The 230,686-nt window shown below is 42.5% G+C and carries 181 protein-coding genes (2 of these 181 cut by a window edge); 23 read left to right on the top strand and 158 right to left on the bottom strand.

Features of this window, described 5'->3' with window-relative positions; translation table 11 throughout:
- The 24 genes from G608_RS0104185 to G608_RS0104300 form a co-directional block, all read right to left on the bottom strand.
- On the bottom strand, positions 1–2,213 hold the 5' portion of the coding sequence (locus G608_RS0104185; protein WP_026494977.1) for a DUF5717 family protein. Its footprint begins 1,369 nt before the window's first position; the window shows 2,213 of its 3,582 coding nt (coding positions 1–2,213); the start codon lies at positions 2,211–2,213; its stop codon lies beyond the left edge, outside the window.
- A gap of 113 nt (positions 2,214–2,326) precedes the next feature.
- Positions 2,327–3,925, bottom strand: coding sequence for a response regulator transcription factor (locus G608_RS0104190; RefSeq protein ID WP_035794647.1), 1,599 nt, complete (start codon positions 3,923–3,925; stop codon positions 2,327–2,329).
- Between the two features lie 152 nt (positions 3,926–4,077).
- Entirely contained in the window at positions 4,078–5,958 is a 1,881-nt protein-coding gene (locus G608_RS0104195; RefSeq protein WP_026494979.1) for an ABC transporter substrate-binding protein, read from the bottom strand.
- Between the two features lie 34 nt (positions 5,959–5,992).
- Positions 5,993–6,967 (bottom strand): carbohydrate ABC transporter permease, encoded by a 975-nt coding sequence (locus G608_RS0104200; protein ID WP_026494980.1) that lies wholly within the window; start codon positions 6,965–6,967, stop codon positions 5,993–5,995.
- Between the two features lie 12 nt (positions 6,968–6,979).
- Positions 6,980–8,416 carry an ABC transporter permease subunit gene (locus tag G608_RS0104205; RefSeq protein ID WP_155833211.1) on the bottom strand — a complete coding sequence of 479 codons (1,437 nt, stop codon included), beginning with the start codon at positions 8,414–8,416 and terminating at the stop codon, positions 6,980–6,982.
- A gap of 273 nt (positions 8,417–8,689) precedes the next feature.
- Positions 8,690–9,856 (bottom strand): serine hydrolase domain-containing protein, encoded by a 1,167-nt coding sequence (locus tag G608_RS0104210; protein WP_035794650.1) that lies wholly within the window; start codon positions 9,854–9,856, stop codon positions 8,690–8,692.
- Positions 9,816–11,747, bottom strand: coding sequence for a sensor histidine kinase (locus tag G608_RS19835; RefSeq protein ID WP_026494983.1), 1,932 nt, complete (start codon positions 11,745–11,747; stop codon positions 9,816–9,818). Before G608_RS19835 ends, G608_RS0104210 begins: the two co-directional genes overlap by 41 nt.
- The gene (locus G608_RS0104220; RefSeq protein WP_026494984.1) at positions 11,744–13,492 is read right to left on the bottom strand and encodes an extracellular solute-binding protein; all 1,749 of its coding nucleotides are present in this window, start codon (positions 13,490–13,492) and stop codon (positions 11,744–11,746) included. Before G608_RS0104220 ends, G608_RS19835 begins: the two co-directional genes overlap by 4 nt.
- Positions 13,489–15,483, bottom strand: a complete 1,995-nt coding sequence (locus tag G608_RS0104225; protein ID WP_026494985.1) for a glycoside hydrolase family 31 protein — start codon at positions 15,481–15,483, stop codon at positions 13,489–13,491. The genes G608_RS0104220 and G608_RS0104225 overlap by 4 nt, the downstream gene beginning before the upstream one ends.
- A 126-nt stretch (positions 15,484–15,609) precedes the next feature.
- Positions 15,610–16,827 (bottom strand): ABC transporter permease, encoded by a 1,218-nt coding sequence (locus G608_RS0104230; RefSeq protein WP_026494986.1) that lies wholly within the window; start codon positions 16,825–16,827, stop codon positions 15,610–15,612.
- A 66-nt stretch (positions 16,828–16,893) separates the two neighbouring features.
- Positions 16,894–18,108 (bottom strand): ABC transporter permease, encoded by a 1,215-nt coding sequence (locus G608_RS0104235; protein WP_026494987.1) that lies wholly within the window; start codon positions 18,106–18,108, stop codon positions 16,894–16,896.
- An 11-nt stretch (positions 18,109–18,119) separates the two neighbouring features.
- Positions 18,120–19,625 carry an efflux RND transporter periplasmic adaptor subunit gene (locus G608_RS0104240; RefSeq protein ID WP_026494988.1) on the bottom strand — a complete coding sequence of 502 codons (1,506 nt, stop codon included), beginning with the start codon at positions 19,623–19,625 and terminating at the stop codon, positions 18,120–18,122.
- A complete protein-coding gene (locus G608_RS0104245; protein WP_026494989.1) occupies positions 19,622–20,329 on the bottom strand; it encodes an ABC transporter ATP-binding protein in 708 nt (235 codons plus the stop codon). The genes G608_RS0104240 and G608_RS0104245 overlap by 4 nt, the downstream gene beginning before the upstream one ends.
- A 279-nt stretch (positions 20,330–20,608) precedes the next feature.
- The gene (locus G608_RS0104250; protein ID WP_026494990.1) at positions 20,609–22,153 is read right to left on the bottom strand and encodes an alpha-amylase family glycosyl hydrolase; all 1,545 of its coding nucleotides are present in this window, start codon (positions 22,151–22,153) and stop codon (positions 20,609–20,611) included.
- A gap of 10 nt (positions 22,154–22,163) precedes the next feature.
- Positions 22,164–23,177 (bottom strand): ABC transporter ATP-binding protein, encoded by a 1,014-nt coding sequence (locus G608_RS19840; protein ID WP_051208824.1) that lies wholly within the window; start codon positions 23,175–23,177, stop codon positions 22,164–22,166.
- Positions 23,170–24,153 carry an ABC transporter ATP-binding protein gene (locus G608_RS0104260; RefSeq protein WP_026494991.1) on the bottom strand — a complete coding sequence of 328 codons (984 nt, stop codon included), beginning with the start codon at positions 24,151–24,153 and terminating at the stop codon, positions 23,170–23,172. The genes G608_RS19840 and G608_RS0104260 overlap by 8 nt, the downstream gene beginning before the upstream one ends.
- A 4-nt stretch (positions 24,154–24,157) precedes the next feature.
- Complete coding sequence (locus tag G608_RS0104265) at positions 24,158–24,994, bottom strand: ABC transporter permease (protein ID WP_051198060.1); 837 nt, start codon at positions 24,992–24,994, stop codon at positions 24,158–24,160.
- 11 nt (positions 24,995–25,005) lie between these two features.
- Complete coding sequence (locus tag G608_RS0104270; RefSeq protein ID WP_026494993.1) at positions 25,006–26,004, bottom strand: ABC transporter permease; 999 nt, start codon at positions 26,002–26,004, stop codon at positions 25,006–25,008.
- A gap of 144 nt (positions 26,005–26,148) precedes the next feature.
- A complete protein-coding gene (locus tag G608_RS0104275) occupies positions 26,149–28,152 on the bottom strand; it encodes an ABC transporter substrate-binding protein (protein WP_026494994.1) in 2,004 nt (667 codons plus the stop codon).
- 143 nt (positions 28,153–28,295) lie between these two features.
- Positions 28,296–31,415, bottom strand: coding sequence for an alpha-mannosidase (locus tag G608_RS0104280; protein WP_026494995.1), 3,120 nt, complete (start codon positions 31,413–31,415; stop codon positions 28,296–28,298).
- Between the two features lie 564 nt (positions 31,416–31,979).
- Positions 31,980–33,317, bottom strand: a complete 1,338-nt coding sequence (locus G608_RS19845) for a glycoside hydrolase family 30 protein (RefSeq protein WP_051208826.1) — start codon at positions 33,315–33,317, stop codon at positions 31,980–31,982.
- 22 nt (positions 33,318–33,339) lie between these two features.
- Positions 33,340–34,977 carry a sugar ABC transporter substrate-binding protein gene (locus G608_RS0104290; protein ID WP_155833212.1) on the bottom strand — a complete coding sequence of 546 codons (1,638 nt, stop codon included), beginning with the start codon at positions 34,975–34,977 and terminating at the stop codon, positions 33,340–33,342.
- A 35-nt stretch (positions 34,978–35,012) separates the two neighbouring features.
- Positions 35,013–35,879, bottom strand: coding sequence for a carbohydrate ABC transporter permease (locus tag G608_RS0104295; RefSeq protein ID WP_035794653.1), 867 nt, complete (start codon positions 35,877–35,879; stop codon positions 35,013–35,015).
- A 9-nt stretch (positions 35,880–35,888) separates the two neighbouring features.
- On the bottom strand, positions 35,889–36,797 hold the full coding sequence (locus tag G608_RS0104300; RefSeq protein ID WP_242829331.1) for an ABC transporter permease: 909 nt from the start codon (positions 36,795–36,797) through the stop codon (positions 35,889–35,891).
- Between the two features lie 182 nt (positions 36,798–36,979).
- Here G608_RS0104300 and G608_RS0104305 point away from each other — a divergent pair, with 182 nt between their 5' ends.
- The gene (locus tag G608_RS0104305; protein ID WP_026494999.1) at positions 36,980–37,843 is read left to right on the top strand and encodes an AraC family transcriptional regulator; all 864 of its coding nucleotides are present in this window, start codon (positions 36,980–36,982) and stop codon (positions 37,841–37,843) included.
- Between the two features lie 94 nt (positions 37,844–37,937).
- On the opposite strand, the gene htpG is transcribed toward G608_RS0104305, so the two are convergent.
- The 17 genes from htpG to G608_RS22200 form a co-directional block, all read right to left on the bottom strand.
- Complete coding sequence (gene htpG / locus G608_RS0104310) at positions 37,938–40,055, bottom strand: molecular chaperone HtpG (RefSeq protein WP_026495000.1); 2,118 nt, start codon at positions 40,053–40,055, stop codon at positions 37,938–37,940.
- Between the two features lie 118 nt (positions 40,056–40,173).
- Positions 40,174–40,761, bottom strand: coding sequence for a response regulator transcription factor (locus G608_RS0104315; RefSeq protein ID WP_051208829.1), 588 nt, complete (start codon positions 40,759–40,761; stop codon positions 40,174–40,176).
- A gap of 10 nt (positions 40,762–40,771) precedes the next feature.
- The gene (locus G608_RS0104320) at positions 40,772–42,052 is read right to left on the bottom strand and encodes a hypothetical protein (protein WP_155833214.1); all 1,281 of its coding nucleotides are present in this window, start codon (positions 42,050–42,052) and stop codon (positions 40,772–40,774) included.
- Entirely contained in the window at positions 42,049–43,686 is a 1,638-nt protein-coding gene (locus G608_RS0104325) for a hypothetical protein (RefSeq protein ID WP_196810126.1), read from the bottom strand. The genes G608_RS0104320 and G608_RS0104325 overlap by 4 nt, the downstream gene beginning before the upstream one ends.
- Before the next feature lie 204 nt (positions 43,687–43,890).
- Positions 43,891–45,315 carry an Ig-like domain-containing protein gene (locus G608_RS19850; protein WP_035794656.1) on the bottom strand — a complete coding sequence of 475 codons (1,425 nt, stop codon included), beginning with the start codon at positions 45,313–45,315 and terminating at the stop codon, positions 43,891–43,893.
- Positions 45,316–45,353: 38 nt separating this feature from the next.
- Entirely contained in the window at positions 45,354–47,363 is a 2,010-nt protein-coding gene (locus G608_RS0104335; RefSeq protein ID WP_026495004.1) for a leucine-rich repeat domain-containing protein, read from the bottom strand.
- 217 nt (positions 47,364–47,580) lie between these two features.
- Positions 47,581–48,603, bottom strand: a complete 1,023-nt coding sequence (locus G608_RS0104340; RefSeq protein WP_026495005.1) for a right-handed parallel beta-helix repeat-containing protein — start codon at positions 48,601–48,603, stop codon at positions 47,581–47,583.
- 26 nt (positions 48,604–48,629) lie between these two features.
- The gene (locus G608_RS0104345; RefSeq protein ID WP_026495006.1) at positions 48,630–49,706 is read right to left on the bottom strand and encodes a peptidylprolyl isomerase; all 1,077 of its coding nucleotides are present in this window, start codon (positions 49,704–49,706) and stop codon (positions 48,630–48,632) included.
- Between the two features lie 5 nt (positions 49,707–49,711).
- Positions 49,712–51,115, bottom strand: coding sequence for an NAD(P)/FAD-dependent oxidoreductase (locus G608_RS0104350; protein WP_026495007.1), 1,404 nt, complete (start codon positions 51,113–51,115; stop codon positions 49,712–49,714).
- Between the two features lie 161 nt (positions 51,116–51,276).
- Entirely contained in the window at positions 51,277–51,708 is a 432-nt protein-coding gene (locus G608_RS0104355; RefSeq protein WP_026495008.1) for an SCP2 sterol-binding domain-containing protein, read from the bottom strand.
- Between the two features lie 113 nt (positions 51,709–51,821).
- Complete coding sequence (locus tag G608_RS0104360; RefSeq protein ID WP_026495009.1) at positions 51,822–53,816, bottom strand: 2-isopropylmalate synthase; 1,995 nt, start codon at positions 53,814–53,816, stop codon at positions 51,822–51,824.
- A 342-nt stretch (positions 53,817–54,158) separates the two neighbouring features.
- Entirely contained in the window at positions 54,159–54,533 is a 375-nt protein-coding gene (locus G608_RS0104365) for a desulfoferrodoxin family protein (RefSeq protein WP_026495010.1), read from the bottom strand.
- 29 nt (positions 54,534–54,562) lie between these two features.
- On the bottom strand, positions 54,563–55,129 hold the full coding sequence (rbr, locus tag G608_RS0104370) for a rubrerythrin (RefSeq protein WP_026495011.1): 567 nt from the start codon (positions 55,127–55,129) through the stop codon (positions 54,563–54,565).
- A gap of 284 nt (positions 55,130–55,413) precedes the next feature.
- Positions 55,414–57,045, bottom strand: a complete 1,632-nt coding sequence (locus G608_RS0104375) for a DUF4153 domain-containing protein (protein WP_026495012.1) — start codon at positions 57,043–57,045, stop codon at positions 55,414–55,416.
- 83 nt (positions 57,046–57,128) lie between these two features.
- Entirely contained in the window at positions 57,129–57,344 is a 216-nt protein-coding gene (locus G608_RS0104380) for a helix-turn-helix domain-containing protein (RefSeq protein ID WP_026495013.1), read from the bottom strand.
- Between the two features lie 107 nt (positions 57,345–57,451).
- Positions 57,452–57,928: a DUF2975 domain-containing protein gene (locus G608_RS0104385; RefSeq protein WP_026495014.1), complete on the bottom strand. Its 477-nt coding sequence runs from the start codon at positions 57,926–57,928 to the stop codon at positions 57,452–57,454.
- 228 nt (positions 57,929–58,156) lie between these two features.
- Positions 58,157–60,187: a methyl-accepting chemotaxis protein gene (locus tag G608_RS22200; protein ID WP_026495015.1), complete on the bottom strand. Its 2,031-nt coding sequence runs from the start codon at positions 60,185–60,187 to the stop codon at positions 58,157–58,159.
- Between the two features lie 221 nt (positions 60,188–60,408).
- Between G608_RS22200 and G608_RS19860 the strand changes: the two genes are divergently transcribed.
- Together G608_RS19860 and bglX are read left to right on the top strand one after the other, a co-directional pair.
- The gene (locus G608_RS19860; protein ID WP_035794658.1) at positions 60,409–62,457 is read left to right on the top strand and encodes a HelD family protein; all 2,049 of its coding nucleotides are present in this window, start codon (positions 60,409–60,411) and stop codon (positions 62,455–62,457) included.
- Positions 62,458–62,544: 87 nt separating this feature from the next.
- The gene (gene bglX / locus G608_RS0104400) at positions 62,545–64,794 is read left to right on the top strand and encodes a beta-glucosidase BglX (RefSeq protein WP_026495016.1); all 2,250 of its coding nucleotides are present in this window, start codon (positions 62,545–62,547) and stop codon (positions 64,792–64,794) included.
- 99 nt (positions 64,795–64,893) lie between these two features.
- Here the strand turns inward: bglX and G608_RS23130 are convergent, their stop codons facing one another.
- The 11 genes from G608_RS23130 to G608_RS23530 form a co-directional block, all read right to left on the bottom strand.
- Positions 64,894–65,043, bottom strand: a complete 150-nt coding sequence (locus tag G608_RS23130; protein ID WP_155833215.1) for a hypothetical protein — start codon at positions 65,041–65,043, stop codon at positions 64,894–64,896.
- A gap of 67 nt (positions 65,044–65,110) precedes the next feature.
- On the bottom strand, positions 65,111–65,377 hold the full coding sequence (locus G608_RS0104410; protein WP_026495017.1) for a GIY-YIG nuclease family protein: 267 nt from the start codon (positions 65,375–65,377) through the stop codon (positions 65,111–65,113).
- Positions 65,374–66,309 (bottom strand): glycoside hydrolase family 43 protein, encoded by a 936-nt coding sequence (locus G608_RS0104415; protein ID WP_026495018.1) that lies wholly within the window; start codon positions 66,307–66,309, stop codon positions 65,374–65,376. The genes G608_RS0104410 and G608_RS0104415 overlap by 4 nt, the downstream gene beginning before the upstream one ends.
- Before the next feature lie 22 nt (positions 66,310–66,331).
- Positions 66,332–68,035: a carboxylesterase/lipase family protein gene (locus G608_RS0104420; RefSeq protein ID WP_242829332.1), complete on the bottom strand. Its 1,704-nt coding sequence runs from the start codon at positions 68,033–68,035 to the stop codon at positions 66,332–66,334.
- Between the two features lie 92 nt (positions 68,036–68,127).
- Entirely contained in the window at positions 68,128–69,003 is an 876-nt protein-coding gene (larE, locus tag G608_RS0104425) for an ATP-dependent sacrificial sulfur transferase LarE (RefSeq protein ID WP_051208831.1), read from the bottom strand.
- A gap of 42 nt (positions 69,004–69,045) precedes the next feature.
- Positions 69,046–69,525, bottom strand: coding sequence for a methylglyoxal synthase (locus G608_RS0104430; RefSeq protein ID WP_026495021.1), 480 nt, complete (start codon positions 69,523–69,525; stop codon positions 69,046–69,048).
- Positions 69,526–69,694: 169 nt separating this feature from the next.
- The gene (locus G608_RS0104435) at positions 69,695–72,283 is read right to left on the bottom strand and encodes a family 78 glycoside hydrolase catalytic domain (RefSeq protein ID WP_026495022.1); all 2,589 of its coding nucleotides are present in this window, start codon (positions 72,281–72,283) and stop codon (positions 69,695–69,697) included.
- A gap of 2 nt (positions 72,284–72,285) precedes the next feature.
- Positions 72,286–73,197 (bottom strand): glycoside hydrolase family 3 protein, encoded by a 912-nt coding sequence (locus G608_RS23830; RefSeq protein WP_242829333.1) that lies wholly within the window; start codon positions 73,195–73,197, stop codon positions 72,286–72,288.
- 18 nt (positions 73,198–73,215) lie between these two features.
- Entirely contained in the window at positions 73,216–74,763 is a 1,548-nt protein-coding gene (locus G608_RS23835) for a glycoside hydrolase family 3 C-terminal domain-containing protein (protein WP_242829334.1), read from the bottom strand.
- 20 nt (positions 74,764–74,783) lie between these two features.
- Positions 74,784–75,299, bottom strand: a complete 516-nt coding sequence (locus tag G608_RS0104445; RefSeq protein WP_026495023.1) for an MFS transporter — start codon at positions 75,297–75,299, stop codon at positions 74,784–74,786.
- Positions 75,300–75,656: 357 nt separating this feature from the next.
- Positions 75,657–75,830 (bottom strand): hypothetical protein, encoded by a 174-nt coding sequence (locus G608_RS23530; RefSeq protein WP_196810127.1) that lies wholly within the window; start codon positions 75,828–75,830, stop codon positions 75,657–75,659.
- Between G608_RS23530 and G608_RS0104460 the strand changes: the two genes are divergently transcribed.
- Entirely contained in the window at positions 75,817–76,089 is a 273-nt protein-coding gene (locus tag G608_RS0104460) for a hypothetical protein (RefSeq protein ID WP_026495024.1), read from the top strand. The genes G608_RS23530 and G608_RS0104460 overlap by 14 nt on opposite strands.
- Positions 76,090–76,274: 185 nt before the next feature.
- Here the strand turns inward: G608_RS0104460 and G608_RS0104465 are convergent, their stop codons facing one another.
- Positions 76,275–77,462, bottom strand: a complete 1,188-nt coding sequence (locus G608_RS0104465) for a transglutaminase domain-containing protein (protein WP_026495025.1) — start codon at positions 77,460–77,462, stop codon at positions 76,275–76,277.
- Positions 77,463–77,646: 184 nt separating this feature from the next.
- On the opposite strand from G608_RS0104465, the gene G608_RS0104470 reads away from it, so the two are divergent.
- From G608_RS0104470 to G608_RS0104490, 6 genes are all read left to right on the top strand, one after another.
- Positions 77,647–79,119: an ISLre2 family transposase gene (locus G608_RS0104470; RefSeq protein ID WP_026495026.1), complete on the top strand. Its 1,473-nt coding sequence runs from the start codon at positions 77,647–77,649 to the stop codon at positions 79,117–79,119.
- A 443-nt stretch (positions 79,120–79,562) separates the two neighbouring features.
- Positions 79,563–80,975 (top strand): cysteine--tRNA ligase, encoded by a 1,413-nt coding sequence (gene cysS / locus G608_RS0104475; protein ID WP_026495027.1) that lies wholly within the window; start codon positions 79,563–79,565, stop codon positions 80,973–80,975.
- A gap of 381 nt (positions 80,976–81,356) precedes the next feature.
- Complete coding sequence (locus tag G608_RS23840) at positions 81,357–82,223, top strand: hypothetical protein (protein WP_242829335.1); 867 nt, start codon at positions 81,357–81,359, stop codon at positions 82,221–82,223.
- Positions 82,154–82,693, top strand: coding sequence for an EAL domain-containing protein (locus tag G608_RS24105; RefSeq protein WP_442852211.1), 540 nt, complete (start codon positions 82,154–82,156; stop codon positions 82,691–82,693). The genes G608_RS23840 and G608_RS24105 overlap by 70 nt, the downstream gene beginning before the upstream one ends.
- A gap of 17 nt (positions 82,694–82,710) precedes the next feature.
- Complete coding sequence (locus tag G608_RS24110; protein WP_255345316.1) at positions 82,711–82,944, top strand: EAL domain-containing protein; 234 nt, start codon at positions 82,711–82,713, stop codon at positions 82,942–82,944.
- A 129-nt stretch (positions 82,945–83,073) separates the two neighbouring features.
- Complete coding sequence (locus tag G608_RS0104490; RefSeq protein WP_026495030.1) at positions 83,074–83,955, top strand: DegV family protein; 882 nt, start codon at positions 83,074–83,076, stop codon at positions 83,953–83,955.
- Positions 83,956–84,025: 70 nt separating this feature from the next.
- Here the strand turns inward: G608_RS0104490 and G608_RS0104495 are convergent, their stop codons facing one another.
- Together G608_RS0104495 and G608_RS0104500 are read right to left on the bottom strand one after the other, a co-directional pair.
- Positions 84,026–86,446 (bottom strand): alpha-galactosidase, encoded by a 2,421-nt coding sequence (locus tag G608_RS0104495; RefSeq protein WP_026495031.1) that lies wholly within the window; start codon positions 86,444–86,446, stop codon positions 84,026–84,028.
- A 29-nt stretch (positions 86,447–86,475) separates the two neighbouring features.
- Complete coding sequence (locus G608_RS0104500; protein ID WP_026495032.1) at positions 86,476–87,039, bottom strand: TetR/AcrR family transcriptional regulator; 564 nt, start codon at positions 87,037–87,039, stop codon at positions 86,476–86,478.
- A 333-nt stretch (positions 87,040–87,372) separates the two neighbouring features.
- On the opposite strand from G608_RS0104500, the gene G608_RS0104505 reads away from it, so the two are divergent.
- The gene (locus G608_RS0104505) at positions 87,373–87,612 is read left to right on the top strand and encodes a hypothetical protein (RefSeq protein WP_026495033.1); all 240 of its coding nucleotides are present in this window, start codon (positions 87,373–87,375) and stop codon (positions 87,610–87,612) included.
- Positions 87,613–87,665: 53 nt separating this feature from the next.
- Here G608_RS0104505 and trpA read toward each other — a convergent pair whose 3' ends face one another.
- The gene (trpA, locus tag G608_RS0104510; RefSeq protein ID WP_026495034.1) at positions 87,666–88,466 is read right to left on the bottom strand and encodes a tryptophan synthase subunit alpha; all 801 of its coding nucleotides are present in this window, start codon (positions 88,464–88,466) and stop codon (positions 87,666–87,668) included.
- The gene (gene trpB / locus G608_RS0104515; RefSeq protein WP_035794663.1) at positions 88,459–89,652 is read right to left on the bottom strand and encodes a tryptophan synthase subunit beta; all 1,194 of its coding nucleotides are present in this window, start codon (positions 89,650–89,652) and stop codon (positions 88,459–88,461) included. The genes trpA and trpB overlap by 8 nt, the downstream gene beginning before the upstream one ends.
- 600 nt (positions 89,653–90,252) lie before the next feature.
- Here trpB and trxA point away from each other — a divergent pair.
- From trxA to G608_RS0104530, 3 genes are read left to right on the top strand one after another with little or no spacing between them, the layout of a single operon-like run.
- Entirely contained in the window at positions 90,253–90,576 is a 324-nt protein-coding gene (gene trxA / locus G608_RS0104520) for a thioredoxin (protein ID WP_026495036.1), read from the top strand.
- On the top strand, positions 90,554–90,802 hold the full coding sequence (locus tag G608_RS0104525) for an ATP-binding protein (protein ID WP_442852209.1): 249 nt from the start codon (positions 90,554–90,556) through the stop codon (positions 90,800–90,802). Before trxA ends, G608_RS0104525 begins: the two co-directional genes overlap by 23 nt.
- The gene (locus G608_RS0104530) at positions 90,799–91,368 is read left to right on the top strand and encodes a 4Fe-4S binding protein (protein ID WP_026495038.1); all 570 of its coding nucleotides are present in this window, start codon (positions 90,799–90,801) and stop codon (positions 91,366–91,368) included. The genes G608_RS0104525 and G608_RS0104530 overlap by 4 nt, the downstream gene beginning before the upstream one ends.
- 163 nt (positions 91,369–91,531) lie before the next feature.
- Here the strand turns inward: G608_RS0104530 and tnpA are convergent, their stop codons facing one another.
- The 4 genes from tnpA to G608_RS0104570 all read right to left on the bottom strand — a co-directional run bounded on the left by tnpA (position 91,532) and on the right by G608_RS0104570 (position 98,346).
- Positions 91,532–92,002 (bottom strand): IS200/IS605 family transposase, encoded by a 471-nt coding sequence (gene tnpA / locus G608_RS0104535; protein WP_026495039.1) that lies wholly within the window; start codon positions 92,000–92,002, stop codon positions 91,532–91,534.
- 181 nt (positions 92,003–92,183) lie between these two features.
- The gene (locus G608_RS0104540; protein ID WP_207637677.1) at positions 92,184–94,214 is read right to left on the bottom strand and encodes a leucine-rich repeat protein; all 2,031 of its coding nucleotides are present in this window, start codon (positions 94,212–94,214) and stop codon (positions 92,184–92,186) included.
- 32 nt (positions 94,215–94,246) lie between these two features.
- Complete coding sequence (locus tag G608_RS22800; RefSeq protein ID WP_081677297.1) at positions 94,247–96,979, bottom strand: leucine-rich repeat domain-containing protein; 2,733 nt, start codon at positions 96,977–96,979, stop codon at positions 94,247–94,249.
- Between the two features lie 200 nt (positions 96,980–97,179).
- Positions 97,180–98,346: a hypothetical protein gene (locus G608_RS0104570; protein ID WP_026495045.1), complete on the bottom strand. Its 1,167-nt coding sequence runs from the start codon at positions 98,344–98,346 to the stop codon at positions 97,180–97,182.
- 175 nt (positions 98,347–98,521) lie between these two features.
- Between G608_RS0104570 and G608_RS0104575 the strand changes: the two genes are divergently transcribed.
- Positions 98,522–99,385 (top strand): DegV family protein, encoded by an 864-nt coding sequence (locus tag G608_RS0104575; RefSeq protein ID WP_026495046.1) that lies wholly within the window; start codon positions 98,522–98,524, stop codon positions 99,383–99,385.
- A gap of 71 nt (positions 99,386–99,456) precedes the next feature.
- Here G608_RS0104575 and G608_RS0104580 read toward each other — a convergent pair whose 3' ends face one another.
- The 15 genes from G608_RS0104580 to G608_RS0104650 all read right to left on the bottom strand — a co-directional run bounded on the left by G608_RS0104580 (position 99,457) and on the right by G608_RS0104650 (position 117,749).
- Positions 99,457–101,271: a hypothetical protein gene (locus tag G608_RS0104580; protein ID WP_026495047.1), complete on the bottom strand. Its 1,815-nt coding sequence runs from the start codon at positions 101,269–101,271 to the stop codon at positions 99,457–99,459.
- A 60-nt stretch (positions 101,272–101,331) separates the two neighbouring features.
- Positions 101,332–103,212, bottom strand: a complete 1,881-nt coding sequence (locus G608_RS22205; RefSeq protein ID WP_051208833.1) for a DUF3298 and DUF4163 domain-containing protein — start codon at positions 103,210–103,212, stop codon at positions 101,332–101,334.
- Positions 103,213–103,284: 72 nt separating this feature from the next.
- Positions 103,285–104,508 carry a hypothetical protein gene (locus tag G608_RS0104590; RefSeq protein ID WP_026495048.1) on the bottom strand — a complete coding sequence of 408 codons (1,224 nt, stop codon included), beginning with the start codon at positions 104,506–104,508 and terminating at the stop codon, positions 103,285–103,287.
- A gap of 22 nt (positions 104,509–104,530) precedes the next feature.
- Positions 104,531–105,427, bottom strand: coding sequence for a LysR family transcriptional regulator (locus G608_RS0104595; RefSeq protein ID WP_026495049.1), 897 nt, complete (start codon positions 105,425–105,427; stop codon positions 104,531–104,533).
- A 221-nt stretch (positions 105,428–105,648) separates the two neighbouring features.
- Positions 105,649–106,584 (bottom strand): cysteine synthase A, encoded by a 936-nt coding sequence (cysK, locus tag G608_RS0104600; protein ID WP_026495050.1) that lies wholly within the window; start codon positions 106,582–106,584, stop codon positions 105,649–105,651.
- Positions 106,585–106,717: 133 nt separating this feature from the next.
- Positions 106,718–107,524: a mycofactocin-coupled SDR family oxidoreductase gene (locus G608_RS0104605; protein WP_026495051.1), complete on the bottom strand. Its 807-nt coding sequence runs from the start codon at positions 107,522–107,524 to the stop codon at positions 106,718–106,720.
- Between the two features lie 66 nt (positions 107,525–107,590).
- Entirely contained in the window at positions 107,591–108,118 is a 528-nt protein-coding gene (locus G608_RS0104610) for a carboxymuconolactone decarboxylase family protein (RefSeq protein ID WP_026495052.1), read from the bottom strand.
- An 85-nt stretch (positions 108,119–108,203) separates the two neighbouring features.
- Entirely contained in the window at positions 108,204–109,505 is a 1,302-nt protein-coding gene (locus tag G608_RS0104615; RefSeq protein WP_026495053.1) for an O-acetylhomoserine aminocarboxypropyltransferase/cysteine synthase family protein, read from the bottom strand.
- A 399-nt stretch (positions 109,506–109,904) separates the two neighbouring features.
- Positions 109,905–110,819, bottom strand: coding sequence for a MetQ/NlpA family ABC transporter substrate-binding protein (locus G608_RS0104620; RefSeq protein ID WP_026495054.1), 915 nt, complete (start codon positions 110,817–110,819; stop codon positions 109,905–109,907).
- 168 nt (positions 110,820–110,987) lie between these two features.
- On the bottom strand, positions 110,988–111,698 hold the full coding sequence (locus G608_RS0104625; protein WP_026495055.1) for a methionine ABC transporter permease: 711 nt from the start codon (positions 111,696–111,698) through the stop codon (positions 110,988–110,990).
- Positions 111,695–112,477, bottom strand: a complete 783-nt coding sequence (locus G608_RS0104630) for a methionine ABC transporter ATP-binding protein (RefSeq protein WP_196810129.1) — start codon at positions 112,475–112,477, stop codon at positions 111,695–111,697. The genes G608_RS0104625 and G608_RS0104630 overlap by 4 nt, the downstream gene beginning before the upstream one ends.
- 89 nt (positions 112,478–112,566) lie before the next feature.
- Positions 112,567–113,826, bottom strand: coding sequence for a radical SAM protein (locus tag G608_RS0104635; protein WP_081677298.1), 1,260 nt, complete (start codon positions 113,824–113,826; stop codon positions 112,567–112,569).
- A gap of 75 nt (positions 113,827–113,901) precedes the next feature.
- A complete protein-coding gene (nifH, locus tag G608_RS0104640) occupies positions 113,902–114,744 on the bottom strand; it encodes a nitrogenase iron protein (RefSeq protein ID WP_026495058.1) in 843 nt (280 codons plus the stop codon).
- A 135-nt stretch (positions 114,745–114,879) separates the two neighbouring features.
- A complete protein-coding gene (locus G608_RS0104645) occupies positions 114,880–116,214 on the bottom strand; it encodes a nitrogenase component 1 (RefSeq protein ID WP_026495059.1) in 1,335 nt (444 codons plus the stop codon).
- A gap of 38 nt (positions 116,215–116,252) precedes the next feature.
- Positions 116,253–117,749, bottom strand: a complete 1,497-nt coding sequence (locus G608_RS0104650) for a nitrogenase component 1 (protein WP_026495060.1) — start codon at positions 117,747–117,749, stop codon at positions 116,253–116,255.
- A gap of 336 nt (positions 117,750–118,085) precedes the next feature.
- Here G608_RS0104650 and G608_RS0104655 point away from each other — a divergent pair, with 336 nt between their 5' ends.
- From G608_RS0104655 to G608_RS0104665, 3 genes are all read left to right on the top strand, one after another.
- Positions 118,086–119,234, top strand: coding sequence for a trans-sulfuration enzyme family protein (locus G608_RS0104655; RefSeq protein WP_026495061.1), 1,149 nt, complete (start codon positions 118,086–118,088; stop codon positions 119,232–119,234).
- Between the two features lie 53 nt (positions 119,235–119,287).
- Entirely contained in the window at positions 119,288–120,196 is a 909-nt protein-coding gene (locus G608_RS0104660) for a PLP-dependent cysteine synthase family protein (RefSeq protein ID WP_026495062.1), read from the top strand.
- A gap of 65 nt (positions 120,197–120,261) precedes the next feature.
- The gene (locus tag G608_RS0104665; protein ID WP_026495063.1) at positions 120,262–121,188 is read left to right on the top strand and encodes a LysR family transcriptional regulator; all 927 of its coding nucleotides are present in this window, start codon (positions 120,262–120,264) and stop codon (positions 121,186–121,188) included.
- Here G608_RS0104665 and G608_RS0104670 read toward each other — a convergent pair.
- From G608_RS0104670 to G608_RS0104790, 25 genes are all read right to left on the bottom strand, one after another.
- Positions 121,180–121,818 (bottom strand): AAA family ATPase, encoded by a 639-nt coding sequence (locus tag G608_RS0104670; RefSeq protein WP_026495064.1) that lies wholly within the window; start codon positions 121,816–121,818, stop codon positions 121,180–121,182. The genes G608_RS0104665 and G608_RS0104670 overlap by 9 nt on opposite strands.
- Positions 121,819–121,840: 22 nt before the next feature.
- Complete coding sequence (locus tag G608_RS0104675; RefSeq protein WP_026495065.1) at positions 121,841–122,551, bottom strand: ABC transporter ATP-binding protein; 711 nt, start codon at positions 122,549–122,551, stop codon at positions 121,841–121,843.
- 84 nt (positions 122,552–122,635) lie between these two features.
- Positions 122,636–123,397, bottom strand: a complete 762-nt coding sequence (locus G608_RS0104680) for an ABC transporter ATP-binding protein (RefSeq protein ID WP_026495066.1) — start codon at positions 123,395–123,397, stop codon at positions 122,636–122,638.
- A 2-nt stretch (positions 123,398–123,399) separates the two neighbouring features.
- Positions 123,400–124,443 (bottom strand): branched-chain amino acid ABC transporter permease, encoded by a 1,044-nt coding sequence (locus G608_RS0104685; protein WP_026495067.1) that lies wholly within the window; start codon positions 124,441–124,443, stop codon positions 123,400–123,402.
- A gap of 32 nt (positions 124,444–124,475) precedes the next feature.
- Entirely contained in the window at positions 124,476–125,360 is an 885-nt protein-coding gene (locus G608_RS0104690) for a branched-chain amino acid ABC transporter permease (RefSeq protein ID WP_026495068.1), read from the bottom strand.
- Positions 125,361–125,502: 142 nt separating this feature from the next.
- Positions 125,503–126,717, bottom strand: a complete 1,215-nt coding sequence (locus G608_RS0104695) for an ABC transporter substrate-binding protein (protein WP_026495069.1) — start codon at positions 126,715–126,717, stop codon at positions 125,503–125,505.
- Positions 126,718–126,938: 221 nt separating this feature from the next.
- On the bottom strand, positions 126,939–128,330 hold the full coding sequence (gene radA, locus G608_RS0104700) for a DNA repair protein RadA (RefSeq protein WP_026495070.1): 1,392 nt from the start codon (positions 128,328–128,330) through the stop codon (positions 126,939–126,941).
- 27 nt (positions 128,331–128,357) lie between these two features.
- Positions 128,358–129,374 carry a leucine-rich repeat protein gene (locus G608_RS0104705; protein ID WP_026495071.1) on the bottom strand — a complete coding sequence of 339 codons (1,017 nt, stop codon included), beginning with the start codon at positions 129,372–129,374 and terminating at the stop codon, positions 128,358–128,360.
- Positions 129,375–129,548: 174 nt separating this feature from the next.
- Positions 129,549–129,956 carry a hypothetical protein gene (locus G608_RS0104710; RefSeq protein WP_026495072.1) on the bottom strand — a complete coding sequence of 136 codons (408 nt, stop codon included), beginning with the start codon at positions 129,954–129,956 and terminating at the stop codon, positions 129,549–129,551.
- A 91-nt stretch (positions 129,957–130,047) separates the two neighbouring features.
- A complete protein-coding gene (locus G608_RS0104715) occupies positions 130,048–132,597 on the bottom strand; it encodes an ATP-dependent Clp protease ATP-binding subunit (protein WP_026495073.1) in 2,550 nt (849 codons plus the stop codon).
- Between the two features lie 27 nt (positions 132,598–132,624).
- Entirely contained in the window at positions 132,625–132,999 is a 375-nt protein-coding gene (locus tag G608_RS0104720; protein ID WP_026495074.1) for a GntR family transcriptional regulator, read from the bottom strand.
- A 160-nt stretch (positions 133,000–133,159) separates the two neighbouring features.
- Positions 133,160–134,527, bottom strand: a complete 1,368-nt coding sequence (locus G608_RS0104725) for an SH3 domain-containing protein (RefSeq protein ID WP_026495075.1) — start codon at positions 134,525–134,527, stop codon at positions 133,160–133,162.
- A 98-nt stretch (positions 134,528–134,625) separates the two neighbouring features.
- A complete protein-coding gene (gene purD / locus G608_RS0104730; protein WP_026495076.1) occupies positions 134,626–135,897 on the bottom strand; it encodes a phosphoribosylamine--glycine ligase in 1,272 nt (423 codons plus the stop codon).
- Between the two features lie 9 nt (positions 135,898–135,906).
- Complete coding sequence (purN, locus tag G608_RS0104735; RefSeq protein ID WP_026495077.1) at positions 135,907–136,551, bottom strand: phosphoribosylglycinamide formyltransferase; 645 nt, start codon at positions 136,549–136,551, stop codon at positions 135,907–135,909.
- Positions 136,545–137,570 (bottom strand): phosphoribosylformylglycinamidine cyclo-ligase, encoded by a 1,026-nt coding sequence (purM, locus tag G608_RS0104740; protein WP_026495078.1) that lies wholly within the window; start codon positions 137,568–137,570, stop codon positions 136,545–136,547. The genes purN and purM overlap by 7 nt, the downstream gene beginning before the upstream one ends.
- A gap of 41 nt (positions 137,571–137,611) precedes the next feature.
- A complete protein-coding gene (purE, locus tag G608_RS0104745) occupies positions 137,612–138,112 on the bottom strand; it encodes a 5-(carboxyamino)imidazole ribonucleotide mutase (protein ID WP_026495079.1) in 501 nt (166 codons plus the stop codon).
- A 70-nt stretch (positions 138,113–138,182) separates the two neighbouring features.
- Entirely contained in the window at positions 138,183–140,858 is a 2,676-nt protein-coding gene (locus tag G608_RS19875) for a DegV family protein (protein WP_051208835.1), read from the bottom strand.
- Positions 140,855–143,335 (bottom strand): hybrid sensor histidine kinase/response regulator, encoded by a 2,481-nt coding sequence (locus G608_RS0104755; protein ID WP_026495080.1) that lies wholly within the window; start codon positions 143,333–143,335, stop codon positions 140,855–140,857. Before G608_RS0104755 ends, G608_RS19875 begins: the two co-directional genes overlap by 4 nt.
- Before the next feature lie 9 nt (positions 143,336–143,344).
- Positions 143,345–143,707 carry a DUF6142 family protein gene (locus G608_RS0104760; protein WP_026495081.1) on the bottom strand — a complete coding sequence of 121 codons (363 nt, stop codon included), beginning with the start codon at positions 143,705–143,707 and terminating at the stop codon, positions 143,345–143,347.
- Between the two features lie 8 nt (positions 143,708–143,715).
- The gene (gene pyrE, locus G608_RS0104765) at positions 143,716–144,408 is read right to left on the bottom strand and encodes an orotate phosphoribosyltransferase (protein ID WP_026495082.1); all 693 of its coding nucleotides are present in this window, start codon (positions 144,406–144,408) and stop codon (positions 143,716–143,718) included.
- A gap of 86 nt (positions 144,409–144,494) precedes the next feature.
- Positions 144,495–145,415 (bottom strand): orotidine-5'-phosphate decarboxylase, encoded by a 921-nt coding sequence (gene pyrF / locus G608_RS0104770; protein WP_026495083.1) that lies wholly within the window; start codon positions 145,413–145,415, stop codon positions 144,495–144,497.
- Between the two features lie 40 nt (positions 145,416–145,455).
- Positions 145,456–146,232, bottom strand: coding sequence for a response regulator (locus G608_RS0104775; RefSeq protein ID WP_026495084.1), 777 nt, complete (start codon positions 146,230–146,232; stop codon positions 145,456–145,458).
- A gap of 32 nt (positions 146,233–146,264) precedes the next feature.
- Positions 146,265–149,273: an ATP-binding protein gene (locus G608_RS19880; protein ID WP_051208837.1), complete on the bottom strand. Its 3,009-nt coding sequence runs from the start codon at positions 149,271–149,273 to the stop codon at positions 146,265–146,267.
- Positions 149,274–149,295: 22 nt separating this feature from the next.
- The gene (locus G608_RS22210) at positions 149,296–151,650 is read right to left on the bottom strand and encodes an EAL domain-containing protein (protein ID WP_051208839.1); all 2,355 of its coding nucleotides are present in this window, start codon (positions 151,648–151,650) and stop codon (positions 149,296–149,298) included.
- 7 nt (positions 151,651–151,657) lie between these two features.
- A complete protein-coding gene (locus tag G608_RS0104790; RefSeq protein WP_026495085.1) occupies positions 151,658–151,861 on the bottom strand; it encodes a hypothetical protein in 204 nt (67 codons plus the stop codon).
- 707 nt (positions 151,862–152,568) lie between these two features.
- Here G608_RS0104790 and G608_RS23140 point away from each other — a divergent pair.
- Positions 152,569–153,255, top strand: a complete 687-nt coding sequence (locus tag G608_RS23140) for a hypothetical protein (RefSeq protein ID WP_207637678.1) — start codon at positions 152,569–152,571, stop codon at positions 153,253–153,255.
- Here G608_RS23140 and G608_RS19890 read toward each other — a convergent pair.
- Both G608_RS19890 and G608_RS0104810 read right to left on the bottom strand, forming a co-directional pair.
- The gene (locus G608_RS19890; protein ID WP_242829336.1) at positions 153,139–154,674 is read right to left on the bottom strand and encodes an AAA family ATPase; all 1,536 of its coding nucleotides are present in this window, start codon (positions 154,672–154,674) and stop codon (positions 153,139–153,141) included. The two genes, G608_RS23140 and G608_RS19890, sit on opposite strands and share 117 nt — an antisense overlap.
- A gap of 108 nt (positions 154,675–154,782) precedes the next feature.
- Positions 154,783–156,252, bottom strand: coding sequence for a GH25 family lysozyme (locus tag G608_RS0104810; RefSeq protein WP_026495088.1), 1,470 nt, complete (start codon positions 156,250–156,252; stop codon positions 154,783–154,785).
- Between the two features lie 451 nt (positions 156,253–156,703).
- Between G608_RS0104810 and G608_RS0104820 the strand changes: the two genes are divergently transcribed.
- Positions 156,704–157,138 carry a hypothetical protein gene (locus G608_RS0104820; protein WP_026495089.1) on the top strand — a complete coding sequence of 145 codons (435 nt, stop codon included), beginning with the start codon at positions 156,704–156,706 and terminating at the stop codon, positions 157,136–157,138.
- A gap of 120 nt (positions 157,139–157,258) precedes the next feature.
- Here G608_RS0104820 and G608_RS0104825 read toward each other — a convergent pair whose 3' ends face one another.
- The 6 genes from G608_RS0104825 to G608_RS0104855 all read right to left on the bottom strand — a co-directional run bounded on the left by G608_RS0104825 (position 157,259) and on the right by G608_RS0104855 (position 169,018).
- On the bottom strand, positions 157,259–158,278 hold the full coding sequence (locus tag G608_RS0104825; RefSeq protein ID WP_026495090.1) for a GGGtGRT protein: 1,020 nt from the start codon (positions 158,276–158,278) through the stop codon (positions 157,259–157,261).
- Positions 158,279–158,300: 22 nt separating this feature from the next.
- Positions 158,301–158,993, bottom strand: a complete 693-nt coding sequence (locus tag G608_RS0104830; RefSeq protein WP_026495091.1) for an iron-sulfur cluster assembly scaffold protein — start codon at positions 158,991–158,993, stop codon at positions 158,301–158,303.
- Between the two features lie 402 nt (positions 158,994–159,395).
- The gene (locus tag G608_RS0104840; protein WP_026495092.1) at positions 159,396–160,343 is read right to left on the bottom strand and encodes a phosphatase PAP2 family protein; all 948 of its coding nucleotides are present in this window, start codon (positions 160,341–160,343) and stop codon (positions 159,396–159,398) included.
- Positions 160,344–160,345: 2 nt separating this feature from the next.
- Positions 160,346–164,392, bottom strand: coding sequence for a hypothetical protein (locus tag G608_RS0104845; RefSeq protein WP_026495093.1), 4,047 nt, complete (start codon positions 164,390–164,392; stop codon positions 160,346–160,348).
- Between the two features lies 1 nt (position 164,393).
- Positions 164,394–166,865: an MMPL family transporter gene (locus G608_RS0104850; protein WP_026495094.1), complete on the bottom strand. Its 2,472-nt coding sequence runs from the start codon at positions 166,863–166,865 to the stop codon at positions 164,394–164,396.
- A 113-nt stretch (positions 166,866–166,978) separates the two neighbouring features.
- Positions 166,979–169,018, bottom strand: a complete 2,040-nt coding sequence (locus G608_RS0104855) for a hypothetical protein (RefSeq protein ID WP_026495095.1) — start codon at positions 169,016–169,018, stop codon at positions 166,979–166,981.
- 92 nt (positions 169,019–169,110) lie between these two features.
- Here G608_RS0104855 and G608_RS19895 point away from each other — a divergent pair, with 92 nt between their 5' ends.
- A complete protein-coding gene (locus tag G608_RS19895; RefSeq protein WP_051208840.1) occupies positions 169,111–169,785 on the top strand; it encodes a CatA-like O-acetyltransferase in 675 nt (224 codons plus the stop codon).
- A gap of 67 nt (positions 169,786–169,852) precedes the next feature.
- Here the strand turns inward: G608_RS19895 and G608_RS22215 are convergent, their stop codons facing one another.
- From G608_RS22215 to G608_RS0104955, 18 genes are all read right to left on the bottom strand, one after another.
- Complete coding sequence (locus G608_RS22215; RefSeq protein WP_051208842.1) at positions 169,853–171,628, bottom strand: PP2C family protein-serine/threonine phosphatase; 1,776 nt, start codon at positions 171,626–171,628, stop codon at positions 169,853–169,855.
- 35 nt (positions 171,629–171,663) lie between these two features.
- Entirely contained in the window at positions 171,664–176,682 is a 5,019-nt protein-coding gene (locus tag G608_RS0104870; RefSeq protein ID WP_026495096.1) for a hypothetical protein, read from the bottom strand.
- 68 nt (positions 176,683–176,750) lie between these two features.
- Positions 176,751–177,278: an RNA polymerase sigma factor gene (locus tag G608_RS0104880; RefSeq protein ID WP_026495097.1), complete on the bottom strand. Its 528-nt coding sequence runs from the start codon at positions 177,276–177,278 to the stop codon at positions 176,751–176,753.
- A 136-nt stretch (positions 177,279–177,414) separates the two neighbouring features.
- Complete coding sequence (locus G608_RS0104885) at positions 177,415–178,332, bottom strand: hypothetical protein (protein WP_207637679.1); 918 nt, start codon at positions 178,330–178,332, stop codon at positions 177,415–177,417.
- Positions 178,333–178,433: 101 nt separating this feature from the next.
- Positions 178,434–178,673: a hypothetical protein gene (locus tag G608_RS0104890; protein ID WP_026495099.1), complete on the bottom strand. Its 240-nt coding sequence runs from the start codon at positions 178,671–178,673 to the stop codon at positions 178,434–178,436.
- 29 nt (positions 178,674–178,702) lie between these two features.
- Positions 178,703–181,267: an MMCAP2_0566 family conjugal transfer protein gene (locus tag G608_RS0104895; protein WP_026495100.1), complete on the bottom strand. Its 2,565-nt coding sequence runs from the start codon at positions 181,265–181,267 to the stop codon at positions 178,703–178,705.
- A gap of 20 nt (positions 181,268–181,287) precedes the next feature.
- Positions 181,288–181,671, bottom strand: a complete 384-nt coding sequence (locus G608_RS19905; protein ID WP_242829337.1) for an Mbov_0395 family pilin-like conjugal transfer protein — start codon at positions 181,669–181,671, stop codon at positions 181,288–181,290.
- Positions 181,672–181,779: 108 nt separating this feature from the next.
- Positions 181,780–183,006, bottom strand: coding sequence for a hypothetical protein (locus tag G608_RS0104905; RefSeq protein WP_026495101.1), 1,227 nt, complete (start codon positions 183,004–183,006; stop codon positions 181,780–181,782).
- Positions 183,006–183,287: a hypothetical protein gene (locus tag G608_RS0104910; RefSeq protein ID WP_026495102.1), complete on the bottom strand. Its 282-nt coding sequence runs from the start codon at positions 183,285–183,287 to the stop codon at positions 183,006–183,008. Before G608_RS0104910 ends, G608_RS0104905 begins: the two co-directional genes overlap by 1 nt.
- A 10-nt stretch (positions 183,288–183,297) precedes the next feature.
- Positions 183,298–184,134 (bottom strand): transporter substrate-binding domain-containing protein, encoded by an 837-nt coding sequence (locus G608_RS0104915; protein ID WP_026495103.1) that lies wholly within the window; start codon positions 184,132–184,134, stop codon positions 183,298–183,300.
- 60 nt (positions 184,135–184,194) lie between these two features.
- Entirely contained in the window at positions 184,195–186,903 is a 2,709-nt protein-coding gene (locus G608_RS0104920; RefSeq protein WP_026495104.1) for a VirB4 family type IV secretion system protein, read from the bottom strand.
- Positions 186,904–186,921: 18 nt separating this feature from the next.
- The gene (locus G608_RS0104925) at positions 186,922–188,826 is read right to left on the bottom strand and encodes an Mbov_0396 family ICE element transmembrane protein (RefSeq protein WP_026495105.1); all 1,905 of its coding nucleotides are present in this window, start codon (positions 188,824–188,826) and stop codon (positions 186,922–186,924) included.
- On the bottom strand, positions 188,823–190,328 hold the full coding sequence (locus G608_RS0104930) for an Mbov_0396 family ICE element transmembrane protein (protein ID WP_155833216.1): 1,506 nt from the start codon (positions 190,326–190,328) through the stop codon (positions 188,823–188,825). The genes G608_RS0104925 and G608_RS0104930 overlap by 4 nt, the downstream gene beginning before the upstream one ends.
- Before the next feature lie 4 nt (positions 190,329–190,332).
- Complete coding sequence (locus G608_RS0104935; protein ID WP_026495107.1) at positions 190,333–192,366, bottom strand: hypothetical protein; 2,034 nt, start codon at positions 192,364–192,366, stop codon at positions 190,333–190,335.
- A gap of 20 nt (positions 192,367–192,386) precedes the next feature.
- Positions 192,387–194,702 carry a type IV secretory system conjugative DNA transfer family protein gene (locus G608_RS19910; protein ID WP_081677302.1) on the bottom strand — a complete coding sequence of 772 codons (2,316 nt, stop codon included), beginning with the start codon at positions 194,700–194,702 and terminating at the stop codon, positions 192,387–192,389.
- Positions 194,683–195,732: a CPBP family intramembrane glutamic endopeptidase gene (locus G608_RS0104945; protein ID WP_026495108.1), complete on the bottom strand. Its 1,050-nt coding sequence runs from the start codon at positions 195,730–195,732 to the stop codon at positions 194,683–194,685. The genes G608_RS19910 and G608_RS0104945 overlap by 20 nt, the downstream gene beginning before the upstream one ends.
- A 26-nt stretch (positions 195,733–195,758) precedes the next feature.
- Complete coding sequence (locus G608_RS19915; RefSeq protein WP_051208843.1) at positions 195,759–196,046, bottom strand: STAS domain-containing protein; 288 nt, start codon at positions 196,044–196,046, stop codon at positions 195,759–195,761.
- Positions 196,047–196,070: 24 nt separating this feature from the next.
- Positions 196,071–196,673, bottom strand: a complete 603-nt coding sequence (locus G608_RS0104955; protein ID WP_026495109.1) for a hypothetical protein — start codon at positions 196,671–196,673, stop codon at positions 196,071–196,073.
- A gap of 161 nt (positions 196,674–196,834) precedes the next feature.
- Between G608_RS0104955 and G608_RS0104960 the strand changes: the two genes are divergently transcribed.
- Positions 196,835–197,437 carry a hypothetical protein gene (locus G608_RS0104960; RefSeq protein WP_026495110.1) on the top strand — a complete coding sequence of 201 codons (603 nt, stop codon included), beginning with the start codon at positions 196,835–196,837 and terminating at the stop codon, positions 197,435–197,437.
- Here G608_RS0104960 and G608_RS23855 read toward each other — a convergent pair whose 3' ends face one another.
- The 21 genes from G608_RS23855 to G608_RS0105065 all read right to left on the bottom strand — a co-directional run bounded on the left by G608_RS23855 (position 197,438) and on the right by G608_RS0105065 (position 220,251).
- Positions 197,438–198,724 (bottom strand): 3D domain-containing protein, encoded by a 1,287-nt coding sequence (locus tag G608_RS23855; RefSeq protein ID WP_242829338.1) that lies wholly within the window; start codon positions 198,722–198,724, stop codon positions 197,438–197,440.
- Complete coding sequence (locus tag G608_RS0104970; protein ID WP_026495111.1) at positions 198,702–199,535, bottom strand: hypothetical protein; 834 nt, start codon at positions 199,533–199,535, stop codon at positions 198,702–198,704. Before G608_RS0104970 ends, G608_RS23855 begins: the two co-directional genes overlap by 23 nt.
- A gap of 129 nt (positions 199,536–199,664) precedes the next feature.
- A complete protein-coding gene (locus G608_RS24260; RefSeq protein ID WP_330366885.1) occupies positions 199,665–200,396 on the bottom strand; it encodes an anti-sigma factor antagonist in 732 nt (243 codons plus the stop codon).
- A 108-nt stretch (positions 200,397–200,504) separates the two neighbouring features.
- Positions 200,505–201,380, bottom strand: coding sequence for a cation transporter (locus G608_RS0104980; RefSeq protein ID WP_026495113.1), 876 nt, complete (start codon positions 201,378–201,380; stop codon positions 200,505–200,507).
- Between the two features lie 19 nt (positions 201,381–201,399).
- A complete protein-coding gene (locus G608_RS22225; RefSeq protein ID WP_196810134.1) occupies positions 201,400–202,572 on the bottom strand; it encodes an anti-sigma factor antagonist in 1,173 nt (390 codons plus the stop codon).
- Between the two features lie 5 nt (positions 202,573–202,577).
- Complete coding sequence (locus tag G608_RS0104990; protein WP_026495114.1) at positions 202,578–203,657, bottom strand: hypothetical protein; 1,080 nt, start codon at positions 203,655–203,657, stop codon at positions 202,578–202,580.
- Between the two features lie 66 nt (positions 203,658–203,723).
- Entirely contained in the window at positions 203,724–205,172 is a 1,449-nt protein-coding gene (locus G608_RS0104995) for an MBOAT family O-acyltransferase (protein WP_026495115.1), read from the bottom strand.
- Between the two features lie 17 nt (positions 205,173–205,189).
- Positions 205,190–206,548 carry an MATE family efflux transporter gene (locus G608_RS0105000; protein WP_026495116.1) on the bottom strand — a complete coding sequence of 453 codons (1,359 nt, stop codon included), beginning with the start codon at positions 206,546–206,548 and terminating at the stop codon, positions 205,190–205,192.
- A 198-nt stretch (positions 206,549–206,746) separates the two neighbouring features.
- Positions 206,747–207,700, bottom strand: a complete 954-nt coding sequence (locus tag G608_RS0105005) for an ABC transporter permease (RefSeq protein WP_026495117.1) — start codon at positions 207,698–207,700, stop codon at positions 206,747–206,749.
- 12 nt (positions 207,701–207,712) lie between these two features.
- Positions 207,713–209,209, bottom strand: a complete 1,497-nt coding sequence (locus G608_RS0105010) for a sugar ABC transporter ATP-binding protein (protein WP_026495118.1) — start codon at positions 209,207–209,209, stop codon at positions 207,713–207,715.
- Positions 209,210–209,220: 11 nt separating this feature from the next.
- A complete protein-coding gene (locus G608_RS0105015; protein WP_026495119.1) occupies positions 209,221–210,168 on the bottom strand; it encodes an ABC transporter permease in 948 nt (315 codons plus the stop codon).
- A 136-nt stretch (positions 210,169–210,304) separates the two neighbouring features.
- Positions 210,305–211,477, bottom strand: coding sequence for a sugar ABC transporter substrate-binding protein (locus G608_RS0105020; protein ID WP_026495120.1), 1,173 nt, complete (start codon positions 211,475–211,477; stop codon positions 210,305–210,307).
- 79 nt (positions 211,478–211,556) lie between these two features.
- Positions 211,557–212,006, bottom strand: coding sequence for a hypothetical protein (locus tag G608_RS0105025; protein ID WP_026495121.1), 450 nt, complete (start codon positions 212,004–212,006; stop codon positions 211,557–211,559).
- Between the two features lie 186 nt (positions 212,007–212,192).
- Positions 212,193–213,386 (bottom strand): AraC family transcriptional regulator, encoded by a 1,194-nt coding sequence (locus G608_RS22230; RefSeq protein WP_081677303.1) that lies wholly within the window; start codon positions 213,384–213,386, stop codon positions 212,193–212,195.
- Positions 213,308–213,784: a response regulator gene (locus G608_RS0105035; RefSeq protein ID WP_026495122.1), complete on the bottom strand. Its 477-nt coding sequence runs from the start codon at positions 213,782–213,784 to the stop codon at positions 213,308–213,310. Before G608_RS0105035 ends, G608_RS22230 begins: the two co-directional genes overlap by 79 nt.
- On the bottom strand, positions 213,753–215,633 hold the full coding sequence (locus G608_RS19935; protein WP_051208850.1) for a sensor histidine kinase: 1,881 nt from the start codon (positions 215,631–215,633) through the stop codon (positions 213,753–213,755). The genes G608_RS0105035 and G608_RS19935 overlap by 32 nt, the downstream gene beginning before the upstream one ends.
- Positions 215,634–215,663: 30 nt before the next feature.
- A complete protein-coding gene (locus tag G608_RS0105045; RefSeq protein WP_026495123.1) occupies positions 215,664–216,233 on the bottom strand; it encodes a hypothetical protein in 570 nt (189 codons plus the stop codon).
- Between the two features lie 191 nt (positions 216,234–216,424).
- A complete protein-coding gene (locus G608_RS0105050) occupies positions 216,425–217,075 on the bottom strand; it encodes a L,D-transpeptidase (RefSeq protein WP_026495124.1) in 651 nt (216 codons plus the stop codon).
- A 121-nt stretch (positions 217,076–217,196) separates the two neighbouring features.
- A complete protein-coding gene (locus G608_RS0105055; RefSeq protein ID WP_026495125.1) occupies positions 217,197–217,700 on the bottom strand; it encodes a hypothetical protein in 504 nt (167 codons plus the stop codon).
- 77 nt (positions 217,701–217,777) lie between these two features.
- Positions 217,778–218,500 (bottom strand): hypothetical protein, encoded by a 723-nt coding sequence (locus G608_RS0105060; protein ID WP_026495126.1) that lies wholly within the window; start codon positions 218,498–218,500, stop codon positions 217,778–217,780.
- 92 nt (positions 218,501–218,592) lie between these two features.
- Entirely contained in the window at positions 218,593–220,251 is a 1,659-nt protein-coding gene (locus G608_RS0105065; RefSeq protein WP_026495127.1) for a sensor domain-containing phosphodiesterase, read from the bottom strand.
- A gap of 166 nt (positions 220,252–220,417) precedes the next feature.
- Between G608_RS0105065 and G608_RS0105070 the strand changes: the two genes are divergently transcribed.
- Entirely contained in the window at positions 220,418–220,861 is a 444-nt protein-coding gene (locus G608_RS0105070) for a PH domain-containing protein (protein ID WP_026495128.1), read from the top strand.
- A 64-nt stretch (positions 220,862–220,925) separates the two neighbouring features.
- Here the strand turns inward: G608_RS0105070 and G608_RS0105075 are convergent, their stop codons facing one another.
- The 10 genes from G608_RS0105075 to G608_RS0105120 form a co-directional block, all read right to left on the bottom strand.
- Positions 220,926–222,833 (bottom strand): substrate-binding and GGDEF domain-containing protein, encoded by a 1,908-nt coding sequence (locus G608_RS0105075; RefSeq protein WP_026495129.1) that lies wholly within the window; start codon positions 222,831–222,833, stop codon positions 220,926–220,928.
- Between the two features lie 11 nt (positions 222,834–222,844).
- Entirely contained in the window at positions 222,845–223,966 is a 1,122-nt protein-coding gene (locus tag G608_RS19940) for a serine hydrolase (protein ID WP_155833217.1), read from the bottom strand.
- A 7-nt stretch (positions 223,967–223,973) separates the two neighbouring features.
- Positions 223,974–225,032, bottom strand: coding sequence for a tetratricopeptide repeat protein (locus G608_RS0105085; RefSeq protein WP_026495130.1), 1,059 nt, complete (start codon positions 225,030–225,032; stop codon positions 223,974–223,976).
- Positions 225,033–225,036: 4 nt separating this feature from the next.
- A complete protein-coding gene (locus G608_RS0105090; protein ID WP_026495131.1) occupies positions 225,037–225,417 on the bottom strand; it encodes a RidA family protein in 381 nt (126 codons plus the stop codon).
- A 25-nt stretch (positions 225,418–225,442) separates the two neighbouring features.
- Positions 225,443–225,697: a hypothetical protein gene (locus G608_RS0105095; protein ID WP_026495132.1), complete on the bottom strand. Its 255-nt coding sequence runs from the start codon at positions 225,695–225,697 to the stop codon at positions 225,443–225,445.
- Positions 225,698–225,706: 9 nt separating this feature from the next.
- Positions 225,707–226,807, bottom strand: a complete 1,101-nt coding sequence (locus G608_RS22235) for a GDSL-type esterase/lipase family protein (RefSeq protein ID WP_051208853.1) — start codon at positions 226,805–226,807, stop codon at positions 225,707–225,709.
- A gap of 11 nt (positions 226,808–226,818) precedes the next feature.
- Entirely contained in the window at positions 226,819–228,051 is a 1,233-nt protein-coding gene (locus G608_RS0105105; protein WP_051208855.1) for an MBOAT family O-acyltransferase, read from the bottom strand.
- A gap of 151 nt (positions 228,052–228,202) precedes the next feature.
- A complete protein-coding gene (locus G608_RS0105110; protein WP_026495134.1) occupies positions 228,203–229,615 on the bottom strand; it encodes a tetratricopeptide repeat protein in 1,413 nt (470 codons plus the stop codon).
- Between the two features lie 29 nt (positions 229,616–229,644).
- Positions 229,645–229,815, bottom strand: coding sequence for a hypothetical protein (locus G608_RS23540; protein WP_035794673.1), 171 nt, complete (start codon positions 229,813–229,815; stop codon positions 229,645–229,647).
- A 43-nt stretch (positions 229,816–229,858) separates the two neighbouring features.
- Positions 229,859–230,686 carry the 3' portion of a bifunctional folylpolyglutamate synthase/dihydrofolate synthase gene (locus G608_RS0105120; RefSeq protein ID WP_051208857.1) on the bottom strand. Its footprint extends 573 nt past the window's final position, so 828 of the gene's 1,401 nt are visible here — the last part of the coding sequence; its start codon lies beyond the right edge, outside the window; its stop codon occupies positions 229,859–229,861.

The following is a 230,686-nucleotide window of genomic DNA, read 5'->3' on the forward strand; positions in this document are numbered from 1 at the left end:
TTTTCATTATTAAAGGGAATACCCTCAGCATATCTGTGATCTTCTCCATCCTCTAAGAAAACAGCATAATCGCTTCCGTAAAGTGGCAGGAAAGCAGCACCGTTAACAAGAGGATATGCAAGCTCTTCCTCAAGCTTGTCATAAACCACGATAACCTTCTTCATTCTGGGATCTTTGGTCTTTATCTCATTACTGTAGATGATGCGCATGACCTTTTCACAGTTACTGCCATCTACCATTCGGTCAGTGATCATGTGCTTGTAAAGATAACCAAGGTCTCTGTTTACCCTTCCCCTGTCTATCTGCTCAAGAAGGAATTTTTCTATCTGAATTCTGTAGGTATCAAAAAGGTCCGGGTACTCATCCCTGTGCTCATGCACATAGCGGTAAAGTATTGCATTTTTCTCATACTCAAGGTCACTCTGGTATGAGAAAAACATAAGAACCATTCTGGAAATCTCGCAGGGTAAAAGTCCATCCTCGTCAACGTAGATGGCTGCCATATAGTATTCAAAAAGTCTTGTGATATGAAGTTCAGCCTCAACGCCTCTTGCATACCAGAGGAAGGATTCCTTATCTGTACGATTTCCTTTTATCAAAAGTGAGCACACTGCTTCAAGGGATTCCTTATCACCCTTTAAGTCATAGCATGCCATAAGAAGCTTACACATTCTCTCATTGTAGCTTCTCTCACGCTGTCCAAGATAAACTATCTGCTCAATTATGGTGGGCTGAAGGATACCTTTTTTCACACCATATTCAAGAACATGGGCCTCAAAATCTCCCATCTTGGAAAGCATGGTGGGAGTTTCAGCAATCACGCCAAGAGCCTCAAGATAAATAATCGGGCTTCTGCATCCATGCTCAAACTGCTCCTCAAGCATAAGCCATCTGCTGGTGGCACTTGATGAAATATTCTCTGAAATATAGAGAAGGAGCCAAGCTATACGCCAGTTATCGGAATTTCTGGAAAAGATGCCCTCGATTCTCCTTGAAACCTCATTTATCACATCCTCTTCTCTGCTGATGAGGGTTGTGAGGTAGAGATAGTAGCAATAAAGGGTATCATCGCCGGTATCCTGATCCTCAAGAAGAGGGCCTATGGAATCAAGAATCCATTTTCCCTCAGATTCCCTCGATGCTGTGATAAGATACTGGGCCGTATAAAGTCTAAAGGCAGGGTCCTTGGGGTCCAGAGCGTTCATCTTATTTACAAGCTTGCCGCTTTCTGAAAGCCATTCCCTTGAGCCAATCTTCTTACTTCTAAAATCCTCATAGAGCTTAACAAGGTTTACCGTCAGCTTCTTTTTCTCCATCTCTTTTGAAGAAAGATGCCATTCACCAAGATTAACCCTTACGGTTACCGGAATCTTCACCGCATTATAGGCGGTTCTTAAAATGATGGCGCCGAAATTATTGCCATCGTGAAGCAGCCCGGCATTTATATAAAACTTATAGTAGCAGTTATTTCCAAGGAAATCGTGATCCGTAAGATCTGTCCTGTCAGCAGAAATAAATGCACCGTCAAATTCTACCTTAAGGTCAGTAAAGCCCCATCCGTTCCTTGCTATCATAACGGTATGCTCGGTAACGCCTGCGGGATTATTTATTTCAATCTGTGTTCTGTCGGGAATATATGAAATGGGCTGTTTCTTGCCTATTGAAACAAGAAACTCCTCCATGTTCGCTTCAGACATGGGTATTGCAGAAAGTCCCCTGTAGAGGTTCTCATACTCTGTATCATTTTCAGCAAACACTTCTATGAATTCGTCTGAATAGAAAAGCTTTTTAGCTTCATCCCAGTTGGTCTTCGCAAGGTTCACAAAATGGAACATGTTCCTTATGGCACCCATGCTTGACATAACGTGACTTATTTCGACATTTACTACAAAGGGAAGCTGGTATTCTCCCTGATTGGAGATGACATTGATATCGCCCTTAATGACATCACCGGGGCACAGACCTGTACCGTCAAAGCGGTAGGCCACTTCAAACTCAGCCCCTGAAAACTGCGCAGTGATGATCTTCATTCGCATTTCGAGAGAACCCACTATGCCCTGCACCATTCTGTCAGCAGGTCCATACAGGGTAAAGCTTCCCTCAACCACTTCCCCGGGCTTAATATTCAGCTCAAGACGAGGAATTGAAAAGCTAAGTACTCTCTCGTTATATTCAAATTGTCCCTTTAAAAGACGATCAATTACACTTTTCACGTAGAAAACCCCAAAATAAACATATTCTTAAATATTATAGCATAAGAATATATTTATTGAGGGGTTTTTTTACTTCTAAAACAGGACCGGATTTTGGCTGTTTTTAGTCATTTTCAGTTCTCATTCATGCTATGTTTTCTGAATTCAGCGGGAGTCATACCGGCATGCTTTCTGAATTTTTTTCCAAAATAATCAACGTCGCTGTAGCCCACCATCTGAGCCACTTCGTATACCTTATACTTTCCGCCGGATAAAAACTCCTTGGCTTTCTTAATCCTGCACTCGTTAAGATAGTAGTTATAGCCGGTGCCGGTGGTCCTGGTAAAGAGTCTTCCGAGATATCCGCTGTTATAACCAAATTCTGCCGCCAGCTCCTCCAAGGTAAGGGGCTGCATGTAATTCCTGTCAGTATATGAAATGATGTCATCAATTATATTTTCGGAGCCCACATGATCGTGAAGTCTGTCCATGACCTTTCCTAAAATATCACTGACATACTGCATGATCTCATACAGATAAAATCTGCTCTCTATAAACTCAATGATTCCGGCATGGGAGTCAAAAATATCAGAAAGCATGGGATACTGCTTGGTGAGTCTGTCCTTGATCTTGAGTAAAAGCTCTGTCACATAAAGGCATACATCGGAGCTGTCTATATCCTGCCCCTTTACGTAATCGGAAATCTCCTCAAGTACATTGATAAGCTTCGATCTGTTTCCATTTATCACCGAATCAAAAATCTGATCCAGGTATATTGTCAGCGTCTTTCTTACATCCTCTTTATCGCTTTTACTTTCAGGAATTATATCGCTGTATTCGTGGGTAAAATGCGCTCCCTCCTCGCAGAAAAATCTCCGCTTGGCAAGGGTCTTTGCGGTTTCATAGGAGTCATTTATTTCCTCCGGAGAATATGCGATTTTTCCCATGGCAATAAAGAGCATATCAAGGGGACTGCCGGATTCTATGGGCTGCTTTTCATAATGCGAAATAAAATCCTCGAATCTTGCAATCTGAGCCTTGCCCTTTAGCAAAATGCAGTTATGGCCTTCCTCAACAACTACCTCATAGCTGCCATTTTCAAGAAAGGTCCCAAGCATATCCGTAAAGCTGTAATCCTTCTTATCTCCTTCAGCCTTGCCAAGTATGTTGTGGTAAGTTTCGTAAATAACTACCTGATAGGCATTCTGTAAAAGGCCAAGCTCCGACAGCTCTTCCTTTTGTTCTTCGCCGGCCTTTGAATCTATATTGTCAAAATAAGTTCCAAGCAGAAGCTCTCTTGCCACGACGCCCTTTGCTTTACTTTGCATTTTGCCGGACTTAAGATCCTCTCTTGTATTCTTATCAATTTCCTCTTTTATTCTTTTTACTGTGATATACAGCTCATCCTCATCCACAGGTTTTGTGATGTAGTTTGTTACCTTATTTTTTATGGCATCTCTTGCATAGGAAAAATCAGAGTAACCGGAAAGAATTATAAAATACCCCGTGTAACCCTGTTCTCTTGATTTCTTTATCACATCCATTCCATGGACCTTGGGCATCTGCATATCCATCACAACCAAAGAAGGCTGCAATTTAGTTATGGCCATCAGTGCCTCTTCACCGTTTGAGGCATCTCCCACAACTGTAAATCCCAGCTCCTCCCAGTCGATAATGAGCTTTATACCCTCTCGTATGTTTTCCTCATCATCCGCAATAAGTACTGTTTCCACGCGGATTTCCTCCGTTTCGTTTCCAAATAATCTTAGAATAATTCTATCATAATAACTTTAGGTATACTGAAAAAATAACAAATAACCTTTTGCCAAAAAGCAGGAAAAGGCTACGGCCATTAAGACCGCAGCCTCCGCCTTAAAGAGGGTTATTATTCTGCCATAGCAGCATCTTCTGCTGCTGCGCGAAGCTTTGCCTCGTTCTCCTGGAACTCGACGCACTCAGCATAGCCATATTCCTCTGCCTGCTGAATCATATCTGCTACGATAGAATCGAATTCCTCATCAGATGAAGCATAAATAGCCTTCCATGTGTTGTCCTTTACGCAGGTTGATACCTGATCCCAAACAACCTGGAGCTCATCTGAATGAACGCCGCCGGTGTACATTGTTCCGGGTGAAAGAACATAATCATACTTATCAAGGTACTCATCAGGTGTATCAGCGCCTGCGAAATCTCTCCACTTCTGCTCAATCTCAGAGCCTGCCTCTGTTGAGAAGCTTTCCCAGTTTCTGTAGTTGAAGGTCTCGCCGTTACTGTCGGGGTTAGGAGCATCCAGTGACCATGTTGAGTTGTTCATCTTGAAGGAACCGTCATCATAAGTTCCGTCATAGCCGTTACCCATCTCTGTGGAAATATCTGTCTTGCATGCAAGTCCGATATCTGTGAAGCAGGTCTTTCCGTTTTCATCATAGTACCAGCATACGTCCTTAGGACCATACTCAGAGATCATGCGTCCCTCGGGAGTTGAGAGCCAGTTAATGATAGCCATGCAAAGCTCAGGATACTCTGTGTTTGCACCGATTGACCAGATTCTGTTACCACCGTAAACATTAAGACCATAGCGGATAGGTGTAGCCTTTGAAGGCTTTACAGGGAACATTGCTTTTCCGCTTTCAAGGTGATCAGGTGTGTTATAAAGAGCTGATCCCATGAAGTTAAATACGTTAAGGAATGCTGTACCGTTCTGGTAGTCTTCCTGCATTCCGTTAAATCCCTGTGTCTGTGAATCAGGATCAAGAAGTCCCATCTGATAGAGCTTGTTATAGAACTTAAGAGCTGTCAGATAAGGTCCGTTCTCCTCAAGTACGGGATGGAAGGTCTGGGTGCCTGGATCATAAAGTCCAAGTCCGAACTCATCATATCCGTAATAAGCTGTTGCTGTTGACTTAACGAACATAACCATGTCGCCGTCCCAGTCATTGAAAAGAGATACCCCGTATGTAGGATTGCCGTTATCATCTGTAGGGCAAACCTCTTTCATCTTTGCAAGGCAGTCTACAACGCTGTCAAAATCAGTGAGCTCAGGAGAGCCGATCTCTTCATAAAGGTCATAACGAAGATCCCATGTATACATGAATGAGCCCGGATCCTCTGCTGAACGTGTTACATCAAAACCAAAGCCGTAAAGCTTACCGTCTGAAGAAATTCCCTTATTTTTCTCAAGGGCTGCCTGCATGTTGTCTTTGATGTAAGGGCCATACTCTGTGAGAAGATCATCCTCTTCCCAGTCAAAAAGCATTCCCTTATCAACTGCCTGCTGGTAGTCATCTCCGTCCTGTCCCCAGATAACAAGATCACCCAGGTTACCGGACTCCATACGTGTGTCATAGACACCGTCGTTTTCAGGAATGATGTTCAGCTTAACATTGAATTTATCAAGCATAATCTTGCCAAACCAGCCTGTCTGCTCACCTGAGTAGTTTGCCAGCTGATCATAAACATCCAGTGTAACTGTCTCCTTAGGAATGATGTCAGTTAAGTCTGCCTCTAAATCCCCTGAAGCATCAGCTGCATCACCTGCATCCTCGCTGCTTTCAGCCTCATCTGCAGCTGCTTCTTCAGTGGTTTCCGCTGCCTCTTCCGGTTCCTCAGCAGCTTCTTGAGCTGCCTCTTCAGCAGCATCCCCTGCATCATCAGCATCTGCAGTATCTGTTGCAACAGTTCCCGCAGGATTGCTGGTACCACAGGCTGCCATTGACATAGTCATAGTCGATGCCATCAGTAGTGCTAAAACTTTCTTTGATTTCATTTCACTAACCTCCCTTTTTGAAATTGTTGTGTTCTTAACCTTTAACCGCTCCTATCATTATGCCCTTCTCGAAGTAGCGTTGCATGAAAGGATATACCAACAGGATCGGAATGATTGTTACCATTGCTATTGTGTATTTGATTACCTTGCCGTTAAGTGCTGAATCCAGCACACTTTTACTGATTCCCGAAGTACTTCCTGCGCTCATAAGCGCTGCCAGATTACTTGTGGTATTAAGGTAGATGTAAAGTCTGTGCTGCAGTGTATAGAGCTGCGGTGCAGACTGCATCAAAATCAGTGAATCCTGGAAGGAATTCCAGTGTCCTACCGCGCCAAAGATTGCTATGGTAGCAAGAATGGGCTTTGAGAGCGGCAATATAATTGTCAGGAATATTTTCAGATGTGATGCACCGTCAAGGGATGCACTTTCCTGAAGCTCTCCCGGTATGGCCGATTCTATGTAGGTCTTTACAAGGATGATATTGTAGGGAGCAACAATTCCCGGAATTATGTATGCCCAGAACTTGTTTGTAAGTCCCAGCATTGCCATGTTCAGATACCAGGGAATTATTCCCGCGTTAAAGTACATGGTTATAACAAGGAATCTATACCAAAAGCTTCTCCCCCACATGTCCTGCTGAGTAACCAGATATCCAACAAAGGCTGATGCGAGAACCATAAGAAGTGTTCCCAAAACAGTTCTTGCAAGTGTTACTCCAAAGGATCCAAACAGGTCATTAACCTGCAAAAGACGGATGTAGTTTTCAAAATGTATTCCTCTTGGAACGAAATTTATAAGGCCCTTCCGCACCAGTTCATTGTCACTTATGGTGTTTATGAAAAGGTAATAGAATGGGAATATACATACCAGGGTAAAGACTGCGAAAACAAAGTAGTTTATCACATTAAAAACTATGTCAGAGGGCTTTTGCCTGATAGCACTTTTGTGCTTTTTCATGTACTCCCTCTCAGCTTTCGCTTCTCTTTTTGCTATTTCAGATACGCTCATTTTTCTCCCCTCTTATACAATGGTCTCTCCGCGGAGAACCTTACTGATCGTATTGGCTACATACAAAAGCGTCACACTTATTACTGACTTAAGCATTCCAACCACCGTCGATAGCGGAATTGCACCTTTGACGATACCCATCTTGTAAACGTAAAGATCCAGCACCATGATCTGTGAGGTATTGGATGAATTCTCAAATACCAGGTACTGATCCATACCATTTGACAAAATTCCGGCCACTGCCATAAGAAGAAGCACATAGAAGGTAGGCATAAGCCCCGGTACTGTCACGTGCCACATTTTCTGAAATCTTCCGGCGCCGTCAACGGTAGCCGCTTCATAAAGCTGCTGATCGATTCCGGAAATTCCTGCAATATAGATGATGGCGCTCCAGCCAAGTCCCTTCCAAAGTCCCCAGCACAGCATCTTAAGCCATGTGTGAGATCCGCTCATAAGGAAGTTTTTACCCTCGGTCCAGATCCCAAGATTCATCATCAGTGAGCTGATAAATCCATCTGTTGAAAAGATACAGAAGGCGATTGCAAAAACCAGAACCCAGCTTATGAAGTTGGGAATTGTTGTAAAGGTCTGAACAAATCTTCTGAATCTGCTGTTCTTAATTTCAGAAAGAAAAATTGCAAAGGCCATAGGCATCCAGCTTGTGGCAATTCCAAGTCCGCTCATTGCAAGAGTATTTTTCATTACATTGATGATGTCTCTTGTGGTGGATTTATTTCGAACCAGCTGAGCGAACCATTTAAAGCCCACAAAGCTGTCCATTGAAAGCGTGTCTCCTGCTTTGTAATCAAAGAAGGCATATCTCCATCCATACAGTGGCAAATAGCAGAACACAAACGCCAAAATGATAAACGGAAGAAACATCAGGAAAAGCTTGAACCTTGTTTCCATCTCAAACTTTTCATCCTTAGAAGGTCTTCCGACAAATACCAGTTCAAGTACAGAAAGTATTACCATTACGATAAGAAGCACCACCATGATGTAGTAGAAATTCTGGAACATAGGTTCAACCTTGGAAGGCTTTGTTGTTGCAGCAATCTGAAAATATGCTGACCAGATACCCCACATTGAAAAGGCAGAAACCACTGCTCCCACTGTGCTTATAAGATTTCCAACGAATCTGCATTTTCTGTTACCCAGAGAAAGGCATGCCCCTATGGCACAGGCCATTATTCCAAGACAGATAAACAGGCTTGATATGTTAAGAAGATGCATGGTTGATTCCATGACCCATCCCTTTTTAAAGGCTCTTCCAAAATTCGCTATGAGATTTCCGTAAGAAAAACCTGCTGTAAGAAGCGATGTGCTTCGATTGATAAGTCCGCTGATCCTTGCTACATTGAGCCCCGGAAAAAACAGGATTATCAAGAGAAAAACTGAAATTATCCGATACGGATAGTATACGATTTTCGTAACTTTTTCCTTAGACACTATATTCCCCTCCCCTAAACTGACCAGACACCAGTTATCATCTGACAATAATCATTCTAGGGTTTTGGGAGGATTTTCAGCACCCTCAGAATCCGATTAAAAACACCCTAATTTTTGTACATAAAAGAGTCATAAAACTTGAAGAAAAATAGAAAGAAAAACCAAACACCTTTATCACAAATAAATGCCGCTGCATTTGCTTCAGTTTGAAACAAACACAGCGGCTTTGAATTTATATACGTTATTTACCTTAGGTCTTTGAGTTTTTGAAGATCATGAGCATACAATATTCCTAAGCTTTCTTGTGACAGTTCCTGTGCCGTAGTCAACTCTCTGTGTGAGCATAAGAACTGTACGTCTGCTCTCGGGATCATTACAGAAGTAAGGTCCAAGCCAGCCGTCCCAGCCGTACTCTCCTTCTCCTACAATTGTTCCTGACTTTGCAGGGTTCTTCATGATTCTCATGAGATTGCCGTAGGAGAATCCGCCAAGGGCCTGCCATGAGAGCATATCCTGCTGCTGAGCATCTGTAAGCTGAGGACTTGTCATAAATTTCACGGTTCTCTCAGACAAAATTTCCTTACCCTCGAAGCTTCCGCCATTCATAAGCATTCTAGCAAAGTTGGCGTAATCATCGATTGTGGAGAAAAGTCCTGCTCCGCCTGATTCAAAGGCATTCTCTTTAGCATCATCCCTGATACCTAAATTATTTCCGCTGTAGGGCTTAAGCTCCTCTCCGCCACAGTGATAAGGTGTAGCGTATCTTGAAAGCTTTTCCTCAGGCACATAAAAAGCTGTATCCTTCATGTTAAGGGGATCAAAAAGCCTCTCCTTAAGAAAATCTCCAAACTTCATTCCTGAAGCCTTCTCAATTACAGCGCCAAGTACATCTGCGCTGGTTCCGTAGCGGAAGTGTTCACCTGGCTGGAAGTTAAGAGGAAGCTGACCCAGCCTCTCTGCAAACTCCATGGTGCTCATCATGTTATCGCCTTCAAACCTCTCAATCATTTCATTGTAGAGGTCCCCGGTTCCTATCTCTGCGGGAGTATCAGTGAAGGGATAAACAAGGCCTGATGTCATATCAAGAAGGTCCTTAATAAACATGGGACGATCCTCTCTTACAGGTCTTCTGACACCACCCTCTACGATCTCCTGCTTTTTAAAGCTGTCAATATAGTTTCCCACAGGCTCGTAGGGCTCAATGATTCCATCCTGAATAAGAAGCATTGCCGCAGCTGCGGTTATAGGCTTACTCTGTGAGTAAAGTCTTACGATTGTATCTCTTTGGAACTTTCTGTTCTCCTCAATATTGGCATAGCCTGCTTCTCCGTAAAATTTTTCCTCGCCGTTTTCAAGTACAAGGTAATTAAGGCCTGCCAGCTCTTTATCTTCAATTGCCTTATTCATGCAATCCATTAAAAGCTTCTTTTTGTCTCTCATCCTGTTTTCCTCCCGTTTCTTCATCTCGTTGTTTTATTCCTTTGTCATCAGCGGGAAGGGTAAGAACAGCGCTGGTTCCCTTTCCTTCCCGAGACCTTATCAAAAGGCCATAGCCTTCTCCATAATAGAGTTTAATCCTCTGATGTATATTGTAAAGTCCTATACTTCCGGCTCCCTTTTCATCCGTTTCCGACTTCTTTATTTCAAGAGATTTGTTTAACTCAAGAACCTCCTCAGGGCTCATTCCAAGTCCGTCGTCGTTTACGGTTATAAGAAGCTTTTTCTCAGGTGCTTCACTTCTTTCATATTCTACGATCACGCTGACATGACCGTTTCTGTCCATATCCTTAAGGCCGTGACTCACTGCATTTTCAACTATTGGCTGCAAAAGAAGCGGCAATATATGGTATTTCTTAGGATCAAAGTCCTCTGCTATATAAAAATTCCAGTTTACCTTTTCTCCAAAGCGAAGCCTTTGAATCTGCATGTAGCTGTCCACATGCTTAAGCTCATCATCAAGAGTTGATACACTTCTTCCCGTGCTTTCAAGGACATAGTGCATTATCTTTGCAAGGAATTTCACGGAGGTGGCCACATTTTTATCTCCGCCTCTTATCGCCTGCATTCTTATGGCCTCAAGGGTGTTGTATAAAAAGTGCGGATTTATCTGCTCCGAGAGCATCTTGAATTCCATGTTTTGCTGCATGTTTATAAGCTGCTGCTCACGGATTTGTGCTTCGTAGTATTTGCCCTCATTTTCGCGGATTTTTTCCGTAGTAAGCTTAAGATCATTAAAGGTATCAGTCAGCTCATCATCTCCGGAAAGGCTCTCAATTATGTCATAGTCCCCGGTACTTGCCCTGTGCATGGCCTCTCTCAGTGCAGATACCCTTGCTGTAAAGAACCTGGAATAAAGGAAAATAGCTATTACAGGTCCTGCTATTGCAAGGAGAAGCACAATGAGATAGTTTCTCAAAATCGACCTTACGATGTCGTGGGCATCATAGTCGCCTATAAGAACAAAAAATCTATTATCGGCCTTATAGGGCACAAAGCTTGAAACATAGGTAAGGGCAACTCTTCCGTCCAGCATCATATCACCAAGATAGTTGTAATCATCAGGATCTGCCGTGGCAGCTTCAGGCATTTCTATTCCCTGCTCGTCATATTCTGATGCAAAAAATGCCGGATATCCTGAGAGACTCACAAGCATGTAATTATCAGTGGTTAATAATCTGTTCCTTAGATAGTTGCTGCTGATGGTGACAACCGCATAGGCTCTGTTTCCCGAATTACCTGTATTAAAGCGCCTTACCAGAGTAAGCTCGTAGGCATCCTCATATTCATTTAAAGGAACATGCATACAGGTGTAGGTATCCCATGCGTAGGGATCGATTCCGCCATACCACTCAAACCTGCTAAAGGGGTCATCTGCAGTACCGCTGCCTGCTGCCTTATCGGCATCATCTCCCACAGCTTCATTTCCGCTTGGTCCCACGTTTATAACAAGGTCCCCTGATGGAATAGCAGGGTTATTGGTATAAACAGCAATTGATGAGATAGCAGCCGTCGTCCTTCTAAGTGAGGAAATATCTCTGTTCAAAGCATCAAGCTCACTTTGCTGCAATCCCTCAAAGGTGCTTCCCGACAATAAATCTCTATAGCTTTGCAGGGAAACTATGGGCTCAAGATTGGTATAAAGGCTTGAAGTTACATCAAAAAGGATAGACTTAACTCTGGTGTTTTCAGCCTTTATCTGCTCCTCATATCTTTGGTTCATCTGCCTGACAAGCAGTACCGCTGCAATTATGCCAATGATTCCGATAGGAATAACTATGGCAAAGAAAAGCACGCTGTACATCTGCCTGCCAACACTGCCCCGGCGCCTCATGGTGACTCCTTTGCTGCCTGCTTCAGGACTTCATATCTCTTTTTGGCATTCTCAATATTAAATTCAAGGAAGCTGTCATAATCAAGTCTCTTGATGGTTCCAAGAAGCTCATCCTTTAATCTGAAAAACTCATCCTCACTCTCGGCAAAGACCATTCTCCAGGAATAATCTATTATGGTCTGCCTGCACTGTTCCTGCACGGTTTTTAAATAATCAGGATATTCCTCCTGGGCCCACTCTGTTCCCGGAACTACGGTTATCATGCCCTTTTCCTCAAAATATCCTATAGGCGTAAGCTGTGTTCTGTAATGCTCCTTCCAGTCATCGGAGATGTGGGTTGCTGTTCTGTCGCGGTAGTCCTGCCACATTCCATAGTAGTAGGGATTACCTCTCTCATCCACCTCCTGCTTATCTAAGGGTTTAAAGTTGAGCCAAGATACTCCCTCTGTCCAGGTTCCGCCGCCAAATTCCTCAGGCACCTGAAGATCAGGCTTCATATTGATAAAAGCATCTACGCCAAAATCAGTAAGCTTTGGTCCGTCATCTGTCATTTCCCAGGTGAGATTTTCAGGTCCTCTGAAGTTTCCTGTGGGAGATCCGCAGCACTCTATTCCCTCAGGAGAATACAGCCAGTCTACAAAATCAACCAGCCTCTGAGGGTCCTTGGTATTTGCTCCTACCATCAAAGAAAAGCTCTGTTTTCCGTCCGGATCATTGCCCCAGGTAAGATAGCTGGCATCCTCGACAACTATTGATTCAAAGCCCTTTCCCTGGGCAAGGTGTTCGTCCGAATTATATAAAGACGTACCCATCCAGGGCCAAAATGTATACAGGACTGCTCCATCTTTTACCTTAGATGCAACGGTTTCATAATTCTGATAAGGAGACTGCGGATCAACAAGCCCCATCTGATTGGCATCAAATAAAAGCTTCAACATTCTGAAATATATGGAATCCTTATCAGCGATTGACTGAATATCACCGGTAACAGGATTTAAAAGTACAAAATCCTGAACATCATATCCGTATAATGCTGTAAGTGCTCCTGCATTCTGCATGGCTCCGCCGTCCCAGTCCCTGAAAAGACTAAAGGCATACACATCTTCTCCGGAGTCACTCTTTCCTGCAATTTTCTGCATCTCCTTCAGAACGGGAAGGAGATTCTCAAATGTCGAAATACGAGGATACCCAAGCTGTTTATACAGATCAAACCTGATGAAGGGTGCGTTTGTTGTCTCGTCATAGTCAGAGGGCTCAGACGCTGCATTTTCCGATATCTCGCTGGATATAGCCCACAGGCCGTCAACTCCTGCATAAGCAGAGGATGCCTCAATTTGCTTTCTGTATTTTTTCAGATTCTCGCATCTCTCCAGATATGGGGTCATATCCAGAACAAGTCCCTCTCTCACCATCTCGGAAAGCCTGCCGTCATCCACATTTGTCATGATAAGGTCTCCAAGCTTTCCGGAGGCTCTCATGGTCTCGTAGGTTGCTTCGCCGTTATGATCCTGATTCTGGGATATGATGTTTAGCTGCATATTGAATTTTTCTCTGACAATATGGGCAAACCATCCCCTCTGCAGTCCCTGGGTATTTGCCTGTGTATCAAAAACATCTATGGTAAGAAATTCAGGATATTTGTTTTCCCCTTCAGTTTTGCCCGAGTCACCAAAAGGCAGCCCACATCCTGAAAGGATGCAGACTGCCATAATCAGTGAGATCAGTTGTCTAAACTTTTTTCTCATACTTTCTTAAATACAGGAATTGACTCGATGGGAGCTGCAGCGGTAATTACGCAGCCACCTTCATAGGTCTTCCCGTCACGAATATCTTCCCACTTTCCTTCGGGGAGATATACCTCACGCTCAAATTTGTTAAGCTCCATGATTGGCGCAACAAGGTACTTGTCACCAAACATGTACTCATCGTAAACTTCCCAGCTCTTCTTATCCTCAGGGAACTCATAGAACAGAGTTCTAAGAAGAGGTGATCCGTTTTTACTTGCTTCCTCATAAAGTGACTTGATGTAGGGCTTTAATTCATGGCGGAGCTTCAGCTGATCCTTCATGATCTTGAAGTTCTCCTCGCCGTAGCTCCAAAGCTCATTGTCCTGACCTGTGTGGAGATAGCCGCCACCAAAATCTCTGTTATCAAGAGGGGGAATATCATAGGGTCCTCTGTCTCCATGCATACGAAGAACCGGTGAGAACACTGCAAATTCATACCATCTGATAAGAAGCTGTCTGAAATCAGGATCGTTTACATCATCTGTCATGAAGCCGCCGATATCTGTTGTCCACCAGGGAATACCTGCAAGACCCATGTTAAGACCTGCTGCCAGCTGATCTCTGAAAGCCTCGAAGGTACTGGGAACATCTCCGGACCATACAACGTTGGCATATTTCTGGCTTCCTGCCCATGCAGAGCGAAGAAGGTTAACTACAGGCTTATCAGATTCCTTTTTCATGTTCTCAAAGAACAATCTGCTGTAGCACTGAGGATAGATGTTAGTAACTTCAAGTGCGGGGCCAAGGTAATATCTAAGTGAATCAAAGTCATACTTAACAAGATCAGGCTCTGAGTTATCAAGCCAGAACATGTCTATACCAAGATCGTAGTAATTCTTTTTGCAGACATCCCATACGTACTGTCTTGCTTCGGGATTGGTGGCATCAAAGATCGTGCAGTCGCCCTGATAGTCGTAGTTCTGAAGACTGCCTCTCTCATTTTTCAAAAGAAGTCCTCTCTCTAACATGTCGTAGAAATGCACGCTTCTCTTATCAACTGAAGGCCATACGGAAACAACTACCTTGATACCCATGCTGTGGAGTTCATCCACCATTGCTTTGGGATCGGGCCAATAGGTCTCATCAAATACCCAGTCACCCTGAACTGTCCAGTGGAAGAAATCGATAACTATGCAATCGATAGGCACATCATTATCCTTGCAGGCATGTGCAACCTTAAGTACTTCCTCCTGAGTTCTGTAGCGAAGCTTGCACTGCCAAAGTCCCATAAGATCCTCCGGGAACTGTGGTGCTCTTCCTGTCACTGCTGTGTAATTTTCAAGCAGCTGCCTGGGCGCATCTGCAACGGTTAACCAGTAATCCATCTCCTTTGTGGACTCTGCAACCCACTCGGTGAAATTCATTCCAAAGCTTACGCGTCCAACTGCCGGGTTATTCCAAAGGAATCCATAACCAAAGCTTGATACTGCAAAAGGAACAGTAATCTGTGAATTTCTCTGCTCCATATTCAAAACGCAGCCCTTAAGATCTGTGTAAGGCTGCTGGTACTGTCCCATACCAAAAATCTTCTCACCGTCGTTACTTTCAAACTTAACAGTGAGATGATAATCTCCGCCCACATAGGGTCTGTAATCTCTGTTTACATATTTAAGGCATCTGCTCTCCTTAGACTCTGTACCGCCATAATTGCGGAAATACTCTCTAAGGAAAAGAACGTCATCCTTATAAAAAGTAATAACTCCTGCAAAGTTCACTGTAGCTTTAATCCTGCCATTAGAAATCTCTGCAAAGGGTCCGTCTTCTCTTTCTGTTATCGTAACTATGGTCTTGGCTACGTCAATTTTCTCTGTAAGAGCCCAGTCATTACCTGTAAACTCAGGATACATGGTACTTCTTACTCGAAATGAATCATCTCCCCAGCCTTCTATACGGAGAGTCTCACCCTGTCTCTTTGCAACAAGAGCCCCGTTCTCATTAGAAAAAATCATTTTTTAACCTCCACATCGGTATTATCATATAAAATCACATACTGATATTATGGCATTATTTACTTCTTAAAAACAGTGATTTTTAAACCATTTACACGCATTTTTTGTACTTTTTATTAATGCATTTTATTCCTGGCGAAGTGCATCTATAGGATTAAGGGCTGCAGCTCTTCTTGCGGGATAAATTCCAAAGAAAAGGCCGTCTCCTATAGATATCAGTACAACAAGAATAACATCCGATGCATTGATCACAGGCGGGAAAGACATGAAATTCCTTACTATGGCAGTAAACGCAACTCCACCTACAAATCCGATAAATCCGCCAATCAGCGTGATAACTGCAGATTCTGTAAGAAACTGAAGAAGTATGTACTGGGTTCTTGCTCCAAGAGATTTCCTTATTCCGATTTCCCTTGTTCTCTCAGTTACGGTAACCGTCATTATATTCATAACGCCGATACCACCTACAATAAGTGATATTGCTGCTATAAGTGCAACTACCATGGTAACAACGTTCAATATTCTGTTGTAGGTACTTGCCATTGAAGCAAAGGACTGAATCTTTACAGCATTTTCACCTCTGAGGTCAAGAATATTCTCGGTGACACTTTTAGCCTTCAGGGCTATCTCATCTGCCATTCCCGGTGTGGTATAGAATTTGAAACCATCAAGCTTATCACTATTAAGCCCCAAACTATTGCTGAGGACTGTGTAGGGAACATAAAGGCTGTAATAATAATAACTCTGCTCACCTCTTTTGATTGCCTCATAGGCAGACTGCAGCTCAGCATCAGTACTTGAAGTAATGCCGATTATTTTTAAATCAATACTCTTTGCCCCGGCTTCAACAGTAAATTCTTTATCAAGAACGTCGTAGGTTCCAAAAATCAACAGGGCATCCCGCTGAGCGATAACGCACACCGCAGACCCCATCTCAACATCGTCCTCTCTAAAGAACCTGCCCGCATAAAAGCCTGATGTGACCTCATTGTAGATGTCGGCAGTTCCGCCGTTAAGTCCCACATAACAATCATTTCCCTTAACATTTATGGTTGCACCGGAACTAAGATTCATCGTTACACCAAGTATTTCAGGAACAGCCTCCTTAATGGTATTAAGATCCTCAATAGTAAGATATCTGTCAGTTTTTTTCTTATCAATATTTATGGTAACACCGCCTGCTGACATATCATCAAGGCTTGAATTTACATACGCCTTCATTCCATTACCAATAGAAAGTATCGTTATAACTGACGCTATACCAATGATGATCCCCAGCATTGTAAGAAGTGTTCGTCCTTTATTCTGTTTTATACTCGAAAAAGCACTGATAACGTATTCCAACTAATTATCCTCTTATCATGTTATTTCAGTAAAACTTGTAAAATCAAAAATGTTTGGAACTGTCCGTCAGTTTCTTGCAAGGGCATCTATAGGCTTAAGCTTTGCTGCCTTTCTTGCAGGATATATTCCAAAGAAAATTCCTATCATCATTGAAAAAAGTGCAGCTCCTATAACAATTACAGGATCAATAACGGGCTTAAGCTCAAGCAGTATGCAGCCCACATAGGCAACGCTTATTCCAAGGACTATGCCCACAATGCCTCCCATAAGTGAGATAATTGCCGACTCCGCCAAAAACTGTATCATTATCGCTTTTGTTCTGGCACCGATGGATTTTCTTATACCAATTTCTCTTGTTCTCTCTGTGACAGATACCAGCATGATATTCATAACACCGATACCGCCTACAACCAGAGATATACCCGCAACAAGAGACATGAAAGCCGTTATGGCTCCCATGATGGAGTCAACTTCTTCGCTTATATCGGACATGCTCATGTAGTAAACAGCATCCTTACCTCTAAGCCCCATCATGTTTTCAACATATCTGACTGCATCCTTGACAATTGTTCCGGGCTGATCGGAGGTCCAGAAAATTTCAAAGTCGTAAAACTCAGAGACATCCATTTTGTAAGCTTTACCATAGGTAGTTATCGGCATCTCGATCATGCAGCTGTACTCTTCGCTCTCCATAGACATCATCTGTGCGATCATTTCGCTCCAATTTTCTTTGATGCCTATTACTTCAAGCTCCACGGAGTTGCCTCCGACAGATACTTCTACGGTTTTGCCTATGGCATTGGCTGTGCCGAACAGGTGCACTGCATCATCTTCCATCAAAACACAGACCCTTGCTCCCTGTTCAACCTGGTTGTCATTGAAATAAGTACCTTCCTTGAGCTTTGTTCCCGTAGAATACTGATAGTCAGAACCCGCTCCGTACACAAAAGCATCGAAAACACCTTTGTTACCTGTAGCCATACCCAAAGCAGCTGTATAAAAGGTTGCACCCTTAAGTCCTAAGTTTGCCTCAACCTCTTTTATGTCTTCATCTGTGAAGCCTCTTTCAGCAACTGATGAGTCAAGATATATCTCAGCCACATTTCCACCTATGGCATCCACCTCATCCGATACATATCTTTCCATTCCGTTACCTATGGTAAGTACGGCTATAACTGACGCTATTCCGATTATGATTCCCAGCATGGTAAGACCTGTTCGCATCTTATTGCTGCGAATATTTTTCATGGCACTTTCCAAATATTCTAAAATCGTATCCATTATTTATTCCATCAGTTCTCGTCTATTTCTATTACAGCTGTACCTTCTGTAAGTGATGCGGGATCTGTTGTAACGATTCTGTCGCCTTCACTTACACCTTCTGTTATCTCTGCATCCGTACTTGTTGTAAGACCAAGTGTTACAGGTTTTCTTACAAGAACACCGTTTTCAATTACGAAAACAAAATCACCATCTCCGTCAGTTCCGATATATTCATAAGGAACAACAAGAACACCTTCTGCCTTATCAGTGTGGATCTTATTTCCTGCTTCAACACCAAGGATAATAGAATCATCAGGGTTATTTATCTTGATCTTGGCATCAACTACAGGAACTCCGCTGGAGTTATTAACTGCTTTACCTGCGATATGAACAACTTCACCTTCATACTGATTAGCGCCAATTGTAATATCAACCTTCTGGCCGAGCTTTATCTTGCCAAGGTCAGACTTTGAAATCTGAATATCAACTCTTACGTTGTCTGTACTTTCTATAGTAAAGAGCTTTGCTCCCTGTGATACTGTTGCTCCATCCTCTGCTGCAAGTTCTGTGATGACGCCTGAAAACTCTGCGGTAACTCCGCTTTCAACTTCCTCTATATCCTCAATTGTGTCATTAGTCTGAATCTCAGTAAGTTCTCTCTGCGCATCAAGTGCACTCTTTTCACCGGCTGTAAGCTTACTCATCTCTGCTGATGCCTGCTCACTAAGATCAGCCTTTTCTTCGTTTAATGCTGTTATCTGATCGTTCCAGTCCTTGATCTCAGGATCATTCTGAAGTGCATACTGAACCTCGGAAATAGCATTGGAAATCTCAAGAGACATCTGGTTACCCTCTTCAGAATTCCTCTCGTTTGGAGCATTATTATTCTGAGTAAGATCATAGGAATCGGATATACCATTCTCATCCACATCCTGAGAAACCTTCTGAAGATCTGTAAGAGTTCTGTTCATTCTTGAAGTCTTCTCTGTGATTTTATCGTTGAGAGCATCAATCTGTGCTGTTATCTCATCAAGTCTTGTGTTGATGTCATGGATGCTTCTACCCTCAAGCACGTCGATTGCCTTGTTGTTTTTCTCAATACTTCCGCTGTAGCTTCCGTTAGCCTGCTGAAGGTTAAGCTCAGCAGTCTTCTTGCTGCTTTCAAGAGTTTCTGTATCATAGCTGTAAAGTACATCACCCTTGTTAACTCTGTCACCGGTCTCAAGCTTTGGCATCTCAATAGGTGCTGTGAGCTTGGCAAAATATGACTTGGTCTCATCAGAAGCAACATTTCCGCTTACGGAAACAATAACTTCAATGTCACCCTTTGCTACTATATCTGTTGTAACGGGAGTGGGTGCATTCTTTGCCTTTATATTGGAATAAACAACCCATCCTATGCAAAGAACAACTATTCCAAGGATGATCCATTTAACAAAGCCCTTCTTCTTTTTACCGGGAGTATAGCTCTCCGTAATCTCTGTTGTGGTTTCCCCCTCTGTTACTGCCTTTTGTTTTTTCTTAAATAGACTCATTTTTCCTCCTCTTTGAAATCTGTATTGATTTCATCGCTGGCAATTTTTCCATCGCTGATTGTTATTATTCTTTTGGCCTGTCTTGCTATGCCCGGGTCATGGGTGATAAGTATTACCGTTCTGCCCTCGGCATATAGATTTTTAATGGTCTGTATTATCTCTCTGCTGGATCCGCTGTCAAGGTTACCCGTGGGCTCATCCGCAAGAAGTATGGGCGGTGCCTGGGCTATGGCCCTTGCTATGGCAACTCTCTGCTGCTGACCACCTGAAAGCTCTGATGGCTTATGGGTCATTCTTTTCCCAAGACCCACGTGCTCTAAGGCTTTTATGGACAATTCCCTTCGCTTTTTCTTGGAAACTCCTCTATATATAAGAGGCAGCTCAACATTTTCCAAAGCTGTCAGTGACGGTATAAGATTAAAACCCTGAAATATAAAGCCTATCTCACGGTTTCTGACATCTGACTGCTCGTCATCTGTCATGTGGGAAACATCCATTCCATGCAGTAAATACTTACCGCTGGTGGGCGTATCAAGACACCCAAGCATATTCATCAGTGTGGATTTTCCGGAACCGGACTGACCGATGATAGCGACAAATTCGCCTTCTTCTATGGTAAGACTCACATGATCCAGAGCCCTGACTTCGTTTTCCCCAGGATTATATATCTTGCAAATATCCTTTACTTCTACCAGTGCAGGCATGACTCCTCCTATAATCCATGCAATACCGAATAAATATAGAAAATATCGACACTACATTTGTTTTTGAAATTAAAGCTAATACAATAAGAACCTTATACTATAACGATTTAGAATACAAGATGTCTTCATAACTTCTTTCCAAAGTATAAACTATCATTTCTGCCTTAAACACGTTAAAAGCGCACAGATAATGGCGTATTTTACACTGTTTTGGAGGAATTAGGCAAAAATAAACTCCGCGCAGAAAAAATTGCGCGGAGTTTCCAAAAATACATATTATCAGCGAACTACAACAAATGTTTGCGGTGCCAGTGTAAGCTGACTTCCAAGAGTAGCTTTTCCGATTGAATAGATGACTTCGCCATCTACTGCTACAGGTGCTGTCTGTTCCTTATTTGAAGGATTGACTGCTATTGTAAGGCTTCCTCTCTTATATACAAAGGCCTTACCTTTTTCAGAGCAAAGTACCTTGAATTCAGCATTTGCCTGAAGATCTTCCTCTTTGTGCCTGAGAGCCAGGATTCCTTTTACCATGTTAAGGAGTGAATCGGGATCATTCTCCTGGGCTTCAACAGTCGGAGCATCAGCTGCACTATCCACAGGCAGATACAAACTGTCTTCACAGCCCTCGGAGAATCCCAGATTCTTGCCCTTTGTCCACTGCATGGGGGTTCTGGAACCGGTACGGAAATATCCGCCTTCCTTGGTAGGAAGCTCGAGATATCTCATTCCGATCTCATCGCCGTAATACAGGAAAGGAACTCCGGGCATGGTGAACAGGAACGCATAGGCAAGCTTAAGTTCATCAGGTTCCAGCGTATACCTTGGACGGTTGGTGTCGTGATTGCAGGTGAGCATAGAGATGTAGCCTACCCCCTTCGTGTCCTCATACCATTTTAGATATTCATCGAGGAATCGAGTGATGTCCCCGTCACCATCTTTTTTAAAGTAGGAATTATCCTCATGTTCTTCCATTCCGAAAATAGCGTAATCACGCATAAGTGTGGAATAACCACCACCGGGAATATTCAGATAGAAGTCCATATCGTAGCCTGCTCTGAGTGCCAGAGGAGGATTGCTCCACTCTGAAACCATAGCTGCTTCCGGGAATTCCGCATCCAGCATCTTACGAACATCAAGCCATATTGCGCTGGTTCCGGATTTTTTCTCATCATCATGCTTAACAAGAGATGAAGCCATATCAACTCTGAAGCCGTCGCATCCGTGAGAGAGCCAGAATCTCATGATGTCCTTAAGAGCCTCTCTTGTGGCAATTACATCCGGGTGATCTGTAGGAAGCTGCCAGGGCTCTTCCGGATTCAAGAAACCGTAGTTAAGAGCCGGCTGACACTTAAAGAAGTTCAGCGCATAGGTAGCACTTCTCTCACTCTCACCGCCGACATAATTAAGATCAGCTGCTCTCTGGAAGCAGAAGTCTGTCCAGATAAAACGGTTGGTATACTCGTTTTTCTCTGCTTTCTGGCTCATCTTAAACCACTCGTGCTCCTCGGAGGTATGACCGGGAACCAGGTCCAAAAGTACCTTTATTCCTCTCTTGTGTGCTTCTCCGAAAAGTCTGTAGAGATCGTTGTTGCAGCCATATCTTGGAGCAACCTTCTTATAGTCCCTTACATCATAGCCTGCATCCTTAAAAGGAGAGTCATAGCAGGGATTGATCCAAAGTGCGTTGCATCCAAGATCCTTTATGTAATCAAGCTTTTCTATGATTCCGTTAAAATCTCCGATTCCATCCCCATTGGTATCATAGAAGGATTGAGGATAAATCTCATAAAATACTGCATCTTTTAACCATGTTGCTGCCATTTCTTAATCCTCACTTTTTCTCATTTAAGAGTTCCTGTTGTCTGTCCATAGCTGCCTTTAACGGATGGAAGCAGTACACACTTCTTCCGCCCTCGATAGCAACCTCACCTGGTTTATTCTGTCTGCATTCATCGGTTGCATAGGGACACCTGGGTGCAAATTTGCAGCAGGTAAGTGCGTATTCTTTTGACTCCATATCAGGCATTACAAATTCCTGATTCCACTTATCTCCTACACGGGGAACTGCTTCCATCAGAAGCTCTGTGTAAGGATGAGCAGGATAATCCATCAGCTCTTTTGCCGGACCATACTCTATAAGGCCGCCTCTGTAAAGAGTTGCGATATAGTCTGATACGTAATAAGCAGTGGACAGATCATGCGTGATGTAAATAAATGAAATATTGTATTTGTCTTTTAGTTCCTTGAAGAGGTTTACTATATTCATCTTCATGGAAGCATCAATAGCTGCTACAGGCTCATCAGCGATGATAAGCTTAGGCCTTGTGATAAGGGCTCTTGCGATTGACACTCTCTGAAGCTCACCTCCCGAGAACTGTGCCGAGTACTTTCCCTGAACTACAGCAAGAGACATTCCGACGCTCTTAAGCGCTTCGTCAGCCTTCTGTTTTGCCTCCTCCATATTCTTCGCTATTCCAAGCTTCAAAGCAGTGTTGTACAGATATGTATCAACAGCTTTTCTCGGAGAAAAGGATTCATAAGGATTCTGGAAAATAGGCTGAACATCAAGCTTAAACTGCTTGGGATCATAACCGTTTTTGTCGCTGTAGCTTCGTCCGTTAAGAATGATATCTCCACCATCAGGGGTGTGGAGCTTAAGGATCATTTTACATAATGTAGATTTTCCGCAGCCGGACTCACCTACTATTGATAGAATGACGGGTTTATCCTTGCCTATCTTGAGGGATACGTTATCGACAGCGGTCATCTTTTTACCTCGGAGCATGCCTCCGATTCGGAAGACTTTGGAGACTCCCTTAACCTCTAATAAATAATCGTTAGCCATCGATCATTCCACCTCCCTCTTTCAGTAAATGACATGCCGCAAATCTGCCCGGCTTGATCTCCCTGAACTGGGGAACTTCGCTTCTGCACTTGTCTGTTGCATGAGGGCAACGAGGCGCAAATCTGCATCCCGGCGGCGGATTTTTGAGTTCCGGCGGACGTCCCGGTATTCCTACCTTGGCGCTCTTATCACCAACCTTGGGAAGAGCATTTACAAGCATTGTTGTGTATGGATGAAGCGGATCCTCAAAGATTCCCTCTGTGGGGCCCAGCTCTATCATACTGCCTGAGTACATGATACCCATGCGGTCGGTTATCTGATAATGAACACCCATATCATGGCTTACGATTACCATGGTGTTCTTAAGCTGTTTCTGCAGCTTGGTGAGCATCATGAGGATACCCCTCTGAACCACAACGTCAAGAGCTGTTGTAGGCTCATCTGCAAGAACAACATTGGGTGACATGAAGGTTGCAAGCGCGATGATAACACGCTGTCTCATACCACCTGAAAGCTGGAAGGGGAATGCCTCAAGAATATCGGGAGAAAGGCTAAGCTCCTCCAGATAATTGGCTACTCTCTTTAGAGTTTCCTCCTTGGTCTCCTTCTTCCTGTCCTCCTTGGGAATGGAATCCAAAAACTGCTTTTTAAGTCTTGTTATGGGATCCAAAACCGACTGAGCTGCCTGCGGAACATAAGCAATGTTGTTCCACCAGGTTTTCCTGATTTCGCCGGATTTAAAGGAGAACGCTTTACCATCCTTTGTTCCGGAAAGAACTATCTGTCCCTTATCTATCTCAAGAGGCCACTCAATGATGTCGTAGAGTGTCTTAAGAAGGGTAGTTTTTCCGCAGCCGGACTCACCGGCTATTCCGAATATCTCATTATCATTGATCGTGAAATTGAGATCATTTAATACATGTACGTCTCCATCGATTGTCTTGTACGTGGTAGACAGATTTTCAACTTTAATCATATTTTCACCTACCTCTCTTCATAGCAAGATAATCGTTATAGCCCGTGATAAGAAGGAAAAGACCTATGAACATCACGATAGTTGCCACGATAGGTGATCCAATCCAAAGCCACTGCTTATTGAATATGGCATTTCTCTCTCTTGCCCACTGAATCATGTTTCCAAGAGAAACAAGGTTTGCAGGAGAAAGACCAAGAACTGCCAGTGAAGACTCAGATGCAATAGCGGCCAGGGTTGCATTCATAAAGTTTGAAAGTGACCATGTGAATGCAAAAGGAAGAATCTCAGTTACAACGATCTGAACCGTGCTCTCACCTGAAAACTTAGCTGTCTGAATGAAATCTCGCTCTTTTAAGGTAAGGGCCATGGACCTGATCTGTCTGCTGGGCCATGCCCATGCGAACATAGCAAGAACAAGCGCAATCAGGAAAACCGTGGATGAACCCTTCATAAGGGATGTCATCAGGATCAGAATAGGAAGTGAAGGTATAACAACGAAGGTATCTGTTATTACCATAAGTATTCTGTCCAGGATTCCGCCGGAGAAGCCGGAAAGGAGTCCAACGAATACACCAACCACTGTTCCTATGGTTGCAACTATAAGTCCGATTACCAGAGAGTTGTGGATAGATTCAACAAGGAGCCACAAAACATCCTGCCCCATGGAAGTGGTTCCAAGGATATGTCCTTTACAGGAACCAAGCTTTGGATCGTAGGTATTAAAGGTAAAAGGATCCGCATGGGGAATGAAATAAACCACGAAGCCGATCACTAAGAAAATTGCTGTAATTATCATTCCTGCCTTGAGAGCAAAGTTTGCATTTTTCCATAATCTTTTCATGCGACACCTCCTTATGAATATCTGATACGAGGGTCGATGAAGGGATAAACCAGATCGACAATCAGGGTTGCGGTTGAAATAGCTACGATTGAAATAGTTATACAACCAAGTATCATATTGTAGTCAGACTGCAAAATAGCCTTCTGAATAAGAGTACCAACTCCGGGATATCCAAAGATGATCTCTGTCATGATGGAACCTCCAAATACTCCGCCAAGGCTCATTGCAAGAGCTGTAACCTGAGTAAGAATGGAGTTCTTAAGAACGTATTTTGTTCCGATAACGCCTTCGGAAAGTCCACGATAACGAGCATACAAAACGTAGTCCTCTTCTGATGTGGTTGCGGCAAGAGATTTCATGGAGATGATCCACCAGCCTGTACCAACAAGAAGAAGTGAAAGTGCCGGTAATATGGATGATTTTATAAGGGATGCCATGAAGACGCCAAAGCCCTGGAAACTATTGATAGTTGTAGTCAGGGGGAACCATCCTAATATGTATGCAAAGAAGATCTGCAGTACCAGTGCTACGAGAAAGTAAGGAATCGGGTAAATACAGATAGCGATTCCTTCCAGAATTTTCGATGATCGTTTGTTTTTTCTAAAGCCCGCAAGAAGACCTATCATATTACCAATTATCCAGGCAAGGATTGTCGCGATCATGGACAGTCCTACCGTATAAGGAAGATATGTGGCAATAATTTTTCCTGCCGGTTCGGGGTAACTCATAAGCGAGGGACCAAAGTCAAAATGCAAAAGTCCCTTCCATAAAAATGATGTATACTGCTCAGTCAAAGATCCTTCAAGACCAAACTGTAGTCTAAGGGATCTTCTTAATGATTCCATCTGCTGTGGATCCATTGAACCTGATCTTGCAGAAATCTGTCCGATCATGGATTCAACAGGATCTGACGGAAACATTCTCGGTATAAAGAATATAAATGTAACGCCGATCCAAATGGTCAGCGCCCACGTCGCCAGACGCTTTAAAAAATAAGTTCTGAATTTCACGAAACCACCAACCTTTTTCTAGAATCAGGGATACAACCCTCCCTTGTTTACAAGCTACGTAAAGCCTGTTAAGAACGCACCTGCTCGTTCTTATAGATAAGGAAGGAGGCGCACCTGCACGCCTCCCTCCACCATTATTAAATATTACTGGGGCTGAAGCTCAGCTACGATGTACTTGAAGCAGCTCCACCACCACCAAGGACCATTGTATGCGTTTTCAGCATTGGGATAATTGCCCCAATATGTGCTGTTCGTAGGAACGAACTTAACGCCTGAATGGAATGAAATGAAAGGCATATCTGTGAACTGAACCTTGATGAATTCCTGAGCGAGCTCATAAGCTTCATCAGAATCAGGAGATACCTTTGCAAGCTTGTGGATAATCTCTGTTGCTTCCTTGTTGTTCCATCTTGAGCCCTGGCCTGAACCAATCTCTCCTAAAGGTACGATGAGGTCAGCATCCCAACCATTGATCTGTGAATAGATATCCTTGGTTATGAAACCTGTCGGCCAGTAACCTGCGATGTAGAAGTTACCTGTACCACCGTTAGCATCCCATGTTGCAGAAGACTCAGAAGAAATGTTGCAGTTGAAACCAAACTTTGTGAGCTGGTCGTATGCAGCCTGAACACCACGTCCTGCCTGTGCTTCTGTGTCTGCAAGGTATGTAAGGTTAATTGTGAAAGGTTCACCGTTAAAGTACCAGCCGTCATCCTTCTTCTCAAGACCGGCCTTGATGAAGAGCTTCTCAGCTGCTTCAGGATCATACTTGATGCATCCTACACCAAACATGTCTTCAAGATAAGCATCGTCGCCTGTGATACCAAGCTTCTCTGCCATACGGTTCTTATACTCAGAATCCCAAGGCTTGCATGTTGTGCCATCGCCAAGATCAAGTTCGAAATTCTCAAACCAGTCGAGCATGGGCTTTGCATAGAGTTCCTGGAAAGCTGATGTGTTACAGAGGATACCGAACGGTGATGACCTTCCGGCACCATCGAAGATATTCATTGAAATCTCATCAAAGTTCATTGCAAGAGCAACGCCCCATCTGAAGTCAGCGCTGTCATAAGGAGCACCCTGTCCCTGTGAGAAAGCGATACCCTTTGAGCAGGGATCGTCTGATGTAGCATAAGGGAATTCGTTATACCATGCGGAGATCTTATCGTTAGAACTCATCATGGATGTAAGAATTTCGGGAGTAACTTCGCAGAGGATATCAACTTCGTTCTGGATCATAGCCATCTGTCTTGTGGTATCATCACCGAGATAGCGAACCCAAACGTATTTAGCTGCACACTGCTTACCTGTTACAACACCAACTGTGGTGTTTTCCCAATCCTCGCGGCGCTCATAAAGAACCCATTTTCCAAGAGGATCGTAGCTCTTAACTGTGTAAGGTCCGGCAACTACAGGATTCTCATCCTTGAATGTTGAAGGATCATCAACCTGAGAATAGATGTGCTCAGGAACGATTCTAAGATCATTACCCCAGATAGTAACACCCATCTTCAGTGCAAGACGAGGGAAGGATTCCTTTGTCTTGATAACTACTGTGTAGTCATCAGTTGCTTCTACAGATTCAAAGATTGAATTGTAGTAATCACTTGATGAAATACCGGGTGTGTTCATGATCATGTTAAATGTGAAGGCAACGTCCTTAGCTGTAAGGTCTTCGCCGTCTGACCATTTGATACCCTGACGGATCTTAACTGTGTGCTCTGTGAAATCTGCGTTGGATTCAGGCATGCCATCGGCAACCTCACCAAACTGTTCACCCTTGGATGTATCCATTTCCCACATCATTGCTGACATAAGCTGATGGATACCAAATCCGGCCTGAGTACCCTGCATGTAAGTATTGAACTGTCCGGGAACGTCGGTGGGTGACTGAGTCTCAACGATAAGTGTCTCGTTTCTGGGTGTACCAACCTCTGTCATCTCACCTGTAGGAGCTGAACTCTCTGTAGTCTCAGTAGATTCAGCTGCGTCTGATGAAGTAGCATCTCCCGTTTCCTGTGTTGTCTGTGTTGTGTCGGCTGCTCCGTCTGTTCCTGTTGTAGCGGGTGCTGTGCTGCCACCGCCGCAGGCCATTAAGGAGACAGTCATCATGGATGCCATTAGAATGGAAACCAATTTCTTCCTCATATAGAAAAACACCTCCTATTATAAATAGTCTTTCTTATATTCCCTGCAGACATAGGACCCAAACCCCTTTTACCTTTTTATCTTTCCTCCCTCCTTTCTTTATAGGTCATATGAAAGCAGTTGAAACCTTTTTTCCGGACAAGTCAGCCCTTTATTCTGACTGTCTTGACTTCGAATGCCCTAAAGTTCAGAGTGAATTCGTTGCCTGTTTCTGTGATACCTTCCTGCTCTTCCTCAAGCATGTTGCAAAGAACTGCTTTTCCTTTAAGCATTGTCTTTACACAGGCTGTTGTTGCGGCTCCTGCTGCCTCATAAAGTCTCATGATCACATCTCCGGAGCCATCCTGTGCAGGCTTAACTGTATCAATGAAAATATTCTTTTTATCTGTCTGCGCAAATGAGAAGCTTTCTGTTTTTCCATCGAAAACATAAGGCTCTACATTAAGCTCATAACCCTTTCTTACAACATCACTGTCAATGAAGCTTCCTTCCCATGCTGTAAAAGCGTAGGTGAATTTGTGATGTCCCTTGTCGGCTCTCATTTCAGGTGATGCTGCGCCTCTAAGAAGTGTAAGTTCCAAAGAAGAACCATTCATGCTGATTCCGTACTTGCAGTCATTAAGTACTGCTACGCCGCTTCCACCATCTGTAAGGGCTGTATATCTGTGGTTGCAAACCTCAAAACGATCCTTGTCATAGGCTCTTGATCTGTGGGTAGGACGTTTTACATAACCAAACTGCATCTCGTTTATACCCTCAGTTGCATAGATCGTTGTGGGGAAGCCCACCTTGAGGAGTCTGTGAAGTTCATCCCAGTCAACCTCAGTCTCAAATCGTATACAGTCATCCTCTGCATCAAGACTGATAATCTGCTTATAGGTTGAATTGCTGATTTTTCCTGTTACCGAAAGCTTTGCGGACAGACCATCGTCTTTTATCATTTCCACCTTGATATCCGTTGCACCTTCTATTTCCTGCTCGATGTAGTTGGAATCAATATCCCATGCATCAAAGAGTCTCGGTACGTCCTTAAACAGATGGAATCTGTTCATAGGCTCCCTGGCAAATTCTTTTCCTGAAGCCTTAATAACAAAGCTTATAATCTCGCCCTTATCGTTTACTACTGCTCTGACTTTGCTGTTTTCAAGAACGAAATCAGTACCGGTCTTTAATGCTGTAGCTTTAACCTCATCCGCTGTCTCATCGCAGGGAAGAATTGTAACTGCGCCCATTGAAGGTATTGTTACGCGAGCTACTGTCTTGCCATCTGCCTGTTCTGTCTGAAGAACCTCGCCGTCTGCTGTTTTAGCACCCTTTGAGAAGCAGTCAGGAAGCTCAACAAGTCTTGTGGTCTCGAAGGAAAGAGTGTTAACTACTGTAACTACGCCGCTGCCATCTGCACTGCAGATTTTAGAACCGTACTCGCGCTGCTTTTCTGCTGCCTTTTCTCTGACCTTCTCCATACGCTCATTGGATTCGATGTACATCCTTGCAATTCCGGATCCAGGAAGAATGTCATGGAACTGATGGAGAAGTACTTCCTTCCAAAGATCGCCTGCATCTGTAAGATCGTAGCTTCCGCCCTTAAGAAGTGCGAGACTTCCGAGGAATTCCATATCTCTAAGTGCAAGCTCTGCGCGTCTGTTATTATTCTTAACCTTAGCCTGAGAGGTGTAGGTACCTCTGTGAGCTGAGAAATAAAGCTCGCCTGTGTAGGTATTTACAGGACCGCCTTTTTTATCCATATCCTCAAAGAACTCTACAGGGCCTGCCATCTTAACCTTCGGTGCACCTTCGAGATCCTTTTCTCTAAGAGCGTACTCAACGTAATCTCTGCTGGGACCGCCGCCACCATCACCGTAGCCGTAAGGAAGAAGGAAAGCATCCAGGTCCTGAACCTGACTTCTGCCCTTCCAAACCTCATCAAGCTGCGAAGGATCTGTTCTGTAGGTGTAGCTTGTAGGCAAGAATGCTGTTATCTTTGTTCCGTCCATTCCTTCCCAGTTGAAGTAGTGGTACGGGAAAATATCACCTTCGTTGTAGGACCAGAAAATTTTCTGGGTAACAAGATATTTAACATCGCAGCCCTTAAGTATCTGAGGAAGTGCTGCGGTATATCCAAAGGTATCAGGGAGCCAGAGAACAACACTGTCAACTCCGAACTCATCCTTGTAATACTCTTTTCCGTAAAGAAGCTGTCTTATAAGAGCTTCGCCGCTGGCCATATTTGTATCTGGCTCAACCCACATGGCGCCCTCTGCTATCCACTGACCGCCCTTGATGGCTTCCTTTATTCTCTCAAAGAGCTCAGGATAATATTTTTTACACATCTCGTATGCAGCAGGCTGACTCTGAAGATATTTGTATTCAGGGTACTGCTCGATAAGTCTTAGCTGCGCCGCAAAGGTTCTTGCAGTTTTTCTGTAGGTCTCCTGCATAGGCCAGAGCCATGCAAGATCAAGATGTGAATTACCGATCGCATAATACTCAGGCATTGTGGAGCCGTTCTTAGCTTCAAGATAAGGCTTAATAGCTTCTCTTGCCTCTTTGTAGCTTGCAATTCGTGCTTCCTTATCCTGCTCAAAATCAACTATCAGAGAAAACTGCTCAAGAGCTTTTGCTATCTTTGCCGCTCTGAGTGATGTCTGATCTAATGTTCCGAGAAGCTGATTAAGTGTATCCACATCCATGTAAAGCTGGTATGCATCCTCGTTCCAAATACCGAAGGTGCTTACTCCCAGCGTTCTGCGCTCACCCTCAACTGCAGGATCCTGATAGCTTCCGGGAAGAACAGGACCTGTTGCACAGCCTCCGTCCGGAGCTTCCGGAACATAATGTCCTGCGTAGGTCTCCATGAGAACATCAAATTTCTCACCAGGCTTACCGTCAGTTGTAAGAACATTGTCCTCTATATAGTGATGAGGAACCCAAACCCATTCAGCTCTATGTGTTCCAAAGCTTTTACCATTTACAAAAAGTGTACTTTCACCACCCGGTACAAGCTTCATAACTATACGCTTACCGGCTGCGCTTTCCGGTAAAGTGATAGTTGAACGGAACCAGCAGTACTCCCAAAGATTACCCCAGGTAAATCCCGGCTCTACAGGAGAAAAGCTAAGAGAATCAAGCTGATTGAAAGGCAGCTCCTCCATTGTCCTTGCCGCTTCCCACTTGAATTCTCCAATGGGCTCATAAAAATCATCTTTCAAAGTGCGCATCCAATGATTGATTCTTCCGCGCCACTCCGAATGCATTACATTCATAATAAAACCTCCCTTTGATGTCTGTTTTTTTCTAGTCGTTGTTACTTGTGTGGAATGATTAAGAATAGAGTCCGAGCAAAATAGAAATTGCACCCTTAACAGAAGTTAACAATGTTAAAAATGTTAACATGACTCCCCCAACAAAACCTTTTCATTCCTTCCCCAGAGAGTTTATCTCCAAACCTCACAAAAACTGGCCTTAGACAACCATGTTTTTTATCAGTTTTTTTAATTATATTCTTTGCCAGAACCATGTGCAACGCGTATTTGGTAATTTGTTACATATAATTGACTGAAAAATGTTAAAAAATGTTAAATTTAAACAATTATGTAAATCAACCAAATCTCGGAAGGCGCATAAACAATACCCTTTCGGGCATTGACATATGTCCAATGTGCATTTTGCACAAAATTTCGTCAACGCTAAATCGATTAAGTTTAGTAATTATTTCGCATTATAAAAAAAGTGGCGCTTATTTGCGCCACTTTAATGTTTAATTATATTATGTTTAAATCACTGCTTTTTCGTTAATTTTTTCTAAAGTATTTTACAAATTAATGAACTCAATCAAGTTCATCACTGTCAATTACCAGAGTCTTAATGGAATGAGCAGGTAATTTTATATCAGCACTATAACCCTGAATCCCTAATGTAAATTCCTTCTCTTCATCTCTGCGGTTTAAAAGTACTACAGCAATACTCTTATCGGGATTTTTAAAGCATACAGTCTCAATATCAGGATCAAAGGAACTGCTAAGAACCCTTACTGCGCCGGGGCGTATGAATCTGCTAAAATGCCCTATGTAGTAATAGGATAGCTTCACATCGATGGTCTGTGTCTTTTCATCAAACATAACAGGCGCATCGCAGAAGTTTCCTACATGGTTAGGGCCACCCTCTTTATTGAGATACAGATTCCAGTCGGTATAACCATTGCAGCCTGCTCTGAGATTACCCATAAGCTCTTCTGCGTACATCTCCGCAAACTGAAGGCTACGGTCTTCTTTATATCTTGAATATTCTACACACCCTTCCGTAAAAATAAGTTCCTTGTCGGGGTACTTTTCACGGATTCTTGCAAGTGCCTCAAAATGAGTTCCGGTGTACCAATGGAAAGCAATACCATCTATACTCTCCTCTGCTTCCTCCACGCTAAAGCTTTCTTTTACGCGGTCAATTATGATGTCTTTATTGTGATCCCACACAAGAACCTTCACATGGGAATATCCGTTATGTAAAAGTGCAGGCTTTAGATAATGAGTTGCAAAATATGCTTCTTCCTCGCCGCTGTATATGCATGAATCCCAGGTCTGAGTCGCTGCAGGTTCATTCTGCACGGTTAGTCTCTGAATTTTTATGCCCTGCTTCTCATACTCTTTCAGATATCTGACGATCATGCTGGCCCACATAGCCCTGAAATCTTCCTTGAGCTTTCCGCCGTGATTCATTTCATTATTAGTCTTCATGAAGGCAGGGGGGCTCCAGGGAGAAGCAAGCAATGAAAGCCTGCTTTCCCTTTTGATAGCCTCATGAAGGAGGGGTAGGATATACTTTTTATCTCTGTCGATTGAAAATTTTTCCAGCAAACGATCCTGGGGGTCATCATCATAGGCATAATTGCCAAGGGCAAAATCACAGCTTTGAATATGGAGTCTTCCCATAGTGTAGCAGTTTCCGTCTTCGCCAAAATAAAGGTCAAGGAGCTTTTTCTTATTTTCCTCATTGGCACTGTCGTAAACTGTTCCGGCAGCCTCCGTAAAAGCACCGCCAAATCCGATGATAGTCTGATATTCTTCATCCGGATATATCTTAACCACACGAAATTCTCCGGGATTTTTCTTTTCAAGAGTCACCTGGCCAGCGGTCATTCTCTTTTGGTTATCTGAAAGATACGTAATCATTTTTGTAAAAACCTTTCTAGGATCAGTTGCCGAGCTTTTCAGCGTTTGCCTTAATCTTCTCTGTCATAGCTGCTTCGATATCATCCCAACCATTCTCATCCAAAAACTGCTTATAAGCTTCAAGTGTCTGGTCGAATTCTTCATCACTTCCGCTTCTGATAAGAGAAACAAGAGTTGTTGACCAGAAGGTCTTTATTGCAGCATAGTTTCTTGCTTCCGGTGTGCCTGCATCGGGAACGGCATTCTCAAGAACGAAGTGGGGATAAAGCTTACCCTTGCCCCATTCCTGCATCTGCTTGATTGAATCCGGGAAGGAATCTCTTGAAAGAGCCTTGTACTTGTCATGTCCAAAAGGAATGAACTCGCCGATTCTGATCTCTTTTTTGAAGCGATCGTTATCAGCTGACTGAAGGTCCTTCATCTCCTGTGTAAGAGAAAAGCTGCCGTCCTCATTAACAACATAGGTCTCCCCTTCGATACCAAAGTTTGTGAGAATCTCGCCCTCTTCATCAAGAAGGTATGTATAAAGCTGGATTGCCTTTGCAGGATCCTTACAGGTCTTGGATACGTATGTAACCATCCAGCCGCTAATTCCTGCCTGATTAAGCTTGGGGGTATTTCCTGTTGTGCTCTTAGGTCCGTCGATTGCGATATAAGCGTGGCCTGTGTCACCTGTAAACTGTGTGAGGAAGCCTGACTGCTGTGCTGTTCCGTCTACCATGATGCAGGCATATTTTCCGATGGTAAGCTTTTCCTGCCATGCAGTGTTATCATCTGTGAAGCTGTCATCATTGATGTAGCCTGCTCTATAAGCCTCTGAAAGTGTATGAACCCATGAAAGATAGTCTTCATCAAGGTTTCTGTTGTAGTGACTGTTATCGTCATTTACAATCTTAACGCCAAGATAATCCTGAAGTGTATCGCCAAGGGAGCTTGTTCCGTCTGTCTCAAAGTTGTTAAAACCAAGGGGTACAAGATCAGGGAACTGTTCCTTTATCATGCCAAGAGCTGCAAGGAAATCCTCCTGGCTCTCCATAGAGGGCTTTCCGATTGCCTCATAAACATCATCTCTTATTGCAAAGGCTGTTTTTGCAGGAAGAAGATCACTGTCATAATCTGCCTGTGTATTTGAATAATCCGCATAACCATAGGTGTTTCCGTCTGCAAGCTTAAACCAGTTAAGGGTATCCTCTGCTGCTACCTTATAAAAATAGGGATCATAGTTATCAGCAAGCTCCTGCAGTGAATAAGCCCATGTATCCGCCTTCTGTGCAACCTGGCTGGAAGCATCAAAGATTGTGATCATATCAGGCATATCCTCGCCTGCGAAAAATGTGTTGAGCTTTGTGTCATCACCCACAAGGAAGTTGATGTTGACCTTCAGGTCTTCCTTCATTTTCCCGGTAACAACATCCTCACCCCAGCTTGTGTTCCACCAGTCAGCGTTTACATACCAGGTAAGCTCTGAATCCTCCTTTGTGTCCAGCTTCCAGGCAGGAGTCTCAGGATCAAGCGTATATCTTCCGCTCTCCACTACTCCGTCATCACCTGTTGCCACCATAGCATCTGCTTTGGCAGCCTCTGTGCCGCAACCTGTCAGAGCGATTGCAGCAAACAGTGCACCGGCCATAATACCGGTTCCCTTTTCCATAATATTCATGTGTAAATTCCTCCTTATTTATGTTCACATGTTTTTTATTCTTTAACCGCACCAAGCATCATTCCCGATACAAAATGCTTCTGAAGCATCGGATAGATGATTAGAATCGGTACGGTTGTAACTACTATTGTTGCCAGCTGTATTCCCTTTGAAGTGGTCTGAAGGGCCACATTTCCTATGGTGTTCATGCTGGCCGCCTGCTGCTGAACGATGATCTCATAAAGCTTCATCTGAACGGGATACAGGCTTTCCTTTGTCATATAGAGCTTGGCTGTCATGAAGTCATTCCACTGATAGACACCGTTAAAAAGTGCTATTGTGGCAAGGGCCGGTTTTGACAGCGGAAGAATGATCTGAAGAAAAATCCTCCACACTCCGGCTCCGTCCATGGATGCCGATTCCTCCAAAGATGAAGGCACCTGACGAAAGAAGTTCATTAGAATTACCACGTCGTAGTAGCTAAAAAGCTGTGGCAGAATGTAGACCATGAAATTATTCAAAAGTCCAAGCTTTTTCATAAGCAGGTAGGTAGGGATCATACCGCCTGAAAAGAACAGGGTTATTACACCCATGACCGTGTAAAGATTTCTGAACTTAAGATCCCTTTTGCTAAGTCCAAAGGCCACCATGGAGCAGAAGAAAACATGTGTCACTACTCCGATCACTGTTTTTAAAACAGATATCAAGTATGCATGCCATATGGTCACATCCTTAAAAACAGCTATGTAGTTATCAAGGGTCAGCTCTTTTGGGAAAAAGATGAAGTTTCCCTCCGCAAGAACTCTGTTACTTGCAAATGATGATGCGAAGATATTTAAAACAGGGGCCAGTATCACCACGGATATAAGACACACCAGCGTTGAATCTATCGCAATAAAAGGATTTATACGTTTGATTTTCATTGCCTCTCCTTACAAAACCGATTCTTCGTTGAATCTCTTACTTATTGAATTTGCAATCACCAGAAGGATCACCGAAACAATTGATACTCCAAGGCCTACTGCAGTTGCATATGAAAAATCGCCCTGAGCAAGTCCCATTCTGTATACATAGGAGTCAATAACCTCAGCTCTTACCTGATTCTGAGAATTCATAAGTACCAGCGTCTGATCCAGATTCGACTTAAGCAGTGAGCTTATGGTCAAAATAAGATTAAGACTTATGATCATGCGAAGATGGGGAAGCGTGATGCTTATTATCTGTCTTACTCTGCCCGCGCCATCAATCTGCGCCGCCTCGTAGTAGGTAGGGTCAATTCCGGCCATGGTGGCAAGATAGAGAATTGTGCCCCATCCTGCTTCCTTCCAGGTATCCGCAATTACCGCTATCCACCAGTACTTGTCAGCATCAAGAAGGAAGTTTACCGGCTTATCAAGAATGCCTGTGCCCACAAGTATCTGATTAAGCATTCCCGAAGTTGATAGCCAGTTGATCACCATTCCTCCGAGGATGATCCATGATAAAAAGTGGGGAAGGTAGGATATCGTCTGACTTATTCTCTTAAAAGGTCCATCCTTTAGCTCGTAAATCATGATTGCCAGGATTATCGGTGTGGTAAATCCGATAAGGAGCTTCAGCAGACTGATGCCCAGCGTATTCGTTACGGACTGCCAAAAGTACTTATCGCCCATAACAATTTTGAAATTATCCAGCCCTACCCATTTAGCCGTTGATAAGGTGTCGATTACGGTATAGTTTTTAAACGCAATCGTCAGTCCGTAAATCGGATAATAGCTAAAAATGAGCATAAAAATAACACCCGGCAGAACCATAAGCTGCAGCGGCAACTGCCGTCTTAAAGCACGTTTTGTAGTTTTCATATCTTTTTTCCTCATGTCTTTCATGAATGTTATTCTACTTATCCGGCATGGGGTAAAAAAGCGCCTATTCTGTTTTAAAATAGGTCGATTCCGTTCTTTTGCCTCTGGACTGCTTTCAAGTTTTGTGCAATAATGTTGGAACTTGCTGATCTATAAAGTTTTTTTGATTGGATAAATGATTTATGAGTAAAAAAGATCTTCGTCATGAAAATGACAGAATTACAGATGGTTTCGATATATTCTTCTGGGTCTTCAATGATTCCAGCAGCTATGTGCCAACCCACTGGCACACTGCTCTTGAAATAAACTACATTCTTGAAGGAAGCGTTGATGTTGCTATCGCCAATGATATAGCACATCTTCTGCCCGGTGATATCAACATTGTAGATTCAAATGTGCTGCACTCAACAAAGTCGGTAAACGGAAACAAGGCGATTTTGATTCAGCTTCCCCTGCAGCTCCTTGAGCGCTATATACCTAATTATTCGGAGCTTTGCTTTTCCTTTGATCCCCACAGTGATGATATTGAAAGCAAGCGAAACAGATCAAGACTAATCATCACAATTGAAGAGATGCGCAAGGTTTTCGAAGAGAAAAAAGAAGGCGGAATCCTAAAATTCAACAGCCTTCTTTTTGATCTTATGTATCAGCTATATCACAATTTTTCTTATCCTAAGGAGAACGACAACGTATCTCTTGGTCAAAAGAATTTTGATCACATAAGGGCTATAATCAAATACTCCGAGCAGCACTACATGAATCCCATCTCCATAGGAGAGATAGCCTCTGTGGTGGCTTTTAGTGAAGATTATTTCAGCCACTTCTTTAAGAGAAACATGGGTGTATCGTACCTTCAGTACCTGAACGAGCTGCGCATGTCCCACGTTTATAAGGATCTGATATACACAGATATTCCGCTAAAGGACATTTTAGAGCAACACGGCTTTACTAACTACAAGCTTTTCCGCCGCATGTTCCAGGAGAAATTCCACACCACTCCGGGAGAGTACCGAAAAAAATACAGCATGAAGAATGCAACTGTTTGATTTGTAATTATTTGTGAACAAACAAAAATACCGGATATGAACCTGTTATCAGGCCCATATCCGGTATTTTTTACATAGGTATCGTAACCGTTTTTTATTTTGCAAGAAGCATCATAATGTCGTTACTTCTCTGAATGAACTTAGTCATTGATTCAGCATCAAGCGGTGCGTTCTGAATACGTGCAAGGTCGTAGAGCTGCTCACAGATTGTATCTACGTTCTCGCCCTCTCCGTTATCCATCACATATTTAACAAGAGGATGATTTGCGTTGAGGATAAGGGTCTGGCCGCCCATTCCAAGGTCACCCATCATCATTCCGTTAGCGGCATACATCTTCATCATATCCTGCATACGACGTGTATCCTCTGATACAGTGAGCATTGATGAAATCTTCTTATCCTTAAGCTTTTCAACCTTAACAACCAGCTGCTCATTCTTAAGAGCTTTCTTCATCTTCTCACCGATAGTCTTCTCGATCTCCTCGAACTCCTTCTCAGCCTTCTTGGAAGTTTTGCTCTTGAAAGTATCTGTAAGGTCAGCATCGATTCTCTGGAAGCGGATATCCTGGTTCTTGGACTCAAGCTGCTGGATGAAAGGAACATCGATGTTGTGATTAAGTATGAATGCATCCATCTTCTGAGCCTTGAACATGTTGATGTACTGGCTCTGCTGCTGTTCATCGGTTACATAGTAGATGGTACGGGGCTCTTTCTCCTCGTCCTTCTTATCATCAGTCTTGGCATCATCACTTACTGTATTGCCATCAGCGTCTACTACTTCAGCTTCTACTTTGTTACCATTTTCATCCTTAGCTTCTTCAGCTGCTGCAGCTTCCTCAGCATCCTTGTTGATCTGGAGCGCTTCGGGAAGTGTGAGATATTTTCCGTCAAGATTCTTGAAAAGAATATAGTCATTCATCTTCTCACAGAACTTGTCGTCCTTAAGGCAACCATACTTGATGAAAGGAGAAATGTCCTCCCAATATTTGTCATAGTTCTCTTTATCTGTCTTGCAAAGACCTGCAAGCTTCTCAGCTACCTTCTTGGAAATGTAGTCTGAAATCTTCTTTACAAAGCCGTCGTTCTGAAGTGCACTTCTTGATACGTTAAGAGGCAGATCAGGACAGTCGATTACACCCTTAAGGAGCATCAGATATTCAGGAATAACTTCCTTGATGTTATCAGCGATGAATACCTGGTTGTTGTAAAGCTTAATTGTTCCCTCTGCAGACTCAAACTCCATGTTGATCTTAGGGAAGTACAGGATACCCTTTAAGTTGAAGGGATAATCCATGTTGAGGTGAATCCAGAAAAGAGGCTCCTTGTAGTCGCGGAATACCTTTCTGTAAAACTCCTTGTACTCATCATCTGTGCAATCCTTGGGAGTCTTAGCCCAAAGAGGATGTGTATCATTTACAAGCTGAGGACGTCTCTTGATCTTGAGCTTTCTCTCCTCTTCCTTCTTCTCCTCGGAAGACTCGCCCTCTGCCTTAGCCTCTTCCTTTTTCTCAGGCTCTATAACCTCGATTACAACGTCATCATCACGTTTCTCGGATTCCTTGATGGTCTCTGTGCCCTCTTCATTTTCTCTTGAGATGTAGATCTCATAAGGCATGAATGAACAGTATTTCTCAACTACTTCGCGAGCCTTGTACTCATTACAGAACTCAAGGCAGTCGTCTGATAAGTGAAGAGTGATGGTTGTACCAATCTCCTTCTTATCTCCGTCATCCATCTCGAAATCAGAACCGCCGTCGCAGGTCCAGTGAACAGATGCAGCATCTGACTTGTATGAAAGAGTATCGATATCTACATAATCAGATACCATGAAGGTTGAATAGAAACCAAGTCCGAAATGACCGATAATCTGATCAGCGTTGGCCTTATCCTTGTACTTGTTAAGGAAGTCAGTAGCACCGGAGAAAGCCACCTGATTGATGTACTCCTCAACCTCTTCTGCAGTCATACCGATACCGTTATCGATGATCTTAATTGTCTTATCCTTATCGTTAAGAACGATGTCAACACGGGGCTTGTAGCCTTCGGGGAGCTCATACTCACCCATCATGTCCATCTTCTTGATTTTAGTGATAGCATCACATGCGTTTGAAATAACCTCACGATAGAATATGTCGTGGTCAGAATACAGCCACTTTTTGATAATAGGGAACATATTCTCTGAGTTAATTGAAAGATTACCTTTTTTTGCCATATTATGTGCCTCCATTCCACAAATATGAGTTTAAGACTGTGGAACATAAAAGTCAATAAAAAATTAGCACTCATTTAGCATGAGTGCTAACAATAATTCTATTTCCTTAATTATCATCTCAATCATTTATTACGAGTCCCAGGTTTCTTGCTTTAACTGCCAGTTCCAGCCTAGTGTGGTAGCCCGTTTTCTGGAGCATATTAGAGATATGCATCTTAACCGTAGATATTTCAACACATAGCTTATCAGCAATGTCTTTGTTTGATGCTCCGCAAACAAGCTCCCTTAATATCTCTGTCTCTCTTTCGGTAAAATCAGTGTTTCTGGCATTACCGATTTTCACCTCCATGCGTTTACTTGGATATACGGATTCTCCCTTCATGGTCCGATCCATAATCTCCAGTATAGGCTGCTCCTGAACTTCCTTTTGCCAAAAGCTTTCAACCCCGATTTCTCTTGCCCTCTTTTCGTATGAAAGCTCGGGCATGGAAGTAACTATTATTATTTTCGTTTCAGGTTTATTTTTCTTAATTTTCTCTGCAGCATCAAGTCCACTCATGCTGCCCGGAAAGAGTACATCCAAAATCACAAGATCAGCATCATGCTTTTCCAAGTATTCGACTGCATCATACGCTGTTGAATAAGATGCCTTAAGATAAAAGCTTTCAGAGCTTTCTACCGCTCCCTCAAAAATTTCCCTTATCATCCTAAAGTCTTCAGCTAACACCACCCCATATGACACTATTGCTATCCTCCACTGGTAATATTATTTCCATACGGAATTCCGGCGATGTGTATATATTTAAACGTCCGCCTATGTTTTCTACATCTCTCCTAAGGTTTTTAAGTCCACCTCTTTCTATTATAACATTATCCGGCTTTTTTCCATCATTAAGAAAATTAAGAATATAACTTCCGGCCGTCTTTTCTACATTGATCCTGCATTCATTCCCCCCGGCATGCTTGAGAACATTTCCGATATGGACTGAAATTGCAGAATCCACAACAGGAATAAGCCTGCTCTCACCCGGCAATTCGCCTGTTATCTGAAGCTTTATGCCAAGCTTATCAGCCTGCCTGGAAATTACATAGTAAGGGAACTCCCACTCTTCTACTTCGTTACTTAGAAGATGCTTTATATTGTTTCTCCAAAATTTAAGCATTTCCTTTTTGTCCACACTCTCAGGCTCAAGCAGATATCTTTTGGCTATCAGGATGCTCTGTCCTATATTGTCGTGAAGCGCTGTCTTTAAACTTAAAAGTTCGCGGTTCATGGTAACATATTCTATTGTCCCCAATAGCGCTTTAAGTCTGCTGTTAAGCCGCCTTGCTTTTGCCTGTCTGCTTTCAAGCTCTCTTGTCATCCTGTATTCTGTACTGACATCTACTGCAATTATTTCAGGCAGTGTCCTGCCATGTATCCTGAGCAAATTTCGTTTTATACTAAAAGCTCTCCCATCCGTACTTTTAACTATAGGAATATCTCCTTCCTGTACCAGCTTCGAGGTTTCTGACTTGCTTAAATTTTCCCATAGCAGTTCAGCATCCGTAACACTTTTTCCAAACATTTCCCGACTTATACACTGCATGGCATCATTTACCATCACCGGAACCCCGTCATCGAAGTAATAGCAAAGTCCTGTTGGCAGCCTGTCAAAGGCCTCCTTAACGGACATATTGGAAATATGACTGCGCTCCCATTTTCCTATTGCGTACTGCTGAGTAACTGCCAGTATAAAAAGTGCCATCTGTATAAGTAAAAGCATAATAATGGGCAGTTCAAACCCAATCAGAAAATCACCTAAAAAATGCATTTCCAATATCTCAAAAATTATAAAGGTTACGATAACAGCCACCACCGAAACACAGGTACTTAATCTGTTTCTTTTTAAAATCATGGAACGTACCATGTTGTAAATAAACGTAATCAGGATAATAAAGAATACGACCAATACCATGCCGGCAGAAAATGGCGAGAGTTTGCTAAAAGTCATCATGCTCCCTCCTCCCGTCTGCTTTCATTTGTATAAATATCCTTTTTAGCCTCACAGATAAGAGATACATAGAAGGTATCATCTTCATTTCTCACACTGAGTCTGCTTTCACATCCAAAGAATTCTTTCTTCCTCCAGTCGGAATTGATACTGCATTCAGGCGCATCAAAGGCTATCGTTATCTCAAAATCCTCACTTTCTTCAAACATGACCATACATGAATGCAGATTATTAAAGGCATCTTCCATCAGACTTTCAAAAACCTGATAAGAAAAGATAATAAATGATGCAGGAAGCTCCTTTTCCGTATTTACCACAATTTCGCAGGAGATTCCTCTTAGCTGCATATAATCCATAGATTCCCTTATGGCCATGTAAAGCTCTGAAGTCGATACAATATGATTTTCATCGGAAATAAGCATCAAATTACCCATACGTTTAATGTAGGCGCTTAAAAAAGCTGCAAAAATCATATTGTCACAGGATATATCCACGCCATATTTTTCGCTAAGTAGTTCATTTACTTTAACAGCCTGCGGTCTTACTACCTCTGAAATCGAATTATATAATCTGTTCTTCGTCTCAAAGCTGACACGTTCAGCGCGAACTTCATTTTCATGGCGAATCAGTTCATTCTCTTCCTCCAATTCCTCGGTAACCTCTGCCAGTTCTTTATTGAGCTTATTTATGGCAGTCATATCCTCTACCCATGTAACATAGCCACCGGAAATCTTCTCCTTTCTTATCTGATGATCTGCGTCTCCTGAATCCGGAGTCCAGTTAATTGAAGTCAGAATTGCCCTTCCATCGGCATTACAGATCGCAGCATTTATTCCTGAATAATCAAATAAAAGCTCATATCCTGTATTCGCGGGTATAAGGCCAATCTGGATCGCGCTTTCAAAGGCAGTGATCACAGGAAAGCAAAATGCCTCCTGCAAATGAAAAAGCTTTAGCCCATGAACTACAGGGCTTCCACCCGCAATTAAATACCATATCAGCAGAGCATAACCCGCAAGCAGCCAGAAGGTAGGAATATACCACTTTTTTCTTACAGACGACAAGGTGCATTTTTCCAGAAGGACCACAAATGCACCAACCATAAGAAGGACCATCCACGCTAACACTATGTAGTAAAACCAATTTCTTGAATACTCGTTATTCTGAAGATCCCGGATTATGAACATTTGGTTATGAAAATGATTTGTCAGAGCAACAAGGACAATGATTATTTCACATGTCAAAAGTATTCTCTCTGAAATTCTTATTTTGTGAATATTTCTGACAGGCTCTGTATTGTGGGCAGCCATAAATCCAAGGAGAGGAATTGCTGTCATTGGTATATAGTACGCATACCAGAGTAGTTCACTCATGAACTCGACATCATCAAAAAAATTGAATCTGGAAGCCCTGAGCCCCATAAGAAAAACCATAAAGCAGCAGGCTGCCAGAAGTCTTTTTCGCACATTTACATTTAATATCCTGCGCTTTACCATTAGTCCCCACACTATAAAAAGCGTGCAATAAAGCAGCGTAGGCAGATGATCGATATGCGGATAAAACGGCTTTACTATACCGCATATAAATGCCAGCATAAATATGGTTATGAGTATTATAAATACTTTTTTATTTGTCACACCCAACCTGTCCAATTCATACTCCTGTGCAGTCACTTAAAGTCACATATAATTATACACTACGTCACATACAGGTAATGCTGACTTTTCATGATAAAGTAACAAAACACCCCATTTTCCGATAAATAATCATTTCCGATAACGAATCATGGGATGTTTTGTTATAATTTTTTTATTTCGTTTTTTAATTACATTTTTATGAAATCAGTTGATGCTTGCTGTACTTAGCAGACTGTTAAAGCCACTGGGCCACAGATACCACTGACCGTCGGAAGGATCGCGGTAAACCTGAACAGTCAGGTTATTCTTCAGGCAGGGATGATTATCCATGTGGAACTGTACCTGCTCAATGGAAAGCTCAACACCGTAAATAGTACTCTTTTTAGGTGCGTAGGGATACTCTTCCATAATCACTTTTACAGGCTGACTATGATTATAATTATAGGGCTTAGATCCATCAAAGAATGCCCAGGGCAGCTTTTCTTTCTTATTGTCATATCCGAAGTAATAAGACAGATTGCCGGCGCTGCCAACAACTGCGCTTGAGATGTGAGGAGATACCAGCAGCACATCCATCATGGCTTTTCCATCAGCATCGCGGCCTTCGGAATAAGCTGTCATAGCTGCAAGTGCGCATGCAACAGTGAGGTATTTACCATCCTGTTTTCCATCCAATTCGCTGCCATTACCATCGCCGCGGCTTATCTTTCTCATATGCTTTGCTCTCTTTGGTAAGCCGTTAAAGGTGATAGTTACCTGATTTACATCTTCGTCCACAAGCTTTGAACCAACCTGAGCCTGCCTTACAATAGTCTTATAGCTAATAGTGGGCTGTCTTATAACGACAGGATCCACAACTGTAAGGTTACAGGATGCAGAGAAGCCACCTGCCGTTGCAGTAATAACTGCGTTTCCGTCATCAACCGCCTTTACAACACCTCCCGACACCGTAGCCACTGAAGTATTACTGCTGCTCCAGGTAACATTTGTTGCCTTGCTCACTGAGAGGTTTAAAGTATCACCATAATTTATTGTGGCAGCGCTCTGACTGAGAGAAAACTGCGGAACTGTGACATTGCATGATACAGAAGTTTTTCCCGCTGTTGCGGTAATAACCGCACTTCCTACTCCCACACCTGTAACAGTACCATTATTTACAGATGCAACCTGCGCATTACTGCTGCTCCACTTTACGTTATATCCATTTCCTGCATACAGTACCATAGTATCTCCCAGAAAAACTTCAGCTGCGGTAATATTCATATTCATTTCAGGAACTGTTACCTTTACAGAGTATTTTCCCGAGCTTGATTTTGCTGTAATAGTTGCACTTCCGGGTCTGTTAGCTTTAAGCACACCCTTCTTACTTACAGATACAACACTGCTCTTTGAACTCTTAAAGTTTTTCCCTCCCTTCACAGAAAGCTTCTTTGTAGCTCCTGCTAAAAGTACGATTCCCTTAACCTTACTGTTCTTAACCTTCTTTGCTTTCTTTTTGGTCTTCTTAGTCGTCTTTTTTGCATGTGCCGTTATCGTAGTCTGAGGCCCAAATACACCGGCTACCGGACTTGCTGCCAAAATAAACGACATCAAAAGTGACATGATAAAAATGGTAATCCTTTTCTTCATTTAAATCCTCCTTTCCAATTGCATTGTTTTTTAAGGTCTTATTTCTTAATTTTTACTCCTGCATCAGTCTTACCTTTCAGGAGTTTTTTATAGGCCTTAAGCTTCTTCTTAGGTGTTTTGAAGGTTGCCCCCTTCTTAATCTTCTTAAAAGCCTTAGATCCAATACTCTTTACCTTAGTACCTTTAAGTGTGACCTTTGATAAATTCGTGCACTTATAAAATGCCTTTTTGCCGATTTTTGTGACATTTGCACCAATGGTTACTTTTGTCAGCTTCTTGCACCCTTCGAAAGCGCTGTCCCCAATTTCTGTAATATTGGCTCCGATTGCGACACCCGTGATGTCGGAATTTTTAAAAGCAGAAGCTGCTATTTTATTAACGTTATAATCCTTATCACCAACCCTTACTTTTTCAGGAATTGTGATGCTTCCACTGGCATTACCTGAAGGCTCAACAGATACTCCGTCTCCGTCAACCTTGTAATTCACTCCATCCTGCTGCGTTTCTGTCACAGCCACTTCATTTTCAACCCTCGGCGCCTCCTCTATTGGCTTTCCATCTTTATCAAGTGCCGGAAGATCCTCAATATCCTTAGTCTGCTGCGTAAATAATGCATTCTTAAAATTCGCAGTATATGTAGTTATTCCTCTCTTTCCGACAGTTGCCGGAGTTTTAACTGATGATATGGTATCAACCTTTTCTGTTATCTGATGTCCATCCTCAGCATGCGTGCATCCCGGTCTTGTGCATGTAACTACAGCCGTACATGTTTTGCCATCATCACTGAATGTATAAACAGGTGCACCATACTGGTGCTTTAGCGGATTAATAGCAAATGATCTTTCAGTAGCCTTTTCCTCATAACCGCAGTGCTGACACTTATGATATAAGCATTCATATCCTTTTTGAGTACATGTGGGTTCGGTTATTGTCTTATAATAGGTTGAGCCAAATGCATGCTGGTCGGTGTCCGGAACACTAATCTGATACGGTAGCATAGCAAAATAGCTTGCACTTTCAGCTGAATCTCCTTCTACAGTAAAATACATATAGTAGTCTTTCCCTGATTTTTTCTTGCTTAAATAATCAGGAATCTTATATTCTATTTTTCCCGTATCACTTGTATAAGTCCCCAGATTTATATACTCATACAGTTTAATATCCTTACAATCTGCCACCTTACTGTCATTTAGCAGATTCTTGTCAGTTATTATAATTGACATCCTGTTATATCCATTTTCCAGGCCTTTATATGCAGAATATGAAAAGAAGACTTTGCCATCACATCTTGTTGCATCTGAGATCTTAACTGAATGCCACTTATCAACCAGTGTAAGTCTATATCTGCCATGGTATTGATCAACACTTCCAATCTTTGTAGAAAACAGAATACTGCTCTGAGCAACATTGATGGCAGGTGAAAGAGATAGCTGCGTGGTCTGTTTTTCATCGCTGAATATATCACCGGATTCTGATACATAATAACCATATTCGGTTCCATAGACGTTAGATATCCACCATTTTCTGGCAGAGCCATTATATTTTTTTATCCTTGAATTTATGTTATTACCATAGAATTTTTCTATATCAGATTTTGATAATAATCGTGCCTGATACCCTCTTCTGGCCCAAGGATCATTTGTATCCTCCACAGCATTGTCTTCCGTCAATGTAAAGTTCTTCCCTGCAGTCATTATTTCATTAAGAGCTCTCTGATTATTGTGTGAGCCGTACCATATTGGTGTCTTGCAGTCAAGAAACAAAGACTTTTCGCTAACCTCCATTCCTGCTTGTACTTCTGTTTTACTAAGTACATTAAATATCAGATCATCCTTCTGATTGGCCTTTCCAAAGACCACCTCATTAAACACTCCCGGCTTGATGTTTTCTATCTGATTCACACCTAGTCCCGTATTAGCTATTGTCTTTATTACAGCGGCATGTGATGTAACAGCGCCGCCTCCAACAAATGGAATCATTGTCACACTAATTGCGCATGCCAGTATTGCCCCCAGAACTTTTCGCCCCGGATTTATCATTTTCCTCATTCTTTACCCCCTTATGATATTGAAAAATAATTACACTTTTCCGTCCTTTTAATGTAATAAATCTTCCGTGATTGCACTACCTACCAAAGTAGGTATTTGCAAAAAATACCGGTTTACCACTTTACAGGGAAAGTAAAAAGGAGCTGTCGCGTTAGATGATCAAACCATCTAATACTACAGCCCCTTTTGAATTTTATTGTAGCTTTCATTATGAGTTTTAAAATCTATATAGCTTACCTATCTTACACTTCTTTATCTTTGTGCCCTTGTGATCGTAGAAGGTACCCTTTACAGTGGTGTTCTTCAGTGTTACCTTCTGTCCTGAATAATTGCCGGCATCTCCGCCAAGGGTGCACTTATCAATGGTAACCTTCTTGGCAACAACATTGTTTTTCCCCGCATAATAGTAGGGATTGAGAATCATGATTGCAAAGAACTGACCGTTCCTGTCACCCTTTTTCACGCAGGTTATCTTGGTATTTTTAATTGTAATATTCGAACAGATCTGGTCCTTAATAACCTTGCCGCCGTTTGTTGTAGGCTCAATAAGAATACCGCACTGAGGTGCCTTTCCCTTAGCCTTTTTAATGGTACATCCGTCAATAGTCACATTGTCGGCATCAACGATTCCGATATTATTTCTGCCGCTGTTGGAAACAGTACATTTCTTGATGGTAATCTTGCTACAGCCATAAAGATTATCAGAATCATTCATGGTTCCCAGATATATGCCATCGGTAACGGCATCATAGATTTTCACATTCTCAAGCTTAACATTTTGCGAATCTTTTATGCATATCGCATGACAATCTTCGGATTCTCCAACATGCTGTTTTTTATCAGCATATATTTTTCCGCCATTTATGGTTACATTATGAGCATTCTTAATAGCTATATAATCATAGTAATTTTTGCTATTGGCTTTAAGTCTTAAAACAGTATTAGCTGCCATATTGATAGTAACATTGTCCTTAAGCTCTATTCCTATCTGAACAGGCGTGGAAATATTGAATTCACCTGCATCAATAGTTACAATGCCTCCACCTGCTTCCGAGACTTCCCTGATTGCTTTATTGATCTGCTCTGTGTCATCTACTCCATCATTCGGATAAGCTCCGTATTCGGAAGCATTCACAGCCACTTCAGCCTTAGCGGTCATACCACCTGAAAATGCAAAGCACAGGCAGGCAGCACCTGCAGTCAATAGTGCCATTTCTAAAATCTTATTTTTTCTCATCATAGCAAATACCTCAACTTCCTTAAGCCTTATAAATTAAAATGCTTTTGGTACACATCAAAAAATGATGTGGTAGTCACTGTTTCCGAGTAGTTTATTTTTATCTTTTTCCAAAGCTCATTATTAAAAATCCTCGAAAGCTTTGAAGCATAATCGTTGTACTGTTTACCAAAAACCTCGCGCTTACGTTCTTCCACAATTCGGACCTTGTTAGCCTCTGTTTCTTCGCGGTTAAAGGTACTTACACACTTCAGGATGATGTAGGCATCCTCCGTCTCAACTATTCCGCTGATCTCACCGTTGTCCAAATTAAAGGCCGCATCCTCAAGGATCTGATTCACTTCGCCTTTACCAAAGGAAACTGTGCCCTCTTCGGCTTCGTTATACTGCTCCATCAATACGTCAAAATCGGTTCCTTCATAAAGCTGCTGCAAAAGCATGGATGCCGTTGACCTGATGCTATTTTTCTCAGCTGCATCCATTGGCACCTTTTCACCCTTTGAATCCAGCGTCCAGGTATTTAGAACTATCTGCTCGACAGTGATGGTTCTTGCCTCATCATCACTTATCTCCGGATTGATATCACGAATAATGTACTCATAGAGCTTATTGGCAGTGGCATATTCCTGATACATTAAGTCCAGCTGCTCCGGGGTGATATCTCCCATAGCCGCAACCTCGTCCGCATTCAGTGATTCAAAATACTCCGTCGCCGCTTCTCCAGCCTGCACTCTTTCCTGCTCTGTAAGCTCTATTTCGGAGTCTGCGGCAAGAAGATTCATAGCCTTAACCTGGGAAATTGTGGAAAGGCAGTCTCCTTTTATGCTCTCCTCCATGGTCTGATCACCGGCTTTTATGGAAAAAATATCTTCGCCAAGCCCCTGAATATACATATTCTGAGAATTCACAAGGTATACCAGAAATTCAGCTCTTGTACAGGAGCTGTCCTCAATCCTAAAGAGCTCATCATTTAAAAAGCCTGTCGTAAGGACTACCTTCTTGTCCTTTAGATTATCACAGCCGCTAAGTGAAAGCATGCAGCACAGAATCAGACCACAGGCCGTAATCTTTTTTATTTTTCGAAAAAGGTTTCCGCGTAGTCTCATCTTTATCAGCTCATTTTTTCCAGAATGCTTCTTGCAACGCAAAGGCCGTTGGCGCTTGCCTGCTGAAGGCCTCTTGTGATTCCGGCGCCGTCTCCGATTGCACGAAGGTTCTTAATGCTGGTCTCAAAGTCTTTATTTACAATAACCTTGTTGGAATAGAACTTAACCTCAACGCCGTAAAGCAAGGTCTCCTCTGATGCGATACCGGGAGTTACCTTATCAAGGGCCTGTATCATCTCATCGAGGTCCACCATTATTCTGTGAGGAAATACCAGTGAAAGGTCACCGGGTACTGCATCCTTAAGTGTAGGGATAAGGTTATTTCTGGCAAGACGCTCATCTGTTGTTCTTCTGCCTCTCTTGAAATCACCATAGGTCTGCACAAGGATTTTTCCATCGCAAAGCATGTTTGCAAGCTCGGCAATCTTCTTACCATATTCAATAGGAGTCTTGAAGGGCTTGGTGAAATTCTTGGATACAAGCAGTGCAAAGTTGGTATTATTTGTCTTATACTCCGCGCTCTTGTAAGCATGTCCGTTTACTACAGCAAGGCCGCCTTCATAGTACTCAGTTGCCACTTCACCTGAAGGATTGGTACAGAAGGTTCTAACCTTATCATCGAAGGTCTTTGTATGATAAATAAGCTTAGCCTCGTAAAGGTTCTCATTAAGGCTCTGCATTACTTCATCTCTTACCTCTACGCGAACACCCACATCAACAGTTCCGGGCTTGGTCTCAATTCCGATTTCCTCGCACTGAGCTCTGAACCAGTCTGCACCTTCACGGCCAACTGCTGATACGATTTCCTTCGCGTAGATGGTCTCGCCGTCTGATGTGCAAACGCCTGTTGCTGCGCCGTCCTCAACAAGAATTTTCTCAACCATAGTGTTGAATTTAAGCTCTACACCCTTCTCTGTAAGATGCTCCTGGAGCTTACTGTAAATCTTGTAGCCCTCTTCTGTTCCAAGGTGTCTGATGGGGCACTCAACCAGCTTCAGATTGGCATTAATAGCCTTTCTTCTGATATCCCTTATCTGCTCCTCTTTATTTATACCATATACGCTCTTATCGGCGCCAAAGGAAAGATAGATTTCATCTGACTCATTTATGAGCTTTGTGGCAGCATCATAGCCGAGGATATCCGGCAATGTTCCTCCTACATCCGGTGAAAGGGAAAGCTTTCCATCCGAAAAAGCACCAGCTCCCGCAAAGCCTGTTGTAATTGAGCAGGGCTTGCAGCCTACGCATTTTCCTGTGGTACGCTTAGGGCACTGTCTCTTCTCTATTGATCTTCCTTTTTCAACTATCATTACCTTTAAGTCGGGGCGCTTGTGAATAAGCTCATAAGCACAGAATATGCCTCCGGGGCCCGCTCCGATAATAAGTACGTCTACATTTTTTGTTGCCATATTTCCTACCTCTTTTTATATTCAAAAAACAAAATTGTGCTTTCGCATTATACATATATTTTAATGGAATTTCCATGTATTTCATACTAAAAAAGAAATAAAAAATGACTGCTGAAAACTCAGCAGCCATTTTCTCCGATATCTCATGTCTGATCAGATTATTACTTGGCAGTTTTCTTTGCCGGTGCCTTTTTAGCTGTGGTCTTCTTAGCCGCAGGCTTCTTTGCTGCAGGTTTCTTTGCTGCAGCCTTTTTAACAGGTGCAGCCTTCTTTTCCTTGCCAGCGTTCTTTAAGAACTCAGCCTTTCTAAGGTCTCCCTCTGCTACGATCTTGCCTGTAAGATAAGCATTTACCACATCAACCTTGCCTTCTGCAACGCCGATAATGTCTTCTGCAGAAGCATAGATAAGAACATCGCGGTCGAAGTAATCGTAAGGCTCAACATTAACTTTTCCGTCCTGAACCTCTACATAAAAAGCGCCTTCGCCCTCACCTGTAACATTGATCTGAATAGCTGTATGCTCTGTTACGCCACTAACATCAACGCCCTTAAGTGCCTCTCTTACCTTTGAAACTACCTCTTCGTATGTCATTTTTTCATCCTCCCTTAAAAGAAATATGTATCTTCTTCAGCCCTTGCGCTATGATACTGCCAAAATGTTATCACTTAACCGCTAATTTAGCAAATTTTTAAATTCATTTTCTGTCATCGACTGTTGCTGCGATACTGTACAGGTGTCATACCATATTTTTTCTTGAATAGTCTGTTGAAATGCTCTACATTCTGATAACCTGCTGCCTCAGCAACACGCTCCACCTTCATGTTTCCGTTTTTCAAAAGGATACTTGCCTTTTTAAGACGAATCTTCTTAACATTCTCGCCAAAGGTCATGCCTGATTTTTCCTTAATATATTTGGAAAGATAAGGCTTTGAAAGGTAGAACTCCTTGGAGAGATCATCCAGTGTAACAGTCAGGTAATTCTCCTGAATGTAGTTCAGAATTGCGCTTATTCTCTCATCCTTGCCATCTGTGCTCTTCTTCACGTCATCAAGCTGATTTACGGCCACAGTCAAAGCGTTGATAGATGATCTGATAATATCCTCATCAATTCCTACACCCCAGAGCTTCTTGCCATCACAGGTAATTCCCACATAGGTGCATGCCTTTGAGGAAGATCCTCTGCTAAGAGCGTGCTCTTCGTAAACAGTAAGCTCGTAGCTGACTCCGAAGTACTGCTTGAATGCGTTACTTACAGCATCGAGACGACCGTTTCCGTTTGCTTCAATAATATGATCTTTTCCTGCATGAGAAATGGTAACCTCAGCAAGAATACCGTTCACCTGCTTAAAGTGTACTTCATTTACTTTAAATACTGATTCGTTGTGAACATACTTATCCTCAAAGATCTGATAAATACGTCCGGGTGCAAGCTCTGCATGCTCTCTGTCAGATACATCCTTGATGGTGTAACTGATGTCAGCCTGCATTTCTTTGGGAACCATCATGCCATAGTTGGTCTTGAGGATGTAGCTTACGCCACCCTTTCCGGACTGGGAATTGATTCTGATAACGTCGCCGTCGTACTCTCTTCCAAGATCCTTGGGATCGATGGGAAGATAGGGAACGCTCCAGATTCCGTTGTCTTTTCCTGCATCATGCCAGGAGAAGCCCTTACTGATAGCATCCTGATGAGAGCCGGAAAATGCAGTAAATACCAGCTGTCCTGCATAGGGCTGTCTCTCGAATATTCTCATTCTTGTAAGGCGCTCATAGGTAGCACCGATTTCATTGATTCTGCTAAAGTCAAGCTTAGGATCAACGCCGTGTGAGTACATGTTGATAGCAAGGGTAACAATATCAACGTTACCTGTGCGCTCACCGTTACCAAAGAGTGTTCCTTCGATACGATCCGCACCTGCAAGGCAGCCAAGCTCAGCATCACTTATTCCCGAACCTCTGTCATTGTGAGGATGAAGGGAAAGTGTTACAGCGTCGCGGTATTTAAGATTCTTGTGAATATACTCAACCTGAGTTGCAAATACATGGGGCATTGCAATCTCAACAGTTGTAGGGATGTTTATGATAACTTTGTTTTCCTTTGTAGGCTTCCATACATCAAGAACTGCGTTGCAGACTTCTACTGCATAGTCTACCTCTGTTCCGGGGAAACTCTCAGGAGAATACTCAAAGGAGAAGTTTCCTTTGGTTTCCTTTGCAAGCTTATCAAGAAGCTTGGCACCATCAATTGCGATCTGCTTTACATCCTCTTTATTCTTTTTAAATACCTGCTCTCTCTGAGCAACAGAAGTGGAATTGTAAAGATGAATGATAGCCCTTGGTGCACCCTTAACAGCCTCAAAGGTTCTCTTTATGATATGCTCTCTTGCCTGAGTCAGTACCTGAACGGTAACATCATCGGGTATCATGTTCTTCTCGATAAGTGTTCTTGCAAATTCAAACTCTGTCTCAGATGCAGCAGGGAAACCGATCTCGATTTCCTTGAATCCAAGGTTTACAAGCATGGCAAAGAACTCAAGCTTTTCATCAAGGCTCATTGGCTCTATAAGTGCCTGGTTACCGTCACGAAGATCGACACTGCACCAGATAGGCGGGTGATCCAGATAATCTTTCTTAACCCAGTCGTATGTAACTTTTGGCGGCATAAAATACTGCCTTTGATACTTCTCGAAGTTCTTCATAATGCTCCTCCTCAGGTGATATTTTTTCTTAAATTTGGTATCGGTAATTATGTGTATTAAATTTACCCCAAATTTTCCATGCATAATTAATATGCTAAATAATTCTAGCATTTATTTGTTGATGTATTTTATTGTATCACTTGAGGATTATTTTAATAGTGGCATATTTAATCATTTTTATTGATTTATTTTAACATAGGCCTGGTTATATATTAGTATATTACTGCGATACCTATCTATCCACCACTTATCGCCTGAAAAAGCATTGATGATAACCAGTGAAAAATCATACAAAAAACACCCCTTGCATCTTCGCAGGGGGTGTCCTCAGCAAAAACAATATCAGATGTCCTTCTTCCAGAGGCCATGGAGGTTGCAGAACTCATAAGCTGCAATAGCCTTCTCTCCGTCTGCCAGAACGAACTCAGCGCAGGGCTTATCTGAAGGAGTAAGAGATTTCTGCATGAAGCCCTTGTCTGTCTCAAGCCAGATATACTGGATGTAATGGTTGTCCATCATAGGATGCTCTACTTCACCAACCTTAACGGTTATCTTGCTTCCATCCACCTCGACTACAGGAACGTGCTTCTCATGAGCACCGTCTGATGTGCCGGGGATGAGCTCTGTCATGGGATCACCGCAGCATACGGGTGTGCAGGCTGCATTGTTGATCTTAATTACGAAACTACCGCACTTCTCACATTTGTAGAACTTCATAACGAAACCTCCTTTGTTCATTTGTAATATTAATAATTCTCAGCCTTAAGCTGGAAATATGCCTGTGGATGATTACATACCGGACAAACCTCCGGAGCAGCGGGACCGATCACGATATGTCCGCAGTTGCTGCACTGCCATACAGCATCGCCATCACGTGAAAATACGATCTTATCCTCAATATTCTTAAGAAGCTTCTTATAACGCTCCTCGTGCTCCTTCTCGATTGCAGCAACGCTCTCAAAAAGCTCTGCTATCTCGTCAAAGCCCTCTTCTTTTGCGGTCTTTGCAAATGAAGGATACATCTCCTTCCACTCATAGCCCTCGCCATCAGCTGCTGTCTTAAGATTCTCTATTGTACTTCCAATGCCTGTCAAAATCTTATACCAGATTTCTGCGTGCTCCTTTTCATTGGCTGCAGTCTCTGCAAAGATGTTTGAAATCTGAACAAAACCGTCCTTTTTAGCCTTGGATGCAAAGAAAGTGTACTTATTTCTTGCCTCTGATTCACCAGCAAAAGCTGCCTGCAGATTTTTCTCTGTCTGCGTGCCCTTAAGGTCTTCTGCTCTGCATCTCCACTTGTTGTTTTCTGCCATTTCACTTCCTCCGTTTTTCAAAAAATTTTTCTGCGATATTCCATCGTCCATGCGAATATTTTTTGTCAATTGGCCGATAAAAATATCTCCTACATCAACTATTCTAACACGCAAAAAGTCGCGTGTTTATTATATTTTTATTAAAATGGGAATGTTGAAATGTTAAAAGAAAAATGCATATTTACATAGCATATTTTGCGATGGCCAAAAGGAAGGATTTCTTTTGAGCCGATGTACATAAATAATGGAGCACACTGCTATTGCGGCGTGCTCCAATTCTGAAATCACTTGTGATTTTTAAGCTTATAGGCTCTGTTTCTTGAATAGTTAAAGTTCCTTATGTGCTGATTTTCTTCTTTATAGGTATCATCACCATCTAAGAGATAGTATTCGGAAAGAAGTCTCTCATTACCCACATAGGCAGGAACGGCATCGGGAGAAATCTCGTACATCAGATAATACTCAACTGTTCCTGAATACTCTCTTGTATCAACAGCTTTATTAAGATAATTCATATCGTACTTTGCAATGTGGTAATCAGGGTTTGCAAAAACAAAGGCCAGATACATTACAGTCACCGTAACCATGCAGGCATTGTAAATAGGGAATCTGTCCGCATACAGATAAAAGATCAGGTATGCAAGGCACACCGCAAGCACTGCCAAAAACCAGAGTACAAATACTCTGAGGAAGGTAAGGTGATATACGTCTATATACATGAACATCCTGAAAGCACTTGATGCGATCATAATATAGGTACATGCGCCGATGATGGTCAGAATCACCTTAAGTATGGTATTCTCGGAAAACAATCTCTTACAGGTCATCACGATCACGAAGTTCATAATGCTGACAGCAAGCAACTGATAAAAGCCCTCGTGAGCATACTCAGCATAGGTATATTTCTCAGGAAGAGTCATATTTCCCATGAAAAGATAAACAATCTGGATCACGCTAAAGAGCAGATAAACTGCGCTAAGAAGCGATGTGAAGGTAATTGCCACAACAGGATTTATTCCAATATTTCTAGCTTCATGTGCTCCTGCTTTTCCCTTTGAAAGACTTCTGAATACTGTATAAAAAAGAAGCAGGGACCATACCAGCATGAGGGTAATTCCAAAGTAATCTTCTATATTTTCAGGAAGCTCTATAAGGTCCAGTATGTGCTCTAGCATGTTCGAAAAAACAAGATCAGCTGATGCAAGGAGAGCCACCACTACAAACAGAAGGGGAACAGCAATGCAGAGGCCTGCGATAACGGCAGGGAGATTTTTGTTTTTCGGCTTATCTCCATCCTTACGCTTACTAAGCCAGCAGTGAGTATCATAAAAGGGATCTGCTATACAGGATATGGGTCGCAGCAGCGTTGCCATTATTCCGATAGCCCAGGAAAAGATATCCCAACCCTTTGTATCAGCATACAGATGCAGCATAAAGCTGAACATCAGTACAGTTATGGCAAATCCATCTATCCACAAAAGTGTGGTGTTGGCTGTTAAGAATTTTGATATAGATAAAAGCGTTAACGATATAACGTAAAATATTCCAAGTCGCTTATCACCGTTTTTATCTGCAATAAGAGAAAATCCGTCTCGCCTTCTTGCTATTCCAATAAGAATTAAAGTAACAACCATGCTGACGGGATAGGTTATCGCATCTGTGTTTCTGTAGAGACAATAGGTGTGAACAATGGCATATATTATTGACAAAAGGGCATATTTCCGAAAGGAAACGTCATCACCCTTTTCTTCTATCGGAACCACCTGCGCAGGATTTATAGCGGGCTCAGAGCCTGAGAAAATAGGTGTAGCACCGTTAGCCAGCACCTTTCCATAGGTTCCGTCAGCCAATACCTCCTGCTGCGAATTAACTTCTTCTTTTAATAAAATTTCATCCTGATTCATGTTGTTTTCCATACTTAGAATCCTCCATTTTAAGCTGCCGGATTTCAGATTTTATCTGCGTTCTTCAAAGCAGCCATTTTATATCAGTAATATTCTTAAGTCTCATCATCCGGAACATATTCAAGAATGTCGCCGGGCTGGCAGTCCAGGGCCTTACATATTGCCTCCAGAGTCTGGAAGCGGACTGCCTTTGCTTTGTTATTTTTCAATATGGACAGATTGGCCAGAGTGATATCCACCTTGCCTGCCAGCTCGGTAAGACCAACCTTTCGCTTTGCCATCATCACGTCCAAATTAACTACAATTGCCATAATTTCCTTCCCGCTCCTTTACAGATTCATGTGATCAGCATGAGTCCTTCATAAATAAAACAATTCGGGCTACGCCCGGATGCACCTCGTCAGATGCTGCGGCTTACTTAAATTGTAAGGTCATTCTCCTCTTTGTAACTCACCGCTTTGTCAAAAACCTTAGAGAGCACTTTACTCAGGACTGCGGCAAAACAAAAAACTGCTGCCGTAATAACCGCTCCGGGAGTGAAATAGACAAAACATCTGATAACCTTAACAAGAGTAATGACAAATGCGAATGTCCCCATTCTGCGAAGGCTGTCCACATTGGCCTGAACAAAGCAGTCATCCTCTATAACTGTTTTCATCATTTTCCGAAGCTCGCGGAGAATGAGAAGTGCAAAGGCACCTGCCAGCATTATTGAAATCACTGCAAAAACATAATGATCCCTGATCCTGGCATATTCTGTGGTCTCACCAAGTGCCAGAACTGTCATATCCACAGCTTTTCCCAGTGTGAGGGGTACGGTCACCTCGATGATCAGTCCTATGTAAAAAAATACATCAAGGCAAATCTTGAAAACTCTGTTTAGCTTATCGCTCATGTGTCTGCTCCTTAACTACTTTTTTAAGGCTTTCTGAACCTCTTTTGTAATTTCGTTATATCACGGGCACTTTTGTAAGTCAATAATTTTTTATCGTTTTTCGATAAATCGAATGTCAGCGTAAATATAATGCCGCTTGCAGCGTTCTCACGGAGCACTCTGTATGAAATACAAAGGGAGCTGCCAAATTGGCAGCTCCCTGAAACCATGCTATTTACTATTTTTTACTTAAACCTTAAATACATTGATCAGATTCTCAATCTCATCTGAAGAATCAGAAACGGCTGTAGCACTGGAGTCTACGCCCTTGGAGTTCTCAGCCACAAGCTCTGCACTGGATGTAAGATGTGTTGCTGTTGCACTTACTTCCTGAGTACTTGCTGACTGTTCCTCCGAGATAGCTGCCATAGAGGTTGCGATCTCATCAACGCTTCCTACCTTGGCTATCATCTCTCCTACGATATCGCTGGTCTCATCAAGACTCTTGAAGATTTCTTCAAATGTAGTTCCGGCAGTATTAACAGCGTCCATATTGTTGTTGATTTCTTCCATGTTATTCTTGGACTTAGTGGAAAGCTCCTCAATCTGAACTGTGATTTCCTTGATGATAGTGGAAATCTGCTGAGTGGAATCAGCACTGTTCTGAGCAAGCTGTCCGATTTCCTGAGCAACAACCGCAAAGCCTTTTCCTGCTTCACCGGCTCTTGCAGCCTCGATTGAAGCATTCAGTGACAACAGGTTAGTCTGGCTGGAAATTGAATTGATCATATCAACAATGGAGTTAATCTTCTGTGCAGATTCTCCAACAACTGATACTACATCGTTCATATCTTCCATGGACTTTGCAATGCCGGTCATGCCGCTTTGAACAACTTCCATATCACGCTGTCCATCTTTTGCCTTTGTGACTAGCGAATCCATGGTATCTCTTGTCTGCTGGCTCTTGTCGGTAAGATTTGAAACCTCCTGAGCAAGGGTTGTTGCCTGGTTTGCCAGCTCTGTTACTGCATCTGCCATATCGTCCATAGCACCCTGAATCTGTTGCATTGCCTTTGACTGCTCATCTGCCTGAATGTTCAGATCACTGGATGCGTTCTTGGAATTAGTCGCTTCTCCGGCCAACTTCTGTGTAACATCCTTCATCTTTATAAGAGTGTCACGCATCTGAGCAACATAGTCAGACATATTGTTGTTCATCAGACCGATTTCGTTTTCTTTATTTCCTGAGCCCTTCTGAATCTCAACAGTGAAGTCACCACTGGATATTCTGTTGATGTTATCAGTAAGCTTCTTTACAGGCTTTGCGATCATTGAGTTAATTGCCTGGAACATAATGACTGCCATAACAAGTACCATTACGCATGCAAGAACTGCGCTGATCATAATGAATTTATAAAGAGGTGCAAGAACATCACCCACCTTTACAAAGGATGCCAGATAAAAATTCGTACCGATAACAGGATCAATGGAAACGTAGTAATCTATTCCATCAGTTCCATGTAATGTGAAAATATCATCCCTTCCACCGGATGTGGTTATAGCTGATATCTGCTGAATAAAATCATCATCAGGGTACTCGGAAACATCTTTTCCTATCTGATCTGCAGCAGGTGATGCCACCATTACTGTTCCATCGAACATCATGGTTGAACCTTTGCCAAGAGGCTTATATGCACTTGCTGTTTCAGAGATTCCTGAAAGAACTATATCGGTTGAAAGTACTGCGGTTCTTCCATCAAGAAGATTTATCTGTCTTGAGCCGCAAACAACCATTTTTCCCGTTGTCATATCAACAGAAGGTGCGCCGAGTATTATTGACGACTTACCAAGAGCATTTTTATACCATTGTCTTGTTGTTGGATCATAATCAGCATCAGGAACCCATCCGCCACCATCATAGAAGTTTTCTGTTCCAACAGCCAAATAAACATCTATAACAACATCAGGATAAGCAGCCATTCCGGGTTCAAGAGCTCTAAAGTAGGCAGCATCATCTGCGTAAGCACTCTTCTCTAAAACATCACCCAAACTGTTATAGTATGATACCATTTCGGACATTTCGCCCGCTATCTCAGCGGCATTTGCCTTTGCTTCCATTGCAAGTCCGTTTGTGGCTTCTTCCACAATAACGTTTTTTGCGTTAATTCCGATGAAAACAGTTACAATCGCGATAGCCACAATTATCATCGGAATGATAACCACAAGAAGCTGCGCACTAATGTGCTTTGAATTGGGTCTACTAATATTCTTATCAGCCATAGATATCTACCTCCATAATGATACTTATAGGTAAATTATACTTTTTTCTCTAAAATGTTAAATTACGATAAAATGAATACTTTATTATATTTTTCTAAACGAAAATTCAAAATACATTTAACAATATAGGCCACAATGTTTATGTCCAGTTTGGATTTCAATGCTATAATAAAAAGATACTAACCACAGAAAAACAAGTTCTAAACAAAGGTAAGCATTCTATGGAAAAAGAAATTTTCGAAGCCGAACAGGCTCATTTAACCCAAACCTACAACAAGCTCCTTGCCATGAAGGAGAACCTTGAAAGCAGGATCACTGCCCTTAATGAGCAGGCAACAGATGATAAAAACGATATCCGCGACAACATCAGATTCGACTATGCAGATGCAGAGACCACCATGGAAACTCTTGCAGAAATCGAGGTTTGGAATCGTTATATCGATACATATAACGTAGAAAGTAATTCTCTTGATAATCGTCTTGAGACAGTAAATAAGCTTCTGGAATCCCCTTATTTTGCGGAGATAAGGCTGCAGTACGAAGAGGACGAGGAGCCTGAAAACTACTATATTGGTCGTGCTGCTGTATCAGAAAACGGCTACGAGCAGATGGTCATTGACTGGCGCTCTCCCATCGCTGAAGTTTACTACAATCAGGAAATCGGCCACACCAGCTACATGGTAGAGGACAGAGAAATCCCTGTAGACCTTCAAATGCGCAGACAGTTTGATATCACAGGCAACAAGCTAAACGCTTACTTTGATACCCGGATTGCCATTGAGGATCCCATGCTGCTTCAGTCACTGTCACAGACTCACTCTGACAAAATGCAGGCTATCACTGCTACGATCCAAAAGGAGCAGAATACTGTCATACGCTATCCTGATGTTCCCGTGCTTTTGGTAAACGGTATTGCAGGCAGCGGTAAAACCTCTGTTTTGCTGCAGCGCATCGCTTATCTTTTTTATCAAAAAAGAGAAACCCTTCGTCCCGATCACGTATGTCTCATGACCCTCAATCCTGTTTTCAGAGATTATATCGACAACGTCCTTCCAGATCTTGGAGAGACAAATCCCCTGACCATTACCTGGCAGGAATTTCTCGAGATGGTGGATGTTCCTTTTTCAGGCGAGGAATATGATTACTCTGAGGCAGATAGCCTAAAAAAGATTCACGACACTATACAGACACTGGCACCGGAGCCGGAGGACTTCCTTGATATCAGACAAAAGGACAAGACTGTTATGTCAAAAAGTGAAGTCTTTTCCGTGATTAAAAAATTCAAGCAGTTTCCTATGGGAGTTCGTCTCATTCAGACCGCCTCAGATGAACTTGAGCACAGAGCAAAGATTGCACTTCATAACCTGGATGATAACTCCTACAACGAATCCGGCAGTAGCGCAAAATCTGACTCTGCTGAGGATAACCGCATAGAGAATGATTTTGGCGGTGCCCTTAGCTGTATCAGGCACTGCGGCTTTATAAATGTCATGCATGTGGCACAGCGAATACTCGGCACTACCAATATCACCGCTGCCGAATGGCTCTATACCAAGATGGAACTTACCGGGGAATGCGACAGAAACATGCGCTACGTCATGATCGATGAAGTCCAGGATTACACCATGGCTCAGATGATGGTGTTCAAAAAATATTTCCCAAATGCCAGATTTATGCTCCTTGGAGATGAGTTTCAGGCAATCCGTGAAGGCACTATAACCTTTGCTGAAATAGAGGAAATGACAAGGGCTGAGAAAAAGAACTTCGTGACTTTGCCTCTTATGACAAGCTACCGAAGCTCGCCTGAGATCACAGATATGTTTGCATCAATACTTCCCGATGAAAAGAAAATGATGGTTTCTTCCGTTAAGCGTCCCGGCGAAAAAGTTTTTGTAAAGGCCTGTTCAACGTATAAGGAATACTATAAGGAACTTTCAAAACTCATCGCAGAATATGAGAAAAAAGACGGACTTACGGCTATCATCTGCAGAAATCACTTTGCTATTGATAAGATTGCAGAAGCTCTTGGTGACAAGGCTCCCATTACTATTGAAGAGGAAGACTCTCTTCCAAAGAGCGGTGCCTTTTTAATAGAATTAAAGCTGGTTAAGGGACTTGAATTTGATAACGTCATTTTGGCAGATGCAGACTCAGAGTCATATCCTGATAATGAGCTTGGAAAGCATTGTCTTTACACCGCAATTTCCCGCGCAACAAGGCGCCTTTCAATTTTGGCAAAGGGAAAGCTTGCAGATAAAATAGTCAGTTAATCCCGAGGGTATGAGCCAGGCAATCAGCCTTCGTAAGGATATAAAACAACACAACATTTTACTTAGTAAGGCAGGAGGATTTTTACATTGAAAAAAGAAGATTTACAAAAGCTACTTAATGACATGTCACTTGAGGAAAAGATCATGCAGCTGGTGCAGCTCCCCGGACAGGCTTTCGAGGATGACGCAGCAATTACAGGTATTGCCGATGCAGAAGTATCAGCAAAAGTAAAGCAGCTTGCAGGAAGCACCCTTGGACTCCACGGTGCTGATAAGCTCAGAAAAATTCAGGAGGAATATGTAAAGAACCATCCTCATCACATTCCTCTTCTTTTCATGCTGGATGTAATCCATGGTCACGACACAGTTTTCCCCTGCCCTCTTGGTCAGGGTGCAACCTTTAATCCCGAGACTTCAAAGAAGGGTGCACAGATTCAGGCAAAGGAAGCCGCTGCAGACGGTATTCATGTAACCTTCTCTCCCATGGCAGACCTTGTAAGAGATGCACGTTGGGGACGCGTAGTTGAATCAACTGGCGAAGATCCCTACCTTAACGGCAAGATGACAGCCGCAATGGTAGAGGGCTATCAGGGCGATTCTATTGCAGACCATGACCACGTTGCTGCCTGCGTTAAGCACTTTGCAGCTTACGGCGGATCAGAGGCAGGAAGAGATTACAACAATGTAGAATTATCGGAGTATGCCCTTAAGGAGCAGTATCTTAGAGCATATAAAAAGACCGTTGATGCCGGAGTTAAGATGGCAATGACATCTTTCAATACTCTTAATGGAATTCCTTCTTCAGGAAATAAATGGCTTATGCGCGATGTCCTCAGAAAAGAAATGGGCTTTGATGGCATCCTCATCTCCGACTGGGGTGCAATCGGCGAGATGGTTCCCTGGGGTCTTGCAGCAGATCTTAAGGAAGCTGCTCACCTTGCAATCGAGGCTGGCGTCGATATCGACATGTGCACAGAGAGCTATGGCTTTAACCTTGCAAAGCTCATCGAGGAAGGAAAGGTTGATGAGAAGCTTGTGGATGAAGCAGTGCTTCGCGTTCTTAATCTGAAAAACGAGCTTGGTCTTTTCGAAGATCCTTATCATGGCGCTTCAGAAGAAAAATATAAGGAGATCACATTCTCAGAGGAAAGCCGAGAAGTTGCAAGAGCTGCCGTTCGCGAGTCTCTTGTCCTTCTTGAAAACAAGAATAACGCTCTTCCTCTTAATTCAAAAAAGCTTGCCATTATCGGTCCCTATGTGGATGAGAAGAACCTGCAGAGCTCATGGGCTATAACCTGCAATGCTGATACAAACGTAACCTTAAAACAGGCCTTTACTGAAGCCTTCGAGGGCACAGATACTGAGATAAGATTTGCAAACGGCTGCACTCTTCTTGATGAAGATGCTGACCTCGGATTTGTTCATTCTCATCTTGATAATTTTGTAGCTGACAATGAGAAGCTCCTTGCAGAAGCCCTTGAAGCAGCTGATTTTGCAGATACCATAATCATGTGTCTTGGCGAAAGTGCTTTCCAGACAGGTGAGTCTACCAGTAAGGCTGAGATAAAGCTCCCTGAGATCCAGCTTGAGCTCTTTAAGAAAATCAAGGCTACAGGCAAGAAAATCATCACTCTTATCTTCAACGGAAGACCTCTTGACCTTGGCGATTTACCGGAAAACTCTGATGCTCTTATGATCTGCTTCAGACCGGGAACTGAGGGCGGACACGGAATCGCAGATGTACTTACAGGAAAGTTCTCACCTCAGGGTAAGCTTCCTATGAGCTTCCCCTACTGCGTAGGTCAGGAGCCTCTTTACTACAACAGCTTTAACACAGGAAGGCCCAAGCCCACAGACCGCTACTCAGCTTTCACAACAAGATATCTTGACTGCCCTAACGAAGCAAGATATCCCTTCGGATATGGTCTTACCTATTCTGATTTTGAGATTTCAGAAGTAGCTCTTGATAAGGCTGAAATGAAGAAAGCAGAAGGAATCTCCTCTGCATCAGCCACGCCTTCGCTTTATGCTGGCGGTGACAAGATTGTCGCTACTGCTACTGTTACAAACAAAGGAAATACAGAGGCAACCCAGACAGTTCAGCTCTATATAAGAGACCTTGTTGGCAGCAGAGTCCGTCCTGTTAAGGAGCTTAAGGGCTTTAAGAAGGTAACTCTTGCTCCAGGTGAAAGCGCTGATGTGAGCTTTGAAATCACAGAAGATATGCTGGTATTCTTTACTTTGAATAACGTATTTGAAACTGAAGCAGGTAAATTCAAAGTGTTTATCGGATTTGATTCCGCTACAGAAAACGCTGCGGAGTTTGAGCTTAAATAAGTTCAAAAGTACTGCGTTAGGTGCTATAGTAAGCGTCAAAAGCATTTGCCGCTTACTATAGTGCTCCGCAAGGATGCGCACTATCCAATTTTAATATACTTACTTGTCATCACCTGATGACTCCTCCACAAGGACAAATCTGTCATCAGGCTGCTTGCATCTTGGGCAATAATCAATGTCCCTGATGCTCTTGCCTTCCTTTTCCTCATCAAAAATGTAACCGCATGCCATACATTTGTAAACTGCCATAAGTACCTCCTTAATGCGCATATAATGGATTGGCTTCTCTGATTTTCTTTCCGTAAGAGTTCTTTAATTATTCACTGTCTTTACGGGAAAAATCCGAAATAAGCTTCATCTTCTTTTCCCGGGACATTTGCTTTATGTGCCATTCCCTGCTCATGGCTTCTTCCTTTGTATCGAAAGCTTCAAAATAAACAAGCTTTACAGGAAGTCTTGGCTTTGTGTATTTGGCGCCTTTTCCTGCATTATGGTCGCTGATGCGCTTATCAAGGTCATTGGTCCAGCCGCAGTACAGGCTTCCGTCTGAGCACTCTACAAGGTATGTGTATGCTTTTTTCATACACCAAAAGCCCCCTTAATTCTCTCATATTCATCATCGGTTATGCTCATAACTGTCCCATGCTTAAAGCCGTAGGGGAACAAAAACTCCGCATCGCTTCTCACAAATCTTCCGGTAGAAATATCCTCTGTAACAAATGGAATATATCCCTGCTTGTCCTTGTCGCAGCCATAATAGTCAAGCATAACGCACCATCTGCCATCGCTTAATTTAAAGCAGGTAGGCGCTTCAAACTGGCCCAGCTCCTCCTTTTCAATTTCCTCGTCAAAGGCAGGCATTCTCTCATATTCCCCGATAAGCGAAGTGCTTCTGTGGAGCATGATGTGGTTGGGTTCAAAATCACTTTTTATAAACCTGTAGTAGTAGCCATCTGCATACACGATGTTTGAGTCAATTATCCCCGTATTCTTCTTGGAGCAGAGAATTTCAGGCTTGGAAAAGGTCTTGAAATCCTTGGTTTTAGCGTAGTAGATAGCTGTGTAGTCAGGATCATTTTCAGTATTAAAGCTGCTCCAGTGAACCATGTAATCGCCATTTTCTTCATCTGCAATTATTTCCGGAGCCCAAACGCAGCCAAAGCTGTCATCCACAAGCTTTATAAGCTCCTGCTCCGACCAATGAACAAGGTCCTCGGATTCCCATTTGGATAAATAGGGACTTCCGTTGTGGTTCACCTCTTTCCAGTCAGAGTGATATTTTGTGGCAAAATTATTGGCAAGACTAAGATCGGTTGCAAGGATAATAAAACCGCCATCCTTTTTTCTGAAAATCACATGGTCTCTTACGCCGCATTCACCAAGAGTACTTGTTAAAACAGGCTTTCCGCCGTTTACTGCTTCCCATTTAAAGCCGTCCCCAGAAAGGCCAAAGTAGACCTGTTCTCCATCCGGGGTGGTCTTTTCCCTGAAATGCACAAATAAGTAAGCCCCCATTATTTAAAACCTCCCATGTTTTTCACTGCTCATTTTGATACTCATCAATTATTTTATTCAGCTCATGATATGGATTATCGATAAGTCTGATTTCATCATTAAGCTCTAACAGCTTGTCCTCTTCTGAGTTCCATAAAGGCCATTCCTCAAGACTAATTTCAGCGTCGCTTCCCTTGTTTGGATCTCCTGTTTTTGAAAAGTTAGTCCAATAGGTCTGCATTTTTTCAGAAAGCACATAATCACTCTCATCATACATTCCGGGGTGGTAGTCCAGATTGCCGTAGGCGTAGACCATCTCACCTGCGTGATTGTTGCTAAGATAATTATTGGTCTTAGTGAAAAAATACTGATACACGGGTCTGCCCTGCTGTTCCATGTATTTACTCCACACATTGTGACTGTAGGAAAACCATGCATCGCTGTATATGTAGTTCAGGCTGCCCTTGGCTTCACCCTTTGGATCAATGATAAAATAAGAATCTCTTTCTACCTCTCCGGGAGGAAGGAGCTGCACTGCCTTCGCTGAAAAATCGCCAAGTATAGGTTCTAAAAGCTCCTCATAGTTTTCCTTGGTTGCCTCGGTATCCAAAAGAAAGGCATCAGCCTCCTTAAGGTTTGAACCGTTAAGAAGCGCCTGCTCGTGATTTTCTCCCTTTTCATAGGTAAGATAGGGCTGCTCAATAATTGCATAGCCGTCCACACACATATCACTGTTCTGGGATGTGGTGGTTACAAGCTTATCCGCTTCTATTTTTCTTAAATCACTTACGTTGGATGCGCCAAACTCAGTTAGAATTTCTCTGCCGGTATCCAGGGCTTCTGACATATCCCTAAAAGTATGATAGGGCTTTTTTGCAGCTATTCCGCTGCTTTCAGCAATAGCTCTTACAAAAAGTTCCTCTGTCAGAGGTGATACGCACAGCGCATTCACTGAGGATGAACCTGCTGATTCTCCTGCAATAGTAATATTGTCAGGGTCTCCGCCGAAGGCTCCGATGTTTTCATGGACCCACTTAAGAGCCATGATCTGGTCAAGAAGACCATAGTTTCCGGTGGTTCCATTTGGGGATTCTGCCGCCAGCTCTTCGTTTGCCATGTATCCAAAGATTCCGAGCCTGTAGGCAAAGTTTACGAAGATTACCCCTTTTTCTGCAAAGCTCTCTCCGCGATATTCTGTGTAATAAGAATAGCCTGTTGTAAGTGATCCACCATGCACAAAGAAAACTACGGGAAGAGGCTCCCCATTATAATCGGCAGGTCTGTAGACGTTAAGATACAGGCAATCCTCACTGACCTCATCCCTGTACTGATCCTTTAGCGAAAACCTGTAATCATGAGTTCCAAGAATTTTCGACAAAGAAGAATACCAAACTGCAGATGTCTTCTGCATTGCCATAGGTCCATAGGTATCGCAGGCTCTTACTCCATCCCAGCTTTCTGCTTCCTGAGGCTCCTTCCATCTAAGTTCGCCCACAGGTGCCTTCGCATAGGGAAGCCCTGCAAAAACCTCCACCTGTCGCTTTTCATTTACAACACCAGTGAGGTCTCCCTGAGATACATGAACCACCTCAGTAGCTTTGGGATTTCTTACATCCACAGCAGCAACTCTTTTTACAGGCGGCTGTGTACAATAGTAATTTACTCCAAAAAACATCAGCAAAATAAGGAACAGTCCCCCTGCTTTTATTGCATTCCATTTGCTCTTGCTTTTCAGATGTCTTCTCATAAAAAGCAGGCTGCCTGCAAGAATTACTGCAACAGCCCAGCCAATTAATGTGTTTTTAGATAGTTCAAGAAAAAATAAATATAAAGCTGTAATTATGAAAATGAATATTGTGTATGCCACCTGTTTTGCCTTTCATGTTTTAAAACTGCATTCATGCTACCCATTTTGTACCCCTGTAGGTCCAAAGTTATGTACATAAATCCTATGTCTTTGAACTTAGTGAAGATAGCATTTCGCATATCTTCTGCAGCAAGTCTTGTTATGTCCTCCGCAGGCACTTCGATTCTTGCAAGATTACCATGAAGACGCACACGCTCCTGAATAAAGCCATTCTCAATAAGGAACTGTTCCGCCTGATCAATCATGTGAAGCTTTTCCTCTGTAATCTCTTCGCCGTACACAAACCTTGATGCAAGGCATGCATAGGCGGGCTTACTCCAGGTGGGAAGCCCCATGGCCTTGGATATTTTCCTTATATCATCCTTGGTAAGTCCTGCTTCTCGCAAAGGGCTTGTTACCTTAAGTTCCTCAACTGCCTTAAGTCCCGGTCTATAATCACCCAGGTCGTCCATATTGGAGCCTTCTGCCACATATTCTATTCCGTTCTCCTTTGCCACCCTTTTTATCTCAGAAAAGATCATCTTCTTGCAGTGATAGCAGCGGTCAGGATGATTGTGTTTAAAGGCTTCCAGCGTTAGTGGGTTCACCTTGCAGATGACCTGCTTTATTCCCCGCTCCTTACAAAAGTCTGTGGCTTCCGCCGCTTCTCTCTCCGGCACAAACACCGCAGAACCGGTGATGGCAAGGGCCTTATCTCCAAGAACCTCTTTTGCAACTACCAGCAAAAATGTTGAGTCCACGCCTCCCGAAAAGCCCACAGCAAGGGAGCCAAGGCTTTTGATGTAGTCTTCAAGCTTATTTAGTTTTTCCTGCAAATCCCCTGAAATGGGTTCGTTTGTTTTTATCATAAAGTCCTCTAAGCCGTACTGACACTTATTAAAATCTGTTTTTCACATTTCGCTTGGAAGTGTCTCCGCTCTGTTCGCGATGTTCTGCTTGAAGTTGATGATGTCGTGATTATACTCTTCATCCATGTAGCTTGAATGAATGAGGAAGTCAGCAGTAGCCTTATTATTTGCAAAAGGAATGTCGTAAACCTGTGCAATTCTCATGAGCGCCTTAACATCGGGATCATGAGGTGCTGCCGTAAGCGGATCTGAGAAGAAAATTACAAAGTCAATTTTTCCTTCTACGATCTTGGCACCAATCTGCTGATCACCGCCAAGGGGACCTGAATTGTAGCCCCTTACCGGAAGGTTTGTGGCATCCGTAATCATACGTGCCGTTGTTCCTGTTCCGCAAAGGAAGTGCTTCTTAAGTGTCTCAGCATTATCCTTGCACCACTGTATAAGCTCAGCCTTCTTGCCATCGTGGGCAATAAGCGCAATATTTTTCTGTTTTCCTATAGTAAGAGTAATTGTATCTGTCATACCCTTATCCTCCTTGTTTTTATTGATATTCTTACTTATTTTTCATTATACAAGCTTGCCTCTGCCGTATACAGTCGCTGACAAAAAAAGTATACAAAATATATGTATTTTTCTATCTTATATACCTGTCTCCGAGTATTCATACAACACCACAAATGTAAAATGGAATCTAATATTTATATTTTCCAGCAGAAACTGCTTCGGGTTCTTTGCCTGGTAGTTCCACAACTGCTGTGGTATTTGCAGGGATGGTTATCTCGTATTCGTATGAACCATCTTCCTTTTTCTTCCAGCCACAGGAGACCTTGCCGTAGGCGCTGTCATAGCTTGCTGAGGCGTGAGTAAAGTGGCCGCCGGGTACAGGCTTTATTATGAAAAGATTCTCATCCGCAACCTTAATTCCGCACATCTCCTCAAAGATCCACTCGCAGACAGCACCCTTTGAATAGTGGTTTAGGGATGCGATTCCGCCGCCTTTTCCGTTGTCAGAATCGGGGCCTGCCCAGTCCTCCCAGATAGTTGTGGCTCCTGCCTTTGGCATGCAAAGCCAGCCGGGACGTTTCTCATTTTCAAGAAGTTTGTAGGCATATTCGGGATCAATTTCGCTAAGCACATATAAGATAAAAGGTGTCGATAAAAATCCGGTTCCCACTCTCCAATCGTAGTTATCAAGAGCCTTAATAAGCCTTTCCTTTGCAAAAGCCGTGTCCTTTTCATCAAGGAGTCCAAAGTACAAAGGTCTTACAAGCCTTGCCTGTCTGTCAGTATCAAGGGTGTACTTTGGAAGGTGACGCAGCTTTTGATAGGTGGCCTTAGCTCCGTCTCTATACTCTTCGTAAAGCTGGATATCATCTGTCTTTCCCAGTTCCTCTGCTATTTCCACCATTACATCCATGACATAGTACAGATAAGCTGTAGCCTCTTCAGGTCTTGAGGTCATAAAGTCCTTATAGGTGAGCTTATGCACATCCTCAGGCTCAGCCCACTCTCCGTAGTGCTGCCCCATGTTATAGAGATATTTGGAGTCAGCCTTCTGAAGCCCTGTCTTTTCTGAAACCAAAAACTGCTTTTTTCCTGTGCGACCGATCATGTACTTCGCATACTTTTTCATATTTTCGTAGTAATTCTCGATTATTGACCTGTCGCCGTACTTTTTCCAAAGTCTGTAGGGAATGAGGATTCCTGCATCTGACCAGCCAACTGAGCCGTTCATTACTCTCATGTAGCTGTCGGTTCCGCCCTCTGGAGCAATCTGCGGAAAGTTCCCGTCATCCCCCTGCCAGTCGCAGAGGTCGTTTTCAAACTTAAGCGCAAAGGGCAGATAGTTTGTCATATATGTAGCCGTGTTCAGGAAAAGCTGCGCATCTCCCGTCCACCCGTGGCGCTCTCTTGTGGGGCAGTCTGTAGGCAGATCTGCCGAATTATTTTTAAGGGACCACAAGGTGTTTACCACGAATTTATTTAAAAGTTCATTGGAGGAGTTAAACTCATAGGTGGTCTCAAAATCAGAGTATACCGCGATCGCCGTAAAATCAGAGGGATTTATATCAAAATCAGTTTCCACCTCGATGTACTGAAAACCAAATATTGCAAACCTTGTCTTGTATTCGTTCAAACCATCCCTGCAAAAATACTCCACCTGCTGAAGGGGCGTTATCAGATTCTTTCTTACGCACTGGATATTTTTCTGGGTGAATTCGCCATCTCTCATAAGCTCGCCAAAACGCATAAAAATGCGCTGGCCCGCCTTGGCATTTAGCTTAAACTCAACAATTCCTGCGATATTCTGCTTAAAATCAAGGACCTTCTTACCGGAAGGCGTGGTGATAAGCTCAGGATCAGATAACCTTTCATGCTCTGTCAAAAGGAAGTTATTGGAAGCGGTGGGAACAACGTTGTGGCTAGTAACCTTCGCCTTGCTCCAGTTCACATTTTCAAATGACTCTTTCCTCGCATCATAAATTTCGCCGTCCTTATTATCGGCAAACCTGACGGGACCTTCGTTTGTCCAGAGAAAAGAATCATCTGTGCCAATTACATCGCAGCTTCCATCCTCATAGAAAACCTCTATCTGTGCAAGAAGCTTTGTCTCAGAACCGTAGTAGTTTTTCATGGCCCAGGCACCGACGGAGCCCCTGTACCAGCCATCTGCCAGCATGAAAAACAGCTCGTTTTCGCCTGATCTGATACTGTCTGTAATATCCACGGTCTGGTACTGAATGCGCTTTCTATAGTCAGTGATTCCGGGAGCCAGCATGGACTTTCCGATCTTTTCTCCGTTAAGCTTTCCTTCATATAAGCCGCAGGCGGTCATGTATGCCCGTGCCTTTTTTACCTTTTTATCTGAAGGAAGAGTAAAGCTTTTCTTAAAACAGTCTGCGGGATATCTTGTTTTCTTTTCAGGAACATAATCTCCTGTTATCCATTTTGATGTCCAGTCGCTGCCTGAGAGAAGTCCCATTTCGAACTGAGCTATTTCGCTGATTTCTCCCTGAACATCATTCTCATCCCAAAGCTGAACCTGCCAGAAAACTTTGGTTCTGCTAGTTAGCGCATCACCCATCCAGGAGATAAGGTGCATTCTGTCTGATGAAACCTTCCCTGTATCCCAGAGAATCGTTCCTCTGTCATCAAAGGCCTTTATCTGATAGGCACTCTGTTTTTTGCCGCCCTCGCATACCCAGCTAAGTCGCGGTTTTCTAATATCTATTCCGATTGGATTTTTCAAGTATTCTGTTCTTAATCTGGTCGCTTTCATTTTCATCCATTTCCTAACATGTCATCTATAGTTCTGATAAGCCTTGAAGCGTTTATCTCAAGCTGCTGCCTGGATAGTTTTCCATCCTTAAGGGCCTTTACCACATTCTCGAAATCCTTCTTACAGCCCGGCATGAAAAGATCACCGCCTGCTGCCGCTACCTCATTTGAAAGGGCGTTACGATAGATTGATTTTTTGCTGTCCATTGCGCTGATAACCCAGTCTGTCATAACGATGCTCTTAAAGCCGTATTCTGCCCTTAAGATATCCTCGATAAGACCTCTGTGCTCAGAGGTGTGTGTTCCGTTAAGCAGGTTGTAGCTTGTCATAACGGCCTTTGGCTGGGAATTTCTTACGCAAATTCCAAAGCCGCGAAGATAAATCTCGCGCATAGCACGCTCGCTTACATGGCTGTTGTTGCAGTATCTGTTGGTCTCTGCATTGTTGGCCGCATAGTGCTTTATGGTGGTACCGCAGCCCTTGTGCTTCTGAACGCCTTCTGTAATGGCTGCTGCCATAAGTCCTGACACCAGCGGATCCTCAGAGTAGTACTCAAAATTTCTTCCGCAAAGAATGCTTCTGTGAATATTGAGAGCAGGGGCAAGCCAAAGGTTTACTCCCATCATCTCCATCTCGCTTCCAACCATGTCTCCGAAAGCCTTTGCCAGTTCGAGGTTAAAGCTCTGGGCTATGGCTGTGCCGATAGGGATTCTCGTAGCATAATGCTCCTTTATAACAGTATCCTTAGGTGTTTTACTCCCGCCAACAAGCTTCTTTGCGATAAATCTCACAACAGGATTCATTGCTTCAAGCATACTCTCGGGAATCATGCCCGCGCCGCTTGCGCTGTGGGCTCCGCTCTCATCCTCGTAGTACTGTTTTGCAATTCGAAGACCCGCAGGACCATCTGCCATAATAAGAGGTTTTACCCCTTAAAGTCCAAGCTGTGATGTGGTCTCTCCTGCTGCCCCTGCAACGTGTGTTGCAGCATTTCCGATTATGCTAAGCCCCTTTGTATTTACATCGAAATTACCTATCGCAAAGTATGAAAGCTCTTCATCGGTAAAAGATTTAACTCTTTCATCGATTTCACCCAAAACACCATATTCAACTTTGCCGCAGGGAATATCCTTTGCGCTGATACTGATAACCTTCACATCAGAAGGGACCTGCTCTGCACCATTACCAACAACCTTCGCATCAGAGGAAATCTGCTCTGTGCCGTTTCTTTCAATTCTTATATCCTTAAATCCCGGATCGCCAAGGACATTTTTCGCCTTAAGAGTAGTGGCAGTTTCGTCCAGCTTTGCCACAGCGATAACCTCAGTATCCGCCGAGCTGTTTCCTACTCTTATGATGTAATCGCCCTTTTCAAGGATGTATTCTGAATTTTCTTCATCATAGGATGCCAGATCAGAAAGCCCAAAGCTCATTTCAAGCTGCTGACTCTCTCCAGGCTTTAAAAGTGAAGACTTTGCAAAGGAGGCAAGCTCCTGATAGGCCTTACCCAGCTTTCCATCAGGGAGAGATACGTAGGTCTGAACTACCTCTTTTCCGGGAAAACTTCCTGTATTCTTCACGGTGACCTTTACAGTAAAAAGATCGCCTTTAGAAATCACATCATCTGTTTTAATCTCAAAATCTGTGTAGGATGTTCCATAACCAAAGGGGAACAGTGGCCTTTTACCCACGGTATCAAAATACCTGTAGCCCACATAGATTCCCTCGTTGTAGTTTGTGTCGTTCCAATCGCCGAAGGTTCCTTCGCTGCTGTAATCTTCCCATGTGGCCCAGGTTGTGGTCAGCTTTCCGGAAGGGTTCTTCTTTCCAAGAAGGATATCCGCAAGAACGCCACCGCAGTCTATTCCAAGCTGCGATAAAAGCAAGATGTTTCTTACTTCCATCACAGGAGATAAGTCCACAACTCCGCCCACATTAAGGACCAGCATGAATTTCTCATATTTTTTATTGAGGGCAAGGATGTCTCTTACCTCAGATTTTGCAAGCTTCACATCACCCTCAAGAGCTGTGCGATCGCTGCCCTCGCCTGAGTTTCTGCTAAGGACGTATATAGCCGCATCACCGTTCCCATCAAGAGAAAGCTCATGCCAGGGCTCTCTCATTTCCTTACCCATGGTGTACATGATGGCGTTTTCGTGCTTTTCCTTGGCTTCTTTTTTCAGTTCTTTATAAAAAGCCTTCTTGGCTTCTTTTCTTACAAGGTCGTATTCATCAAGCCACTTCTTGGTGGTGATCGCAAAGCCGGCCTTTTCAAGCCCCTGCTCTATTGTGTATGAAAACCTGGTATTTACTTCACCTGAACCTGTTCCGCCCATGACGGTGTATCTGATTCCTGCGCCGTAAGCAGCTATTTCCCCCGTCTTTTCCAAAGGAAATGATCCGTCTGTTTTTAATAAAACCGTGCATTCTGCTGCATTTTCCTGTACCAGATTAAGGTGCTCTTTTTCATACTGCTGCATAATTCCTCCGCCCTGCAAAGTCAGTTCTTTGCCTCTTTTCTCATCCTTGTCTGTTCTCTTAATTCAGGCAGCTTTGCCTCTAAATCAAACATAGCTGTTAATATAAACATTATAACGAAAAGAGTTAACGGAATATAGATAGAAAATGCGTAAATAGCCTGTCTTACCGCAGGTGTGAGAACCTCCGCCATACCATCATAGGACGGCACCGTAAACAGCGCTATAATCACCAGTGCTGCAGGAATTGCCATTCTCAAAATCCATGGCCTGTACTTCTCTTTTCCAGGCGCAGTGTGATCTACTATATTACCCATAATTATATCCGTAAATGCGTCTATAATCTTTGTGATAAAAAATACCGTTGCTACGGCTCCTGCTGCCATTCCGACCTTATCAGTGTAAAAGTAAGTCAGCTGACCAACCAAGCCAGCTATGGAATTAAGTGCAAACTGTCCCAAAGAGTCTGCAAAGTAATCCCCTTTTCTCATAACCTTCCGGACACCGAATTTGTCCAGTCCCAATGCCTTTTTCGACATAATGCGTAACCTCCTGATTCAACTCTTTCTGTGTCTGCGCCACTTGCCGCAGTTCTCTATACTTACATTTTAGAGGAGGCCACCCTGTATTTATTGTAACTACGTGAAATTAATTATAATTTTGTGTCACCATACATCCAGTTCGCTTACAACCTTTGGATACTCCCTTATTTCGTCAGCCTCATGAAGGGGATTCCAAACCTGTGCAAAAAACTTGTCCTTATTTGCTTTCATTCCATAGTTCCAGGATTTTCTCTCGCACTCATCACACCAGTGACCGCCTTCTTCATATCTTCTAAAGTAAGTTCCGATTCCGGCTTAGACTCATCATAACCGTGATCGATATGTACAACCTTGTTACAGTCCGTGAAAATTCCTTGTTGCCACATACTTTGGCTCTATCACAGGGTCCAGGGACGTAAAGCCCATTTTTCCATACATTATTTTGTACATATCATAGGTACTTATGCGGCAGTTCTCTCCGCCGCCGATGTTGTAGATATGTGACTTGTCCGAGATGAGCAGATCCACATTTTATCTGCATTATCAGGATCAGTTTGAGCTTCTTGAAGACATAGAAAAAGAGGTTCTCGAAAAAACCTTCGAGAACCTCAGTAACATTAACAGTCCCATGAATACGATGGAATCCATTGAGTTATTTTTAAATTATGTAAAAGATCACGGTACTACCTTTGGCATTCTGCTCTGTCAGCCGGAAAATGAACGCTTTCAGGAAAGCATTATTTCAGGTGTCCAGAAGCATGTGCAGGCATGTCGTAGGAATCTTTAGAATGGCGCTTCAATGCTTCTTCCTTTCTCCTACTATAATATTCACGCCTGTTCGGAATATTATCCTCGTGTTTTCCTATATCCGCAGGCTTTACATTTTTCTTAGTATATATATCTTTATATATGCAGCACCTATAAAAATTCCACGGTATAAAAAAAGAGCAGAATAAATCTGCTCTTTTAAACTCAATCATACTTTTTGCTGTTGCATCTGGGATAATTTCTAACCGAGAATGAATGCTGGTTCTTATTCATATATGATGTGGACTTAAGGAAATAGGTATAAAAAATCTGAGTATTACCATCTGTTCCATCCGTTATGGGATCATCCCAGGTCACATCTATGTGATACCACTTTCCGCCGATCTTAACCATGTTCCAGGCATGACCTCCACCATTTGCCGTTCCTGTTACAACGACGCAGGCCACACCATACTCATCCATCATCTTCTTGAAGGCAAGGGCATACCCCTGACAAACACATTTCTTATCAAGAAGTGCGCCTTCAACTGTGTATACCTTATATGGAAGTGTTCTCTTTAAATAATTCTTATAGTCGTAGGAAATGTTCCTGATCATCCAGTTATGTACCGCTCTTACCTTTTCGTAGTCGGACATCTTCTTGGATATCTCGAGCTTCTTAACCTGCTTTACACGGTTCTGAACACTCTTTTTATATACATTAACCTTATAGGAAAAGGTTCCGTAAGCGTTGCTCGCTGTAATGACCGCTTTTCCGGACTTCTTTGCTTTTATCCTGCCGGTAGCATCCACGGTTACCACCGAATTCTTGGAGCTGGTCCAGACATAATCATCAAAAACAGTGTTGCATACAGGCTGAACAAATTTATCTCCTGCAAGAAGATAAACATTCTTTTTAACAAAGCCTTCCTTTTCATTTCTTGTTACAAAGGCTCCTATAGAATCCGCAATTTTCTCGGCACTGCTGTCCTTAAAGGGTGTGACTATGTTCTTAAGAGCGTCACAATTGCGGACCGAATACTCCTCCATCCGGGTATCGCCTTCAAAGACGATGTAACGGAGATTCGGATTTTCATAAATCGCCCAACTTTCAATGCTTTTTACTGTAGCCGGAATGCGAATTACCTGTACATAAGAATTTTCATATATGGCAAAGCTGCCCAGCTCAGTGATCTCTGAAGGAATCGTAACCACTGCCTCAGTGCCATAATATCTTGCACCGCCAAAACCGCCATAGCTTGTCCAGCCCTCCGGCAGTTCTCCGGCCTGCTGCCCTATTTTAGTAGTAGTGATCTTCGCACTGGCTGTGATTCCTGACTGAGCCGGCACACCTGCAATAAGTATGGCCGCCAGTGCAAGCGCAAAGACTTTCCCTAATCTTTTCTTCATCATAATAAAATCCTCATTTGCATATTAAAGCAATCTAATTATAACTGCTTTTTCCTAAAGTGTGAAGCAAATTCGTTTCCGCTAGCGTAAAGTTTTTGTAGGATTAATTGAAAAAGGGGATTTCCTTCATGGTATAGTTGATATTTGGGTGTGCAAGCCTAATACAACTAAATGGAGGAGTCCCCTTGTGTTAAATAGTATACAGCATTTTATTGAGAATGGAGTACCAAATCTTCAGGAGGCATCAAAAGTTTTTTCAGAGGATCCAAGAGACTTTGCAGGCTTCATATACAAGGTCAGGAATGAAGCGCTTCAGATGGCGTTGGATTATATTTCTGAAACCCTTACAACCTGCAACCAGATATTAAAAGACAGTCCTGTGAGAAAGGAAAAATGGGAAGTGGTAAGGACTGACGAGAAGGCCCTTATCACCTCAATTGGAAAGGTTATATTTTCCAAAACATTGTTTAAGAACAAGGTAACAGGAGAACGCAGATATCTACTGGATGACATGCTTTCATTTGACCCTCATGAAAGGATGTCAGAAGATGCCATAGCACAGCTCTTATCAGAGAGCGTCCAGACCTCTTATCATAAAGGTGGACAAGCAGCAAGCATCCTTGATGAGGTCAGCAAAGAGACTGTAAAGGATAAGATACATGCTCTTGAGTTCCCCAAGGAACAGAAAAGAAGAGGCAGAAAACGCAAGGTTGAGTATCTGTATATAGAGGCTGATGAAGATCATGTGTCGCTTCAGTTCCAGAAAGAAAAGGGGGATCTCCAGGTCAACCAGTATGGAAGAAAACTCAATGGAATGATAAACAAACTTGTCTATGTACATGAAGGCATTGAAAAGGATGCTCCCAAGAGTACAAGACATCACCTTGTTAATGCCCATTTCTTCTGTGGTTCTTATGAAGGCAAAGCAAACAGTGAACTCTGGGACGAAGTCTACACATATATTGACAATAACTATGACATAAGCAGCATAAAAAGGATATACCTCGGAGCAGATGGTGGAGCCTGGATTAAGGCTGGAGGAAAAAGGATAAGTGGCATCACATATGTGATGGACGAGTTCCACCTCAAAAAATACCTGATAAAGATGACAAATCATTTGATGGATAGTGCTGATGATGCCAGAAAGCTTCTCTGTGAAATGATCAAGGATGGAAGTAAGGAAGATTTCCTGTCTGTGGTAGATATGCTTGAATATCATGCCTCAAACGATAAGGAAATGAAACGTATACAGGAAGGCGCTGATTATATACTTGATAACTGGTCTGCAGCCAAGACAAGGCTTAGATACAGGAGGATTCCTGGATGTAGTACTGAAGGTCATGTCAGTCATGTCCTGTCAAAAAGAATGAGCATGACTCCAATGGGCTGGAGTCGAAAAGGCGCTGATAAGATGGCAAGACTCAGTGCCTATACATGGAACAAAAGGGATATGCTGGAACTTGTGCGCTATCAGAAGACAGTAATGCCTAAGGCTGCCGGAGCAGAGGAAGCAGAGACTGTAGTGGCTCAGGTAAAAGACAAACAGCATTCCCATCCGGCGTGGGGAAAGTATGTCGATAGCATACAGGTAGAGCTTAGTGCAGAACTGAAGAAGTGGATGAGCATCGGAATGCATAACTACATCTGGAAACTGTTCTAAAAGGAAGCCAGAGGCTGACGCCTCTGCCCTTGAATAAAGTGCGCCAGAGCGCACACCTATCCTTGATCTGCTTGACTACAGAATATCTGCCATGGAATGCCTGTCAACCCCGCAGCCGCTTCGCGGTGCGCACAGCGCAGGGTTGACTGGTATTCCATGACAGATAAAGTAGTCAACAAGCAGACCAAGGATTAGAATGACAGCCTTGAACTGTCATCCAACCAGGCGCTATAATGAGTAAGGTTTGAACATCTGAACTGATCACAGGAGCAATCTACCCTTTCAAATCCTACAGTAAATTTACGCCGTCTTCGTTTCCCTTAAATGTTGGCATATCTGCTCTTTTTTTGTATAATTATGCTTGGTGTTTATCCAAGGGGAAGCCACTAATCATGTTTTTTCCGGATACCATGCCAAATCTATGATAAGAAGATGAGATAAATATGGATAACAAGCTTAATATCTACAACACACTTACTAAGAAAATCGATACCTTTGTGCCTAACGAGGACGGCAAGGTTGCTATGTATACCTGCGGCCCCACCGTTTATCACTTCGCACATATTGGAAATCTGCGCACATATATCTGTGAGGATATTCTAGAGAAAACTCTTCGCTATATCGGATATGATGTAAAAAGAGTAATGAATATCACTGATGTAGGACATCTTTCAAGCGATGCCGACACAGGTGAGGACAAAATGCTGGCAGGTGCAAAACGTGAGCATAAAACTGTCATGGAGATCGCAAAATTCTACACAGATGCATTTTTCTCTGACTGCAAGAAGCTCAACATCAAGACTCCCGATGTGGTAGAGCCTGCAACAAACTGCATTCCCGAGTTCATTCACATGGTAGAGTCTCTTATTGAGAAAGGCTTTGCCTATGTTGCAGGTGAGAATGTTTACTTCGATACTTCAAAGCTCACTGACTACTACGTTCTTACAGGTCATAACGAGGAAGACCTCTTCGTTGGCGTAAGAGATGATGTAAGTGAAGATACCAATAAGAGAAATAAGAACGACTTCGTTCTCTGGTTCACAAAATCCAAGTTCGAAGATCAGGCCCTTAAGTGGGACAGCCCCTGGGGTGTTGGATATCCCGGCTGGCACATTGAGTGCTCATGCATTTCCATGAAGCACCTTGGCGAATACATGGACATCCACTGCGGCGGTGTTGATAATATTTTCCCTCACCACACAAATGAAATTGCGCAGAGTGAGTCATTCCTTGGACACAAATGGTGCAACTACTGGTTCCATGTACATCACTTAAACGACCAGACAGGAAAAATGAGCAAGAGTAAGGGCGAATTCCTTACAGTTTCTCTTCTGGAAGAAAAGGGCTATAACCCTGTTGTTTACAGACTTTTCTGCCTGCAGAGTCACTACCGCAAGCCTCTTCAGTTCTCCTACGATGCACTGGATCAGGCTGCAGCTACCTATGATAAGTTAAAGAAGAGAATTCTTTCACTTTCAGATGACGGCGAAGTTGACGAGAAGGTATTTGCTGAATACAGAGCTAATTTCGAAGCTGCTCTCTGCTCAGATATCAATACCTCAAGTGCCATCACTGTTGTATATGATGTACTCAAGGCCGATACAAATGATAAGACCAAGAAGGCACTTATCAAGAGCTTTGACGAGGTTCTCTCTCTTGATCTTCTTAAGGCCGAGGAAGCATCCTCTGAGGTTGATTCAGACCTTGCCGCTTACGTTGAAGAAATGATCGCTAAACGTAAGGAAGCAAAGAAAGCAAAGGACTTTGCAGCTGCCGATGCTATCCGCGACGAGCTGGCTTCAAAGGGCATCACTATAAAGGATACCCGTGAGGGAACAGTCTGGGAGAAGGCTTGATCCATATATTCTTTGATGAGTTTTTAGCGCTCTGCACACAGTTGTGCAGAGCGTTTTTATTTTCATTTGGCTGACTCAATATTTATTTTCATATAAGAATAATTTACTTTGTTTTAATACTTATCGACTTTTTCAGGACTTATAATATAAACGTAATATTATATGCTTCGCAACTATATTTAGGCTATGGAATTCTTTAAAGACTTGAAAAAAGACTGATAGTCTATATTGCTATTTCATACATCTGTCTCGTCATTTCAACCTTTGCCGGGGCTACATATTTTATTGTCCTTTTTTCACCCCTGGTAACTCTTCTATCCTTTGCACTTTGCTATAACTGTGCCGAGGGTGTTCCTGAATTTGGATGGAACATCCTGTGTTTTGGCTTCGGTATCCTCTGCTGGGGAATTGGCGATTTATGCAAGCTATTTACAGTTTATGCCCTTCATTACTTATGTCAGGGCCCTTGGATATTTCTTCGTAAACTTTTTCATGATAATGCTGGCAATTTATCTTCTTCGCCTCATTAAAGGGCTGACTATAAAAAAGGGTACCACCCTTATTCCTTTGGGTATTTTTTCCTATATAGTTCTGGATTTCCAGTACACCTATGTAGAGGCCCTCGGTCTTGATGCCGAAAATGTTTTCATGGACCTTGTTTATATACTGTGCATGATACTAATGTCTCTTGGCGCTTACTTCCAGGAGAAATATCAATATGAGTTTGGCCTTCGTTCCTATGAGCGAAATAAAAAGTCCAAGAAGCGTCTGATGCTGGGTGTAATATGCATATCAGCAACAGACCTTGCGCTGTTCCTTATACATTTCCTGTCCGAAAACGAATTTTTCTACATCCTCATAGCTGTGATGGGCTACTGGATTATGACTGCCACCTTCGAAAATACTCAGCTTGATGAATCGCTTCTTGAAAGCGAGAAAAACCTGAATAAAAGGCTTGAAGAACAGGTCGCACAGAAAACGCAGGATCTTAAGGTAGCAAACGACAACCTGAAAAGACTTTCCTCCACAGATATCCTTACAGGCCTGTATAACAGGCGCTACAGCACTTCTTTTATTAAAAATCTCACCGCTGACTATGAAAAATCCAGACTCTTTTATGCACTCCGGTGGAGCTTGATACCTACAGCTTCAATCTGTCAGGAAGTATCGGAATATCGCTGTATCCCAAGGATTCGTCAAATCCCGATATTCTTCTTCAATACGCTGATGCAGCCATGTATATGGTAAAGGCCAGCACCAAAAGAGATAACTACAAGTATTTTGATAAGGCCCTTGTTCCATCAGTTGCACGGCATAATAATCTTCAGGAGCTTTTGGAAAATGCCGTTCCGGAAAATGATTTTGTGCTGCACTATCAGCCCCTTGTAAACACGGAGACAGGAAAGATTTTCGGTGCAGAGGTCTTTCCGCGTCTTAAAACGGAAGCATCCTTTGAATATTCAGCAGACGAGCTCATCCCTGTCGCTGAAGATGTTGGACTTATGGGAAAGCTGGGAATCTGGATTGTCAGGGAAGCACTCTCCCAGTTCACAAAATGGAATGAAAAATACAATACAGAGTTCTATATGTCAATAAATTTATCTGCTTTGCAGCTTCTGGATTCAACCTTTATATCATTCCTAAAAAGCGAGTCCACAAGAGTAAAGTTCCCTCTATCCAAGATGGGCCTTGATATAAGCACAACAGTTATGTTATAAAGCTTTCACACTCTCTTATCGAAAGAGCAGACAAGGACGATAAAGCCCTTCTCCTTGCGAAATCTATCCAGTCTATGGCAGATACCATGGACATCAAAACCTGCGCCGTTGGCGTAGAAACCTCCTCCCAACTCACAAAGATGCAGGACATTGGCATCTTCATCGCCCAGGGCTTCTACTTCGGCAAACCCTGCACCGCCGAGACCTTCGAAAGCAGCTTTCTGGTCAAATCACCATCACCGGAAAAATAAGAAACCCGGGGAACCCCTGCGGTCATTTTCAAAAATCTTCGGTGCGGGCGATTTCTACACATAGTTAGCATAATCCGGTAGTCTGTGGTATCATGTTATTCGTAGTTTACGTAAGAGGGAGGATTTGTAATGTCCAAGTATGTTATCAGCTGCTGCTCCACCGCAGACCTGAATAAGGAACACTTTGAAAAAAGAGATATAAAATATGTTTGCTTTCACTTTGAGATTGACGGTAAGCAGTATTTAGATGACGGTAAATATCCAATTGCGGATTTTTATAATGATATGGCTAAGGGTGCCATGACAAAAACATCCCAGGTAAATACCGAGGAATATATAGAGCACTTCAAGCCTTTTCTTGAAGAGGGTTTTGATATACTTCACCTTACACTTAGTTCGGGAATATCCGGTTCCATAAATTCTGCTAACATTGCAGCCGATATTCTCTCAAGTGAATTTCCCGGAAGAAAAATCTACATAGTCGACTCACTTGCAGCATCCTCAGGCTTTGGTCTTCTTATGGATGAGCTTGCTGACAGAAGAGATGCAGGAATGAGCATTGATGAGCTCCGTGACTGGGCTCTCGAGAACAGACTTAATATCAATCACTGGTTCTTCACAACAGACTTAACCTACCTTGTACGCGGAGGAAGAGTTTCAAAGGCAGCCGGTTTCTTTGGCGGAGCTCTTAAGATCTGTCCTCTTCTCAACGTTGATTTTGAAGGTCACCTCATTGCAAGAGCCAAGCTTCGCGGAAAGGCTGCAGTTATAAGAGCCGCTGCAAACAAGATGCTGGAATGTGCTGATGGCGGTGCAGATTATAACGGAAAATGCTATATTTCCCAGTCAGCCTGCAGAGAGGATGCGGATGCACTTATTGCTGAGATAGAACAGCTTATACCTAACATGAAGGGAAAGATTGAAGTCTATGATATCGGTACCACAATCGGAAGCCACACTGGCCCCGGAACCGTAGCACTTTTCTTTGTCGGTAAAAAGCGCGTTGATTAAATAGTTTCCAAATACAAAACAGCCGGATACTTCGTTATGAAAGTATCCGGCTAATATTTTGCTTAACTTCTTATTCCTGAACCTCTGCGATAACGTAGAGTCTTGTATCGTCGGTTCTGAACATTCTTGTATCCTCACCGTAGCCTGTTCCGCCATAGTCAGGTCCAAGACGTACCCCGCAGCTGTTTGCTACTCCGCCTGTTGTTGTGATTTCTTCCTTCTCACTCTGCATCTTGTAGAATTTATCTATCATTCCATGGATGATTCCATTCTGTTTAACATGAATGGGAGCCATTGTATTTATAAGGCTTCCAAAGGCCTTGATATTGATCTTAACCTGACGGTTAGCGATTCTGTAAACCTTGTCAGGATCAAGTCCCATTGTTCTGAGAGCGAGATAATCATCGTTAGGTCTGCACTCCTTCTGGAAAATAAGTGCCACAGCCAGCGATTTATCCTTTGATACTGCCATAAAGCGATACTTATCAAGTCTGTAGAAATCGCCATACTGGAATACCTTTCTCCACTCCTTATAGAAAGCAACCTGATCTGCCACCTGCTTTTTCTGTTCATCTGATAACTCGCTTAAGTTAAGCTCATATCCAAAGCAGCCAAAGGCAGCTACTGAGAATCTTGTCTCAAGAGGCACGGTATGCAGTGTCTGGTGGTTAGGACATGCTGATACATGAGCACCAAAGGTATTAACGGGATATCCGTAGCTGTAGCCCCTTTGAATATCCATTCTGCATACTGCATCTGTATCATCACTTCCCCAAATCTGCGGGAAGTAGCTTAATATACCAAGATCAAATCTGTTACCGCCTGATGAGCATCCCTCAAACAAAATCTTAGGAAATTTCTTTGTAAGCTCGCCCATAACTCTGTAGAGGCCAAGGTAATATCTGTGGGTAAATTCCTTCATCCTGTCAGCGGGAAGCTCTCTTGAAAAGGTATCAGAAAATACTCTGTTCATATCCCACTTGATATAAGAAATATTTGCCGATGAAAATACTTTACTCATGGCATCTATGATGTAATCCTGAACATCTTTCCTTGTGAAATCAAGGATCATCTGATTTCTTCCAAGTGAATGGGGTCTGTTCGGAATTCTCACTGCCCACTCAGGATGAGCTCTGAAGAGATCTGAGTCCTCGTTTACCATCTCCGGCTCAACCCAGAGACCAAAGCTCATTCCAAGACCGTTTATCTTATCTGCAAGTCCCTTTAATCCGTCCGGAAGCTTTTTGGTATTTACTGTCCAGTCACCAAGACCTGCCTTATCATCGTTTCTCTTGCCAAACCAGCCGTCATCAAGAACAAATAATTCAATGCCTGCCTTAGCTGCATCCTTTGCAATTCTAAGAAGCTTACCCTCATCAAAGTCAAAATAGGTAGCCTCCCAGTTATTTATAAGGATAGGTCTTTCCTTATCTCGCCACTCTCCGCGAACGATGTGCTTTCTGACAAAATCGTGCATCCTTACGCTCATCCCATGGAAGCCCTTATCAGAGAAGGTCATAACTGCTTCCGGAGCCTCGAATTTCTCACCTGCTTCAAGAGTCCATGAAAAGCCTGTAGGCTGAATTCCGCTCACAAAGCGTGAAAGGAAGGTCCCGTTTGCGGAAAGCGCACTGTAATGGTTACCACTGTAAATAAGATTAAGACCATATACATCGCCTGCCTCTTCCGTGGCATCAGGTCCGCTTATCATAGTAAAGGGATTACTTCTGCTTCCGGACTCGCCTGCTGAGATTTCCTCATTAACTACTTTTCCTGCAGTACAGATGCTGTCAGACATATTCATCTCATCAGCCCAGCGTCCGTGGAAGCTTGTAAGCTTAAGGCCAACCCTCTGGAAATCCAGCTGATTGGATAACAGCCTGTCAACAACTATCTTTTCCTGGCTGTCGTTATATAAAACTGAAGTACGGGTAATTGTGTCACACTCGGGATAGACCTTATAAATGAGATCAAGACGAAGACCATACTCCTTGTCCTTAAGTGTAAGTACAAGCTGAGCTGCCTTATCTATAGTCTCATCATTAAATTTAAGCTCCTGCCCATCGTCATAGGAGCTTGGAAGTGTATCAAGTTTTGAAATATCATCAAGAATTTCTGCGCTCTCAAAAAGAAAATCACTGGTCAGAGAGCCGTCAGCGTGTGATACCTCGATCAGAGGCTCGCGAATATCGCCTTTTCCAAAGGAAGACATCTCAAGCGGCATAACCTCAAGACAAAGCGGATAGTGATCAGGCGAATATACGATCATGTTTCCGCCTTCGTGACGATGCTTTATTTCCATGGCCTTAGCCATCTGAAGGACTATTTTTTTGTCCTCCTTATCAGCCCTTAAAAGCTCCTCATACTGCCCCCTGGAAAGAATGGATTTCCCATAATGAAGGTGCTCCACATGACCTGATGGAAGCACCTGAAGAAAATAGCTGCTGTTTTTTGTCTGCAGCAGAAATACGTTCTCATTTCTGATTATCATTTTAAAGTCCCCACTTTAATATATTTAAATTACTTAACGCAAATACCCCTCATGATTATATCGATCATAACCTGAAGTGCATCCTCGTAAGTAGTATTTCCCTCAAGAAGTACATCTGAACTTAAAAATCTCTCAATTGAAGCCTCTGTCATAGCTTTGATAACAGGGATGGGAAGATTTCTTACCTTACCCTCGGCAATACCCTTCTCGATAAGGCCGATTGTATCACCCCAGTCATTCTCAAGTCTCTTCTGTACCTTTGCATAAATTTTCGGGTACTTATCCTTAAGAGTAAATACCTTGCGAAAATCCACATCCCTGTACTTATCAGGCATGCAGATCATGATTTTCTCAATCTTCTCTACAGTTGAGAGGCTGTTATCTGCAAGGATCTCTGCCTCCTTTTCTTTTATGGAATCAAAGCAGTAATCAACCAGAGCATCGAATATCTCTTCCTTATCATCGAACTCCTTGTAGATGGTCTTCTTACTCATGTGAAGATCAGATGCTACATCATCCATGGTAAACTTTGAACCTTTTTCCTTGAACTCTGTAAGTACGGCTTCAAGAATCTTTACTCTTGTTTCGTTCATAAATACTCCTTACCTTCTCTTTTAAAACTCTATTAGCTACAGATGTTAGGGAACTTGTTTTTGAATTTCAGTTTCCATATCTATATACTATCAAATATTAAGTCAATCTTCAATCATTTTTGGAACTATATACATTTTCCAAAACGCTTTGAATTTTGTGGCATATAAACATTTTATCACGAAATAGTTTCCATAAGTACCGGAACTTATGAAATAACTATAAACTTTTAATTCTTTATTACGATTAATGATATCATTATATTAAGATAAAAACGGAACCTGCTAATCACAGATTCCGCATGTTTTACAAAATAAAGCAAAGGAGGGAAAGCTATGGCTCACAATACAAGAAATATCTGTATGAATTGTGGAAGGCTCTTTACAGCCAGAGAAAGCAATAATGCTTTTTGCTCCCTTGAATGCAAAAGAATGTACTCAAATCACTCAGGCTATAGATGCAGAGACTGCAGAAATGCTGCCTGTAAGGTTCGAAACAATTCTCTGTATAACTCACCTCCGGACTGCGAGAACCTGCAACTCCACAAATCCTACAAGGCAGCTCCGCCCAAATGATTTATTAACCACAATTACCCTCACCGGATACCGAGAACCCCGGGCTCTCTGCTTCAGGCTCCAAGCTTATCCATAGCTGAATTATTGTTCATTCCATCCTTCATGGATCTAACATATTCACCGATATATTTTGGTGCTTCTTTTCCATGCTTTTCAAGAAGCTTTACAATGGCTGATCCGACTATAGCTCCATCGGAAATATCGGCCATTTTTTTTGCCTGTTCAGGGGTTGAAATTCCAAAGCCTATGGCGCAGGGAATATCTGTGTTTTCTCTAACAAGCTCAACCATAGATGCAAGGTCTGTATTTATCTCGCTTCTTGCTCCCGTAACACCAAGACTTGATACGATGTAAAGGAAACCGCTGGCCTTTTTTGCTATCATTGCGATTCTCTGCTTGGATGTAGGAGCTATAAGAGAAATGAAATCAATATCATACTGCTCACATATTTCGGAGAACTCCTCCTTTTCCTCAAAGGAAATGTCGGGAAGGATAAGTCCGTCCATTCCGATTTCTTTACAGGTCTTAACAAATCTCTCGATGCCGTATGAAAAAACTACATTTGCATAGGTCATGAAAACCATGGGAACATCTACATCTTTTCTAAGATCCTTTACGAATTCAAATATCTTATCAGTAGTTATACCACCTGCCAGTGCACGGATATTTGCTCCCTGAATGACAGGACCTTCAGCAGTGGGATCAGAAAAAGGGATTCCAAGCTCTATAAGGTCAGCACCGTTTTTTGCTGCTTCTCTGACTGCTTTTCCTGTGGTCTCAAGATCCGGATCTCCACAGGTTATAAATGCTATAAATGCTTTTCCGTTTTCAAATGCTTTCTTTATATTACTCATTGATGTCCTCCCCTCTATATCTGGCGATGGCTGCACAGTCCTTATCGCCTCTTCCTGAGATAGTTACGATTATAATCTGGTCCTTGCTCATTGTGGGTGCAAGCTTTATTGCATGAGCAACTGCGTGAGCTGATTCTATAGCCGGGATGATTCCCTCTGTTCTTGAAAGATACTCAAAGGCATTTACCGCTTCATCGTCTGTAACCGGCACATATTCAGCTCTGTGCATGTCATGGAGATGTGCATGCTCAGGTCCGACTCCGGGATAATCAAGTCCCGCTGAGATGGAATAAACCGGTGCTATCTGACCATATTCATCCTGGCAGAAATAGGATTTCATTCCATGGAAAATACCTATTTTACCGGTATTAACAGTTGCTGCTGTCTCAAAGGTATCGATTCCGCGTCCTGCAGCTTCGCAGCCGATCAGTCTTACGCCTTCATCTTCAATATAGTGATAGAAGCTTCCGATGGCATTTGATCCACCTCCAACACAGGCTACAATAGCGTCTGGAAGTCTTCCTTCTTTTTCCAATATCTGAGCCCTTGACTCTCTTGATATTACAGCCTGAAAATCTCTTACTATTGTCGGAAAAGGATGAGGTCCCATTACCGAACCGAGGCAGTAATGTGTGTCATCAATTCTGGTAGTCCATTCGCGCATAGCCTCTGAAACTGCATCCTTAAGGGTGGCTGTACCTGTGGTTACCGGAATAACCTCGGATCCGAGAAGTCTCATTCTGTATACATTAAGCGCCTGTCTCTTGGTGTCCTCTTCTCCCATGAAAACTACACATTCCATTCCCATAAGAGCAGCTGCTGTAGCTGTTGCAACTCCGTGCTGACCTGCACCTGTCTCAGCGATAAGTCTTGTCTTACCCATCTTCTTAGCAAGAAGAGCCTGTCCGAGAACGTTATTTATTTTATGGGAGCCTGTGTGATTTAAATCTTCTCTCTTTAAATAAATCTTTGCTCCGCCAAGATCCTTTGTCATTTTCTCTGCGTAGTAGAGTCTTGAAGGTCTTCCGGCATATTCATCCAAAAGCTCTGTAAGCTCTCTGTTAAACTCAGGATCATTCTTGTAATGCTCATAGGCTTCCTCAAGCTCTATTACGGCATTCATAAGTGTCTCAGGAATGTACTGTCCTCCATGAATTCCAAATCTTCCCTTTTTGTCTGTACTCATAATTTCCTCCTTAAATGAAGTTCTGCTCCTGGTCTTGCGAGTGGCTCTGCTTATAACTAAAAAAGTCCCTGACAGAAACTATTATTTCTGTCAAGGACGAATCATCTAATAATCCGCGGTGCCACCTTGAATTCATGGACTTCCATGCGCCTCACAGGATACCAACATATCCCAGGCAACTAACGTATGCCTTCACGTCGTAGAATACTCAGTTTAGAAAATCGTAAATCGGAAGTTCTGATATCTCACTTTTTATCTACGCCCTCTGTGGTCCATTTGACAACTTGTTTCTCACCCGCTCTCAGCTAATCGGGCTCTCTGTAAAGGCATCATTGCCGTTATCTCCACTTCAACGGTTTAAAGTATTAAGTTGTTCATATTCTACTCTCATGACCATGCATCGTCAAGGTGCGAATTTAATTTTTTCAAAAGATTAATTTTGCTCTTATTTTAATGATGAAAAATCCATTTATTTTCCATTACTCAGTTTTTTCGTACCACGTATATATAATCTGCGTACTTGATATATTTTTCGTACCACATATACTAACATTATCAGAACGATTTAAAAATGCTTTTAAGAAAGGTTAGGTAATAAAAATGGAATATCAGTTTACAAAAGAAAATTTTAATGAAGAAGTAATCAACAGCGACATCCCCGTACTGGTAGATTTCTACGCAGACTGGTGCGGTCCCTGCCGTATGATGCTCCCCGTTGTGGAAGAGATGGCTAAAAAGTACGACGGCAAGGTTAAGGTTGGAAAGGTCAACACTGACAGAGAGCCTGCTCTTGCAGCGAAGTACGGCGTAATGAGCATTCCCAGCTTCGTATTTATAAAGAACGGTCAGGTTGTGGATACAGAAGTCGGAGGAATGCCTGAAGCAATTCTCTCATCTAAGCTTGAGTCTCTTATTTCAGCATAAGGTATATCGGGAGAAAAAGATGACCAGAAAAAATGCGGTAGTAGATAAAGAAATATGCGTAAGCTGCGGGGCATGTATGGAAGCATGTCCCGTAGGCGCCATTAAAACCATTAACGGATGCTTTGCGGATGTAGACATAAATAAATGCATCGGCTGCGGACTCTGCAGCCGAACCTGCCCCACAGGGTGCATCACACTGGTAGAAAGATTGGACATGAAAAAATGAAGAAGAAACACTGGTACGACTATTTATGGATCTGGCCCATAGTTTATTTTTCGCTGGGCTTTTTCAATATTTTATTTGCATGGCTTGGAATGATCGATTTTATCGTTCCAATCATTGTTGCTTCCATAGGCGGCGGAAAGGCATTCTGTAACAGATACTGCGGCAGAGGAAAGCTTTTTGCCATAATACCAAGAGCACTTAAAATGAAAAACAGAAAGGTTGCTCCAAGCTGGATGTACAGCAAGTTTTTCAGATATGGGTTCCTTGCATTTTTCATGACAATGTTCGGCAACATGATCTATCAGACTTATCTTGTTTATGGCGGCGCATCCCTTAAGACAGTGGTGAAGCTGTTCTGGACCTTCAAGGTTCCGTGGCAGTGGGCCTATACAGTTACAAGCGTTCCAGCATGGATAACTCAGTTCAGCTACGGCTTTTACAGTCTCATGCTCACCTCCACACTTATCGGTCTTATAGTAATGGCCCTTTATCGCCCCAGAACCTGGTGTGCTTTTTGTCCCATGGGCACCATGACTCAGGGAATTTGCAAGATAAAAAATCATTGATTATATTATCAATATATATGGTATTCATGTAATCAGAACCACCGGCTTAGCCGGTGGTTTGTTCTGGCCCTATAAGGGCCTGTTACCGGCACTGAGTCTAAAGACTCGCCGAATGGTTCGCCAGCCGCAACATCATTTATCTACTGAGCCCCCTGGGCTCGTATTATTTGTTTTGTATTACCGGCTTACCCGTGAACGGGTCGATGTACTCTTTTAATGTCATCTGGTCATACTCTAAATCTTCTTTTAATTGATTTCTTATATATTCTTGAATCTTTTTCGCATTTTTTCCTGCTGTATCAACATAATATCCTCTACACCAGAAATGCCTATTTCCAAATTTGTACTTAAGATTCGCGTGCCTTTCAAATATCATAAGCGTACTTTTTCCTTTTAGATACCCTACAAAGCTCGAAACACTCATACTTGGAGGGATTCTCACAAGCATATGTATATGATCCGGGCACACTTCCGCCTCTACTATTTCTACACCTTTCCTTTTGCATAATGTACTGAGAATATTTGCTATGTCAGCCTTTAACTGCCCGTATGCAATCTTTCTTCTGAACTTTGGTGCAAACACAATGTGATACTTACAGTCCCACTTTGTGTGTGATAAACTATTCATGTCCATTTTGGACTACCTCCTGTGTTTTACTTTGGTTGGCGAACCGTAAGTAATTCTAACACGGGAGGTATTTTACTGTAAGCTAAAGCAGCTGTTGTCCCCCTGCATAGCAGGGGGGTTATTAAAAGATGCTACACAATTATAAACTCAGCCCCAGAAAATTCTAGGGCTGAGTTGGAAATGATAATTACTTAAGAATCACCTTTGACTTTTTATTTACTTTTCTTGCTGCTTTCTCAATCTGCTTTGAGATCTTTGCGTTTTTCTTTCCGCCTTTAATGGTGATCTTCTTTAATTTCTTTGCTCCCTTGAATGCGTTCTTATTTACCTTCTTGAGATTCTTGGCTGCAATAGTAACGTTTTGAACTTTCTTACCTGAAATAGCTTTACCACAAATCTCAACTATGGGGTATGATTTACCATTCAACGAAACCTCTGAATCGATTGTTACTGATTTCTTATTAGGAACAGCCATAACTGAAACTGTTGTCGCATCAACAGAAACTTTATACGTTGTACCAACTGAATCTTTTATTATTTGATTTGATGCCAGTCCATCTGATTCAGCTACTACTTTTGTCTGCTCCGTATTATTCTCTGAAGCAGTCTCTTGAGTCTCAGCCTTTTCATGCTGCTCAATTTCTTTTACTGTCAACACACAACTTCCTGACTCATTGAATGAACTACCAGACAATTTTACAGTAATATTTACGCGTCCTTCTGATTTTGCAATTACATGACCATTCTCGTCTACTGTTGCAATACTATCGTTGGAAGACACCCATTCTAATTTCTGATCTATCACTTTATTTGGTAAAACATCAGCACTAATAGTCGTCTCATCACCAACATTCAAATCTATCGATTCCATATTAAGCTTTACAGATGCAAATTCAATGTAATATGGCACATACCATCCAAAACACGAATCATAGTATTTTATACCATATTCGTCCTCTGTGGGAAGTTTATCTGTTTTCAAGTCAAAGTATATATTGTCTCTTGGACAGAATGATGTAAACACTGTCCATTCGTCTCCACATACTTTGCATCTGTAATATGTGAGATATCTACGTGATTCAGAAATCGGATATGCCTGATTTACTATCTTGATCATTTCTGACTGACATTTCTCACATGTTTCACGGTTATTCTGCTTGTTATCCTGGTCTGCATTTTCCCAATGCGCATATAGAGTATGATTTTCTGCTATGTTTACTATTGTATCTGCAGTAATCAATTCCCCACCAGTTGCTTTTGTATACCATCCTTTAAACGACAGTCCTTTATTGTCATTAAGCTCTGGCAACTCGCCGTATTTGCTTCCATAAGTAACTGTAAGCGTTATACCCAAATCATCTCCCCTATTTGAATCAAATGACACGGAATAATCATATGGAACCAATCTTGCATAAAGATCCATATCGTATGTAACAACATCATTTTTGAAATCCCAATCCTTCTCAATTCCATCGCTGGTTATTACATACCAAGAACTTATAGTATATCCAGATTTTGATTCTATATTAGGCTTTTTGAGTTTTCCATTAATATCAACTTGTACAGATCTGATTCTCTCATTTGCAGAGAATAGATAAGAAACAATGTAATAGTCTGCTACAAGCTTTCTATTATCTGTCTTCCAATTGTAAGTTGAAAGAAGTCTATTGTTAGTTAACACTTCAGTATCAATCTGATCAACTGCATCTGCATAAAACACTCTATATCCAAGAGATTTTAGGCCGTCTCCGTAATACTCAATATGAGTCAATTCAGGACACAACTTAAATGCATAAGCCCCAATACTATTGAGTGAAGAAGGTAATGTTATGGACTTTATACCTGTACACTCTGTAAAAGCGGATTCTCCGATTGATTCTACTCCATCCGGAATAGCAATAATACTGATTCCCAGACATTTTTCAAATGCCTTTGATTCAATTCGCTTTAAACATTTTGGTAAGGAATCCAAATTTAATGCCACACAATTTTTAAAGGCACCACTTCCTATATCCGTAATATTCTCCGGAAGATCACTTAAGGATAGTTTAGTGCAATTTATAAAAGCATTTGATTCTATGCTTGTGACAGATTTAGGAATAGATATTCTAACTAATTCATCACAATATGCGAATGAATATGTGCCAATAGTTGTCAGATTAGAAGGTAAAACTATATTTTTGAGATTCGAACATCCATAAAATTCACTTCCATTCATATCCATTTTTGTTCCTGAAACAGAATAGAATTTCACGCCATCCCTTTGGATAAAGAAAAAATAATCCCTGAATTGTTTTCATTTTCACTCCACCAGACATAGTCATCTCCTGTCTCTAGCGTAATTGTCGTCATTGAATAATTTATAATTTTTTCAATATTTTCAAATAGTGATACCCAAGAAGCTTCTTTTATCTCAAAATCCGAGTCTTCTTGAATTCTAATTGTTTTGACTGTTTTCGATATTTTTTTTATGCTTTTAAATGTTGTAAGAGTGAAAACACCATTTCCACCAAGAACAATTTGTCCTTTATTATCAAACTCATAGAATAAGTCACCCTCAAAAACCTTAGCTGTAGTATATTTCCATGGAATAAAACCAGTTTTTTCTACAACCCCATCTGGTATTTCTATTAATTTTAGATCGCTACATCCAGAAAATACAGAATCCCCAATGCTAGTCACTGTTGTTGGAATTTTTATAATATTAAGGCTTCTACAATTATAAAATGCAGAATCTCCTATACTGGTGACCGATGATGGAATTTCTATTCTTGTCAGACTACTACATCCTGAAAATGCAGAATTTCCTATGCTTGTGACTGACGATGGTATTTCAACACTTGTCAGGCTGCTGCATCCGCTAAATGTAGAATTTCTTATTCTGGTTACTTTTGTTGGTACTTCTATTCTTGTTAGACTACTACATCCGTAAAAAGCATAATCTCCTATGCCTGTAACTGATGATGAAATCTCCACACTTGTTAGACTACTACATCCGTAAAATGCATAATCTCCTATGCCTGTAACTGATGATGGAATCTCCACACTTGTTAGACTACTACATCCGTAAAATGCAGAATTAGCTATGTTTGTCACTGTTGATGGTATTATTACTCTTGTTAGTTCTCTACACTTGTAAAATGCAAACATCCCGATGTCAGTGACTGTTTTTGGAAATTCTATGCTTGTAAGACTGCTACATCCGTTAAATGCATTATTTCCTATGCTTGTCACGGATGATGGAATTTCTATGCTTGTAATGCTACTACATCCTGAAAATGCATAATTCCCTATGCTTGTTACTGATGATGGTATCTCTACACTTGTAAGGCTGCTACATCCTCTAAATGCATATTCTTCTATGCTTATAACAGACGATGGGATTTCTATACTTGTAAGACCAGTCAATCCTGAAAATGCACCACTATTTATGCTGGTGCTTGATGATGGAATTTTTAAGTTTTTAATACTACTACATCCTGAAAATGCACAATTCCCTATACTAGTCACTGATGATGGAATTTCTATGCTTGTAATGCTACTACATCCTGAAAATGCACAATTCCCTATGCTTGTGACTGACGATGGTATTTCAACACTTGTCAGGCTGCTGCATCCGCTAAATGCATAATCTCCTATGCTTGTCACTGATGATGGGATTTCTATACTTGTAAGACCTGTTAATCCTGAAAATGCACCACTATCTATGCTGGTGCTTGATGATGGAATTTTTAAGTTTTTAATACTACTACATCCTGAAAATGCTCGATTCCCTATACTAGTCACTGATGATGGAATTTCTATGCTTGTAATGCTACTACATCCTGAAAATGCATAATCTCCTATGCTTGTCACGGATGATGGTATCTGCACACTTGTAAGGCTGCTACATCCGCTGAATGCGTAGCCTTCTATGCTTATAACAGACGATGGGATTTCTATACTTGTAAGACCAGTCAATCCTGAAAATGCACCACTATTTATGCTGGTGCTAGATGATGGGATTTTTATGCTTGTAATGTTATTACATCCCGAAAATGCTCGATCCCCTATACTAGTCACTGATGACGGAATTTCTATGCTTGTAAGACTGCTACATCCATAGAATGCATTATTTCCTATGCTTGTCACTGATGATGGTATTTCCACACTTGTAAGGCTTTTACATCCGCTAAATGCATAATCTCCTATGCTTGCCACTGATGATGGTATCTCCACACTTGTAAGGCTTTTACATCCGCTAAATGCATAATCTCCTATGCTTGTCACTGATGATGGTATCTCCACACTTGTAAGGCTTTTACATCCGCTAAATGCAAAATCTCTTATGCTTGTCACTGATGACGGAATTTCTATGCTTGTAAGACTGCTACATCCATAGAATGCATTATTTCCTATGCTTGTCACTGATGATGGTATTTCCACACTTGTAAGGCTTTTACATTCTCTAAATGTTTCAGCCTCGATACATGTGATTGATGATGACATTATTATACTTTTTAAGCTAATACATTCATAAAATGCACCATTCCCAATACTGTTAACTGATGGTGGAATCTCTATGCTAGTTAGTCTGCCACAATTAAAAAAAGCACCAAGCCCAATACTAGTAACTGATGACGGAATTTCTATGCTTGTCAAGCTACAACTATTAAATGCATTTCTCCCTATACTTTTGATTGTTGTTGGGAGCTCTATGCTTGTCATTCTTGTATTGTAGAACGCATTATCTCCTATATAGCTTATTCCATCTTCTATTCGTACATGCGAGAATGCATAATTTCTCCAAGGAGCGAGATTATAAACACTGTAATTCCATATACTTCCCCTGCCATAAATAGTCAATGTTGTGCCGTCAATCTTATAAAACGCATTATCACCGCATTTTCCAGTTTGCTCAGATGCATTTACATCTTTTTTAGCAAACGCCAAAATAAACAGTGCAACAACAAATAAGGCTACAGCTAAACTTCTTTTCTTCATAAACAACCTTCCTTCATACTAAAAAAACGCAAAAAAAGACACGGAGCCCATATGTCCCCATGTCCGAATGAAATAATATCACAATTATATTAAAAACACAACATTATGTTAATCAACAGTATTTTGCCCCTATATACAGCATCTTTGAATTAACATATTGTTTGCGTACTGATAATCCCGCAAAATCCTATATATATTTTTTATCCACACGTAATGCCGTTTCCGTAGAACTTTTTCCATTTTCCTATCTGCTTCTTATCATTGTCGTAGAAAATGATTGCCTTGTTGTACTTCTTTAAAACCGACTTTTTTCCAGCCTTTTTAATACACTTGTATAGATCCTGTCCCGGCTTGTAGTATTTCCCTGCTATCTTAAGAAGTTTTTTATATGCTTCCATATCAACTACAGTCACAGATTGAGGATTATTATCCTTCTTCAGATTATTGGCCGCATATTGCCACTCTATCGCATGCTGATTTGCCATTCTAAGAGCTATGTTTTTAGCAGTTTCACCGCTTACAAACATTTTGTCATATACTGCATCAGTATCTACCTGATAAAACTTTTTACAATCCTCATCATCGTCAAAAGTAAAGCCTCCAACATCAAGCTGACTTACGATCATGTAATCGGTATAATCCTTATACATATTAAGAACCGATGTTATGCCGGATTGACAGTTTGTTCCGTAATCGATAACAGAAAACTTATTTCCGAAAAGCCTTGTCCCATATTTCAGGATTTTGACTGTGTCTTTGTCATTAAGGTTACCGCAGAACATGGTTCCCATTCCGTGGCCTGAATACTTGATCACTATGTGTTTTGAATTAGTTCTGGCTTTTATTATATTAAAAAAAGATTTATAGGCCGCAAGGCGCCTGCTACTGTTCCGTTTAGGATTATCTTCCGATGTTTTTACCATTACATAATCGAGGCAACAGGTTTCTCTGAACTCCCTCCAGCTTTTTGCATACATATCGGGAGAAAACTCTGCTTTTCCTCGCACATTCTTTTCATAGTATTCGTCAAATGCATCATTAATATTCCCCGGGAACTTATATAGACTGATTCTGTCACTCCAAATTACCACATCATACAATTCATAGACATCTGAATCCTTATTAGGCACAGCCATCATTACTCCGCCCCAGGATTCATCAAACTCCCCTGTAGCATAAGATGTTCTGATAACTACTACCTTATTGGAAGATGATATCGGAATATTCTTGCTGGAAGCAGCTGCCACCACCTCAATTCTAAAAAACACCAGGCAAAAAGCAATTGCAAATAACGCTGTCAGAATATACTTACCGATGTAATATAAATCATCCTGCTTATGACCATAAAAACTGTGTTTTTTATCCATACCCAACCCCCTTATCAACTTATGACATATACAAATCAATGATACTATAATTCTTTCTTCCATAGTTATTTATCTAACAAAAAAATCACTTCATAATACAACTTTTTGTGCAGGCCACGCCTTGAATGTGATAAACTATCAAAGGATAAACGAATGACATTCGGAGGAATTAGCAGTGAGTTTTTATGTATTTGCAGACGGATGTGCAAATCTTCCAAAGCAGCTTTTAGACGGTATTACTCTTTTACCCTGCAGTTATCTTGTTAATGATGAATTAGTGACCTACACAGGTGACATAGAAGACTTTAATGGTCATGAATATTATGAAGGCCTGAAAAATGGCGATAAGATCAAAACAAGCCTGCTTAATACTGCTCTGTTTTTAGATCACTTTACTCCCATTGCCAAGGATGGCGGTGAGATAATCTACATAGCCATGAGCTCAGGAATCAGCGGAACCTACAATGCCGCAATCGCAGCCGCCGATGAGCTTATGGAGGAATATCCTGACTGCTTCATCCACATAGTTGATTCTCATGGATGTGGCTTTGGTAACGGAATTCTGGCACTTAAAGCAGCAAAGCTTAGTAAGGACGGTGTAGACTGCAAAGAGGCCGCTAAAATACTTGATGAAGCCGTGCCTCACGCCTGCCAGTATTTCACAGTTGATGACCTCAACTTCCTTAAGAACACAGGACGAGTAAGCGGAGTTACCGCTCAGATCGGTACCATACTTAATATCAAGCCTATTCTCTTTGGTGACAGCACAGGTCATATCATCTCCTGCGACAAGGTAAGAGGCCGCAAAAATGCCATTAAGGCCATCTTAAAAAAGTACTCTGAAAAGAGAATGGATACTGATGATCAGACAGTTTGCATCTCACATGGCGACTGCCTTGAGGATGCCAATCAGCTTGCAGAAATGGTTAAGGAAGTAAATCCTGCTGCCAACATTACAATTTGCCAGCATGAGCCCTTCTCAGGAGCGCATGTAGGTCCCGGAATGCTGGGATTATTCTTCTGGGGAAAAGAGCGATAAAAAGATTCTAGAAAATTTAAAACCGTCGCCGGATTGTATTTAACAATTGGCGACGGTTTTCTTTTAGCTTCCTACTTTACAAATGTTGATCTTTGCGGTGTTCTGCCTGTAATCTGTCCTATAGGCCAGATCACTTCTTTTCCCGATTTATATCTGACAATAAGATTTGTCACGGGCATTCCTTCCGGAACGGTTACAATGTAGCTCATGGGACTGTTTTTGGAAAACTCCTGTACTGCACTGTTTCCAGTGTCGCTACCAGCTTCGCCCAGCTCTGCGTCTTCAAGACCTACCTTGGCATAATCGGAAAGAGGAACCACAGTAAGCTCATCCAAAGCACCCTCCACATAGGTATCTGGCTCAGGTATCAGTTCCTTTATAAAATCAGGTGCATTGACTATCACAAATGCTCCGTCATTTTCTGATGCCTCCTGTCTGAACTCTCTCCATAAGCTGCTCTTGTCATAGCTAAGAAGGAATCTGAAATAATCAAACATGGGCTTATCCACAAGCTCGTACTCGAATTCTTCCGTAAATTCCTCTTCCTTCTCACCGTTTATAATCCAGCAGTTAGCCTTTACAGTATCACCATCTCCAAACTCAAGACCGTAGACCTCGCCCTCATGAACACTACCTACAAAGTTGCCCCAAATATCATAAATCTCGTTGTATCTTGAATAGATTAAAGTGGAAAGGTCGTCGTCCTTCCATGTGAGATTTGCTCCAAGAATATCGAAAACAAATTCACCTCGGTATATGCTGTAGAATGCGTAACAGCTGTAGTGCGGATTCACATGGCACTCCACCATTATGAAGTCGCCCACCTTCTGACAACCCGTTATAGCAGTGGAAGCAGGAACGATATCATGAATCTTGAAGGAGGCTGCACCATAATAAAATGTAGTCTCATCAAAGCTGAACTCATGCTCCAAATTAGCCAGCTCGTACATTCCAAAATAGCTTCTGTCCACCTCTTCTATTTCGGATATCTTTCCTTCTGAATCTGTGGACACATGGTAAACATATAACGGCCTGTTTTCAAATCTTTTCTCATTAAAAAAGTATTCTGTGCCGGCATCATCATTTATCTCATAGCTTCTTACACTGAGGTCGTCCACCTCGCCAAAATATGCACCTTTAAAGGCTCTGTCCGTGTATTCCTCAAAGGTATCAAACTCGTAGGGTTCCATCCTCTGAAGTTCAACCTTTTCACCATCCTGTCCTCTTCCCCAGGCAAAGGCATAAAAATCCTTATCCTTCTCCGGCTCGAAGTTACCTGCTTTATCATTTTCTCTGTAAAAAAGCCAGTCCGAAGACCAGTTGTCAAAATCCGAATAGTCGCTGGTGTTAAAGACACTTATGGAAATCCAGGTATCTCCGTTTCCAAGCTCTGTGAGATATAAATAGTCTTTTCCCTCTGCGATACCTATATGGAAAAGGCCGCTGGTCTCCGCACTGTTATCAATACCCTGATCTGATTCCGGAAGAAAATCTACTATCTTATCTAAATGAATTGAGTAGCCGTCTGGATTTTCTCCCTCTGTATCGCTCTTTTGAAAATCAATGTGACCCTCGCAGCTTACACCGTCTGACAGTCTTGTAAATGTAAGATCACCATTATCCTTGAAGGTGAGCGTGGCAAAGTCTTCTCCGGTATCATTGTTTAACATGGTCCACTCACCGGTGACAAACGCTTTGATATCGTCTGCTGTTTTGAGGCTCACGCTTTCTGCATCGTCAGCTTTTGCCTCTGATTCTGTCTGAGCTTCTTCGTTTTGATCAGCCTGCTGACCACTGTTTTTTGCAGTATTAGTACAGCCATTTAACAGATAAATAGCTATAGCCAGTATTCCTATCCTTATCAGCACTGCCTTTTTCTTATTCATAATATTTCCCCTCATAAAACTTCATTAAGTAAAAAGCGCCTCTAATTTACTTTTCCATTTTTACTTTTCAATCGAATACAGATACTCTGTATTGTAGGTTATAACGTAAAGCTGATCCTCCTGTGGTACGAAATAATATGGTGCAGACTTAACCTTGATCTGCTTCTGAGTCTTACCGTTTTTCCTGTTAATGATATAAATATAATCAGGCTCATCGGTAAAGCCATAGCCGCAGATTATGCTATCACCTTCAAAAACAAAATTGTGGGATCCGCAAACCTGATCTTCACTTCTCCAAAGTGTTTCGCCGGTGGTGGTGTCTATTGCCACAATGTAGGATTTATGCGGATTCGCTGCAGCATAGGTTCTGTGACCCAAAGCCACGTAAAGAATACCATCCTTTACTTCCGCATAATCAATGCCCGGCTCTGTGAAATCAGCGAACAAGCCTGTGCCCTGATCCGGCGGAGTTACAAATTCATCAAAATAGAAAATTCCGCACAAGGTCTGGTCCACATGATTGTATACGGTCAAAGAAAGCTCGCCGCCCTCAGCATTATTGATTGCGCTGTAGTTGTAGGTATCATCTGTATAGGGCAGAGTATTGGGAAGTCTTATGCCTTTTTCCGCAGCCCATTTGTCTTCGTTTATCCAGTCTGTGGTGTAGGATGAAATTTCTTTAAGGTCAAAAGAAGGCGTTCCCGGGTCTGTATCTATTCCCTCAGCACTCCATGCGCTCCAACCGGGATTATGCACTGTTGCATGATACCACCAGTCTTCACCGCCGCTTTCCTCAAATAAAATATCCTCTTCGCGCTTTTGAACTTTTTTCTCTGTAGGCTTAATGGTAGAAGCATCAATAATTTCCTTATCCTCTTCCTTAAGCTCTCTCGCGATTTCAGCTATGACAGGGATTTCTGCACCTTCATAGTTATTATAGGTATCTGTGAAAAAATCAGGATAGTCCGCAAACTTAAGCTTAACCGACTGGGTTCCTATAGCGTAGCTGCCCATGGCATAGTCTTCAAAATGCAGCACGATTCCATCATAATCAATGACCCATGACAGCATTCTTCCGTTATTTTTAAATCTGTCGGGAATTCCGGAAAGAAGGTTTTCTTTATCTGAGCCAAGATCACCAAAATAATCCTTAAGATCATCATTTTGTTTTATAAGCTCATCAACGATGACCTCCGGAAGGCCATCTGTCTTTTTTACAACATCTTCAAAAAGAATGCTCTCTCCTGTAGCAGGATCAAAATTGTAGCCGGTAAAGCCTGTGACACCATGGGCCCCTGCCATGTATGTGTAATCTGCCATCAGAATTGAGACCACTTTACTGTCGGATCTGACGGGATACATATCGTGGTCACTCTCAAAGCCCACTCCCCATCCATTTTCGTAAACCTCATTTATCTCATCGATATTATCAGAGAAAAAGCTGCTTACGTCTGCCTTAAGGGCATCACTTGTATTATCCAGCGCTTCCTGAAGCTTTGGATATTTATCCTTTACATTCTTTTCAAGGGTAACTGTATAGTAATTACCACTGGCTATACCTGTATAATCCCTGGAAAGCTCCATGGGGAAATTCTTGTAGGTGTAGTCAATGCTTTCCAATTGTTCTGTGGATGAAGCGGAATCGCTGTCTGAATTTAAAGAAGATGCATCATCGGCAGGCGCTTCACCGGTATCTGAATCTGCAGTGTCTGATGCTTCTGCGTCATCAGTAGTTGCTGCGCTGTCCGTATCTTCGCCACTCTTTTTAGTGGGTACCTCAGCTCCATCGTCAGTGCTTTCAGCGCTTTGCTGAGCCTGATCATCAGTACCGCCACCTGTCTGCTTGGATGCTCCGTTACCACAGCCGGAAGACAGCACTAAAGAGCCTGCCATAGCTAATGCCAGAATTCTCTTAAGAAATAGATCTCTCCCTTTATACATTTTCCCTCCTCATAAGACACTGATATCCGGGTTCAGCGCCGTCTGCAAACGTGAATTATCACGGTGATGCCTTTAATACATAACAGCTCCCGAACTAACTGACATCTCATATATTCCGCCGTAGTCAGACTCCTGCCAGGTGCCCCCTCCATCGCCCCAGGGATCTGCATACTTTCCGGTCTTCTCATCAAAGGTGGCATTTTTGTAGGTGACACTTAAGGTACCATCATCATTATTTACAACCTTTGAGTAATTCACATTAACAAGGCCGTTTTCTCTCTTATAGATGTTATCAACCTGATAACCCTCAGACTTTATCTCAGATACCAGATCAGTTCCTACAATTTCAGCCAGCTCATCCTCTGAAATGCTGACAGCTCCGTACTCCTTGTAATCCCTGCTGCTCTCATCATAGTGGAAGTAGTAAGGCTTCCAGGTATGACCTGTCCACATGTAGGATGACTCGTCGCCTTCTGTAAAATCGCAGAAGTTGTCGTAAGCACTAAGTGTCATGTTTATCTCAGTAGGATCCTCTCCCACATAGAAATCACCAATTCCTGAAATAGCGGATTCTACTGGCTTATCCCCATCAACATAGTAAATATGGGATACCAGCGCTGTCACATAGGCTTCATTAAAAAGTGCAAACCTTCTACTTGTGCAGTCCATATATCTGAAAACACTTTCATTATCGTTGTAGTAAAGTGTTCCTTTGAAAACCTCATCGCATTTGTCACTGCTTGCAAAGTAAACGGTTCCTTCGCACCAGTTCATGTCGTCCGGTTCAGCTCCTACAAAAACAAAGCCTTCAAAGGTTCCGTCCCCGTCAAAATCATCGATACAGTTGTATCTGATATCACCTGATGCAGCCCCGGTAGTGGATGCAACATTATCTAAGATGGCATACAGATCATCATCGGTTATGGTGCTTGATGCAAGCTTATCGCCAGTAGAAACATCGCTGGCTGTAGCTTCAGAGGAACTACTTGCATCTTCGCTATCTGTAGTTTCAGAGGGATTGCTATCACCAGTCCCTGTTGCATTTTGAGCTTCTGCAGCAGCGGAATCCTCAGCATTTTTCTCACTATCAGCGTCTGATTCAGATGCCTCAGGAGTCGCATTCTCTGACTCACCGTTCTCATTTTCATCAGTATTTTCTTCACTGATATCCTGCAATTTCTCCTTAATCAGCCCGGATGAATTCTCGTCTGAATTACCTTTAGCACCACACCCTGACATAGCCATCGCTGCTGCCGTCATAACAACCAGTGCACCTGCAAATATTCTTTTCCTCATAATACTTCCCCCTACTATTTGCCTATTTAACGCTTTCCAGTTTATCTACAAAAGTCTGGGCCATTTCGCTTAAGGTAGTTCCCTTTCTTGTGATATATCCGAAGGTCAGGGGCTCCTCTTCCTTAAGCTTAACAGCTTTTAAATCTGCGGAATTAAGGCTGTCTCCAAGCATGGCAGCACCTACTGCGTAGCCGTCAAGTCCAAGCATAAGCTCAACGGATGTGGCTCTCTCGTTGGTACTGATAACCTTCTTGTAATCATAGGTTGCAAGGGCCTCCTCTCTGTAATAGAAGGAGGTATTGTCACCCTGATCAAAAACCATGCAGGGATAATCCTGAAGATCCTCCAAGGACAGCTCATCTCTGTCTGCAAGAGGATGATCTTTTCTTAAATAAACATAGGTATTTCTAGTGAATAACTCGTGGAATTCTAATGATGCGTCTGCAAAAACCTTTTTAAAAGTGCTCTTATTAAAGTCGCTGAGGGCGATTACCCCAACTTCACTTTTCAAGGTCTTGATATCTTCTATAACCTCGCCGGTCTGGGTCTCTCTGATGGAAAACTGATACTCCTCAAGGTCATACTCTCTGACGGTCTCGATAAATGCATTAACAGCGATTGTGTAATGCTGCATAGATACGGAAAATGTGGGCTTGTGTCCTTTGCCGCTAAGATACTTATTCTCGACCTTCTCAAACTGCTCTACCGCACTTCTTGCGTAGGCAATAAAAGAGGCTCCGGCTGCGGTAGTCACGACGCCGTTATGTACTCTTTCAAAAATCTGAATGCCCAGCTCGCTCTCAAGATCTCTGACTGCACTGGAAAGTCCAGGCTGCGAAACATAGAGTCTGTCAGCAGCTTTTCGCATGGAGCATTCTTCATCTATTGCAATAACATATTTAAGCTGTAATATGGTCATTATAGGAGCACCTCCTAGGATGATACGAGGATCAAATTCATAATGCGATTTATGCAAGCATTATCGCATTATGACCTTTCTCCCCTATCATCACATGATACCATATTACAGCTTATTGTAGTAGGAAGGATTATTTAGATTTACTCAGTGGCATACTGAGCTTTGGCAAAAACATCTCTTTGGCAGTATGAGATGTCTGTATGTTATCTTAGTAAGTTTGCTTAGTTTGCAAAAAGTGGTGTGGACAGATATCTGTCTCCTGAGTCAGGAAGGAGAACTACTATGTTCTTTCCCTTGTACTCTTCTCTCTCTGAAAGAATTCTTGCTGCCTTAAGGGCTGCACCGGATGAGATGCCTACAAGAATACCTTCGGAATGTGCAAATCTTCTGCCTTCTTCGAAAGCATCTTCGTTTTCAATAGCGATTACTTCGTCGTATACCTTGGTGTTAAGAACATCCGGTACGAAGCCTGCGCCGATACCCTGAATCTTGTGAGCTCCTGAAGTACCCTGTGAAAGAACGGGGCTTGATGCGGGCTCAACTGCGATAACCTTAACATTAGGATTCTGCTCCTTAAGGTATTCGCCTACACCTGTGATTGTTCCGCCGGTACCAACGCCTGCGATAAACACATCAACCTTACCGTCTGTCTGCTCCCAGATCTCGGGACCTGTTGTTGCTTTATGTACTGCAGGGTTTGCAGGATTTACGAACTGTCCGAGGATTACTGCTCCTTCGATTTCCTTCTCAAGCTCCTCAGCCTTTGCAATTGCTCCCTTCATTCCCTTAGCGCCTTCTGTAAGCACCAGCTCTGCGCCGTATGCCTTAAGAAGATTTCTTCTCTCAACACTCATGGTATCAGGAAGTGTAAGGATTGCCTTGTAGCCCTTAGCTGCTGCTACTGCTGCAAGTCCGATTCCTGTGTTACCTGATGTAGGCTCAATAATTGTTGCGCCGGGCTTAAGCTTTCCGCTCTTTTCTGCTTCCTCGATCATGGCAAGGGCGATTCTGTCCTTAACTGATCCTGCAGGATTTAAGTACTCAAGCTTTGCTAAGATTGTTGCATTTGTAACTCCTGCATTTTTGCTATATCCATTTAATTTAAGAAGTGGTGTCTTTCCAATAAGTTCAAGTGCGCTTTCTTTAATCTGTGCCATTTTCGTTCTCCTCCAATACTTTTGATTTATGTAACTCGGCTTTGTTCTTTGTTGTTGATATTATGGTAGCACATGGCAATGTTTTGTAAAAACAAGTAAAACTAATTGCCAGATATAAGTTTTACTTAGACCTCTATCTGGTCAGAAGTCCTGCATCAAGGACAAACTGGCTTCCAGTCAGATATCTTGCTCTGTCACTGGCAATGTACTTTACAGCTTCTACGATGTCCTCTGTCTCCAGCCATGGTGTCTTTAAAAGGTTGCCGGCAGATCTCTCTGCTATCTCAATTGCAGTTGTTCCCTCAAGCTCAGCAAGACCATCATTCATGGGAGTATTAACTCCTGTAGGATGCAGTGATACTACTCGCACTCCGTAAGGTGCAAGCTCAATTGCCTGGGATTTTGTAAGGCCCACAAGACCATGCTTTGATGCTGAGTAATGACTCATGCGATTAAAGCCGCGAAGTCCGCCAACAGATGAGTTGTAAATGATTACTCCGCTCTTTTTCTCGATCATGTGAGGAATAACATATTTTGATGCCAAAAATCCGCCCTTAAGATTAACATCTATAAGTGCATCCCACTGCTCCTCAGTCAGCTCCCAGGAATAGCCATAAGCAGCAATTCCGGCATTACTGAAAAGAATATCGATACCGCCAAATTCCTTGACTCCACGGTCTACCGCTTCCTTAAGATCCTCTGCTTTTCTAACATCGCCTGCATATATAAGTATCTTTCCGCCGGCAGCCTCCACATCACTCTTAAGCTTTTCCAGATCGTCATTGGATGATCTGTTGTATGCGGGATATGGAATTCTCTCCCCCAAATCGAAGGCTATGATATTTGCGCCTTCCTCTGCGAAAGCCAAAGCTACTGCTCTTCCCTGACCCTTTGCAGCACCTGTTATAAAAATCGTTTTATTATCAAACTCCTTAGCCATATACTCCTCCTTTGGCTGTCTGCTTCACTCCTCTTTTTCCATAATAAAAGCAGACAAACCTTTTCTTTATTTTCTCTTTGAATAAGGGATAAGCTCCTCATCCAGCTCTATCTGCAACGTCTTGTTAATGATATTGGTGGCGATCATAATTGTTGCAAATGCAGTGATGGATACTATCTGTTCCTCATTCCACTTTTCATGAAGCCTGTCAAAAATCTCCGGCGGTATGCCATTTGCATCCTTAACAATTGCTCGTCCGTAATCTATCAGAATCTTCTCTTCCTCCGTGAAATCAAAGGTCTCAAAGTCGATTCCCGCATCATCCAGTATCTTTTTGAAAAACACGCTGCAAAGAAGGCAGTCGTTGGTTGTCGATATTGCATAGCAAAAAAAATTAACAGCTCTCTCTCCCAGGAAGCTCTCAATATCTTCCTCTAACGGGAACCATTCCATAAGTGCATGGAAGGCCGGTAAGGAATGGATAAGTGTCTCCTTCATGTTGGTAAGGGGACCATGTTCCTTTACCCATTCATCAATTACTTTCTTTGTCTTCTCCGGTGCGTTTTCGTATTTAAGTTGTGATATGTATGCCATGGTTATTCCTCCGATTTGTTATTTTTCTCCCCCTCATCCGGCACTTCGTGCCACCTTCTCCCCCTTAAGGAGGAGAAGGCTTTAATCAGGCAAAAGCCTTCTCAAATGCCTGCTCAAGATCTGCGATTAGGTCCTCTGCGTCCTCAAGACCGATTGAAAGTCTGATGAGGTTCTTCGGAATATCTGCAAGCTTGTGGTATTCAGGCTCAAGCTCTGTATGTGTATTTTCCGGAGGATTGGTGATTAGTGATCTCACATCTCCGATGTTTACATGGTAAGAGAAGTTCTTAAGAGACTTTATGAAAATACCTTCCTGCTCTCTTGTGCCCTTAAAGCCAAAGGAAAGAAGTGCGCCGGGGCCCTTAGGGAAGTCTCTGTCAGCAAGCTCTTTGTACTGGCTGCCCTTTGCGTAAGGATATCTCACCCACTCAACCTCATCTCTGCTTTCAAGAAATTCTACGATTTTCCTTGTAGTCTGAAGCTTCTTATCAAGGCGAACAGTAAGCGTTGACAATCCCTGGAGTACCAGATAGGACTCGAAGGAACCGAGGGCTCCACCGAAGAACTCTGTAAAGAAAATCTTAAGAGATGCGATAACCGGAGCGCCGGGAATGAACTCAACTGCGCTTCTCTTGTTATCCTGAAGATCTCTCATCTTCCATTCCTTCTCATAGAACTGCGGATATTTCTTCTCATCGAATGGAAAGTCACCCTTTTCAACTACAAGACCTGCGATCACATTGCCATGTCCGTTTATTTCTTTAGTCGCTGAGTAAACAACAATGTCTGCACCGTGCTCAAAAGGTCTGTACAGATAAGGAGTTGCAACAGTGTTATCAACTACTACAGGAACTCCGTATTTATGTGCAACCTCAGAGATAGCATCTATGTCGTAAAGCTCTGCATTTGGATTGCTGATGGATTCAAGGTAAATTGCCTTGGTGTTCTCATCGATAAGTTCCTCGTACGCTGCAGGGTTATTTCTGTCCTCTACAAACTTGGTTGTAATTCCGTACTTGGGAAGGAACTTTATAAGGTTCAGCATTGCTGCTCCGTAAAGTGATGAACCTGATACGATGTTTCCACCACCCTGTCCGAGAAGCAGAAGAGTATATGTGATTGCAGCCATTCCTGAGGAAAGTGCAACAGCTGCTTTTCCGCCCTCAAGCTCTGCAATTCTGGCTTCAAGGATTGCTCCTGTGGGATTACCCACTCTTGAGTAAATTCCTCCGGCCTCAGCTCCTGTCCAAAGACGTCTTGTTCTATCGATATCAAGAAGATCGAAGGATGCTGTCTGATATATTGGCGGGTTAACTGAATTGAAGTGATCCTTCGGATCATATCCTGCTCTGATTGCTTTTGCGCTAAAACTGTTTTCTCTTGACATACTTTTTCCTCCACTAAATTAATTCTTTTGTTGTAGTTTGTTCTTTCCAAAATTCGATAACCTGTAAGTAAAAAAATAGCCCGGTGCTTTTAACTGAAAAGCTCCGGGCTAATGGTTTGCTACTCTAGAGAATTGTCTTTTCTTATCCTCTATCAGTACATCTGATGCATAAGTCGACAAGACCGCACACCAGCCATTTCACATGCCCGGAAGTCCGACATTCGACAACACATCATATTTACTTTTACAGATGATAAGTTAAACATTGCACATTTCTCCTTACTTTTGTTAGTTTATTTCCTGTTGTTTTCTATGTGCTAATGTTAACTCATATTTACCTACTGCGTCAATAGGTTTAGTGATAAGTAATAGTTTTCGTGAGCGATAAACCTAAGGTTATCACTTAACAGGAATAACCGCACCATTGTACTTATCTTCAATAAACTTCTGAGTATCCTCATCAAGAAGAGCCTCAACAAGGGCCTTGATTGCCGGGTTGTCCTTATCCTCAGTTCTTACAGCGATGATGTTAGCATATGGGCTGTCTGCACCTTCACTGAAAAGCTTAGCTGAATCAATGCCTGCTTCAAGAGCCTTATTTGTGTTTGTGATAAAGAAGTCGTAGTCATCCTTGGTAGGAATGATCTGAGCTGAATCAAGCTCTACAATCTCAAGCTGAACCGAGTACTCTTCAATATCCGAAACGGAAGCGCTAAGTGAATCCTCTACGCCGTCAGCCAGCTTTATAAATCCGTTCTGCTCTAAGATTCTAAGGGCACGATACTCATTTGTAGCATCGTTAGGAATAGCTACTACGTCGCCTTCCTTTATCTCATCCTTGGATGTGTACTTATCTGAATAAGCGGTGATGGGCTCAACATGGATATCACCTGCATCCACAAGATCATATCCGTTTGCTTCAATCTCTGACTGAAGATAGGGATCATGCTGGAAATAGTTAAAGTCTATCTCCCCTGCATTTAACTTCTCATTGGTAGTTGAATCTGCTGCCGTAGCAACAAGATCAATCTCAATTCCCTGCTCAGCAAGCTTGGGCTTAACATACTCGATGATCTCTGAGTGAGGTACCAGATCTACGATACCCTTAAGTACCACAGTTTCTCCCTCGGAAGCATCTGCTGTTGCAACTTCCTCATCTGATACTTCCTCTGATGCTTCATCAGTAGCTTCAGCCTGATCTTCAGCTACAGTTGCTGCTGCCTCTGCCTTATCCCCTGCGCTCTTTCCGCAGCCTGCAAGAACTGATAAAGCTGTTACTGTTGTGAGAATGATAGATAGTGTCCTTTTTTTCATGTGTTTTTCCTCCTTAAATGTGCTTAGCGTTTAGTGTCTATTCTTATCGCTTAAAAAGCGGAAGAACCATATTAACCCTCATTAACCCTCATCCGTCAGCTTCGCTGACACCTTCCCCCTTGGAAATGGGGAAGGCTTTAGGCTTCACCCTTCTTTATGGGGAAGGCCTTAGAGTAGATTTCTGGTTTTAAGTATTCTGTTTGATACGAGATTTCCAATCCCCTGTGTCAGCTGAACAAGGATTACAAGAATGTATACGCAGGCGAAGAGCCTGTCATGCTGGAATCTCTGGTATCCGAATCTTACGGCTATGTCGCCGATTCCTCCTGCCCCGAACATTCCGGCCAGGGCTGTCATGGAAATGACGGAAATGACCGCCACCGTGAAGCCTCTTATGAGACCGGGCAATGTTTCGGGGATGATCACCTTGGTGATTATCTGAAAATTCGTGCTTCCTATGGATTTGGCTGCCTCAATTTTTCCCTTTCCTATTTCCAAAAGCGAGCTCTCAACAATTCGTGCATACATAGGAATGCAGCTGGCTGATATGGCGATGATACATGCATTGGTGCCGTAGGATTTTCCAAATATAAGTCTTGCAACAGGTATCATCAGTATTATCATTACCATCTGAGGGAGTGATCGAAGGACGTTAATGATCCATCCTGCGGTCACATAAGGCGCCGTCAGCGGAAGCAGTCCATCAGGGCTTGTAATAGTAAGAAAAATTCCAAGTAATATTCCAAATACCAAAACTATAAGTGACGATATGACTGTCATGTAAATTGTCTCTCCGACAGGTGTTACAAGCTCCTTCCAAATATCAGGATTGAAGGAAGCTTTGATAACATCCCATAAAGATGAATCAAGTAAACTCATATTCCGGCTCCCTCCGACAGGCTGATATTTTGGAACTCATTAAATACCTTGGCGAACAGTTCTCCTGTCCTGCTCTTAGGATTATTGAAAATTCCTGCAACTGTTCCTTTCTCGATGATCTTCCCTTCCTCGAGAACTGCCATTCTGTTACAGCTGTATCTGATGGCATCAAGCTCATGGGTTATCATCAGGATCGTTATGCCTGCCTTTTTATTTATTTCCTTTAAAAGATCAAGGATCTGAATCGTGGTCTGTGGATCTAAGGCCGATGTGGCTTCATCTGAAAGAAGGAGCTTAGGCTTATTGACCAGTGCCCTTGCTATTCCAACTCTCTGCTTTTGTCCGCCGGATAAACCTCCGGGATATGCATCCAGCTTGTCGGATAGTCCCACAAGCTCTGCGGTTTCAAGAACTCTTTCCTTTATCTTGTTCTTTGGAAAACCGCTGACCTCCAGAGGATATGCAATATTCCTGTACACGGTTCTTGAATCAAAGAGATTGAAATTCTGGAAAACCATTCCTATTTTTCTTCTCTCCTCAAGGAGCTGTTTTTTATCAAGCGAGAGGATGTCCACTCCTCCAACCTTTATGGAACCGCCATTTGGTGTTTCAAGCCTGTTGATGCATCTTGCGAGGGTAGATTTTCCTGCGCCGCTAAAACCGATGATGCCGTAAATCTCACCCTGCTCGACCTCCAAATCTATGCCCTTTAGAACCTCTAAAGCTTCTCCCCGAACGATATATGTTTTTTGTAAATTTTCTATTTCGACATAACTCATAATTATCTTTCATGACCGGATTTTCCGGGCATTTCCCCTTTATGTCTTTTAAAGTAAACGGCAAATACTTTTTGACGTTTGCTATAGTCTTAACCGTGACTGAAGGTCTCAGCCACCTCCTCTGTTCTACCTTTATAAAGCTCTGTGTGAAGGTCTTTTCCTGATCCCGGAATTCCAAGAGCATCTGCTCTGCAGTGCTGGCAGTGTCTGAAAACTTCAATATATCTTCCTGCTCTCTGTCTTACCTCTTCAAGCTCGTGGCAGGTAGGTGCCGGTATATCAGCCATTCCATTCTGCGGAATAAGAGGAATGATATTAAGAATTGAAGCCCCAAGCTCGGAGACCTTTTTTGCAACCTCTTCTATATGTGAACTGTTGATACCGGGAACCATAACGCTGTTGATCTTAACAACTATTCCCAGCTCTACAGCACGCTTTATTCCTTCAAGCTGATTTTTTATAAGAAGCTCTGCTCCCTCGATACCCTCATGCTTTACGCCGTTTTCATCGATGACAAACTCGTTGATCTGTGCCTCGATCTCAGGATCGATGGCATTGACAGTAACTGTTATTGTCTCGATTCCAATCTCGGCAATCCTGTCCACCTTTTTGGGAAGGCAGAAGCCATTGGTTGAAAGGCAGCTTATAAGCTCGGGATATTCCTTCTTTACCAAAGCAAAGGTTTCAAGGGCTGAATCAGTTGCCAGCGTATCACCGGGGCCTGCGATTCCAACAACAGAAAGCTCAGGGCATAATTCCTTTGCTCTCTTAATTGTTTCCACTGCCTCCTGTGGCTTTAATACCAGAGAGCTGACGCCGGGTCGTATAAGTGACTTATCAAAACGGCGAGTGCAGAATTTGCACTGAATGTTGCAGGAAGGACTGACGGGAAGATGAATTCTTCCGGCTGTCATGTTTGCCCCACCGCTCATGCAGGGGTGCTTTTTCTGAAGATGCTGGAAATTCAGATTTTTCCTGGGCTTTTCGACCTCTGTATATCTTGAATCAATGAGTTTAACTTTTCCGTGAAGGATGTTATCAAGAACCATGATTACCGGTCTGTCCACATCGATGGCCTGAACCTGCTTTCTCTCAAGTACAGTTCTTGCACCGTTTCCGCTGCACTCTGCAAATACTGCATGACAGTCGTCAATTGTCTCTGTAACGGCATCCATTCGCTCGTCATGATGCTTGTGATCAAGGCAGGCTCTCTCAACCTGTCTGATCTCAACTCTTTTGTAATCATCTTCTTCAGTATTTATTTCATATATGTCAAATCTCTCCGCAGCGCCGAAATGTCTGTCTACACTTACTCCGTCGCTGGTGGCGAATGCCGTTCTGATAATCATTTAAATCACCAACCTATCTATTTACTTATTTCAGATGATACGAATTACTCCGTTTCTTCTAAACTCACGCAATTCTTATATCGCATAGCTGTCCTTAATATTCTCCATAAGGCCAAACTCAATGAGGATCTCTTCAAGTCTCTCCTGAGTCATGGGTCTCGGAATTACGAACTGCTCGTTAGCTTCAATCGCTTCTGCAAGGTGCCTGTACTCTCTTGCCTGAGGATGTGTGGGATTATGATCGATAACTGTTTTTCTATTGATCTCCGCACGCTGAACCTCGTTATCTCTGGGTACGAAATAGATGAGCTGGCTTCCAAGTTCCTTTGCAAATGCATTAAGAAGGTCATGCTCTCTGTCTACATTTCTGCTGTTGCAGATGATACCGCCAAGTCTTACACCGCCCTTAAGAGCGTACTTCTGAATACCCTTGCAGATATTGTTAGCTGCATAAAGCGCCATCATCTCACCTGAAGCTACGATGTAGATTTCCTTTGCTTTTCCTTCTCTTATGGGCATTGCGAAGCCGCCGCATACAACGTCTCCAAGGACATCATAGAAAACATAATCAAGATCCTCTGTGTATGCACCAAGATCCTCAAGCATTCCGATTGATGTGATGATTCCTCGGCCTGCACAGCCTACGCCGGGTTCAGGACCGCCTGACTCAACGCATCTGATTCCGCCAAAGCCGGTTTTCATGATAAGGTCAAGATCATCCACCTCGCCTTCCTCGCGAAGGGTATCAAGAACTGTCTTCTGTGCAAGACCGTTAAGAAGAAGTCTTGTTGAATCCGCTTTGGGATCACAGCCTACAACCATGACATTTTTACCAAGCTCTGCAAGGCCTGCTGTAAGGTTCTGGGTTGTTGTTGATTTTCCGATTCCACCTTTTCCGTAGATAGCTATTTGTCTCATTTCATACTCTCCTCTTTGACCCTCATCCGGCACTTCGTGCCACCTTCTCCCTGGAAGGGAGAAGGCTTTGAGTTGGGCATCTTCGTTTATTATTTAATTAGCCTTGTTCTTGTGATTTGTTTCTTTTGTTATTCATCATCTGTATGTTGCAAGAACTCTGTCGTAGATATCCTCTATTGCACGAAGGCCTCCTGCATAGCCTGTATATCCGCAGTTCATGATCAGTCTATGCTGCACAGGAACTGAGATGATAAGAAGATCTGCCTTAATTTTGTCTGCCAGATTTTTATCCCAGGAGCTGCCCAGGATAAGAATTCTCTTGTCCTCGTATTTTTTAGCATCTTCTTCAAGTCTTTGCTGGTTCTTACCTGCATCGGGATCAAAGACTACTTCGATATCTCTCTTCCTCTGAAGCTCTGATAAATTCTCAAACTGTTCTCTTACATAGTCCTGATATTTTTCAGGAATATCATCTACTATGTACTGAGGGCCAGGAATGATTCCAAGCTCGTTGAGAAGGAATTTTGAAAAGCCAAGTGAGTAAGAACTGTCAGCAATTGAGTAAACTCTTCTCGGAATTCCATATCTGAACTCCAGCATGAAATCAGCCATCTTTTCAATATGTGAATAATACTTTGCTTCCTCTTCCTTTATGTAGGCTTCGACCTTTTCATTATCGAGCTCTGCAAAACCTGCAACGGTTCGAAGGAATCTTGATGTTTCGATTGCTCCGATTGGCAGATAAGGGAACTGGATGTAAGGCTGCTTGTATTTAACCTTGAGGTGCTTTGCGATTTTTACTCCAACCCATGGTCCTATTACAATGTTGAATTCGGCGTTTGGAATTGTCTTCCATTCCTCCACTCCGCCTGACTCATTGCCAAACAGGATGTTTACCTTAAGTCCTATATCCTCAAGTACCTTCTTTATTCCCTCAAGGTTGCCGCTCCAATAGGGATCCTGATATGGAATAGAAGCAAATACATTTACAAGACCCGGAATTTTTTCATCGCTCTCCTTGAATTTATCAACGTACTGATCAATGATGGCATTTACAAGTCTCTCATGGCTTGCGTAGTTGTTGCTCTTAAAGCCGCCCTCTTCCACATATACGATAGGCTTATCATCAAGCTGGAATTCTCCTGTGACTGCTGCCACATCATCACCGGTGATAGCAGCTGTACAACCTGTAACAACTACATATAAATCTCCGTCGATTACCTTGAAGGAATTTTCTATAACGCTTCTAAGCTTCTTTTCTCCGCCAAATACTACATCCGCTTCCTCTGCGTTGGTGCAGGGTGCTGTGGATCCGCCTGCATAGCCTTCACCCTGACCTATAAGTCTTGTGATCTGGCCGCCGCAGCCGGGACCTGAATGAAGTATAGGTACTCCTTTTTTTATAGCCACCACGCTCTGTATGGATCCCAAACCGCAGGTAAATCTTGGCTGTTCTATTGTTCCTGACATTTTTTCATCTCCTCCCGAAAATAGATTTTAAGCCGGTATCATACTACCTTTGCAGCCGGTCTGCATCCGCCGCTGCCTCCGCCCTGGAAGTAACCGGGTTCCTGTGTAAGCCACCACTCCGTATAAGGATTGGATGCATGCTTTGAAAAATTCTTTATAAACTCTATGGAATCCAGAGTTTCATCAATTCTTCTTGCGTAGTTTAAAGCTCCCTTGTAGCCGATACCGAACTGCTCATCTCCTATAAGAAGTGTGGGAATTCCAAGCTTTGCTCCCCAAAGTGTCATGCCTCCGTGTCTTGCCATGATGAAATCAGGCTTACTTCTGATAAGAGCATTTACCAGCTCGCAGCTCTGCTTGTTGCAGACTCTGTAATCCTTTACATCACCGTAGGTTTTTACTGCATGAGCCAGAACATCCATATTTCTGTCGCCGCTGTCATATACGGGATCATGATGGAAAACGCTGGCTCCCACTACGTCAAATCCAAGCTCTCTAAGGAGATGGATAAGAGCCTGACCGTGGGCCGCTCCTGCTGTAACGTAAGCTCTCTTACCTTTGAAGCGTTCCTTAAGTTTGTCTATTTCCGGTACGTATTTTTCATGACCTTCTTTGATCAGCTCTTCCGCTACATCTTCTTTGCCGAGTACTTTTCCTAACGCTCTGAGCCAACCGTCTGTGCCATCTATTCCGTATGCCGGAGGTGCTGTAATCTCAGGAACTCCGTATAACTGTGAGAGGCCAGCGCCCATATATGTCGAAAGGGAGGGACAAATATGAATTGTGGCTGCTGCCTCACTACAGTGTTCAAGCTCTTCTATAGAAGCAAAAGGCATAATGTACTGTGCTTCATATCCGAACCTTTCAAAAATTTCATCAAATACGTGTCTTCCCCAGAAGTTAACCACGTTAATCTTCTTTGTCTTTTTGGTGGGAGGCTTTACAATTCCTCTAAGAACTGTGTGATAAGCCGCATCAAAGCCTGTTGTCCATACCTTTGATCTAAAGCCCTCACAGGAACAGGTTACAACCGGAATCCCAAGCTCCTTTGAAGCCTTGTCAGCAACTGACTCGATATCCTCACCTATGATTCCCGATGCACAGGAGGTTGTTATGAAAATCGCCCTGGGATGAATTCTTTCATAAGCGGTGTGGATTGTTTCCTCAAGCTTTTTTGTTGCTCCGAAAACCGTATCCTTTTCCTGAATATTGGTAGAAAAATATCTGCCTATATCTTCAGGTAAGTCTCTCTTTTCCTGTTCTACTCTGTAGGTAAAATTGAAATCTGAGAATTCCCCTGCACACCCGATAGGTGCATGATTTATTACCACTACATCCTTTATCATTGCCAGCTGACAAAACGCCTGCTGAGCATTACAGCCAAGACACTGTGAAAATTTTCTCTTCGCATCCTTAAGACTGCCGTCTTCTGATCTTTGTACGATTTCTGAAGCAGGTCCCGTAAATGCATTTATAGTTCCAAGTCTTTTTTCACGTATCTGAACACTTGGCTCCAAAATGTTTATTGTAGACATTTTTCCTCTCCTCCTACCTATCTGGTCACTTCAAAAGCGCCTCTCCTGTGCTGCTTATTTGTGCCGTTTGATATTGAAAGTGATTATATCGACTATTTACCTACCTGTATAATATGTGATTGTTATAGAGAGCTATAGGTATTCCCTATAATCTGCAACCTGTTAAAGGTTTTAGCTTGAAATAAGCAGAGATTATAAACAGCGATAACTTTTCCCTTTTGCAGATTCGTTGACAGTTATAGGGCATAGAATGTATAAACTTATTAACTATTAAACCGATAGGTTAAATATGTAAAACGCATTTCGAAAAATAGTACTTAATGGAGGAGAAAAATTATGAGCTATAAAATCGAGTCACTTTTAATTCACGGCGGTATTGATGGGGATGAAATAACAGGAGCGGTTAACGTACCGGTTTATCAGACTTCTACATATAAGCAGGACGGCATTGGAGAAAACAGAGGCTGGGAATACTCAAGAACAGGTAATCCCACCAGAGCAGCACTTGAAAAGCTAATTGCAGACCTTGAGCATGGTCAGTACGGTCTTGCATTTGCCTCAGGTCTTGCAGCTATAAATACAGTTCTTTCATTATTCAAATCAGGCGATAAGCTTATCGTTTCAGATAATATCTATGGCGGAACTTTTAGAATTCTTGATAACGTATTCAAGAACTTCGGTATCACCTATGAAATCGTAAACACTTCAGATTTAGCGCAGATTGAGGCTGCAATCTCTCCGGAGGTAAAGGCTATCTATGTAGAGAGTCCCGCGAATCCTCTTCTCACAGTTACTGACATTAAAGCAGTTTCTGAGATTGCAAAAAAGAACGACAAGCTTCTTATAGTAGATAACACTTTCCTTACACCCTATCTTCAGAGGCCCATCGATCTTGGCGCTGACATTGTAATCCACAGCGGAACCAAGTACCTTGGTGGTCACAGCGACACAATTTCAGGCTTTGTAGTAGTAAATGACAAGGCCATCTCAGAAAGGCTCTACTATCTGCAAAATGCTATAGGCGGCGTTCTTGCTCCCTGGGACAGCTTCCTTATGATAAGAGGAATCAAAACCCTTGGCGTACGCATGGACAGACACGTTGCAAATGCACAGAAAATTGCCGAGTGGCTCGAAGAAAACGGCTATGTGGAGAAGGTATATTTCCCCGGTCTTAAATCAGATCCCGGATATGATGTTCAGAAGAAGCAGGCTGATGGCCCCGGAGCTATGATTTCCTTTGTTCTTAATAAAGGCTATGACTACAGGAAGTTTGTAAAGGCACTTAAGCTTGTAACTCTTGCTGAATCCCTTGGTGGCGTTGAATCTCTTGTATGCCACCCCGCTTCAATGACTCACGCAGCAATTCCCTATGAGATCAGACAGCAGGTAGGTATTGTCGATGAGCTCATCAGATTGTCAGTAGGTATTGAAAATGTAGACGATATCATTGCCGATCTCAAGCAGGCAATTGAGGCATCAAAGTAATCATTGGCAGCAACTTAAAATATCAGTCAAAAAGTTTTCAGGAGGAGAAGACTATGGAAGTATACATGAATGTTCATGAGCTTATAGGCAACACACCAATCATGAAACTCACTCATTTAGGCGTAAAAGAAGGCGTGAATATTTTTGCAAAGTTAGAGCTCTACAACCCTGCAGGAAGCGTAAAGGACAGAGTTGGACAGTACATGATAAAGGATGCAGAAAAGCGCGGAGTACTTAAACCGGGTGGAACTATTGTTGATGCCACCGCAGGAAATACAGGAATCGGTATCGCCATCGCTGCACTTAATAAGGGCTATCGCATTATTTTTGCAGTACCTGAAAAATTCTCAGCAGAAAAGCTTAAGGTAATGGAGGCTCTTGGAGCAGAGATTGTCCACACACCAAGAGAAGACGGAATGCTCGGAGCAGACAGAAAAGCTGACGAGATTATTAAAAGCATTCCCGGTGCGATTTCGCTTAAGCAGTTCCAGAACCCTGCCAATCCTCTTGCTCACTACGAGACAACAGGTCCTGAAATCTATCGTCAGATGGACGGTCAGATTGATTACTTTGTAGCAGGTGCAGGAAGTGGCGGAACCTTCTCAGGAATTACTAAATATCTTAAGGAACAAAATCCTGATATAAAGGGCGTTCTTGCAGATCCTGTGGGTTCCATCATCGGTGGCGGCGAGCATGCTGACTATGATATCGAAGGCATAGGAAATGACTTTATTGCTGATACCATGGACATCACTCTTGTGGATAAGGTCATCAAGATAACTGATAAAGAGGCCTTTGAGACCTCAAGGAAACTGGCAAAACAGGAAGGCATTCTTGCAGGTTCATCATCAGGCGCTGCTCTCACAGCAGCTCTTAAGCTTGCAGAAGAAATAGATGAAGGTAATATTGTTACCGTATTTCCCGACAGAGGCGACAGATATTTCAGCAAAGGACTTTTCTGATTTTCCTTGCAGGCTACAGCCGGAACAGTTAACCCATACATTTTGAATCGAGAGGCTATACTAAATTGACACTCAACCAGTTATATTATGCCATTGCAATTTCAAAGGAAAACTCATTAAACGATGCTGCAAAAAAGCTTTTCATATCACAGCCCAGTCTTACCGGTGCTATGCATTCCCTGGAAAGCGAGCTAGGATTTGATATTTTTATAAGATCAAAGACCGGTGTGACTCTCACTTCAAAAGGTGAAGAGTTCATCGGTTATGCAAAATCCGTTGTTGAGCAGTACGATATTCTAAATGCCAAGTTCATCTCCAAACAAGGTGTGAAGCGGTCTTTCAGTGTCTCAACCCAGCATTACACCTTCGCTACGAATGCCTTTATTGAGCTTGTAAAAGAATATGGCTGTGATGAATATGAGTTTGAAATAAAGGAAACAAAAACCTATGACGTGATAAAGAACGTAAAAAATCAGAACAGTGAACTTGGTATTTTATACCTGAATGATTTTAATGAAAAGGTTCTAAGCAAAGTGTTTTCCGAAGCAAATGTAACCTTCACTCCGCTTTTTGACTGCCACATCTACGCATATCTGAGCAAAGAAAATCCCCTGGCAAAAGAAAAGCTAAAGTCAGGTGACATGATCGAGCTCAGCGAACTGGATAAGTACCCTTGCCTTTCTTTTAATCAGGGGGAACATAATTCTGCATATTATTCTGAGGAAGTCCTCAGCACAAGGCACTACAACAGATCAATCAGAGCCAATGACCGGGCGACCATGCTTAACCTGATAAAGGGTCTTAATGGCTACACCCTGTGCTCCGGTATTATCTGTGAAGACCTTAACGGTGATGACTACTGCGCCATCAAACTTAACGTAAATGAAAAGATGACAATAGGATATATATCCAGAAAAAATGCCATCATAAGTGATATTGGAAAAATGTATATTGAAGAAATATCAAAATACAAAAACAATATTTTAGAGTAAGCAGTCCTCGCCGAATCTGACTTTTGCGTAGGCCTTTATGGCTTCCACGCACTTGGCGAAACCAAGCTTACCACTATCAAGACACAGATCGTAGTTCAGGGCATCCGTCCAGACTTTACCTGTATGATACTCGTAATAGTCTGCTCTTGCCTTGTCGATCTGGGCTATATATTTCTCTAAATCTTTTCCAGTAAGACTCTGAACCTTACCGGCTTCTCTCATGAGGAAATCATGATCTGCATGAACAAAAACTCTGAGTGCATTATTATAGTCCTTAAGGACAAAATCCGCACATCTGCCCACTATAACACAGGGCTCACCCTTTTCAGCCAGATATTTGATTGCTTTAGCCTGATTACTGAAAATATTCTCATCTGATGTAAGATCGGCATCACCGGGCTTTTTCAAGCTTCCGTCATATATGGTTGAAACAAGTTTACTCTTCCAGCTCCTTTTGACCTTCTCATCAGCATCTACAAAGTAGCTCTCATTAATGCCGCTAAGCTCAGAAGCGACCTTGGAAAGCTCCTTGTCATAATAGTGGATACCAAGCTCATCAGCCAGCATCTTTCCGACGGTTCTTCCGCCGCTTCCGTACTGTCTAGCAATAGTGATGACTATATTTCTCATATGGAAATATCCTCCTGTTTACTTACTCTCCAAGATAAGCCTTCTTTATGGATTCATCATTCAAAAGATCACTTGCATTGCCTTCCTTAACAATGCTTCCTGTTTCAAGAACATAAGCCCTGTCAGCAATAGTAAGTGCTTTCTTTGCGTTCTGCTCAACCAGCAAAACCGTAACACCATCTTTATTTACTTCTTCAATAATGTCGAAAATCTCATTAACAAAAATAGGTGACAGTCCCATTGATGGCTCATCCATTAATATTATATCAGGATGTGACATAAGTGCTCTACCCATTGCCAGCATTTGCTGCTCACCACCTGAAAGAGTACCTGAGATCTGATTTTTTCTCTCTTCCAGTCTGGGAAATCTCTTATATACCATCTCAAGTGTCTGCTGGAACTCTGCCGCATCATCTCTGGTATAGGCGCCCATCTTAAGATTCTGAAGAACAGTCATATCCGCGAAAACTCGTCTTCCCTCCGGAACCTGCGCCATACCAAGGGATACAATCTTATGTCCCGGCGTGGTAACAAGATTATTATCTTTATAAAAAATCTCACCCTCAGAGGGCTTTAAAAGTCCTGAAAGAGTATGCAGTGTTGTGGTCTTGCCGGCTCCGTTTGCACCGATCAGCGCAACGATCTCACCCTTATCCACATGAAAAGATATTCCTTTAAGCGCCTTGATAACGCCATAATTTACGCTTAGATTTTTAACATCAAGTAATGCCATATTTGCTCCTCAATATTTTTATTTATAAGGAAGTTCTGCTCGCCGGTACACGTTCATACCGGGCTCAAAAATACTTCGCCAGGCTTAGTCTTCTCCTAAATAAGCCTTAATAACTTCCGGGTCGTCAAGAACCTCTTTTGTCTCGCCCTGTTTGAGGACACGACCAAAGTTAAGAACTGTAAGCTTCTCGCAGATTCCTGATACAAGCTTCATATCATGCTCGATCAGAAGGATCGTCATATTAAATTCTTTTCTTACAAGAGCGATAGTCTCCATAAGCTCCGCTGTCTCGTTGGGATTCATACCCGCTGCAGGCTCATCAAGAAGAAGCAGCTTCGGTGAAGTAGCCATAGCTCTTGCTATCTCGAGCTTTCTCTGCTTACCATAAGGCAGATTACTTGCAAGAACATCCCTCTCAGAATCAAGGCCAAACACCTTAAGGAGCTTCATGGCTTCCTCATCCATAGCCTTTTCCATGGCCTTATATCTGCCAACATGAAGTACCCCCTCTATTCCGCTGTATTTAAAGCGCTCTGTCAGTCCCACCTTAACATTGTCGATAACAGACATCTGATGGAAAAGACGGATATTCTGGAAGGTTCTGGCAATGCCTGCATGATTGATCTCTATTGTATTTTTCCTGGTGATATCCTCACCATCAAGACGGATGATACCTTCGTTTGGCTTATATACGCCTGTCAAAAGATTGAACACCGTAGTCTTACCTGCACCATTTGGTCCGATAAGTCCATAAAGCTCGCCCTTTTCAATTTCCAGACTAAAATCATCTACGGCACGAAGTCCGCCAAATGCGATACTTAAATTATTTACCTGAAGTAATGCCATAATTACGCGTTCCTCTTAATAAATTTGTGTTTTACCCTGTTTCTCCAATCAACTGCTGCCGGTGCCCAGTTAAAGAGCATCATTACTATAAGAACAATTGAGTAGATAAGCATTCTGTATGTATTAAGGCCTCTAAGCATCTCAGGAAGCAGATAAAGAATAGCTGCTGCGATGACTGAGCCTCTGATATTTCCTATTCCTCCAAGCACCACATACACAAGGATCATGATGGATGCGTTGTAACCAAAATACTGTGATGTAGCCGTAAGTGAAGTAATATTGTGTGAAAAAAGAACTCCGGCTGCACCTGCAATAGCTGCTGAAATTGTGAAGGCCATCATCTTGTAACGGGTTACGTTAATGCCTGCAGACTCAGCTGCGATACTGTTATCACGGACCGCCATGATTGCACGACCATCCCTTGAATTCATCAGATTAAGTACTACAAAAAGTGCAAGTAAAAGCACTACAATTGCTATGGTGAAATTGGCATCTCTGGGAGTTCCCGTGACACCCATAGCTCCGTTTATTATTACCTGACCGTCAGGCTCCATGCCAAGATCCATTACGTTGTTAAGGGAAATGTGTGCTCCCTTTGAATCAACACCAAAATAAATTGCATTGATAACGTTTTTGATGATCTCACCAAAAGCCAGTGTAACGATTGCAAGATAGTCGCCCTTAAGTCTAAGTACGGGGATACCGATCAAAAATCCAAACAGAGCTGCCACAGCGATTCCCACTACAAACGCCAGGAAAAATCTGATCGGTGTAGGAAGTGCATTCTGTGTAAGCTTTGAAAAAATGGCACTTGCAAACGCACCTATACACATAAAGCCGCAATGACCGATACTGAGCTCTCCCAAAATACCTACGCAAAGGTTGAGAGCTACAGCAATGATTGCATAATAGGTCATGGGCACCAATAGTCCCTTTAAATGGCTGGACAGATTGCCTGTCCTCATTAGGATTTCCATGATCAGGTACATACCGATCACGATTCCGTATGTTATTAAATTACTCTTTATTCGCTTCTTTTCTGCCATAATCCCTCCAAAGGTCGCCAAGTTTTCTCAGTTTATACTTTTTCCATTATCTTTTTACCAAGTAAGCCTGTGGGCTTAACAAGTAATACAACGATCAAAATACCAAACACAATGGCATCTGAAAGCTGTGATGAGATGTAGGTTCTGCTGAGAATTTCTACTATTCCAAGGACAAGTCCGCCGATCATGGCTCCGGGTATAGATCCGATACCACCAAATACTGCTGCGACGAATGCCTTGATACCGGGCATAGCGCCAAGATAAGGTGAAAGTGAAGGATACGCTGAACACAGAAGTGCACCTGCTATAGCTGCAAGAGCTGAACCAATGGCAAAGGTCAGGGAAATTGTCTTGTTTACATTGATTCCCATGAGCATTGCAGCGCCCTTATCCTCAGCAACTGCAAGCATTGCCTGTCCTTCCTTGGTTTTGTGAATAAAAAGCTGAAGAACGATAAGAATTACCACACTGGTAAGAATGGTAACTATGGTCACACCCTGGATTTTCAGATCGCCACCTGCAAAGGAAAGTCCCTGCCATGCAACCACTGATGAAAATGATTTGATATCTGCTCCGAAAATAAGAAGGGCCAAATTTTCAAGGAAATAACTGACACCGATAGCAGTTATAAGAACAGCCAGAGGAGATGCCGCACCACGCAGAGGCTTGTATGCTACTTTCTCTGTGGTGACACCAAGCAGTGTACACAGGATCACAGCTGCAATAATTCCCACAAAGGTATTGCCGCTGAGCGTAGAACAGATTGTGAATATAACATAACAGCCCACCATGATGAAATCACCGTGCGCGAAATTCAGCATCTTGGCAATTCCGTATACCATAGTGTAGCCAAGGGCAATAATAGCGTATATACTGCCCAGACTCAGGCCATTGATGAGGTAAACTAAAAAACTCATATACTCCTCCAACACTTAATAAATATTTCTTAAAAGAACGAGGAATGCCTTTGACAGCATTCCTCGCAACCTTGCGATATTTTATTATACCATGATAATTGTCAAAATGACGATAGTCATGGAGCAATTCGTATATCATGGATTACTCCGCTGATACGTAAGCACCATCCTTAATAACAACAGCCTTGGGCTCTTTGTTAGGCTCGCCGCTTGCATCCCATGTCATTGTGTCTGATGTAAGACCTGAAGCTGTGATTGTAACGATTGTGCTCTTTAAGCTCTCACAAAGATCGCTTACGCTCATATCAGGTGTAGCACCTGCCTCTTCAAGGCACTGCTTGATTACATATACAGCATCATAAGCATCTGCACCGAACTGGTTAGGTGTCTCGCCATATTTATCCTGATAGTTCTTTACGTAGTTAACTGTAAGATCATCTGTTGCATCAGCTGCGAAAGGTGTAAGAAGCATAAGACCTTCTGCAAGTGATGTATCGAAGTTCTCAACTGTAAGAATACCATCCATACCGTCTACACCGAAGAATGTAGGAGCATAACCCATTGTGTTAGCCTGTGTAAGGATAAGTGAAGCCTCTGTGTAGTAGATAGGAAGGAATAAAAGCTCAGCGCCTGCATCCTTAGCCTTCTGAAGCTGTACAGAGAAGTCTGTCTTAGAATCTGCTGTAAATGCCTCAGCTGAAACTACTTCAAAGCCCTGATTGGGAGCTTCCTGTGCAAATGTCTGATAGATACCTGATGAGTAAACATCAGAGCTGTCATAGATGACACCAACCTTAGTAGCAAGCTTGTGAGCACCGATGTACTGTGCTGATGCAAGACCCTGGTTAGGATCAGAGAAGCATACACGGAAAACATTTTCATAAGCTACGCAGTCAGCAGCTGATGCTGAAGGTGTAAGCTGGAACATGTTGTCCTCATGTGTGTTCTCACTTACTGCAAGTGAGCATGCACTTGTTGTGGAACCGATAAGGAACTGCATACCCCAGTCCTTAAGTGTGTTGTAAGCATTAACAGATTTCTCAGCATTAAGCTCATCATCCTCGCCTCTGCACTCAACCTGATATCCGTTAATACCGCCATTAGCATTGATCTCTGCAACTGCAAGCTCGATGGAATTTGCTACTGCATTACCGTAAGCAGCTGCGCCACCTGTAAGAGGTCCGATAGAACCAAACTTAAATGTAGCTCCGCTTGCTGCGCCATCAGCAGCCTCTGTTGCTGTGCTCTCACCTGCTGTAGTAGCAGTATCCGCACCTGAGTTGCCACAGCCTGCAAGTGTTCCTGCAAGCATAGCTGCTGCAGCCATCATGCTGATAAAACTCTTCATCTTCTTCATAATGTAATCCTCCTCTGTGAAAATCGTATTGAATTGTACGACTTTTTCAATACTGCACACACAAAATACATGTATACAATAATTGTTATTTGATACTTTAAAGTAGTACAGTGAAAATGTCAAGAAAAAATGCCATGCATGCCACTGGGGACGGTTCTCTTTGGCACGATAATATCGTGCCAAAAAGAACCGTCCCCGGTGGCATGATGAAATGATTTTGGTTATTTAATCATTGCTACGGCTTCTTGGACTGAAGAAACGCCGATCAGTTCTATTCCTTTGAAGGACTTTTTGTATTTGTCGGCAACGGCTTTGGGAACTATGCAGGTCTTAAAGCCAAGGCGCTGTGCCTCTGATATGCGGACATCCGGCATGTTGACAGAACGTACCTCTCCGGATAAGCCAACCTCACCAAAGGCTATTACATCGTCAGGGATCGGTCTGTTCCTGAAGCTTGATACTATTGCCATGCACATGGAAAGATCAAGGGCTGGCTCAATAAGCTTCATGCCCCCTGCCAGATTTATGTAGCAGTCGTAGGATGAAAGCTCCAGGCCTACGCGCTTCTCCATTACAGCCATTAGAAGGTTTACCTTATTGTAGTCTGTACCGTTAGCCTGTCTTCTTGGAAAATTGAAATTGGTATGACTTACGAGAGCCTGTATCTCTATAAGGATTGGTCTTGTGCCCTCTACAGAGCAGGTCACAACTGAACCACTGGCATTCTCGGGCTTTCCCTCAAGCATGAATTCCGAAGGATTCTCAACCTCCACCAGGCCTTCGCTTCGCATCTCAAAAACGCCGATTTCATTGGTGGATCCGAATCTGTTTTTCACTGCTCTGAGTATTCTATAGGAAGCGTGTCTGTCGCCCTCGAAATACAGAACGGTGTCAACCATGTGCTCAAGGACTCTTGGACCTGCAACTGTTCCTTCCTTAGTTACATGACCAACTATGAAAATTGAAATGCCAAGCTGCTTTCCAATTCTCATAAGGACGCCTGTGGACTCTCTTACCTGAGATACACTTCCGGGAGCCGATGATACATTCTCATTGAACATGGTCTGAATGGAATCAATGATAACCACTTCCGGTGCATGTCTTCTTATAGTCTCTTCGATAGTGCCAAGATCCGTCTCGCACAGAAGCTCCATATTATCGGTAAAATCACCGATTCTGTTGGCACGGAGCTTTATCTGCTGCAGGGATTCCTCACCTGATATATACAAAACCTTTCTGTTATCCGCAGATAAAAGTCTTGCCGTCTGCAAGAGTAGAGTGGATTTTCCTATTCCGGGATCACCGCCAACCAGAGTAAGGGAACCTTTTACAAGGCCTCCGCCAAGAACTCTGTTAAGCTCTCCTATATGTGTGTCGTATCTGTCTTCCTCATTAAGAGTAATCTCTGAAAGCTTCATGGGTTTATTTATGGAATCCCCTGCTCCGACACCGCGAGCAGCACTTCCCTTGGAACTCTTACCTGTTACTGAGGGCTTTATCACTTCCTCAACAAAGGTATTCCACTCCTTACATCCGGGGCACTGTCCCATCCACTTAGAGGATTCATACCCACAGCTTTGACAGTAAAAAACTGATTTTATTTTTGTTGCCATATATATTCCTTTTTATTGTTATATAGATCAATCGCCTATAGCCTTTATAAGCTTCTTCTTTGTGCTTTCCTTCACACCCTTTACTTTTATAGAAGACCTCTTGTTTATCTTCTTGAAAGCACCCTTTCCGATAGTAAGGGATTTATTTGCTTTTATGGTTACACTCTCCAAGGACTTACAGCCTTTAAAAGCATTTTTTCCAATTTCTCTGACGCTTGAACCAATCACCAGTGACTTTATTTTTTTGTTACCCTGGCAGGCTCCGTCTGAAATAGCAGTAACCGGATAAACTACACCATTAACCGTAGCATTGTCTATCTTTACCTTGCCTGCGGAAGTAATCTTAGTTACTGTAGCGCTTCCATTCTCGTCAATACGATAGGTAATATTGTCCATTGTCACAGAGTCAGGCAGTACGCTATTAAATGAAACAGTTGCCGGTTCCACAACGGATGAAGTCATATCATCATCGTAGAAAGGATAATTTGCATATCTATGACGGTAAATATGACTATTATCATCAATGCAAAGTGAGGTGTAATACACACCATCATCTGATCTGCCATCTTCATTGTCATATATTATCCAATTGCCGGGAAGCTTTACATCCACTCTGACATTTTTAGGCGATTTAAAAAAATCTATCTCTTCCAGTTCATGAAATTTATAGAACATATGTGTACAATCCTCAGGAAAATAGATAACTGAAGAAGTGCTCTTTATATACATAGTGTGCAGGAAATAATCAAAATAAGCAGTAACATCGGTTCCTACTTTCTTTGATCTCACATCCTTACCTTCCGGCATCTTTTCATTTTTGTCCAGGAATTTGATTCTCTCTATTGTATGATCTATAGGCAAAGATTTCTGATCAGGCAGGATATTATGTGCAAAACTTTTAAGAGTTCTGTTGAACTCCTCACCGCTCATAAGCGTTCCTGATTTTGCTGTTGCTGCTTTGGTACTTATGAACGACTGTCCACACAAAAAAAGACACAGCATGGCTGTGATGATTAATGCAATCTTCCCCAACGATTTTTTCATTATGAATTCCCCTTCAACTTTATTCACCCTGCAAAATTGCTGTCCCCTCAGCGCTAACTATTATAGCATATATCCAATCCAATAACCCATAATTTAATCAGTAATATATAAGCCTAAAAGGCATAAAATTAGGGCTGTAAGAAATGTTTTCCATTTTTCACAGCCCTAAATTATTTACTTGTGAATATCAACCTTAACAGGTGCCTGACCCAGTGCAACACTGAAGTTCAGTTTACCGCCAACCCCGGTCTTCATAGGCCCTATGTTTTTCCCATCTACAATTACGTGGTACTCTGCGTTTTCCTCAAGGCCCACGGTGATCTGGGCATCTCCCGGACCATCTACCTCAAAAGTGATTCCTTTCTCACTCTCCTTAAATCCTGTAACCGCGGTTCCGGGAACAGATTCGTAAAGGAACATGTCATTTTGCTCAAGCTTGGTAATGTCCTTATAAGTCTTGACCTTCAAAATATTACCATCAAATTTGAAGTCCTCAAGCTTTTTCTTCTCCGGAAGTTCGTAATTACCAAAACTAATTGTTCCATCTGATTCTGCCCTAAGTAACTGTTCTACGACAGCCATTTTATACCTCCTGTGTATGTAAAAAATGTGATGGTTAATCTTCTTCTATTATAAGGCATTAGGACCTATATTTTTATTAAATATTTATGAATCATTTCGACTTTTTGGACACTGTTTTTCTTGCGGTAGTTTTCTTTGCAGCAGGCTTACGGGTAGTTGTCTTTGCCGCTGTGGTTTTGGCCGCAGCACTCTTCCCTGCCGGTGCCTTCTGGGTAAAAGTAACCTTGTTATCCTTAAGTCCTATGGTCACGTCATTATCACGCTTTATGTTACCTCTTAAGAGTTCCTCAGCCATGGCATCCTCGATAACAGACTGAATAGCTCTCTTAAGCGGTCTTGCACCCATCTTGGGATCTGAATACTTCTTAACCAGGAACTGCTTTACAGCAGGCTGCATGGTCAGATTGATTCCAAGCTGCTCCTTGCATCTCTTGCTAAGGTTCTTACTAAGAAGTGTGACGATCTCCATCATCTCCTTCTCATTAAGAGGATGGAATACCATGATCTCATCGATACGGTTTATGAACTCAGGCTTGAAAAGCTTCTTAACCTCTTCCATAACACCGCTCTTCATGGTCTCATAATCCTTCTTCTCATCGGAAGCGGAATCAAAGCCAAGCTTCTTGGGCTCAACGATTCTCTGGGCACCTACATTGGAGGTCATGATAAGAATGGTATTCTTGAAGCTGACCTTTCTGCCCTTGGCATCTGTGATGTGACCGTCATCAAGTACCTGCAACAGCACATTGAAAACATCCGGATGTGCCTTCTCAATCTCATCAAAAAGAACTACCGAATAAGGGTGTCTTCTAACCTTCTCACTGAGCTGACCGCCCTCGTCATAGCCCACATATCCCGGAGGTGATCCGATCATCTTGGATACTGAATGACCTTCCATGTACTCAGACATATCGACGCGGATAAGTGCGTTCTCATCACCAAACATAGCCTCGGCCAAAGCCTTCGACAACTCTGTCTTACCAACACCTGTAGGTCCAAGGAAAAGGAATGAGCCGATAGGTCTGTTGGGATCCTGAAGTCCCACACGACCTCTTCTGATTGCCTTTGATACAGCTACTACTGCATCCTCCTGACCAATTACTCTCTGGTGAAGAATCTTCTCCAGCTTAAGAAGTCTGTCTGATTCCTTCTCAGCGATCTTCTTAACAGGAATCTTGGTCCACATGGCAACCACTTCTGCGATATCATTTTCATTTACTATGAAATCGGCATTCTTATCTCTGTTTGCTTCCTTTGCCTTCTTACGATTGTATTTCTTAATAAGTTCTTCCTGTTCTCTGTGAACTCTGCCGGCTCCGGCAAAATCCTCCTGAGCAAGAAGCTCCTCAACCTTTGTATCCATTTCACGGATCTCAGCTTCCATTTCGCGAAGTCCGGAGGGTGCACCTGTAAGTCTGAGGCGCACTGCGGAGCAGGCTTCATCAATAAGATCGATGGCCTTATCCGGAAGATTTCTGTCATTAATATATCTGCTGCTGAGATCAACAGCTGCCTGAACAGCCTCAGGAGTAACCTTTACATGATGATGCTCCTCATACTTGTGTACGATACCATTCATGATGGCAAGAGTCTCATCTCTGTCAGGTTCTTCAACATTTACAGGCTGGAAACGTCTCTCAAGAGCCGCATCCTTCTCCACATATTTGCGATACTCGGTGATGGTGGTAGCACCGATCATCTGAATCTCACCTCTTGCAAGGGAAGGCTTTAAAATATTTGATGCATCGATAGCGCCTTCTGCTCCGCCTGCACCGATAAGAGTGTGCATCTCATCAACGAAAAGAATTATATTGCCATCATCAATGACCTCTCTGATGACCTTCTTAATTCTCTCCTCGAATTCACCTCTATACTTTGAACCTGCGATCATTCCTGAAAGGTCCAGTGTAAGAAGTCTCTTATTCTGAACTGTGAAGGGAACATCTCCTCTTACGATTCTCTGAGCAAGTCCCTCTACAACCGCAGTCTTACCAACACCGGGCTCACCGATAAGGCACGGATTATTCTTGGTTCTGCGGCTTAATATCTGAATCACACGCTGAATCTCATTCTCTCTGCCGATAATGGGATCGAGCTTATCTGCAGCAGCAAGAGCTGTCAGATCCCTGCTGTACTGCTCAAGGGTCGATGCCTTTTTCTTTCCGCCGGGCTTTCTTCCAAGGTCCTCTTTTACCAGGGCAGCGTCCTCGCCCATGGCAGCAAGAGTCTCGGCATAGACCTTCTGAATTGATACATTGAGTGTACCTATAAGGCGCACTGCTACATTCTCGCCCTCCTTGATAAGTGCAAGAAGAATGTGCTCCGTTCCTGTCTTTTCAGCATGGAAGCGCTCTGCCTGTCTGTGAGCTTCCTCAAGAACACTCTCAGCTCTTGGAGAAAAGCCCTCCTTATCAAGAACGGTAAGATTACCGCCCTCAACAATCAAATCCTTGATGATATCCATCATCTTATCTTCATTAATTCCGTTATCAATAAGAATCCTTGATGCCACACAATCCTCTGTGCGGATAAGTCCCATCAAGAGATGCTCCGTTCCAACATAGTTAAGCTTCAGGCTTCTGGCTGTTTTTCTTGCCTGCTTTAAGGCATTTTCGGCCTTCTGCGTGTATTCCTTATTCAATATGAATACCTCCTGTATGTAAATGAATTAGATGTCGCCGTAATCTGCATATATCTCGTCAATCAGTTCGTGTATCTCCTGCCTTGAAACACCCTTGCATGTAGCTCTGGCAAGTACAACGCTCAGCATGTCATGAGCCTCTCTAAGGGCTTCAAGCTTGTTAAGTGAAGTAGCGATAATAGCGCCTCTTCTCCTGTCAATCTTAACAAAACCCTCCTGCTGTAAAATAGAGTATGCCTTGTTAACCGTATGCATGTTGATTCCAATGGTATCTGCCAGCTGACGCACGCTGGGAAGCTGATCTCCCTCACGGAACTGAGACGTGGCTATGCCCAAAATAATCTGATTGCAGAGCTGAACATAAATAGCTTCATCACTGTTAAAATCAATCTGTATTATCATGATGCCTCCTTCCGTTGCTGTGATATATCAAGTATAACAGAAGGGTCTGTAAAGTCAACCTGTTTCAAAAAGGCCTCCAAACATCCATAAAGGGAAAATTTCACCTTCAAAAATAAAAAAGTGGCGATGAAGCATGTTCATCGCCACTTTTAAAATCTAATTATTTTTCATCATCATCCAGATCAAGGAACTCGAATTCAAAGTCATCATCCTCTAAAAGGAAATTGCGAGGCTTCCTGCTGTTCTGAGCGGGACGGTTCTTAACCGGATCACCGTCAACTGCTCTTGATGACTGCATAGACTTTCTCTCAGATCCACCATAGTTAAGAGAATCTGCTGTTCCCATTGGAGCACTCTTTCTCTCACGGGAAGGTGTAACAGTTGAAGCAGGTCTTCTGCTGTCTGCTACTGTTCTGCCCTTACTTTCACGCTCCGGAGATACTCTGTTAGTACGTGCCTTATCTTCCTTCTTGGAAGAATCATTGTACTGGGGCTTTTTCTTAGCTGAGTTTTCTGCAGGTTCATCATCCTCGTAATACATGTAATCACGAAGCTTGAAAATAAGAAGTAAAATAGCGAGCACCATAAGTGCTATGATAACTGCCATAACTACAAGCGCTACCTTCAGGCTGCCTGCCTGCTTCTTAAGAGCTCCTGTCTGCTGTCCCTCTGTTGCGTAATTAAGAAGGTCATTGAGCTTAACCTGAGTGCCTTCAACATTATCATAGAGGTACCAGGTTTCTGTACCTGTTCCGTCATCCTTATAAGCAAGTGAAAACTCGCCATTACCAACTGTATCTATGGAGATTCCGGAATTAGCTGTTTCCTCAGCGGGCTGCTCAGCAACTTCTCCGCCTTCAGCGCCCTCTGCGCCTTCAACAACTTCACCATCTACAGCTTCTCCGCCTTCAGCGACTTCTCCACCTTCAGCAGTTTCCTCTGCAGGTGCCGCAGCCCCAAGCTGTACAAGGTCTGATCTTACAAAACCTGTTCTTCCGCTATCACCAAAGCTTATCTGGTACCATTTCTTATTATCTGTACCGGTTGCTTCACCGGTAATTGTTACTGTATCACCGTTTTTTACAGTTCCAACGGTATCATAGCCGGTACCTGCACCACCTCTTACATTTGCACTTGCAACAGTAACTGTCGCGGGCTGTGACTCTGTGGCAGTAACTTGTGTCTGAGGAAGTGATTCAGCACTCTGAGTATTAGAACTGCTTACTGAACCGGACTTGGATATGAGATCACTTCTGACATATCCATACTCATTACCGTTTACATAAATTCTGTACCAAACATATCCCTGAGAATCAGTAGTCTCATCTATAATGTCTACCTTATCACCCGAATCAAGGCTTGAAACCTGTTCAGATGCTGTGCTTGCCTCCGCACGAACCTTAACATTTGAGGATGTTACCGTTCCTGTAGCTGCAAGAGCACTGATCGGCTGCACTGCAAATAACGTGCACACTGAAAAAATTATGGCCATAGCTCTAGCCATATTCCCCATTTTTCTTTTTATCATACCTTCAACCTCCTGCACTAACTTCATTAATCTACAAGGATTATACCATATATTGGAGTATAATATGTTGATTCTTCTAAAATTAGTGGTTTTTTATATTATGCCTCATCTATGGCCTTGCCGATATCATGACGCATATATTTGTTCTCAAAGCTAACCCATTCTGTAGCTTCGTAGGCTTTCTTTCTGGCCTCAGCCAGAGTATCGCCTTTGGCTGTTATGCCAAGAACTCTTCCCCCGTTGGTAACGATCTTGTCGCCCTCAAACTTAGATCCGGCATGGAAGCAGTAATATCCATCCTTACCCTTGAAGTTTTCAAGACCTGTTATTTCCTTACCCTTTTCATATTTTACAGGATAGCCCTCAGATGCAAGAACTACGCATACTGCTGCCTTATCCTCAAATTTAAGATCTACCTGATCAAGCTTACCATCTATAACAGCCTCGCAGACTTCAATCATATCTGTCTGGAGTCTTGGAAGAACAACCTGAGCCTCGGGATCACCAAATCTTGCATTGTACTCAAGAACCTTGGGGCCATCCTCTGTCAGCATAAGACCAAAGAATATAACTCCCTTGAACTCTCTGCCCTCTGCGCGCATGGCATCAACAGTTCTCTGATAGATGTGCTCCTTACAAAAAGCATCAACCTCTTCTGTATAGAAGGGACTGGGTGAGAAATTACCCATTCCGCCGGTGTTAAGACCTGTATCTCCGTCTCCTGCACGCTTATGATCCTGTGCGGAGCTCATGAGCTTAATGGTCTTACCGTCAACAAAGGACAGCACTGAAACCTCACGACCTGTCATGAATTCTTCAATAACCATCTTCTTGCCGGCATCACCAAACTTCTTGTCCTGCATGATCTCACGAACGCCTGCATTAGCATCCTCTAAGGTCTCGCAGATGAGAACGCCCTTACCAAGTGCAAGTCCGTCAGCCTTAAGTACAATAGGGAACTTAGCAGTCTTAAGGTACTCAAGCGCTTCAGCCGGATCCTCAAAGGTCTCATAAGCAGCTGTGGGAATATTGTATTTTTTCATAAGATCCTTGGAAAAGGCCTTGCTTCCCTCAAGGATTGCTGCATTCTTGCGAGGTCCGAATACTCGAAGGCCCTCTGCTTCAAAAGCATCTACGATACCGCCAACAAGAGGATCGTCCATTCCGATTATTGTAAGGTCAATCTGCTTATCCTTTGCAAATTCAACCAGCTTGTCAAATTCCATGGGAGTGATCGGAACACACTCTGCATACTCTGCAATTCCCGCATTACCGGGTGCACAATAAAGCTTATCAAGGTGCTTACTTCTGGAAACCGCCTCGGCGATAGCATGCTCTCTTCCGCCTCCGCCAACAATCAAAACTTTCATACTCGCTCCTTATATCTCATCTGGGTCATAGTCGTCAATTACAGCCTTCCCGCCTTCAAGTGTTACTTTTCCGTTTGCTATAAGATCAATGGCTCTTGGAAGAATCTTCCACTCAGCCTGCTCCATAATACGCTGCTGAAGCGTCTTTGCAGTATCATCAGGTCTTACATAAACTGCCTTTTGCAGAATAATCGGTCCTGTATCTGTACCTTCATCCACAAAATGTACCGTGGCACCTGACACCTTCACTCCCCTCTCAAGGGCCTTCTCATGCACCTTCAGACCATAATAGCCTGTGCCGCAAAATGAAGGTATAAGTGAAGGATGTATATTAATGATTCTGCCCTGAAAGGCCTTTACAATTTTTTCAGGAATAACAACAAGGCAGCCTGCAAGTACGATAAGGTCCGGATTCTCTTTTATAAGCAGCTCATAAAAGGCTTCGTTAAATTCATCCCTGCTGCCGAATTCCTTTGGCACCAGTACCTGCGTCTTAATACCATGCTTTGCGGCTCTTTCAAGAGCAAAGGCATTCCTGTTATTGCTAAACACCATTGAAATCTCGGTGTTTGTAATCTTTCCATTGTCTATGGCATCAATGATCGCCTGGAGGTTAGTACCGCCGCCGGAAACAAGAACCGCTATTCTCAGCATAATGTAACTCCCTTATCTCCTGCCTCTACGCTGCCGACGATGAATCCCTTCTCGCCTGATGCCTCGATTGCTGCAAGTGTAGCCTGTGCATCAGCAGGATCAACAGCCAGTACCATACCAAGACCCATATTGTAGGTGTTATACATCATATCCTCATCGAGATTGCCCTTCTTCTGCATAAGCTTGAAAAGAGCAGGAACCTCATAGCTGTCCTTCTTAACAACAGCTCTTACGCCATCGGGAAGCATTCTCGGAATGTTCTCATAGAAACCGCCGCCTGTGATGTGGCTGCAGCCCTTAACCGTAATGCCATCCTTTTTTATCTGCTTAAGCATCTTCACATAGATTCTTGTGGGAGCAAGAAGCGCTTCACCAAGAGTAGTTCCGAGCTCATCATAATATGTCTCAAGGCTTTCCTTAGTCATATCGAAAACCTTACGAACAAGAGAAAAACCGTTGCTGTGAACTCCGCTGCTGGCAACACCTATAAGTGTATCGCCTGCCTTAATGGTGCTTCCGTCAATCATATCTGCCTTATCAACGACACCTACAGCAAAGCCTGCAAGGTCATATTCATCCTCAGGCATAAGGCCGGGATGCTCAGCGGTCTCGCCACCTACAAGTGCACATTCAGACTGCTTGCAGCCCTCAGCTACACCCTTTACGATCTGAGCTATCTTCTCGGGATAGTTCTTACCGCATGCTATGTAATCAAGGAAAAACAGTGGCTCACCACCTGCACAGATGACATCGTTTACGCACATTGCAACGGCGTCAATTCCAATAGTGTCATGCTTATCAAGAATAAAGGCCAGCTTAATCTTGGTTCCTACTCCATCTGTTCCCGATAAAAGAACAGGATCCTTCATGTTCTTGATATTCGAAAGGGAAAAAGCTCCGGAAAATCCACCAAGACCTCCAAGCACTTCCGGTCTCATGGTCTCCTTTACAAATCCTTTGATCATATCCACTGATTTGTAACCAGCTTCGATATCCACCCCTGCATTTTTGTAGTTCAGCTCTGACATGTTTTCCTCCGATTTGGTTCTTCAATATTTAATTAATAGTTCTTATATCCAACTTCCTGAAGGTGGGCGTCCTTTTTAACAACCTGTTCCTTCAAGCCGTTTGAATAATCCTTGAGTTTTGCAAGGAGCTCAGCATCAGATGTAGCAAGAATCTTAGCCGCAAGAAGTCCTGCGTTAGCTCCTCCGTTAATTGCAACAGTTGCAACCGGAATACCGGTAGGCATCTGTACAATACTGTATAATGAATCCCTTCCACCAAGAGATGTGGTGTGCATGGGGATTCCAATAACTGGCATGGGGAAAATAGCCGCACACATACCGGGAAGATGCGCCGCCATACCGGCTCCCGCGATGATTACTTTAAAGCCCTTAGATTCTGCGCTTTTTGCATATTCAAAAAACTCATCCGGCTCTCTGTGTGCAGAAATGATGTTCATCTCATAAGAAATACCGAGCTCATCCAGAATCTGCGCTGCTTTAGACATAACAGGCATATCTGAATCAGAGCCCATGACTATCCCAACTTTTGCCATAGCTTCTCCTCCAAAGAATAGTTTTTTTTACCCTAACTTTTATACCATACTATACGACAGATTTTCAACCTTATTCATCCTCATACAGGAAGATTATTCCAAAGGCGCCCTGACCATGGATCGCAGCACATGCAGCCGACTCTTTCTGCACAATAACCTCATCAAAAATCATCTCATCGCCTACCCATCTGAGAATATCATCAAGCTCCGAGGCAGTGAGCCCTGTGTGAGTGATAAATACTCTTCTTTTATCAATAAGCCTTCCGGTATCGAACTGCATACCAATATAACGCTTTTTGGCCTTGGCAGCAGCACCCATGAACATTCTCATCAAAGTTCCCCTTCCATCTCTGAAAAGAATACCGGGTTTAAGCATAAAGATTCTGCTGACGCCCTTCATGCGCGGATTGATTCTGCCAAGCTTAATGAGGTAATCGATATTGTTAATAAGAAAGCTTGTATGAATTCTCTTCTTGATCTTGTCAAGCTGACGCACACACTCTGCCGCATCAAAGCCTGCCTGAACAAGATTATGTGCCTCAAGCACAAGCATTCCGACACCACATGAAAGTGATTCGGAATCCACAATATGCACCCTGTCGAAGGAGGCTGCTGCCTCCATTGCTATATGATAAGCACCTCCGGCCTTTCCTGACATACTGATATGAATGACATTATCAGCTTCATCAAGTCTTGATGCAAAGAATTCTTCATATTCCTGAACAGATGGCGATTCTGCAAAAAGATCTTCGTTTCCGTTTTCTGATATGTATTCAAGTACACCTTCCGTCTCGGTCTCAACACCGTCAATAAACGAACCGTTCTTGTTTCTGATAGAGAACGGGATAATCGGAATTCTCATCTTTTCGATCATTTCGGGAGGAAGATCACATACGCTTTCTGTAGTAATAAGAATAGGAAGCCTATCCTTATGTAAATTGCCCTTCTTGCCACCTGCCTGATTAGCTTCTAACGGTCTTGTTCTTCTGATAAGATCGGCAGGAAGGATTCTTAGCAGAGTATTCTCAAGCATCTCACCGTTAACAGGCTTTAAGATATATCCATCAAAGCCTGCCATGCGGAACTTAGCCTGATCATCACCTGTTGTGAAGGCTGTTATGACAACGACGGGTGTCTCTCTGTTCATTCCACCCATCTGCTGCCTAATCTGACGAAGGCATTCGGTACCATCCATCTCAGGCATTACCTGATCCATAAAAATACATTCATACTGAATATTCGCACATTTTTCAAGACACTCTATGCCGCTTGCCGCTTCGTCAATTTCCATCTTAGTATCACGAAGCAGTCTCTTGGTTACCACGCGGTTCATCTGATTATCATCAACAATCAGTATTCTGGCGCCGGGAGCCTCAAAGCTCTGTCTGTACTCCGATGCCAGCTCCTTATTCCTTAAATCTTCCAGAGTAATTTCGCCAACAGGCTCACTTTTAACCACTTCCTGAGGAAGTGTAACAACAAAGCTGGAGCCCTTTGTATATATACTGTTAACCTGAATCTCACCATTCATCTGCTCGGTAAGCATCTTTACGATGGTAAGTCCAAGACCGGTTCCCATTACGTCCTTTGCACCGTTCTCATTGACTCTCTTAAATTCATCAAAAACGTAAGCAATGGCATCTTTTTTAATACCGATACCTGTATCCTCAACAGTAAATACCAGCATTATCTCGCCGGGGCCCATGGGCTTAGTTCTTAGGGACAGGGTAATGCTACCTTCATTTGTATACTTTATGGCGTTATTAAGAAGATTTATAAGTATCTGCTCTATTCTTATATCATCGCCGATGAGTATTTTAGGAGTCTGGGGATCAATGTCCACATAATACTTAAGCCTCTTTTCATGAGCCTCCTCGTAGGTCATGTTAATGGTCTCGGAGAGCATGTTAATAACATCATACTCATTAGGTACGATCTCCATTTTTCCGGACTCAAGCTTAGCAACATCGAGGACATCATTTACAAGGTTAAGCAGCATCCTTCCCGCACTCTTTATATTCAGTGCATTCTCTGTAATCTCCTCCGAATCAGAGTCACGAATAATAAGCTCATTAAAACCAACCATGGTATCTATAGGGGTCCTGATCTCATGGCTGACTGTTGAGAAAAATTTACTCTTTGACTGAGAAAGCTTCTGAATTTCTTCCTTCTGTTTTTCGATAAGTTTGTTTTCAGAAATATATACCCTGTTTTCAAAAAGGATCATTACAACAAGCAGAATACTGACAATAAGATTACTTATAAGTGAATCCATATGAGCAGCAAGTATTGTGTGCTTGGCAACATATTCGGGGTACATATAAGCAAGATAATAGGATGCGGACATGGCTATGGCTCCAATTGCCATAAGCACATATTTTCTTTTTCCGGCAACAGTCATTCCGATAAAAGCAAAGCCAAAGATAAACCACAGCGGCGATCCGCCATAGATTCCTCCGCCATAAATGAATGAAAGGGGCAGCAGAAAAACAACAAGAACAACACCAATTATGGTTGCGCCTGTCTGAACCCGTCTCTTTTTTATAGAAAAAATAATTACGCCAAGAAAACCAAAGAAACATGCTACCAGAGCCAGAGTGTTAAGAATATTATCACCCATGATCATTCCGATAAAGATGAGCAAAAATACAGATAGCATTCCGATAAAAGTCAGAATGACAAATACTCTCTCCTGGAGGCTTTTGTTGTGATCTTCAACGTTGTTAAACAGCTTTTGTATAATCATGATGCATCACCTCCATATACTCTTGATATGTCGGCATTAACTTCTTCTATTCGCCTCTCTAGGGACTCATGGTTAGCGATAATATATGCCTCCCATTTCTCGGCCGCAGCCCTCTCAATTTCCTGAGCTTCTCTGGACAACTCCTCTGCACCGATTATTCGGGCTGAAAGCTTAAGTCCGTTGAGGATAACCCTGTAATTAGCCCAGTCCTTTCTCTCATAGCAGGCCTGGAGCTCTGCCATAACATCCTCTGAATCCCGCATAAACTCCTCAAGGACCTCACCAAAGAATCCCTCGTTGCCTCTGCAGAGTCTGATACCTTCCGCAGCATCAAGGACAACAAATCTCTCGGCAATACCGGTGCCTTCATTTGAGTATGAATATTCATAGGATTCTTCCTGTTCAATGGCTTTATACTGCCACATGGTAGAGGGCAGAACCTTTTTGAGCACACGCTCAAGCTCAGAGCTTTCAATGGGCTTTGCGATAAATTCATCAAAGCCTTCCTTCATGAACATCTCTCTGACACCACTTACCGCATTGGCAGTAAAGGCAATGATCATTGTATGGTCATCTGTTCCGTAATGCTTTCTGATGAGCTTCATTGCTTCAACACCATCAACATCCGGCATCATATGATCCATGAAAATAACGTCAAATCTAGTCTTTTCACACTCATGAAGAGCTTCCATTCCGCCTCTTACAAGAGTTACATCCATTCCGTAGCCATCAAGAATACCCTTTGCAACGATAAGGTTCATCTCCTCATCGTCTACGACAAGAACCTTTACATCCTCAAAGCTAAGCCTCTTACCGCTTATCTCAGGATCAAATTCCCAAAGGGCAAGCTTTCTGTTTATGGCACTTACAAGAGAATGACTAAATACAGGCTTTCTTACAAAGGTAGCATTGCTATCTCTGGGAATTCTAAAGCCCGGTGATACGGATACAACTATATCTATATCTCTTCCTATAAATTCAAGGTACTTTTTCTGTTCTGTGTATTCTTCCTCAGCTGTAAAAATATGGGTGATGTTACCTGTATCCACCAGTGACTTAAGGGCATCAAGCTCTGTCACAAAGTTAAAGGGCATAGCAAGCTCATTAAATGTGGATCTTAGCATGGCAATATAATATTCGCGTACTGCAGGACTCTTATATTTGGAGGTCTTAAGATAGCAGGCAGCAGATATCTTTGCAGATCTGTCAACAACTACGCTTGGCTTATCATCTATAACCTTCTGAGGAATACTGATACTGACCTTGGTTCCTTTTTTCTTTTCACTTTTGATATGAACGAAGCCGCCCATCTCTTTAACAAAGCCATATACTATGGAAAGTCCAAGGCCGATACCCTCTACTCTTCTGCTTCTTCCGGAATCTGCCTGATAAGCTGCGGTTGTTACTCTGCTAAGCTCTTCCTCAGACATACCGATACCGGTATCAGATACCTCAATACAGAGATTTACGCCATAATTCTTTTTTCTTGCAAAAACCCGAAGAAATACACAGCCGTTTTCATCGGTGAATTTAGCGGCATTGGTTACAACGTGTCTTATGATTCGCTTTATTCTAAGAGCATCTCCCATCATTCTTGCAGGGATAGTTGCATACATATCAACCACAAGCTCAGGGGCAGTCTGTCCGAGAGTTTCTCTATATTCTGTTACAACGTCGTTTATTATTGATGAGATGTGATATTCATCATTGGAAATAGTGATACTGTCTGTATCAATCTCTGTGTAATCAAGGATATCTTCGATTCGACCAAAGAGCCTTCGACCGGCATTCTGAATGGCATTAAGGTCCGCCCTTTTTCTGTCTACCTTCTCATCCTTTATAAGGATTGATGACAGACCAATAACAACGTTTATGGGAGTTCTCAACTCGTGGGAAACATTCGCCATAAAGTCCTCGGACTTTTGCTTCATTTCGCCAAGCTGTCTCTCCAGATCATCAGATACGCTGCGGGACATATTAAGCATTTCGCACACGTATCCCGCAACCCTGTTTGCAACAACTACAGCCAGAAGATTAAGAAGCGTTATGGATGAAAAGAAATTGTCGTTATCCTCTTTCTTTAAAATAATAAGCAATATGTGATATGCCATCAGCATTACATATGACATGAAAAGAATCCGAAGTGCCGGCTTTTCCTCAGTGAGAGCAAAAAGCAGCATGGATAGAACTATGATCAAAGCGGAATGGTACAGAGCATCAGAATGTGTACCATAGAAGAAAGTCGCAAGCGAAATAAAACCTGCGTATATGTAAATACGAAATCTGAATTCAAAATGACCTGTGGTATAAAGGCTCCAGGAGATGGCCACTCCCAAAAACATAACGGGAACAGTCCATATCTCCCAGCCTCTTGTTATCGAAGCAATTGCAAGGCCAATAGTATACAGCATGTAGCATAGAAGCAGCACAAGCTGTACACTTCTTTGGTTTTCCTCATCCTTTTGGCTTCTGTTCATATTTGCACCTCACATAAATGCAAGAAACAGTAACACGCCCATGAAAAGAAGTGAGATAGAATTAAGTATAATACCTAGATGCGGGAAGAACCTGAAAATATCTCTCTCCATTCTGGACATTATTCCCAGTACAAGCCCCACTATCGCATATATTATGCAGATTAAAACAGCCACCGCAAACCTGGCCTGCGCCTGACCGCCGTTTTTAAACGACAGAACCACCGCATAGATGATCGTCACCAGACTGATAAGACCAAGCGCCGATGAAAAGACGCCCTTCTCCGGATGCTTTTTATCCGTGAAAACATAGCGGTCCCTTCGTCTGACCGGAAGCTTTAATCTAAACTTTTTCCTTTTCCTTGACTCCTCCATAAATATCATCAGCCAAACTTAACGTCAGCTGCTCCGTACTCCTTATAATACTCATCGATAGCCTTTTTGATATCCTTTGTAAGAATAACTTCTCCGTCTATCGGTTTGTTGTAGAGGCACTCAACAACCTCCTGCATTGTAACAATGGCGTTTGCCTCAAAGCCATAGCGCTCACGAATCTCGGAAAGAGCGCTCATATCAGAATCCTGACCCTTCTCCTGACGGTTAAGTGAAACCATGAGTCCAACAATATCGGCATCAGCCTGCTCGCGGATGATCGGAACTGTCTCCTCGATGGATTTTCCTGAAGTAGTAACATCCTCGATAATAAGAACTCTGTCACCGTCGCGAAGCTTGGTTCCAAGAAGGATACCCTTATCGCCGTGGTCCTTGATCTCCTTGCGGTTTGAACAGTATCTGATCTCTCTTCCGTATAATTCACTGATAGCTACACAGGTAACAACTGCAAGGGGTATTCCCTTGTATGCAGGTCCGAAAAGAACATCAAATTCAAGACCATAGGTGTCGTGAATAGCTCTTGCATAATATTCACCGAGCTTTCTGAGCTGAGAGCCTGTAACATAAGCACCGGCATTCATGAAAAATGGTGATTTACGTCCGCTCTTAAGTGTAAACTCTCCAAATTTAAGGACATTACTGTCCACCATAAAGTTGATAAATTCTTCCTTGTAGCTTTCCATTTTTAACAAAACTCCTTTGAAAAATTCTTTTATAAACAATCAAAATTATAACATAAATAACTGTCAGCAAATATGTATTATAGGTATCAGCCTAGTGCACTCTTAATGTCTTCCTGCATGTCGATAACCGCAAGTCTTGCAGCATCGCCAAGGAACTCCTTGGAGGGATCACCGTACTTTTCATTCTTCCAGGCTGCGATAATGCCTCTTGAGGAATTGACTATTGCGCCAAGACCGTCCTTATCAAAGAAATGTACAAGATCAGAGCCTTTTCCGCCCTGTGCACCATAGCCAGGCACAAGGATGAATGCGTGAGGCATAACATCTCTGAGGACCTTACCCATCTCGGGATATGTAGCACCTACAACAGCACCTACATTGCTGTAATCACCATCCATGGACTCCTGTCCCCATTTCTCAACCAGAGCACCAACTGTCTCATAGAGAGGCTTGCCGTCGCAGCTCTTATCCTGCAACTCACCGCTGCTGGGATTGGAGGTTTTAACAAGTACAAATATACCCTTATCAAATTCATTACAAACGTTTATAAAAGGCTTTACACCGTCTGAGCCAAGGTAAGGATTAACTGTTGCAAAATCTGCATCAAAGCCCTTTACAAGGGTATCGCCAACCTTAGAAGCACCAAGGTGTGCAAGGGCATAAGATTCAGATGTCGAGCCTATATCGCCTCTCTTTACATCGGCGATTACAAGAAGGCCCTTTTCATGACAGTAATCAATGGTCTTCTGATAAGCCACAAGCCCGGGAATTCCATACTGCTCATACATGGCAATCTGCGGTTTTACTGCAGGTACAAGATCGCAGATATGGTCAACTATTTCCTTGTTGAACGCAAAGAAGCTCTCTGCTACTGCTTCCGCAGTGTTACCATGCTCTGCTACTGCCTTCTCCAGAATTCTCTTCGGAATAAAGTCTGTCTTGGGATCAAGGCCCACAACAATAGGTGCCTGGGTCCTCTTGATGGCATCTGCAAGTCTTTTTATCATACGTGTTCTCCTCCAAATATATAATTAAAGTAAGTCTTTATCATGCATAGGGGCCGAAGAAAAATTCGTCTATTGCATGAATCAGCTTTGCCTTAGGCATCGTTTTCAAAAGATACTTCTCAGGTCTAAGGGCAGCAACTGTAATAACGCTTTCCTTGTCGCTCTTAGATGTCAGGAACATAACAGGAAGCTCCTTCATATTATCATCCATCCTGATCTGCTTTAAAACCTCAGGTCCATCCATCTGAGGCATCATATAATCCAAAAGTACGAGATCAACCTTGTTGTTCTGAAGAAAAGTAAGGGCTATCTTACCTGAGCTTGCCATGTAAACTCTGTACTTCACCGAGAGCCAGGTTCTGATCATTCTGAGCATGGTGCCGTCATCATCAACAACCAGAATTTTCTTTTTCTGATCATCGCCCATTTTATTGCTCTCAACAGCCATATCAAGATCCTCTGCCAGCATCTTGACATCTATGGGTCTTTGATATGTCTCAGTCACCTTTATCTTGGATAAAAATTTTTCCGCATAGGAAAGCTCATCGTTATTTCCTACTTCATAAAGGAAGAAATGCTCCCTGTCTATGGCTTCATCCAGATATTTAAGCGCAGATAATCCGCTCATTTCCGCATCATCAAAATTAAGATCTCCAAGATATAAAACATAGAGCGGAGGTTTATCCTCTACACTGTCAATTGCTGCTGCCGTAAACTCACATTGAATAACCTCATAGTTTTCATTCTGTAAGCCTCTTGCTATGGCATTAACCATAAAGCTTTTCGGTGATCCAATAAGAAGTACTCTTTTTACCATATCTGCACCTTCTTTTCCTGCAAACATCTTTTTTACAATAGCTTCAACAGACCATCTCTGTCAACAGCAGAGAGAAGTCTTTTAATCTCTTTATAGGTAGCTTTGAAGTCATCAGGCATCCGATAGTCATCCATCATAGAGACCACATCATCCGCACTGTCAAAATAGTTTCCTTCAACGAACTCTTTAAGACTCCTGAGGGCTCCCTTCAATTCTTCAGGCTCGATGAGAGGCTTCTTTTGCTCCTCTTCATCATTTTCTCCTGCCTCCGCAAGGGGCTTTAAGAACTCACGATAGGCTTTAAATTGCACTAAGAGCTCCGGCGTTCGTTTGTTTATCTCATCGATATCCTTGTCATTTCCGCACTGCTCAAGATATGCAGCCAGATTGGAAAGGTCTGTTGCGCCTATAACTCTGGCGCTGCTCTTTAGTCCATGAACAAAGGTTGTGTAGTTTTCAAAATCCTCATTCTGCCATGCATCCTCGATAGCACTTGCCTTCGCATCGATGGAAAGAGCAAAGTCCGTGGCAACCTCCATTAGTGCCGAAGGACCTCCGCAGTTGGATGAGCCGGTATCAAAATCGATTCCTTTAAGCTTGGTCATGATACCGATTGCTTCCAAATCCTCGCAGCTGATACCGTCTCCGGCAAGGTTATCCTCAAACCCATCATCTCCCGGCCTTATTATGATATCCTCCGGAAGATTTTTCATTATCGTATCTTCAAGTCTTGCTGAATCTATGGGCTTTGGCAGATATCCTGCGAAGCCTTCCTTAAGGTACATCTCTCTTGCACCGCTTATTACGTTGGCGGTAAGAGCATATACAGGAACATCCTTATTAAGGTTCTCTTCCATCTCCTGCATTGCATGGAGCGTCTCTATACCATCCATCTTCGGCATCCTGTGATCCATGAAAATGATATGATATCTGTTTTCACAAACCTTTTCCAATGCCTCATAGCCGCTCTCTGCAAGATCAACTTTCACCTTTGTGGGCTTAAGAAGTCCCTTTATGACAGTGAGATTTGCAAGGGTATCATCCACAACCAATATCCTTGCCTCCGGTGCTCTGAAGCTCTCCCTGTAGGTTTCCTGTCCCATTAGGGTTTCTTCATAGGTGGCTGCGAAATCTCCGATTGGATTCCAGTTAAGTACCTTTTGCTTAACACTAAAGGAGAATTCGCTTCCGACACCGTACTGGCTGCTTACAAGAAGTCTTGAATTCATAAGAGCAAGCAGCTTTTTAACGATATTCATTCCAAGGCCGGTGCCCTCGATAGTCCTGTTTTTACTCTCCTCGATTCTCTCAAAGGGAGCAAACAGCTTCTCCATATCCTCTTTTTTAATACCGATTCCGGTATCCTTAACTCTGATCCTGAGAGAGATGGTATCATCATCAATCTTTCTGTGATCAACGGTAAAGGTAATGCTTCCTGTCTCCGTATATTTAATGGCATTGGTGAGAAGGTTCATGGCGCACTGCTTAATACGAAGCTCATCACCCATAAGAATCAACGGAAGATCTGTTGAAATATTCGTCTTTAATTCAAGGTTCTTACCTTCCATACGAACCTTTGTCGTATTTATCAGATCATTTACAAGAGAGCTGAGATCGTATTCAACAGGGATAATCTCTGTCTTACCTGCTTCAATCCTGGAAAAATCAAGGATATCATTTACAAGACCAAGTAGTAGTTTTCCGGAGTTGTTAACATTCGAAGCGTACTTCGTTATCTCAGGATCTTTACTCTCCCTTAGTATCATCTCATTGAAGCCCAGCATGGCGTTTATGGGAGTTCTGATCTCATGAGACATGTTTGAAAGGAAAATGGTTTTCGCCTCATTGGCCATCTGCTGCGCTCTCAGCTCATCAGCCAGAGTTCTCTGGGCTTGTATCATTTTCACATACTGTACCATGGTTTCCGCCGTTTTAACGAAGGTCCGGTACATGTACTCAATCTCATCACCTGTAGTAATGTTAAGCCCTCGCAGTCTGTCAAGGTTATCATCCAGCTTGGAGGCCCCAAACTCATAGAATGCCCCGACAGAATCCGCCACTCTTTGTATCGGCTGCGCTATCCTGACCTGCGCATACTGGTTCGCAATTACACTCATAGGGATAATTACAATAAGTATCAACATGATCAGCTTTGTATCAAATATCAGCGTCTGCTCATTAAACCAAAATACCTCATTGTTTTGATTTCTTGCTGTCTCAATTTCACTGACGCGCTGCTCAAGGATAATGACATTGCTTACTTCACTAAAGTTAATACCCTCAATAATTGCCGTAACCTCAGGGCTTTCCGTTCCATTTACGGTTCCCTGCATGCCCGGAATAAGGGTATTTGCATATACAGCAGCACAAATTCCAAGCACGATTGCCTGTATACCAATGGTTGCGGAAACAGCCATACTCAGCTTTGAGCTTCGAATATCCGCAATTTTCTTAGATAAAGGATCAGCATCTGTTCTGTAAAAAATACCACAGAAAAACAATCCCCTTATCTTATTTGGAGCCATTCCAAAGATGATATATACAATAGAAACCGCAACAAAGGCTTCCGGAAGCTCATTTAGGAAATAATAAATGCTTCTGGTTGGGAAAAACTCGGCAAAGCCACGGCCTGCCAATATTCCAAGAACACCTCCCCATACACTGCCATAAAGCAACATATAGACAAAAATCATTATCAAAGCTTTGCGCTTTTTTGAAAACAATCCGACCATGGAACAATAATGAGTTATTGCTCCGCCCACTATATAGATAGCCGTGGTAAAAGCAAGTTCCTTATTAATGATTGTCTTGGCGATAAAAAGAATAATGCATGATGCAATAGAAGGTATAACGCCTTCAAGAGCCGACAGCACAATAATTGGCGAAAACTTAAAAAGATACACAGCAAAATACTGAAACGTTGTCATATCCTCGCCATTATCTATATGAACATTATTTTTTATGGTGATGATCGTACAGAGCGTCAGCATTACCAAAAAGATAAAATGCCTTATGATGCTCTCTTTCTTTTTATCAGACATTTTCCGAGCTTCCTCTTAGCTGTTAACCTTCCTCATACTTTTGCGCCAGACCGTTACCATGATTTTTTGCATTACAAAGTGCAGTATCGGCCTTCCTGTACAGATCGTGATAGCCTCTTCCCTGATCGGGATGAATCACATAGCCGCAGGAAACAGTGAATGGAATAAGGTCGTTGTGGAACCTGACTTCAAAGACATTGCCACTGAATCTGTCTATTCTGTTTTTCAGATCACTCTCATCCACATCCTCTACAAATATCAGGAATTCATCCTGATCGATGTGACATACAATTCCGTCCCTTCCAAAAATGTCATCCAGTCTTGCCGCTATTCTTCTAAGCACCTCATCGCCTGCAAGATGCCCGTATCTGTCATTGATTTCCCTGAAGGAATCCACATCCATCATTATCATGGCAGCCCTGCCCTTCTGATGTCTGTAGAGTCTGTTTCTTATGAGCGGAACCGCAGTATGTCTGTTATAAAGTCCTGTGAGAGTATCTCTCTCAGCCATCTGTCTGACCAGTTCCTTGGATTTCCTATACTCATCAATATCAAAAGAAAGGAAGTATGCAACCAGCTTCCCATCCTCTTCTACTATCTCATAGGTGGTATGGGTCCACCTGGGCTCAACCTTAACGCTAGCTATTCTGTGAAACTCTATGTTATCACTATTAATCCCGCTATGATATGCGAGAATGAGTCTGTCTCTGTTAAAAAAGGTTGAAACGTCGCCCTTTTCCTCCTGAATAACCGTATCCCTTACTATCTCTTCGATCATGGCTTCATAGGAATCATCGGATCTGTATCTCTTATCAAGAATCTTCCTCTGCTTACTGAGATGCAGATTCATAAGCTTATCATTAGAAAGATCCGCAACTATGAAAAACGAATACTTCTGAAACTGTGAATAGGAATTGTATTCTAAAAGCGAAGCAAAGCCTCTTGCAGCAAGCTTGGTATACATTTCGGAATTTGACATATAAAGCTCTTCGGCAATGCCCGCCTGCTTTTCTTCGATACTCTCTTCACTGTCATCCTCAAGAAGGATTGTATTGTTTTCACTTAACAGATCCTCAAACCTTGTCTCCTGTTTACATGCAAAAACCTTCTCCCCGGACTCATCAAGATAATCGAGTATTTCCTCTTTACTCATGGGTCTTCCAAAGAAATAGCCCTGAGCCTTCTCACAGCCTACGCGCTTTAAAAACTCCCAGGTTTCAAGAGTTTCAACGCCCTCTGCCAGAGTCTGTATGCCGATTTCCTCAGCCATATTTATTATGTTTTCCCAAATAGCTGTTTCTCTTGGTTTTGATGCGAAATCCTGAAGGAATTTCATGTCGAATTTAAGGACATCAAATTCGTAGTCCTTAAGCAGATTGAATGAAGAATATCCGCTACCAAAATCATCCATCCATACCTGATATCCGCCATGTCTGAATTTATCCATGGTGCCCTTAAGAATGCCTGATTCATCCTCAAGAGCACTCTCTGTAATCTCAACATGAATAAGACTTCTTGGAATATCATTACTTGTAACCGCGTCGTTTACAACGCGGTACATATCTCTCTGATGGAAATCCGAGCGGGAAAAATTAACCGAAACAGGATAAGGCTTATAGCCCTGATCCGTAAACTCCCTGAGATCTTCGCAGACCTGTCTGACCACAAAGGCATCAAGCTTGTAGATAAGATGTGCGTCCTCAAGAACAGGAATAAAGACACTGGGCATAAGAAAGCCATGCTCAGGATCAATCCACCTGGCAAGAGCTTCAAAGCCGCACACTTTGCCGCTTATTACTCTTACAATGGGCTGATAATAGACCTTGATATATCCCTTTAAAACTGCCTCATTAATATTATGAATGATGTAGTTTGCCAGATTTATTCTATTGCCTATCTCTTTATCATAAACACGGACGATGGCGTCATAGCTGTTTTTTATACTGTTGCAGGCCATCCTTGCTTTATCGCAGGCGATACTTACATCGGCGTCATCATATTCCAGCTCGTAGACTCCTGCCCTCATCTGTATGTCCGCATCAGGATTATAGCCCTTTACTCTTCTGTAGACGTCATTGATCCTGGCCTCTACGGAATTGCCATAGGCAAGGGCAACAAAGTGATCGTCCGAAAATCTGGCTACAAGGAGCTCCGGAAAAATCTTCCTGATGCTCTTTGCCATGTTCTGTAAAAAGCGATCCCCGGCCTCAAAACCAAACTTTGCATTATATGCTTTGAAATTCTCCACATCAAAATAAATGATAACAGGATCCTTTTTTCTAAGTTCGGGATCATCTATCATTTTCTGTGCTTTATCTCTGAATGAATACAGATTTGACAACCCTGTCAATTGATCTATTTCTTCGTTCCTAAGCATAATTCCCTCAATTAGCAGATACTACCTCAGGTGCATAGTATGTGTTGTGATAGTTGATTATCACGGGAGCTTCCCTGAATTTTTCATCTCCCACATAGCACCTGTCCCTTTCCTCATCAAGAGCAAAAGTTCTGCCATCTATATCATTTTTATTTATATTTTCTATAGCCTCGGTTAGCGTTTCATTAACGCCACACAAATAAATATTCATCGAAATTCCCCTTATTATCTGTAATTGTATAATACACTAAAAATCGCAGAGCATATAACCCCTGCGCGTGATTTAATTGTTTTTTAAGACTCTTTAACTAATACTTTACAAATACTTCCCATCCCGGATGAATAAAGAAGCCTTGGCACCCGTCGGCTTGTGAAAGAAAGCTCCGGCTCCGGTCCATGGGTCAGGCAGGTCTTTTACCTTCCTCTGCCGAAATTCCAAAATCCTCCTCTTGTCATATGTGTGATTTTGCAACATGTCTGAGTACATTTCCGTTAGATAGCATAGCCCCATGCAGTCATTTCTTGTCTCGTTATCCTCGTGAGATTTTTCTAATGCCCATGTATCCTTTGTTTTCGCGCGCACAAAGGATACATGGGCATAAGAATAATCATCACTCAGCTATAAAGACAAGAAATGACTGCATGGGGCTTTTGCTATCTTACGGAAATGTATGAGTTATGCAAAATCGCACATGTTCTTGACAAGAGGAGGATTTTGGAATGTTCTGAGGCACGGAAGGTAAAAGACCTGCCTGACCCTCTGACCGGAGCCGGAGCTCTTTCAAAAAGCCGACGGGTGCCAAGGCTTCTTTATTCATCCGGGATGGGAAGTATTAATACTTTACAATATTTTCAAAATGCACTAAATTAGTAAGGTCGCATGCAAAAAGGCAGGTCTTACTAAGCGTTCTTTTTGCTATGAACATCAATCAGGAAAGAAGGTTCACTATGGCTGTACTTGATAGATTTACAAAGGATCCGTTATTTAAAAAGAAATTCACGGTTATGTCGATTGGAGTTTTCCTTATGGGATTTTTCCTCTCCTTCCTCATAAAGGTTGACCTGGGAACCGATCCCTGCACCTTTATGAACGTAACCCTTTCAAACAGGCTCGGTATCGGACTTGGTACCTGGCAGTTAGGACTAAATCTGGTTCTCTTTATTCTTGTAATCCTGTATGCAAGAAACCTTATCGGTCCCGGAACTGTTGCCAACATGGTTTTTATCGGCTACATAGCTGAGTTCTTCGGGTGGCTTTGGAAAAAAAATCTGCCCGAATATCTTTTTACCACATGGCCCTACAGAGCATTGGTATTTGCATTTGCCCTTCTCTGTTTCGTAATCGCAGCTTCCTTTTACATGAATGCTGACATGGGTGTTGCTCCCTATGACGCTATCCCTGTTATCATCAGTGAAAGACTGCTAAAAAAAATCCCATTCAAATATGTTCGAATGGGATTTGATGGATCTGTTACAGTTATTGCTCTGTTATTCGGTGGCAAGGCCAGAATCGCCACCGTCCTGATGGTCTTCCTCCTGGGCCCCACCATCAGCATCGTCGGCAGATTCCTCGGAAAGCACGTCTTCAAGTTCGGAACTGTCTAAAGCAGCTTCCTCATTTTGTGCATCCTCAGCTTCGGAACTGTCTGATTCAGATTCTGTATCGGCAGCTGTCTTCTCTGACACTTCAGTCTGTACTGTTTCGTCAGTGGTCTCAGCTGCTTCTTTATTTTCTGTACTCTCTACAGCAGCCTCTTCTTTTTTCTTAGTCTCATCCTCTGATTTTTCCATAAGGTCCTCAGATTTAATGAGTCTTATATCATCAGCTGTAGGTGACTCGATCTCCGCAATTCTTCTTGCCTGATTCGTTACTATCTCTTCAAAGAGATTTCTTACCTCTCTGGCATTTGCGAAGTTCTCTGTTCTCTCAAGCTTTCTTGCAGTGATCATCTCGCGGATATGCTTTTGTGTATCCTCTTCTACCTCATACTCGTACTTTTTACAGTTCATGTTGAAAATTGCTTCAAGCTCATCAACTGAATAGTCCGGGAATTCAATGTACTTATTGAATCTGGACTTGAGGCCCGGATTACTGTTTATGAATTTCTCCATGGGTGCTGTGTAACCTGCAACGATAACTACCAGATCATCTCTGTGATCCTCCATGGCTTTAAGTATTGTATCAATGGCTTCCTGTCCGAAGGCATCATTTTCCTGAGAAAGAGAATATGCTTCATCAATGAAAAGAACGCCGCCAAGGGCTTCATTTATCTTTTCCTGAGTCTTAAGGGCAGTCTGTCCAACATAGCCTGCAACAAGTCCAGATCTGTCAACCTCCACCAGCTGTCCCTTGGAAAGAACACCTATCTGCTTATAGATTCTGGAAATGATTCTGGCAACAGTTGTCTTACCTGTTCCGGGATTACCTGTGAAAACAAGGTGAAGTGAGACAGGAACAGACTTCATTCCCTCATCTTTTCTCAGCTTCTGAACCTTGGCAAAATCAGTAAGCTCCTTTACGTCATGCTTGATTGAAGCAAGACCGATAAGAGCATTTAAATCATCCATGGGGTCTGTTTCAGGCTCCGCCGGCTTTTGCTCTGCAGGAGCAGAGTTTGCCATCTGCACCTGTGCTTCTCCGTTCTGAGGTGCCTGGCCGCCCTGAGGCGTCAAAACACCCGTGTCATTTCCTTCAGTTATGTTCTTCGTAAAATGAGTTGAATTAAACAGCGCTCTTGCTTCTCTCAAGGCTTCATCAGCGTCCTGAATATGCCTTTTCTCACCTGCAAGAATATCCTGATTTTTATCCGTTACCTTATCCGGCGCTGATTTACCTGCATCTCCAAAGGATAACACCGAGCCGTTATCATCAGAGCTGTCCTTTTCATTTTTAAAATCCTTCTCAACGCGCTCTATGATTTCCTTCTCCTTATTTGGATCATCAAATACCGGCGGCTTGCCGTCTCCGCCTGATCCGGGTCCAAAAAAGTCATTATAAATGTTCCCCAACAAATCCTGATTCATGTAATTCCCCTTTTACCTTTAATATAGCCTCAGGCACCAATGTACCTGAGGCTTAGATTTTCATATTATATTTTGCGAGATAAGCTCATCTGACATTGAGTACACACATCAATCATACCAGTATGATACGTCGCAGCACTCGCGGCCACCTGTCTTAACACCATATCCCGGTGCTGATGAAGTATACTGCCAAAGAAGCTTTGATCCGGCATAGTCGCAGGATGAAGCATACTGTGCAACCCATACATTATAAGGGAGACTGCCCATATCAACCATGTTATAAAGCCACCATTTTGAGCCATATACACCTGCTTCAAGACCTCTTCCCTGAAGCTGTGAGCAAGCGCCTCCAACGGCTGCTGTTCTTGCGGACTGTGATAATCCGTCGCTTCTTCCGTCATGATTGCCGTTACTATACTCAGTATCAATAAACACAGGGAAGCAGAGATTCATTCCGCCCACTCTGTTTGCTATCCAGTCAGCTTCCTCACGACCCTCTGCTTCAGATACTGCAGTCGTGTAGAAATATACCGCATAAGGTATTCCATACTGCTGTGCATTATACACGTTGCTTGCAAAGCTGCTGTCCTGAACTATGGCACCTGAGCCGTAGCCTCTGTATCCAATTCGAATGATTACCGCATCGGCATTCTCTCTGAGCTTTGACCAGTCTGAGACAACGTTGTGACTGGAAATATCCACAACCTTACCTGTGTTATAGGTAGGTCTTCCGCCGGTTCCACCCTCGCTTTCAAAGCCTCTGCTGGGATTACTGGGATCAACAACCTTTATCTTGCAGGATGCCTTTTTACCATTTGATCCTGCAGTACAGGTGATGTATGCAAGTCCATACCCCACAATCTTGACATTACCATAAGCATCTACCTTGGCAACATTTGAATCGGTTGATTTCCAACAAATGGGAATATCTCCTGTGTTCTTAGTAGAATACTTTATCGTAGCGTTGAGCTTGAAGGTTTTTCCTGTCTTCTTAAAATTCTTCTCCTTGGCATTTAACTTAATGCTCTTAACCTTAACGTTTTTAAGGACATTAAGATGGAGAATGAACCGTTCACTGTCTGCTTTATTGGTGATAGTGATATCACACTTACCGTTCTTAAGTGTTGTAACCTTACCGTTCTTATCTACCTTGGCAATCTTCTTGTTAGAAGACTTATATTTGAAGTTCTTACTGTTCTTGGTAGTAGCTACCAGCTTTCCATACCTTGTGGTGGAAATGACAAACTGCATTCCCTTCATGACCTTAATGGTCTCATTTTGTATCTCCGGCTCAAAAAACTCTGTAGACGCACCGTAAGCTGTGCTTGTAGGATCACCGAATCCGTTATCAGTGGATACGCCGCTTGAGGCTGCATCCGGAGTAATTGCTGCTGATGAGGATGCGGCTGATGAAGCATCCGGTGTCGGCAAAACTGCATTTTTCTCAAAGGTGATCTTTTTAGTGTAAAGATCTTTATAAGACAGCTTGGTGGCTGCATTAACACTTACTCCCGGCATTGCACCAAAAATAAGTGAAGCCGCCATAAGGCCGGCCAGTATTCTTTTCTTTAATTTCATGGAATTACCCCCGAATCTAAACAAAACTTTAATGCATTCTATATTGTATCACAAAGCACGTATAAATGGGCTGCTTTTCGTTTATTCTTTCTAAAGTTTTTAGAATTTGTCGCACTTTTGGGAATAAAAAATGGGGCTGTCGCTTTAGATGATTAAATCATCTGGGCGAGGCTCGTTTTTCTCCTCATAATTCTCTCCTTTTATAAACTGATATCTTACGTTCAGATAATAATATTATAAACGATAGACTGTTTGCTTTCAGTTCCGCAGAGCCTATAAAACGCGTGTTATCATAATATTTTATAAAGGAATGATTAACTTTTTGGGTAGTCTGATTTTGTTGTTGGAGTGTGTGAATTCACGGTATAATGATTACAGGAAATCCTGATTTTTATATGGATATCTTGTTCATGCAGATTCTGTTCATCGAAAATGAAAGAGAGGAATTGTTATGAAGGGCAGACAGACGATTGTAATCAACAAGACAATGACACTTGAAGATGTGCTTAAGTTCATGGAGGAGCACTGGGACAGGGAGAACATGTCCGAGTTTGGAACCAGGAGAAAGAGCAGCGGAGAACTCGAGTATGTCGTGCTTCCGGCTACGGAGAACTGGGATATTATCATCTACCCCAAGGCAGCAGGAGGTCTTTTCAATAAAGAGAACAAGCTTGTCCTGTCAGCAGCCAGATCTTTACACGCCATCGATCCGTCAAAAGTTAATTACGCCAGATTTTTCAGGGATAAGGACACCTTTGACAGGATCAAGGACTCAAAAGAGGCCATCGATCTCAACAAAGAGATGATGGGCCCCTGCGAGGATGCACTCCAGGAATACACCGGGTTTATGAAAAAGCTTCTGGAAGAAGCAGGGTATCTTAAATAAAACAGGGTGACGATAAGGAGACAAAGGTGACAAAGGGGCTGTCGCTTTAGATGATTAAATCATCTGGTGCGACAGCCCCATTCTGATTTCATTGTATAGAACCTAGCTAAGTAATTAAGGTCAGAACTTACCAGCCTTTGCAGCTTCCTCGATGGAAACGGCTGTAGAAACAGTCATACCAACCATCGGGTTGTTACCAGCGCCGATAAGACCCATCATCTCAACGTGAGCGGGAACTGAAGAAGAACCTGCAAACTGAGCGTCTGAGTGCATACGACCCATAGTATCTGTCATACCGTAGGAAGCAGGACCTGCTGCCATGTTATCGGGATGAAGTGTACGTCCGGTACCACCGCCTGAAGCAACTGAGAAGTACTTCTTACCAGCCTCAGTACGCTCCTTCTTATAAGTACCTGCAACGGGATGCTGGAATCTTGTAGGATTGGTTGAGTTACCTGTGATAGATACGTCAACATTCTCCTTCCACATGATAGCAACACCTTCCTGTACATCGTTAGCGCCGTAGCAGTTAACCTTTGCACGAGGTGAATTTGCATCCTTTGAATAGCACTTTCTGAATACTTCCTCTACCTCACCTGTGAAGTAGTTGTACTTTGTCTCTACATAAGTAAAGCCGTTGATACGGGAAATAATCTGTGCTGCGTCTTTTCCAAGACCGTTAAGGATAACGCGAAGAGGCTTTGTACGAACCTTGTTAGCCTTCTCTGCGATACCGATAGCACCCTCAGCTGCTGCGAATGACTCGTGACCAGCAAGGAATGCGAAGCACTCTGTGTCCTCTTCAAGAAGCATCTTACCAAGGTTACCATGGCCGATACCTACCTTACGGCGGTCAGCAACAGAACCGGGGATGCAGAAAGCCTGAAGGCCGATACCGATAGCTGCAGCAGCCTCGGAAGCCTTGCGGCAACCCTTCTTGATTGCGATAGCAGCACCTACTGTGTAAGCCCACTTAGCATTCTCAAAGCAGATAGGCTGAATGCCTTCGATGAGGCTGTAAACATCAATGCCTGCTGCCATTGTAATATCTTTACATTCTTCGATGGAAGAGATTCCATACTCCTTAAGGCAAGCCAGGATCTGGGGCTCTCTTCTTTCATATGATTCAAATAAAGCCATTATTTTTTCCTCCTTACCTATATCACTGTTTTCTGGGATCAATGAATCTAGCTGCATCAGCAACACGACCATACTGACCCTTAGCCTTCTCTAAAGCTGTATTAGCATCGTCGCCAGCCTTGATGAAGTCCATCATCTTTCCGAAGTTAACATACTTATATCCGATGATCTCGTCGTTCTCATCAAGAGCAAGGTCAGTGATGTAACCATCTGTAAGCTCAAGATAACGAGGTCCCTTATCAAGTGTTCCGTAAGTTGTACCGATCATTGTACGTGTACCCTTACCAAGGTCCTCAAGACCTGCACCGATCTGAAGTCCATCCTCTGAGAATGCAGACTGTGTTCTACCATATACAATCTGAAGGAACAGCTCTCTCATAGCTGTGTTGATAGCATCACACACAAGGTCTGTGTTGAGTGCTTCAAGAAGTGTAAGACCGGGAAGAATTTCAGCTGCCATAGCTGCTGAGTGAGTCATACCGGAGCATCCAAGTGTCTCTACGAGAGCTTCCTGGATGATACCATCCTTAACATTAAGGGAAAGCTTGCAAGCACCCTGCTGAGGAGCACACCAGCCTACACCATGTGTATAACCGGAAATGTCCTTAATCTCTTTGGACTGAACCCATTTAGCTTCTTCAGGAATGGGAGCAGCACCATGATGTACCCCTTGTGTTACGGGACACATATTTTTTACCTCTGTTGAGTAAATCATAAGTACCTCCTTATTGTTAGTGTTTACTATAGAATGATAAGTTTTTTATCCATTACTACGCACTACACAAGGATTTTACTAAAAATTGCAGATATTATCAAGGATTTTGAGGCCCTCGGTTATAAAATATTGATTAATTTTTCTTTTTTCAAAAAACAGGAAAAACGGCAGCCATTTAAGGCTGCCGTGAATTCTTTCTTTATCGAAATCATCAATATGCTTTTAGATAATCACATAAAGCATTCCGATCATTCCTACTACCATTAAAAGCAGTACGATGTTTTCAAATCTTTCCATTGTCATAATCACTATCCCCCCAGATCTAATTTGACAATCATTTCTCATAAGAAAACCGTTTGTAGTATAAGTATACGATATGCTGTCCATCAGATGTCCAACACTTTATTCTTTTGCCTCCTTTATAATAATAATCGGCCAAAATACCATGGCAAATAAGAGCATAATTAATCTTGCTATAAAATTACCCCAGTGTCCTCCGAAGGCTGCACCCACTGTAGCAGGTCCAAAATATTCCTTCCAGCCAAAGGCTATGGCTACACCTACACATACAAGCATTGGCAGGTTCTTGGCACCAACGGGAATCTCGTAGTGAATATAGTGCCTGTCCACATAGCTGCCAATCAGGAATCCAAGAAAAGCTCCTGCTGCCTTGAAGCAGTCATTCATCATCTTGGACGGATCAACGAGAAGCGCTCCCGCTGCATCATAGTCCATGGGGTAAGGTTTTACCTGAATATATATAAGGGCTGCCACAACAAAAACAACACCAAGCAGTGTGAGAATGTCTAAGGTTTTCTCATCGCCTTCAACTCTCTTAGCCACTTTGTACACAATGAAGATTATAAGTATTGATTCAAGGGCTGCTACAATTACATCCTGAGGTGTATGAACCCCGAGGAAATTCCTTGAAAATCCTGTCAGGACGATAAGTACGGCGCTGGTAATTGCAAGCCATTTGCGCTTATCCTTTTGCCATACAAAGACATCGCCATAAAGTGTGGTTGCCGACTTTGTATGTCCACTCGGAAAAGAATAACCTGTTGCCGCAACCTTGGAATCTCCTGCAGGCTCAATCAGATCAGAGCGGATCCAGGGACGATATGCGCACACTGTAAGTTTGATGACGCCGTTTATAAGTTCGCTAAACCAGTGCGTTGTCAGGAAAAAATATCCCCATGCTTTATCTACTCCCCAAAAGACCACAAAGGGCAGAAATGGTAAAACATCCACAGCGAATTTTGATATGGCATTAAAAAACTCATCAAAAATACCGCCGGTAGCATTTCTCAAATTCTGTAATAATAACAAATATTGAATATCAAATTCCATTTTTACTCCTCGCTTTCTTTATTATCAGTCTTTTCCGTATCCTTTTTTACTTCATCCTTACTTTCAGAAGGTATTTCCTCAACTACCTCGTTCTCTTCCTTGTTTTCAGAAAGTGTTCCCTCAACTACTGCCTTATCTTCTGTCTTTTGTTCTGTCTTTTCTTCTGTCTTTTCTTCTGTCTTTCCCTCCTTATTATCTATCTTCTTAAGAAACTTCTCCTTGTACTCCTCCAGCTCTTTTTTAAGCTCATCATCCTGAGAATCGTCATAGAAAATCTGCTCTTTACTCTCAATCTTCTTGGAGACTTTGGTCTTAACTCCGCCGAGGAACTTGGGAAGTTTACCTTTGTTTCTCCAGATTACAATGATGATCAGTATTATAAGAACCACCAAAGCTATGATAATGCCGCCCAGTATTCTGGTAAACCAGATGGAGACCTTATCTATATTGGCTGCTCCCATGGCAAGAACAAATTCATTACCCTTAACCTCATAAAGAGAATAGCCACCCATCTGGCCTTTTTTCTCAAGAAGCGTGCTCTTATCTCCATCAAGAAGATATAGATCAAATTCCTTCAAAGCATCTACAGGTAATAGATCGGCTACCTGTGCATATTCGTACAGTGGTTTAAATCTGATCTGATGGACATCGGAGCCATCATAGGGAATTTTCACCTTCAGAGTCTCATAGTAATGCTCTTCCTCGGATGAATCTAAGTATGGATCGTAGGTAACGGTTCTCTCCACAGATAGCTTCTCGTTATCCTTGAACATGCCATCTACCAAAAGTTCTGACTGATAGAAGCCTTCGGTTTCGCTATCCTGGGCTATGGTTGTTCTGTAGCGGTTATACCTGGCGGTTATGGTGATATCATTTACAATTCTCTCTACTCCGTCGATATCCCAGGTTACATAGTAGCCTTCCTTTTCATCCACCTTGGGATACTCAGGGAGCGAAATGGATTCGCCATACTTTTTAACGATCTGCCCTACCTTTTTGCTGCCATCCTCAAGGTCCTCATCCTCTAAAATGAAATTGATATTAAGAGTCTCAAACTCATAGGGAACATCCTTGATTCCCATGGCGACTTTGTAGTTTACAGGCTCCGCCTTAAGGGAATAGCTTACTCTGTCAATTCCTGCAAGGTCATCACTTACAAAAAAGTTATCCCTGACTTCGCCTTTATCATCCACATGACCTGCGATAGCTCCATACCAGTTTTTGACTTCGCCAACAGTTACTATGCTAAGGCACTGCTGCAGATGCATGGCATTTCCTGCGATTCCGCCCACATAGTTATCTCCGTCCAGCTCGCCTCTTGCATAGGACTTTACTATGTGTGAAAGAGATGAGCCTGCAATTCCGCCTACATATTCTCCTGAGGTTGATGCCACCTTTGAAAAGCTTCCGCAATTATAGATGGTACCCATCTCCTGAAGGCCGCAGACACCGCCTGCATTATTCTTAAGAGATGTAATGTCACCGTAATTCTTATTGCCCCTAAGAACACATCTTGTGATATATGAAGCCAGAATCGAATTGTTCTTAAGGCCGGTTATTACGCCCTCCTGATCAAAGTCATAATCTATTGCCATGGTCCCTGCTATTCCGGAAACACTTATATCTCCCTTGCATTCTCCGTAATTCAGGCAGGAATCTATTGTGGCATCAGTTGTATCATTTACTGCTTCGTAGGATGTATCAGTATATACTTCCGTGTAATCTTTTTCTAAAACTCCGTCTATGGCATCTGTATAAAGCCCCAGAATATTTGTGAACTGATCATTTATATCCTGAAGGTCGTCCACCAGTACACCGGTTGCGTTATTGACTTCACTGTTCAATAATCCGAAGTTGTCGTTCATCCCCTGCATATTATCTGCAAGGCTTGCGGTTCTGGCTTTATATTCCGGAGAAAACTGAGGGAAGCCTATAGAACCTCTTCCAGCTACCTCAGCAAGAATGTCTTTTGTCTGATCGCTGGCTGATGCAAAAGCATCCGTAGCTTCGTCTAAGTTATTCATGGCACTCTGGGCATCGCTTCTCACATCATCTGTCATCTCAGGCAAATGTTTTTCATAGATGCCAAGAATCGTCGCTGTTGCAGTTGCTATGTCATCAGCATAATTGCCCTTCTCACCGGTTATGGGATTGACATAGTTATCAGTTGCATATCTGATTCCATCAGCGTCTGCCTTGACCTGTGCCATCTTGTGGAGACTGTTGTCATCCTCATTTTTATCCTGCGGGAATGCTCTTCCATCCGAATGCTCCCAGGAACCATTCATGTCAGAATTAAGTCCTGTTCCGATATCACTTTCACTCCAGGAACCAAAGTCTGTTTCTACGGTATCATTGGCATAGCGATATTGAACATCCGCTGCCGTATCAAAAAGGGCTTTGTTGTTTGCAATAGCAAGGTTGTAGAAAACCCTTTGGGATCTTTTCCTTAGCTCTGTGTACTGGGCAGTTGCAGATTCAAGAATTTCTTTTGCCTCGGTGTACTGCCTGAGCTCATCCTCATTCTCGATATACATTTCGATATCTACGTCATCGCCTACATCAGCTATATCCTGCGAGGATTCGCCTATTTCCTCCATGCCTTCCCTGACCTTATCAAAGGTTCCATTCTGCCTTGATGTTTCTTCAAGAACATAGTCAACTCTTGAAAAGGCTTCTGTTGCACCTGCGGATACCCCATTTGCAAAATCAACAACGCCTGCAGCAATGTATCTGGTATCCTCCACTGCACCTGCTGTAAATTTCTGTATTACGGCAAGTCTTTCGGATATGGTATTTGACTGTGACTTGGCATCCTGCAAAGTAGTGGTGACACAGTCATGGAGCTTTGATACAGACTCCTGAAGCTGAGCTGCAATATCAGAGCTTAAGTCAACTGTTATGTAAGGCTCGGCCTGACCGACGATTCCGCCTATATCTTTTCTTCCTTTGATGAGTCCGTTGTTGGAACATTTCAAAAGATAGCCCGACTGTCTTCCTGCAATGCCTCCCACGTTATAGCCCACATGGTCATAGCCTATCTCTCCGTCATTGATGCAGCGGGAGATGATTCCTATGGATTGTCCTGCTATTCCTCCTGTGTCGTAGACAGTGACGCTCTCCTTTGCAACATCTCTCTCATGGCCAAAACCGTCTTTGATCAGGTTGATAAAGCTTGTCAGCTTCTCAAAGGAATCGATTGTGATCTCAGTGTCGGTATTGGTGGTATTTACAAAGGCTTTGTTTGTACAGTTCTCGATGTCTCCTTCATTTAATCCTGCTATTCCGCCTGTAAAATGGACACCGCTGATATAGCCATCGCCGGTGCAGTGATCGATTTTGCCTGTAAGCTCATTGATACCTGCTATGCCGCCTATATAGTCATTGCCTTTAACTACTCCGTTGAAGGAACAATTGCTTATATTTCCGCTATTGTCTCCTGCAATCCCTCCAATGATCGTTGTATTTCCTTCCGGTAACACAGATCCGATAAAATTCAGGTTCCTGATGACACCTGTCTTCTGAACATGAGCAAAAAGACCCGCATAGGACAGACCGCTTGTAATCTGCACACCGGATATGCTGTGTCCCTGTCCGTCAAAAACACCGCCAAAGGTTGGAATGCCGCTAAACTCTTTGCCGCCAAAACTTATGTCATCTGTCAGAATAACCTTCTTATTTACAGACCAGGTATCAAGGGCGCATTGTGAAGCAAAATCAAGCAATTCATCGGCATTTCCAATACTGATCTCCTCAATGGTCTCCGGGATCAGCGCCTGTATCTCTTCTCTGATATCCTGATCAACATCCTCAGCATTATTCGCAGCATCCTCCTGAGTGCCTGTGGTGTAGAGGCTTTCTGTATTTTCGCTCTGCTCATCACCGGCAGCTTCCTGATCTTCATCAGAGCTTTCTGATTCCTCCTGATTTTCTTTGGAGTTTTCTGTAACTAATTCTTCCTGATTTTCGACTGTTTCAGCAAAAACATCGATGGGTGAAGCACTCATAATGGTGATCGCAAGTAGGGCTGCAACAATTCTCTTTTTCATATCACATGCCCTCCTGTCCTGATGCTTCGCTGTCTTTGGCATCGTTTATCTCATTTTCATCCAGCATGGTCACTTCAGCATTATCAACGAAGGCGCTGACATTTCCGCGAACCACTGCGTTTACAACACCTGTTACGTTACCGTCAATTTTGCCCCTTACAAAGCCGTCAATTCGCATAATTCCCGATAGCTGCCTTGTCTGCAAAGGTTTATTCATAACAAAGGCAGTAAGCTCAATGACCTTATCTCCCACAAGTAGGATCTGAGGAAGAACGAACATAGTTACAAAAATGGAAATTATTGTACCTCTTCCAAGACATTTTCCTATTCCGTAAATAGCACAGTCAGATGTCATGTTACCGATGAGCATACCTGCCACTGCAAGCATTGTTCCGGAGGTAATGATCGTAGGGAAGGACACATTCATTGTCTCAATGATGGCTTCTCTCTTACCTCTTGTACCTCTAAGCTCTGTATATCTGCCTGCAATAACAATTGCATAATCGATATTGGCACCCATCTGAATGGAACTTACGATCAGATAGCCAAGGAAAAACAGGTTATCATGCTGCAAAGCAGGAATCGAGAAATTGATCCAGATACATCCCTGAATAACTGCAATAAGAAGAACCGGCATTCCTGCAGATTTGAAGGTAAAAAGAAGAACCACAAGTACGGCAAGTATCGAAATTACACTGGTAACAGTATTGTCTCTTGCAAAGCATTTTTTAAGATCAAGCTGACTTACAGATTCTCCGACAACATAGATCTTGTCTTCGTCATAATATTTTTCCGTAATATCATGGAGCTCAGAAATAAATGCAAAGGTCTCATCGGACTCCTGGGGAAGACTTGTATAAACAAGTATTCTTGAATATTCTTCACCCTGAAGCTGCTTTTTGCCAAAGTTCATCATTCTGTTCGCATCACTTAGCTTGTCCATAAGCTCATCACTTAAGGTCACATAGCCCTCATTTACCTCCTGATAAACATACAGGAACATGTCTATAAGGGGCACTCTGTAATTAACAAGACCGTTTACAACCTTGGCATAATCAGAATCATTCAGAGCATAGGCAGCATAAACAAGCTCTGCTATCTCATAGTCGATATTCAAAAGCTCTGAAAACTGTCTTGGAGTTAATTTATCGGTAAGGGTGTAGCCCCCAAGAGCCTCGGTATTGGCAAGGCCTGTAACGGAGGTTACGTTCTTATTTTCCTCAAGCTCACTAATGAGCGCTTTTTCCTTATCATAGTCACCTGCAGGGAAAACCAGTGCCATCATGTTATCTGCGGTAAAGTTTTCCTTCTGCATGTTTTCAGCTATCTGCACATCGTTGATAATGGGTGGTGTTATCTGGCTGTAGCCATACACATAGGGAGTACCTGATGATATTTTCTGAGCAAAAATGATCAGCACCAGGAATGCAGGCGCAATAAGATATCTTGTAAGATATGCAAATTTACCTACAAAGGGAATTTCAGGAATAAAGTTTTTGTGCTGGGTTTCCTCCATGAGCCCCGCAAAAAGCATAATGATGCCGGGCATTAAAAGGAATACTGACAAAAGGCTAAGTATGATAGCCTTTATTAGAACCATACCAAGATCCTTACCTATTCCAAACTGCATGAACAGCATGGCAATAAGGCCGCCCATTGTGGTAAGTGAGCTGCCGGTGATCTCGGGAATAGCTTTTGATAAAGCCAAGATACAGGCTTCACGATTATCATGCTTTGCCTTTTCTTCTTTATATCTGTTTAGGAAAATGACTGCATAGTCAACTGAAAGTGCCAGCTGAAGCACTATTGTGACTGAATTGGATACGAATGAGATAGTACCAAAAAGGAAATTGGTGCCCATCTGCACAAGGGCTGCTGAGCCAAAGGTAAGGAGCAGCACCGGAACCTCAGCATAGGCCTGGGATGTCAGAACAAGTACTACCACAACTATAATGACTACAAGCACGGATATGACATTCATTTCCTTGTCGATAAGCTCAGCCTGAATATCGCCTAAGGTAGTGGATATATATGAATCATATCCGGAAAAATACTCTTTTACCTGATCCAATAAAACAAGGCACTGTTCTTCTTTTTCATCATAATCAAAGGTGATGCTAAACAACGCAGAACCGTTATTGTAATGGGCACTTTTATCATCAAAATCGCAGGAAAAGACTCCGTCGATAGCTTCGATATCTTTCTGAATCTTAAGCCCCTGCTCATAAGAGATATTCGCCACCATTACTTTTACACTGCCATAGGTGACAAACTGTTCTTCCATGAGATCGAGGCCCCTTCTGGTCTCACTGTCAGAAGGCAGGTAAAATGCAAGATCATTTTCTACGCCTACCCATCCCCTTGCTATCACGGAAAAAATGCACAAAATCGCATAGATAAGAAAAAAAAGATTCCTCTTATCTACGATGAATGAGCATATCTTAACGCCCAGTCCACCTCCGCCATTCTTCATTTTAGTTCCCCCTCAAAAACTTTAAATGATTATTATGACTATATATATTGTTTAAGAGCCCTTTCCAATGAGAAAAGGGCTCTCACATATATTATTATACTACCTTTTTACAATTAACCAAAGCTATTACTTCTTTGTCGTTTTCCTTCTTTTGCTACTTCGTTTCCGTTTTCCATTACCTTCTTCTGCTCTACAATTTCAGAATGTTTCTTGACGGTATCCTTTTCCTTCTTGGGAGCAAGCTTATCCTGAAGGTCTTTCATATTTGTAACAGAAACAGCTCTCTTCCTTGCAGGTTCAGCCTTTTCTATTTTCTCTTCTTTTTTGGGAGCAGGGTTATGAACGGGCTCGTTGATGATATTATTCTGTGGCTGATCATTTACAATATTTTTCGGCACAGGCTTTGGTGCATAGGACTCATTAAACTTCATCCCGCGATTATTTATGTCTTTCTCACGTTCCTTTATCTGGTCACCAATTACCTGATACTTACCCATCATCATTCCTTCGTCGGCATAATTAATGAGTCTCTCGATACCACAGTTATCAGTAAAATCTGCAATCTGTCTGGAATTAGTAAGTCTCGTATGACCATTTCCATAGCTCCAGCCACGAAACAGATTATCTTTATTCCTATAAGCCTTAGCTGCCAAATTAAGTTCATTAATCTTATCTATGGCCTCCTTAGGAGTATAACCATTTTTATTGTTTAAATCCGTTGCAGCTACAGCTTCATCAAGGGCATCCTTCATTGCATTATACTCTACAGAATTATCTTCTCTTTTGCGATTCTTATAAGTACTTTCAAGGCTGTCCTTACGGCGTTTAAGCTCATCATGTATACGCTTCATCTCATCTTTAAACGCTTCATATCTCTTTTCACCTGCGTCTTTGTGGGCCTTAACTGTTGCATAGCCCGGTTTTTCCAGATATGGTCTAAGCGTTGTGTTATATTTGTTTATTGTGTTTTCAACACCGGTAAATGAGCTTAAACCGACATTGGCCATCGCCTCAGTCACATTTTCCTTGCCCTTTACCTTACCCTTGCATTCCTGATATGCTGTCACCATGGCATCATGCTTACCAATGATGTCGGAGTAAAATTCCCGTCTTTTCTCCTCAGTATCAAAAACACCGTTATTGAGTCTATCCAAAGACTTCTGAAGTTCATCATAAGCTTTGACAAAAGGCTCTGCACCGACAGTATTTTTCTTTATACTATCAATAAAGCTTCCCACACTGTTCACATTGGCATTATATGCGAGAAATTCATCCATTCCTGATAAAGGCAGTCCTGCCTTTAAATACTTTTCATTCGGAGTCAGTTCATCACGGGCAGACAGAAATCCCCTATCATTTGCTCCATGAAAAATCTGATCGAAATAATTCCTACTTCCTCCGGTTAATGCTAAATCCTTTTCCTCAAAGGGTACATTCTGACTTTTTTCAATTTCAGCTTTATAGTCGCTTATGTTCTTTAGCAGAATTTCTCTGTACTGATTCTCAAAATTATCCGGAACCTTTCCAAGAGCCATCTGTCTGTTAAACAAATGCATGGTTTTTCTGTACTTTTGTTCAGCACTAAGGATACCGGGCAAATTATATTTTTTTGCTATCTCATCATATACTTCAGGTGAAGTATTTTGTTTTTTGATCTCATTCTTTCTTGTTGCAGTGTGATAGTCGACGCAGTTTTTGTCACCATTAGGTTCCATTGTCTTTTTTTCTGCATCATTAAGCTCTAAATCAGCACCTTCACGAGTTGGATAAATAACCAGATTTGCTGCAATTCCATTAAGAGTGCCAAACTTCGCCCTGTGAGTTATCACCTCTCCGGTCCAGAACTCATTGATGCTATTCTTGGTTGTCTCATTTATTGAATCATAAATGGATCCGGCATAAATCTCATCCTTCTCAGCCGCAGCGTCAAGTTTTCCATTAAAATCCCTAAGTATTTCATCTATACCTAAATCACGGACATCCTTATCGGTGAGCTCTTTAGATTTAAACTCGATCCAGTTAGCATCATAGATTGGAAAAAGCTTTGAATAGGCCTCCTGGTAAACTTTGCCACACTCTGATCCATGAAACGCATCTGCACCAAGTTTAATGTTATCAATGATTTCTTTCAAATTCTCAATTTTAAGAGCCATCTTTTACCTCCATTCATAAGCTTCAGGCCTCGTTATTTCCTCACCCGTTATGGTATAATTTCTAAAAATAATTTCTTTTGAGAGGGTCTGCTATGAACAACTATAAAACTATTGATCTTGATTCCTATCCTAGAAAAGAGCATTTCCAGCGCTTTCTTGCATGTGAATACCCGCATATCACAGGTACCTTTGAAGTAGATATCACCAAGTGGCTTCGCCATATCAAGGAAAAGGGATATCCATTTCACTTAAGCTTTGTCTATGCAGCTGCAAGAGCAGCAAACAGTGTTCCCGAATTCCGAAGAAGGATTAAAGATAAAGGAATCATTGAGTATGATTACTGTAACCCTTCATACACCGTGGCGCTTCCCGATGAGACCTACAGGTTCTGTATGGTTAATACCAATCAGCCTTTTGATGTGTATCTTGAAGATAGTAAGATTCGTCATGAAAAATCACTTCATGCCAAACATCTGGCCGAGGAGGGCGATCCGGAAAGTCTGCTTTTTACTACCAGCACCCCTTGGTTTTACTATACCCAGGCCAATCTTCCGATTCCGTCAAGGGATTTTTCAATTCCCAATCTCGGTTGGGGAAAGTATAAAACCGAGAAGAAGCTTGCCCTTGTGGATGGTCAGGTAACCGAATATGAGGTTGTTACCATACCCTTCACCATTATGGCCCATCACGCTTTGGTGGACGGTTTTCATATGTCTAAAGTCTTAGATAATCTGGATGCGGAGCTTACCGCAATGCTAAGTTTCTAATCTCTTATACTTATTTATATGTATCAGAAAAGAAAAACCCACGCAAAAAACAGCGTGGGTTTTGTAATTAATTATCACCTCTATAGCAGAATGTGAGCATAGTGATATCGTCGAACTGCTCTGCACTTCCTACAAAGTCTTTTATTTCATTTATTACGGTATTGATGATGTCTTTTGGCTCGTTTACTTTGCACTTATTCAGGGCATCTGTTGTTCTCTCTATTCCAAAAAGCTCCTTGGATACATTTGTAGCCTCCGCAACACCGTCTGTGTAAACGAACAAGGTATCCCCTTTGCTCATCTCAAATTCATGCTCCTCAAATTTAATGTTTTCAAGCATTCCAATGGGCATGGAGTGTTTATAGATTACAGGCGCAAATTCACCGCCACTTCTTCTGATTATGGGATGTTCATGACCCGCGTTGGAGGCAAGTCCTTTGCCTGTTCTGATATTTAAAATTGCAAGCCATACTGTAACAAAGAAATCCGCATCATTGCCTTCAGTCAGCTGATTGTTCACATCATAAAGTATCTGAGAAGGCGTTCCGCCTGCCAAAGCCCTTGTCTTTATAAGTGTCTTTGCTATCACCATGAAAAGCGCAGCAGGTACACCCTTGCCGGATACATCTGCCATGACAAGTGCTATGTGTTCATCATCTATAAGGAAGAAATCATAGAAATCACCGCCGACTTCTTTTGCAGGCTTCATACTGGCATAAACATCAAATTCTTTGCGTTCAGGGAACGGCGGGAATATCCTTGGAAGCATATCCTCCTGAATTCTTGAGGCAACGCTAAGCTCCGCACCGATCCTCTCCTTCTCTTTAGTGATGGTCTGAACCTCATCGATATATTCATCTATAGCCTTTGCCATCTGAGTAAAGCTTCTGGACAGTGCACCAAACTCGTTCACCATGTCAAATCCCGAAAGGCGTCTTTCTATTTCGGCGCTGTCCTTGTTTTCTTCATAAGCCTCTACACTTTTCTGAACTTCCCTGATGGGATTTGAAATCCAGAAATGAACAAATACGAGACATATTATGGAGAAAAATATCATGAACGTTATGACGCTTCCTGTACCTCTGATGGCACTTTCTATTATCTCCTGCCTTACATCCGAATAGGTGAGAGATATACCTGCGAACAACTCACCGTTTTTAATCTTGTCAAGGAACTCATATCTGTCAATAAAGCCCGTGGAATTTGCAAGCTTATACTCATCGTTTTTGGCATCCAGAAGGGCCTGCTTCTGATCTTCATTGATAGTGGCAGGTGTTCCAATTATATAGGCATCGCCGTACTTGTTTCCTCTTGGAGCCTTGCCGTCTGAACCACTGAAAATAAACACAGCATTATCATAGTTATCATTTGCAATAGCAAGATAAATGTAGCTGACATCATAAGCCCTTATAATATCATTTGCTCTCATCTGAAATCTGTTATATACCACCTCTGCAAAGAGCCTTTGATCTTCCGGAGAAAGTTCCTTAAACTCTTCTTCCGTCACCTCGGTAAGCACCATTCCGGGATGCCTGTCTACCAGTTCCTTATGCTTTTCATTGGTCTTTTCATTTTTGTCGTACTCGATATCCAGAGTATCTGCATTATCCAGCATATACTCGCACAGATAGTAGAAGGATTTGTATCTCTCTAAATATGGCACAAAGTCATCGAGGATATCGTCTGTCTGCTTCAGCTTCTGTGAGAGTATATTTGCTCTGGAATTGCTGAAAAATGCAATGCCTGACAATATGCTGATAAGGATAGTTCCGATTATGAAAATAATCGCTATCTCACCAAAAACTGTTATGTTGACTTTACATTTTCCATTTTTTGAAAACATTAATTATTGGCCTCCGGTCATAACTATTAGTGCTGTCAGTTCGAAGATTCTCCATTAGCTGCAGGTGTTTCTGCATTACCTGATGATTCTCCGTAAGCTACAGGTCTTTCTTCATCACCTGTGGATGCTGATGGAATCATATCCTCAGGAATCGGTTCATAGGGTTCAAATGTCTCATAAATCTTAGCAGCGCTTGCTGCAGGATCTGTAATATTCTCATCACTTGCAAGTGTAGGAAGTGATGCCATGTACTCCTCAAAGGTCTCATCGTTTGACTCAAGGTAGGACTTAAGTAGCTCTGATTCCTTAAGGCTTCCGATGGTCTTCTTATAGAACTCCTGCTCAACAAGTTCTTTTCTTCTGATGGAGCCCTCAGATGACATTGTAACAGATACAGGATTCTGTCCATTTCCAACATTAGAACTGTTATCTGTCTCATTACCCTGAGTGAAGTCTCTCTTGTTGAAGGCCTCATATTCAGCCATGTATCCCTGATATGCGGGAAGAGTCATCATCTCGATAAGAACAGCCTCTTCTGCTGTATCTGCAGTAGTAATGGATTCAAAGCCTATAAGAAGATCCTCAACCATATTTATCTTGGTCTGCTGATTTACTTCTCCGGCATTCTCGCACATGAATTCTACAAGCTGTGCAAAGCTTCCTGCCGCAGTTGTATATGCGCTCTGAGTCTCACCTGTCTGCTCATCTCTAAGAACATTTCCTACATTATTGCTGTAGATGGACTGGATATAATCCTCCCAGCTCTGATCCCTGGACTCCAGTTTTGCTGAAAGCTCTTTATCTGAAAGCAGAATTTCTTTCAGCTTCTGATACCAGCCGGAAGATCTCATGGTCTTAGCCTTCTCGGAGCTTGTAAGAGTTTCTGAATCTTTCTTCCATTTTGAAAAACTGTCTCTGTAACTGCCATAGGGGTTACCCAGGTTATTAACCTGTGTTCCAAAGAAAAGCTCTTCCACATCTGCTATGGTCTCACAGTTCTCCATTCCATCAAGGATTTCCTTCTTCATCTTCTCCTTGGTCTCATCAGAAACTTTAAGGGGATTATCTGTAATCTTGCCATTTTCATAGGTTCTTGCCGTATTGAAACTAAGCTCTGCAAAGTATTCCGCAACAGCCTGCCTTGCTGCAGCAAGGTTATTGGGATTTATACGGTGAAGCAGATCAGTTAAATACTGTTCAAATATCTCATCCTCTTTCTCAGCATTTACTGCCATTTCATAGCTTCCGTCAGGAGCGTATATCTTTTCAGGTTCTAATGGATGAAGAACAAAATATTCATTCTCGATATCCTCGATGATAAGAGCTCTTATCCTCATTCTATCAGGCTTATCAATGTCCTTCTCCGATGGATCTGTCATAATGCCATCTGTATTAAGTGCTTCATTAAGAGGATCCTTTACTTCTTCGCCGGTTACTCTCTTAACCTCATCATACTGCTCTTCGTAGTCCTTTGCTGTTTTCTTGTTCTTTATCAGCTCGTCAAGCTCCTGTGCTGTGAGCTTGGTCTCTGCAAGGGTTTCGTTCTGTTTCTGCTCTTCTTCCTTATAATTAAGGGTCTTTCTGAATTCCTGATAGATTTCCACATCATCGGGAGCAAATTTGCTGACCATGCTTTCTTCAGTTACTATCTCAGCAAGTATATCCTTAAGATCACTCATCTCTGTGGTGTTCTGAAGTCTTTCCTTAAGTCCTACCCAGTATGGATCTTTGTCGGTATCACCAAGCTGATTTGCTCTTGTGAGCTCAAATATCTCATTCAGAGCCTGCTGCTGGGCATTAACCTTTTCTCTCAGAGTCTTAACGTACTCAAAATACTCATCTGTAGGTAAAGCTCCCTTGGATACAATAATGCGCTCCATCTCAGCCCTGGCTGCATTCTCATCCAGTGCAAAAAGCTTCCTTTCAGATTCTGCCTCCTCTGAATGGTCATCGCTAAAGGAAAGAATTACTGTTTTCTGAGCTGTAATGTTTCCTTCACTGTCTTCCTCTATATCCACACGGGTTCTGTGAAGACGACGAACATAATCGATTGCCATCTGATCGAAGGAATCGCGAAGCGCTGCATCATAAATCTCATCCTGCGCCTTATCAAAAGCATAGTTATATACCTTCGCTCTTGCAAGATCCATGGAACCATACATATACTCTTCGGTATCGAATCCAATAACCTTATAATCACCTGACTTTTTGTCAAGGAAACTCTGATAATATGAACCGCTGTGGAGATTCAAGACTTCGCATCCTATGGTTCTTTTACCTTTGCTATCAGTTCCGACATTAAGCTTAAGAAGTGATAATCCGGAATCATAAGCGCTTATAAGAACTCTGTTATCACCAAGAGCCGTGAAGCTTGAAGATGACTGCAAAGTACCGACACGACTTGAATTAAGACTCAGTGTCAGATCCTTCTGGGTCACTACAACCTGATTATCATCCTTATATTTTTCTTCTGATATATCGGCATTATCTATGCGCTCAGAAACTGCTGCCTGGGTTCCTGATTCTGTATAGGGTGTGAATCCGGTTGAAGAAAGCAGTTTTTCATTTTCTATATAAACGCATCTGTTAGCATCGTTACTGTATACTGAATTGTAAATATCCTTTGTGGTACCGTCTGCACTTTTTCCTTTGTTCTTTACAACAATGGGTGTGTAGAATTTTACGCCCTGATTTGTTATAAGCATCAGAATAGATGTCTCAACTTTGGTGTCTTCATCGATATAATCAAGGGTTCCTGTATCGATTGCAGAGCCGGGAACTCCTGAATCAGTGAATACATCTCCCGCCTCCTTTTTATAGCGGATTGTGGAAGTATACTTAAGTCCCACTTTAGTATCCGTAGCATCATCATTAAATAACAGGACACCATCATATATTGAAGATGTGGATGAACCTTCCGTCTCATTCATATCTACCGCTTCAATATAGCTTCCTTTCGGGAATACTACTTTATAGGATATAGGGAAAGAACCTTCCTTTATGGTCAGTTTTTCATTCTTGGTCTTAACGGGATTTTCAGTATCCAGAACCTGGCCCATAGCTGCCATATACAGCATTTCTTCGGTAATCCCATACGTTCCCATTGCTCTATGAATATTGCCGGAACCGTTAAGATTCGGTATGGAATTTCCAATATAATCAAAAAGCCCCGAATAACCGGCACCTGTTGCTATATAATTATATATTACCTGTAAAACATTTACTTCGGTATCATTTGTATATCCTTTTATTGCCAATAGAGCGTTATTTACTATAGCTTTTGACTTTTCAGAATCATTTACATAGTTGTAGCTTTCATCATAGATCGGTATTTCAGGATTGTACCTATAAGGTTCAATATAAATAGTCTCCTTGACAATAGAGTTCCTTACACTTTCATCTTCATGATTAAGGATGGGTAAAAGTCTTGGACTTCTGTATTTTTCAATAATTTTACCATCTTTGGAAATGAGCTCATTCTCAAATACAGTGGTGATAAAAAGTGATTGATGATGGTTATTTGATTTAGATTCACCAATAGGCAGATCTGCAGTTATATCTTTTTTGTAGCGCTCATATCCGTAAACAGCCGGAAGCATATCACTATCCCGGAAAAGCTTCCTGACTTCAGCGACACGTTGACCAAATGAAATGCCTTTTATATATTCATCAAGAAGTCTCAGTGCAAACCCAACAACTTCATAGACATAGTCATTGTATGCCATTGGTCTGTTTCTAAAATGCCTGACCCAGGTTGTATCCGTAATTCCTGTCAGGAAAACAGAATCACCTTCTTTTTCTGAGCTAAAAGGAGTAAAGCTGTCAGGTACATACTGATTGTACTGCTTTCCCTGATATTCAAACTTTCCCCCAACGATCCCCTGCCTTATTTGGTCAAAGTCTGCACCATCTTTGGCATACGCCTGATATAATGCGGCCTGCATGCCGAAGCTCTCGTTCTCGGATACAAAGCTTGCGTAATTGCCCGTAAGGTCATAACTTGTAAGGCAGCAAACTCTGTTAAACAGAACATCGGTCGCCCAGGGACTTTCACCGGTATAGATCATCATGGAAATATAAATCTTGCCATTATCATCCATAACGGCAGATTTTATCAAATAATTAAGTTTTAGATTATCCACGGATGTTCTTCCGCTATCGAATGTCTCTCCTGTAGCATTTGACAGCTCGTTAATGGAATCCTCCATTTCGTCCTTGTCGCCATCATCGCCATCTCCAAAATCAGAAGCTATGTCTGATGTGTTTTTTCCTTTATAACTACCCTTTAACTGGTTTTCAACCTGCTTTATCTTGACATCCAAAGCCCTTCCAAAGTTTATCTTGGAAAGCTGATTTAACTTCGTATCATACACGGTTATATAGCCGCCCTGATCCATGATGAAGTATTCACCTGTTCCGGCAACTCTGCATCCATAACAATGCGAAAGAATATAGAAATCATAATTGGGTGATTTGTAGAAATCGACGCCTGTATTTGCCTGACCGCCTGTAGCGGAATTAGCAGTGTTATCGCTGTATGCCTGGGCATCAATTACTTTGTATTTCCGCGTGTCAGGATTATATGCCATAAGAATCATGGCATCTATCTTGGAATCTTTTGATCTGTCTATTTCGGGATAATCGCCCTCAGGTCTGTCATGCTCCTGACCATCCTTAAGAGCCACTATCTCCTTATCGGTGATATATGCAGGCGCACAGTAATAGTACACAAAATAACCGTCTTCAGTGTAATCAAGGCACATGAAATCCTGGAAATAATCAGGGTGATTCTCTATACCCGGAAGCAGATAAAATGCATCAGTTCCGCCGATATCAAAGCGGCTCTTTTCACCCTGTCCGTAACCATCAACAACAGTTACCTTGGGCGTAACAATGGGAGGTGCGGTCACGATACTGACCTCACCGTCGCCAAGAATATTATTGCAGCCAGTTAAAGTAACGCAAAGCAATAAAATAAGAGCAGACTTTCCCAATTTCCTGGCCTGCCCTAGATTTTTCTTTATGTAATTGATTTGCTCAGATAATCTTTTCATAACCTACCTCGTGCCTGAAATCCATGCTTATTAATATATATGCTTCAAACACGATTTTTCCATGTTTATCATATAAAATCATCCATGGATCTGCCTTCGGTAAATTTGCGGCACTTAATGATAACTCGTCTGTAGCGCTCTGCTGCAGCCTTCTCATTAGTGTCAAGGACCTGAGCAATTTCCTTAAATGACAGCTCTGCGTTTAATCTTAGAGACACCAAATACCTCTCATCATCATTAAGATTAGAGAGGATTCTTTCTGCTTCTCTATTAATCGCAAATACGGATACGTCAATAGAGTCCTCCGATGGAGTCTCCGGAATCGTATCCGTAGCTACTTCTCTTTGTGTCGAAGCTTTTCTATTCTGCATTCCTACTGCATGTAAAGCAATGGAGCATAGCCAAGTTCGAACCGAAGCGATCTCTGGATCATATTTATCCCAGCTCTTTAGAGCACTTGTAAAAGTCTCACTGGTAAGATCTTCTGCCGCCTCTTTGTGTAGCACTTTCATGTATATAAAGTTATATACATACCTAAAATTATCCTTGTAAACGTCTTCAAAGCTTGTTAAAGACTCCTGTTCCTTCCCCCTCACGAGAATCTAGCCTCCTAAATCTTCAGGTAATCCCTTTATGTAATCAATAAGTAACTTGCTTTGTATCGTAAATTCATTTACTTTGGTAATATTGGGTTTGATATTTAATTATTTAGTACCAGTAGGGTTGTAATAATCATTTATTACCTGGTACCATCGGTTGGTTATTAGAAAGCGGATCAGAATTATTAAGTTCTCTCTCCCTTTTTCCCCTAATATTCTGAGCTGCATTTTCTTTTCTCTTCTGTGCGCCTTCTTCTACTTTTTCTTTGAGCTTTTCCTTCCTTTCCTCTTCTTCCAGTTCCCTAATGAGCTGCTCATCCTTCTCAAGTTCTTGATTCCTGATCTGGTTATCGCCCTTAGTTTGATCCTTAGATACTTCTATATTATCTTCTTTTATTTCATCCTTTGCAAGGTCATCTTTTTTATTACCTTGAAGGTTGTTAACTTCTTCATTCAGCTCCTGATTCTGAGTCCCGAGATTCTGACGTCTGCCTGAAAATCCCTGACCCGGCTGACTCTGATTGAGCTGTTGCTGCGGATTAGTCTGCTCCGGATTGTTCTGATTAAGCTGGTTCTGTTTTTGCTGGCTTTGCTGATACAGCTTATAGAGATCCGGATTATTTTTCTTCATATTCTCCATCACTCTACTGAGATATATCGGCTGATTACTCCTATCCTGAACAGAGTACACATCAATATTTTTAAGTCGTTGGTTAGTCAGCTTTCTGTATTCTTCTGCGGCGTCTTTAATTGCCTCGATATTCTTCTCGTAGAACTCGTCTCTTCTTTTTTGCTTCTGCTCTTCTGTAAGCTTGTTCCAGTCAGCCTCGTACTTTTCCAGATCCTTCTTACTCCATTGACGAGCCCATTTTCTGGGGATATCCATGTTCTTGTAGGCCATATTGTCGGCTACCTTCTTAGGCACCTGCTGTCCATCGACATCCACGAGACTTTTGCCTTGCTCTTTCTTCTCGTTTTTGACAACACCGACAACTACCATTTCAACTAACTTTGCAAAATACCCCGCTATTCCGGCAAAAAAATCTACCATATATTCCATTGGGGACTTATCACGACCAGCCATAACTCCAACTCCCATACATTATATCATAGTATTTCGTACACATTATAATAAAAAAACAATTAATTTTTTCACATCCTCGGTCCGTTCTTCTTGGGAGGATTGATCTGCTTTACATCTTCGCGAACTCTCTGATGTCCTTTATCAGCTTTGGTTCTTTCATGATCCTTACTTCCCAATCCGTTCTTTTCCTTCAGCTCATCAAAGGTTATCTTATTGACCTTTGGAAAAAGCTGAGTCTTTAACGTTGCCATGAGGGTGGTTTCTTTTGAAAAATCCGCTCTGGATAAAACCTGTTCTACATATTCCATATGGGTTTCCTCCTGCAAAAGCGTCTAAATTAAATGCCCGGATCGTCATCCTCATTTTTCACAATCTCCTGTGTTGTGAGGTTACTCTTAGATCCAAGTATCTCATGTATTTCGCCGCTCACATTCTCGCCAAGAACATCATCCATAGAAGGCCTGTTATCTCCTGCCAAATTAGAGGAGCCACTTCCAAGATTGTTGTTAAATATCTGTTCATTGACATCATTATTTATTCCAACATCATTCTGTATGAATTCATCATTCAGGTTATTTTCGATAATGTCCTGCATGGATTCATTTTGTATATTGTTCTCAATGATATCCTGCATGGTTTCGATGTTTCCTGCTCCAACGATGTCCTTCATGCTGAGATCTTTTTCGCCTGTGGCAACATCCACCTGGTTATTTATGATAATGTCCTCTACGATTTCGTTATTCTGGGTGTTCTGAGCAACATCCTGCGTGAATTCATCACTTTGAACATTCTCTACGATATCCTTCATGGATTCAATATTGCCTGATCCTACGATATCATGCATGGATTCGATATTGCCCGATCCTACGATATCATGCATGGATTCGATATTACCCTGTCCAACAATATCCTTCATGGATTCGATATTGTCTGATCCTACGATATCCTTTATGCTGAGATCTTTTTCTTCATTGGCAGCTTTTGAAACCTTGCCATCTCCGTTAAGATCCATATCTGTGCTACTTTCCGCGGCAAGCAGAGTTTGCATCTCAATTTCCTGCCCAAGCAGCTCATCCATCTTTTTATTCTTTTCCCGCTCTTTTTCCTCTTCTTGTCCAATGTAGACGTACTGCTGCATGATTTCCTGATTACCCCTGAAATTATCTCCGGCATTCAGATAGCTGGTTTCAGGAGGTCTGATTCCAAGACCATTAAGCTTAAGGCCGTCATTTTTCTTGGAGCCATCAAAGGCTTGAGGCGATTTGGGTTCTTTAACCTCACCACCCTTATTATCAGGTGATGTTTTTGTTTTATTATCTGTGCCTCCGGAAATGACACCATCGGCACTCTTTTTACCGGTAAATGTATTACCTGTTCCAGCGGGAGTTACTTGTGACTTGCCATAAGCATCTCCTGCGCCGGGTTTGGGATTTCGTCCACTTCTTATACTGCTGTAGGCATCGATAATACTACCGGCTGCTCTACTGCGTAAATCTTTGAACATAAATCCTGCCAGTTTCCTGTAAGGGTAGGAAACCATGTTCATTGCACCACGTGTAAGAGTCTGACCTGCGGATATGCCTTCAAATTCTCTGTCGGCAGCTTCATCACTGAGTATTTGTGTAATCGTAGGTCCTGCCTTAGTAATCGTATATGCACCTACCAGGGTGAATATAAGATTTACCAGATATACAACTCCGGGTGTTGTTCCTTCACCAAAGAAAGCAATCTTATTACTGAAAATCAGGGATATTACTCCCAGATAGACATTTACACCAACTACCATTGCGTAACAGGATCCAAGTCGTCCGATAAAGGTCTCTGTCCACTTCTGAAACTTTGCTCCTTCATCCAGCGGTATTGTCGCTGCTATAAAGGGTTCTACAAGCAGCAGCATGATTATATCAAAAGCTCTTGAAACCATACTTACTGCCAGGGTTCCGAATATGTAGATAAAAAGCAGCGCTCCTCCGATGGTTATCATATAATCAATTCTTCTGATATCGAAGGTCTCAAGTACTTTATAAAGTACATCGCGCTTTTTGGAACCTTCCGTAAGACCAAAACCGATTTTCATGGTATCTCCCTGATAATAGGTTTTCCTGTACTTATCAGTAAGTCCAAAATCGCTGGTTGAGTCTATCAGACTCTGGCTTGCTCCCGAAAGAGCAGCTACTCTGGTAGTGGAATTGTAATAATCCGCATCCGGGTGATCATCATCATCTCTCACAGCATCAAGTGTACCGATGGTAAAAACTATATCCGATACATTTGACTGACTGGGATTAGTTGCAAGGTCTATAGACTTAAGAACTGCATCTCCCAACATTATCATGAACAGAGCCATAGCCGGGACAAGAATGAGTTTTAACAGGGCCGAAGCCGTAAGTCTTAAAACCTTATTTACAGGTCGCTGTTTTTTGGGGTCGATCTCCAGATTACCTGCCGCTTTAACAGTGGCTATGATCGCTACCAGGAAACAAAGAACGAAGCTTGCCGCTATCATTCCAAGAAGTGCACTTTGGATGAGGTTATTCTTGAAAAGGGTCAGTAAAAAGGATCCTGATTCCCTGAAACTTCCTCCGGCATCCCTGGTATATACGGGATCTAATCCTCCAAATAGTCTGAAGGTCTCTTCGACTGCATCCAGTACCCACAGCAGAGTTCTCATTGTTTTGTACAAATAATTGTACAAAAAATTCTTAAATACCGTGAATATGAATTCAAAAAGGAGCTTGTTTTGTAACTCCAATAATGGAAGGAGTACATTTTCAAATAATATCTTTAGCATGGTTGAAAGAATATCGGATATATATTCGAAAGCCGGTTTTAAAGCATGTTCGTATGCGAAGTTAACCGCCGATGCCAACCATCCAAGTTGTACATAGCTCCTTGTGTACATACAGTCGTCTACCCCTCAGATCAGAAGAATCTTGCCATCATTGTCTGTGCGAATGAAACGCCTGTTGTAAGTGTAGTCTTGTTTGCCTGCATCCATGTGTAAAGAGGTCCAATTGTAAGTCTGAGAACTACAACGAGGATGAAGATAAGAAGATAACCGGTAATAGCATTCTTAAGGGCCATCTTTGCCTTCTCTCTCTCCTGAGGCTCATCAGCTTTTGCAAGCTTAACACCAAGAAGTACACACCAGATTGCTCCAAGAGCACCAACTATCATGATAAGGGGTGCAAGGATCTTGTTGAGCATTTCTACGATAGGTGTAGCTACGCCACTGAAATCTACATTCACTGTTGTGGATGCGTCTGCTGCCATAATTGTCATCTTTGCTAATATTGTCTGTAACATAATACTACCTCCTTAGGGCTAAATAAGTAATTGTGTTTGCCTTTTGTATATATATTTGCATGGGAATAAAAAACACCACGCATATAACAGAAATTTTTTTAAAAATTTTTATCTGTCAAAATTCTGTTTGACTTTCATACTGTACTTGGAGTTGAATACCACAAAAAGCGCCATGATAAGAGCTGCCAAAAGTGCGATAAATACTGCTTTCCAAGGTATCTTTCCACTTCTAAGTACTGTAAAGTTATAGCTTCTGACATTCCCTGAAAGATCCGTGGCAGTTATAAAATAATTACCTGCAGCTGCCAGCTCATGAGTAGGAGATACGGCTTCCTGACCGTTAAAATAAATATGAACCTCGGTATGCGGATCAGGGACGCTGTAGGTCACAGTTCCGGAAAATCTGCCATTTTGAATATCGCCATCAAATTCTATTACAGGCGGCGTGGTATCCCTGGAAACCTTAAAGCTGTATTCAGGGAGTATCTTTCTAAGATCGGATTTTGGCTCGTAAACAAGCTCGAAAACTCCATCTTCCCTGAACTCAAAATATTTTGTCTCTGCTATTGCCTGCTTTGTGCCGTCATGAAAGGCTTCTTTTAGTATGTAACCTTCCGGTGTCCATATAAAGGATCCTGTAACAGGAACAGTGGGATTTAGAATTCTGAAATTTCCTGATATAACACCATCAGCAGATGACTGTCCGTGCGCTATAAAAGAATATGCTCCCGGCTCCCTGAAAAGATATCCTCCGGAAGCATCATGAGAATATGTCACATCAGTTCCGTCTTTTACTACGGAGCTGATCACCATCCCATCATCGGGAACAAGAACAACCGAGTACTCAGTCCAGCCTCCTATCGGAACGGATATGGATATGCCGTCACTTCCTGCGATTACATATCTGTATAACTTCTTATTGGTATCGTAGGACGTTCTGTAATTGGCAATCTTTTGCACCTGCTCCCCGAGGCTCTCTGCTAACTTGGCAGCCTCTTCTTCTGTAGGTAGGGATTTCCTTAGCGTCTCTTCAATCTCTTCATCTGACATGGAATTGAAATCAGGAAGTTCCTCATTACCTGCATCATTGCCTTCCTCGTTACCTTCCATGGCATCACCCGGAGCTATGGCATTTTCTTCGTCATAATCCGAATCGGAATTTATGTCCTCATACATCTCATCCAGCATCTGCTGCTTTTCTTCTTCGGTCATCCCTTCAGGGAATTCCTCCTGTTCTGCAGCATGGACACTTCCACCAAGAATCAGAGACCCAAGTACTACCACAGAAATCACGCTATAAACTTTTTTCTTTAATTCTCCATCACGTCTATGCATTACAAAGCCTTCTGATCTCGCTGTCTCTGTCGCGCCAGCTCACGCTGCCTCTCTCTTGCCTGCTCTTTTCTTGCCCTGGTTCTGGCCTTTTCTTTTTCTACAAGCTGCTCGTAGCTTATAATCCTGACTCCGGCAGCCATGGTCTTTTTCTTTTCTCCGGTCCTGCCGCGTTTGGGCTCAGGTTTATAGCCTTCTCTTTTTCTTCTGTCCCGCTCTGCTTCCAGAACAGCCAGTCTCTTCTGCCAGATAGCTTTATTTTTTGCACTGTCAAAATAAGCCATAATTTGCTCCTTAATTACTTGAACCTTCTTCACTTTCTCCGGTGATACTTTCAGCTGCATAGCTGCTTATAACAGCATTCATAACAGTAGCATGCACGCCCTGTCCTGCAGGAAATACTGCTACGTAATGCTCCATTGGACTGTCTGAGATTTCCTGTGTCTGAAGCGCTGTAGGGAAGCTCTTTACAAGACCTATCGCATCTCTTTCACCGACTATTCCCATGTTGACAATTCTATCTCTGATATCTTCTCCAAGAGCAACTGCATTGTCGTAATCCTTGGGTGTGATGTAATCATATCCGGGTATGCTCATGGACGCTGCCTTAACATTATTCAGAACTCCCACGGAATAGCCTGTCATAAAGGCCAGTGAATCTGTGTAGTCATGAATTGATGTCACAAGGAACAGACCGCTTCTGCCATAATCTGAAGATGTGATATAGCCGTTAAGACCCATATCTGTGGTTATTCTTCCAAATGCCACATCTGCAGCCTTGGTATCAAGGAATGATAATGCTTCGTCTGCTGTCTCTGCCTCGATTATCTTAAGGCTGAGTCCCTCAGTCTCTGCAAGCGCAGCTGCCAGCGAAGGCTCTATTCCTGCGAGTTCGCCGCTCTCTCCCGGGTATGCAAACCTGTCATCACCCTTTACAACAGCCGCAGTGAGGACTCCCGGAGATACCGTGCTTCCTGCCTTTTTCCCGCCTGAAAACAGTCCTGCGATAATGACCACCAATATAATGATCACGAATACGGCCACCGGTATGATAATCATTCTTTTCCCCGAAAACAGGTTATTTAGTGTAATTCCCGGAACCCTGTCTTCCTTTTTTTCATTGTTAGCCACTGTTATTCCCTCCCAGTTAAAATAATAGGTTCATTGCTGCCATCTGCAGCATAATCGGATTTACATAGTAAAGAGATCTTCTATGCCTTCTCCTGCAACGATATTTACATTCGTTCTCTCGGAAGGTGAGGTAATTACAAATGCTCTACCTCTTCCGTTGTTTATAATGTCATCCTGCTCGCTCTCGTTGATGGCTCCTGCATTTTCATAGAGCTTAACGAGATCGGTCATATCATTAGGTGCCAGCGGGAAGATAAAGCTGTACTGGCTGGCATTTATGATAGCCGTTGACTTTCTTGCGAGTTCCTCTGTTCCCACAAAGTCCTTGATATTCTGTGTGATTACGATCTGCATACCGTTGTACTTACGGATACGCTTAGCCAGCTGGAACATGAAATCCAAAGCTATAGGATACTTATCATCAATGAATACGTGTGCCTCATCGATTACTACCACGATTTTGCGGTTCGCACCGTAGGCCATGTTGTACTCTCTGTTTTTGATGATCTCATTATCGAGCCATTTTAGTACCAGAAGCATCTGGGCATTGGCAACTGTTCCGTTCTTATTGGCAAGCAGTGCCTGGAAGTCGAATACCACGAAGTTCTCATCTGTATTGATGGAAGCAGGTCCGTTCCAGAGCTGTGAATCACGGCCGCCTGTAGCAAACTTACTAATATAGTTAGTGAGTACTCGCAGGTTATTCTTGGAGTAGTCACCCTTAGTCATCTGATAGTCATTGAGGATCTTGTCATACAGATCATCAAATGTAGGATAGTCTTCCGGCTTTAACTTCGATAGGTCGGTATACTCATCGATACCCTTTTCCTCATACATCTGGGTTGTGACGTTGTTCAGCTGCTCAAGTGCGTCGTTGCTGATTCCGGGAAGTATCTGTCTGTAGAACTCCTCAAGGAACTGCAAGTGTGTTGCATAGCTGACTGCACTCTCGTTACCAAAGCTATCTTCGCCCTCCTCATCATCCGACAAAGATGTGATTATGTGGAAAGGATTAAGTCGTCCCTGGGATGCGATACCAACATCGATAACCTTACCGTTAAGCCCCTTTGCCATCTTGGTATACTCATTCTCGGGATCGAGAATGAATATTTTGGAGTTCTCTGCGGCAAGCTGTGCCAGAATTGACTTGGTGGCATAGGACTTACCGGATCCGGATTTACCGATTATTACGGTGTTGGAGTTAACTCTCTCTGAGTCTCTCTTAAAGAAATCAATAAATACGGGAACGCCTGCCGAATCACCTATATACAGACCGTTCTCATCATTGAGGCTCTTAAATACAAAGGGAAAAGCTGCTGCAATTGAGCTTGAATGAATTCCTCTCTCATATTTTGCAAAAGCATCATATCCGCCAAAGGAAGCAGATACATATCCCTCAAACTGCTGCATGAACATATCTGTTACTTTGAAGCTCTCTTCTGCAAGCTGTCTTCTGACCTCACGCTTATAGGCATTGATATCTGTTCCTGCCATCTTTACACCACTCTTTGTGGCTTCCGAGAGCTTGTAGTCATTTATCTGAATGAATGTATTCACATTGAACAGCATTTCATTCTCGCCCTGAAGGAGCCTTAATACATTGGCAAGAGCCTGTATCTGAGTGTTCAGGTCGATGATTTTGGAAGCTCTGCCGGTCTCATTGTGCTGGCTTCGAAGTTCCTCAAGGGATCTGTCAATCTGCCTTATGGCTTTGCCTCTCTCAATGGGTGTCATTCTCATGACAATCTTGGTTCCTACCTGATTGTACATGGAAGCTGCCCACGCATTACCTACAACCACGGGATAATCGCGAAGTCTGAACTGATGAGTGATAAGATCGTCATACCAAACCTGACGGGTTGTGAATTTGATCTTGTCAGGCAGTATCCAGTCCATGTACTGCGAAGGCTCCAGAGAATATGCTTCTCTCTCATCAAAGGTCATTCCGTAATTGTATTTCAGGAAAATAACAAGCTCTTTTTCATCAAGCATTTTAGCTTCGATGTTATTCTGCCTGAACTGCTCTGCACAGTTCTTAGCCTGACTTGTTATAAGAGCTTTGTCTTTGTGTATAAAAACAACATAGTGGAAGGGCTGATAGATTCGGTTTTTGTAGTTCATGGTCTTAAGCTGTTCTATTCTGTCATGAACTATTCCTACTCTTACTGTCAGCTCTTCATTGGACAGGAGTCCGTTCATATATGCTTCTTCAAGTTCAGAGAGCTTCTCCTCCTCATTTTTGATGCAATCGTCGTATACTAAGGGTCTGTCAAGTTTTACCAGAAGTATCTGTTCCTCATCAACAGCCGTTCTGAGTACTCCACCAAAGACCTTATCTATCATGGCGTTCTGCCTGGTCTCTGTATAGAAACGGAATTCTACGGAAGGGATGCTCACAACCGTGGCATAGTACTCAGAACCGTACTCTATGTAGTTGCCGCTTACCCCCGTAAAAGCTGTAATATCCTCCACTGAAAGCTTTCCATCTGTTGCATCTACACCTGCACCTCTCTTTTTAAAGTGCTTTGGTCTTCCTATATATCTGAGGAAATAGATGATCATCAGATAGCCCTTATCATCATCGATTGGTATGATCAGGGCTCCTGTAATGGCAGCAACCAAAAAAGCAAATGCAAAATGCCATTTGACATTTGCCATAAGGAGCATAACCGTCAGCGCAGCGCCTATGGCGCCAACGGCTACATCCACTACCTCCAGTCCGGGAAATAGTTCAAGTCTTACGTTCGTTTTCTTTGGAATAACTCTCATCAGTGTCTTCCTTCATCCTTATAATATGTCATCATCATCGTCATCATCATTGATACTGCCGGAACCACTAAGGAAATTCAGCTCATCGTCACCATCCAGTAGATTTTTCATATCATTACTATTCTTAACTGACAGATCCTGCATCTCGATTTCCTGCTTGCCTGACGATTTCTGTGCATTAATATCATATCTTCCTCTAAAGGCATTCGAACCGGTATCATTTCCGTCCGAGAGGTCCTGCATTTCCACCATTTCCTGCATTTCCTGCATCTTTGTTCCTTCACCGGCTGAGAAATCCTGCATCTCGATTTCTACGCCCTTGCCTGCAGGCTTGGCATTGATATCCATAACCTCTTGTCTGTTCCTTGTTCCCTTGAAATCAAAGGAACCATAGGAGGTCTCCGGATTGATTCCATTACTTGGAACTCCCGGATTATCATTTTTGCCATCGCCTCCGCCGGTTGACGGCGCTTCAGGCTTAAGGCTTCTGAATCTCACATCGCCTCTTGCAATCTTGCCTATCTCTTCTACCGCAACCTCGGCTACTTTACCACCGGCAGCGCCCAGACCATACTGTATCGGCTTTGAAGCCAGATCCATCAGCTTGCCTGTAAATGCCATACCGGCTCCTGCAGCTCCACCTTCCTGCATTGCTGCAGCACTGCTAAGAACTGATGTGACAAGAGGTCCTGCCGTCATTACTGTAGCTGCGCCGCCCACCAGAAGGATCAGCTTCATAAGCATATCCATCATGATATCTCCTATACCATTTCTTGGTGTAAAAGATATATCTCCTGCAAATACCATTGATGAAATCAGCAAATATAAATACATCGCTACTACCATTCCATAGCCTGAGAAGAGCTTACCTATAAACAGATCTTCCCATTTTTTGAAATGCTCACCATCATCCAGAGGCATCGTGGCTATAAAGAATGGTTCTATCAAAAGGAGGACCAATACATCGAACAACCTGCTTACAAAAACAAACAGTGCCGTTCCCAAAATAAACATGAAGAGAATTGCTCCACCTATACCTATCATGAAATCCAATCTCGTCATATCAAAGACATCATCCACATCAGCCGCTTTACTATAGTCCCTGGTGCCGTTATAGAAAGGGCGCCTGAACTTATCCATAAGTCCATAGTCAGATGCCGCTCCCGGATGACTTGCCAGGTATTCAGGTCTTGTGGAATAGTTGTATCCCTCCACCGCAGAACCAGTGTACTTCTTACCATCCTGATCCTCTGAGCCAAAGGTATCATCTACCGCATCCAACGAAGATATTACAAACAAGGTTCTGGCTATGGTAACATGCTGATCTACAGTCATGGCATTTGTAATACTCATCATCACAGAATCTGCCAATACTATAAGGAAAAGTCCAAGTACCGGTGCCATTATCATACGAAGGAGTGCCTGTCCTGTCTGCCTGAGAACATGTCCCACGGATTTTGATCCGGGCGCTCCCATATCTGCAACAGATTTAAGAGTACCGATTATTGCAAATACAAAAACAAGGACAAAGGCCACTGCTATTATCAGAAGCATAGTTTGTACTATGAAGGGCTTTCTTGCTATAACAGACAGAAGCGATCCTCTTATACCCTCCTGGGTATCTTCCACGGGAGCCGTTCCCGCAAGAACATTAAAAATATTCTGCATCATATCAACTATGGACAGAAGACCACATTCTATTCTGTAGAAAATCCTTCCAAATATTCTCCAGAAAAGACGTGCCGCAAGGTGAACACACGTCTCTAAAAATGACTGAAGAAGATCACCAAGTACGCTATTGAACAGCCATTTCAAACTATCCGATAAAAGACCGGATATCCACGAGAATATAGGATTTAAAACTTTATCAAACACATAGTTGATGGCACTTTGTATCCATCCTAACTGCACAGGTGTATTCATGTCGCACCACCTCCGCCAATATTATCTCCGCCGCCGCTGCCACCGCTGCCGCTGCCGCCGCCGTCTTTGCCATCACCGCCATTAAGGGTCTGATTAAGAACCTTAAGACCTTTGTCAGCATAGCCTTTTACCTGCTTAGCTGCGCCCATAATTGCCGAATCTACAGCACCGCTTGAGCCATGCAGAAATCTTGAAACCTCAGGATTGATGATATCAAGCATGAGATTCTGACTCTTATAAACCGCATAGGCGCCTGCTGCGATGAAGAATAATCTGAACAAAGCAGTCGTTGTTCCGACATACTGTATGTCAGTATCAAGCATGAATGAATCTATTTTTGAGCTCCATTTAGCGTAATTTCCCACCTCAAAGCCAAGAACTAACGAACTTGATGTTACTACGTAAGGAAGCAGTACAAGGTACAGCTTCATGGAAAGAACAGGTCCAAATACACTGATAGTAAAACCTGTGAACATCTCCTTCCACTTCTTGAACTTGGCACCGTCATCAAGTGGTATCAGCGCCACAAAATACGGACTTACTACAAACAGAATAAGAATCATAAATATTCTGGTCATAGCCTCCACGATCAATTTCATGAAAATAATGATAACCAATAGCACTTCGAAAAATGCATACAGCCAGTCTATTCTCGACGTATCGATATCCTGCCTTGCCACGATAGAATTCTGGAAATGCTGACCGCTTAGGTAGTACTGCGCATTATCCTTATTTCTGAGGGCATCCTTTATACTCAGATAAAAGATAAGATCGCAGGCTCGGGTATCCGCATTGGGCGTTGCTGCCTTGGCCGCAGCAATAGCTTTTTCTATCTGGGACTGCTTTGATCCTCGCTGAGGTTTGGCAGAATTATTGGAAAGCGCTTCAGATACGAGGCTTGATGCCATTCTTCCCTCAGATCCATTGATGCTGTTTGGCATATATACCGCGACGGACGAGATAACAAGTCCGCTGAGTCTGACAACAAGGATACATACTATAGGAATAAACAGGAATGTGAGGCAGGCTCTGAAAGTCTGTCTAAGGACATGACTCACGGGCCTTTTCAGCTCGCCTATACCCTCTCCCATGGACTTTACTACTGAGAAAAGAGTAACGATGAAGCAAAGTACAAAAGCTCCTGCTGTCATTCCAAGGGTTGCTGATACAACCAGGTCACTGGACATCAGAACATCTAAAAGTGAATAATTCTTAGTTACATCAACAAATCCTGATGTAGCTTCCATATGACCGTTAACCATCTTATAGACACCGGTATTGCAGGAAAAGACGTCAAATATTCTCTCGAATATCAGAAGAACTTTTAGCAAAAGAGTATAAATTTTCCAGAACAGATCATATAAGGCTGCCCTGATCAGTCCCGTTGTCAAATCCCAAAGGAAATCAAATGCGATCATAAGGACAGGCATCAATATCTCATTAAAGATATCTGCCAGCAAGTCTTCTAATACTGATAGGAAACTAAGTCTAACCGGTGTCATAAAACTAACGTACCCTCACTTTTGTCTTAACTCGACGTAAAAATATAACTACTGCTCCGATAATGGCTATGATCATTACGATAGCCAGTATTGCGTAAACATTGATTCTGTACTGAACCGAGAAGTTCACATCTGTTGTGTTGCCTGCTCTGTCAGTAACTGTAAGCTGATATCTGCCCGCCTGAGTAACCCTTGTGGGAAGCTGGTCTTCTGAGATGATCTCCTCACCTCTCTTAAGAACAGCAGCTGCGATATCATCTGACATATAAGTAATGGCTGCCAGATTGGGCTGTGTATCAACCTTCAAAATCGGAGGAGTGCAGTCGCGATAAATCTCTGTCGTAACGCTTCCTGCTTCTCCGATAAAGTCAACTTCATAGATTCCGTCTTCAGGGAGACTTACGACTCCGTCCGAAATCTTTGCGTTTTCTGTGATTTCTTCACCATTAAATCTGACTGCATCTATTGTTTGTCCAAAAGGAACTGAAACAACTGCCATCTTATTGGTAGCGCCTGTCAGAATATGGAATCTTATGGACGGACGCTCTGTTCTGTAGAAGCCTTCATAGTCAAGGTTATCTATCACAGGAACCATCATGTAATCTCCGGCATCCGTTATGTGCTCGCCGGCCGTATAATCTATGAGTTCGCCGTCTTTATAAAGTTCATATCTGATGTTTTCAGCTGTGTTAAACAGCGCTGAACCGTTGGTGATCATTCCGTTAGGGATACTTGAGTAGAAAACATCGCCCGTCATCAAAGTATTTTTATAGTATCCTGTTGACGGATCATATTCTGTGTAGATTCCGCCGGAATTAGGTTCAATTCCTTCAGCTGCAGGCTCTGCCACTGGTTCTTCCGCGGGTTCCTCTACAGGTTCCTCCGCAGGTTCGGTAGCCTCTTCGGTTGCAGGCTCTTCTGTAACCTCTTCCCCAGTCTGCTCTGCAGGCTCTCCTTCTGTCTGGGGCTGCTCTCCTTCGTTAACAACATCTGCGAAGGATTCAAGCTCTGAGGTTTCCGGAACTTCAAGACTTGAACCATCAAGAGCTGTCAGCTGTATTCTGAAGGTGAACATTGCTCTGTCAAGGGTCTGAGCCCATGCAGGAAGCTGCTCTATGCTGTCACTTGCAACGTAAAAGTATGCCACGTAGGTTCCTTCGCTGCTAAGCTTGGACTTATTCTTGTAACCAATCTCTTTTCCATCCTTGGTAAGTCTTAAAACAACACCGGATGGTATGTCGAAAATTACAGGTTTATTTGTGATGGTGCCTGCAGGTATATTGGTATAGATCGCATACACATCATCAAGCCTTTCTTCATATACCTTGTAATTCTCATGATATGTCTCACTAAGTGAAACGGTGTTGACTCTTGGACCTATGGGATCGGACTCGAGAGGTCCGATATCCTTAACAAATGTCTTTTGTGTATTGCTTGCAGATCCCTGAAGTGCTGTTGTAGCAGGTCTTACCAATGCACCTGTTGCGGTATTGCCATCAATCTCCATGGTGAAATTGGTATCATAGATGGTGATGGTCACATATTCATAATTGGTATCAAAACCAACTGATCCCGAAGTAGGCATTGCCTGCGCATAGGTGTTGTCATCAGTGGTAAGCTGGATCTGACCGTTGGATATCTGCACCGAATAGGAATCTCCGTCCACTTCCATGCTGGCAGAGCCCGTAGGATATCCGCTGCTTCCACCTGCTTGCGGCGTCACCGGAACAGTTGCCTCGTGACCTATTGGATAATATGTAATTACCGGTCTTCCATTGATGGCAGCGCCGCCACTGGAGGATCCGGTTGATCCTGCTGATTCCGATCCTGATGTAATATCCGGAACATATTCCTGAAGGTTATATTCCGATGCAAGGTTATTCACGGTATTGGCAACATTTGATGCTCCATCCCCATAAATTGAATAGAAGGTGCTGTATAGTCCTTCTTCGGTAGTAGCCGATGCTGTTATCCCCGGTATCAGCATAGCTGCCATTGCTGTGCATGCTACTAATGCAGTTTTCTTAAAAACTTTCATTTTTTCACACTTCCGTTTCTTCATACATTCCCCGATTCTTCTGAATCATCTTTCAAGTCTTCGTCTTCTGATTCTTCATCTTCCTCAGAATCTTCTTCATCACTGAGGTCTTCATCTTCCTCAGGCTCTTCTTCATCATCTGAGTACTCATCATCCTCGGAATCCTCATCATCCTCCGAATACTCATCCTCATCAGAGTCTTCATATTCCTCAGAATCCTCGTCATCTTCAGAGTATTCCTCGTCATCAAAGTCTCTCTCGTCTCTTCCTTCTCCGTCATCATCATAGTCATCATCATCTGACTCTTCTGAATTTTCTTCATCCGGCATATCGAGAACGATGTAATTTCTCTCATCCAGATCATAGTAAATATCATCTCCAAAGAAGAAATTGTTTCTGACCTCTGTCAGATCCATCTGACCAAATTCGTACAGCGGACATTTGTAGCTGGGTGTGAACTTTGTCATCAACGGGAAATTATTGAAAGTAACAACAATTGAATTACCCGTGGACTTTGCGTTGTTAAGTCTTGTAAGCTCAGAAGGATAAATAAGAGGTCTTACCTGTGTCTGTGAGCTTACGTTTATATTGTTGGTTTTATCCATGATTCCCGATGAAGTACTTGTTGTACGGACTGTCATGTTACCGCACATCTTGGAGAATTCTTCACAGGTAGGTATATCATTTGAACCAATGAAAAGCTTGATACCGCAGTTACCTTTAACGATATCCGCTATGGTCTCACCATATACGTTCTTGAGCTGAGCAAAGGACTGAACGATCATCTCAAACCAGATCTTACGTGAACGACCTACGGTGATCATCTTGTCGAACTTCTCAATCCTGGGCATATTACCAAACTCATCGAGAATGAAGAATACGTTTCTTGGAAGTGAAAGCTCTTCAGTAGCTGATGCAACCTTGATGAGCGCTTTGTAAATACAAAGGATAAATACAGCTGCAAGAGCATGTCTTGTATCCTTCTCATCCGGGATCTTAAGGAAAAGAGCCGTAGGCTGATCCGCAAAGGTTGAGGGTTTGATATCCGTAGCACTTGTAAGTGCGCAAAGACCTTCATCGTTAAACATTGAAAGCTTATCCAGCGCGATACTCATATAGGAAGCAAGTGTCTGATCAGCTGCACCAAGTACCTGCTTGGAAAGACCTGCTGCCTTGGAAAGCTTGTCTCTTCCCTGGAAGTAATCCTTAAGAGCTGCATACTCGTTCTCTGAATTACTGATTGCCTTATTTACATTGTAGAAACAGAACTTGTCTTTGGTCATCTCAAGCTTGGGATCTGCACTATCCTCAAGCATCGCAAGACATACCGCCATGATAATGGATCTTGCACCTTTCTCCCAGACAGGATCCTTCTCATTTTCTATAGGACAGATAACTGAAACAAGGTCATTCAGATCCTCGTAACATTCATCGTAAATCTTCTGTTTTTCCATACGGATCTTGTTGATCAGATCCATTCCGACAGCCCATGCACAGCCATCCCACTCATACCAGTCTTCTGCCTCTTCAAAAGCTTCATCAGAATGCATACGCTTTAAGTCGGGATACTCTGAAATACTGTCTGTGTGCTCCAAAATCTCGCTTCCAAGATTGCAATATCTCTGGAAGTTATCGTAAATATCTCCCAAAGGATTCCATCTGAATGAGCTGTAGGGATCACGAAGATCCAGTACCATACAGTTGTATCCTCGCTCGTTAAGGAGCTTACTGTGCATCTGGAAAAGCTCACCCTTAGGGTCAGTACAAATCATGGAAGAACCCGCAGCACTATGTCCCAGTACCTGGATTACAGGGTTAACGAAGGTGGTCGTTTTACCTGAACCGGTGGCACCGATGATAATTCCGTGTGCGGGGCTGATGATGTTAATATCCATATCTCTCTTTCTGGGGTTATAAACCGCATAAAGAGGAATACCATCCTTCTTAAGCTCAGAGAGCTTGTGGAAGGTCTTGTGAGGGAAAAGCTCATTTCTTTCCTTCTCGTTCATCCATCTGGAATTCTCCAGTGAACCTTCTATTCGATCAGGGCCTGCATTTTTTCCTTTTAAAAGTCTTGTCTGTGAATTGTAGGTAAGTGAAAGCTTATAAACTACGTACATTCCTCCAAGCAAACCAAACTCCACAATACCATAGAACATCTGCTCCTTACCAAACAGAGACTGGGGCGTTATTACAACCTCAAATGAGCCCATGGCACTCCAGTCGTTCAGACTCGCAAGGATTACTCCTGTCATGGCGCCAAGCACAAAGATAGCGAGGATCGCCACCCCGATATTTATGAGAATTTTTTTTAAGTCAATTTGTGGAAATTCCATCCTTCACCCTCACATTGTAGAAAAGATAAACCGCAATCGCTGCGATAAGTCCAAATACTCCGAGGAGTACTGTCTCAAATATTTCTGTTATTGCCTGTGTGCTCTGTAATTCAGGATGTACAAAATAAATAAACCACTGAATTACTGAAGGCAGGTTAAAACCTGCATGAATAAATATTCCGTAAAGTATGTTGCCTTCTCTCATGGATACAACGCCTATGATAAGTCCCATCACAAAGGCATATATGATCCAGATGCTGCTTCCATGCATTACCGAAAAGACAAGGGTTGTAACTATCAGTGCCGGAAGATCGTTCCATCTTTTAAGAAGACGGTTCAGCATGTAGCCTCTGAAAATGATCTCCTCAACAAGGGGTGTCAGAAATGCGCTTTCGATTATAGTAAGCAGAATGTCGTATCTCTGATAAACCGCCGTTGCCTTGGTATTGTAGGTGGCAAAAACCCAAACCTTGGGAACAAGTGTAAGTGCTGATGATAAGAAAAGTGCACATCCTGCTCCGAAGACAAAAGCCATTAAAAGTTTTTTCCAATCGATATCTTTCCTGTAAAGAGATGCATCCTCAAAAAATACACTTCCTCTTTTCTTGGACTTTTTGTAGAGATATCTCAGCGTAATGATAACCGCTATGGCTATCATCAGATTGGACCTCTCAGCCAGATACACTTCGAAGCCATATCTTGTCATACCTGAAAGCGGATATCCTATAACGATACACAGCATCGCTATCCATATATAGGAAAGCATTGGCCCGATCGCATACAGTAAATCCCTTACAATAAAGTAGACTATCTGCTGAACGGTAAGAGGCTCAGTCACTGTTCTGAAGCTTACCGGATTTTCATCATTGATCTCCGCTCGTCTCTTTTTCTTTTTTGATTTATTGTTTTTTTCTTCTTTCTCTGTATCCGCATCTTCTTTTTCGATTTCTTCCGTCTGATCCCCATCCGGAACTTCATTTCCAAAAAGATATGGCACCCAGTCGAAAATCTTGTACTTCTTTTTACTCAAAACTCACTCCATAGAAATTCTGAAACTCATTCCATAGGAAGGTAACCGGAAAGACCGGTAACATCCAAAAGGTCTCTTACTCCATCGGTCACGTCTCTAAGGACAAATGACACTCCTTCTGCCTTAAGCTTCTTATATGTAGAAGACATGACTCTGAGTCCTGCTGAACTCAGATATCCTGTTTCGGACATATCTATTGCTATTGCATCTGCCCCCTTTTCAAGCTCTTCATCGAGGAACTTAAATAATTCCTCCTGAACTGTTGCTGCGTTTGTGCTATCAACTCTCTCCGGTGCTTTAAATACTGCTTCCATATCTATCCTCCTGGTGTATTAAGATTATGGTTCTCTTACATCCTGTATTCCCACTCCGGCTGCAGAAAGGAAAACCTTTGCAAAGAGCCAAATTGGACTGGCCTTTGCCGGAAAACTGCTAAGATCCACAGGAAATACTGCTATAAGATCCACAAAAAAATTAACTGCTGCAAAGCCTCCGACTACGGCTGTCAGAATAACTATCACCGCGCGGTTTAGCTTCATTGAAATAAGTGCTACAAGCACACTTACTGCAAAACAAATAAGTACTGCATAGGGGCCACTGAAAAAATCCTTAAGATTTTCTCTTGCAAACTGAAATGTCAGCATTGCGACTCCTGCAAGATATATTCTCCATGCCAGAACCGCCAGCAAAAGTCCCGCTGCAACTTCTATCATAAGAAGCATTTCATCATTGGGGATTCTTGCCCACAATAATTCTTTGGCATATCTGAATCCAAAAACAAAAGCTCCGGCATACAAAATCATTTTGTAAAGTTTTATTCCTTCAAGACATACAAACAATGCTATAGCAAGCAGTACACAGTATGTCGGTGCTCCATGAAAATCTAAATTTGCAAAGGTTGATATAAATCCCTGAATAGCTCCATCCATTTCCGGTGTCATAATTCTGCCTCCTTTTATAAGGCTAAAACCTCAACTCACAGGGGATTTTTACCCTGAAAAAAATTCTTCTTGTATATTTATATGCTTTTGCATGGAAAAACCCACGCTGTTTCATATATATTTATATAAGAGAAATAATGAGTCACTTATCGGAGGTCATTATGTCAAAAGACGAAAACGCAAAAAAAAAGGTTCGTACAACCAATTTCGCTGAACTTGCCAGTGATTTCATTAACTATAAACCAAAGATCACAAGGCCAAAGCAGTCCGTCACTCCTGACGATCCCTACTTTAAAGTCATGGATACCGGCCATCGTCTTCTTGTTGCCAAAAAGCGCGGTAAAGATATTTATGATCATCTTCCCGATGATCTTCAGCATATCCTGGTTGAGCTTGATGCCATTATTAAGGAAATGACTCTTGCTTCCATGGAAGATGACTTCGACTATAGCGTTCAGCTAAACAGAACCTATTTCAATATGTCGAGAATAAGTCGTCTTGCTTCTCTGTTGTCCTTTAAGCTTGGCCGCTTTACAAAAAATAAAACCGATGTAGAGCTTTATCTCGGAAATAACGGAAAAAGTGCAATGACCAATTTCGTAAATGAAATCTCCAAGTTTGCAAGTATGGCAGATGATCTTACAAGATCCTCCAACCTGTTTATGGACTATCTTGAGAAGGAATATACTCTCGATAAAGATCTTCTTGTTAAGCGTAAGGAAGATCCGATTCTCACTCCTCCCACTGCCGGAAGCAGTGACTGATCAGCGATTAACAATCAACTGAACATTACCGGTTCTTTTACCGAATAATTTGGCAATCTCATGGGTATCCATATACATATCTATGTGCTTGCCATTTATTTTGCCTCCGGTATCCTCGGCTACAAAAACATATCCTCCGATAAGAACCTTGGAGCCATACGGTATAACATCAGGATCAACAGCTATAGTCCTTCCCGAGAAGCACTTGGTATTGGTGGCTGTAATTCCATCTGTTTTGCCGCAGCAAAGGACGCATGCATCATAAGCTGTCAGTGTAAATGTACCCAGATCCTCTAATTCATTGCCGTATCTTTGCCATTCTGTTGTAGGGAACTCGCCATCTGTAACAGGAATGGTAATTCTGTTATCTGCCTGCTGAGTATCAGTAGGAGCTGCAAACTTCCCATACACTCCGCTATAACCGGTATTCTGATCTGCACTGTTTGCAAACACGCGGCTTCCAAGAAGCATATTGTCACCGATTCTCGTGGAGTCATCTGTTACAGATCTGAACCACCTGCTGTTGGCGATTCCATGTCCCGGTATATCTGTAAATCCCCTGGGGGTATCTACCGACACACTTTTGGCCGCAATTTTCACTCCCATAACCTGGGGCTCATTTGCGGCTGTATATGTACTTCCTGCAGGATCTGTTTTGATAATCACATCATCCTTTATCAGGCCGTCATATTCTGAATTTAATCCGGCTACTTCCTTTGCAAAGGCAGCCATTCTAACATCCACAACTGCTTCACTTGTTTCAACGGGTGCAGCTGCTTCGCCTATACTGTCTGCCGGCATAGCAGTATCAATATTCTCTTCACTCAAAAAATCGCTGAATGCTTTTAGTCTCTCATCCTCTTCGCCGGATACAGGCTGCGTGGCAGCACTTCCGGAATTACTTGCCACACCGGTATTTCCTGTAACTTTCTGTGTACCCGTCTTTTTAGGCGCAGTAATAATACCGTCCCGTCCAGTGCTTTGTTCCTTGGGTGAACTCTCAGCACCTTCATCTGTCAAAAGATCACTAAAAGCTCTAAGCCTGTCGTCGGTATTTTCAGAAAAGTTTGAAGTATCCGGTAATGACTGATAATCCGCCTCGTTATCCTGATCAAAACCTGCATTTTCATCCGGCATCTGCCTGGCCGATGGATCTGCCGCATCAAAGATAATCTCGTCTGAGGGCATAGGGGTATAAAGGCTGCCTGTTACTCCCGGTGTTGCCGCCATACAGACAACCATAAGAGATAAGCATTCAGTTCCCTTAAAATACCGCCTTAATCTCATATAATCCCTGTCCGTTACTTGGCATGTACCTTACCATAGTGTCACCTATGACAACCCATTCTCCAAACTTAAGTCCCTGTTCATTTGTATCCTGCCAATGTGAATAAATTGCAGAAGCAAGAAGGTCTCCGTTTCTGCTTATAGAATTGGTAAAGAATCTCAGGACTTCATAATCATAGTATGCAATCAGATCCACATCTCCTATGACGCCGCTCATAATCTTTCTGTCGCCGCCAAGTGATGTTGCCACCATGATCGAATATCCGTTGATGTCTGAATTCTTATAAAGTGCGAGCCTGTCTACAACATAGGATGCATTATCGTTCTCTACCAGTGAAGTCAACCTTATGGTATTGCTGTAAACAGTCAGTCTCCTGTATTTACCCATAACCGCCTGAAGTTTTTGCTGCATCTGTGATGCGTTTGCAACAAAGCAGTCAAAGGTGCCGGCTTCGTTGGCTGTAAGCCAGCTGTTTCGCATGGGAATATCCACATCCAACATCTTTTTGGACAGCATTCGAACACCGCTGGCTTCAACATAATATCCGTCGAAAGCAAAGCAGTCGGAATGATGAACTCCATCAGGTGTCACGTAATACCACGCATTTGCCTGATTCTCAACAGGCACCCACTCACCGCCTCTTACAATGGCAGCATTCGTAGCATCTGCTGTTATTCCCGTATGTTTTCCTATAGTGGGATCAATTATAGACACAGTAATGGTAGCCGCAAGAAGCCCCACCGCTGCAGTAGTCGCCAGAACCTTTCTGGTAAACCCGTTCTTAGACTGAAAATTATGTACGCTTTTCATACAGTCCCCCTCAAAACCATAATCAAGTATCTCTATATATTGTGGTTTTATATTTTTTCATACAGATTATAACAAATAATATTTGATTATACTCGCATAAATCGAATTTTCCACATTTTGGACAGATAATTATAATTTCTTCTTCAAAGTTAGGATATTTTGCCCATCCTTATGCTCGTAAATTACATCGTCCATGACCTTCTTGGTCATAAAAATACCAAGACCTCCGATCTGTCTCTCCGCAACAGGAATCGTAAGATCGGGGTCTTCCTTCTCGAGAGGATTATAAGGCACACCGGTGTCTCTGAATTGAACAGATAATTCACCGGCTTCCTTATCTACATTCACCAGAATAGCAGCATTGCCCTTCCCCGGAGCATAAGCATAGTGGGCGATATTAACAAATATCTCCTCTACTGCAAGATTTACCTGCATAGCAGTCTTAGGGGCTGCTCCTGCTTCATCGAGGGTTTCCTCTATAAAAGCCATAACATCATTAAGCTGATTAACATCTGCTTCTATCTCTAATTTTTTCATATGCCCTTTTCCATATCTTCCATTATAATCATTCGATAGTAAGGATATCTGAAAACCGGTTACTTCGAAAATCTCGCTGACTTCTTCACTTACATTCTTTACAACCATCTTACCCTGTTTGTTCATCTTTTTCTGAGCAGACAGAAGAACGCGAAGTCCTGCGGAAGAAATGTATTCAAGCTTTGCAAAATCAAATGTGAGCTCCTCGATATTCTCAAGAGAACCATTGATCTCTTCTTCGAGGCCGGGTGCTGTAGTAGTATCAAGTCTTCCTTCAAGTGAGATAGTTAATGCCTTTCCATTTACGTCCTTATTTATTGTCATTTTGTCCTCTCCTCTCAATGAAAAACAATCATAGAATTCTGTTTTTCCTCAGAAAAACTAAAGCCTATATATAATTTTACATCACATTAGTTCGTTTTAAAACGGAATTTAGATAATGTTAATATTTACATTGCATTTTCCTATCTCTTCATCTATCCGCTTTTTGATTTTGGTTGAAATATCTCTTATTTCTTTATAGGTCATATCGGGATGAAACTGTAATGAAATATCGATATTTTTATAACTGCCGTTGACCCTGCTCTTTATATCTCCCAAAAGCTCATAGGAATCATAGAACTCATTGAGAACTTTTATTATTAAAAGCTGGCTTTCTTCATCCAGAGTAAGGTCTATAAGTTCTTGCACAGCGCTGCTCAGGTGATGCCCGATTTCAATAGAAAAAGGAACTATCAGTATGATACATACAATGGGTGAAAAATAAACTATCCACTTGGTATTATGGAAAATTATTCCGATAATGAGCGTAAAGATTGTGATAAAGTCAAATACGAATTCTTTTTTGGCACTAAGGAAAGCAGTATGAACTATACGGCTGTGGTCCTTTTCCGTTAACAGCTTTTCTCTATACAAAATAAAAAGGTCTATGAGAAGTCCGACGGCACTGATAATAAGAGCCAGCTCAAGATTCCTCTCCCCTCCTGGATAGATCAGTTTGCGAACAGCAAATAAAAGCACACATCCAAGACCTGCAAGATCAAAGATTTCACATGTCTGGGCAGTTATCGCCTCGATTTTCCCTATTCCGTAATTGAACATGAATTTTAGATTTTTCATCAGCTTCGCAGAAATGATCAGCAGAAGAATTCCCGGAGCTACAATGCTTACATTTTCAATAAACTCCATCCAGACAATCATGGAATTACTGGCTATAGCTGCGAGAAATGATGTAATAACTCCGGGGATGCGCCACAGAACAAGAAGTAATGCCAACTTATGCTGCCTTAAAAATACGTCTTTACTCATCTTCCCCTCCCAGGTGAATTCACAGTGCAAGATCAAAGTCATCATATTTAGCAGCCAGCTCCTTAATATGTGCTGCGGTATGTTCTATTCTGATGGCTGTAAGCTCCTTTTTATTAGAAATGCCGGCTACAATCTGTCCAAGAAATCGAATATATCCAAGAAGCTTTATCTTATCAAAGATCACGGAAAGCTTATCATCACTTACGCCTTCAAAATAATATCTTATGGTGTGCTCCCAGATATGATCTGCCGTATCCTGTGTTATGCCAAGGAATTCCTCTGAATTGCCGGGCTCATCTTCCGCATAGGCACAATAACATACGAAAAGTCCCTGAAGGTCAAATATCGCCTGCCCTGTTGAGAGGGTATCCATATCGATAAGCATTGGTTCATCATCTGAGATCATCACATTTTTCATGTGATAATCACCATGAATAACGTGCATATCATCAGGCATCTCTTCTATCATGGCGCGGCACTTATTGGCAGTTTCCTTATCAAGATGCTCTTCTATCTGGTCCATATAGCGAAGGAATGTGTTTTTGGCAAGCGGCAAGATCCCGGGCTCCATCAGGGTCCCATGTACTACCTTTGCCAGCTCTGCCAGCTTTTTTTCTATCTCATCAAGCCTCTGTGGTTCTTCAATGATAATGTCGTTGAAGCTTTTTGATTTTAAAAGTTCAAAGACTGAACCGTAGCGTCCGTCTTCCGACTTAACTATGTCAAAGGAAATGGCTGTGGGAATACCCTTTACGAAAGCCATCTTTGCCATCTTCTTTTCATTTTCAATCATGGGAATAGCATCAGGAGAATCATACATTTTGACAATTGTATCCTGATCAATACGATAGACGGTGCCATAGAAGCCCTTGCCGATCTGCTCACAGCCGTCTAATGAAATTACTCTGTATTTTTTCTTAATATCTAAAATCTCAGTAAAACCTGTAGTCTCAAAAATGCTGTAGACATCAGGTGAAACCTCAATGATAGTCAGCTCATCATCAATTAACTTGCGGATTTTCATAAGGACGCGAAGTCCCGCACTGGATATGTACTCCAAATCTGATGCATCAAAAACAGTCTTCCTGCCTCCACTGTTTTTAAGGAGTGGGATAAGCTTCTCCTCCCACTCGAGAGCATTACCTGAATCTATCCTGCCTTCGAGTTTTAAAACCAGTCTGTCAGTAGCCATAAGCTTTACCTCCATTCCCAGCCTTCATCTTCTACCTGCTTTTTAACAGAAAGAACATGTCTGTCATAACTTGCGTATCGCTCATCGCCTCTATGATCAGGGAGTAATTCTTCACCATAGAGTCTTCTTAAATCCTGTCCAAGAAACTTGGTATATTTTGTACTTCCATAATAATTCAAATGAGAGCTTCCATCAGAAAAATCCGAGCCACCTTCATAGTCAATTCCGAAATCCTCCGGATGCTTGAATGTGTAATCGTAATAAACGTGACTTACGCCCTTTGCCTGAAGTTCAAGAACGTATTTTTCAAGCCAGTTATATCTGAGATCCTCTTCGTTCTCCATAACTTCATTGCCGTCATTTATGGCATAGGGAATACTTGTTATATAGAGCTGTATGCCCTTTCCCCCGGTGTATTCGATTATCTTATTCAGGTATTCCACGGATTTATCAGATGGTGCCTTCACTTCATCAAGTCGCAAAACAGGACTTTGGAAGGACTGATTGTGGAATCTTGGGCTGTATCCCTTGAAGGCCTCATAATCGAACTCAAAGGCTTCCTTTACATCCTCTGCTTTTAGCTGCGAGTATCTGTCATGATATCCGAAATACGCAGGGAAATATTTATCAATAAGTTCAAGATTACCATCAAGCGCCACATTCATCATCCTGAGCTTGTTCATGGAAAACTTCATGCCATAAAGGGTGTCATCCATGAAGTAATACTTATCTTCATAATCATCCTGATAAATTGCAGGAGTGAAAAAATCAAGAACTATTACCTTGGGGTTTTGATTTTTGCAAAACTCCTTTATGTAATAATATGAGCACCACAGGGGCTGTTCAGCTGATGAATAGTCATAGGCCGTTATGCCGTAATCATTGAACAGACATGCTGTATTGATTCCGCAGTGAACATGGCTTGAACCTATCATGGCAACATCAATTGTATCCTCGGGCTGATGATACAATGCGCTTCCCTGAATGATACCTGCCTCCGAACGCTCCTTTAATATAGTATCGGACACAGATAGGGCAGTTATTATAACTATTATACTAATAATTGTAGCAATAAATGATCTCATTTTTATCCTTTTTGCCGTTTTTGATTGTTTTTTTCATTATTGCAGCCGGTCAGCTGCACGTCCGGATCAGAACTGCATATATACGAAGCTTCTTATCTCTTCGCCGGATCCATATTTTCCAAAAATAAGTATCACGATGATAAATACAGTAAAGAACACTGCTCTTTTTATAAGGCCAAAGTCAAGACGTATCACTTCAGGCGGAATGGTGTCTTTCCTGTATGCGATCACATCCATAACAATAAGTGCCATCATGCAGATAGCAAGAAGCCACCACTCAAAGCTTCCCATTCCAAGAAGAAGCTCTTCTTCAAATTTCAGTCCTTCAGTCAGCGCTGCAGGATTGGCAAAGGGAATCATACCTTTTATAAATGCCGTTGCATTCTCCATGCTGCTTGCACGGAAGAAAATCCATGCAAAGGACACCAGAAGGAAATTCACAATTCTTCCGCTCATACCTTTTACAAGGAATGCGGCAGATGATTTTCTAAGGTAGCCTGCAAGAACATTGAACACGCCGTGAAGAAGTCCCCAGATTATAAAGGTCACTCCCACACCATGCCAGATACCGCTTACGAAGAATACCATCATGACATTGAATATCTTACGAACAGCACCTTTTCTGTTTCCGCCAAGAGTAATATACACATAGTCCTTAAGGAAATTGCTGAGAGAAATATGCCAGCTTCTCCAGAACTCTACGATATTCTCTGTAAGGTAAGGGGTCTTGAAATTCTGTGTGATATCTATACCAAACATTACTGAGATACCCATCATTATGTTGGTGTATCCTGCAAAGTCGCAGTAAATCTGCATGGTATAGAGAATTGAAGTCAGGATCAGAGTCACAGAACCATACTGCGTCGGATCTTCGAATACGATATCAACCACGCCGCCGATTCTGTCGGCAAGAACCATTTTCATAAATAATCCCCAGGTAAGATATGTAAGGGATTTAAGTGCTCTTTCCTTATCAAAAAACTTTGCCTTCTCGCAGTTATCTATCTGCTCGCTAAAGGGCTGCTCTCTTTCAATAGGGCCGCTTATCCACTTGGGAAACCAGGTCATATAAAGAGCAAATTTAAAGGGATTTTTCTGAGCTTTTCTTTTGCCCATGGTGATATCAGCAAGATAGCTGATTGCCTGAAAGGTATAAAAAGAGAGGCCTATAGGCGCTGCAAATTTAAAGATGCCTGAGAGCTTTTCGGATCCCAGAAACTCTCCCAAAAAGGGGAAATACTTCCAGCCAAAAAGAATAAGGGCAAGAGCAGCTACGCCCATACCTCCGATGATCTTAAGTGCTTTATTTTTTTCCGCATCCGAAATAAGCAGCCCCGTAAGCCAGGTAAATGCCGTCATAGCAAGAAGTACAAGCAGGCCAAAGCCGTGTCCCTGCCAGTAAATGAACAGAATACTTGCCGCAAGCAATACATAGCTGCGAAGCTTTTTCGGACAGATATTAAAAATCACAAATAATATGAAGATAAAAGCCAGTGTTGAAAACTGAAAGTGCATTTTTCCTCCGGTAATGTTTAATCGTTAAGCGGTGCAACCTTCTTACTGTATACCTTCTTAAAGAATACAGTAGAAAGTCCAAGAGATGCAATCTCTGCGATAGGGAAAGCCCACCATACGGCGTTGACATTGCCTGTAAGTGAAAGAAGCCATGCCACAGGAATAAGCACCACCAGCTGACGTCCAACAGATACGATCAGTGAATAAATACTCTCTGAAAATGCCTGAAAGACTGAGCCTAGTGCGATACAGATTCCGGCAATAGGGAAGCTTAAGCTTATTATTCTAAGGGCCGGAACACCGATTACATCCATTTCTGCTGAAGCGTTGAATAGCGCAAGCAGAACTTTAGGTAAAATCTGGAAACTCAATGTACCTGCTACCATTATTCCAACCGCAAGTGTAATGGTGAATCTGAGAGCATCTTCGATTCTCTTTTTATATCCTGCTCCAAAGTTATAAGCAAGAACAGGAATAAGTCCGTTGTTCAGACCGAAAATCGGCATAAAGAAGAAGCTCTGAAGCTTGAAGTACACACCAAATACGGCAGCTGCTGTGGTGGAGAAACCGATAAGTATCAGATTCATGGCATAGGTCATGATAGAACCGATGGACATCATAAGGATTGAAGGTACACCAACATAATATATCTCCTTTACAATGTCAGCTTTTGGCGAGAATATGAGCTTTGGTCTTATATTTATATCAGGGTTCTTTTTGAGGTTGCAGAAAAGTCCCACAGATGATCCAACTATCTGACCCAAAACCGTAGCAACCGCTGCACCTGTAACTCCCATTCTGGGGAATCCGCAAAGTCCAAAGATCATAATAGGATCAAAGATAATATTGATAACTGCGCCTGTCATCTGAGATGCCATACTGAAAACCGTGCGTCCCGTTGACTGAAGCATTCTCTCAAAGGTCATCTGGAAGAATATTCCCGCAGAGCAGAGGCAGATTATTCTAAGATACTGAACTGCATATTCGATGATAAGCGGATCATTTGTCTGAGTACGAATAAAGGGCTCAACGAAAAATACACCTATAATAAAGAACACGAGATAATTCATAAGTGTAAGAAGTATCGTAGTATTTGCAGCCGCATCGGATCTGTCGAATTTCTTTTCTCCAAGAGATCTTGAAAGCAGAGCGTTCATACCTACGCCTGTACCTGAACCGAGAGCTATCATGAAGTTCTGGAGCGGGAAAGCCAGTGTTACTGCAGTAAGCGCTGCCTCATCAATTCTAGCAACAAAGATACTGTCCACAACATTGTAGAGAGCCTGCACCAGCATGGATGCCATCATAGGCAGTGACATAGTGATTATAAGTTTCTTAACGGGCAAAACACCCATCTTGTTTTCAGTAGCTGACATTATTACCTCGTCTTTCCGTATTTTAATAACTAAATCAAATGGTCTCGCAAAACATAATGCGACAATAAAAGATTTTATATTAAACATTGTATCATGTAAACCATCACATCTGAAATCATTAAAACAGCATTAAAACAGGGCGACGAAAAAGGAGCTGCGCTCCGGCAGCCCCTTTGACCAGTTCATGGCTTATATTTTTTACTTAACTATCATACCTGTCTCTCTGTCTGCAAATACGCCGACCATGATGAGGAATACAATACCCATGATAAGTTGCTGGGTTTTGGGCTCTATTCCAAGCATTACAAGACCTGCTGTGAGAATCTTGTAAGTGAGGGCACCGAGGATGATGTTGTAGAATTTTACCTTGGCACCGCCGTTTACAGGCATTCCTCCAAGAACCAGTGCGATCATTATCTGTGTCTCAAGCTGATTACCTGCTGTGGAGGTAACAGAGCCAACCTTGATACTGTTGATGAAGGCTGCAAGGCCTGTTATCATGCCTGCTGCCATGTATACCAGCATCTTGGTTCTCTCAACTCTTACTCCCGCAAACCTTGCTGCAGTCTCTCCTGCACCTATGGCCTTAAGTCTGTTTCCAAGACCTGTGTACTGGAATACAGTAAAGGCCACTGCCAGAATTAACAGCGTGAATGCCAGGTTAAAGCTCATTGTGTTAAAGGATGTAATGTTGGATACGCCGTAAACAGGACTTTTTGTGGTGGCGTAGGCAACCATTCCGCGAAGCAGATACATGTTGCAGATAGTAACGATAAAGGATGTGATCTTGCGCTTTACATTAAAGAAGCCATTTACAAGACCGATCACTCCGCCTGTTATGACGCCGCAAAGAACTGCCAGCACTATGTTGTAGTTGGATAAAAAGCACACAACCACAGAGCATATTCCAAGCATGGACCCCTGAGAGAAATCAAGTCCTCCCATGGTCATTACCATGAATACACCTACGCAGGCGATAAGCAGCACGTAGGATTGTGACAACAGCAGCTTAAGGTTACCTGCGGTATACAGCTGTCCTCCTGTCAAAATGGCAAACAGGACAACTATGAATATGAACCCTGCAAAGGGCATTACATTTCTGATAATCGGACGCTCCATAAATGGGACGTTCAGTTTTTTTGCATTTTCCATAAAACCTCCCCGTTATACCATCTTTGCAATGAGATCGGTGTCCTTAAGATCGGGCGATCTTTTGAATTCACCGTTTTTACGGCCATCCTTCATAATAATGATCCTGTCTGCCATACCAAGAAGCTCTGAAATCTCCTCGGAGATCATGATTATGGATTTGCCGCTTTTTCTCATATTGTCCATCATCTGATAGATATCAGCCTTAACTTTGACATCGATACCACGGGTAGGCGAATCAAGAACGATGATGTCGGAGTTTTTACCGATCCATCTGGCAAGAACCACCTTCTGCTTATTACCACCTGAAAGAGCTGACATAAACTGATGCACGCCTTCCATCTTGGTACTCATCTGCTTTGCATATTTTTCCGCAAACTCCTTCTCATCTTTTCCATGAAGGATGTGGTTACGCTTGATGTCTTCAAGAGACGGCAGGCAGATATTATCCTGAATGGTATCGTTGATTACAAGTGATTCATTGTCCCTGTCCTTGGATGCGTAAGCTATGCTGTGTTTTATGGCTGTTGTGATGTCACTTATCTGAGTGCCGTCAGCAAGAGTTACGCTGCCTTCTCTGTCATAGGACGCTCCAAAGAGAGCTTTTCCCACTTCATGCATTCCGCACTCGGAAAGGCCGCCGATACCAATGATCTCGCCCTTGTGAAGTTCGATTCCAAAGTCCTCGATTTCTCCTTTAACTGTCAGATGCTCACCTTTTAAAACAACCTCGTCGGATACGGTCTCGTCATAGTCTGTGCGATAGTAGTTGTTACTCATCTCACGACCTACCATGAGTTTTTTCAGATCATCGGTATTAACTGAATCGCTTTTTACCGTATCAATCAGAACGCCATCTCGTAGAACGCTTATATTATCAGACTGCTCCAAAACTTCGTCCAGATCATGGGATATGAAAATAACACATCTTCCATCATCTTTTGTCTGCTTCATAACCTTAAAGAGTTCTTTTCTGCCCTTTTCTCCAAGAGCTGTTGTGGTCTCATCAACCACCAGAACCTGAGGTTTAAAATGCGTAGCTTTAACGATCTCGATGAGTTTTCTGTCCTCAAAGTTGTATTTATCTATGATGTCCGTTGCCTTGATGTAGTTAAAACCATAGGCATCAAGAAGCTCCTGTGCTTTTCTGTTCATGGCCTTGGTATTTTTCACATGGAAATTTGTAAACTCATTTTCTTTTCCAAGGAAAATATTCTCTGCAACGGTCAGTCCCGAAAGCGTACCTATTTCCTGAACTATAATGGCAACGCCCTGATAATTTCCATCCACCTGGTTTTTTGCATTAACTTCTTTTCCTCCAAGAGTAAAGGTACCTGTATCCTTGTGATATATGCCGGTCAGGCAGGATGTGAAGGTGGACTTACCGGATCCGTTCTCGCCTATAAGCGCATGCACTTCTCCTTTGTAAAAGTCGAGAGTGACATGGTCTATTGCATGTGTGACGCCGAAATTCTTATCTATCTGCTCGGCATGAAGTAATACTTCGCTCATGTCTGCCCTCCTTACTTCACAACTACGCCCTTAACAGGCTTGATGGTCATTGTTACGATTGCAAGCAGGACTACGCCGGTTACGATATTCTGAACTGTGGTGGGTGCGCCGAGAGCAACAAAGCCCTGGAAAAGGAGCTGGATTATAAACTCACCGACTACTATTGCGATTACGGGATGTCCATACTTTTTAAAGGCAAGGCCAAAAAACGTCCCCATAAGAGGCGGGAAGTTTCGGCTCATTGATTGCAGGTTTGATGCACTTGTCATGGAGGTTCCATAGGAAATTGTGAGGATAGCCTCGACGCCTACGAAAAATCCGCAGAGCACGAATGCAACAACCTTGTACTTATCTACATTTACACCCATGTTTTTGGCAACCACTTCGTTGGATCCAATGGCATAGGTGTATGTTCCGATCTTTGTGTACTTCAGGATAAAACCGCAGAGGAAAAATGCAGCAAGGGCAAGGATCAGATTCCCCGGATAATCTCCAAATGCCCTGTACTGTGTCGCAAGAATAGCCTCTTTTCCATTGGTGGCAAAAATGGATAAAGCCTCATAAACAAGGGAAAGTCCTGCGGTTACGATAAGTGATGAAATCCTGAGTTTAATATATACAAGTCCGTTGAGGAGTCCCACCAAAACGCCACTGATCATTGGCGCGATAAGGAGTCCCGCATATCCGAAACGTTCGCTCATATTTACTGCAAGCACCGATGAAAGCACGATGTTTGCGCCTACACTCATATCAAAAGGGCCCATTACGCAGATAAAATAAAGGCCGCAGCCTCCTACAGCATAATAAAGAGCCGTCTTTAGATAAGTCTGAAGTTTATCAAAATCTCCGAAGGTCTGGGGTGCTAAAACTTTGAAAACAGCCCAGAACAAAAAAGTTAACAGCGCCAGGAGCACAAGACCGTACCAATGGCTCTGTTTAAATTCCTGAAACTTACTCATATAGTCCTCCCTAAAGGAAAATAAGAAGTTCTGATCCAATCAGGTGCAAATACTTCTTTTTTGTGATGCCGGATATTCCCCGGATGGCGGAGAATACCCGGCACCTGTATTTTTTAGAGGTGTTTTTATCTAAACATTAGTTGTTGTGACGAGAGATAACGTCGTCGATTGAAAGATTTGAAGCTGCCTTGTTGAGGTCGTCAAAGCTGTAGCCGGCCATCTCTGCAAGCTCTTCATCTGTGTAAGGATCATCGTTTACGAAATACTTCTCATAATTGGAATAATCGTCAGGAGATGATACATACAGATAAGGGAAGAGAATCTCATATCCGAAGGTTCCTTCTTCTTTTACATAGTTGCCTTTAACTGCGTTAAGTACAAGGTAGAATGCAAAGAGAGGATCACAGAAGTGTCCGCCTGACTCTGCAAACATTCCGCCGGACTTAAGCTGATCTGCAAGGTCATCAAGGAAGTCTGTTGATACAACATCAACTTTGCCTGTAAGACCTTCATTTGCATAGGCACCGATTGAACCAACAAGAGGATCGCCACCGCCACCTGCTACGATGAGGGCATCCATTCCGGGATTGGAGTTGTAAAGTGACATAGCTGCTGCAGCACCTTCTTCTGAAGATGTATTTGCATATACGGGCTCAGTCATTGTTGCGGGATCATCTGCATGAGCTGCATTCCACTCATCGATTGCCTGCTGATAGCCCTGCCATCTAAGCTGGAATGTAGCATCACCAACTGTCCATGCCTCAAGACCGATTGTTCTGTCGCCATTCTCAAGAAGGAGATTAACAAGTGTATAACCGTTTGTTACCTCATCTTCGTGTACAGCGCCGATATAGTACTTGGAGTCACAAGCTGTCTTGTAAACTTCAGGGCTGTTATCCTTGGAAATGATACGGAAGAACTGTGCGATATAAACGCCGTGCTCTGTACATGTGTTGATTGCTGATGTCATTTCAGAATCTGCTGAGTTACAGATGATGATTCCCTGGCAGCCTGCTGCGCAAAGCTGCTCAACTGATGCCGTAACCTGCTCTGATACATGTCCCTGATCAACATACTGAACTTCAACGCCTGTTGCTTTAGCTGCCTTGTCCACGATCTTTTTGCACTGGCTACCAAGAACGTCTGTTGAACTCCAGATTGAAACACCAATCTTGATCTTGTCAGATCCGCCGCCTGAGGATGAGCCATCTGCACTTGATGAAGCCGCATTGCCGCAGCCTGTTATCAAAGATGCTGCCATGATTCCTGCCATGAGCAGTGATCCCAACCTTTTGATACTCTTTTTCATAAATCCATAACCCTCCTTATAGTGTTGAAAAATATATTTACCGGCCCAGGCCATCCATGAACCGATTTAGTTACCTCTTCTATTTAAGTCCCTTTACTTCAAAGGTCTTACTGCTCTGATCCCCGAAATTAACACCTGCTGCCTGAGCTGCCGAGTTGTCGTAGGACACTGATACTATCACCTGATCGCCGTTAGACAGCTCTTTGTTTTTGTCGATGCTAAAAGATATGGATGATACTGCATTTATATATTTGGTAAGCTCTGTCAGATCCTCAACCTCATCCATTTCCTTTATCTTCTTTTCCCCGCCAACCATCTCGGTTTCCATCCCGTCATAGTCCACATTTACGAAAGCGGTGCCTTCCCCATTTTTGCCGCTAAAGTCCACTGTGACGTAATCGAGAATATTGGTTACTCCGTCCGCAGTATCTATTTTTTGATTTTTCCCTGCGCCGCAGCCTGTCATGAAAAGTGTTACTGTCATGGCTGCAGCCGTTATCTTTAAAATGAATTTTCTATGATTAAACACCGATAGCCCTCCCCAGCTAAAAGAAATTTCCCCCGAAATAAAGAAAAAACATCGTTAACAGATTGTTCTGTTTACGATGTTAATTCTACCAACTGTATTTTTTTGTAATTAGCACAATTTAGAAAAAGTCACTGTCAAAATTTTGAAATGAGTGAAACTCCCATACCTCGAAGCTACAGGAAGTCTCTATTCCGCTACAAGCTTCTTCCTGTACTCTGTGGGGCTTATGCCTTCGAATCTTCTGAAGACGCGGCTGAAGTAGTTGTAGTCGTCGTAGCCCACATCAAAGGATATTACTTCCAGCTTGTTGTTTTCGTCCTGCATCAATTCCTTGGCTCTGTTCATTCGGCATCTTGTGATGAAAGCGGTAATGGTCTCATTGTAAGTCTGAGAAAATTTACGGGACAGATAGCTGGGCTCCACGTAGAACTGCTCTGCGAGATCAGACAATGAAAGGTGATTCATGTAATGTTTTGTTATATAATCATGGACACTCTCCACCTGACTGCTTATGGAGCTACCCTCAGAATTACCTGTACCTGCAGCAATGCGAAGAGCCAAACTTACGTTATCAAGAATTGTCTCTTTGTTAAGGGTTCTGAGACCATAATTGATGGCATCCTGAACCTCCTCGTAGGACCTGCAATTGCCTCCCCTGTCATTTTCAGCGATGGTATTAATAAGTCCCGCTGTAAACTGGGTTACCTCAAAAAGGCTCCATCCGGCGCTGTCACACCTTCTAAGTCCCGCTGTCTCCATGATGATATTTTCGGCCTGCTTTATATCATGTTTTCCAAGAAATCCTGCTATCTGAGCTTCTATTCTGTCGCTGTAGCGATCGCTCAGTCTGCTAATCCTCTCGCTTCCTGCGCAGGTCACAATACTGTGAACATGGCAAAAGGGCCTTGTCACCAGCTCTGATATCATCTCCCTATAGACAGTTGCAATATCATCCAGAGAGCTTGCCTGTTCATGAATTACGATGGTGACAGGTCCCTGGCTCTCTATGGGAAAAGCTTCATGAATCCTGTCCGCAATGAGGCGCAGTTTTGCAGGAGTTGCATTGAGCTCTATGATAAATTCGTTTACCTTATCGGTATAGTTAAAGACAATAGACCGCTCCACATCTATCAGTTCCCTGAGCTTTGCCTTCATGTCGTAGGACATCCTCAGAACATCCCGCCCATAATTCTGCTTAAGGACTTCAACATTATGGAATTTAACAAGGATAGTAGATATCTCTGAAAACACATTGGTACTTGGCACATGGGATTCTTTTCCCGGTCTGAAAAGCTTACCGTTTAGCATAGATGAAAACTCGTCATCCTCAAGGAATGAAGATACATAGTTTTCCCTGAGGCGGCTGTCTTCAGATGCCATTTTTCCGCTTCTCTCTCCTCTAAGGTTTTAAGAGCCTTACTGAGTGAATCAACAAGCTGGGCTTTTCCCACGGGCTTAAGCAGATAGTCGATACCACCTGCCATGAAAACTCCCTTTACCTTCTGAAAATCATCATATCCGCTCACAGCCAGCGTTATGATATCGGGATAATCCTTGTGGATCTTATCAAGAAGTTCAAGGCCGCTGATGAAGGGCATGTTTATATCAGTTATGACTATGTCCGGTTTTTCCTCGGGAATCCTCTCAAGAACCTCTTCACCGTCGCAGGCAGGCTCAAGAAATTCTATTGAATAATCCTCCCAGGTCAGCATGCGCCTTATATTTTCGCGGCTCCATAATTCATCATCAGCCGACAAGACTTTGTATTTTGTCCCCATTGTAAACCTCCCCTAAAGTCTGCGCGCTACTATCTGCAGTCTGACTTTTCTCCTTTTCATCATCCTTAACAACAGGCAAAATGATGATTGCTTTGGTGCCCACATCATCCTGACCGCTCTCATAGTGAATACCGTAGCTTTCCCCATAAACATTTTTCACACGGGCATTCACATTCATGGCTCCGATGGATTTACCAAGCTCGATTCTTCCGATATCTGCTTTTTTAAGTTGCTCATTCATGGCTTCGACGTCCATACCTGCGCCGTTATCTTCTATGGTTATCACCAGCCTGTCGTCCTGATGGCTTGCGGAGATAATAAGCTCCTTATCTTTTCTCCTAGTGTTCCTAAGTCCGTGCTGAAGGGCATTCTCAACAATCGGCTGCAGGGTGATCCTTGGTATGTGATCATCCAGCGTATCCGAATCAATGCGATATGTATATTTGATTGCGTTACCATTCCTGACATCCATAACGTAGAGATAGTTTCTTACATGGGCCATCTCCTGCTGAAGGGTGGACTGGGTATCAGAGATATTAAGGCTGTATCTGAAAATCGCCGACAGAGACTGGCAAAGTCCGCTGACCAGCGTGCAGTCCTGGGATGCCGCAATGCCGCTCATTGTATCTAAAGTGTTATATAAAAAATGAGGATTGACCTGCGCCTGAAGTACCTTGTACTGTGTGCGCTCCATCAGTACCTTAGCCTCATATTCCTCTTTTACCATATGCTGAATCTGATCAAGCATCTCATTAAACTCATCCCCAAGGACCTTCAGCTCTTCGCTCCAGCCGTCGGTCTTTGCCCGCAGCTCCGTATCGCCGTTTTTGATCTTTTTGATGGTGCGGTTTAGCTGAGCCATCGGTCTGTAAATGTAGCCTGAAATAAGAATTCCAAGAAGCAGCGTAACAAGAATTATGAAAAGCGCAATAACTACCAGTGTTCTTGCCAGAGCGCTCTGAGTGTGCATCATCAGAGACTGCGGCGTCAGCATGACAATATGAAGATTGTACTTTTCAGCGGGTCTGCTGTTTAGATAAAATGCTCCGTATTCATCATTAAACTCAGGGAATTCCTCAGAGGATGTAGCTATATTTTTTGATAGCTCTGAGAAAATCTTACTCTCTTCCTTTGTGGTATTTCCCACCTGAGCGATGGCAGAATCACCCTGTGGCTGAAGCCATACATAAACATCTCTTGAAGAGATATATTTACTCATTATCTCTTCAACATTCAGGGCACTGAAGTCGCAAATATAATAGCCGAACCTTTCTCTTTCAGCATCATAGTTGTGGAGCTTTAAAACAAAACGAAGTACGTCCTGATCAGCAGCTTCATTGTGGTATCCAGTCAACATAACGGCGTTGTCATCTGACTTAAGATAGCTTTTTAAATGAGCCACATTAACATAATTTTCTGTATCATACAGATCGTACGGGTAATTGTATGGCTGTTTTCTCCAGGAGCTTATAAGATTATCGTTATTGCCATAGACATAGATTGCCAGAAGCTGATCGGATGACTCAAAACGCTTCTGCGCTATATGCCAGGCATCCCAATAGTGATCGCGGATATTTTTGCGACTCTTATTGCCCTGACTGCGCATGTCATAGACCATCTCCTTTTCATTGTAGATGGTCTGCATTTTTACGATAATGCCATGAATGTAGGAATTGAGTTCTGTTTCGATTCTCTGAAGGGTCTCATCATTATTGAGAAGACTCTCCCGCCTGATCTGCTGCCTTGAGACAACTTCGAACACAACCGTCTGAGTGACGATTGCAAAAAGAGTACACCCTATAACCAGCCCGAGAATGGCCTGGCGCATAGTCCATTTGACTTTTTTCATACCCATAATCCCCTGATGGCTAAAAGCCCTTTAGTAATTTTCCCTTGTCTCTTCCCCTAATATACTGCCCTTCATTTCTTCGAATTTCTTATCAAGCTCCTCTAAAAGAGCATAGTCTTCATCTGAATATTCCTTGTACTCATCCAGATAGTAGATAGAACGACGCTCATCCTCGGGTGATGTTTTCTTAAAACAAATGGCATACTGCCATGGCGAATAGTCAGTAATAAAATTGTCACTATCGCCTCGCTGTTCCAAAGAAACAACATCCTTTTCCCTGATAAATTCGTCAAAGGCTATCAGCTTATCTGCAAGAACTGCATAGGTGGTGATAGTGAGAGGCTCCCCCGCAGCCTCACAGTAAAAACTCTGAATAACCCACCTGTCGTCAATTTCCCTGACAGTGTCGTAAGAGCCCCCGCCGATCATGGTGCTGGTTCCGGCTCTGTGATCATAGTATTCAAGCTCTATGTTCTGAAGTCTTTCGTCATGAACCTTTGCTTCATCTTCAGAAGGCTTCTGCAGGCCGCAGCCAAAGAGCGACGATAGAAATACCATTAGTCCCATAGCTAAAGCTATTCCTTTCACATTCCGTTTCATCACAATTACCCCCGTGAATACCGGCCAACTATCTAAAGAAATGTCAAACACTATAAAAAAAATTATCAATTTACTAAATCACGTAACAATTATAACAGAAAAAAGAACCCCAAAATAGTTTTTCTTAACTACTTTGGAGCTCTCTGATTTATTTTAGTTTCCGGCAGCCATGAATATAGCTTTCTTTTAACTCAGTGTACGATTACTGCGGTTCCAACACTTGCCATGTCATAGAGTGCAACTGCTGCGTCATGGGGAAGATTAACGCATCCGTGGGATCCGTTTGTCTGATAGATATCTCCGCCAAAGCTGCTTCGCCATGTGGCATCATGAAGACCTATGCTTCCGTTAAAGGGCATCCATCTGTCTACCCATACATTCCATGTAGGACCTGTAAGATATTTACCGGGAACCTCTGCGGTAATAGCATAATTTCCTGCAGGTGTCCCTCTGCCAAGACTTGTATTTCCTGTAACACAGGGTGTTGAAAGAACCACCTGTCCATTTACGAAATAATTAACCATCTGCGAAGCAAGATCTACATCGATGTAGGTTGCACCACTCTGTGGCTGTGCCTGAGGCTGTTGCTGGGGAGCAGCTTGAGAAATAAATCCCTGACAGCTTGCTATCTCTTCCTGCTGATTCTGGAATCGGCCTTCCTTTACTCCGAAATTCTGATAATGATTATAGAGAACACCGGGATCGCTACCCAGCGCCTGAACCACATCGGGATATTTTCTTGCGTAGTAATCAGCATCAAAGCCATCAGCCTTAACTGATATTATGCCAAAACAAATTGTTAATACAAAACATGGAATAACAACAAAGAATAGTTTCCTCATAGCCAGAATCCCCCTTCGTGTACCCACAATTATATCATCAGCTCGTTTATGAAAAGACTATTTTACGATGTTTTAACAAATGTTTTATCTTTTGATAATTATTAGAGTCAACTAGTATTTCTCACGGGGTAGCTTCAGGCTGTCCGCTGGGGATAGGGAGATCGTAGAGGACAGGGTTGCCGTAGGGATTGTAGGTGCTGGTGATGCCTGCTGCCTCGTTGAAGACATCGGCAAGGGCACGGCCGTCGTTTATGTGAAGCTCGTGACGATACCAGCCTCCTGACATTTTGACGAACAAAAAGCCATCATGCCTTGTGCTGGTGCGTCTTGTGAATGCAACCTTAGCATCAAGGTAGGTATCAAGATCTGTTCCGTTATAGATATAGGCTGCCGGAACATACCAGCCATTATATTTTCTTGTAAAAATGTGATTGTTATAGGTCACAGTGGTATTGCCATCTTCATCAGTTCCTACCGTAACCTGAACCGAATTATCATTTCCATCAATCGGCTCCAAAGAAGTAGCTTCCGCGTTAATTGGGAATAATAGAATAATCATAGAAAAAAAGAATGCTGCCATAGCATATCTGATCATCTGACTTGCGCTGATATAATATCTGTTCATATAAAAATCCCCCTTATAAAGCAGGTACTACTGCCAAAAACTTATATAATGTTTTTCGGCATAAGGGATGTATTTTTTTACCCTCTTATGGTAAATTCTCCAACAGGCGCATTTTTAAGTATTTCTTCCAGCTTCTGCCTTGCTTCGTTTCTTGAATCTGCAACAACCTCAATTCCAAAGCCAAAGGTTTTAGTATTCTCATAGCCATCTGCTTTTGCGGCAAACTCTTCCTTAATGGCATCCATTGAGTGGCGCTGGCGCATTTCAACTATGTCCTTAGCTGCAAAGGTACGATATTTTTCACATTCCTCAGGGGTTTGTGCATATCTGTTTATGATGTCCATGGTGGATGCTATGCTCAGATAGTCTTCCGACATGAACTCCTCAAAGCTTTTCCAATGGGGCATCTCGTCATAGGAATGTCCCATTCTGCTGTCCAGATAATTCTCAAGAGATATATCCTGGTCCTTAAGCCAGCTGAGCGCATACCACTTCCAGATATTTTCGCGCATGTCAAAAATCTCTTTTTCGTTGATGGACTGCATTCTTCTGAAAAGATCCTCAACGACAAGAGCTATAGCTTCTTCCCCTGTGTCATTTATATTTATTATTTTTCCTGCGTAGGTTGCGCCTTCAAAAGCATTTTCAAGGCTTAGAGAAAAAGTAGATTCGTCGATCTTGGACATTTGAACCGCATAATTACCCAAGCGGGCTACACAAAGACTGCGGTCATTCAGTACATTGTCCCGCTGCTCCGTAAAGGTATGTATCATAAATTCCGGCTTTATATAGGTAAACATCCTATTGCCAACCTTTCGTCACAGATAATCACACTAATTATATCATATCCACTGTTTTATAAAGGTCCACCTGCATCGATTTTAGAGAATGTTTATTTATTATATATTTCAAGCTTCTTGAACTCATCGAGAGGCACAGGCATAGCATAGTAGTAGCCCTGGTAGTCATCAACGGGGTAATCGAGGATTTTCTCTGCGGTGTCCTCATTGCCAATTCCGGTAGCACATACACTCATGTTCATATTTACCGCAAAGCCTGTAATAGCTTCTGCCATGTGTCTGCTAAGAGGATTCTTCGTGATGTTTTCTGTGATCTCCTGACCAAGCTTTATGATATTAAGAGGCAGCGAGGTTGCAAGATCAAGGGTTGTAAAGTCGCTTACATCAAGGGCTATTCTGATTCCGCAGGACTTAAGGAAAATAACCTGACTCTTTAAATATTCAAAGTTGATATCCCTTGTTACATTGGAAAGCTCGATACACAGAGCTGTTCCCGGGAATCTGTTGCTCCTTAGCAGCTCGACTATTGTAGTTCTGAAATCGCTTCTCTCGAGCTGCATATATGCCAAATTGATGCTAAGGTAAAAATCCGGATGATCCTTTAAAATCTCAAGGCCATCCTTCATGGCTCTGTCAAGAACCCATGTACCAAGAGCATAGAAGGACTCATCCTGTTCAAGCCAGGGTATGAATTCGCTTGGAGAAACATCACCGTAGGGCTGCTTACTCCATCTAAGAAGGACCTCTGCTCCTGTGAGTCGGCCTTCCTTCTTGGAGATAATGGGCTGATAATTCAGATAAAAGCCCTTGCAGTGGTCAAGGACGCACTCTCTTACAGCAGCCACCAGCTCAATGGTGCTCTTATTGTTATCAAGCTCGTTGTTATGGAAAATAATCAGGTTTCCATGCTTTCTTCTCTTTGAATAATCAAGGGCGTATTTTGCGCTTGTGTAAACCGCATGAACATCTACTCCGGGCTCATCGGCAACTATTACACCGCCTCCAAGCTCAGCCGATACACTGCTGGTTCCGACCTTGATACTCTGTCTTACATACTGTCGCATTCTCTGATAAAGAAGCTTTATCTCTTCAAGAGACATCTTTGTAGTGCAGACTCCGAGGATTGTTCCGTCACCTCTGTATACGTGTCCCTTTTCACCAACCTCTGTCTGAAGATACTCGGCCATGGCTTTTAACATTCTGTTTCCGAACATATAGCCGTAAAGCCTGTTGATGTCACCAAAATCAATCACATTCACAACCAGGAGAATGTATTTTTCCTGGAGCGTCTCAAGTCTGTGCATGTAGTTAAGCATCTCGTAGTGATTGGACAATCCGCTGATGGGATCTGTGGTATCCACAATACCTTTATTTATTAGTGAGCAGGCATAGTAAGCCGCCTTACCCGAATAATCCTTTATTACAACACCCTTACAGGAGCAGGCAACGTACTCGCCGTTTTTATTACGGGCACGATATTCAAAGCTGGGATTTACTCTGTTTCCGGAAAAAGCCACCGCCAGATGTTCTCTGTAGGTCTCCCTGTCCTCCGGATGCACATGCACTTCCCACACCTGATCTGCCTTGTAGACATACTCCCCCGGTAATCCAAAATACTTCACGGCATTTTCTGACCATCTGGCCATGTTTTTCTCGATATCATACACATAAGAATATCTGCTCTTTGAAGTAACAGCAAAGGTGTCATAGATTTTACTTATAGTATCATAGGGCCCCTGTTTTTCCGCCATAAAGACGCATCCTCCACAAACGATGATAAACGTAAATAATTATGTTATACTGATAAAAATTATAGTTTTTAGTTCAGACTCTATCAACTGTTTTTTGCATATAACTTCCTGCAGTACAGGTGATGAGCCGACTTTTTAAAAACAAAAAGGTATTTTGGAGGTTATGATGGCTAAAATTTCTAACACAGCGCAGAATGAAGCTTCTATTCTCGCAAAAGGGGATCTGCAATATAAAGAGTACGGTAGACTCCTTTTTTTCGGTATTCCGTGGCCCTTCAAGCACTATGAGCTCTACAATAACGAGCTGACTATCGTTTCAGGGTTCCTCAACATTACAGAAGATGACTGCTTCATGTACAGAATCAGCGATGTTGAATTAAAAAGATCATTTTTACAGAGACTGTTTGGTCTTTCAACCATAACATGCTTTACATCCGACGTTACGGATAAAACCATCGTTATGAAAAACATTAAGCATGGTCGCGAAATCAAGGATTTCATCAATCAGGAATCCGAGCGTGCCCGCCTTCGCAGACGTACTGTAAATATGCAGGATATCGGATATGCAATGGAGGATGGCTCTCTTGATGATGCAAACGATATAAACTGATATCTCAAAAGATAATAAATCCCGCAGGCTTTCATTGTTGGAACAACGGCCCTGCGGGACTTTTTTATGATGCGTGATGCTTTTTCTTTACTTCATACATTCTGGAGTCACTCTCTGACAGACAGCGCTCCACGTCTGTTTCCTTGGTTATTGCTGACTGATACCAGCCAATTGATACTTCCAGGTCGAACTTTACAGACTCGTCCTTACTTTTATCTTCGATATGCTTCTCCAGTTTAGCCGCCATCTTCTTGGGCTTTATCTCGGAGGATGGATATACAAGAAGGAACTCATCTCCGCCCATTCTGGAACAGTGCCCATTCTCCGGGCAATATTTCTTGATGACATCCGCAATCATGATAATGGCTTCATCTCCGGTCTCATGACCGTAGGCATCATTTATCTTCTTTAATCCGTCCAGATCAATGGTCATAAATACCAGCTCCTGTCCGGTCTTAATCCACTCATCTATATTTTTGTTCATCCACACATCAAAGCTTCGTCTGTTGCTCATATCAGTCATGAAGTCCGTCAGACTTTTCTGCTGCGTCTGAGCAAGAAGGCATCTTAGCTCTGATGCGATATATAGCTTGTTAAATGCCAGGGACAGCTTAAGTATCCAGTCAAAATAATACTGATCAACGGTATCACTTAGACTTTCAAATTCAGATACAACAAATCCAAAGCATCTTGTACTGTCATGAAGAAGTGAAAAATACAGGGTTCTTGGCTTGTCATCATCAAAGGCTTCAAAGGTCAGCAGATTATTTTTATTAAATACCTTTGTGTTGAAGTTTATCCTCTTTCCATCTCTATATCCAAAAACAGGTTCAACCTCTTCAGTGATGTCCTCCTCGAAAATACGCCCGTTGTTGGCATTCTTATGTCCTGAAAGGCAGATGAAAAGTGATTTATGATCCACCACAAGATTGATGTGTTTTTGAATGGTATTCAAAAGCTCCTCAATCGAATTACTGCTATCAAGATCTATCTGTAGCATAGTCTGATTGTGAGGCTGACCCAAAAGATGACTTACTCTCTCATAGTACTGATTCAGCTGCTGCTGATGGGTCTCTACAACCTCTTCACCGTTACATCCGCAGCTCTCTCTGTACATGATTTTTGCGGGAACAGAATTCGGTGTCTTAACATAGACCTTCCTTATCAGCTTATCCGCAAGATCTATAGTGCACTCTGCCATTCCCTCTATGTCAACGCTTACGGTGGTAAGAGTGGGATGATATTCTATTGCCTCTGAAATATCGTCAACACCTGTAACCTTCAGGTCTTCAGGTATACGAAGTCCATGATCTATAGCCACTGTGCAAAGAGCTCTGGCCATATAGTCATTGGCACATATTACTGCATCGGGAATATGCTCCGGGTCAGAAAAGAAGTACTGAAATGCTTCTTCACCCTTGAATCGCCACATGTCTGCATGGAAAACAGAATTCTCGTAGATGGGAAGTCCCTTTTCCTTCATGGCTATCCTGTATTTTTCAAGTCTCTCATTACTGTCATAATGAGCAGGATAGCCCGCCATAAACATAATATTCTTACAATTATGGCAATCAGCAAGATGATTTACCACATTGACTATGGCATCATTTGCGTTACTTAAGATGCTTAGAAAATCCTTATACTTTTCTCTGAAGCTGATTACGGGGCAGGTGGCTCTGCTTCGTATCTCATCCTCAAGCATCTGCCTGATCTCCGGTCTGTCGAAGGTATCATAGGCAATAATCACCGCATCGAGACTCTCGATGGGCGCAAATTTAATAACCTTCTCATTCATTTTATTGAAATCACTCTCGTCATCAATGACTTCAAAAGCAATGAAAAAGAGAAGATTATAATCCTTTTTTCTCGCCGTACTGGCAAGAGCCCGGCAAAATCTCTTCTGAAATCTTACCTCAGAACAGTTAAAAAATACGCCAATGTTCTTTTTCCCATTTAAAAGAATATTGTCCATAGCATTCACCTCTATGATAAATACTGTTCATATATTGCCACCTGATCGTAGATGCATCTCCAGGAGCTCCATGCATTAGCAGAAACACAGATATAGTGTCCGCCTGAATTAGAGATTGAATAGCTGGCTGCACAGCACCCTGACTGATTGACAAAGCCTGTCTTTGCGCAGAGCACTTCGCCATTGGTCTCCTTATCCTCAATTCTTCTAAGGAACCAGTTGGAGATGGTTATTCCTTCCGGATGCTGCTCCGTAGCAGTGGTGGTATATGTATGAGCAGAGAGTATCTCTCTTGCAAGATCGTTCTCAACCGCAGCCTTAAGAATCATAGCCATGTCCGTAAGGGTGCAATAATGATTTTCGTCATAGATTCCTATGCAGTTGGTAAAATGCGCTGTATCGGCAAGTCCAAGCTCCGCAAGCTTTTCATTCATCATATCCACAAAGGCTTCGTGTGAACCGGCAACATAGGTTGCAAGTGCCACGCCCGCATCTGCTCCTGATGGAAGAATTGTTCCGTACATAAGATCTCTTACCGTAACAACCTCATCCACATCGAAGCCAACGATACTGCAGTCATTTGAAAAAGAATAATCCGTAATATCTCTTGTAATAGTAAAGGTATCGTCTAAATCAGTCACATGCTCAGCTGCCACAAGAATCGTAAGTATCTTTGTCATGGAAGCAGGGGAAATGGTGGTATCTGCTGCTTTTTGGGCAATAACCTCTCCCTTGTCCACATCGATGAGAATGGCATTCTCGCTGATGACATCCTCACTTACGATATTTGAAACCGAACTGCTTGTGGTAACCTCATAGCCTTTGCAAAAGCTTGCAACCTCAGGAGACAGTTCCGGTTCCTCTACAACCTCTATCTCCTGCGGTTCAGGCGCCTCTTCAGGCTCCTCAACTACCGGTACCTCTTCAGGAATTTCCTCCTGGATGGCAGCCAGTTCCGGAGCTTCGTCCTCACCTTTATTTTTGCCAAACAGGAAATAGGCTCCTACACCTATCATAACTACAAATGCAACTGCAAGTATTCCTAAAAGAATAAATAACCCCTTATTTTTCTTTCGCGGCTTTCTCCTTATATAGTAGCTGCTGTCTAAATTTCTATATCCATTCTTACCCAAAACCAAATTACCTTGTAGAAAGGAATATCTCCTCTCTTATCGCATCCGCATCATCCGGATACGCCTTCCTGTATTTTTCCATTAAACTCTTTGCCTGCGCAAAATCGCCTGCATACTCGTAAGCCGTTATCTCATTTAATAAGAGTGACTGATGATATTCACTGTTTCCAAGTGAAAGTCCTGCTTCAAATGAGCTGACAGCATTTACGTAATCCCCCATTTTTACCTGACATAAGCCAAGCTGATTGTAGATGTCCGGATGATTTGGATCCTCCGCAAGAAAAGTCTTATAAACGCTTATGGCATAGTTATAGTCACCCTGCTTTTCTCCGGTCTGTCCAAGCAAAACCACAATAGGTGCCTTATCTGCATCGCGCTCATTTCTTGCCAGCTCCAAAAAGCTCTGGGCATCAGCGTTATTTCCAAGATAGTACGAGATCTGACCCTTTTCATAGTTGGTCATGTTAGGATCAACGTTATTCAGACATGACTCTAGGATTGCTGCACCTTCCTCCTCGTATCCGTTGGCGGAAAGTGCCTTATAGATCATTATCCTGAGGTCGTAATCCTTGGAAGAAATTGTTATTGCCTTATTAAAATCTATCATTGCGCCATCATGATCCTGGCTGTAAAGCTTTGCAACTCCGCGCATGTAATAGGCTTCTTTTTCCTTTTTACGAAGTTCCAGTATTGCGTCATATACCTGTATCGCATCAGCATATTTACCCTGCTTGATATAGGTGTCCGCAAGATAGTAGTTCGTATCGAAATCCATATCCCTAGCAATTCCGTCAGTGGATGCCAGAGATTTAAGGAACTCGGTGACAGCCTGATCGTAATCACCCAGGTTCCTATACAGGATTCCCTTTGCCCTGCAAAGAAGATGCACATCCTCTTCAGCCTTCTCCGCTGCTTCAAGACTCTCCATTGCCTCGTCATATTCCAGATTCTGAATATGCAAAAGGGCAGAGTCAACGTTACCATGCTTTAAAGCCGGACCGCATCCGCAAAGCATGGCTAAACCGGCGGTGAGCATAATGATCTTAGCCATTTTCTCATATAACATTTACTCAGTCCTCACCAAGATATGCTATTACCTCTACTTCACATAAAACGTCCTTAGGAAGCTGTTTTACTGCAACGCAACTTCTTGCAGGCTTACCTGTGAAATACTTCTCATATACTGTGTTGAATGCGCCGAAGTCTGACATCTCGGCAAGAAAGCAGCTTGTCTTTACTACGTGCTCGTAATCTGTACCTGCTGCCTTTAAGATCTCCCCAATATTTCTGCAAACAAGATCAGCCTGAGCTGAAACATCACTTCCCTCGATCTCACCTGTTGCGGGATTGATCGGAATCTGACCTGAAGCATAAAGGAAATCCCCTGCCTTTATTGCCTGTGAATAGGGTCCGATTGCTGCGGGTGCCTTGTCTGTAACGATTTTCTGCATTTTCCATACCTCCTGAAATAAAAAATTATGAATTATCACTTTGCTTTTCCGAATCGAATGCTGCTGTAACATAGAATCCCCTGGCATTCTCTTCGACCTTTAAAACCACGCCCCGACGCATGGCCATTCTCTCCCTGAAGGGAAAATTGCCTGACATCGCAAGGGATGGATCGATGGTGTAATACACGTTACTTGGGAGTTCTCCCTCTGTCACCGTGATTTCATCGCCTTCCTTCAAAAGTCCTGGGCGTTCCATCTTAAAAACCATTTCTCTGACCATTTTAAACTTCTACTCCGTCGCTATATTTTCAGCAATTACATAAGCATGGTTTTTCAAATAATCATACCATAATGCGTAAGATTTTGCTTTCAAATGTATATTGTCAAATGAAAGATCCTGAGTCAGTGCACCGTTCTCATCATCAGTAGCTTCATTCATGTCCAGATAAAAAACATGCTGATTATCTGCAATCTGCGCTATTACCTGGTTTCGCTCATTTATGCGCTCGTTTTTAAACACCTTGTCATTATTGCTCTTGGCTGCGGTAACATGCATAATTCCCTGAATATATATCTGGGCATCGGGCTGCAGTTCTCTTATTCTGCCAACAACGCCGGCATAGGCTTCACCAAAGGATTCGGGTGTTCCGCCGCCCAGCTCATTCAGTCCGAGCATAATATATATTTTACCAAATTTCTTCTGTTCTAACGCCTGTGCAATCGTAATTTTTTCAGAATTTTCGTCAAGCTTTAAAAATGCCTTTTTCTCAAAATCATAGATTGTAAGAGATATCTTGGCATAGAAGGTGGATCTGTCCATCAGCTCCTGACAATATTCCGAAAGTCCCACTGTTCTTGAATCACCAATAAAAAGTGCGTCGCAGAAATAATCATCATCCACTGTCGCAAGCTGGTATACCGGCGGCTCAGGTATTTGCTCTTCAACAGGCACTTCCACAGGTACTTCAGCAGCAGTATCCTCTGTAGGCATTTCCTGATTCTCAGCAGTCTGCTGACCATCAGCAAGAGCTTCTCCCGCTGCTTCCGGATTCTCACCTTCTGCAGGATTCTCCGGTTGCTCAGGATTGTCAGAGGGCTGTTCCTGATCACTGTTATCAGCAATTTCATTATTTTCACTCTGCTCAACACTGTCAGGGTCCTGCGATAACTGCGCAGATCCCGTACCCATCATATTATTTGCAAGGGCCACGAGATAAGGCTGATTACCGTCAAAGAGATTTCGCAGTGTCAGCGACATAACAGGCGCTTCCTGCGGATCATATTCAATTTCTCTGTACTGAGTATCTTTTCCCAATATTGAATCAGCGGTTGCAAGTAAATAGAACAGCATCACCAATATTGTCAGAAGATACTTTGAGAGTTTTTTCAAAATACACTACCTCAAAAGTTAAAATACAAGAACGGATTACCCGCCTTGGTGGATGAAATACATGCACAAGCCACAAAGAGCGCAAATATCAATATTTTTATAACAGGACTTTTCCTGTTCTCCTTAACAAATTCAAAAAAGCACGGAATAAGAAGAACCAGGCCCGCAATCAAAAAGACTCCGTATCTGTCTGTGAACTTAGCAAAGTCCCCGGGATTCACAGCTACTCCGCTTCCGAAAAAAGGAAACAGTCTGCTAAAGTAGTTCGCAATATCCGTAAATGAGCTAAGTGCAAAAACAACCCATGTAAGGGGTACAAGAACAAGCACGTTGATTCTTCCGACAACTGCCATAAGTCCCTTTTTCTTTGACAAAACAAACTTCTCTGCAAGTATCAGCAACAGAAGAGTTCCGCTCCAGATAAAGAAATTCGGCGTGATGCCGTGCCATATTCCGGTGAACAGCCATACAACAAAGAGATTGAAAGCTGTGCGTTTTGTCCCTTTTTTGCTTCCTCCAAAGGGAATGTATACATAATCCTTGAACCATGAGCCAAGTGTCATATGCCATCTTCTGTAAAAATCGCTGACACTTCCTGCCGCATAAGGATGGTTAAAGTTCTGCACAAAAGGGAAGCCAAGAGCAACACCTACACCTGCCGCCATAAGTGAATATCCCCAGAAATCAAAATAGAGATTAAGGGAATAACACACGGCTCCAAGCCAGGCAAGTGGTGTTGAAATACTTTCATATCCTATGGTTCCGATTTCATTCCACATCATAGCCATATAATCGGCTATAAGAATCTTCATTCCAAATCCAAGAGAAAACCAGAATAATCCGCTCTCTATTCTGCAAAGATACATGGGGAGCCTGTCCCTGAACAGCAAAAACATTTCCTTTTTGCCGCTTATGGCTTCATTTTTCTCATAGTAGTCATAGCGCATTATAGGGCCGGATATAACCTGTGGAAATAACGAAAAATAAGCCAGTGCTGAAAAGAACGCCGGCCTTTTTTTTATTAATCCCTTATAGCAATCTGCCTGATAGGAGATCATTTTGAATGTGAAGAAGCTGATACCCAGCGGAAGAACACTGACCTGTCCAAACTGCACAAGCAGCTTAAAGGCCATCAGAACTCCCGCATCCAGCAGAACTGACAGATATAAGAACTTCTTTTTTTTACCGAGACATTGCAGGGACAACAAATAATTCACAACTACTGAAGCTGCAAATATCCCCAAACTCCTGATATCTCCGATTGCATAAAACACAAGGGAGCCTACCGACAGTACAATACTTCTGAATCGGTAAGGCACAGCGTAATATATAATCAGAAATATCGGTAAAAATCTAAATATAAATGATAAATCCGAAAAATTGATCATATTCGCGTTAATCTGTAGCATTGTTTATCTCAGCCAATTTTGTTTCTGCTGATGATGCGCTTCTGGTATCCTCAAAATCGTTGATAACCTGGTCGTAAATAACCTTGGCATTGTCTGTATCTCCACTCTCGTAATAAGAATTGCCGAGATTATACAACGCATCCACATTGGTATTATCATACTGGAATGCCTTGATCAAAGCAGGAATAGCAGTCTCATAATCACCGTTCCTGTATGCATCATAGCCCACAGCATAGCTTCGCTGTGAAAGATCAGCTCCCACAAAGGTCATAAGTCCATTGTAAAGATCCATGAACTGTGTAGATGCTTCATCTCCAAGATTGTCGATATCCACATCCTTAAGCTGTTCCTCAATTCCTTCGATATTGGTCTGATCAGCAAGATAGAGAGAAGCTGCTTCCATAAGGTTGTTACCAACTGAAGCAGGTGTATCTGCACCCTGATAGGAGTTTATCTCATTCTGAAGCTCCTCTATCTGTGTCTGAAGCGTACTTATCTGCTGCTCATATTCACCCATTTTGGCTGATTTTGAATCAGACTCCTCACTTATTTCAGATATCTGAGTCTTATAATTTGCATTCATTTTCTGTATTCTTGCGGGCAAAATAAGGAAGTTTGCTGCGGCTACTCCAAGTATCACGCCAAGAACAATTCCCCAAATAGATCCGCTCTTAGTAAATACATTCTGTCTTACCGGCTGAATGATAGTCTCGTTGTCTCTGGTATATCTGACAACGTCATTAGCTGACTTTTTGTTCTCTTCCTGAGCCTTTAAATCCTGGGGAAGCATCATACTTTCAGTTTCCTTCAGATAACGGGCTGCCATTACATTTCCGGTATCAAGCTTAAGACTCTTCTCTGCCTCTGTTTTAGCCTTGGCATAGTTGCCGTTATTCAGATAAAGAAGCGCCAAAAGCAGATGAGCCCTGACAAATCCGGGGTTCATCGAAAGTACCTTTTTAAGCTGAATAACTGCCATGTCCAAGCTGTCCTGGTGACAATAATTCAGTGCAATATTGTATTTTTTGATTGTCTGATTGAAAACCTCGAGCCTTGAAGGATCATTACGGACCATATCCATGTAATCGTCCGCCGAATTGTCCTCGCTCTTTAGATTTTTACTGATAACCCACTCACTGAGGGCTGCAACGACTTCACCGGTCTCATAATAGACCAGTCCTAAAAGGTTTCTGGCCTGAATATTACTTTTATTAAGTTTAAGACTTTGGTGCAAAGACTCAATAGCTCCGGACATATTGCGCACCTCAGCCCTCTCTAAACCCTCGTTGTAGTAACGGTTGGAAAGAGCAATTATGCGCTTATATACCTTTACTCCGGCGCCGCAATTAGGACAATACTCGCGGTTTGTGAGCTCTGCTCCGCATTTATAGCATTTCATAATAAGAAGAAAGCCCCTTTTCTATATAATCATGAACGACTGCGCATCTGACGATTTGATTCCTCGGCCTTGGCATCCTTTAGCAGGCTGACAAGGACATCTGCCATGTCGTCCAAATCCTGGTTATAGATGATCTCCTCAGCATCCTCTATCTCCAGGCTGGGCCTGAACTTCTTAAGTTCATTTTCAAAATTGATCATTTTTTCAAAGCTCCCTCATACCTTGCATATCTTTATTAGCACATCAATTGCCGGGCATAATGCCAAGTGTCTCTCTGACCTGCCCAACAAGATATAAAGAACCGGCAGCGAACACAACATCACCGGCCCCCCTGTCGGTAAGAATATCCATAAGTGCGTCCCTTACGCCATCATAATAGGAAAAGCGGATATTCAAGTCACCGTCTAATCTCGATGTCTCGGACTCGATCGCAGCTCGAAGCTGTGACTCAGAAGCTGTTCTGGAAGTATTAAGAACTGCAATATATACTCTGTCGAACAACCTGCTCTCAAGAATTTTCCTTATCATAAGGTGATACTGCTTGTCTGATACGGCGCCAAAAAGCAAATATCTGTGTCTTTCGCAGGGTACCTCCTTAGCACTTTCAAGAAAAGCATCCATGCCATCCACGTTGTGAGCACCGTCGACATATATTCCGGGAAGAATAAGTTCCATTCTTCCACCCCATTTGGCCTTTCTAAGGCCAAAACGAATATCATTTTCTGAGATTTTTATTCCAAGATCGCGCAATGCCCGAGTACACATTATCGATATTGCAGCATTTTCTGTCTGAAATTTCGCGATAGTCTGCAGTCTGAGACCGCAATAATTATCATACTGAGATTCATAGGAAAAATCAATGCAAATATTCCCTGCTTCATCGGGGATAGGGACAATATCATAGGAAAACTCAGGTTCAACACGGTAAACCTTCGCTCCCATTTCCTGTGCGCGTTTCTCAATTACCTCTGTGCTTCCTTCTCTTTTGTTAAGGAAAACCAAAGGAACGTTATTTCGTATAATTCCTGCCTTTTCAGCGGCAATTTCCGAAATTGTATTTCCAAGATACTG

It is taken from the genome of Butyrivibrio sp. WCD3002 (genome assembly GCF_000424265.1).
Taxonomy (GTDB): Bacteria; Bacillota; Clostridia; order Lachnospirales; family Lachnospiraceae; genus Butyrivibrio.

Bases quoted from the DNA above. Each gene is read 5' to 3' on its own strand.
- G608_RS0104195 (WP_026494979.1), bottom strand. From the start codon at position 5,958: ATGAAATCAAAGAAAGTTTTAGCACTACTGATGGCATCGACTATGACT.
- G608_RS0104200 (WP_026494980.1), bottom strand. From the start codon at position 6,967: ATGAGCGTATCTGAAATAGCAAAAAGAGAAGCGAAAGCTGAGAGGGAG.
- G608_RS0104210 (WP_035794650.1), bottom strand. From the start codon at position 9,856: ATGAGAGACAAAAAGAAGCTTTTAATGGATTGCATGAATAAGGCAATT.
- G608_RS19835 (WP_026494983.1), bottom strand. From the start codon at position 11,747: ATGAGGCGCCGGGGCAGTGTTGGCAGGCAGATGTACAGCGTGCTTTTC.
- G608_RS0104220 (WP_026494984.1), bottom strand. From the start codon at position 13,492: ATGAGAAAAAAGTTTAGACAACTGATCTCACTGATTATGGCAGTCTGC.
- G608_RS0104225 (WP_026494985.1), bottom strand. From the start codon at position 15,483: ATGATTTTTTCTAATGAGAACGGGGCTCTTGTTGCAAAGAGACAGGGT.
- G608_RS0104235 (WP_026494987.1), bottom strand. From the start codon at position 18,108: ATGGATACGATTTTAGAATATTTGGAAAGTGCCATGAAAAATATTCGC.
- G608_RS0104240 (WP_026494988.1), bottom strand. From the start codon at position 19,625: ATGAGTCTATTTAAGAAAAAACAAAAGGCAGTAACAGAGGGGGAAACC.
- G608_RS0104245 (WP_026494989.1), bottom strand. From the start codon at position 20,329: ATGCCTGCACTGGTAGAAGTAAAGGATATTTGCAAGATATATAATCCT.
- G608_RS0104250 (WP_026494990.1), bottom strand. From the start codon at position 22,153: ATGGCAGCAACATGGTTAAAAGATGCAGTATTTTATGAGATTTATCCT.
- G608_RS19840 (WP_051208824.1), bottom strand. From the start codon at position 23,177: ATGGCTAACGATTATTTATTAGAGGTTAAGGGAGTCTCCAAAGTCTTC.
- G608_RS0104260 (WP_026494991.1), bottom strand. From the start codon at position 24,153: ATGATTAAAGTTGAAAATCTGTCTACCACGTACAAGACAATCGATGGA.
- G608_RS0104265 (WP_051198060.1), bottom strand. From the start codon at position 24,994: ATGAAAAGATTATGGAAAAATGCAAACTTTGCTCTCAAGGCAGGAATG.
- G608_RS0104275 (WP_026494994.1), bottom strand. From the start codon at position 28,152: ATGAGGAAGAAATTGGTTTCCATTCTAATGGCATCCATGATGACTGTC.
- G608_RS0104280 (WP_026494995.1), bottom strand. From the start codon at position 31,415: ATGAATGTAATGCATTCGGAGTGGCGCGGAAGAATCAATCATTGGATG.
- G608_RS19845 (WP_051208826.1), bottom strand. From the start codon at position 33,317: ATGATTACGTATCTTTCAGATAACCAAAAGAGAATGACCGCTGGCCAG.
- G608_RS0104290 (WP_155833212.1), bottom strand. From the start codon at position 34,977: ATGAATATTATGGAAAAGGGAACCGGTATTATGGCCGGTGCACTGTTT.
- G608_RS0104295 (WP_035794653.1), bottom strand. From the start codon at position 35,879: ATGAAAATCAAACGTATAAATCCTTTTATTGCGATAGATTCAACGCTG.
- G608_RS0104300 (WP_242829331.1), bottom strand. From the start codon at position 36,797: ATGAAAACTACAAAACGTGCTTTAAGACGGCAGTTGCCGCTGCAGCTT.
- G608_RS0104305 (WP_026494999.1), top strand. From the start codon at position 36,980: ATGAGTAAAAAAGATCTTCGTCATGAAAATGACAGAATTACAGATGGT.
- htpG (WP_026495000.1), bottom strand. From the start codon at position 40,055: ATGGCAAAAAAAGGTAATCTTTCAATTAACTCAGAGAATATGTTCCCT.
- G608_RS0104315 (WP_051208829.1), bottom strand. From the start codon at position 40,761: ATGATAAGGGAAATTTTTGAGGGAGCGGTAGAAAGCTCTGAAAGCTTT.
- G608_RS0104320 (WP_155833214.1), bottom strand. From the start codon at position 42,052: ATGATGACTTTTAGCAAACTCTCGCCATTTTCTGCCGGCATGGTATTG.
- G608_RS19850 (WP_035794656.1), bottom strand. From the start codon at position 45,315: ATGAAGAAAAGGATTACCATTTTTATCATGTCACTTTTGATGTCGTTT.
- G608_RS0104335 (WP_026495004.1), bottom strand. From the start codon at position 47,363: ATGAGGAAAATGATAAATCCGGGGCGAAAAGTTCTGGGGGCAATACTG.
- G608_RS0104340 (WP_026495005.1), bottom strand. From the start codon at position 48,603: ATGATGAGAAAAAATAAGATTTTAGAAATGGCACTATTGACTGCAGGT.
- G608_RS0104345 (WP_026495006.1), bottom strand. From the start codon at position 49,706: ATGAGACTACGCGGAAACCTTTTTCGAAAAATAAAAAAGATTACGGCC.
- G608_RS0104350 (WP_026495007.1), bottom strand. From the start codon at position 51,115: ATGGCAACAAAAAATGTAGACGTACTTATTATCGGAGCGGGCCCCGGA.
- G608_RS0104355 (WP_026495008.1), bottom strand. From the start codon at position 51,708: ATGACATACGAAGAGGTAGTTTCAAAGGTAAGAGAGGCACTTAAGGGC.
- G608_RS0104360 (WP_026495009.1), bottom strand. From the start codon at position 53,816: ATGAAGAACTTCGAGAAGTATCAAAGGCAGTATTTTATGCCGCCAAAA.
- G608_RS0104365 (WP_026495010.1), bottom strand. From the start codon at position 54,533: ATGAAGTTCTACAAATGTGAGAAGTGCGGTAGTTTCGTAATTAAGATC.
- rbr (WP_026495011.1), bottom strand. From the start codon at position 55,129: ATGGCAGAAAACAACAAGTGGAGATGCAGAGCAGAAGACCTTAAGGGC.
- G608_RS0104375 (WP_026495012.1), bottom strand. From the start codon at position 57,045: ATGGAAAACAACATGAATCAGGATGAAATTTTATTAAAAGAAGAAGTT.
- G608_RS0104380 (WP_026495013.1), bottom strand. From the start codon at position 57,344: ATGGCAATTGTAGTTAATTTGGACGTGATGATGGCAAAGCGAAAGGTT.
- G608_RS0104385 (WP_026495014.1), bottom strand. From the start codon at position 57,928: ATGAGCGATAAGCTAAACAGAGTTTTCAAGATTTGCCTTGATGTATTT.
- G608_RS22200 (WP_026495015.1), bottom strand. From the start codon at position 60,187: ATGGCTGATAAGAATATTAGTAGACCCAATTCAAAGCACATTAGTGCG.
- G608_RS19860 (WP_035794658.1), top strand. From the start codon at position 60,409: ATGGAAAAAGAAATTTTCGAAGCCGAACAGGCTCATTTAACCCAAACC.
- G608_RS23130 (WP_155833215.1), bottom strand. From the start codon at position 65,043: ATGGCAGTTTACAAATGTATGGCATGCGGTTACATTTTTGATGAGGAA.
- G608_RS0104410 (WP_026495017.1), bottom strand. From the start codon at position 65,377: ATGAAAAAAGCATACACATACCTTGTAGAGTGCTCAGACGGAAGCCTG.
- G608_RS0104415 (WP_026495018.1), bottom strand. From the start codon at position 66,309: ATGGGGGCTTACTTATTTGTGCATTTCAGGGAAAAGACCACCCCGGAT.
- G608_RS0104420 (WP_242829332.1), bottom strand. From the start codon at position 68,035: ATGAGAAGACATCTGAAAAGCAAGAGCAAATGGAATGCAATAAAAGCA.
- larE (WP_051208831.1), bottom strand. From the start codon at position 69,003: ATGATAAAAACAAACGAACCCATTTCAGGGGATTTGCAGGAAAAACTA.
- G608_RS0104430 (WP_026495021.1), bottom strand. From the start codon at position 69,525: ATGACAGATACAATTACTCTTACTATAGGAAAACAGAAAAATATTGCG.
- G608_RS0104435 (WP_026495022.1), bottom strand. From the start codon at position 72,283: ATGAAAGCGACCAGATTAAGAACAGAATACTTGAAAAATCCAATCGGA.
- G608_RS23830 (WP_242829333.1), bottom strand. From the start codon at position 73,197: ATGGCAGATGGTCCTGCGGGTCTTCGAATTGCAAAACAGTACTACGAG.
- G608_RS23835 (WP_242829334.1), bottom strand. From the start codon at position 74,763: ATGCAGCAGTATGAAAAAGAGCACCTTAATCTGGTACAGGAAAATGCA.
- G608_RS0104445 (WP_026495023.1), bottom strand. From the start codon at position 75,299: ATGTCGAAAAAGGCATTGGGACTGGACAAATTCGGTGTCCGGAAGGTT.
- G608_RS0104460 (WP_026495024.1), top strand. From the start codon at position 75,817: ATGAGCAGATCCACATTTTATCTGCATTATCAGGATCAGTTTGAGCTT.
- G608_RS0104465 (WP_026495025.1), bottom strand. From the start codon at position 77,462: ATGATGAAGAAAAGATTAGGGAAAGTCTTTGCGCTTGCACTGGCGGCC.
- cysS (WP_026495027.1), top strand. From the start codon at position 79,563: ATGGATAACAAGCTTAATATCTACAACACACTTACTAAGAAAATCGAT.
- G608_RS0104490 (WP_026495030.1), top strand. From the start codon at position 83,074: ATGTCCAAGTATGTTATCAGCTGCTGCTCCACCGCAGACCTGAATAAG.
- G608_RS0104495 (WP_026495031.1), bottom strand. From the start codon at position 86,446: ATGATAATCAGAAATGAGAACGTATTTCTGCTGCAGACAAAAAACAGC.
- G608_RS0104500 (WP_026495032.1), bottom strand. From the start codon at position 87,039: ATGAACGAAACAAGAGTAAAGATTCTTGAAGCCGTACTTACAGAGTTC.
- G608_RS0104505 (WP_026495033.1), top strand. From the start codon at position 87,373: ATGGCTCACAATACAAGAAATATCTGTATGAATTGTGGAAGGCTCTTT.
- trpA (WP_026495034.1), bottom strand. From the start codon at position 88,466: ATGAGTAATATAAAGAAAGCATTTGAAAACGGAAAAGCATTTATAGCA.
- trpB (WP_035794663.1), bottom strand. From the start codon at position 89,652: ATGAGTACAGACAAAAAGGGAAGATTTGGAATTCATGGAGGACAGTAC.
- trxA (WP_026495036.1), top strand. From the start codon at position 90,253: ATGGAATATCAGTTTACAAAAGAAAATTTTAATGAAGAAGTAATCAAC.
- G608_RS0104530 (WP_026495038.1), top strand. From the start codon at position 90,799: ATGAAGAAGAAACACTGGTACGACTATTTATGGATCTGGCCCATAGTT.
- tnpA (WP_026495039.1), bottom strand. From the start codon at position 92,002: ATGGACATGAATAGTTTATCACACACAAAGTGGGACTGTAAGTATCAC.
- G608_RS0104540 (WP_207637677.1), bottom strand. From the start codon at position 94,214: ATGAATGGAAGTGAATTTTATGGATGTTCGAATCTCAAAAATATAGTT.
- G608_RS22800 (WP_081677297.1), bottom strand. From the start codon at position 96,979: ATGAAGAAAAGAAGTTTAGCTGTAGCCTTATTTGTTGTTGCACTGTTT.
- G608_RS0104570 (WP_026495045.1), bottom strand. From the start codon at position 98,346: ATGGATAAAAAACACAGTTTTTATGGTCATAAGCAGGATGATTTATAT.
- G608_RS0104580 (WP_026495047.1), bottom strand. From the start codon at position 101,271: ATGAATAAGAAAAAGGCAGTGCTGATAAGGATAGGAATACTGGCTATA.
- G608_RS22205 (WP_051208833.1), bottom strand. From the start codon at position 103,212: ATGTATAAAGGGAGAGATCTATTTCTTAAGAGAATTCTGGCATTAGCT.
- G608_RS0104590 (WP_026495048.1), bottom strand. From the start codon at position 104,508: ATGAGGAAAAGAATATTTGCAGGTGCACTGGTTGTTATGACGGCAGCA.
- G608_RS0104595 (WP_026495049.1), bottom strand. From the start codon at position 105,427: ATGACCATATTACAGCTTAAATATGTTATTGCAATAGATGAAGAATGC.
- cysK (WP_026495050.1), bottom strand. From the start codon at position 106,584: ATGGCACAGATTAAAGAAAGCGCACTTGAACTTATTGGAAAGACACCA.
- G608_RS0104605 (WP_026495051.1), bottom strand. From the start codon at position 107,524: ATGGCTAAGGAGTTTGATAATAAAACGATTTTTATAACAGGTGCTGCA.
- G608_RS0104610 (WP_026495052.1), bottom strand. From the start codon at position 108,118: ATGGCATACATATCACAACTTAAATACGAAAACGCACCGGAGAAGACA.
- G608_RS0104615 (WP_026495053.1), bottom strand. From the start codon at position 109,505: ATGTCAAGAGAAAACAGTTTTAGCGCAAAAGCAATCAGAGCAGGATAT.
- G608_RS0104620 (WP_026495054.1), bottom strand. From the start codon at position 110,819: ATGAAAAAAAGGACACTATCTATCATTCTCACAACAGTAACAGCTTTA.
- G608_RS0104625 (WP_026495055.1), bottom strand. From the start codon at position 111,698: ATGAGTTTACTTGATTCATCTTTATGGGATGTTATCAAAGCTTCCTTC.
- G608_RS0104630 (WP_196810129.1), bottom strand. From the start codon at position 112,477: ATGAGTTATGTCGAAATAGAAAATTTACAAAAAACATATATCGTTCGG.
- G608_RS0104635 (WP_081677298.1), bottom strand. From the start codon at position 113,826: ATGATTATCAGAACGGCATTCGCCACCAGCGACGGAGTAAGTGTAGAC.
- nifH (WP_026495058.1), bottom strand. From the start codon at position 114,744: ATGAGACAAATAGCTATCTACGGAAAAGGTGGAATCGGAAAATCAACA.
- G608_RS0104645 (WP_026495059.1), bottom strand. From the start codon at position 116,214: ATGTCAGGAACAATAGAACAGCCAAGATTTACCTGCGGTTTGGGATCC.
- G608_RS0104650 (WP_026495060.1), bottom strand. From the start codon at position 117,749: ATGTCTACAATAAACATTTTGGAGCCAAGTGTTCAGATACGTGAAAAA.
- G608_RS0104655 (WP_026495061.1), top strand. From the start codon at position 118,086: ATGAGCTATAAAATCGAGTCACTTTTAATTCACGGCGGTATTGATGGG.
- G608_RS0104660 (WP_026495062.1), top strand. From the start codon at position 119,288: ATGGAAGTATACATGAATGTTCATGAGCTTATAGGCAACACACCAATC.
- G608_RS0104670 (WP_026495064.1), bottom strand. From the start codon at position 121,818: ATGAGAAATATAGTCATCACTATTGCTAGACAGTACGGAAGCGGCGGA.
- G608_RS0104675 (WP_026495065.1), bottom strand. From the start codon at position 122,551: ATGGCATTACTTGATGTTAAAAATCTAAGCGTAAATTATGGCGTTATC.
- G608_RS0104680 (WP_026495066.1), bottom strand. From the start codon at position 123,397: ATGGCATTACTTCAGGTAAATAATTTAAGTATCGCATTTGGCGGACTT.
- G608_RS0104685 (WP_026495067.1), bottom strand. From the start codon at position 124,443: ATGGCAGAAAAGAAGCGAATAAAGAGTAATTTAATAACATACGGAATC.
- G608_RS0104690 (WP_026495068.1), bottom strand. From the start codon at position 125,360: ATGAGTTTTTTAGTTTACCTCATCAATGGCCTGAGTCTGGGCAGTATA.
- G608_RS0104695 (WP_026495069.1), bottom strand. From the start codon at position 126,717: ATGAAGAAGATGAAGAGTTTTATCAGCATGATGGCTGCAGCAGCTATG.
- radA (WP_026495070.1), bottom strand. From the start codon at position 128,330: ATGGCAACAAAAATAAAATCAGTTTTTTACTGTCAAAGCTGTGGGTAT.
- G608_RS0104705 (WP_026495071.1), bottom strand. From the start codon at position 129,374: ATGAAAAAATCGTTGGGGAAGATTGCATTAATCATCACAGCCATGCTG.
- G608_RS0104710 (WP_026495072.1), bottom strand. From the start codon at position 129,956: ATGGCTGTCGTAGAACAGTTACTTAGGGCAGAATCAGATGGAACAATT.
- G608_RS0104720 (WP_026495074.1), bottom strand. From the start codon at position 132,999: ATGATAATACAGATTGATTTTAACAGTGATGAAGCTATTTATGTTCAG.
- G608_RS0104725 (WP_026495075.1), bottom strand. From the start codon at position 134,527: ATGATAAAAAGAAAAATGGGGAATATGGCTAGAGCTATGGCCATAATT.
- purD (WP_026495076.1), bottom strand. From the start codon at position 135,897: ATGAAAGTTTTGATTGTTGGCGGAGGCGGAAGAGAGCATGCTATCGCC.
- purN (WP_026495077.1), bottom strand. From the start codon at position 136,551: ATGCTGAGAATAGCGGTTCTTGTTTCCGGCGGCGGTACTAACCTCCAG.
- purE (WP_026495079.1), bottom strand. From the start codon at position 138,112: ATGGCAAAAGTTGGGATAGTCATGGGCTCTGATTCAGATATGCCTGTT.
- G608_RS19875 (WP_051208835.1), bottom strand. From the start codon at position 140,858: ATGATTATACAAAAGCTGTTTAACAACGTTGAAGATCACAACAAAAGC.
- G608_RS0104755 (WP_026495080.1), bottom strand. From the start codon at position 143,335: ATGAACAGAAGCCAAAAGGATGAGGAAAACCAAAGAAGTGTACAGCTT.
- G608_RS0104760 (WP_026495081.1), bottom strand. From the start codon at position 143,707: ATGGAGGAGTCAAGGAAAAGGAAAAAGTTTAGATTAAAGCTTCCGGTC.
- pyrE (WP_026495082.1), bottom strand. From the start codon at position 144,408: ATGGAAAGCTACAAGGAAGAATTTATCAACTTTATGGTGGACAGTAAT.
- pyrF (WP_026495083.1), bottom strand. From the start codon at position 145,415: ATGATAAAAAGACTTGCAGATGCCATCAAGAGGACCCAGGCACCTATT.
- G608_RS0104775 (WP_026495084.1), bottom strand. From the start codon at position 146,232: ATGGTAAAAAGAGTACTTCTTATTGGATCACCGAAAAGCTTTATGGTT.
- G608_RS19880 (WP_051208837.1), bottom strand. From the start codon at position 149,273: ATGTCTGATAAAAAGAAAGAGAGCATCATAAGGCATTTTATCTTTTTG.
- G608_RS22210 (WP_051208839.1), bottom strand. From the start codon at position 151,650: ATGCTTAGGAACGAAGAAATAGATCAATTGACAGGGTTGTCAAATCTG.
- G608_RS0104790 (WP_026495085.1), bottom strand. From the start codon at position 151,861: ATGAATATTTATTTGTGTGGCGTTAATGAAACGCTAACCGAGGCTATA.
- G608_RS23140 (WP_207637678.1), top strand. From the start codon at position 152,569: ATGAACATCAATCAGGAAAGAAGGTTCACTATGGCTGTACTTGATAGA.
- G608_RS19890 (WP_242829336.1), bottom strand. From the start codon at position 154,674: ATGAATCAGGATTTGTTGGGGAACATTTATAATGACTTTTTTGGACCC.
- G608_RS0104810 (WP_026495088.1), bottom strand. From the start codon at position 156,252: ATGAAATTAAAGAAAAGAATACTGGCCGGCCTTATGGCGGCTTCACTT.
- G608_RS0104820 (WP_026495089.1), top strand. From the start codon at position 156,704: ATGAAGGGCAGACAGACGATTGTAATCAACAAGACAATGACACTTGAA.
- G608_RS0104825 (WP_026495090.1), bottom strand. From the start codon at position 158,278: ATGGCTTTATTTGAATCATATGAAAGAAGAGAGCCCCAGATCCTGGCT.
- G608_RS0104830 (WP_026495091.1), bottom strand. From the start codon at position 158,993: ATGATTTACTCAACAGAGGTAAAAAATATGTGTCCCGTAACACAAGGG.
- G608_RS0104840 (WP_026495092.1), bottom strand. From the start codon at position 160,343: ATGGAATTTGATATTCAATATTTGTTATTATTACAGAATTTGAGAAAT.
- G608_RS0104845 (WP_026495093.1), bottom strand. From the start codon at position 164,392: ATGAAAAAGAGAATTGTTGCAGCCCTACTTGCGATCACCATTATGAGT.
- G608_RS0104850 (WP_026495094.1), bottom strand. From the start codon at position 166,865: ATGAAGAATGGCGGAGGTGGACTGGGCGTTAAGATATGCTCATTCATC.
- G608_RS0104855 (WP_026495095.1), bottom strand. From the start codon at position 169,018: ATGGCTCTTAAAATTGAGAATTTGAAAGAAATCATTGATAACATTAAA.
- G608_RS19895 (WP_051208840.1), top strand. From the start codon at position 169,111: ATGAACAACTATAAAACTATTGATCTTGATTCCTATCCTAGAAAAGAG.
- G608_RS22215 (WP_051208842.1), bottom strand. From the start codon at position 171,628: ATGTTTTCAAAAAATGGAAAATGTAAAGTCAACATAACAGTTTTTGGT.
- G608_RS0104870 (WP_026495096.1), bottom strand. From the start codon at position 176,682: ATGAAAAGATTATCTGAGCAAATCAATTACATAAAGAAAAATCTAGGG.
- G608_RS0104885 (WP_207637679.1), bottom strand. From the start codon at position 178,332: ATGGTAGATTTTTTTGCCGGAATAGCGGGGTATTTTGCAAAGTTAGTT.
- G608_RS0104890 (WP_026495099.1), bottom strand. From the start codon at position 178,673: ATGGAATATGTAGAACAGGTTTTATCCAGAGCGGATTTTTCAAAAGAA.
- G608_RS0104895 (WP_026495100.1), bottom strand. From the start codon at position 181,267: ATGTACACAAGGAGCTATGTACAACTTGGATGGTTGGCATCGGCGGTT.
- G608_RS19905 (WP_242829337.1), bottom strand. From the start codon at position 181,671: ATGTTACAGACAATATTAGCAAAGATGACAATTATGGCAGCAGACGCA.
- G608_RS0104905 (WP_026495101.1), bottom strand. From the start codon at position 183,006: ATGCATAGACGTGATGGAGAATTAAAGAAAAAAGTTTATAGCGTGATT.
- G608_RS0104910 (WP_026495102.1), bottom strand. From the start codon at position 183,287: ATGGCTTATTTTGACAGTGCAAAAAATAAAGCTATCTGGCAGAAGAGA.
- G608_RS0104920 (WP_026495104.1), bottom strand. From the start codon at position 186,903: ATGAGAGTTATTCCAAAGAAAACGAACGTAAGACTTGAACTATTTCCC.
- G608_RS0104925 (WP_026495105.1), bottom strand. From the start codon at position 188,826: ATGAATACACCTGTGCAGTTAGGATGGATACAAAGTGCCATCAACTAT.
- G608_RS0104930 (WP_155833216.1), bottom strand. From the start codon at position 190,328: ATGACACCGGTTAGACTTAGTTTCCTATCAGTATTAGAAGACTTGCTG.
- G608_RS0104935 (WP_026495107.1), bottom strand. From the start codon at position 192,366: ATGAAAGTTTTTAAGAAAACTGCATTAGTAGCATGCACAGCAATGGCA.
- G608_RS19910 (WP_081677302.1), bottom strand. From the start codon at position 194,702: ATGGAATTTCCACAAATTGACTTAAAAAAAATTCTCATAAATATCGGG.
- G608_RS19915 (WP_051208843.1), bottom strand. From the start codon at position 196,046: ATGGAAGCAGTATTTAAAGCACCGGAGAGAGTTGATAGCACAAACGCA.
- G608_RS0104955 (WP_026495109.1), bottom strand. From the start codon at position 196,673: ATGACACCGGAAATGGATGGAGCTATTCAGGGATTTATATCAACCTTT.
- G608_RS0104960 (WP_026495110.1), top strand. From the start codon at position 196,835: ATGTCAAAAGACGAAAACGCAAAAAAAAAGGTTCGTACAACCAATTTC.
- G608_RS23855 (WP_242829338.1), bottom strand. From the start codon at position 198,724: ATGAGATTAAGGCGGTATTTTAAGGGAACTGAATGCTTATCTCTTATG.
- G608_RS0104970 (WP_026495111.1), bottom strand. From the start codon at position 199,535: ATGAAAAGCGTACATAATTTTCAGTCTAAGAACGGGTTTACCAGAAAG.
- G608_RS24260 (WP_330366885.1), bottom strand. From the start codon at position 200,396: ATGACAATAAATAAGGACGTAAATGGAAAGGCATTAACTATCTCACTT.
- G608_RS0104980 (WP_026495113.1), bottom strand. From the start codon at position 201,380: ATGAGTAAAGACGTATTTTTAAGGCAGCATAAGTTGGCATTACTTCTT.
- G608_RS22225 (WP_196810134.1), bottom strand. From the start codon at position 202,572: ATGGCTACTGACAGACTGGTTTTAAAACTCGAAGGCAGGATAGATTCA.
- G608_RS0104990 (WP_026495114.1), bottom strand. From the start codon at position 203,657: ATGAGATCATTTATTGCTACAATTATTAGTATAATAGTTATAATAACT.
- G608_RS0104995 (WP_026495115.1), bottom strand. From the start codon at position 205,172: ATGCACTTTCAGTTTTCAACACTGGCTTTTATCTTCATATTATTTGTG.
- G608_RS0105000 (WP_026495116.1), bottom strand. From the start codon at position 206,548: ATGTCAGCTACTGAAAACAAGATGGGTGTTTTGCCCGTTAAGAAACTT.
- G608_RS0105005 (WP_026495117.1), bottom strand. From the start codon at position 207,700: ATGGAAAATGCAAAAAAACTGAACGTCCCATTTATGGAGCGTCCGATT.
- G608_RS0105010 (WP_026495118.1), bottom strand. From the start codon at position 209,209: ATGAGCGAAGTATTACTTCATGCCGAGCAGATAGATAAGAATTTCGGC.
- G608_RS0105015 (WP_026495119.1), bottom strand. From the start codon at position 210,168: ATGAGTAAGTTTCAGGAATTTAAACAGAGCCATTGGTACGGTCTTGTG.
- G608_RS0105020 (WP_026495120.1), bottom strand. From the start codon at position 211,477: ATGAAAAAGAGTATCAAAAGGTTGGGATCACTGCTCATGGCAGGAATC.
- G608_RS22230 (WP_081677303.1), bottom strand. From the start codon at position 213,386: ATGGCATCTGAAGACAGCCGCCTCAGGGAAAACTATGTATCTTCATTC.
- G608_RS0105035 (WP_026495122.1), bottom strand. From the start codon at position 213,784: ATGGGGACAAAATACAAAGTCTTGTCGGCTGATGATGAATTATGGAGC.
- G608_RS19935 (WP_051208850.1), bottom strand. From the start codon at position 215,633: ATGAAAAAAGTCAAATGGACTATGCGCCAGGCCATTCTCGGGCTGGTT.
- G608_RS0105045 (WP_026495123.1), bottom strand. From the start codon at position 216,233: ATGAAACGGAATGTGAAAGGAATAGCTTTAGCTATGGGACTAATGGTA.
- G608_RS0105050 (WP_026495124.1), bottom strand. From the start codon at position 217,075: ATGAGGAAACTATTCTTTGTTGTTATTCCATGTTTTGTATTAACAATT.
- G608_RS0105055 (WP_026495125.1), bottom strand. From the start codon at position 217,700: ATGAACAGATATTATATCAGCGCAAGTCAGATGATCAGATATGCTATG.
- G608_RS0105060 (WP_026495126.1), bottom strand. From the start codon at position 218,500: ATGTTTACCTATATAAAGCCGGAATTTATGATACATACCTTTACGGAG.
- G608_RS0105065 (WP_026495127.1), bottom strand. From the start codon at position 220,251: ATGGCGGAAAAACAGGGGCCCTATGATACTATAAGTAAAATCTATGAC.
- G608_RS0105070 (WP_026495128.1), top strand. From the start codon at position 220,418: ATGGCTAAAATTTCTAACACAGCGCAGAATGAAGCTTCTATTCTCGCA.
- G608_RS0105075 (WP_026495129.1), bottom strand. From the start codon at position 222,833: ATGGACAATATTCTTTTAAATGGGAAAAAGAACATTGGCGTATTTTTT.
- G608_RS0105085 (WP_026495130.1), bottom strand. From the start codon at position 225,032: ATGTTATATGAGAAAATGGCTAAGATCATTATGCTCACCGCCGGTTTA.
- G608_RS0105090 (WP_026495131.1), bottom strand. From the start codon at position 225,417: ATGCAGAAAATCGTTACAGACAAGGCACCCGCAGCAATCGGACCCTAT.
- G608_RS0105095 (WP_026495132.1), bottom strand. From the start codon at position 225,697: ATGGTCAGAGAAATGGTTTTTAAGATGGAACGCCCAGGACTTTTGAAG.
- G608_RS0105110 (WP_026495134.1), bottom strand. From the start codon at position 229,615: ATGAAATGCTATAAATGCGGAGCAGAGCTCACAAACCGCGAGTATTGT.
- G608_RS23540 (WP_035794673.1), bottom strand. From the start codon at position 229,815: ATGATCAATTTTGAAAATGAACTTAAGAAGTTCAGGCCCAGCCTGGAG.